The sequence below is a fragment of the Streptomyces sp. 549 genome, from assembly GCF_030124175.1.
Classification (GTDB): domain Bacteria; phylum Actinomycetota; class Actinomycetes; order Streptomycetales; family Streptomycetaceae; genus Streptomyces.
Genome location: NZ_JASKMT010000010.1, coordinates 1 through 189,394 on the forward strand (window position 1 = coordinate 1; position 189,394 = coordinate 189,394).

Consider the following 189,394-nt stretch of genomic DNA (forward strand, 5'->3'; position numbering starts at 1 on the left):
AACCCGGAAGCTAAGCCTTTCAGCGCCGATGGTACTGCATGCGGGAGCGTGTGGGAGAGTAGGACGCCGCCGAACGATTATTGCGAGGAAAGCCCTGCTGGGAAACCAGCGGGGCTTTCCTGCGTTCACAGCCGGGCCCGTGCGTGGCCCGTGCCGGCCACCCGATAGGGTCGGGGGGCATCGTAGGTTCGTTCTCACAGGAGGCCCGGGTGGAGGTCCAGGAGACCCGCATCCAGACCGACCGGATCCTCACCATCCCCAACATGCTGAGCATGGCGAGGCTCGTCGGAGTCCCCGTCTTCCTCTGGCTGATTCTGCTGCCCGAGTTCGGCGGGCCCAACATGGACCTGTGGGCGCTGCTCATCCTGGCGCTGAGCGGCATCAGCGACTACCTCGACGGCAAGTTGGCCAGGCGCTGGAACCAGGTCAGCGGCCTCGGCCGCATCCTCGACCCGGCCGCTGACCGCCTGTACATCCTGTCGACCCTGCTGGGCCTGACCTGGCGCGGCATCCTGCCGCTGTGGCTGACCGGCCTCCTGCTCGCCCGTGAGCTGGTTCTGCTGGTCATGGTGTGGATCCTGGACCGGCGCGGCTACGCACCGCCGCAGGTCAACTTTCTCGGGAAGGCCGCGACCTTCAACCTGATGTACGCATTCCCACTGCTGCTTCTCAGTGACGGAAACGGATGGATTCCGTCACTCGCTGCGATTTTCGGATGGGCGTTCGCAGGTTGGGGTACAACTCTGTACTGGTGGGCAGGAATCCTCTACGTGGTTCAGGTCCGCCGGATTATCCGGGCAGACACTGCAGCCGACTGAGCAGCCTCCCGGCAACGTCGCCGAAGCAGGGGCGGGCCGGGCGCACGCCACACCGACCGTCCGACAGGCTCAGCCGGCCAGGACCGTCGTCTCTTCAAGGAGGACGCTACCGACATGAAGGCCGTCGTGATGGCTGGTGGCGAAGGCACACGTCTTCGTCCCATGACCGCGAGCATGCCCAAACCGCTCCTGCCTGTCGTCAACAGGCCGATCATGGAGCACGTACTGAGGCTGCTCAAGCGGCACGGCCTCAGTGAAACCGTCGTCACCGTGCAGTTCCTCGCCTCGCTGGTGAAGAACTACTTCGGTGACGGCGAAGAACTCGGCATGGAACTGACCTATGCCAACGAGGAGAAACCACTCGGCACCGCCGGCAGCGTCAAGAACGCCGAAGAGGCGCTCAAGGACGACGCCTTCCTGGTGATCTCCGGTGACGCCCTCACCGACTTCGATCTCACCGAACTCATCAACTTCCACCGCGAGCGCGGTGCCATGGTCACGGTGTGCCTGACGCGGGTCCCCAACCCGCTGGAGTTCGGCATCACCATTGTCGACGACGAGGGCAGGGTCGAACGCTTCCTGGAGAAGCCGACCTGGGGACAGGTCTTCTCCGACACGGTGAACACCGGCATCTACGTGATGGAACCCGAGGTGTTCGACTACGTCGACCCGGATGTTTCCGTGGACTGGTCGGGCGACGTGTTCCCGCAGCTCATGAAGGAGGGCAAGCCGATCTACGGCTATGTCGCCGAGGGCTACTGGGAGGACGTCGGAACCCACGAGAGCTACGTCAAGGCGCAGGCCGACGTGCTCGAGCGGAAAGTCGACGTCGACATCGACGGATTCGAGATCTCGCCCGGCGTGTGGGTGGCCGAGGGAGCCGAGGTGCACCCCGACGCCGAGCTCCGCGGACCGCTGTACATCGGTGACTACGCCAAGGTCGAAGCCGGCTCCGAGATCCGCGAGCACTCCGTCATCGGTTCCAACGTCGTCGTCAAGAGCGGTGCCTTCCTGCACAAGACGGTGGTGCACGACAACGTGTACATCGGGCCGCAGAGCAACCTGCGCGGCTGTGTGATCGGGAAGAACACCGACGTCATGCGGGCGGCCCGGATCGAGGACGGCGCGGTCATCGGCGACGAGTGCCTGATCGGGGAGGAGTCGATCATCCAGGGCAACGTCCGGGTGTACCCGTTCAAGACCGTCGAGGCCGGCGCGTTCGTCAACACCTCGGTCATCTGGGAGTCGCGCGGACAGGCCTATCTCTTCGGAGCGCGCGGCGTGTCCGGCATCCTCAACGTCGAGATCACCCCGGAACTGGCCGTACGGCTGGCCGGCGCCTACGCCACGACGCTCAAGAAGGGGTCGACGGTCACGACCGCCCGTGACCACTCCCGAGGCGCCAGGGCACTCAAACGCGCCATGATCTCCGCACTGCAGACCAGTGCGATCGACGTGCGCGACCTGGAGAACGTGCCGCTTCCCGTCGCCCGGCAGCAGACCGCGCGCGGCAGCGCCGGCGGCATCATGATCCGCACCACGCCCGGCGTGCCGGACTCCGTGGACATCATGTTCTTCGACGAACGAGGCGCCGACCTCTCCCAGGGCGCCCAGCGCAAACTGGACCGGGTCTACGCCCGCCAGGAGTACCGCAGGGCGTTCCCCGGCGAGATCGGTGACCTGCGGTTCCCGGCGAGCGTGTTCGACTCCTACACCGGGTCGCTGCTGCGGGCGGTCGACACCACCGGCGTCGCCGACGCGGGGCTGAAGGTCGTGGTCGACGCGTCCAACGGCAGCGCCGGCCTGGTGCTCCCCAGTCTGCTCGGACGGCTCGGCGTGGACGCGCTGACCATCAACCCCGGGCTTGACGAGTCCCGGCCCACCGAGACGGCCGAGACCCGGCGGGCCGGGCTGGTCCGGCTCGGCGAGATAGTGGCTTCCGCTCGGGCCGCGTTCGGGGTCCGGTTCGACCCAGTAGGCGAGAAACTCAGCCTCGTCGACGAACGCGGGCGGATCATCGAGGACCAGCGCGCCCTGCTGGTCATGCTCGACCTGATCGCCGCGGAGCGCCGCAGCGGGCAGGTGGCGCTGCCGGTCACCACCACCCGCATCGCGGAGCAGGTGGCGGCCTACCACGGTACGCAGGTGGAGTGGACAACCACCTCGCCCGACGACCTGACCAGGGTCGGAAGGGAGGAGACCACCGTCTTCGGCGGTGACGGGCGCGGCGGGTTCATCGTTCCCGAGTTCAGCTCCGTCTTCGACGGGTGCGCCGCGTTCGTCCGGCTGATCGGCCTGGTGGCCCGCACCCAGCTCACCCTGAGCCAGATCGACGCCCGCATACCGCAGGCCCACGTCGTACGCCGTGACCTCGCCACCCCCTGGGCGGTCAAGGGACTGGTGATGCGGAGCGTGGTCGAGGCCGCCGGCGACCGGTCGGTGGACACCACCGACGGCGTGCGGGTCGTCGAGCCCGACGGCCGCTGGGTGATGGTGCTGCCCGACCCGGCGGAAGCCGTCACCCACCTGTGGGCGGAGGGCCCGGACGAGGCGTCCGCCCAGGCGCTGCTCGACGAGTGGGCGACCGTGGTGGACGGCGCCGGACGCTGACCGGCTGCCACATCGGGTGAACCGCCTGGCGGCGCCCCGCCGGGCGGCAGCCGAACGGCCCACCGGAAAGGACCCGATCCGGTCCACCGGTGGGCCCGTTCGGCGGTAGCACCCGCGACGTGCGACGATGTGCGGCATGTCGCAGCAGCACCCCGACCCGGGCCCCCCGCAGCGGCCCGCGCGACCCGACGCCTCGATGTCGCTGCTGACCAACGTGATGGATCACAGCCTGGACGACGGCTATGCGGAAGCGTCCCGGCGCAGGGATCAGGAGGGGACCTCCGGCCTGCCCAGGACGCTGCGCGCGAAGCTGTGGCTCGCCGTCGGCCTGGTGCTGGCCGCGCTGGTGGTCACCCTCGGCGCCGCGCAGGCGCGGTTCGCGGCGCCCACGGTGGCCAAGGAGCGGCAGGAACTCATCGACCGGATCGAGAAGGGGTCTGCCGCCGCCGACGACCTGCAGCGGCGGGTGGAGTCCCTGCGCGAGACGGTGGACGCGCAGCAGCGGGAGGCGCTCAAGGAGCAGGGCGGCGGCACCGGCGACCTCGTCGCCCTCCTGGCCGGGGCCACTCCGGTCGAGGGGCCGGGCGTCAAGCTGGTGGTGGACGACGCGAAGGGCACCGGAGGCGAAGCCGGCGGGCCCCGGGAGAGCAGCCACTTCTCCGACACCGGACGTGTCAGGGACCGGGACATGCAGCGGGTCGTCAACGGCCTGTGGGAGTCCGGTGCCGAAGCCCTGTCCGTCAACGGCCACCGGCTGACCGCGCTTTCGGCGATCAGGGCGGCGGGCGACGCGATACTCGTCGACAACCGGCCGCTGGTGCCGCCGTACACGCTGCTCGCCGTCGGCGACGGCCGACGGCTCAGCACCACCTTCCAGGACAGCGCGGACGGCCAGTACCTGCACGTGCTCCAGGAGAACTACGGAATCCGTACGAACATCTCCGTGCAGGACTCGGTGCGGCTGCCGGCCGCGCCCAGCCTGGTGGTCCGCACGGCAGAGCCGCTGAAGACAGGAAAGGGCAGCAACTCGTGATCGCTGTACTGGGCCTCATCGTGGGCGTCGTGGCGGGGCTCGTGCTCCGTCCTGTGGTGCCGACCGTCGTGGAGCCCTACCTGCCCATCGCGGTGGTGGCCGCGCTCGACGCGGTGTTCGGCGGCCTGAGGGCCATCCTGGACGGCATCTTCGACGACAAGGTCTTTGTCGTCTCCTTCCTCTCCAACGTCGTCGTGGCCGCACTGATCGTCTTCCTAGGCGACAAACTGGGCGTGGGCGCGCAGCTGTCCACGGGGGTGGTCGTCGTGCTGGGCATCCGGATCTTCTCCAACGCAGCCGCCATCCGACGTCACATCTTCCGGGCGTGAGGTACGGCCATGAGTGAGCACAGGAACCCGCCGGAGGGCGGCGACGCCCCCCGCCGGGACGGCGACGGTCCCGACCGCGGCGGAGCCCGCCCCGGCCGTCCGGCCGGGGAAGCGCCCGCAGCCGGGCCTGGGCGCGACCGGCCCGCGGTTGAGCCGGGCACGTCCGCCCGGGCCGGGGACGCCGCGCCGGGCAGGAGCAGGACGGCCGACACGGCTTCCCGCCCCACCGCCGGCGCGGCTCCTGGGAAGGCCGCTGCGGACAGCGAGCCCGCCGACGGCTCCGAGGGCGGCGCAGGGGAGGCGCAGGGGGAACCCGACGCGCTCACCGGTCGGCAGCGGCTGGTCGCCGGCCTGTGGCCGCCCCGGGTCAACCGCAAGCAACTCGTCGCGGCGCTGCTGCTGTTCGTGCTGGGGTTGGGGCTGGCCATCCAGGTACGGTCCACCAGCGAGGACAGCGCGCTCCGAGGGGCCCGCCAGGAGGACCTGGTGCGCATCCTGGGGGAGATGGACGACCGCACGACGCGGTTGGAGGACGAGAAGCGCCGCCTGGAGGGGCAGCGGTCGGAGCTGGAGAACAGTTCCGACCAGGCCGAGGAGGCGCGCAAGCAGACCCGGGAACGCGAACAGCAGCTGGGGGTGCTGGCGGGCACGGTGGGTGCCGAGGGGCCGGGCATCCAGCTGGAGATCGCCGACCCGGCCGGAGCCGTCAAGGCCGACCAACTGCTCAACGCCATCCAGGAACTCAGGGCGGCCGGCGCGGAGGCGATCCAGATCAACGACGTACGGGTGGTCGCCCGTACCTACTTCACCGACGCCGGCGGCGGTGTGCGCATCGACGGCCGCCGGGTCACTGCGCCGTACCGGTTCGAGGTCATCGGGCAACCGCAGGACCTGGAACCGGCGCTCAACATCCCCGGCGGGGTCGTGCAGACCCTGCAGAAGGAGCAGGCGACCGTCGAGATCAGCCGTTCGGAGAAGATCGTCGTGGACGCCTTGCGGTCTGCGAAGCGGCCTGACTACGCTCAGTCGTCATCGCAGTGACCGGAGGGTGCACGAGGTGTCAGGCTGCGGGGTGATCGGGGTCACGTGCTTCCCGGGGGGTCGGCGGTCCGGTGGGGGGTCGCGTGGGGGAAACTGTCTGAAGGCTACGGACGTTGCAGGGATGTCCGGATCGGCCGGAGTGTGCGTCGAGGGTCTGTCCTGCCCCACGGGCGGGTCTGTTTCATGCGAGGGGAAGCGCCCGTGAGTTTTCTTGCGAAGTTGTTCGGCAAGCGCCAGTCCGAGGGGGAGGGCGCGCCGCGTCACCGTGCCCCCCGGCACGGCGACGCCGGGTCGCCGCCGGCCGAGGACGGCGCAGAGCGGCCGTTGTTCCGGGACGAGGTGGAACCCGCCCACGGCGAATCGGGTGGTCACGGCCCGGTCTCTGTTGACCAGGGTGCCTCGGGCCGCATAGGTTTCGAAGAACCATCAACCTCAAGTAAGGGTGGAGGGTTCAACGTGCCGGTCTGTACGAGGTGCGGGAACCGCGCTGCGGAATCCAGCCGGTTCTGCTCCAACTGCGGTGCGCCGCTGCGCGGCGGGGTCCCGGCCGCCGAGCGGCCGTCGGAGACGACCTCCACCATCTCGATCTCCGGCCTGGAGGCGTACGACGCGGAGGCCACCGGGCAGACCCCGATGCTCTCCCCGGAGGCGCTGGCGGCGGTCGAGGCGCTGCCGACGGGGTCGGCGCTCCTGGTGGTGCGCCGCGGCCCCAACTCAGGGAGCCGCTTCCTGCTGGACGGTGAGCTGACCACTGCGGGACGCCACCCGCAGAGCGACATCTTCCTGGACGACGTGACCGTGTCGCGCCGTCACGTGGAGTTCCGCCGCGGTCAGGACGGGCTGTTCACCGCATCCGACGTGGGCAGCCTCAACGGCACCTACGTCAACCGCGAGCCGATCGACTCGGCCGTCCTCGCGAACGGCGACGAGGTGCAGATCGGCAAGTTCCGGCTGGTCTTCTTCGCGAGCCAGCGAGGCGTCTGAGCAACCCGCCCAGGGAAGGTTCATGCATCACACACCGTCGGGCGGTGCCGGAAGCGGCACCGCCGCCGCGGAGCTGGGGCCGATGAGCATCGGTGCCGTGCTCCATCTGCTGCGTGAAGAGTTCCCCGAGGTCACGATCTCGAAGATCCGCTTCCTGGAGTCCGAGGGACTGGTCGAGCCGCAGCGCACGCCGTCCGGGTACCGCAAGTTCAGCCAGGACGACGTGCGCCGGCTCGCGCTGGTGCTGCGCATGCAGCGCGACCAGTACCTGCCGCTGAAGGTCATCAGGGAGCACCTGGACGCCCTGGACCGCGGTGAACCGCTGCCCGTGCCCGCCCAGGCCCGCGACCCGCTGGACGCCGTCACGGAGGCCGTGGAGGGCGTCACGGCGGACGCGGCGGCGGCCCCGGGCCCGCGGATGGGCCGGGCCGAGCTGCTCGCGGCTGCGGGGGTCGGCGAGGCGGAGCTGGGCGAGTGGGAGGCATACGGCCTTGTGGGGCCCGCTCCCGGCGGCGGGTATCCGGCCGGGACGGTCGAGGTGGCGCGGCTCGTCGCCGACCTCGGGCGGTTCGGGCTGGAGCCGCGTCACCTGCGTGCCGTAAAGGCGGCCGCAGAACGTGAGGCGGGGCTGGTCGAGCAGGTCGTCGCCCCGCTCCGGCGGCACCGGAACCCGCAGACCAGGGCCCGTGCGGACGCCACCGCAAGCGAAATGGCGGCCCTCTCGGTACGGCTGCACGCGGCGCTCGTGCAGTCAGCGCTGCGGGTCCGCCTGCACTGACCGGCGGCACCTGGCGGATGCCCGACTACCCAAACAGGTGGCGCACGACCTAGGGTTGCTGTGTGAACGAGCTCGACGTCGTGGGTGTCCGAGTGGAAATGCCCTCCAACCAGCCGATCGTGCTCCTGCGTGAAGTGGGAGGCGACCGTTACCTCCCCATCTGGATCGGTCCAGGGGAGGCCACAGCCATTGCCTTCGCCCAGCAGGGCATGACCCCGGCCCGGCCGCTGACGCATGACCTCTTCAAGGACGTGCTGGACGCGGTGGGCCAGGAGCTCACCGCCGTCCGCATCACGGACCTGCGTGAGGGCGTCTTCTACGCGGAGCTGGTCTTCGCCAGCGGGGTCGAGGTGAGTGCCAGGCCGTCCGACGCGATAGCGCTGGCACTGCGCACCGGAACCCCCATCTACGGCAGTGACGGCGTCCTGGACGACGCCGGCATCGCCATCCCGGACGAACAGGAGGACGAGGTGGAGAAGTTCCGCGAGTTCCTCGACCAGATCTCACCCGAGGACTTCGGTTCCAGCAACCAGTGATCCCGGGTCAGGTGGCCAAACTCTCGCCTGTTCCCCGAACGGCGCCGACCAAACCACACATCGGGTGGTTATCACCCGGCGTGGCGAGCGCGGCGATCGTTGACGCACCCCCAGTGACTGCCTACCGTCGTGGAGGCAGGTTCCGGGAGGACTCCCGGAGCGTGAAGGGATGGAGGGTCGGCGTGAGAAGCACCGGCGACAGCCAGGCGGCCGGCGGCTCGGTTCCGCTGCACGGGGCTCCCGTGCAGCCTTCTTCCGGCCCTGGCCCGGTGGCCGACGACCCGCCCGCGGAGCAGGTGGGGTACCGGGGCCCGACGGCCTGTGCGGCGGCCGGCATCACGTACCGCCAACTGGACTACTGGGCGCGCACCGGACTCGTCGAGCCCAGCATCCGGCCCGCCTACGGCTCGGGGACGCAGCGCCTCTACGGCTTCCGCGACGTGGTCGTGCTGAAGATCGTCAAGCGGCTGCTGGACGCGGGTGTGTCCCTGCAGAACATCCGCGTGGCGGTGAGCCACCTCCGGGCCCGCGGCATCTCCGACCTGACCCGGATGACGCTGATGAGCGACGGCGCCACGGTCTACGAGTGCTCCTCGCCCGACGAGGTCGTCGACCTGCTCCAGGGCGGGCAGGGGGTCTTCGGCATCGCGGTGGGCGTCGTCTGGCGCGACGTGGAGTCGACGCTGTCCCAGCTGCATGCCGAGCGGATCGACACCGGGGAGACGCTCACCCGCGACAACCCGGCAGACGAGCTGGCCAGGCGCCGCAACCGCGCGGTCTGAGCGTGGACGGGCCCGGCCACCGGGCGCCTGTCAGTGGTCTGCGGCAGCATCGGGCAGTGTGAGACGCGCACCGAGCATCCTGCACCTCGACATGGATGCCTTCTTCGCCGCCGTGGAACAGGCGGCGAAGCCAAGCCTGCGCGGCAAGCCGGTGGTGGTCGGCGGCCTCGGCCCGCGTGGTGTCGTCGCCACCGCGTCCTACGAGGCCCGGCGCTTCGGAGTGCACTCCGCGATGCCGACGGCCCAGGCCCGGCGCCGCTGCCCGAACGCCGCCTACCTGGTACCCCGGTTCGCCTTCTACCGTGAGATCAGCACAGCCGTGATGGCGCTGCTCGCCGGGCTGTCACCGCTGGTGGAACCGCTCAGCCTGGACGAGGCGTTCGTCGACCTGGAAGCCGGAGGCCTGCCCGCCGACACGGACAGCGACACGATGCGGCAGCTCGGCGAGCGGCTGCGGGCGGACATCCTCGCCACCACCGGGCTGAGCGGATCGGTCGGTCTGGCGGGTTCCAAGATGCTCGCCAAGATCGCCTCCGAGCAGGCCAAGCCGGACGGCCTGGTCCTCATCGAGCCCGGAACCGAACGCGAACTGCTGGCCCCGCAGCCGGTCCGCATCCTGCCCGGCGTGGGACCGGCCACCGCGGACACCCTCCGGCGGGCCGGCATCACCACCGTCGGCGAGGCCGCGCTCGCCGGTGAGGCCGAACTGCTACGGCTGCTGGGCAGGGCCCACGGAAGTGCCTTGCACACCATGGCGTCCGGCATCGACAGCCGGCCGGTGGTCGGCGACCGCGAGTCGAAGTCGGTGTCCGTGGAGGACACGTACGACACCGACGTCACCGACCGCACCCGCATCCAGCAGGAGATCACCCGGCTGGCCGACCGCTGCGCCGAGCGGCTGCGCGGCGCGGGCCGCTCGGGCCGGACCGTGGTGATCAAGGTGCGGCGCTACGACTTCGCGACGCTCACCCGCTCGGAGACCCTGCGCGGCCCGACGGACGACTCCGGCGTGATCCGCGAGGCCGCGCAGCGGCTGCTGGAGGCGGTCGACACCACCGAGGGCGTCCGGCTGCTGGGCGTGGGAGTCAGCGGGCTCGCCGACTTCACCCAGGAGGACCTCTTCGCTCAGACGGCCCGCGGCGCGGCGGACACCGGCCCCGCGAACGGCCTCGAGCCGGCCGCCGCGCCGACCGTGCCGGAGCGGCGCTCCGCCGGGGCCTTCCTGCCGGGCAAGGACGTCCACCATGCCGTGCACGGCCCGGGATGGGTGCAGGGCAGCGGTGTGGGCAGGGTGACGGTCCGCTTCGAGCAGCCGGACTCCGCACCGGGCCGGGTCCGCACCTTCGCAGCCGACGATCCCGACCTGCGCCCCTCCGAGCCGCTGCCGCTGGTCCGCGTCGCGCGCACCCCTGCCGGCGACGACCCGCCCGCCGATGGATGCGCGGGTCAGTCCTCGTCCCGTCCGGCGACCTTGCCGAAGCCCGCGTCGTCCTCGCGCGGCGGCGGATCACCCTCGGACGGAACGGCGAGGCCGTAGTGGTGGTAGAGCTGGAGTTCCTGCTCGGGCGACAGGTGCCGTCCCACTCCGAAGTCGGGGGCGTCCTTGATCAGGGCGCGTTCGAACGGTACGTGCAGGGACTCGTCGACGACCTCGCTGGGCTCCAGCGGCACGAACGCGTCACGGCTGAACAGGCCGGTACGCACCGCCGCCCACTCGGGTTCGCCGGTCGCGTCGTCGAGGTACACCTCGTCGACTGTCCCGATCTTCGTTCCGTCCCTGTCGAACGCCTTGCGCCCGATCAGGCTCCGCGGGTCGATGTCGGTCTGCACGGGTTCCTCCCACATTTCGTCGCGAGTGCCCTGACCGGGTTCCCCGACACCTCGAGCGGGCACCTCCACGTCACCACACAACGTCACAAAGCCCGCTCCGGCCAGTCGGGAGGCCGCAGGCAGAGCCGCCCGGAGTGTCGCTGGTAGGCTCGGAAGTGGCTGCTGACCCCGCGCGGGAGAGTCCTCCGGCAGAATCCGGAGGCGCCGAAGGAGCAAATCCTCCCCGGAATCTCTCAGGCACACGTACCGCGAGGGCGAGGTCACTCTGGAAAGCAGGGCGGGCACGGCCGAACCGGCCGCTGGCCCCTCCTCACCGACGGTGAAAGCCGGGCCCGTGCGGCCCGGTGAAACTCTCAGGTTGAGATGACAGAGGGGGAGGCCGTCCGGGCACCCACGCCGTGGTGCCCCTCGCCGGTCGCGCAGACCAGGAGGCCTTCCGCAGATGACCACCGAACGCGTCCCACTCGCCGCCCTCGAACAGGGCACGCCCTTCGAGCGCCGCCACATCGGTCCCGACGCCGAGGCGCAGGCCAAGATGCTCGCCCAGGTCGGCTACGGCTCGCTGGACGAGCTGACGGCCGCCGCGGTGCCCGACGTCATCAGGACCGTCGAGAAGCTGGACCTGCCGCAGGCGCGCAGCGAGGCCGAGGTGCTCGCCGAGCTGCGCGGCCTCGCCGACCGCAACCAGGTCCTCGACTCGATGATCGGGCTCGGCTACCACGGCACCTTCACCCCGCCGGTGATCCTGCGCAACGTGATGGAGAACCCTGCCTGGTACACGGCGTACACGCCCTACCAGCCGGAGATCTCGCAGGGCCGCCTGGAGGCGCTGCTCAACTTCCAGACCGTCGTCGCCGACCTGACCGGGCTGCCCACCTCCGGCGCGTCGCTGCTGGACGAGGGCACCGCCGCTGCCGAGGCCATGTCCATGTCCCGGCGGGTCGGCAAGGTCAAGCAGGGCGTCTACCTGGTGGACGCCGACTGCCTGCCGCAGACCGTCGCCGTGCTGCGCACCCGGGCCGAGCCGACCGGCGTGGAGGTCGTCGAGGCAGACCTGCGCGACGGCATCCCGCGGGAGATCGCCGACCGCGGCGTCTTCGGCGTGCTGCTGCAGTACCCGGGCGCCTCCGGCGAGGTCCGAGACCACCGCGCGATCATCGAGCAGGCCCACGGGCTGGGCGCCGTCGTCACCGTCTGCGCCGACCTGTTGGCTCTGACCCTGCTCACCTCGCCCGGCGAGCTGGGCGCGGACATCGCCGTCGGCAGCAGCCAGCGGTTCGGCGTGCCGATGGGCTTCGGCGGGCCGCACGCCGGCTTCATGGCGGTCCGGGAGAAGTTCGCCCGCAGCCTGCCCGGCCGCCTCGTCGGGGTGTCCGTCGACGCCTCCGGCCAGCGCGCCTACCGCCTCGCGCTGCAGACCCGCGAGCAGCACATCCGCCGCGAGAAGGCCACCAGCAACATCTGCACCGCCCAGGTGCTGCTAGCCGTCATGGCCGGGCTCTACGCCGTCTACCACGGACCGGACGGCCTGTCCGCGATCGCCCGCCGCACCCACCGCTACGCCACGCTGCTCGCGGCCGGTCTTCGGGCGGGCGGCGTCGAGGTCGAGCACGGCGCGTTCTTCGACACCGTCACCGCGAAGGTGCCCGGCCGGGCCGCCGAGGTGGTGGCCGCGGCCCGTGAGGCCGGCGTCAACCTGCGGCTGACCGACACCGACCGGGTCGGCATCGCCTGCGACGAGACCACCGGCCGCGACCAGATCGCCGCCGTGTGGGGCGCCTTCGGTGTGCGGGCCGATCTCGACGAGCTGGACGCGGACACCGGCGACGCGCTGCCCGGCGGGCTGCTGCGCGCCGACGAGTACCTGGCGCACCCCGTCTTCCACCAGTACCGGTCCGAGACGGCGATGCTGCGCTACCTGCGCCGGCTCGCCGACCGCGACTACGCGCTGGACCGCGGCATGATCCCGCTCGGCTCGTGCACCATGAAGCTCAACGCCACCACCGAGATGGAGCCGGTCACCTGGCCCGAGTTCGGCGCGCTGCACCCCTTCGCGCCGGCCGACCAGGCCGAGGGCTACCTGACGATGATCCGGGAGCTGGAGGAGCGCCTCGCCGAGATCACCGGCTACGCCCGCGTCTCCATCCAGCCGAACGCCGGGTCGCAGGGTGAGCTGGCCGGACTGCTGGCGGTGCGCGCCTACCACCGGGCCAACGGCGACGCGCAGCGCACCGTCTGCCTCATCCCGTCCTCGGCGCACGGCACCAACGCCGCCAGCGCCGTCATGGCCGGCATGAAGGTGGTGGTCGTCAAGACCGGCGAGACCGGCGACGTGGACGCGGACGACCTGCGGGCCAAGATCGAGCAGCACGCCGAGGAACTCGCCGTGCTGATGGTCACCTACCCGTCCACGCACGGCGTGTTCGAGGAGGACATCTCCGACATCTGCGCGGCGGTGCACGACGCCGGCGGGCAGGTCTACGTGGACGGGGCGAACCTGAACGCCCTCGTCGGACTGGCCAGGCCGGGACGGTTCGGGTCGGACGTCTCGCACCTGAACCTGCACAAGACGTTCTGCATCCCGCACGGCGGCGGCGGCCCCGGCGTCGGGCCGGTGGGTGTGCGCGAGCACCTGGCGCCCTACCTGCCCAACCACCCCCTGCAGCCGGCTGCAGGGCCCAGGACGGGCATCGGCCCGATCTCCGCGGCGCCCTGGGGCAGCGCGGGCATCCTGCCGATCTCCTGGGCCTACGTCCGGCTGATGGGTGGCGAGGGGCTGCGCCGCGCGACGCAGGTGGCGGTACTCAGCGCCAACTACATCGCCAAGCGGCTGGAGCCGCACTACCCGGTGCTGTACACGGGACCGGCCGGTCTGGTCGCGCACGAGTGCATCATCGACGTGCGCCCGCTCACCAGGGCGACCGGCGTGAGCATCGACGACGTCGCGAAGCGGCTCATCGACTACGGGTTCCACGCGCCGACCATGTCCTTCCCCGTCGCGGGGACCCTCATGATCGAGCCGACCGAGAGTGAGGACCTCGCCGAGGTGGACCGCTTCGTCGAGGCGATGATCGCCATCCGGGCGGAGATCGACAAGGTCGGCTCGGGCGAGTGGCCCGCCGAGGACAACCCGCTGCGCGGGGCCCCGCACACCGCGGCCCAGCTGGCGGAGGAGTGGCCGCACCCGTACACCCGGCAGGAGGCGGCCTTCCCGGGCGGCGTTTCTGCCTCCGACAAGTACTGGCCGCCGGTGCGGCGCATCGACGGCGCCTACGGCGACCGCAACCTGGTGTGCTCCTGCCCGCCGCTGGACGAGTACGACGGCTGACGTCCCACGGCGCACACGCGGAGACCGGGTCCCGGGCGGTTCGCCGGGGCCCGGTCTCCGTGTGTGCGGGCGCCGGCGGTCGGAGGCTGCCGCCCGGTTCAGGCCGCGGTGGTGACCCGGTGGGTGCCCAGCGGGCGGTGCGGCGCGATGACCTTGCCGTTCGGCAGCAGCTCGCCGGTGTCCTCGAAGAGCAGGACGCCGTTGCACAGCAGGCTCCAGCCCTGCTCGGGATGGTGGGCGACGAGGTGCGCAGCCTCCCGGTCCGCTGAGTCGGCTGAGGGGCAGGGCGGCTGGTGCTGGCACATGGCGGAGCTCTTTCGCTTCGGGGCGCTGCTTGTCGGTTGCTGCGGTGCGGCGTCCATGGTTCCCCCGTACGGTCTGTCGGTTCGGATCCCAGTGTCGTACCGCGAAGGGCGTTCCGCAGGTATTTGGCGGCACCACCTCCGCACGTATGGGGACGCATCACCCACGCGGGCGGTTGCCGACACCAGAATCATCATTTCGGGTGGTCCGGCCGCCCGAGATGACTAGTCCTCCCGGGCGGCCGGGCGCGGGCCCGCCACCGGTCGGGAGACGAGCGGGCCCCGCGACCGGTGAGCGGTCGCGGGGCCGAGTGGGAGCGGCAGGTGCCGGGCTCAGGCCGGGGTGGTCAGCAGCGGTGCCGGGACCAGCCGCCGGCTCAGGAGCGGCAGCAGCGCGTCCGCCCGGTGCGGGCGGTCCGCCGCGATACCCGGAGGCGCCGGTGCCAACGGGATCAGCAGGTCGGCGCCGTCCAGAGCGGCCTCCTCGCCCTGCTGCTCGCTGCCGCTGTGCAGCCACAGCGTCAGCATGTACAGCTCGGGGACCGAGAGCAGGCGCGGCTGGAAGGCGCCGGACAGCGCGGAGGCGCGGCGCAGCGCCTTCTCCGTGGACGCCACGTAGGGGCCCTCGCCGAAGTGCGAGAACGTCCAGCCGTCGGCGGTGAGCATGGCGTCGGCCGTGCCGACGGCCGCTCCGGTGCCGCGCAGCAGGAAGCGCCAGCCCGTCGGACTCGTCCGCGGGGTGACCTGCGCGCCTGCCACACCGGTCAGGACGTGCACCGGGAGCGGCAGCTCGGGGCGCAGCGCTCCCGCCGCGGTGCGGATCGCGGGCGGGGTGCGGGTGCCTCGGGTTGCGTTGGCGGAGGCCAGGGCGGCGAGCACGGAGCGTGTTGCGGCTGCGGGGGCAGCGGGAACGTGCAGGGGCATGATGGGTCGCCTCTCGCTCAGGGAGACACAGGGTGCGCGGCGGGGCGCGGACGACGCTGTCGGCGGGCCGGGGCTGCGCGGCGGTCGGGAGGGACGTGGACTACCAGGAGCCCGGGGCGTCACGTCACAGCCTCGACCCGAGTCTATACGACATTTGTTCCATTAGTTTTTCCGGTAGCCGCCCGCGCTGTTTCCGGCAAGGGCCTATCAGGTCGGTTTGGCCCGGCGTTCACCGGCTACAAGTGTCGGGCGGGCCCCGGACCTCGGAATCGTCCCGCGGTACGGTCGGCCGGATCTCGTCGGTGAAAGTCACCGGGTGGGCGCCCGCCCGGTCCTGCTTTCGTATGCCCTCGGAATGTGCCGGAAGAAAGACAGCAGGAAGAAGCATAGCGCCGGGTGGCTTCCGGCGGGAGTTATCGATCACATCGCGGGGCATCATCCCGGCACGTCCATACGAGGAGGGACCCACTGATGGGGGAGAAGGTCGCGGTCGACGGGTTCGACCTGGCGGACCGCCGGCGCTACCGGGAGAAGCTCCACCAGTGCCTGGACGGACTGGGGAGGCTGCTGGAGGAGCGGCGCTTCGAAGGCCCCCGCAACCTCATGGGGCTGGAGATCGAGCTGAATCTCGCGGACGCCGACGGAATGCCGCGCATGATGAACGAGGAAGTGCTGCGCCGCATCGGCAGCTCGGATTTCCAGACCGAACTGGGCCAGTTCAACCTGGAAGTGAATATCCTCCCCCACGAGCTGGGCGGAAGGGTTCTCGACCAGCTCGCCGAGGAGTTGCGCACCGGCCTGGCGTATGCGGACCGAAAGGCGGGGGAGGTCTCGGCCGGCATCGTGATGATCGGAATCCTCCCCACCCTCACGGCGGAGGACCTGGTGTCGGCGAACCTCTCCGCCGCCGACCGCTACACCCAGCTCAACGACCAGATCATGGCCGCCCGGGGCGAGGAGGTGGTCCTCGACATCGAGGGCGTGGAGCAGCTGCGCTACGCCTCGGCGTCCATCGCGCCGGAGGCCGCCTGCACCTCCGTGCAGTTGCACCTGCAGGTCACGCCCACGCGGTTCCCCGACGTGTGGAACGCCGCCCAGGCGATCGCGGCAGTGCAGGTAGCGGTCGGTGCCAACTCGCCGTTCCTGTTCGGGCGGGAGCTGTGGCGCGAGTCGCGGGTTCCGCTCTTCCTGCAGTCCACCGACCCCCGGCCGCCGGAGATGAGCGCGCAGGGTGTGCGCCCGCGCACCTGGTTCGGGGAGCGCTGGATCGACTCCGCGTACGACCTCTTCGAGGAGAACGTGCGGTACTTCCCCGCGCTGCTGCCGGTGTGCGACCAGGAGGAGCCGCTGCCGGTGGTGGCGCGCGGCGGTGTGCCCTCGCTGTCGGAACTGGTGCTGCACAACGGCACGGTGTACCGCTGGAACCGCCCGGTGTACGGAGTGGCGGACGGGGTGCCGCACCTGCGGGTGGAGAACCGGGTACTGCCCGCCGGGCCCACCGTGAGCGACGTGCTTGCCAACACCGCGCTCTACTACGGCCTTGTGCGGGCCCTCGCCGACGAGCCGCGGCCGGTGTGGAAGCGCCTGCCGTTCGCCGTCGCCGAGGCGAACTTCCGGGCCGCCTGCCGGTACGGGATCGAGGCCCGCCTGCAGTGGCCGCGCGCCGGCCGGGGCGGTGGGCTGGAGACGCTGCCCGTCGACCGCCTGGTCCGCGACGAACTGCTGCCGCTGGCTGCCGCGGGACTGGACAAGTGGGGTATCGAACCCGCAGACCGGGACCGCTACCTCGGCATCGTCGAGGAGCGCTGCCGCCGCCGGGCCAACGGCGCCACCTGGCAGGCCGAGGCCTACCACCGCGCCAGGGAGAGCGGCCTGGACCGGGAGAAGGCACTGGCCGCCCTCGTGCGCCGGTACGGCGAGCTGGTCAGGACGGAGGAGCCGGTGCACGACTGGCCCGCCGGCCCCTGACGGCCGTCGGCCGGCCTGTCCCGCCCTGGCCGTACCCACTCCGCGCCCCGCCCCGCAGATCCCCGCCGGGTGGGGCGCGGTTGCCCCGGTACCGCGACCGCGCACCGCGTCGGGCAAGCTGTGACCTGCCGGCGGCGGACGCCGCCTGCCCGGCTGCCCGTATCCGGGCGGCGGGTGCCGTCACAGCAGGGCGAACTGGAGGCAGGCGTGGGCGGACAGCCGCACGGGACGCGCGTTCCCGAGCTCCCGAACGAGCAGACGGGCGTGCTGCGACGCGAACTGCTGCTCGTGCTCGCGTTGTCCCTGGGCGCCAGCGCCGTGTCAGCGCTGATCAGCTTCACCGGTTCGCTGACCCGTCCCGGCGGGCTGCGCGACCAGGCCGCCAACCTCAACCGCTCGCTCGCCCCCGACCGGCCCTGGCTGGACCTGGCGTGGCAGCTGTTCAGCATCGGCACCGCACTCGTCCCGGTGCTGCTCGTGGCCCACCTGCTGCTGCGGGAGAACGCCTCACGCGACTCGGGCGGCATGAGGCTGATCGGGTTCGACCTGCGGCGGCCCGGCTTCGACCTCGGCCGGGGAGCCGCGGTGGCCGCGGCCATCGGCGGTAGCGGCCTGCTGCTGTACCTCGGCGCGCACGCGGCCGGGGCCAATCTGACGGTGGTGCCGGAGTCGCTGCCCGAGGTGTGGTGGAAGTTCCCCGTGCTGATCGCGTCGGCCGTGCAGAACTCCGTCGTCGAGGAGGTCATCGTCGTCGGCTACCTGCTGCGGCGCCTCGACCAGCTCGGCTGGTCGCCCCTCGCGGCGCTGGCGGCCAGCTCACTGCTGCGCGGCACCTACCACCTCTACCAGGGCATCGGCGGGTTCGTCGGCAACCTCGTGATGGGCGTCATCTTCGTCTGGCTGTACCGGCGGTGGGGCAGGGTGGGACCCCTGGTCGCCGCGCACGCGCTGATCGACATCGTGGCGTTCATCGGCTACGCCCTGCTGTCCGGGCGGGTGGACTGGCTGCCCACCGTCTGATCCCGCGCCTCCCGTTCCGCGACTCTTCCGGCCTGCGGCCCCACCCCCTGCGCCGGGCTCACAGCGGCACGCGCAGCTCCCCGTCGATGACACGGACGGCACTCCCGGTCAGCAGGGTCCGCTCCCCTCGCACCGCCGTCACCACGCGCCCGGTCCTGGCCGACGCCTGAAGCCCCACCAGGTCGGCGCTCCCCAGTCGGGCGGACCAGAACGGCGCCAGGGCGGTGTGGGCGCTGCCGGTCACCGGGTCCTCGTTGATGCCGACGGCGGGGAAGAAGCACCGCGACACGTAGTCGTACCCGCTGCTCCGGCTGTCGGCGGCGGCCGTCACGATGACGCCCCGCCCGCCGGCGCCCGCCAGCGCGGGCAGGTCGGGGGCGAGCGTGCGCACGGTGTGCTCGTCGCCGACATCCACCAGCCAGTCACCGACCAGCGGCCCCGTCGCACAGGCGGTCAGCACCGGCGCGCCCACGGCGCGGGTGACGACCGGCGGCAGCTCGGCCGGCTCCAGCGGCGCGGTGGGGAAGTCCAGCGTCACGCGGCCGACTTCAGCGATGGTGGCGCCCAGTACCCCGCTGCGGGTGGCGAACCGCACCTCCTGCCCGCAGCGGCCCTCCTCGTGCAGCACGTGCGCGGTGGCGAGCGTGGCGTGCCCGCACTGGGCGACCTCGGCGGCCGGGGTGAACCAGCGCAGCGCCCAGTCGGCCTCGGCGCCCTCGCCGAGGGGGTGCGCGTAGGCCGTCTCGGAGAGGTTGATCTCGGCGGCCAGGCGCTGCATGCGGTCGGCGGACGGGAAGTCGGGGCCGTCCAGCAGGACCACGGCGGCCGGGTTGCCGGCGAACGGGCGGTCGGTGAAGGCGTCGACGTAGCGGATCCTCATGGCCGCGACCCTAGAGGGCAGGTGCGGCGAGCGGCCAAGGCCAACCGGCGACCGGTGGACCGCCTCGCCCCCGGCGGCGGTGCGGCGCGCTCCGCCCCCGGCCGCGGTGCCGTGCGGTCAGCGCGGCCGGAGGTCCGGGCCGGAGGCCAGCGGCCAGATCTCCGCTGTGTCGAAGGCGTCGGAGACCCGTGGCAGCGCCTGCTCGTCGTGGTGGTGGAAGGCGGACCAGAAGACGTCCCCCGGCAGGGCGTCGCGGGGGGCGTACACCCGGTAGACGTACCGCCGGCCGTCGACGCCCGCGAGCGCCACCATCCAGGTGTGCAGCCGGTGCTGCGTGCAGACGGCCATGGGCCTCCCCGCGGTCGTGGTCGCTGTGCGTGCCTTTGCCAAGGGGACGTGGTGGACGCGGTCCCGGTTGCGTGCCGCCCCGCCCGGGCTCCGGACCTCCCGTCTCGTCAGGTACAAAACTCTCGACACTGCTGAACCGGGTTGGGCATGATGGCCCGGTGCACGCAACGAAGAACCCGGCCCGCCCGAGCCGCAGGTCCGGCCTGGCGCTCGCCCTCGTCTCCGCCTGCGCCTTCGGCGGGTCGGGTGTGGCGGCCAAGCCCCTGATCGAGGCGGGCCTCAGCCCGCTCCAGGTGACCTGGCTGCGGGTGGCCGGAGCGGCCCTGGTGATGCTGCCGCTGGCCTGGCGGCACCGCGGCCTGGTACGGGAGCGCCCGGCGCTGCTCGCCGGGTTCGGGCTGTTCGCCGTCGCCGGCGTGCAGGCGTGCTACTTCGCGGCGATCTCCCGCATCCCGGTCGGTGTGGCGCTGCTGGTGGAGTACCTGGCACCGGCCCTCGTGCTCGGCTGGGTGCGCCTGGTGCAGCGGAGGCCGGTCAGCCGGTCCGCCGGAATCGGCGTGGTACTGGCCGTCGGCGGGCTGGCCTGTGTCGTGGAGGTGTGGGCCGGGCTCGCCTTCGACACGCTGGGCCTGCTGCTGGCCCTGGGCGCCGCGTGCTGCCAGGTGGGGTACTTCATCCTGTCCGACCACGGCAGCTCCGGGTCCGCCGACCGTCCGGCCCCCGACCCGGTGGGTGTCATCGCCTACGGCCTGCTGTTCGGCGCCGCGCTGCTGACCCTGGTCGCCCGGCCCTGGGAGATGTCCTGGTCGGTCCTGACCGGACAGGCGCTGATGGACGGCTCCGGAGTGCCGGCGGCGCTGCTGCTGGGCTGGATCGTCCTGGTCGCCACCGTGGCGGCCTACCTCACCGGGGTGGTGTCGGTGCGCAGGCTCTCCCCGCAGGTCGCCGGCGTGGTGGCCTGCCTGGAAGCCGTCGTGGCCACGGTGCTCGCCTGGACCCTGCTCGGCGAGTACCTGTCGGCGGTCCAGGTGTTCGGCGGCGCCGTGGTGCTGTGCGGGGCGTTCATCGCACAGCGGGCCACGCCGGCCGCCGGCCGGCCCGAACCGGTCGCGCGCGGCGCGGAGCCTGCCGCCGTCGGCGGCTTGCCCGAGGACGCCCGCGCGTCCTAGGGTTCCCCCATGCTGTTCAACGTGCTTCCGCCGCCGGTCGCCTGAAGCGGGCGCCGGGAAAAGGACCACGCCGCTGTCCGTGACGGACGCCGCGTAGGCCGCTCCTGCCCGCAGACGGGTCGACGGCCGTGCATTCCCTTCTCCCAGCGGAGCACCACATGCAGCACACTTCTTCCCTTGCCGTCGGCAGGGGACTGCTCTACGTCGTCGTCGCCGCGACGGCCTGGGGCACCGCCGGTGCGGCGGCAGCCCTGCTCTTCGACGGCAGCGGGCTCGGGCCCGTCGCTCTCACCTTCTGGCGGACAGCGGGCGGGCTCGCGCTGCTGCTCGCCTTCCAGGCCGCCCGGCGCGCACCCCGTGCGACGCCGGTCCCGGAGGCACCGCGCCGCAGGGTGGTGCGGATCGCCGTCACGGGCCTGGGCCTGACCGTCTTCCAGACGGCCTACTTCGCCGCCGTGCAGGCCACCGGCCTGGCGGTGGCGACCGTGGTCACACTCGGCGCCGGGCCGGTGCTCATCGCCCTGGGCGCCAGGGTGTGGATGGCCGAGCGCCTCGGCCGCGGCGGTGGTGCCGCCGTGCTGGGCGCGCTGGCCGGCCTCGCCGTGCTGATGCTCGGCGGCGCCGACGGGTCCGGCGCGGTGCGTACGGAGGGGGTCGGCCTGGCGCTGCTGTCCGCGGTCGGCTACTCGGCCATGACGCTCTACATGCGCCACCTCGGACGCAGCGGCTCGGCGGGCGACCCGCTGGGCACCACGGTGGCCGCGTTCGCGGTCGGTGCGGTCCTGCTGCTGCCGTTCGCCGCCGTGGAGGGGCTGCTGCCGCAGGCGGAGGGCCTGGCCCGGTCCTTGACGCTGATGACCTACGTGGCTGCGGTGCCGACGGCCCTGGCGTACGGGCTGTACTTCGCCGGGCTCGCCGTGGTGCGTGCCGCGACCGCCTCGGTGATCGCGTTGATCGAACCGGTGACGGCCGCGGGCATCGCGGTGCTGCTGCTCGGCGAGCACCTCACCGCGACGACGGTGGCGGGCACCGTCGTCCTGCTCGGCGCGGTGTCCGCACTGATGCTGTCGGAGACCAGGTCAGGGGCGGGCCGCAGCCGTCAGGTAGCCGGGCAGGGGCACGTCCGCGCCGAGGTCGTCGGCGGGGACCGGGCTGCCGGTGACGGTCGACAGCGGGAGGACACCGCTCCAGTGGGGGAGTGACAGATCCTCGGCGTCGTCCGACGGGCCGCCCGCGCGGACCTTCGCCGACGCCTCCCGGAGATCGAGGCCCAGGACCGCGGTCGCGGCGAGTTCCCGGGCGCTGGCCGGGCGGCAGTCGGACGACCGGCCGGGCACCGCCTGCTCGACCAGGGCGTCCAGCGCGGCGGCCTTCTCCGCCGGGTCGGTGACGGTACGGGCGTCGCCGTGCACGACCACACACCGGTAGTTGGCGGAGTGGTGCATGGCCGAACGGGCCAGCACCACTCCGTCGACATGGGTGACGGTGACGCACACCGGCAGGCCCGAGCCACCACCGGGCAGGGCCCTGGCCGTGCCCGAACCGGTCGAACCGTGGACGTAGAGCCGTTCGCCGACCCGGGCGTACAGCGTCGGCAGCACGACGGGCCGACCCTCACGGACGAAGCCCAGGTGGCACACCCAGCCCGCGTCGAGCACGTCGTGCACCAGGGCGCGGTCGTGGCTCACCCGGTGCTTGGCCCGGGTGGGCGCGGTACGGGCGGTGACGGGATACGTCTGTTCGCTCGGCTCTTCCGGCATGGCTGCCCCCTCCGTGAAGCACTTGCGCATGTCATTGCACTAGTGCAAAATACTGTTTGTGCTAGAAGACTATCCGATCGAGGGTCGGCGTGCCACGGAGATCGCGCGAAGCGTGGAGCGAGGCGTCTCCGCGGGTGCGCTGCCGCCTGGGCACGCCCTGCCGCCGATGCGTGAACTCGCCGAGCACCTCGGCGTCAACCCCAACACCGTCGCCGCCGCCTACCGGGCGCTTCGCGAACGTGGTGTCATCGAGACGGCCGGGCGCCGCGGCAGCCGGGTGCGGGCCCGCCCGGCCAGCACCGCCAGGGAGGCAATCCGGGTGGACGCGCCGCCCGGAGTGGCCGACGTCGGCAAGGGCAATCCGGACCCGGCCCTGCTGCCCGCGCTCGGTGAGGCGCTCGCCGCCGCAGCGGCCGGCGCAGCCGCCCGACCGGTGCTCTACGGGGACGACGCGGTCAGCCCGCGGCTGGCCCGGCTCGCCCGGGCCGAACTGGACGCCGACGGAGTGCCGCCGGGGCCGGTCGCTGTGGCGTCGGGTGCGCTCGACGCGATCGAACGGGTCCTCCTGGCCCACCTGCGGCCCGGCGACACGGTGGCGGTGGAGGACCCCGGCTGGGGCAGCCTGCTGGACCTCGTGCCCGCGCTCGGCCTGCGGGTGGCACCGGTGGCCGTGGACGACGACGGCCCGCTGACCGAATCCGTCGCCCGGGCGCTGCGCGGCGGCGCGCGCGCCCTGGTGGTCACCGACCGGGCGCAGAACCCGACGGGCGCGGCCGTCTCGGCCGGCCGGGCCGCCGAGCTGCGCACACTGCTGGGCGCCCACCCGGAGACCGTGGTCGTGGAGGACGACCACGGGCACCACATCGTCGACCTGCCGCTGCACCCGCTCGCCGGGCCGACCGCGCACTGGGTGCTGATCCGGTCGGTGGCCAAGGCCTACGGTCCTGACCTGCGTCTGGCCGTGCTGACCGGTGACACGCTCACCCTGGAACGTGTGCAGGGCCGCCAGCGCCTGGGTCCCGGCTGGGTGAGCCGCCTGCTCCAGGACACGGTCAGCCACCTGTGGGAGCAGCGCGCGGTGCGCCCGGCGGAGGTCGCCGCCGCCTACGGCCGCCGCCGCACCGCCCTGGTCGGTGCGCTGGCCGACCGGGGCGTGCCCGCGCACGGGCGCAGCGGCATGAACGTGTGGGTGCCGGTCCCGGACGAGGCCGGCGTGGTGGCCCGGCTGCTGCAGAGCGGCTGGGCGGTCGCGCCCGGCGCCCGGTTCCGCACCGTTTCGCCGCCCGGCGTGCGGCTGACGGTCTCCGGGCTCGATGCGGACCGGCTCGCCGCCCTCGCGGACGCCGTCGCCACCGCCATCCACCCCGGCGGCGGCACCCGCTACGGCTGAGCGCAGCGGACGCCCTGCCGCGCCGTGCGCGAAGGACGGCCGGTCAGAGCTTGCGGAAGTCCCAGGAGACGACCGAGCGGGGAGTCAGCCGCAGCCATGCGTGCCGCTCGTCGTGCGGCAACGCGTCCAGACCGAAGTACTTGGCGGCGAACAGCCGTTCCGGCACCTCCAGTTCGGGGCACGGTTCGCCGATCCGGGGCAGTTCGCCCACCCGGACCGCCTCGCCGGACAGTTCGGCACCGTGCAGCTCCGCGTACTCGGTGCCGTCGTCCACGACCACCGCGACCCGCGGGTCGGCCCGCAGTTGCGACCAGCGCTTGCTGCGGACGAGCGAGTACAGCCAGAGCGACGTGCCGTCCCAGCAGAACCACAGCGCCCCGACGTGCGGGCTGCCGTCGGTGCCGACGGTTGCCACGCGGCAGGTGCGCTGCTCGCGGAGGAACACATCCAGCTCCTCCGGCGTCATCATGATCCGGCGGCCCCGCCGCTGCTCCACCCCGGCCATCAGGCTCGCCTCTCGTTCCGCACCCCGTGCTCCACCGCCCGGCGCCAGCGCATCATCGCCGCTCATCCGCGGCCGTGCAACGCCCGGCGGCGCCGGGGAGCCCCACACAGGCATCCGGGCGCGGCCGGGCGCGGTCGATCTGCGGTGTTCCGGCTGGAACACCGCAGCCTGCGGCTCAGGACATCCGGATGGCGTCGCCCTCCACGGAGATGTTCGCCGCCGGCAGCGCCTGCTGGGCGGGGCCGGCGGTGACGCTGCCGTCGGTGATGCTGAACTTGCTGCCGTGGCAGGCGCAGTTGATGGTGCCGTCGGAGACCTCTGCTACCAGGCAGTTCTGGTGGGTGCAGACGGCCGAGTAGGCCTTGTACTCGCCGCTCGTGGGCTGGGTGACGACAACCTTCTGGTCCTTGAAGACGGTGCCGCCGCCCTCGGGGATGTCGGCGGTCTTGGCCAGCTCCGAACCGCCGCCCTCCGCCGGCTGGCCGCCGTCCTGCTGGCCGCCGGTCGTCTGGTCCGCGGGCGGCACGTCGGTGTCGGTCCCGCCGCCGGCGGGGTCGTTCGAACCGCCGTCACCGCACGCGGCGAGGGAGGCGGCAAGTCCGGCGGCGCCCGCGGCGGCGAGCAGGGTGCGGCGGGTGGTCACTGGTTCCGACATGGTGGCTGACCCTTTCGATCCTTGGACGCTTCACCGGGGGTACGGGCGGCTGCGGCGGTGTGTTCAACACTCCGGGCGCGGCTTGTCACCGGTTCCAACCTGGGGCAATGCTCGCCGAAGGCGCGCAGGCCCGCCAGAGGGGACGACGCCCCCGCTGGCGCGACCGGTGCCGGACGCCGTCCGGTGCCGGACGCCGCCCGGTCCGTTCCGCGTCAGGCAGGGCGGGTGCCGGTGCCGATGAGCGCCGAGGCGTGGAACGTGCGGATCTCCCGGCGCTGGAGTTCGGCGGTGTACGCGCGGCGGACCCGGGCCACCGCCGCCTCGTCCAGGCCGTACAGCAGCGCTCGCGGAGCGGCGCCCGTGACGAAGTGCCAGGCCAGGTCGTCGGTCAGTGTGATGCGCAACTCGATCGGGCGGACCCGTGCGTCCTCGGCGCCCAGGTCTCGCAGCCATGCGTCCAGCCCTTCGGCGGTGCCGAGCCGCTCGCTCTCCCGCAGCGCGGCACCGGGCCCCGGCGGGGTGCGTCCGGCCGCCCGAAGCTCGGTGCCGGCGGCCGAGACGAACGGCGCCACCAGGGGTTCCACCGATCCGCTGGACCAGACGGTGAGGGCGAAACGCCCGCCCGGACGCAGCAGGCCGAGCAACCGGGCCACCGCCGCGTCCATGCCGGGGAGGAAGAACACGCCGAACACGCACGTCAGCGCGTCGTACGGCTGTGCCTCGGGAGACCGCCAGCCGGTCACGTCGGCGACATGGAAGCGCACGTGGTCGAGCCCGGCTTCCACGGCCCGGGCCCGGGCGGCCCCGATCAGTGCCGGGGCGAGGTCCACGCCGTCGACGCGGCCCAGCGGGCCGACCGCCGACCCGGCCGGCAGCGCCGCCGCGCCGTTGCCGCAGCAGGCGTCCAGCACGTGGTCACCGGGCTTGAGGTCCGCGGCGTCGACGGTGGCGGCACCGACCGGGTCCCAGAGCAGGGGCGTCCACACGGCGAACCCCTCGGAGGCGTCGTCGAAGACCGCGCCGAGGCCGTCGGGGGCGGGAGAGGTCATGGCGGTCTCCTGGTCGGCTGGTGACGACTGCGAGCGGCGTCGGCGGGTGGCGATGACGGGTGTGGTCAGCGTTCTCGGCGGGTGACGTCAGCGGGTGATCAGGTGCAGGCCGTGGTCGCCGTCCACGGGGGTGAGGCGCAGTCCCGACCCGGCCAGTTCGGCGGACAGCTGCTCCGGAGTGAAGACATACCACCGGTCGGAGGCGGTGAACTCGGTGAGCGTCCGGCCGTCCTGCTCCACGCGGTAGGTCATGTGCCAGGTCACCGCGTCCTCGCCGGCGGGTTCGGCCGTGGCTGAACCGGTGTAGCGCCTGCGACCGAGGGTGGCCTCGCCCATCGGGACTGAGGGAACGTGCTCGGGGCGGGTCGGCGGGTACAGGTTGAGCACGGCCCGGCCGTCCGCGGTCAGTTTCCGCCCCAGCAACTCCCACAGGGCGCGCCGGTCCTTCGGGGTGAGGTGGCCGACGACGTTCATCGCGACCAGTCCCGACAGGTGCTCGGGCAGCTCGGCCGACAGCACGTCGGAGTCCAGGACGGTCACCCGGGCCGCCAGGCCGGTGTCAGCGCTGAGCCGGGTCAGCAGGGCGGTGCGCAGCGCGGGGTGGGGCTCGACGGCGAGGATCTCGGCGGCCGGCAGGGCCCCGGCGACCGCCGCGGTGCTCTCACCGGTTCCCGCGCCGACGTCGACCACCGGCCCGCCGGAGGTGTCCAGGCCGTCGAGTGCCCGGGTGAGGGCGGGGCCCAGGGCCTGCCACGCGGCGGGCAGCAGGACCGAGACGTACTCGGCGGTCCTGTCGTAGAAGTCCTGCGGTGCGGTCTCGCGCATGGTGTCTCCGGCGGCTCGGCAGGGGCTGGGCAGGTCGCTCCGGGGCTGCCGGCCGGGGGAGTCGGAACGGCTTCGTGCGCCGCGGAGAAGCGTGTTGTAAATGAATATCATAACCAACTAGCGAGTGGGGGTGTCTGTTCGGTGGCCGCTGATCGGGGGTGGGGTGTCCTCCGGTGGGACGTGCGGTGCGGTTGATCCATCTACATTGATTTGAAAATCATTTTCATCTATCGTCTCGCTCGTCACGCTCCCTCCTGTTCGGCAACGGGGGAGCCTTCCACCCGTGCCGTGATGACGGAGACCGGATGAACCAGCCTGCCCGGACCGAAGGCGCTCTCGCCCTCGTGCTCGACTGCATCGCCGAAGTACTCGGCAGCGACCCGGAGCAGATCCCGCCCGGACGCCGGCTCGCCGCCCTGGGGCTGGAGTCGTTCACCGCCGTACGGTTGCGGCGCAGGCTCCGTGAGCGGGCCGGCCAGGACCTCCCGCTGACCGCGTTCCTGGGCGAGGCGGCCACCGCCGAGGGCATAGCCGCACGTCTCACCGCCCCGGGGGGCGAATCCGGCGAGACGGCGGACGGCAGCGGCACGGGTCCGGTGGAGGAGGCGGGGCCAGGGGAGGGGCCGGACCTGGTGGCGGGGCCGGACGGGGCAGAGGGCGAGCCCTTCCCGCTGACCCCCATCCAGGCCTCCTACCTCGCAGGGCGGGCCGAGGGACTGCCCCTGGGCGGCGTGGCGACCTTCTACTACTACGAGTACGACCGGCAGGTTGCCGGCACCGCCGACCCGCTGGCGGACGTCACCCGCCTGGAGACCGCCTGGAACCGGCTGGTCGCCCACCACCCGATGCTCCGCATGACCGTGGACGACCGCGGCCGGCAGCGCATCCTGCGCGCCCCCGGCCCTTACCGCATCCACGTCGCCGACCTGCGGGACGCCTCCGCCGAACGGGTCGCCGAACAACTCGCCGCGCTGCGCCACGAGAGTTCGCACCGCTGCCGGCCGCACGGCACCTGGCCGCTGTTCGACCTGCGCGCGGCGCTGCTGCCGGACGGCCGGACGCGCCTGCACGTCGGCGTGGACGTGCTGCTCACCGACATGGCCGGCTGGATGCTGCTGATGCGGCAGTGGGGCGCGCTCGTCGCCGACCCCGCACACCGGCTGCCGGTGCCCGAGCAGCAGTTCCCCGACCTCCAGCGCACCCGGGCCGCTGACCCCGAGTGGGCTGCCCGGCGGGAACGCGACCGGGAGTACTGGGCGGCCCGCGCGGCCACCCTGCCGCCCGCCCCGGCCCTGCCGGTGCTGCGCGACCCGGCCGACACCACGCCGCCGCGGTTCGTGCGGTGTGAGGACGGCCTCGACACCGAGTCGTGGTCAGCGCTCCGCGCCCGCAGTGCCGAGCACGGCGTCACCCCGACCGCCACCCTGCTCGCCGCCTTCGCCTTCACCCTGGCCCGCTGGGGCGCGGGGGAGCGGATATGCCTCAACACCACGCTGTTCGACCGACCCGAGACCCACGGCGGAAGCACGGACGCCGTGGGGGACTTCACCACCACCGCCCTCGTCGGCACCCCGCCCTGCACTCCCGGGACGTGGGAGGGCTTCGCCCGGTACGCCGCCGAGGTCAACCACCGCTTCTGGGAGGACCTCGACCACCGGTCCGTGTCCGGCGTGGAGGTGTTGCGGGACCTGCGCGGCGCCGGGACCGCGCCCGCCACCGCATTGAGCCACCCGGTGGTCTTCACCAGCGGTGTCGGCCTGGCAGGTGAGGCGGAGCCCCCGGCCGGCTGGCTCGGCGAGGAGGTCTTCGGCGTCTCCCAGACCCCGCAGGTGCTGCTCGACCACATCGTGTGGGACGAGGGCGGACGTCTGCGACTGGCCTGGGACTGGGTCGAGGGCGCGTTCCCCGACGGCTGGATACGGGCCCTGCTCGACGCCTGCGTCCGGCTGCTGCACTCCTTGAAGGACCCCGCGGCGTGGACGGACCGCACTCTGGGCTGGGACCCCTCGTTCCGTCCGGAGGAACCGCTCGACGTCACGCCGTATCCCACCGCCGGGCCCCTCCTGCACGACCCCGTTCTCGACGCGGCCGGGCGTCACCCCTCCCGCCCGGCCCTGCACGCACCCACCGGCACCGTCACCCACGAGCGGCTGGCCGCAAACGCCGGCGCCACCGCGGAACTGCTCACCGCCCAGGGCGTCGGCCCCGGTGACCTGGTGGCGGTCGCCTGTGAGAAGGGCACCGCCCAGATCACCGCCGTGCTCGGGATCAGTGCCTCCGGGGCGGGCTACGTGCCGATCGAACCGTCCTGGCCCGCCGCGCGGGTCAGCGCGGTCTGCGAACGGGCCGGGGTGCGGCACGCCCTCGTCGGCCGGGGCGTGCACACCCCCTGGCCCGACGGCGTCACCGTGCACCGGCTGACGGCAGCCGGCCGGCCCGCGCGCCGAAACGGCGCAGGCCGACCGGCCCCCACGGCGAAGACCCCCGCCCCCGACGACACCTCCTACGTCATCTTCACCTCCGGGTCAACCGGCAGCCCCAAGGGCGTCGAGATCCAGCACCGCGCCGCCCGCACCACCGTCGACGACATCACCGACAGGTTCGCCGTCGGCCCCGACGACCGCGTCCTGGCACTGTCGGCCCTCAGCTTCGACCTCTCCGTCTACGACATCTACGGCGTGCTCGGCGCGGGCGGCTCGCTCGTGCTGCCCGACCCGGCGCGCCAGCGCGACCCGCAGCACTGGCTGGAAGAGGCCGGACGGCACGGCGTCACCATCTGGAACACCGCCCCCGCGCTGCTGGAGATGCTGGTCGAGTACGCCGAGATGGAACCGGAGCAGGCCGCGACGGCGCTCGGCACGCTGCGCCTGGTCATGCTCTCCGGCGACTGGATACCCCTGAACCTGCCGGACCGGTTGCGGCGGCTCGCGCCGCAGGCCCGGTTCATGAGCCTGGGCGGCGCGACCGAGGCATCGATCTGGTCCATCACCCACCCGGTGGGCGAGACCGACCCGAACTGGCGCAGCATCCCCTACGGGCGCGCCCTGCGCGGCCAGTCGTTCCACGTCCTCGACGAGGACGGCGCGCCCTCTCCCGTCGGTACGGCGGGAGAGCTGTTCATCGGCGGTGGCGGCCTCGCCCGCGGGTACATCGGGGACAGCGCGCAGACGGAGGAGCGGTTCACCGTGCACCCCGTGCTCGGGCGCCGGGTGTACCGGACGGGCGACATGGGCCGGTGGTCCCCGGACGGCACCATCGAGTTCCTCGGACGTGTCGACCGGCAGGTGAAGATCCGCGGGCACCGCATCGAACTCGGCGAGATCGAGGCCGTGCTGAGCCGCCATCGGGCGGTCCGGCAGTGTGTGGTGTCCTCGGTGCGCGGTCCCGACGGCAGGCCGCGACTGGTCGCCCACCTCTCCCCGAAGGGCACCGGCGAGCCGCCCACGCCCGAGGAGTTGGCAGCCGCCCTGCGGGAACGCCTCCCGGACTACATGGTCCCGGCCCGGTTCGTCTTGCTCGACCACCTGCCGGTGACCGCCAACGGGAAGATCGACCACGCGGCGCTCGCCGCGACCGCGCAGCACGTCCCGCAGCCCCGTGAGGCGGCGGACGCCCCCGCACCGGCGGTCACCGCCACCCGGCAGCCCCTGCCGCCGGGCACCGCCGCCCACCCGGCCCCCGACACCTCCTGGATCGCAGCGGCACTCACCGAGGCCGACGAACTCGGCCTGGAGGCCGCCTTGGTCGTACGGCCCGGCAGTCTCACGGCGGAGCAGGCGCTGCAGGCCTCCGCGACGTGGCTGCGCCGGCTGCGTGAACTGCGAGGCGACTCCTGGGCGCCACCGCGGCTCACCCCCGGTGGCCTGGCCGAGGTGCCCTGCACGCCGCCCACCGAACCGTCCGCCGACTCGATCATCGCCCGGCCCGCCGCACCGGTGCGGGCCGAGGTGCCCGCCGCGCGCACCGCACCGGACGTCGGCACCGGCCCGCAGAGCGCCGTGACAGCTGAGCGGAGCGCCCGCCGGTCGGGCGGCACCGTGCCCGACCCGGGCGTACTGGCGGCGGTGACCGAGGTCTTCACCCGGCTGACCGACGGGCCGGTGACCCCCGGCAGCACGTTCGCCTCACTCGGCGCCACCTCGCTCACTCTGGTGCTGGCCCACCGAAGGCTGCGCGAGGGACCCGCACCCCGACTCGCGCTCTCCGACATGTTCGAGCACCCGACGGTCGCCTCACTGGCCGCCCGGATCACGGAGCAGGCCGCCCGGCCGGAACCCAGGCAGACCGCGGCCCCGCACGCGGAACCCGTGCAGGGCCCGTCCGAACCCGCCCCCGCCCCGCAGCCCGCACGGCCGCGTCGCCGCACCGACCGCGTCGCCGCCCGGGCTCTCGCCGAGGAGACCGCACGATGACCGGCCCGCACTCCGAGGCCACGTCCGACGACGACCTGATCGCCGTCACCGCGCTGGACTGCCGCTTCCCCGGCGCCCCCGACACCGAGGCGTTCTGGGACCTCCTGATCTCCGGCCGCAGCGGACTGACCCGGCTCGACAGCGGGGAGAACGCCGCCGGTGCGGGCCGAGCGGACCCCGCCCACGTGCCGGTCAGCGGCCTCATCGACGGTCAGGACCAGTTCGACCCGGGCCCGTTCGGCCTCACCGACGCGGAAGCGGCGGCCATGGACCCGCAGCAGCGCCTGTTCCTCGAATCCTGCTGGCGGGCCCTGGAACGGGCGGGCCACGGCGGCGGTAACGGAGCGGGAGCCGTCGGCGTGTTCGCGGGCGCCGCACACAGCGACTACCTCACCCGCAACCTGGCCGACCGCTACGCCGACTCGGCCGCGGACCCGGTCGGCAGCCTGCAGGCGGCCCTCGGGGGAGTGGCGGACTACCTGCCGCTGCACGTCGCCCACCGGCTGGGGCTCACCGGGCCAGCCCTCGCCGTCGGCACCGCGTGCTCCACGTCGCTGGTCGCCGTCCACCTCGCCGCCCAGTCACTGCTCGCCGGAGAATGCGACACCGCCCTGGCCGGCGGCTCCTCCCTCATCGTGCCGCAGGGCCGGGGCTACCGGCACGTTCCGGACGGCATCTTCTCGTCCGACGGCCGAGTGCGGACCTTCTCCGCACAGGGCACCGGCATCGTGCACACCCAGGGCGTCGGTGCGGCCGTCCTGCGGCGCCTGCGCGACGCGCTGGCCGACGGCGATCCCGTCCTCGCCGTCCTGCACGGTTCCGCCGTCAACAACGACGGCGGGGACCGCACCGGGTTCACCGCGCCCTCACCGCGCGGCCAGGCCCGCGCCGTCACCGAAGCGCTCGCCGTCGCCGGCCTCGAACCGGCGGACATCGGCTACGTCGAGGCCCACGGCACCGCCACCCGGCTCGGCGACGTCGTGGAGGTCGGCGCGCTGCGCCGCGTCTTCGGCGACAGCGGGCCCGCCTGGTGCGGCCTCGGCTCGGTCAAGAGCAACATCGGCCACGCCAACTCGGCCGCCGGTATCGCCGGCTTCGCGAAGACCGTGCTGGCCCTGCACCACGGGCAGCTGCCGCCCACCCTCGACGCGGCGCCGCTCAACCCGGACCTCCAACTGGACGACTCGCCGTTCACGGTCGTGCACCGGGCCACCGCCTGGCCCGGCCAGCGGTACGCCGGTGTCAGCTCGTTCGGCATCGGCGGCACCAACTGCCACGTAATCCTCGGCAGTGCGCCGCCCCGCACCGGTTCCCCCGCCGACCCCCGGCCGCAACTCGCCCTGCTCTCCGCCCACCGCGACGACGCCCTGGCGTCCCTCGCCGAGGCCACCGCGACAGCGGCGCGGCAGCCCGGTTTCCAGACGGCGGACGCCGCGCACACCCTGCACGCGGGCCGCGCGGCGCTGTCCCGCCGCGCGGCGGCGGTACTCACCGGCGACCCCTCAGCCGACGCGCGCAACCTGCGCACCGCCGACCGCCGGGCCGTCAGCACCCCGGTGCCCCGGATCGTCTTCGCCTTCCCCGGCGGGGGCACCCAGTACCCGGGCATGGCGCGCGAACTGTGCGCTGAAGAAACTGAGTTCGCCCGCACTGTGGAGGAGTGCGCCGCCCTCTTCGATGACGGCGTCAACCCCGGACTGGCCGACCTCGTCACCGCCGACCCGTCCGACGACGCGGCCAGGCGGCAGCTGCGGGACCCCGCGTACGGCCTGCCCGCCCTGTTCACCGTGTCCCTCGCCGCCGCCCGGACCCTCATGGCCTGGGGCGTCGAGCCCGACGCGGTGGTGGGGCACAGCCTCGGCGAGTACGCCGCGGCCGTCGTGGCCGGCGCGCTGACCGTCGCCGACGCCGCCGCCCTGGTGGCCGTGCGCTCACACGGCATGTCCCAGGCGGCAGGCGGCGGTGCGATGCTGACCGTGCCGCTCTCCGAGCACGAGGTCATCACACTGCTGCGCGGCCACCCGGAACTGGACCTGGCCGCTGTCAACGGCCCCCGCACCTGCGTGGTCGCGGGCGCGGAGCACGCGGTGGCCGCGCTGGAGGCGCAGCTGGCCGGAGAGGACCTGCGCACGGTACGGCTCTCGCTGGACGCCGCCGCCCACTCCCGCCTGGTCGACCCGGTGCTCCCGCAACTGCGCACCGCTGCAGAGGCGATCGCACCACGCGTTCCCGAACTGCCGCTGGCCACCACGCTGACGGGGAAGTTCCTGCACACCGAGCCCGGCGCCGACCACTGGGTCCCCCACCTGCGCTCGGTGGTGCGCTTCTCCGACGCCCTGACCACGGTGCTGGAGGACGGGCCCACCGCCATCGTCCAGACCGGACCCGGCAGCGGGCTGCTGCAACTGGCCCGGCAGCAGCCCGGCCGGAGCCTGCTCGCGACGCTCGCCACCTTCCCCGACCGGGACGAGCCCACCGGCGGACGGGCCGCGCTGCTCTCCGCCGCGGGAGCGCTGTGGACCCACGGCGCGCGACTGGACGCCAGTGCCCTGCACCGCCCGGGCCGACGCCGGACCGCCCTGCCCGGTCTGCCCTTCCAGCGCCGCCGGCTGTGGATCGACCCTCCGGAGCGGCCCCGCGCCGGCGCAGGCTCCGCGCTTCCCGCGAGGCCGGCCCCCGACGAGCGGGAGCCCCTGCAACTGCCGGTCTGGCACCGCGTCCCCGGCCCCGGCGCCGCGCCCCTGACCGGCCGATGGCTGGTCGAGGGACCGGAGAACGCGCCGCTGACCGCTGCGGTACGCGAGGCGCTCACCGGTGCCGGTGCCCGTACCGTCACCCTCACCGAGGTCGAGCGGGCCCCCGGCGAACCCTGCACGGGCATCGTCCTGCTCGACCCCACCGACCCCGGCCGGTCCGAAACCGGCCCCGCCGATCCCGGTCCGTCCGACACCGCTGCGGGCGGGACCGACGCCGGTGGCCGGGAGACGGACGCCGCCGACCAGGTCGCTGCCTCGGTCATGCGCTACGCCCGCGTGGCGTCGGCGGCAGCCGCCTGGGCGGACCGTGCCGTGCTGCTGCACCTCACCACCGGGTCCCAGCAGGCCGAGAGCGGGGACCGGCCGCACCCCGAGGGCGCGGCGGCGCTCGCGCTGCCCCGCGTGCTCGCGCAGGAGTTCCCCGGTCTGCGCTGGCGCGCGGTGGACCTCCCGGCCGTCCCGGCCCTGCCCGGTGCCCTCCGCGCGGTGTGTGCGGAGGCCGCCGACCTCGCGGCGGGCCCCGCGAACGGAGTCGAGGCCGCCCTGCGGGGGACGCACCGCTGGGTCCGCGGCATCACTCCCTGGCGCCCGTCCCACGAGGCCCCCCTCAGCCCCGTCAGCCCCGTCAGCTCCGTCAGCGACTCCGGTAGCGCTGCTCCCGTCCGCGACGGCGGCATCGGCACGGCTCTGGTGCTGGGAGGGCTCGGCGACGTCGGCCTCGCCCTCGCTGCGCACCTCGCCCGCTCCGGGCGCCGGGTGGTGGTGACCGGTCGCACCGGCCTCGCCGCCGACCCGGCCCCGGGCAGCGTGCAGGCCGAACGAGCCGATTTCGTCCGGCGGTTGCGCGCCGAGGGCGCGGATCTGGAGGTGTGCGCGGTCGACGCCGCCGATCCGCAGGCGACCGCCGCGCTGCTGCACCGGCTCACGGAACGCGGCGCGCTCGACCTGGTCGTGCACGCCGCCGGAGTGGTCGCGTCCGCGGCGGTCGCGCCGCTGCGCTCCACCGAGCCCGCCACGGTGCGCGACCACCTGCACGCCAAGGTGGTGGCCGCCACCACGCTGCGCGCCGCGCTGCGGCGCCTCCCCCCGGAACGCTGGCCGGGCACCGTCGTACTGATGTCGTCGGCCACCGCCTTCGTCGGCGGGCTGGGTCTGGGACCGTACGCCGCCGCCAACCGGTACCTCGACGCGCTGGCCGAGCGCGAGCACACCGCCGATCCCGGCTGGCCGCGGTGGATCAGCGTCGCCTGGGACGGCTGGCGGGTCGGTCCCGGCGGCACCGAGCGTGTGGTCGCCTCCCGGCACTCCATCGGGCTGGCGGACGGCATGCGCAGCGTGGACCGGATCCTCGCTCTGGCCGCCCAGAGCCGGGCCCCGGCCTCGCTCGCCGTCTCCCCGGCCGACATCGCCCCGCGCACCGCGGGTTCGCCGCCTTCGGTGCCCGTGCTCCCGGACTCCGGTGCCGCCCCCGCAACCGCTGAAGGCAGCGGTCCGCGCACCGCGGCGGAACGGGCGCTAGCCGCACTGTGGTCGCAGCTGCTGGGGTTCCCCGTAGCCGACCGCGACGCGGACTTCTTCGCCCTGGGCGGCCACTCGCTGCTGGCCACCCGCATGCTGGCCCGGCTGCGCGACGACCACGGTGTCGAACTGCGGCTCAGCGACCTGCTGGCCCGCCCCACCGTCGCCGCCCTCGCCACCCTGCTGCCCGCCGCCGACACCCCCGCCGCCGACACCCCCGCCGCCGACACCCCCGCCGCCGACACCCCCGCGCCCGCTCCTGTGGCGGCTGTGGAACCGGCAGGACTGCCCACCGGCGGCACCGGGCACGGCGACCCGGGCGACTTCCCCCTGACCCGGGTGCAGCACGCGTACTGGGTCGGCGGCTCGGGCGGCTACCGCCTGGGCGACGTGCCCTGCTCCTTCCACCTGGAGTACGACTGCCCGGGGCTGGACACCGCCCGCTACGAGGAGGCATGGAACCGGGTGATCGCCCGGCATCCCATGCTCCGGGCCGTCATCTCCCCGGAAGGCCGCAACCGTGTCCTGGAGAAGGTGCCGCGGTACCGCATCCGCGTCCAGGACCTCACCGGCAAGGACCCCGCGGAGCGCGACCGCACGCTGGAACGCATCCGGGACCGCATGGTCCGCCGTGAACCGCGCCCCGGCCGCTGGCCACTTGTCGACATCCGAGCCGCCCGCCTCCCGGGGGACGTGGTGCGCCTATTCGTCAACGTCGACGTCCTGGTGTGCGACACCGCCAGCTACCTCGTGCTGGACCGTGAACTACGCGCGCTCTACCTCGATCCCGGCGCCGAACTCCCCGCGCTGACCACGACGTTCGCCGAGTGTGTGGCCGCTCTGGAGAAGCGCGCCGCAGGTCCCGGCCACGCACGGGCCGCCGCCTACTGGCGCGCCCGGGCGGACGACCTGCCCGGCGCACCGGCCCTGCCGCTGCGCGAACCGGGGCCCGGGGAACGGCCGAGGTTCGGGCGGCGCACCGCGCGCCTGGAACCGGAACGCTGGAACGCCCTCACCGCCGAGGCGGCCCGGCGCGGCCTCACCCCGACAGCAGTGCTGCTCGCCGCCTACGGCGACACGCTGGCGCAGTGGTCGGGGCAGGACCGGTTCACCCTCACCCTCACCCTCTTCGACCGGCCGGCCGAACTCCCCGGTGCGGACGCCGTCGTCGGTGACTTCACCTCGCTCATGCTGCACGAGGTCGACCGCAGTGCGGACGCCGGTTTCGCCGACGCCGCGACACAGGCGCAGCGCACCCTGTTCGAGGACCTGGACCACCGGGAGTTCTCCGCCCTGGAACTGCTCGCCGAGCAGTCCACGCGCACCGGGCGCAGCATGTCCGTGCCCGTGGTCTTCACCAGCGCCCTCGGGCTGTCCGGCCCGCTGGGCGGCGGGCACGACCTGGACTGGGCCGGAACGCCGGTGCACGGCGTCAGCAGCACGCCCCAGACCTGGCTGGACCACCAGGTGATCGAGCAGCACGGAGCACTGCTGCTCCAGTGGGACGTGCTGGAGAGCGCCGTGCCGCCGGAGGAGGCCGACCGCGCCTTCGACGCCTACGTGGCACGGGTCCGGTCGCTGGCTGACGGACCGGCCCGGTGGGACACCGGCCCGAGGCGGTTCACCGCTTCTCCCACCGCCCCCGCCGCACCGCCTGGCACCCCGTCCGCCGGTCCCGTCGAGGTCCCGACGCCGCAAGCCGACGAGGACGTGGCGCTGCTGCTGCGCGACGGCGACGGCCGGCGCCCGCTGTTCCTCATGCACCCGTCCGGCGGTGACGTGCTCTGCTACGGCGAACTCGCCGGTCTGCTGGGCGACGGCCGACCCGTCGTCGCCCTGACCGACCCCGCCCTCACGGGCGGCACGGGCCCGTCCGGTATCCCCGAGATGGCGGACCGGTACCTCGCGGCGCTGCGCCCCCACCAACCGCACGGCCCCTATCTGCTCGGCGGCTGGTCGATGGGTGGAACGGTCGCCCACGAGATGGCGGCCGAGCTGGAACGGCGCGGGGAGCGCACCGACCTGCTGGTGCTGGTCGACTCCAACACCCCCGACCGCATCCGCCACCTGGGCGGCACCGACCGCGCCCAGGACAGCGCGATCGCGGCCCTGCGCTACCTGCATTCGCTGGAGGCGTTCCTCGACCTCGACCTCGGCCTGGGCGGCGACGCGGACGTCGAAGCGGCACTGCGCGACGCCCGCACACCGCGCGACTTCGTCACCGAACGGCTGCGGGACGTCGGCCTCATCGGCGCCCGGGAGTCGGCCGACACCCGGCTTGCGGTCTTCGAACGCCACCTGCGCGCGCTCGGCGAGCACCGCGCCGCACACCTCACCGACCCCGTCACCCGGGCGCTGATCGTGGCCGCGGACCGCCCCTCACCCCGCAACGCGGGAGTCGGCATGGGAGTCGACGACGCCCCCGACCTGCCCGCCCTGGGCTGGCGGCCCCATCTGCGCGGCCCGGTCCAGGAGGAGACCGTCGAGGGTCACCACTACTCGCTGCTCAGCGGCCCGGCAGCCGTGCGCGTCGCCGCGCTGGTCGACCGGGCGCTGGCCGCACTTCCGCCCGGGGGTTGACCGCCCTCACCCCGGACGCCACAAGCCCCACTCACCCCCCGCACCACCCGACGCTCCTCCCGACGTGGAAAGACCGATGCACCCGAAATCACCGACCTCGCCGCGGCCCCGGGCCGCAGCCGCCCTCGCCGCGGTCACCGCCGGACTGCTCGCCCTCAGCGGCTGTGGCTCGTCCGACGAACCCGCGAAGAAGTCCGGCACCTCCTCCTCCAAGCCGGTCGACGGCGGCACCCTGCGGTACGCCGCCACCGGGTCCCCCGCCACCGCCAGCAACGACCCGCACGGCGGCCTCGGCAACGAGTCCGACGTCCTGCGCTTCGCCCTGACCTACGACGTGCTCACCGTGCCCGGCAAGGACGGCACCACCAAGCCGCGGCTCGCCACGTCATGGAAGCCCAACAGCACCATGGACCGCTGGACGTTCCAGCTGCGCGACGACGCCTCATTCGGCGACGGCGAGCCGGTCCGCGCCGAGGACGTGCTCTACTCCCTGCGCCGGATCACGGAGAAGGCGGCCGAGAACTACGGCCGGCTCGCCGACTTCGACATGAAGGCGTCCAAGGCCGACAGCGACCACACGCTGGTGCTCGCCACCAGGGAGCCCATGGCCGACGCGCCGAGGGCGCTGGAGTCGATCAGCTTCGTCGTGCCCGAGGGCGCCGACGACTTCTCCGACCCCGTCCCCGGGTCCGGCCCCTACCGCCTCGAGAGCACCGGCGCGCAGACCTCCGTGCTGACCCGCAACAACGACTGGTGGGGCGAGCGCCCGCATCTCGACAAGATCGAGATCCAGGCGATCGCCGACCCCCAGACCCGCGCCAACGCCGTGGCGTCCGGGCAGGCCGACGTGGCCGGCAGCGTCAGCCCCGCCGCCGCCAAGAGCGCCGAGAAGGCCAAGACGCAGGTCGTCCACCGTGAAGGCGTCACCGAGTACCCGTTCGTCATGCGCCTGGACACCAAGCCCTTCGACGACCCCCGGGTGCGGGAGGCGTTCCGGCTGGCCGCCGACCGCAAGGCACTCGTCGACACGGTGTTCCTCGGCTTCGGCGAGGTCGCCAACGACCTCCCCACCCCCTACGACCCGTCCACGCCGCGCGACCTCCCGCAACGCACCCGCGACGTCGACAAGGCCAGGAAGCTGCTGGTCGACGCCGGTCACGACGACGGGCTGACGGTCACGCTGCACACCACCACGTCCTACCCGGGCATGGACACCGCCGCCACCCTCTACGCCAAGCAGCTCGAGGACATCGGCGTGACCGCGAAGGTCAAGGTGGAGCCCGCCGACACCTACTGGACGGCCGTGTACGCCAAGAAGGCCTTCTACACCGGCTACTACGGCGGCATCTCCTTCACCGACCTGACCCGGGTGGGACTGCTGTCGACCTCGCCCACCAACGAGACGGCCTGGAAGAGCAAGAAGTTCGACGAGGGCTTCTCCAAGGCCATGGGCACCGCCGACGACGCCCGCCGCGAGGAACTGCTCGGCGGCATCCAGCGCGACCTGTGGAAGAACGGCGGATACGTCGTCTGGGGCACCGGTGACGGCCTCGACCTCGCGGCCCCCGGTGTGCACGGCCTGCCCGACGGGCCCGGCTTCCAGCGGATGTTCATCGACGGGGTGTGGAAGGAGAAGTGATCCTCCGTCTTGCCGGGCGCTCCCTGCTGACCGCAGTGGCCGCCACCGCCGTCGTCTTCGCGGCCACCGAGCTGCTTCCAGGCGACGCGGGCGGCCTCGCGGACAGCGGGCGCGCCTCGGAGGCGGACCTCGCACAGCGGCGCGCGGACCTGGGGCTGGACCGGCCCGCCGCCGAGCGCTACCTCGACTGGCTGGGCGGCACCCTGCGGTGGGAACTGGGCCGGTCCCTCGTCAGCGGCCGGCCTGTGACGGCGCTGCTCGCCGAACGGCTGCCCGCCAGCGTCGTCCTCGTCGCGGTGGCGCTCGCGCTCACCGCGGCGCTGACCTTGCTCGCCCTGGCCGTCGCGTACCTGCGCGGCGGCCGGGGCGGCGGCTGGGCGACAGGTCTGGCCGCCGTGCCGCAGCCCGTGTACGCCGCCGGGCTCACCGCCGTGCTCGCCGGGCTGCTGGGCTGGCTGCCGGCAGTGTCGGTCCTGCCGCCCGGCGGCTCGCCGCTGGACGCGCCGCAGGCCCTCGTCCTGCCGGCGCTCACCCTCGCCCTGCCTTCGGCCGCCTTCGCGACCGTTCTGCTCCGCGGCACGCTGGAGGACACCGTGCGCCGTGCGCACGTGGGTGACGCCCGCATCCGCGGGCTGCCCGCGCTGCTCGTGCTGCGACGGCACGTGCTGCCGTTCCTCGCCGTGCCCGCCCTGCAACTGGCGGCCCTCCTGGCGGGCGGACTGATGGCGGGCACCGCACTCGTGGAGACGCTGTTCGGCTACCCGGGCACCGGCCACCTGCTGGTCTCCGCCGTCGCGGTGCGCGACATCCCCGTCGTCCAGGCGGCGGCCCTGCCGCCGATCGCCGTGCTGCTGCTGGGCATGCTGCTCGCCGACCTGCTGGCCCGTCGGTCCGCAGACCGGCCGGCCCCCGCTGACGTCGCCGTGCCGGCGGCCACGTGCTCTGCCGCAGGTGACCGATGCCCCTGACCCTGCGCCCACCGGCACCCCCGCGCGGCGTGCTGCCGCTCGCCTCCGCCCTCACCGTGCTGCTCCTCGTGCCGCTGGGCCGGTTCGCCGCGCCGCACGCCCCCGACGAGCAGATCGCCCCGCCCTGGACGACGCCCGGCGCCACCGCGCTGCTCGGCACCGACGCGCTGGGCCGTGACGTGCTCTCCCGGGTCATGTCGGGCGGCACCCAGCTCCTGGCCGTGTCGCTGCTCGCCGCGACCGCCGCCGTGCTGTGCGGGACCGCACTCGGGCTCGCCGCCGGATGGAAGGGGGGACGGACCGCGCTGGCGGTGCACTGGCTGTGCGACCTGCTGCTCGCCGTCCCGGCCCTGGTGCTCGCCCTCGTCCTGGCCGTCGCCCTCCCGGGCGCCACCGCCGTCGTGGTGGCCTCCCTGCTCAGCGGCGCACCCCTGACGGCACGTGTGGTGGAGGCCCAGTCCGCGCATCTGCGCGGCGGCGGCCATGTCCGGGCCGCCGTCGAACGCGGTGAGCGAACGGTGGGCGTGCTCGTCCGGGAGGTCCTGCCCGCACTGCGCGGCCTGGTCGCCGCGGACGCGGGGCTGCGCCTGGTCACCGCCCTGCAGATCGCCGCGGCGCTCGCCGTGCTCGGCCTGGGACCGCAGCCCCCGGCCGCCGACTGGGCGCTGATGCTCAGCGAGAACCTGCCCGGTGCCGCCCTCAACCCGATGGCGCTCTTCGCCCCCGCCGTCCCCCTCGCCGGCTGCTGCTGGCTGCTGGCGGCAGCCGCCCACGCCCTGACCGACCGCACGGAGGCCGCCGTATGACCGCAGCGCACGCGGGTCGCCTCTCGGCGGACGACGCCGTGCCCCTGCTGGCGGCCGAAGGGCTCACCGTGCACCGGCAGTCCGACCGCAGCCCGGTACTCGGCCCCGTGGACCTCAGCCTCAGCGCCGGCGAGATCCTGACCGTCACCGGCCCGTCCGGCGCAGGCAAGAGCACCCTGCTGCACGCCCTGCTGGACGTCCTGCCATCCGGCCTGCACCGCACCGGCGGCACCGTGCGGTGGCGCGGGTCTGCCGTGCCGCAGGGCCGGGCCGCGCGCCGGTGGCGGCGTGACCGGTGCGCATGGCTGGGCCAGGACCCCGGTGCCGCGCTCCACCCGCTGTGGCGGGTCGACCGGCTGATCTCCGAGGACACCGCCGGCGACCGGGACAGCCGCGCGGCGCGGGTGCGCGCCATGCTCGCCGCACTCGGCCTCGACCCCCGCCTGGCGGCACTGCGCGCGGGGCAGCTCTCCGGCGGGCAGGCCCAGCGGGTCGCCCTGGCGCGGGCCCTGTGCGCCGACCCCGCACTGCTCGTCATGGACGAGCCGACCTCAGCGGTGGACCGGGCGACCGCGGACCTCATCGTCGAGGCGGTGCGGTCCTGGAGCGCCGGGCCGGGCCGCGCCCTGCTCCTGGTGACCCACGACGCCCGGCTCACCGCGGAACTGGGCGGGACGGCCCTGCACGTGGAGCCCGCCCAGGCCGGCAGCGCGAAGCGCCGACCGGTCGTGCCCGGCGCTCAACCGTGCCCGGTCCGCGGGGTCCCGGCGCCTGTCCAGGAGCCCGTCCCAGCCAGGGCTTTGGTCGGGAGCCGGGCCACCGTTCCCGCCGCGCCGCCGCCCACCCCTCAGGTGCCGCCGACCACCGTCCGGCCGCGTCCGGCCGCGCCCCGGGCAGCCCGTGGCAGGGACCTGCCCCCGGCCCCGGTGCTCTCCCTGCGCGGGCTGAGCCTGGCCCGGCCCGACGGCGTACCTCTGCTCGACCCCTGCGACCTCGACCTGCACGCGGGCGCGGCCGTCGCGGTGACGGGCGCCTCCGGGAGCGGCAAGACGACCCTGCTGTACGCCGTCGTCGGCCGCCGCCCGGCCTCCGCGGGGCAACTACTGCTGCACGGACGATCGTTGCCCCGCGACACCCGGCTGCGCGACCGGGACCAGCTGCGGGCAGTGCAGCTCGCCGGGCAGAGCCCGCTGGGGGAGCTCAACCCCGCTCACCGGGCGGGCCGGGCCGTGACCCGGCCGCTGCGGGTACTGCACGACCTGGACCGGCGGGCCGCCCGGGCCAGGGCCGCCGAGCTGATCGAAGCGGTCGGGTTGGACCCGGCGCTGGCCGACCGCAGGCCGGCCCGGCTCTCCGGCGGCCAGCGGCAGCGAGTGGTGCTCGCGCGGGCGCTCGCCGCGGCCCCCGACGTCCTGCTGCTGGACGAACCCACCTCGGCCCTCGACCCCGCCGCGTCGCGGACCGTGCTCGACCTGGTCGACCGGCTCCGCAGCGGCGGTCTCGCCGTGCTGACCGTCACCCACGACCCAGCGGTCGCCGAACGCGCCGACCGCGTACTGATTCTGACGGGCCGCCGGCTCGTCGCCGAGCCGTCGCAGGACGACGGCGCCCCGCGTGAGGAACGAATGGAGGCACCCGGTGCCCGATGACACCGCAGCCAGGCCCGCGCAGCGGACCACGGCCAGGAACGACACCAGCGCCGCGGAACTGCTGGCCGCCCACCCCTGGGTGGCCCGGGTACGGGCCGCCCAGGACGGCGGCCTGCTGGTCACGCCGGCGGCGAGCGCCACCGCCGCGGCACCTGTCCCCGGTCCGCTGGTGCGCGAACACCTCGACCAGTGGGCCGAGGTCTACGAGTTCGTCTACGAGACGGGCGAGGGACGGCGGTCCGACGACCTCGACCTGTCCGGCTGGCGGGCCTCCGACACCGGTCGGCCCCTGCCCGAGGAGCACATGCGGGACTGGGTGGACCGGACGGTGGAACTGGTCCTGGCCCAGCAGCCCCGCCGGGTCATGGAACTCGGCTGCGGCACCGGGCTGCTCGCCCACCGGCTGCACCCGGCGCTGGACGGCTACGTGGGAACCGACGTGGCCCAGGTGGCGGTGGACCGGCTGGCCGCCGCGGAGCTGCCGCACACCGCGTTCGTCCGCGCCGCCGCCCACGAGGCCGGCTCGCCGCAGGTGCGTCAGGCAGCCCACCGGGTGTTCGGCGACGGGGTGCGGCCCGACTGCGTCCTGCTCAACTCCGTCACCCAGTGCTTCCCCGATCTCGCCTACCTGACGGCGGTGCTGCACGGCGCGATCGCCGCGGTCGAGGACGGCGGCACTGTGATCGTTGGCGACAACCGGCACTCGGCGCTGCTCGAGGAGCACTTCGGCGCGTTGGAACGGCTCCGCGACCCCGAGGCAGGCGCGGCCGACCTCGCCTCGCGGACCGCCGCCGCCGTGGCCGCAGACGAGGAGCTGTCCTTCGCCCCCGCCGCGGTGGCCAGGGCGGCGGCGGCACAGTCCCGGCCGGTACGGATGGGCGTGCACGCCCGCACGATGGCGGACGCCAGTGAACTCACGCGCTACCGCTACGACCTGGTCCTGCACGTCGGCCCCGGCGCCGAGGAGGCCACCGCATCCGCCGTGCACCGCGAGACGTGGCAGGCGCACCGCGACCGGGGCCTGCACGCGGCGCTGCGCGTCGCCCTGGCCCGGCGCCCCGCAGTGCTGAGCGGCATCCCCAACGCCCTGCTCACCGACGCCCCCGGCGGGCTCACCCCGCACGCCCTGCGCAAGGCCCTCACCGGCACGGACAGCGCAGTCCTGCTGGACGCCGCCGACCCGCGGATGCTGGCCGTCGCGGCCCCGCCGGGCGCCGGAGCGGTACCCGTCGAAGAGGTCGCGGAGCCGCTGAGCGGACCGGCCGCGCACGAACCGCTGCCCGCCTTCGTCAGCCGACGGCTGCCCGAGGTGCTGCGGGACCACCTCAGGCGCGCCGCACCCGGCACCGTGCCACCCAGAATCACCGTCACCCCGGGGGACGCCGCGTGAGCGCCCTCGCGACGGCCGCCGCCCTGACCGGACTGCCGGGCGTCGCCGCCTGGCAGCTCGTGCCGGGAACCGAGGGGAGCACCCTGCTTGTCGCGGGGCCGCCACCGGGCGAACCGCAGGCCGCCGGTGACGACGCCGCGAGGGCGGTGGCAGCCGCAGCCCACGCCGGCGACCGCGCGGTGGCCGGCGCCGACCTCTCGGCGCTGCCCGACCTGATGCGGCTGCTCGACGACACCGCGCTGCTGACCATGGCCCGGATGCTCGACCGCGCCCGGCTGTTCCGCGACGGGGCCCGGCACGACGCGGCCGAGGTCGTCGCCGTGCTCGGCACGGCGCCACGCCACGCGTGGATCGTCCGCCGCTGGCTGAGCACCCTCACCGCCGAGGGGCGGCTGCGACAGGACCCCGGCACGGGCCGCCACCACACGCTGACCGCGCCCGACCGGCAGGCGTACGCCGCGGCGCGCCTCGCCCTGGACGAGGCACGGCGCGGACTCGACTACCCGGCGTCCATGACCCGCTTCTTCCTGGCCGCCGCCGACCGGTTGCCGCTGCTGATCCAGGACCGTGCGGCGCTCCAGGAGATCCTCTTCCCCGACGGGGAGACGTCCACCGCCGAGGGCAACTACCGCGACAGCACGCCGAGCCGGTGGGTGAACCACGCCGCGGCCGAGCTGGTCGCTGCGGAGGCCCGGCGGCGACCGGACGGGCGGCCGCTGCGGATCCTGGAAGCCGGCGCGGGCGTGGGCGGCACCACCGCCGCGGTACTCGACGCACTGGGCGACACGCCGGTGGACTACCTGTTCACCGACGTGTCCCGCTTCTTCCTCCGCGCAGGGCGCGAGGTCTTCGGTGACCGGCCCGGCATGCGCGGCGAGCTCTTCGACATCAACGCCGACCCACGTGTCCAGGGCTTCGCCCCCGCTTCCCAGGACGTGGTGCTGGCCGCCAACGTGCTGCACAACGCGCGGCACGCCGGCCGGGCGCTGGCCGCGCTGCGTGAACTGCTCGTGCCCGGCGGGCTGCTGGTGCTGGTCGAGTCCTGCCAGGAGCACTACCAGGCGCTCACCTCCATGTACCTGCTCATGTCGCCGCCGCCCGGCACCGGCGGGGACTGGTTCAGCGACCTGCGGGCCGGGCAGGACCGGGTCTTCCTCACCGAGGACGAGTGGGTGCGGCAGCTCGCCGCCGCCGGATACCGGCCCTGGCCCGTCCTCCCCGGTCCCGACCACCCGCTGACCGCCGCCACCGGCCAGCGCGTCATCGCCGGCCGGGCGGGCCCGGTCGGCGGCCGTCCCGACCCGCACGCCGTCGCCGAGGCCCTCGCGGCGCGGCTGCCGCCCGCCGACCGGCCCCTCCGGGTCCACGCCGTGGACCGCGTCATCGACACCACCCCGACTGGAGAGATCCCTTGACGTCGCCCACCGCGCCCGACACCACCGCCGGTCCCGGCAGCACCGCAGTCCCCGGCAGCACCGCAGTACCCGCGGACGCGGCAGGGCCCGGCACGCACGCCCCCGGGCAACTCGTCGACGCGGTACGGGAGGTGTGGGCGTCGGCCCTGGACCGGGACGTCGCCTCCGTGCCGGCCGACGCCAGCTTCCTCAGCCTGGGCGGGGACTCGGTGCTCGCCGTACGCATGGCCGCCCTGCTCCGCAAGCGGCTGGGGGCCGTTCTCGCGCTGGCCGACGTGCGGGTGGAGCACAGCCCCGCGCAGCTCGCCGCGCTGCTCCACGAGCGCAGCACCGGCGCGGGCACGGGGACGCTCCGCCCGCTCCCGCTCGACCTGCGGCGCCGAGCGGACCCGGACTCCTCCTTCCCCCTGCTCCCGCTCCAGCAGGGCTACTTCGTCGGCCAGCAGGACGCCTGGGAGCTCTCCTACCGTTCCGCGCACCACTACGCGGACATCGGGCTGGAGGACATCGAGGCCGACGAGGCCCCGGAGGCGCTGCAGGACGCGCTGGAACGGCTGGCCGAGCACCAGGCGGTGCTCCGCGCCCGCATCCTGCCCGACGGCACCCAGCGCATCCTGCCGCTCGACGACCCCGAGGCGGTGCCGCACCTGCGGACCACCGACCTGCGGGACGCCGACGAGGCACGGGTGGCAGAGGTCATCGCAGGGATACGGAACGAGATGAGCACCGAGGGCCCCGACCCCTCGCAGAGCTGCGGCGTCGACATGCGGCTGACCCTGCTGCCGGGCAACCGGGCCCGGCTGCACTGCTCCACCAGCCTGCTGATCATCGACGGCTGGTCGTCCGGCGTCTTCTACCGCGACCTGTTCGCCCTGGTGTCGGACTACAACGCGGTGCTCGCGCCGCTGGACATCGATTTCGGCGACTACGCGACCACCCTGCGGGAGCTGCCCGGCACCGACCAGTGGTGCCAGGACCGCGACTGGTGGTGGGACCGGCTCGACGGCTTCCCGCTGCCGCCCGCCCTCCCCCTGGTGGCGGACCCGGCCGAGGTCCGCCCCACGCTGATGGGAACCCGGCAGGCGGTCCTGGACCCGGAACGCTGGGCGGTGCTGCGTCGGCGGTGCGCCGAGCACGCGGTGACCCCGTCGGCTGCGATGTTCGCGGCCTTCTCGGCGGCGGTGGCCCGCGCCTGCGGCCACCGGCGCTTCCTGCTCAACTCGCTCCAGCTGAACCGGCTGCCGCTGCACCCGGACGTGCCGCGCCTGGTCGGCGCGTTCTCCTCCACCCTGCTGCTGCCGGTGGACCTGCCCGACGCCCCCGTCTTCGCGGACCTCGCCGCACGGGCGCAACAGGACATCGGGGACGCCCTCGCCCACAACCTGGTCACCGGCGTCGAGGTCTCCAGGGAGCTGGGCCGGCGCCGCGGCACCCACCGGCCCGTCGCCCCCGTGGTCTTCCAGTCCACGCTCGGAGTGGACGCGGCGCTGGGCAGCGAGGTGCCGCAGGAGGCCGGGCCGTTGGGCACCATCGACCTGCAGAGCCACCACCAGCAGCTGCGCACCCCGCAGGTCGCCCTGGAGGTGAGGCTGTTCGAGTTGCGCGGTGAACTCGTCGTGGTGTTCTCCCTCGTGGAGGAACTGTTCGCCGCCGAGGACGTCGACCGGATGTTCAGCGACGTCATGGCGACGGTGGAGTCCCTGGTCGAGGCGGACGGCTGGCGGGCCGTGGTCGAACTTCCCGCCGCCGTCGACGCCCCCGAGGGGGAGCCGGGGGAGGGCGTGAGCGGAGGCCGCCTGTCGGTTCCGGCCGACCGCGCTGCGGCGCCGGGCCACGAGCCGGGCCCGCCCCGCGGCGAGCGGGAGCGCTTCGTCGCCGACCACTGGGCGAAGCTGCTCGACTGCCCGGTGGAAGAGCGCACCGCCGACTTCTTCGCACTGGGCGGCGACTCGCTGCTCGCCGTGCGCATGCTCGGTGGCATGGCACGGGCCGGCCGCGGCCGGGTGGCCCCGCGCCGCTTCCTCGACCGGCCCACCGTGGCTGGCCTCGCCGAGGCCCTGGACGAGAAGGACGGGGCCTGAGTCCCGTGGCGGGGGCGCGGCGGCGCCCCCGCCACGGTCCGTGTTCAGCCGCCCAGGCCGGCGTCCTCGCGGAACAGTTCCTGGTCGAGCCAGACCGCTGCCCGTGCCCCGTCGGCGGCGCCCGTGATCACGAAGGTGAGCGCGTCCGGCAGGGCCTCCAGCCGGGCCATGTCGCCGGCGGCGAAGACCCCCGGCACCGAGGTGCGCTGGAACTCGTCCACCCGTACGCAGCCGTCGGGCAGGATCGTGCAGCCCAGCCGCTCGGCCAGGTCCGAGTGCTGCCGCGTCGGTGCCCGGTGGTAGACCGCCTGGCGCTCGACGACGTCCCCGTCCTTGAGTACCAGCCGCACCGCGCCCGCCTCCCCCTCGACGCGCGCCACGGGCCGTTCGTCGACGGAGATTCCAGCGGCGGCCAGCCGGGCCGCCGCCTGCTCCGGGACGGGGCGCCCGTTGGTGAGCACGACCACGTCGTCGCTGAACCGGTCGGCGACGTAGAGGGCCTGCATGACCTGGGGCAGTTCGTGCCCGAGCACGGCCAGGCTCAGGCCGCCGGTCTCCCAGCCGTGGCAGAACGGGCAGTGGTACACCCCCCGCCCGAACAGCGCGGACAGGCCCTCCACCTCCTCCAGCACGTCGACCTGGCCGGTGGCGAGGACCAGCTTGCGGCTCTGCACCACCGAACCGTCGGCAAGCGTGAGCGTGAGGCCCGCCGAGGTGGCAGCCGCGTCGGCGACCAGGGTGTCGCGTACCTCCACGTTCGGATAGGCGGTGAGCTGCTCGCGCCCGATGCGGCGCAACTCCGCGGGGGAGGAGCCGTCCCGGCTGAGGAACATGTGCATCTGCTCGGCGGGGGCGTTGCGCGGGCTGCCGGAGTCCAGCAGCAGTACCCGCCTGCGCTGGCGTCCGGACACCAGCGCGGAGTTGAGCCCCGCGGGCCCCCCGCCCACCACGATCACGTCGTACATCGTCGTCTCCCGTCGAAAAGGACCGCACCGCAGCGGTCATTGGTAATAGTTATCATTTTCATTCATTCGGTGGGCGGTCCCGATCCGCTCCACTGGGCCAGGTGGCAGGCAACAGGCAGCAGAAGAGGAACCCCCACATGAAGAACGAACCGACCGTCGGTGTCATCGGTGGCTACGGCGCGGTGGGAAGCGCCGCCGTACGCCGCCTGCACCGGGCGGGCGTCGCACCGCTGCTGGTCGCCGGCCGCGACCCGGCGCGGGCCGAGGCATGCTGAACGGACTGGGGCCGGGCGCAGCCGACGCGGACGTGCTCGCGGTGGACCTGGACGACCCCGCGTCCCTGGACCGTTTCGCCGAGTGCTGCGGACTTGTCGTCAACTGCGCCTGGCCGCCGGACCGCACGCCGGCACTGCGCACCCGGGACTCCTACGAACTGAGCGGGTTCGTCACCGCTCTCACCGCCCTGCGCGTCCTGGAGGGGGCCACCGCCCCGGGGGTGCACTTCGCCGCCGACGTCCTCGACGCGACGTCCACCGTGTCGGCGCTGGAGGCCGAACCGGCGGTCGAACTGCTGGCGACCTGAGCAGCGCGGGCCGGGGCGGGCCGCCCACGGCCTTTGGTGGGGCCGTGAACCCGACTGGCGCAGCGTCACCGACCGTCACCGACCGTCGGCGCCCTGGCGGCGGCCTTCCCGGCCCGGCTTGCCCGTGACGTGGAAGGCGTTGCGGCGGTCATGCCTGCCACCGCGCACGCGCCGATGTGGCCCTTTCACGTCGAGGTGCTGGGTGAGACGGTCGCCGTCACCTCGCGGATCTACCATGACGAGCCGCAGGGCCGGGTCGAGTCGACACTGACCGGGACTCAGCAGGTGGTCCTGCACTGCCTGTACTCCCGGCACCATGACGGCCGGGTCCGCCAACGCCACCTCGAACAACTCACGGCGTCGCAGGAGCCATGGGCCGTACCGTTCGTCGTGCAACTGGCCGGAGAGTACGTCCTGGAGATCATCCAGGCGATCACGCGGGGTCTGCCCGGGCTCATGGTTCCGGGCTCGCCCCAGCGTGTCCTGTACGGCGGATTCATCATCCGGAACCCTGAGTTCTTCGCACGTACGCAGCGGCGCATCGTCAGTTACTGGTCCTGTTACCACCGGTACAGGTACCCGGTGTTCAGCGCATATCCGGGAAGCGCCCTGGCCGAGGCGCTCCGATCCGCAGCAGCGGAGCAGAGCGGTGCCCGGTGGCCGCGCCACACCCCGCGGGCCGTCGATCCGGGCGTTCGCTGACGCCTGCCGGGGAACGTCTGAGGGCCCAGGAGCGTGGACGACTCCAGCACCGGGCGACGTGTGGTGAGCTCGCGGACGCGGCGCTCACCCGCGAGTCCGTCCAGGGGGCTCCCCGGCGGCCGGGCCGGCCCGCCACTCGTGCTCGGACGTGCCGCAAACGTGGTGAGCCGGACCGGCCAGGGCCCGGGCACGACCGCCCCCGGCTTCCACCAACGCGGCACCAGCCGAGTCGCGTTGACGCTTAGCGGCGCGTGCAGATGGAAACGACTACTCCCGAACGGCCGTCGCGTGACGGTCCGCCGATGTGGGAGGGGTTCTGTGGACGGCGCACCCTTGTACCTCCGGCCGCGACTGGAACCACCCCTCGCCGCACTGCTGGAGGCCGGACCGTTCCTGCACTCCCTGGCCGACGCCCTCGGGTCCCCGCTGAACGTGCTGCTTCCGGACGTGGTCGCGGAGAACGCCGCACGGTTCCGTGCCGTGTACCGCCGCCACCACCTCACCGGCCGGGTGTACTTCGCCCACAAGGCGAACCGGTCCAGCGCCCTGCTGCGCAGGCTCGCCGCCGAGGAGTCGCGCTCCGTCGGAGTCGACGTGGCCTCGACGGGGGAGTTGCAGCACGCCCTGAGCTGCGGGTTCACCGGCGACCGGGTGATGGCCACCGGGCCGAAGGACGCCGGGTTCCTGTGGCTGGCGGCCCGGGTGGGCGCCACGGTGAACCTCGACTCGCTCGGTGAGCTCGAACAACTGGCGTCCCTGGTCAGGGGACATGGGATGGAACGGGTCGAGGTGCTGGTGCGCCTGTCCGGTTTCGAGTCGGACTCCGTCTCCGATGGGGCGGGCACCCGGATGCTCTCGCGCCGCAGCCGCTTCGGCACGCCGGTACGGGACGTGGACGCCCTGTGGAAGGCACTGGAACGGCACGCGGACGCCGTCGAACTCATCGGTGCGGCCTACCACCTGGACACCACGGGCGCCGAGGAGAAGGCCCGCGCGCTGGAGCGCTGCGTGCTGCTGCTGGACGACTGCCGGGCGCGGGGCCTGACCCCGCGGGCCGTCGACATCGGCGGCGGTTTCGGTGTCGGCTACCTCGCCGACGCCGATGAGTGGGAGCGCTGGACCACCGCGCTGAGCGAGGCGGTGCTCGGCGAGCGGGCACCACTGACCTGGCGGGGCCACGGCTACGGTCTGCGCAACGAGGGCGGCACGGTCCGCGGCACCGCCGCGCTCTACCCCGCCCACCGCACCACCGCAGGGCCCGGCTACCTCGACGAACTGCTCTCGCGTCCCGCGCCGGTCCTGGGCCGGCCGCCGGCCACGCTCCTCCTGGAACACCTGCACGACCTGCACATCGAGCCCGGCCGCGCGCTCGTCGACCAGTGCGGCCTGTCGCTGGCGCGGGTGCTGGAGGTCAGCACCGCTGGGGATGAGCCCGCGCGCCATCTGGTGCGCCTCGGCATGAACGCCGGCGACGTGAGCCTGGAGGAGCACGGTGTGCTCGTCGACCCCGTGCTGATCCCCCGCGAGGGGCCCCAGGAGCCGGAGCAGACCGGCCCGGTGGGCGTGCACCTCGTCGGCAACCTCTGCCTGGAGGCGGACCTCATCACCCGCCGCACGGTGTTCCTGCCCCGGCTGCCGCGGGCGGGTGACCTGCTGGCCTTCGCCAACACGGCCGGCTACGCGATGGACTTCCGCGCCCACCACGCGCAGCGGCAGCCGGCCGCGCGGACGGTCGCGGTGCACAAGGACGGCGCAACGTGGCGCTGGTGCCCGGACGAGGACTACTGGCCGACCACCCACCCGCAGGGAGCGCCGTCATGAGGTACGACAGCATCACGGAGGCCATCGGCAACACGCCGCTGGTCCGAATCGACCCGGCCGTGCACGGGCTCCGCCACATCGACCTCTACGCCAAACTGGAGATGCTCAACCCGTTCGGCTCGGTCAAGGACCGGCCCGCCTGGCACATGGCCCGCCCGCACCTGGAGCGGGCAGGCGCCGGGGACGGGACGGTCGTGGAACTCTCCAGCGGCAACACGGCCAAGGCACTCGCCCTGCTGGCCGGCCTGCACGGGCTGAAGTTCAAGAGCGTCACCAACCGGATGCGCGTGCCCGAGATCAAGGAACTGCTGCTGCTCCTCGGCGCCGAGATCGAGGAACTGCCCGGCCGGAGCGAGTGCCTGGACCCGACGGACACCGACGACCCGCTGACCCTCTTCCACCAGGCGCTCTCGGAGCCGGGCAGCACCTACCTGCACACCGACCAGTACTTCAACCCGCGCAACGCCGAGGCGCACGCGGCCGGGACCGGGCCCGAGATCGTCAAGGACCTGGACGGCAGGGCGCCGGACTGGTTCGTCGCCTGCGTCGGCACGGCGGGGTCCTCCACCGGCGTCGCCAAGGTCCTGCGGGAGCACGATCCCGACGTGCGTGTACTCGGGCTGGTCGCCCACAAGTCCGACTTCATACCCGGCATCCGCACCATCGACGAGGTCCACCAGGTGGGCCTGTTCGACCCGGCGACCTACGACTCCATCGACTCGGTCACCTCGCAGGAGGCGATCGACGGGATGGTCACCCTCATCCGCCGCTGCGGACTGCTGACCGGACCGACCGGCGGTGCCGCCTACCAGGGGGCGGTACGCCGACTGGCGGCCGTCGACGCGGAACTGGCCGGCACCGGGCGCCGCCAGAGCGCCGTGTTCATCGTGTGCGACCGGGCCGAGAGCTATCTGAGTTACGTCCGCGAGCGGCGTCCGGAACTCCTGGGCAGGCGACGCCGGGGTCAGGACGTCTCCGCGCTCACCGACGCCGAGGCGCGCGCGGAGGGCGAAGCCGTCGACCCCGGGGAGGCCCGGCGCTGGATGGCGCAGGCCGATCCCCGGCCGCTCGTCGTCGACCTGCGCAGCCCGCACGCGTACGCCGCCCTGCACATCGAGGGCTCGGTCAACATCGTCGACGAGGTGTTCGAGGAGCTGGCCCGCGGCGGGCTGCCGTTCAGCAAGAGCACTCCCGTGCTGCTGGCCTGCCCCGTCGGGGAGAAGTCGCTGCGCTACGCGGCGTTGCTGACCCGCATGGGCCACCCCGAGGTGCGCAGCCTCGCGGGTGGGATCGTCGCCTGGCGTGATGCGGGCGCACCGCTGGTGCGGGAGTGAGGAGGCCGAGGACGGTGGCACCGGACGTGCACCACGGCGGAGGACACGATGGGGATCACGACGAGGACGGCGCCTGGCAGCGTGCGCTGCGCGAGCAGTTCCCGATCGTCACCGCGCACCCGGACACGGCGTACCTGGACAGCGCGGCGACCTCGCAGAAACCGCGGGCCGTGCTGGAGGCGGTCCAGACCTACCTCACCACCTCCAACGCCAACGCCGGGCGGGGAACCTACCCCTGGGCCAACCGCACCACGGAACTGGTGGAGCGGACCCGGGCCCGGGTCAAGGAGTTCCTCCACGACCCCGGGCCGGACCGCTCCGGGGTGCACTTCACCAGCGGCACCACCGACGGCCTGCGCATGGTCGCCCGCGACTGGCTGGTGCCCCACCTCACCGACGGCGACGAGATCCTCGTCCCCCACGCCGACCACCAGGCCAACCTCGCCCCCTGGCTGGAGGCCCGACACCTGCTCGCCGCCCGCGGCGTCGACGTGAAGGTCCGGGCCCTGCCTTACCAGGCAGCCTCGGGCGACTACGACCACCGCGCGCTCGGTACGGCGGTCGGCCCCCGGACCCGCTTCGTCGCCGCCACGCACATCCACCACGTCTTCGGCGGCGACATGAACGTGCACCGCATCCGTGCCGCCGTCGGCCCGGACGTGCCGATCTGCCTGGACGCCGCGCAGAGCGTCGGCCACCTGCCCGTCCGGGTCGACGATCCGGCGCTCGACGTCGACTTCGTGGTCTTCTCGGGTCACAAGGCGATGGCGCTGCCCGGAACGGGCGCGGTCTGGGCGCGCAACACCCGAGGACCGGTGCTGCGGCCCGCCGGTTGGCAGGGCACCCCGAACACCGTCGGCATCGTGTCGCTGCTGGCAGCGCTCGACTGGCTCGACGAGGCCGGAACGGACCGGATCGCCCGTCACACCGCCCGCCTCACCACCCGCCTGACCGACCGGCTGCGCCACCTCGACGCCTACGAGGTGCTCGGCTGCCAGTCCAGCCTGGCCGCCGACTCCGCGGTGCCGGGTGGCCAACGCCGCCACGGCATCGTCACCTTCCGGCACCGGGACATCCCCTCGGACGACCTCGGCTTCATCCTCTACAGCCACGGCTTCATGGTGCGCGCCGACAGCCTGTGCCAGGCCGGTGCCACGGACCGGGACGGCTCGGTCCGGGTGAGCCTGCACCTGTACAACACCGCGCAGGAGATCGACCGTCTGCTCGACGTGATCGAGTCGCTGACCTGAGCGTGTAAGTGAAAACCGTTTTCACCTGTACATTGCGTGGTAGCCACGACAGGCGAGTGACGGAAGAGGTGACGCGGCCATGGGCGTGAGCATGGCGACGGCCGGTTCCTGGGTGGAACGCTGGGAACGTCAGCAGCAGCGGTACGCGGTGGACCGTGAGGAGCGGTTCACCGTGATCACGGACGTCGTCGAGCATCTCACGGCCGCCCGGAGCCGCCCGCTCGTCCTGGATCTGGGCTGCGGCCCGGGCTCCCTGTCCGCCCGGCTCGCCCGCCGCCTGCCCGGCGCGGACATCGTCGCCGTCGACATGGACCCCGTACTGCTGGAGCTGGGCCGCACCCACCATGCGGACGCCGCCCGGTTCGTCGACGCTGTGATCGGCGCGGACGGCTGGGTCCAGGCCCTCGGCCTGGACCGCCCGCTCGACGCCGCCGTGTCGACGACGGCACTGCACTACCTTGCCGAGCCGGACCTGCTGGACGTCTACCGCAGCGTCGCCGCCCTGCTCCGCCCCGGGGGCGCCCTCGTCAACGGGGACCACTTCCCGCCGGAAGGGGAGCGCTGCTCGGACCTGACAGCCTGTGTAGGGCGGCGCCGGGCCGAACGGACAGGCGGCGACCGCCACGAGGACTGGCAGTCCTGGTGGCGGGCGGCAGCCGAGGAGCCAGAGCTGGCCGACCTGTTCGTGCAGCGGGAGCAGCGCCGCGCGACGCCCGGCGGCGTCGGTGGGGACGAGGACCTCTCCGTGCGCCGCCACACCGAGCTGCTGCACCGGGCGGGCTTCGCCCACGTGACGCCGGTGTGGCAGGTCGGCGACAGCTGCGTGCTTGCAGCCGTCAAGGGCTGACCGGTCCCGTTTCGGGGCGGGGGGAACGTCACGCCCCGCGGTGTCACAGGGCGAGACTCATCAGGACGTCGTCGCGGTCGTCGCCGGGTGCCAGTCGCAGTGCGCCCGGCCAGCGGCCGACCTCCGTCCAGCCGGCCTTTCGGTAGAAGTCCTCCAGTCCCAGGCCGCTCCTGGCCGAGAGCTTGAGCCGTTCCAGCTGCATCTCCTCCCGCGCGACGACCCGGACGCGGTGCATGAGGGCGGCTCCGACTCCCCTGCCGCGCAGGCGGACGTGGGTCTGGACGTGGTTCACCACGCCGCAGTGCGCTTCCAGCGGGTGCGCCTCGCGTCGCAGGAGCAGCCACCCCGCGAGCGCGCCGTCGAGTGTGGCCACGAGCAGCCTGCTCCGCGCGGGGTGCAGGTCATCGGCGATCCGGTCCAGGGCCGGTTCGACGTCCGCCGGTGTCAGCGGGGGCAGCGGGCACCCGGAGGGGATGACCGCGCCGCCGCCGTTGGCCACGGAGGCCCAGCAGGCAGCGATCTCCCGTCTGACGGCGCCGGAGACGTCGGCCGGCCGGAGGAGCTGCGCGAAGGCGGGAGCGGAGACCTCGGATGCTGTCACGACCAGTAGCGTGCCAGACGGCCCCCGCTCCCACGGACGGAACGCTCTGGACCACTGCCCCCACGGAAGGCGCGGCAGCGGGTCCTGCGGAGGACGGTCCGGCATGTCGCGGAAGCTCCGCATGCCCTGTTTGCCTACATGTCCTATCTTGGCCTGGCGTCGCAGAGGCGGTCGTCGAGAGGACGGCTGCCCGGACGACCGGATTCGGAGTACGTCATGACGTCCGCCACTGAACACCGCGTCCACGAGGGCCACGGCCACCGGCACCAGGAAGGCTGCGGGCACGTCGCCGTCCCGCACGATGACCACGTGGACTACGTCCACGACGGGCACCTGCACCGAGCCCACGACGGTCACGTCGACGAGTGCACGGTCCCCGGCCACCAGCCGCACGAGGGCCACGGCCATGACCACGGCCAGGGGTGCGGGCACGTCGCCGTGCCGCACGATGACCACGTGGACTTCGTCCACGACGGACACCGCCACGCCGCGCACGAAGGCCACTGGGACGACCACTGACCGACCGGGCGGGTAGTACCGCGCCCGGGCAGGGCATGGGCGGCGGCACTGCGAGCAGGGGGCCGTCCGGGCACACACCGGGCGGCCTCTCGCCGTGCCTGCCCTCAGCCCAGGGGCTCGGACGGGGACCGAGAACGCCCGCGTGAGCGATGCGCCGCCTGGACAACGGGACACGCGGGCTTGACAGGGCACAGCACTTCCCCGAAACCGAAGGGAAGGCGTGCCCGCCACGGGGGAGAGGTGGAGCGGATGGTCGACGCGCAGGCGAACTGGCGCGCTCACTGGGACAGGTCGGCGGCCTTCTACGACACGAACATGAAGCTCTGGGACCGGTTGCTGTTCTCCGGCCAACGGGAGTGGGCCTGCGGCCGGGCGGTCGGGCAGGTGCTCGAGGTCGCCATCGGCACCGGGCGCAACCTGCCGTTCTACCCCGACGGGCTCCCGCTGACCGGTATCGACGTCAGCGGCAGGATGCTGGAGTTGGCGCGAGCGCGTGCCGACGGTCTGCGGCGCGAGGTCGACCTGCGGCAGGCGGACGCACATCAACTGCCCTTCGAGGACGCCAGCTTCGACACCGTGGTGTGCACGCTCAGCCTGTGCGCGATCCCCGACGTCGACCAGGCGGTCCGTGAGATCCACCGGGTGCTCAGGGACGGCGGCCGGTTCGTGAGCGTCGACCATGTGGTCAGTCCCCACTGGCTGCTGCGCAGGATGCAGGGCGGCATCGAGCGGTTCAGCGTGCCCTCGGCGGGTGAACACCTGCGGCGCCGGCCGATCGGGAACGTCCGTGCCGCCGGGTTCGTCATCGAGGAGTCGGCCCGCCTCAGGGGCGGACACGTGGAGCGCCTGCACGCCACCAAGAGCCGGGAGCGACCGGGAGCGGGACGGGAACCGGGGAGCGGAGGCTGACGCTGCCGGCCGCCCTGGCTCCCGTGGGCGCGTGCTCTCCATGTCCCTGGCCGCGAGTACCAGCGATTCGCAGAGAGGTCCCCCATGACTGATCACTACCCGTACCGCATAGCGAGCCGGAGGGGACCTCACGCTGATCTGGCGGCCCGGGGAGGGAGATGATCCCGACTCGCTGGCCGTTGACGACGCCGGGGGGCTCCTCGCCTTCCACCACCGCAGAACGCTGCACGAACTCTGTGACCGCAACGGCTGGAACCTCATCCGGGAGGGCGAAGCCACACTCGACCTGGACGCCGTACGGCGGTGGGTCGAGCACCCCGACCGTGGCGCGGTATCGGTCGGACTGCTGCTTGAGGCCTGGAACTTCTTCGACGACCTCTTCCACAGCCTGAAAGCCGACCCGCCCCTTCCCGGCCGGGCGCCGGTCCATGACGGCGCCTACGAGAAGATCTTCAACGGTGAAGCGCTCGCCCCGAGCGCCGGCGAGGGAGCCCGGACGGATGAGGAGGTCGCGGCCGTGCGTGAACTCCTCCGGGCAGGGTTGGATCTCTGGAGGCAGGCCGGGCACGGCACCGACACCGTCTGACCGGCCGCAGCAGCGGTGGTGAAGGGCGCTGACGTCGGTGCGGTCACCCGGACGACCCCTCGGCGGTCGCCAAGCTCCGTCAGGGTGCAGGGCCGAGTGGCCCCTCTGCCGGGACGTCCGGGACCTGCCCTCAAGCCGGGCCGTGTCGGACCCTGGAGGTGCACCGCACGAGCAGGCAGTACTCAAGGAGTATGTGATGAAGGCAGCAGTCGTCCGGTCCTTCGGTGAGCCGCTGGTGATCGAGGAGCGCCCCGACCCGCAGCCCGGCCCAGGTGAGGTCCGCGTCCGGCTTGAGGCTTCCGGGCTGTGCCACACCGACATCCACGCCGCGAACGGCGACTGGCCGGTCAAGCCGGCCCCGCCGTTCGTCCCCGGCCACGAGGGTGTCGGCATCGTCGAGGAGCTCGGCGACGGAGTGACCCACCTGGCCGTCGGGCAGCGGGTCGCCGTGCCCTGGCTGGGCTGGGCCTGCGGGCGGTGCGAGCACTGCCTGTCCGGCTGGGAGACGCTGTGCGAACAGCAGCACAACACCGGCTACAGCATGGACGGCGGGTACGCGGAGAAGATGCTCGCCCCCGCCGACTTCGCCGCTGTGGTCCCCGACGGGATCGACCCGCGTGACGCCGCCCCGCTGACCTGCGCGGGTGTGACCACGTACAAGGCGCTGAAGGTCGCCGGGGTCCGGCCGACCCAGCTGGTGGCGATCTCCGGTGTCGGCGGCCTCGGGCACCTGGCCGTGCAGTACGCCAAGATCGCCGGAGCGACCGTCGCCGCGATCGACGTCACCGACGACAAGCTGGAACTGGCCCGGGAGCTCGGCGCCGACATCCTCATCGACGCCCGCAAGGAGGACCCGGCCGAGGTGCTCAAGCGGCACGGCGGCGCCCACGCGGCCATCGCGCTGGCCGTCAACGAGCAGGCGTTCGCCTCCGCCTACGCGGGACTGCGGCGCGGCGGCAAACTCATCATGGTCGCCCTGCCCGCCGGCGGGACCATCCAGGTGCCGATCTTCGACACCGTGCTGAACGGCACCTCCGTCATCGGCTCCATCGTCGGCACCCGTCAGGACCTCGACGAGGTCTTCCAGCTGCACGCCGCCGGACGCACCAAGGTGATCTACGAGACCCGGTCGCTGGAGAGCGTGAACGAGTCCATCGCCGAGGTCCTCGACGGGCAGGTCAAGGCACGCATCGTCTTCGAGATGTGACCAGCCGACTCCCTGCCGGAACGCCGGCACCGTGGCGGCGTCCGCCACCACGGCCGGCACGGCGTGCCGGAGGCCCACCGGACCACATCCGCTGAACCACGGAGGCCGGGAACCATGCAGAAGCTCTCACTCGACGCACTGGCCCGCGAGCACCTGGAACGCGCCACCGCCGCCTCCACCGGCCGCAGCGCCGCCACCGTGTACGGCGGCCACGAACACGTCCTGCGCCAGACCGTGCTCGCGCTGACCGCCGGCACCTCGCTCGCCGACCACGACAGCCCCGGCGAGGCGACCCTGCTGGTGCTGCGCGGACGCGTCCGGCTCACCAGCGGCGACACGTCCTGGGAAGGCCGTGCCGGCGACCTCCTCACCATCCCCGAGGCCCGCCACGGTCTGCAGGCGATCGAAGACGCGGCAGTGCTGCTCACCGTCGCCAAACACGACTGACCTACGAACCACCGACAACCGACCCCGGAACGCAACTCCGCGATCCGCCCGCCGCACCTTCAGCAGAGGAACCGACATGACCAGCGATGACACCCAGGCCGCAACCACGGTGAGGCTGCGCTGCGACGGCGCCGTGGACGAGGACACCCTCGCCTACGCACGCACCAAGATCGACGCCGTGCTGAGCCGGCCGGGCCTGCCCACCACCACCGGCGAGGTACGGATCGTGCGGGCAGCTGCCCACCACACCGACCTCCCCTGGTCGGCCACGGCCGACCTGCACGTCGGCACCCGACAGGTGGTCGTCCATGCCGAGCAGGCCACCGGCCGCGAACTCGTCGACCAACTCCAGGACCGCCTGCGCCGCCAGACCGACAAGGCCGCCCACACCTGGGACACCCGCCGCCGGACCACGGCACCGCCGTGGCGCGGCAGCGATCAGCGCCCGGCGTGAGCCCCCGATGAGCGCCGGGCCCGCCCTTGGGCTCTACTTGAACCCAAGGCCCTCTACCTCATGTTCCAGCGCGGCGACCGCGAGGTCGGGGTGTTGCAGCGGGAAGACGCCCACCCCTGCGAGCTGCCCGGGCCGCTGCGCGCAGTGCGCGGCGACCCCCTCGTTGACGGCGTGGCTCAGGTTCATGGCCTGGGCGGCGCCGGCCCAGTAGTGGTACTGCGCCGGGGTGACCGACACCAGCTGGAAGTCGATCCCCGTACGGGCCATGTCGGCCAGCCGGACCTCGGCGTAGACGAGGCTGGGGATCCGCTCCTGGACCATGGGGACCGACACCATGGCCGACTTCCGGCCCTGGCGCCGCAGTTCCACCTGTCGCTGCCGGTCGGGGCCACGCTGCCCGCCGCCATCGCCTCGTCCTGAGGGAGCAGGGCATGCGCATGGACGTCGAAGGTCATCTCGCCGCCGGTGTTCCCGATTGGACCGCCGCTCATGCTGCACCGCCCTCGGTGGTCTGCGCCGCCCAGGCGGGCGCGTTGGCCTCCGCCGCCTGCGCCATCTGCTGGAGCAGTCCCTCCGGGCGCTCGGGCAGACAGCCGCCGCGCGCCTCAATGCGCGGTTCGAGGCGCTCCCAGGCGCTCTCGACCTCGAGCACCGCTCGCGCGGAGCGCTCACCGGTCAGGCGCCCGCGCTTCTTGACGATCTCGCCGCCGACCAGGACCGTGTCGATGTCCGAGGCGCGCGACTGCATCACGATTGTCGCCATCGGGTCTACGACCGGCCGCTGGTGCACGCCGTCCGTGCGCAGCAGCACGATGTCGGCCGCCTTCCCCGGTTCCAGCGAGCCTGTGACGGAGCCGAGGCCGAGGACCTCCGCGCCGCCGAGGGTCGCGTGATGGAGCACGTCACATGGGCCGAGGTGCGGGGAGCCGAGCGCGCCGGTGCCGTACGGCGACTCCAGCGCTGCCTGATGGCGGTGGGCGTTCTCCGCGTGCAGGGCGAGCCGCATCCAGACGAAGGGGTCGGCGGAGTTGTTGGCCTGAATGTCCGTGCCCAGGCCAGAAGGGATGCCGAGTTCGGCGGCGCGAGCGAAGACCGGTAAGCCCAGGCCCATCTGGAGTTCGGTCTCCGGGGTGCTGGACACTCCGGCGCCGCTGTCAGCCAGCAGCTTCAGCTCCGTGTCGGAGGCCGCGTTGACGTGCGCGTGGATCTGGCCGGGGCCGAGCAGCCCGTCCCGGTGGAGCCACTCGATCTCCGGCGCGCGCACGGCACCCCACCGCGAGTCGGTGTGCGCAGTTGCCGTCAGCCCGAGCTCCCTGGCCAGCAGGAACTCGGTGCGTGTGACGTCCCACGGGACGCCGCCGATGTCGTTGACGGCGACCCCGAGCCGAACGAGGGCGCGGGCGTCGTCGGCGGCGAAGCGCTCGGTGCGCAGGGCCCGCAGGTCCCCGAGCCGGTCCCCGTGGGAGGCGAAGTGCGGCGTAGGGGACGGTGCTTCGGTCATGCCGTAGCACCACAGGGTGCGGATGCCGACGTCGGTGACGGCACGTACGCCCTCGCGGGCGTGGTCGGGGGTGTTCACTACGTGTGCGAAGTCGATCGTCGTCGTGATGCCGGCGTCCAGCGCCGCGACCGCACCGGCGTACGTACTGGCGTACACGTCCTCAGGCTGCTGGGCTCCGGCGTGGTGGAAGCGCATGCCCCAGGCGAAGTCGAGGATGTTCCACTCGGCGGTCATCCCGCGCAGGACCGTCTCCCACAGGTGGTGGTGGGTATCGACGAAGCCCGGCAGGACGTACGTACCGGCCGCATCGACGACCCGGGCCGTCTCCGGCGTGCCACTGATCTCCGGGGTGATCCGGGTGATCGTCCCGTTCTCGATCAGGACGTCGGCGCGGAGCATGCGGCCGTCGCGCGGGGCGCCGACCAGCACGGTGCCACCCCTGATCAGCGTGGTTGAAGTCATGACTGTGCCTCCCTGGCAAAGGGCTGGGTGAACCGTCGATGTGAATGTCTTTAACATCACCGTAGCTGGTAATGTTAAAAGCCTCAACATTGGCAGAGGGTGGAGAGGAGGACGCAGATGGCAGGGAAGCGGACGGCCACCGGCCGCAAGGAACGGGGAGGCGAGGGTGGACAACGTTCCTACCACCACGGCGACCTGCGCCGCGCCATCATGAACGCCGTCCTCGAACTCGTCCGCGAGCGCGGGTTGAACGGCTTCACCCTCTCCGAAGCGGCCCGCCGCGCCGGCGTCTCGGTCGCCGCCCCCTACCGGCACTTCGCGGACCGGGACGCAGTGATCACCGCCGCCGCAACCGAGGGCTTCACCACCCTGGCGGACACTCTCGAGAAGGTCGTAGGCGCTCACGCCGATCATCCCGCGGCGCTCCCGGAGGAGTTGAGCGCCGCCTACGTCGGCTTCGCCACCGCCTCACCGGCCCGCTTCATCCTGATCTTCGCCTCGGGCCTCGACAAGTCCCGCGACGCCCAGTTGCAGGCCGCGGCCGACCGCACGTACCCGCCCCTGCTGGCAGCCGTCACCCACCTGCCCGCCGATCCAGAGGCAGCCGCGAGCCGCCTGTGGGCCATCGCTCACGGCGTCGCCAACCTCGCAGTCAACGACCTCCTCGCCTCCCACTTCGCCACCGGCGAGGACGCGGAAGCCGTCGTCCGCTCCACCGTCCGTGACTGGGCCACCGGTCTGACCGTCTCTCCCTCGTGACGGGCGACCGGCTCGCACGGGCCTCAGTGAAACCTCTGCGCAGGGCATCGCTACGAGCTGGGTCCTCAACGCCCCCGAGCCGCTCAGCAGCGACTTCAAGTACTACTCCAGTAACCAGCTCGACGAGGTCCGTCGGGTGTGGAGGAAGTTCAAGGCGCTCCCGGGGGACGAACAACGCTCACTGATCACCAGGATGCACCGTGGCGCGGTCGCCTGCGAGGGCGACCCCTTCGCCGCGCTGGGCGGCGAGGCCGTGAGGTGAGATGGCTGATCGTGTACACGCCTGCCGATTCGCCTTCTGCTCAGGCGGCCGCTGGACCGTCGAGGCCCCGAACCACGTCAGGGACGTCACCTTCACCGAGGACGCCTCCCAGCTGCGGACGGAAACGCGCCCCGAGCAACGGCCAACTGTAGAAACCTCGCGATCGGAGCCTTCCGCCTCGCCGGCATCCGCAACGTCGCGCCGGACTCCGACGGGCAGCCCGAGACCACACCCGACCCCTCGCCCTCCTCGGCCACACATGATCAAAACGGACGACACTGAACCACGCCGCTATATGCTCACCTCGTGCCGAAAGCTGGCAGCGGGGTGCGGCGCCATCAACGGTCTGCTTGGGGAGCGGGGGACCGGCTCGCGAGCCGAAACTCCCCGGATTCTCCCCAGCGCCGGTGACCGGTGATTCCTGCCTCCACGCCCCGGAGAAGTCGTCCGTGGATTATAAGGTTGAAGAGATAGGTGGCCTGGGAAAGTGCTGAGAGAGGTCGCCGCGACCCGCTACGTCACGCCCCTGCGGGAGGGCGGCTCGCTGCCGGGCATCGTCGAGGGTGACGACCTGGGCACCTACGTCATGAAGTTCACCGGTGCGGGGCAGGGCCGCAAGACGCTGGTGGCGGAGGTGGTCTGCGGGCGGCTCGCCCAGCGGCTGGGTCTGCGCGTGCCGGAGCTGGTGCGGATGCAGCTCGACCCGGTCATCGGTCTGGCGGAGCCTGACGAGGAGGTGCAGCAGCTGCTGAAGGCCAGCGGCGGGCTCAACCTCGGCATGGACTTCCTGCCCGGCTCCCTCGGCTTCGACCCGCTCGCCTACCAGGTGGCTGCGGCGGAGGCGGGCCGGGTGGTCTGGTTCGACGCCCTGGTGGGGAACGTGGACCGCTCCTGGCGCAACCCCAACCTGCTGGTGTGGCACGGAGACCTGTGGCTCATCGACCACGGCGCCACCATGATCTGGCACCACAACTGGCCGGCCGCAGCCCAGGCGGCGGAGAAGCCCTACGACGCGTCCGATCACGTCCTGGCGCCGTTCGCCCCGGACCTCGCAGCGGCCGCCTCCGACCTCGCGCCGCTCGTGACCGCGGACCTGGTGGCCGCGTGCGCGGCTGACGTGCCCGACGAATGGCTCGCCGACGAGCCCGGCTTCGCCTCGCCGGACGAGGTCCGCGCGGTGTACGTCGAGGTGCTCACGGCACGCGCCCGCACGGTCGGCTCGCGCATCACGGTCGGCGCGCCCTCCTCGGACGGACCGTCCCGGGCACCGGGCTGGCTGACCGGTCTGAAAGGACCACGCCGATGACCGACGCGACCCCCACCCCCGACGCGACCCCCACGCCCCCCGTCCGTGACGTCTTCGAGTACGCCCTGCTGCGCGTGGTGCCCCGGGTGGAGCGCGGCGAGTGCATCAACGCGGGCGTGCTGGTCTACTGCCGGGCGCGTTCGGTGGTGGTGGCGCGAACCCACCTGGACGAGGCGCGCCTGCTGGCGCTCGACCCCGGCGCGGACGTCCCCGGGGTGCGCGCCGCCCTGAACGCGGTCGGCGGTGTCTGCCGTGGCGGTGCGGACGCCGGCCAGGCCGCCGGTGACGACGCGGGACGGCGTTTCCGCTGGCTGATCGCGCCGCGGAGCACGGTCGTGCAGCCCGGGCCCGTGCACACCGGGCTGACCTGCGACCCGGTCGCCGAGGCCGACCGGCTCCTGGATCTGCTCGTCAGGTAAGGGCGTCGGCCCAGGCTGGGAGCGCCGGCCCGCACGGCCCGGCCGGAGTCCGCCCCGCCGCGCCGCGCTCGGGCATGGTCCGGTCCGGCACCGGTGTGTGCTTCGCCACGTGGGGCCGGTGGGCGCGGGTGCCGTTGACAGCGGTCGGCCTGGCTTCTAGCGTCACGTCTGCCGTGGCTACTAAGCGGTTGCTCACCACTTCGAGGGCGAGGAGATCCAGCATGTCCACCACCGAGCAGCGCGTCGCGATCGTGACGGGCGGGGCCCGAGGCATCGGGGCGGCCACCGCCTTGCGGCTGGCCGAGGAGGGCCGTGCCGTCGCCGTGCTCGACCTCGACGAAGCGGCCTGCAAGGAGACCGTCGAGAAGATCACCGCTGCGGGCGGGCGGGCCCTCGCGGTCGGTTGCGACGTCTCGGACGCCGAGCAGGTGACGGCCGCGGTCGCGCGGGTCGCCGAGGAACTGGGCGCGCCCACCATCCTGGTCAACAACGCCGGTGTGCTCCGCGACAACCTGTTGTTCAAGATGAGCGAGTCCGACTGGGACATGGTCATGAACGTGCACCTGCGCGGTGCGTTCCTGATGTCCCGCGCCTGCCAGAAGCACATGGTGGACGCCGGCTTCGGCCGGATCGTCAACCTCTCGTCGAGTTCCGCGTTGGGCAACCGGGGCCAGGCCAACTACTCGGCCGCGAAGGCCGGCCTGCAGGGCCTGACGAAGACGCTCGCCAAGGAGCTCGGCAAGTTCTCCATCACCGCCAACGCCGTCGCCCCCGGTTTCATCGCCACCGACATGACCGCGGCGACCGCGGCCAGGGTCGGCATGGACTTCGACGACTTCCAGACGGCCGCCGCCAGCCAGATCCCGGTGCAGCGCGTCGGGCGGCCGGAGGACGTGGCAGGCGCCATCGCCTACTTCACCGGTGACGCGGCCGGATTCGTGTCCGGGCAGGTCCTGTACGTGGCCGGCGGGCCGCTCGACTGAGGAAAGAGACAGACATGGCAGTCAAGGACAGCGGACAGGTCGCCCTGGTCACGGGCGGCAGCCGGGGTATCGGCTTCGGCATCGCCGAGGCGCTGGTGGCCCGCGGCGACAAGGTGTGCATCACCGGCCGCAGCGAGGAGTCGCTGAAGGAGGCCGTGGACCGGCTCGGCCCGGACCGGGCCATGGCCGTCGCCGGCAAGGCGCACGACGAGGCGCACCGCGCCGACGTGGTCGAGCAGGTCATGGCGGCCTGGGGCCGGGTGGACCACCTGGTGAACAACGCCGGCACCAACCCGGTCTTCGGCCCGATCGCCGAACTCGACCTCGCGGTGGCGCGCAAGGTGTTCGAGACGAACGTGCTCTCCGCGCTCGGCTTCGCACAGCTCACCTGGGCCGCGTGGCAGCGCGAGAACGGCGGCACGATCGTCAACATCGCCTCGGTCGCGGGTGTCTCCGCGTCGCCGTTCGTCGGCGCCTACGGCATCAGCAAGGCGGCGATGGTCAACCTGACTCTGCAACTCGCGCACGAGATGTCGCCGGGCGTGCGGGTCAACGCCATCGCCCCCGCCGTGGTCAAGACCAAGTTCGCCGCCGCCCTGTACGAGGGGCGGGAGGAGGAGGCCGTCAAGGGCTACCCGCTGGGGCGCCTCGGAGTGCCCGAGGACATCGGGGGAGCGGCGGCGTTCCTCACCTCCGACGCCGCCGGCTGGATGACGGGCCAGACACTGGTCATCGACGGCGGCCTCTTCCTGAACGCGGGGGTGGCCTGACCGCGGGCCTCACCCGAGGGAACCGCGAGGCATGAGACCGGCGTGCGTGCGACGTGCGCCCGGCCCGGGCGGCGGCCCGGGCTGTCGCACGCCAGGGCGGAGGCGGGCACCGGCTGGACCGCCGGTGCCCGCTTGGCGCATGCCCGTGACCGCCGTGCGCCCGGCCAGGACGCCGCATCCTCCGGCCTCCGCCCGCCCCTGCACGTCTTCGGAGGCCCGCTCGGCTGCCGGATGGACTGGACCATCCGGCCTGCGCACGGGCGTCGTACCTGGTCGCGGGCGATCCGGGCCCGAGTGGGCAAGTTGGTGCAGTACTGGTAGCCGCAGATGATTGACAGGTGGTTGAGCCGTCCATGAAGCTCAGGCCAAGTGCTGCGGTAAGGTCTGCGCATCGTAGGCCTGTGGGGCCCACTCGCGGCACCGATGTGCTCAGTGTGGCGTCCGGACGGGTGGAACGGTTTCCGCCAGACCTGAAACACAACTCCCCCGCAGTGCGTCATTCAGTGGCCCCCGCCGATCGAGGAGCGTGCACGTGTTCAGCCGGATAAGGCTTCTGAGGAGCATCGCGGTGGTGTCCGCCGTGGCAGTGGTCGCCGGATGCGGCTCGCTGACCGGGGACGGCGGGGACGCCGACGAGGTCATCGTTGTCGGCACGACCAGTGCGCCCAGCGTGCTCGACCCCGCCGGTGCCTGGGACGGCTCGTGGGAGCTGTACCGCAACATCTACCAGTCGCTCCTGAACTTCCCCAACTCCAGCGGCACACCGGAACCGGACGCCGCGAAGAACTGCGGGTTCACCGACAACGCCAGCCAGGTCTACCGCTGCACGCTGAAGGAGGGCCTCAAGTTCTCCAACGGCAACAAGCTCGACGCGGCCGCGGTCAAGTTCTCGGTCGAGCGCACCCTCAAGATCAACGCCGCCACGGGCCCGGCCCAGCTCCTGGAGAGTCTGGACCGCGTCGAGACCAGCGGTGACGACACGGTCGTCTTCCACCTGAAGAAGCCGAACGCCACCTTCCCCCTGGTCCTGGCCACCCCGGCGGCGTCCATCGTCGACCCGGCCAGCTACCCCGCGGACAAGCTCCGCGACAAGGACGGCATCACCGGTTCCGGCCCGTACCGGCTGAACGGCTACGACGCGGGCAAGCAGGCCGAACTGGTCAAGAACGACGAGTACCGCGGCGCCGCGAAGCTGAAGAACAACGCGGTCACCATCCGCTACTTCAAGGACTCCGCGCGGCTGGTGAAGGCCATCGAGGACGGCGATGTCGACCTCAGCTTCCGCGGCCTCACCCCCGAGCAGATCACGACCCTGGAGAACGCCAAGAACAAGGACTCCAAGATCAAGCTCAACGAGGCCACCGGCACCGAGATCCGCTACCTGGTCTTCAACCCGGACGACCCGTCGGTCGAGGACCCGGCGGTGCGCGAGGCCATCGCGCAGCTCATCGACCGCAAGGCGCTGGTGCGCGAGGTCTACCAGCGCACCGCGGAACCGCTGTACTCGATGGTGCCGGGCGGCATCACCGGTCACACCAGCGCGTTCTACGACAAGTACGGCGAGCCCAGCCAGCGCAAGGCGAAGTCGATCCTGACCTCGGCGGGCATCACCGACCCGGTGGAGCTCACCCTCTGGTACACCACCGACCGCTACGGCGCCACGACCAAGGCCGAGTTCGAGGAGATCCGGCGGCAGCTCAACGGGTCCGGCCTGTTCCGGGTCACCATCGAGGGCCGCGAGTGGAACGAGTTCCAGCAGGCGTACCAGAAGGGCGAGTACCCGGTCTTCGGCCGCGGCTGGTTCCCCGACTTCCCCGACGCCGACAACTACATCGGTCCGTTCGTCGGCAAGCACAACGCCCTGGGCATCCCCTACGAGGACGCCGAACTGACGGGCCAGATCCTGCCCGCCTCCCGCCAGCAGAGCGACCGTGCCGCGGCCGGCAGCTCCCTCAAGGAGGCCCAGCGCATCCTCGCCGAGGACGCCCGCCTGCTGCCGCTGTGGCAGGGCCGGGTGTACATCGCGGCGCACGAGGAGATCGCGGGCGTGGAGTGGGCCATCGACGCCTCGACCATCATGCGGATGTGGGAACTGCACCGGAAGTCCAGCTGGTAGTACGTCTGTCAGTGGGCGCGGGTACGTTTCGACCAGTCACCGCGACCGGCCGGTGACGGCGCCCCTGCGGAGGTAGAAGACGTGAACGGCACGCTGCCCGAGTCCTGGCTCGAAGTCCTCGGTGAGGAACTCCACCAGCCCTACTTCAAGGAACTCACCGAGTTCGTCGAGGAGGAGCGGGCACGCGGGCCGGTCTACCCGCCGCGGGACGAGGTCTTCGCAGCGCTGGAGGCCACGCCCTTCGACCGGGTCAAGGTCCTGGTGCTCGGCCAGGACCCCTACCACGGCGAAGGGCAGGGCCACGGGCTGTGCTTCTCGGTCCGGCCAGGGGTGCGGGTGCCGCCGTCGCTGCGCAACATCTTCAAGGAGATGAAGGACGACCTCGGCCACCCCGCGCCGGACAACGGTTCGCTGCTGCCCTGGGCCGAGCAGGGCGTGCTCCTGCTCAACGCGGTGCTCACGGTCCGCGCCGGCGAGGCCAACTCGCACAAGAACAAGGGCTGGGAACGGTTCACCGACGCGGTCATCCGCGCGGTCGCCGACCGTCCCGACCCGGCGGTGTTCGTGCTGTGGGGCAACTACGCCCGCAAGAAGGCCAGGCTCATCGACACCGAGCGGCACGCGGTGGTCGAGGGTGCGCACCCGTCGCCGCTGTCGGCGAAGCTCTTCCTCGGCTCCCGCCCCTTCAGCCGGATCAACGAGGCCGTCGCCGCCCAGGGCCACAGCCCCATCGACTGGCGGCTGCCGAACCTCGCGGAGTGAGTGCGCCTCAGCGGTGAACGTCCTACCGGGGGCTAGCGTCGGACGTCCACCCCGCAGGACACGCAGGAGGACCGCAGTGGCCGAGCAGCAGCCAGCCGAGGACCCGATCACCACCCGCATCGGCCAGGCGGTCATCCTGCACCGCGGCGGCGACCGGGAGGAGGCGCGCAACCGGCTCACCGTGCTGTGGGGCGAGCTGGAGCACGGCGGCGGCACCTTCCACCGGTGTGCCGTCGCCCACTACCTCGCCGCCGCCCAGGAGGACGCGGAGTCCGCCCTGCGCTGGGACCGCCGGGCGCTCGCCGCCGCCGACGCGCTCACCTGGGAGGAACCGGGGAGCGACCCGGCGGACGTGGTGCGGGTGCGCGCCCTCTACCCCTCGCTGCACCTGGGTCTCGCCGCTGCCCACCACCGGCTCGGCGAGCCCGTGGCGGCCCGCCGTGAACTGGTCCTGGCCCGCCGCGCGGTGGGCGCGCTGCCGGAGAGCGAGCACGGCGACGGGGTCCGGGCGGCCGTCGACCGGTTGGAGCGCCGACTGGCCTCCCCGGTCCCAGGACCGGTACCGCCCCGCCGTCAACTGCCGTAGAGCTCCCGGCAGTAGCGGTCCTCCGTGCTGCCGGGCCGCCACCCGCCCAGCTCCCCGGCGATCCTGCAGGCGTCACCGCCGGGCGGGGCCGGCTGCGCCCGGCGTGCCGGGGCGCGGCTCGCGGCGGGCGTCGGCACCTCTCCCGAAGGCGCCGCGGCCGGGGCGGTACGGCGGGTGCCGTCCGTCCGTTCCGGTGGAGGCGCAGGCACCGGCGGGCGCGTGGGACGCTCGGTCCGCGGGCGTGGCGGCGCAGCGGCGGCCGGCTGCCGGAAGGGCCTGCTCACACCCTCCCGCGGTGCGGCTTCGGTGAGCGCGGGCTCCGGCGCAGCGGCCCGGCGCGGGGGAGCGGACGGCCCCGCGGGCGGTCCTGAACCGTCGGCGGGGTGCGCCCGCTCGGAGACGGCCAGGCAACCGGTGGCTGCCGTCAGGGACAGTCCGGCCAGCAGCACGGCGGCGGTCGTGTGTCGCATTCGCTCAACTCTGCCCGCATCGGGGGCTGTCGGGGAACTCCCCGAAGGGGTGAGAGAGAACGGACGCGGCCGGGGGCGGTGGCGAGGAGCGAGAGCGGCCACCCGCCGGTACCGGGCGGCGAGCCCGGGTGCGCAAGCTGCCCGGGCCACCTTCGCAACCGGCCGCCGGAACCGCTGCGCCGCAGGCCACGTATGCTTTCGGGCACCGGACGGAGTGCCGCCCCGGCAGGGGTACGCACCGTGCAGGCCAGGGTGAGGAGCGCGAAGTGAAGGTCGGCGTGATCGGACTGGGCGACATCGCCCGCAAGGCGTATCTGCCCGTGCTCACCGCACGGCCGGGGATCGACCTGCACCTGCACACCCGGACCGCCGCCACTCTCGACGCGGTCGGGGACACGCACCGCATCCCGTCCGCGCACCGGTACACCGAGCTGGACGCCCTGCTCGCCGCGGGGCTGGACGCCGCCTTCGTGCACGCCGCGACCAGTGCGCACCCGGAGCTGGTGACCCGCCTGCTGGAGGCAGGGGTGCCCACCTACGTCGACAAGCCGCTGGCCTACGAACTCGCCGACGCGAGGCGCCTGGTGGAGCTGGCAGAGCAGCGCTCCACCGCACTCGCGGTCGGGTTCAACCGCCGCTTCGCACCGAGCTACGCCCAGTGCGCCGACCACCCCCGCGACCTGATCCTGATGCAGAAGAACCGGGTCGGACTGCCTGAGGATGCCCGCACCCTCGTCTACGACGACTTCATCCACGTCGTCGACACGCTGCGCTTCCTCGCCCCCGGCGGGACGGACCAGGTGACCGTGCGGGGCCGGACGCGGGACGGCCTGCTGGAACACGTGGTGCTCCAGTTGTCGGGGGAGGGCTTCACCGCCGTGGGGAGCATGAACCGGCTCTCCGGGTCCTCGGAGGAGATCCTTGAGGTGTCCGGGCAGGACAGCAAGCGTGAGGTCCGCAACCTCGCCGAGGTGATCGACCACCGCGGCCAGCCGTCGGTGCGCCGGCGGGGCGACTGGGTGCCGGTCGCCCGGCAGCGCGGCATCGAGCAGGTCGTGGCGCACTTCCTGGACGCGGTCAGCGCGGACAAGGTGCTGAGTGCCCGGGACGCGCTGCTCACCCACGAGCTGTGCGAGCAGATCGTCACGTCCGTACGCGAGCAGGCCGCCTGACCGACGCCGCCGCGTAGCCGGCCAGCGACACCAGCGAGAGGGCGGCGACCCTGCCGCCGAACCGGGCGTACCCGACGAACGTGCGGCACGGCCACCAGGGCGGCCAGCCCACGTTCACCGCCGCCAGCAGCCAGCTCACCAGCCACACGCCGCCCAGTGCCGTCTGCCGCAGGGCCGGCGGCACCTAGGACTGGGACGCGCCGAGCAGTGCCCACGGTCCACCCAGGTACTCCCCGGAACGCACCAATTCGATCGCCACCCAGCCGGAGGGCAGCAGCACCGCCGCAGCGGCCAGCCGGCGGCCGGGAGCGGGCCGGGGCCAGGAGCCGGCGGGCCAGCAGCCCCCAGGGGACCCGCCAGGGCGGCCACGACGGCCAGGAAGACGTGCGAGCTGGGCGCCGGCCAGTGGTGCGTGGCCAGGGCGAAGCCGGTGCCGCCGAGCCAGCCGAGCACAGCCCGCCTGCCGGGAAGTGGGAGCCGAACGGGGCAGCAGCCACGGCACCAGTGCGACGGGTGCCAGCCACCACAGGGACGGCGCGGGAAAGGTCAGCGCGGGCAGCGCGCCGGCCGCGAACGCCGCCGCGCCCCGCAGGGCACCACCACCCGACAGCCGCATGCAAGCCTCCCGGTCGCCGGCCCGTCAGTGTCACCGGTTGTCCTGTTTCCAGTGTGCCGGGCGGGGCGGTCGTCGATCGCTGTGACCGGCGGCGGGGTTCCGCACACCCCGCCGGGCCCGGGGGTGCTCGCCGTGAGGACGGGTGAGGCGGGTTCACACAACGCGGGCAGCGGCAGGCGCGTGTTCACGCCGTTCGGCGCAACGGACGGACGCTCCGGGCTGCGGCCGAGGCGGGGGCGCAGCAGGCTGGCGGGTGACGACATGAGGTGAGGAGGCGCGGGTGACTCGGCGAAGGAAGGTTCCTGCAGCTCTCCTCCTGGCGGCTGTGCTGCTGCTGTCCGCCTGCGCGGGCGGCACCGGCGGGAGCGGGCTGCGCACGCCGCCCGCCGGGCCGTCGGAGACGGCGGCGCATCCCTCGGAGGCCGGGGGCGGGCCCGCGGCGCAAGCCCGGTCCCGACGGGCCTTCACGTTGCTCGCGACGGGCGACGTCATCCCCTACCCGTGGATCATCCGGCAGGCCCGCAGCGAGGCGGGCGGTCAGGGATACGACTTCCGGCAGATCCTGAGCGGCGTGGCCCCGCTGGTCCGGGCGGCGGACGTGGCGCTGTGCCACCTGGAGACCCCCTTGGGGCACGAGGACGGACCGTTCACCGGCTACCCGCTGTTCCGGTCACCGCCGCAACTCGCGGCTGCCCTGCGGGACACCGGCTACACCGGCTGCTCGACCGCCTCCAACCACACCCTCGACGACGGCGTCGAGGGGGTGCGGCGCACGCTGGACGCGCTGGACGCCGCGGGCGTGCGGCACGCCGGGTCGGCCCGCGACGCACGGGAGGCCGCGCGGCACACCGAGCTGCGCGCCGGCGGCGCCCGCGTCGCGCACCTGTCGTACACCTCGGACACCAACGGCATTCCGGTGCCGGAGGCGGCGCCCTGGGCGGTGAACCTGCTGGAGCCCGGGCGGGTCGTCGCCGACGCCCGGGCCGCCCGGCGGGCGGGAGCGGACGTGGTGGTCGTGTCGGTGCACTGGGGCACCGAGTGGCAGACCGAACCCGACTCCCGGCAGCGGGAGACCGCACGCGTCCTGACGGCCGCCAGGACGGCCGGGGAGCGGGACGTCGACCTGGTGATCGGCACCCACAACCACGTGGCGCAGGCGTACGAGAAGGTCAACGGCACCTGGGTGGTGTACGGGCTGGGCGACCAGATGGCCAGCTTCGTGCCGTCGCTGTACCGGGGCAACGAGGGCTCGATGGCCCGCTTCACCTTCGTGCCCCGGTCGGACGGCGACCGGTGGGACGTGCGGCGGGCCGAGTACCTGGTCGGCCACTCCGTCATGGGCCCGCCGTTCCGCGTCGTGCGGGCCACCGCCGGGCGGCACCCCGAGGTGCACGCCCGTGTGGCGAAGGCGGTGCTCAGCCGCGGCGCTGCCGCCGACGGCCTGCGTGAGGCGGACTGAGTCCCGTCTCCAACGCGGGCGGGTCAGCCCTCGCCCACCTCGGCTCCGGCCAGCGGGTCGAGCACACCGAGGCCGACGAGCACCAGGATGAGCACACCGACCGCGACGCGGTAGTAGACGAACGGCATGAAGCTGCGCGTCTCGATGAAGCGCATGAACCAGGCGATCACGGCGTAGCCGACGAGGCCGCCGACCACGGTGGCGAGAATGGTTGGACCCCAGGACACGTGCGAGGCCTCCTCGCCGCCGATCGAGGAGATCTCGTACACGCCGGAGCCGAGCACGGCGGGGATGGCGAGCAGGAAGGAGTAGCGCGCCGCCGAGGCCCGGTCGTAGCCGAGGAAAAGGCCGCCGGTCATCGTGACACCCGACCGGGACATGCCCGGGATCAGGGCCAGCGCCTGCCACAGGCCGAAGAAGATGCCGTCCCGGACGTTGAGCTGCTCCAGGCCCTTGCGGGGGCCGCCCGCCCGGTGCTTGCCGCCGCCGCTCTCCGCCCGCGCCACGATGCGGTCGGCGATGCCCAGCGCCACACCGAGCACGATGAAGCTGAACGCGATCAGCCGCAGATCCCGGAACGGGCCCTCGATGGTGTCCTTGAACGTGACACCGAGGACGACGATCGGGATCGTGCCGACGATGACCAGCCAGCCGATCCGCGCGTCCAGCTCGCGTCGGGCCTCGCTGCTCACCAGCGACCGGCACCAGGCGGTGACGATGCGGAGGATGTCCTTGCGGAAGTAGATGAGGATGGCGATCTCGGTACCGATCTGAGAGACCGCGGTGAAGGCGGCGCCGGGGTCCTCCCAGCCGGCCGCGACAGCGACCAGCCGGATGTGGGCGCTGGAGGAGATCGGCAGGAACTCGGTGAGTCCCTGGACGAGCCCGAGGATGAGGGATTCGAACCAAGACATGTCGGGGTGCGCTCGTCCTTGTGATCGTCGGTCAGTTCGGATCAGATGCTATGGGTGCGCCCGGCGCGCGCCGCGCGGGGGTGGGGTGAACGCCGCTCACGCGCCCGCTGCGGCCCGCAGTTGGGCCCGGCGGCGCCAGCCGACCAGGGCCGCGGCGGCCCCGGTGACGGTGATGAACGCGAACGCGGCCAGGAACACCGGCGACGCCGGTTCGGTGGCCCGGCTGCCGGCCACCACGTACGCCGCCGTGTTGGGCACGCTGCCGACGGCTGTCGCACCGAGGAAGGTCCCCCACGACATGCGGGACACCGCGGCGCCGTAGTTGGACGCGGCGAACGGCACCCCCGGTACCAGGCGCAGCACAAGCATCGCCCGGAAACCGCGCAGGCTCAGCTGCCGGTCGCCGGCCTGCAGCCAGCGGCCCCGCAGCAGCGGACGCAGCCCGTCCTGCCCCAGCAGCCGCCCCAGCCCGAACGAGATGCCCGCGCCCGCCACCGTGCCGGCCAGCGCGCCCACGGTTCCCCACTGGGCGCCGAACAGCACCCCGGCGGCGATGTTGAGGACCGGACGCGGCACGAAGGCGGCGGTGCACAGCGCGTACGCCACCCCGAAGGTCAGCACGGCCGTACTGGCACCGAGGTGCTGACCAGCGGGATCGGTGAGCATGCGCTGCGGCTGGTGGACGATCACGAGCGCGGCAGCCGAGGCGAGCAGCACCACGAGCAGCACGAGCCGGGCCCGGGCCGAACACAGTGACTGCACACAGCGTGCGCCGAGGGCGCGGGCAGGGGCGGGCACCGGGGGAGAGTAACCGACGAAAGTGACCTTACGGGGACTTCACCGTATGTGAGGTGTGCGACCTCGGGGGACCGGGGCGGGACCGCCCCCTCGCGGCAAGGCGGCGGCCGGCGCCCGGCGGCGCGCGGCAGCCGGGCGTCGGCGCACAATGGGGCGGTGGACGAACCGAGACCCGTGACGTGCCCCGTCGACCAGGGCACCGCCCGGCTGCTGCCCGACGTCGACCGGGAACGGGCCTGGCTGCTGACCGTCGACGACGCGCCGCAGTCCTACGTGGACCTGGCCGACCCGGGGCACCTGGAGTTCGAGTACGTGCGCCGCATCGCCCACGTGCTGGACACCGCCTGCCCCGCGGGGCCGCTGGAGGTGCTGCACCTGGGAGGCGGCGCGCTGACCCTGCCGCGCCACCTGGCGGTGGCACGCCCCGGCTCGCGCCAGCAGGTGGTGGACCACGACGCGGCCCTCCTCGCCCTGGTGCGGCGGCACCTGCCGGTGCCGCCCGGGTCGAGCATCGGGTGCGAGGCGGCCGACGCGCGCGAGGCCCTGGAGCGGCGGGCACCGGCGACCGCGGACGCGGTGGTCGCCGACGTGTTCGGCGGTTCCCGGATCCCGGCCCACCTGACGACGGTGGAGTGCGTCCGTGCCGCGGGCCGGGCCCTGCGCCCGGGCGGGGTGCACGTCGCCAACGTCGCGGACACGGCCCCCTTCGACTTCGTCCGCTCCCAACTGGCCAACCTGTTCGTGGTCTTCCCGCAGGTGTGCCTGCTGGCGGAACCCGCCGTGCTGCGCGGGCGCAGGTTCGGCAACCTGGTGCTGGCCGCGTCAGCCGATCCGCTGCCGGTGGCCGACCTGGCCCGCCGCTGCGCCGGCGACCCGTTCCCCGCCCGGGTGGTGCACGGTGCCGCGCTGCGGCGGCTGGCGGCCGGGGCGGCGCCCGTTCACGACGGCGCCGCGGCGCCGTCCCCGGTGCCGCCGGACGGCTCCTTCAGCCTGTCCTGAGGCGGTACCGGGCGCCCCTCCCCGGTGGCCGGGGGCCGCCTGCGCATGCGGCGGATGTCGGGGACGAGCAGTACGGCCAGGGTGAGCAGCACGATCAGGGCCGAGCACGCCCACAGCGCGGAGGAGCGCCCCATGACCTGCTCTGCGGGTCCGGCCAGCGCGGTGGCCAGCGGCACCAGCGCGATGGAGCCCAGCCAGTCGTACGCCGACACCCGGGAGAACTTCTCCTCCGGTATCTCCTGGTGCAGTGTGGTCATCCAGCTGACCGCGAACACCTCGATCGCGATCCCGCTGACGAACATCACCGCGAACAGCACCCCGACGCCCACGGGCACCGCGAGCGCGGCGGACGGCAGCGCCAGCGGGAACACGCACAGCGCGCCGGTCAGCAGCAGCCGGTCCGGTTTCCACCGGGCCATCAGCACCGCCCCGACCACGGTGCCCGCGCCGAACGCCGCCAGCGCCAGCCCCCACGGCCGGGGCCCGCCGAGGTGGTCCTGCGCCACCTGCGGCCCGTACACCGCCTCGGCCGCCGCCACGACGGCGTTGACCACGGCGAACTGCACGACCACCGCCCACAGCCAGGGCCGTCCCGCGACCTCCCGCCAGCCTTCCCGCAGGTCGTGCAGCAGACCGCTCCCGGGGGCCCGTTCGGGAACACCGCTCACGTCGAGGAACGCACGCAGTGCCCCGGCCACGGCGAACGCCGCGGCGTCCACGGCCAGCACCCAGCCCGGACCCACCGCGGCCACCATCGCGCCGCCCAGTGCCGCGCCGCCGATCCCGGCGCCGTTCATGCCCATCCGGAAGAACGCGAACGCGCGGCTCGCCTGCTCACCGGTGACCGTCGCCAGCACCATGCCCTCGGCGGCGGGCGAGAAGAAGGCCTGCCCGGTGCCGCCGAGCGCGGCGAGCAGCGCCATCTGCCACAGCTGGGCGTTGCCGGTCAGCACCAGGACGGCGAACGCGGCCTGGGAGACGCAGTTGAGGACGTTGGCCGCGACCATCACCCGATGGCGCGGCAGGCGGTCGGCGACGGCGCCGCCGACCAGCAGGAACAGCACGAGCGGCACGGTGCGGGCCGCGGCGACCAGCCCGACGTCCGTGCCGCTGCCCCCGGCCTCCAGCACCGCGAAGGCCGAGGCGATGAGCGCACCCGAACTGCCGAGCCCGGTGATCACCGCCGCCGCGGTCAGCAGCGTGTAGTTGCGGCCGGCCCACGCGGGACGGCGGAGGCGGCGGGGGAGGTGCGGGGTGGTCACCCGGGGGACTATCGCCGCTGCCGGGCCGGGGGAGCAAACCGGCGTCCGCGGCCCGGCGGCGAACTCCCGGGGCCTACTCCTCCTCGCCGTACGGGCGGAGGCTGTCGGTCATCTTCTTGATGGTGGCGGGCGGCACCTCGTCGTCGACGCCCGTGTCGGTGACCATCACCCACAGCCGCAGCTCACGCGAGGCGTCCAGCCACGACACGGTGACGACCTTGCCGTCGGCGTCGCACTCGCCCTTCTTCTCGACGCCGGTCATCGTCGCGGTGGCGGTGTGCCCCTTGATGCCGTGCTTGTTGGAGAACGCCCGGGCCTTGCCGGACTTCAGCTTCTCCTTCTCCTCGCCGTAGGCGTAGAACACGAAGCTCTCCGCGGCGTTGACCGCGGCCACGTCCGTGTCGGTGGAGCCCTGCGCGCCCTTGGTGCCGACCACGGCCCGGGAGGAGTTCTTGGTGCACCACCCCTCCTTGAAGTAGGCGGGGGCGCTCATGGCGACCTGAGGGGCGGGGAAGAGCGCGTCCTCGTCGTCCTTCTTCTCGCCCCAGCCGACGATGGTCGTGGGCGACTTCAGGGACCAGTCCTTCGGCACGTCGAAGGCGCTGTGGTGCTTGGGGTTGACCACGACCTGCCAGCCCGGCACCACCGGGTCGGGTGTCTCCTCCTCGCCGGAGCCGCGCGGGCTGTCCGGGTCGGTGCCGCGGTCGTCGGTGCCCGGCTCATCCGTTCCCTCCGGCTCCGCCGACGGCGGGGCGCCGGACGGGTCCTTCCCTCCACTCGCGCTGTCCTTCTTGCCGTCGTCGCCCAGCAGGGCGAAGGCTGCCACGCCCGCCCCGGCGAGCACCGCGACCGAGGCCACGATCGCGATCACCATGTTGCGCCGGGACTTGCCGCCCTTCCCCGGCGGCAGCGGTCCGCCGGGCCCACCGGGGCTGCCCCACTGGCCATCGGGCTGCTGGTAGGGATTCGGCTGACCGTACCCCTGCGGTGGCCCGAATCCCGGCTGCTGTCCGTACCCCTGCGGGCCCGGTCCGCCCTGCGGGGGAGGCCCGCCCTGCTGGTAGGGGTTGGGCTGCTGGTACCCCGGCTGCTGGTATCCCGGCTGCTGGTACGGGTTGGGCTGCTGGGGGTTCTGCTCGCCCCCCGGCTGCTGCTGTCCTGGCCACATGGCGTGAACTCTAGGCGCGGGCGCGCGGGGAGGCCATGCCCGCCCCCCGGTTGGTACGCAGCTGCTACCGGGAGGCGAACGGCCCTGCGGCCACAAGCTACTCGCTGGTAATGTACGGGCATGCCAGAGAACCAGCCGTCCGTCGGCGAGATGATGTCGGCCACCGTGCCGATGGCCCGCACCCTCAACCTGGAGTTCGTCGAGACCAGCTCTGCCCGCGCGGTGGTCCGCCTGCCCGACCAGGCCGACTACCACAACCACGTGGGCGGCCCCCACGCCGGCGCCATGTTCACGCTGGGGGAGTCCGCCAGCGGAGCCATCGTGCTCGCCGCCTTCGGTGACCAGCTCTCGCGTGCGGTGCCGCTCGCGGTGAGCGCCGAGATCGGCTACCGCAAGCTGGCGATGGGAGTCGTCACCGCCACCGCGGAACTGGGCCGTCCCGCCGCCGAGGTGGTGGCGGAACTCGACGCCGGCGAGCGGCCCGAGTTCCCCGTGAAGGTCGCACTCACCCGCGAGGACGGCGCGGTCACCGGTGAAATGACGATTGTCTGGACACTTCGCCCGAGCAGTTGACCTCGCCGGATCGGTTAGGCTTCCCGGCGTGTACCCGTCCGAGGGGAGCACGCCGGGAAGACCGGGCTGGTGGCATGACGGGGAGGATGGGCGTTGGACATCCAGGGTTGGCTGGAGACGATTCCACCGGTAGCGGTGTACTCGCTGGTGACAGTGATCATCCTCGTGGAGATGCTCGGAGTGCCGCTGCCTGGTGAGATCATCCTCGTCAGCGCGGCGCTGCTGGCCTCGCAGGGCTACGTGGACCCGGTGTGGGTGGCCGCCTGTGCCATCTTCGGAGCCTGCGTCGGCGACAGCCTGGGGTACCTGATCGGACGCCGCGGCGGCAGACCGCTCTTCGGGTGGCTGGGGCAGAAGTTCCCCAGGCACTTCTCACCGGACAACGTGGCCCTCGCCGAGCGCTCCTTCGAGCGCTGGGGCGCCTGGGCGGTCTTCTTCGGCCGGTTCGTCGCCCTGCTGCGCATCTTCGCCGGTCCGCTGGCGGGCGTGCTGCGCATGCCGTACTGGAAGTTCGCCGCGGCCGACATCCCCGGCGGCATCCTGTGGGCCGGCGGCACCACCGCCGTCGTCTACTACGCGGGCAAGGTCGCCGAGGAGTGGCTCAAGCGGTTCTCCTGGATCGGCCTGGTCCTCGCACTCCTGGCCGGTGTGTGCTCCTTCGCGATCATCAAGCGGCGGGCGAAGAAGATGGCCGCCCGGACGCTCACCGACACCACGCCCTCAGAGCGGCAGACGGTGCCCGCCGGCGAGTGACCCGCCACCCCGGCGCACGGACCAGCGGTGCGGACCGCCGCCGGGCGCCGCGGTCGCGGCCATGACGAGCCGACCGGCAGCGTCCTCAGGAACCAGGAAGCCAGGAGCGGCGATGACAGACCGACCCCTGATCGCGGCGGTGGGCGGCCACGCCCCGCGCCTGGACCCGGACGCGTTCGCCGCGCCGACCTCGGTGGTCACCGGCGACGTCACCCTCGCAGCCGGGTCGAGCATCTGGTACCACACGGTGCTGCGAGCCGACTGCGGTCCCATCACCGTCGGTGCCCGCAGCAACATCCAGGACAACTGCACCGTGCACGTCGACCCCGGCTTCCCCGTCACCGTCGGCGACCACGTCTCGGTCGGCCACAACGCCGTCCTGCATGGCTGCACGGTCGAGGACGGCGTGCTCGTCGGTATGGGTGCCACCGTGCTCAACGGCGCCGTCATCGGCACGGGGTCACTGGTGGCCGCACAGGCCCTGGTCCCGCAGGGCATGCGGGTGCCGCCGGGTTCGCTGGTGGCTGGTGTGCCCGCCAAGGTCCGGCGCGAGCTGGCCGACGAGGAACGCGCCCACCTGCGCCTGAACGCCGACATGTACGTCGAGCTGGCGCGCACCCACCGCGAGGCGCACGGCGGCTGACCGCCCCCGCCCCCGCGGCACACGCCGGCCGGGCGTGTGGGGGCAAGATCACAACGGGCCGGACAGCCGACGCGGGCCGCGACCACTACGGTGAGGACGTGCGCCCGACTCCCAACCCCCTCCCCGCGCTGCTGAGCCGCGTGGTGCACGGTGCGTGGCGCTGGGCCCAACGCGCCGGCTCGGTGACCGCGGACCGCCCCGGCCCGTACGCCTTCCGCCGTATCGGCGCGGGTACCCGGCTCGCCTTCCCGCAGGGCACGGTGTTCGGAACGCCCTGGATCGAACTGGGCGACCACTGCGTCATCGGCGCCGACGTCACGCTGACCGCGGGCATGATGCCCGACCTCGAACTGGGACCCGACACGGTGCTGCGGCTGGGCAACGGCGTGGTGCTGGGCCGCGGCAGCCACGTCATCGCCGACACCTCGGTGACGATCGGCGACGACGTGTTCTTCGGGCCGTACTGCTACGTCACGTCCACCAACCACTCCTACGACGACCCCGAGCAGCCGATCGGCAAGCAGTGGCCCAGGACGGCCCCGGTGGAGATCGGCCCCGGCAGCTGGATCGGGCACGGCGCGGTCATCCTGCCGGGGGCGCGGCTGGGCCGCAACGTCGTGGTGGCGGCCGGTTCGGTGGTGCGCGGCGAGGTCCCCGACCACGCCGTGGTCGCCGGGGCGCCGGCCCGGGTGGTGCGCCGCTGGGACGCCGAACAGGGCTGGCAGCCGCCGCTGCGCACCCCGGCACCCGTGCCGGTGCCCGAAGGTGTCTCCGTGGAACAACTGCTCGCGTTCACCGAGTCCGGTGACGAGCGCCGCCCGCCGGGCACACTGGACAGCACAGCCGGCTGACGACCGGTCCCGACCGGTGAGGGAAGGTGTGTACCGTGAACCGCCGCACGCAGCGGATCCTGCTGGTGACCCTGTTCGCCCTGCAGGCGGTCGCCCTGCTCCTGCTGGCGGTGCGGCACCTGTGAGGGCGGGCGCCGCGGGTCAGCCGGCGACCAGCAGCACCGTTCCCATCAGCGCCAGCCCCGCACCGGCCGTCTGCACCGCGCGCAGCCGCTCCTGGAGCACGCCCCGGGCGGCCAGGGCGGTGACCACCGGGTACAGCGACGCCAGGACGGCGGCGACCGTCACCGGCCCGTGCTGCGCGGCGACCATGTAGGTGCCGTTGGCGGCCACGTCGGCCAGTCCGATCAGGGCCAGGGTCGGAAGGGCGGCCCGCAGCCCGGCGGAACCGTCCGCGGGCAGTGCCTTCGTGCCCGTGCGCGTCGCCGCCCACAGGGCCGCGCCGCCGACCGCGACGTTGAGCACGCGCTGCACGAACAGGGCGAGGAACAGCCCCGTCATGGTGGACGAGGCGTGTTCGATGAGCGCCATCACCGAGCCGAAACCGAAGGCGGCCAGCAGCGTGAGGCCCACGGTACGGCGGGCCACCGGTGCTCCGCCCACGCTCGGGCCGCAGGCCAGCACCACGCCGCTGACGGCGACCAGTACGCCGGCGATCTGCACCCAGCCGGGACGCTCGCCCAGTGCCAGTCCGACGCCCACCGGGACAGCCACCGCTCCCACCGCGCCGAGCGGTGACACCACGCCCATGGGGCCGAGGGCCAGCGCCTTGTAGAAGGCGAGCATGCCGATCGGTCCCACCACGCCCGCGGCCACGGCGAACCACAGCTGCGGGCCGATCTCGGACCAGCCGCCGGTGGCCACGACCACCACGCCCAGGGCCACGGCCGCCAGCGACTGCGAGACGACAACCACGGTGAGCGCCGACATGCGCCGGGTGACCAGGCCACCGCCGAAGTCGGCCAGCCCCCACATCAGGCTGGTCATCAAAGCCAGGACGGCGGTCATGGTCGTACCTCGCAGTACAGTGTGATGAACGGTTGGGTTCAGCACACCGTAGTGCATCACAGTGAACTTATGCATTCAGAATAGTAGACTCCGTAGTGAAGGGCGTCCGTGACCGATCTCGACCACCTCACTCAGTCCCTGGCAAGAAACCTCAAACGGCTGCGCACCGAACGGGGGTTCACCTTGGACGCGCTCGCCGCGCGCGCCGGCGTGAGCCGCGGCATGCTGATCCAGATCGAGCAGGCCCGCACCAACCCCAGCGTCGGCACCGTCGTGAAGGTGGCCGACGCCCTGGGCGTCAGCATCACCGGCCTGCTCGACCACGAGCGGGGTGAGGCGGTACGCCTGGTGCCCGCCGAGCTGGCGGTCCGGCTCTGGAGTACCGAAGCGGGCAGCCACAGCACCCTGCTGGCCGGCACCGAAGCGCCCGGGCCGCTGGAACTGTGGAGCTGGCTGCTCATGCCCGGCGACGGCAGCAGCTCCGACGCCCACCCGCCCGGTACGGCGGAACTGCTGCACGTGCGCGCGGGGGTTCTCACCCTCACCGTTGACGGCATCGACCACGAGGTGCCGGCCGGCACCTCGGCGACGTTCGGCTCGCACGTCCCGCACGGTTACCGCAACGACGGAGACGAGCCCGTGGAGATGACCCTCGCCGTGTCCGTCCCCGCCCCCCGCTGACGTCGCCCCCGGCTGGCTCCGCCCGCGTGCTGGCGGGCGGGCCCCGTCCGTGAGCGGGCGGGAGCGCCTCAGGACGCCAGGCGGGGTATCTCGATCGCCGGGCAGCGGTCCATCACCATGTCCAGCCCAGCTGCCCTGGTGCGCTCCCGTGCCGCCTCGTCGACCACACCCAACTGGAACCACACCGCCTTCGCGCCCACCGCCACCGCCTCGTCGGCGACACCCCCCGCCAGGGCGGAGTTGACGAACACGTCGACCACGTCGACGGGGAACGGCACATCGGCGAGCGAGGCGTAGCCCTTCTCCCCGTGTACGGTCTCCGCCTTCGGATGGACGGGCACCACCCGCTTGCCGAAGCGCTGGAGCACCGCGGCGACGCCGTAGGCCGCCCGGTCGGTGTTGGTGGACAACCCGACCACCGCCCACGTGTCGCCCGACTCCGTCAGAATCCGCCGCACTGCCTGCCGGTCCGCGTACATGTGGGAATGAACCCGCGCCCGCCGACGGCCATTCCCGGCACCCCGCATAGGGTGGCCGCATGCAGGAGCAGTACGCCACCGTCGCCACCGCGGGCACCCACGAGACGGAGGTCAACCGCTCCCGGTTCCTCTGCTCGCTCGCCCCGGCCGCCACGGAGCAGCAGGCGCTGGACCACCTCGCCGGTGTGCGCCGCGCACACCCCACCGCCAGCCACCACTGCTTCGCGTACGTCATCGGCGCCGACGCCGCCGTGCAGAAGGCGGGAGACGACGGCGAACCGGGCGGCACCGCCGGCCTGCCGATGCTGCAGATGCTGCTGCGCCGCGACATGCGCTACGTCGTCGCCGTCGTCACTCGCTACTTCGGCGGCACCAAACTCGGCGCCGGGGGGCTCATCCGGGCCTACTCCGGCGCGGTCGGCGCCGCGCTCGACACGCTGGGCACGGTCACCCGCCGCAGGTTCCGCCTCGTCCACGTCACCGTCGACCACCAGCGGGCCGGCCGCCTGGAGAACGACCTGCGCTCCACCGGCCGGGACGTGCGCGACGTCGTCTACGGGCAGGCCGTCACCCTGAGCGTGGGGCTGCCCGAAGCGGAGGTGGACACCTTCCGCGCCTGGCTGGCGGGCGCCACCGCGGGCGCCGCCACCGTGGAACTGGGCGGGGAGGCCTACGGCACGCCCTGAGTACCGGGCCCGCGCCCGCCCGGCGCACGGGGACGCGCCGCATCCGCGGGTGCGGCCCCGGGCCCGCGGCCGGCGGGTACGTTGGCCGGGTGCGCCTGCTGCTGACGACGGACACCCACCTGCCCCGCCGCGCCAAGCACCTCCCGCAGGAGCTGCTGGAGCGCGTCGACGCGGCCGACGCCGTGATCCACGCCGGTGACTGGGTGGACACCGACACGCTCGACCTGCTCGAACAGCGGTCCCGGCGGCTCGTCGCGGTGTACGGCAACAACGACGGCGCGGCGCTGCGGTCCCGCCTCCCGGAGACCGCCCGGGCGGAACTGGGCGGCCTGCGCTTCGCCGTGGTGCACGAGACCGGCCCCGCCCGCGGCCGGGAGCAGCGGTGCGCCGCCCGCTTCCCCGACGCGGACGTCCTGGTCTTCGGCCACAGCCACATCCCCTGGGACACCCGCGCCGCCACTCCCGGCGGCACCCTGCGGCTGCTCAACCCCGGCTCGCCGACCGACCGCAGAGCGCAGCCGCACTGCACCTACATGACTGCCGAGGCCGACGGCGGAGAGCTGACCGACGTGGTGCTGCACCGCCTTCCGCCCCGCCGCTGAGCCCGCGGCGGGCAGCGGTTGCGGGGTTCGGGCCACGCGCTGTCAGTGGCGGGGCTTAGGGTCGGTGACCATGCGCCTCCTGCACACCTCGGACTGGCACCTGGGCCGGAGCTTCCACCGCGTCGGCCTGCTCGACGCCCAGCGGGACTTCCTCGACCACCTCGTGGCCACCGTCCGCGAGCACCGCGTCGACGCGGTGCTCGTCGCGGGAGACGTGCACGACCGGGCCGTGCCGCCACTGGCCGCGGTCGAACTCTTCGACGACGTGCTGCACCGGCTGGCCGGGCTCGGCGTCCCCACGGTGATGATCTCCGGCAACCACGACTCGGCCCGCCGGCTGGGCGTGGGCGCCGGACTCCTGGACCGGGCGGGCGTGCACCTGCGCACCGACCCGGCCGGCTGCGACCGGCCCGTGGTACTCACCGACGAGCACGGCGACGTCGCCCTCTACGGCCTGCCCTATCTCGAACCGGCCCTGGTGCGGGACGAGTTCGGTGCCGCCCGCGCCGACCATGCGGCGGTGCTGGGCGCCGCCATGGCGCGGGTGCGGGCCGACCTCGCGGCCCGCCCCGAGGGCACCCGCAGCGTGGTGCTCGCGCACGCCTTCGTCACCGGCGGGGAGGTCTCCGACAGCGAACGCGACATCACCGCGGGCGGCGTCGCCTCCGTCCCGCTGTCGGTCTTCGACGGCCCGGACTACGTGGCGCTCGGCCACCTGCACGGCTGCCAGACCCTCAGCCCCCGGGTGCGCTACTCCGGCTCGCCGCTCGCCTACTCCTTCTCCGAGGCGTCGCACCGCAAGTCGATGTGGCTCGTCGACCTCGGCCCCGAAGGCGCCCTGCAGACCGAACGCCTCGACTGCCCGGTGCCCCGCCCGCTCGCCCGCATCAGGGGCCCGCTGGAGGACCTCCTCGCCGACCCCCGGCTGGAGCGCCACTCCGGCGCCTGGGTCGAGGCCACCCTCACCGACGCCACCCGCCCCGCCGACCCCCTCACCCGGCTCACCGCCCGCTTCCCGCACCTGCTGCACCTCGTCTTCGACCCCGAACGCGACCCCGAGCAGGAGCGGGGCTCCTACGCACACCGGGTCCGGGGCCGCGACGACACCCAGATCGCCCGGGACTTCGTCACCCACGTCAGGGCCGGGCGCGGCCCCGACGCGGGCGAAACCGACCTGCTGCGCAGCGCCTTCGAGGCGGCCCGGGTCAACGAGGCCGCGAGGGCCGACAGGTGAGGCTGCACCGGCTGACCGTCAGCGCCTTCGGCCCGTTCGGCGCCACCGAGCACATCGACTTCGACACGCTCTCCGCCGCCGGCCTGTTCCTGCTCCACGGCGCGACCGGCGCCGGCAAGACCTCGGTGCTCGACGCCGTCTGCTTCGCCCTCTACGGGGCGGTGCCCGGCGCCCGGCAGAGCCAGGGCGCGGGCCGCCTGCGCAGCGACCACGCCGACCCCGGCACCGCGACCGAGGTGGTGCTGGACGTCACCGTCGGCGGCCGGCGGCTGGAGGTCACGCGGCGCCCCGAACAGCCCCGGCGCAAGCGCAGCGGTGACGGCTGGACCACCGACAAGGCCCAGTCCCTGCTGCGGGCCTACGACCCCGAGGCCGGCGAGTGGCGGGGGCTCAGTCGCTCCCACCGGGAGATCGGGCAGGAGATCACAGAGCTGCTCGGCATGAGCCGGGAGCAGTTCTGCCAGGTGGTGCTGCTCCCGCAGGGCGACTTCGCCCGCTTCCTGCGGGCCGGCGCCGAGGAACGGGCGCAGCTGCTGGGCCGGCTGTTCGACACCGGCCGTTTCGCCGCCGTCGAACGGCACCTCGCGGAGCTGCGGGCGCAGTCGCAGCAACGCCTGCGGGCCGCGGACGAGCACCTGCTCGCACTCGCCCACCGCATGCATCAGGCCGCCGGCGACATCGCCGCCGAGCACCCGCTGCCGCCGCTGTCCGCAGGCGAGCCCGATCTCACCGGCACCGTGCTCGGCTGGGCCGCCGTGGCCCGCGGCACCGCGTACGAGCGCGGCGAGATCACCGCCTCCGCAGCCGCAGAGGCCGAACGTGCCCACCGCGGCGCCGAGCGCCGGCTCGCCGAGGCGCGGGAGTTGGCGCGCCTGCAGCAGCGTGGGGCGGACGCCGCCCGGCGGGCCGCGCAACTCGCCGAAGCGGCCCCCGAGCGCGCACAGGTCCGGGCCCACCTGGACCGCGCCAGGGCCGCCGACACCGTGCAGCCCGCCCTCGACCTGCGCGAGCAGGCGGCAGCCGCCCACCGCCGGGCGGCCCGCGTCGAGGAGGAGCTGCGCGCCCGCCTGCCCACCGCGCTCGCCACCGCCACAGCTGAGGAACTCGCGCACCAGGAAGCGCAGCTGCGCGAACGCCTGGGCGCACTGGACGCCGCGCGCCGTGCCGAGCAGCGCAGCGCCGAGCTGGCCGCGCAACTCGCCGCCCTGGAGGCGGAGGCGGGCGCCGACGAGGAGACCCTGCGCGAGGCCGAGCAATGGCTCGCCGACTGGCCCGCACGGCGCGACGCGCACCAGGCCCGCGTGGACGCCGCCGCCGACGCGGCCACCCGCGCCGAACAGCTCACCGCCCGCCTCGACCCGGCGTCGCGCCGACTGGAGGCCGCCCGGCGCAGGGACGACCTGGCAGCCCGCACCGAAACGGTCGAGCACGCCCACCTCACCGCCCGGGAACGCGCCACCGCCGCCCACGAGGAGTGGCTCGACCTGCGGGAACGCCGCCTCCAGGGCATGGCCGCCGAACTGGCGGCGGCACTGCGCACCGGCGAGCCGTGCGCTGTGTGCGGGTCGCGTGAGCACCCCGGCCCGGCCCGGCGCGGCACCCACCACGTCGACCGGCAGGCCGAGGAGCGGGCCCTCGCCGCCCACCGCGAGGCAGAGGACGGCCGGGAGGCCGCGCGCCGCACCCTGGCCCGGCACGAGGAGGCGCTTACCGCCGCCACCACCGACGCCGACGGCGGCGAGACCTGTGTGCTCGACGCCGAGGTGCGTGCCCTGACCGCGGAACGCGACGAGGCGCGCACCTCGGCCGGAGACGCGCACGCCGCCAGGGAGGCGATGGAGCAGGCCCTGCGCGAGCAGGCCGGCCGACTCGCCGCCCGCGACGAGGCCGGCCGCCGTGCCGCCGCCCGGGCCGCCGGCCGGGAGGCGCTGCTCACCGAACGGGCTGCGCTGCACGCGGAGGTCGAACGGGCCCGGGGCACGGCGGCCAGCGTCAGCGAACAGGCGTCCCGTCTCCAGCGGTTCGCTGAACTTGCCGCCCGGGCGTCCGCCGCGGCCCAGCAGGCGCAGGACTCGGCGGACCGGCTCAAGCAGGCCGACGCGCAACTGGCCGACGCCGCCTACCGGGCACGGTTCTCCACCCCGCAGCAGGCTGCCGGGGCGGTGCTTCCGCCGGCCCGGCAGCGTGCCCTGCAGGAGCGGCTGGACGACTGGCAGGCCCAGGAGGGCGCGGCGGCCGCCGAACTCGCCGATCCGCAGGTGCAGGCCGCCACCGAGCTTCCGCCGGCCGCACCGGAGACGGCGGAACGCCACCTGGCGCTGTGCGCGGCCCGGTGGCGGGCGGCCGACGCGGCCCACGCCGCAGCCCGCAGTCGCCGCGAGGAACTGGTACGCCTCTCCACCCAGGCCGCGGCGGACGCGCGCCGGCACGCCCCGCTGCGGGCCGAGGCCGACCGCGCCGCGGCGCTCGCCACGCTGACCGCGGGCACCTCGGCGGAGAACGAACGCCGCATGCGGCTGGAGTCGTACGTGCTGGCCGCCCGGCTGGAACAGGTCGCCGCCGCGGCCGGCGCCCGTCTCGCGCAGATGTCCGGCGGCCGCTACACGCTGCTGCACTCCGACGAACGGGCCGGGCGCGGCGCCCGCTCGGGCCTCGGCCTGCACGTCGTCGACGCATGGACCGGCCAGGCCCGGGACACCGCCAGCCTCTCCGGTGGCGAGACCTTCACCGCCTCCCTGGCCCTGGCACTGGGCCTGGCGGACACCGTCAGCGACGAGGCCGGCGGCACCCGGCTCGACACGCTGTTCATCGACGAGGGCTTCGGCAGCCTCGACGAGCAGACCCTCGACGAGGTGATGGACGTACTGGACTCCCTGCGCGAGCGCGACCGCAGCGTGGGCATCGTCAGCCACGTCGCGGAGCTGCGCAGGCGCGTCCCCGCCCAGCTGCACGTGGTCAGGCAGCGCACCGGCTCCACGGTCCGCCTCACCGGCCAGGACGCCTGACGGGCCGGGCCCGCCGGGCGGCTCCCCCTCGGGGGCTCGCCCGGCGGGCCCGGCCCGGCTCAGCGGGCGCCGGTCACAGCGCTGACAGTTCCGCGGTGAGGTCGTCCAGACCCAGCGAGCCCTGCGAGAGGGCCGCCATGTGCCAGCGCCTGGCGTCGAAGCTGTCACCGTGCGCGCGGCGTGCCGCCTCCCGGCCCAGCAGCCAGGCGCGCTCGCCCAGCTTGTAGCCGATGGCCTGGCCGGGCATGCCCAGGTAGCGCACCAGCTCGCTCTCCACGAAGTCCGCCGGCCGGCCGCTGTGCATGCCGAAGAACTCCTGCGCGAGCGCGGGAGTCCACCGCTCACCCGGCCGGAACGGCGAGGAGTCCGGAATGGCGAGGCCCAGGTGCATGCCGATGTCGACGATGACGCGTGTCGAGCGCATCATCTGCGCGTCCAGGTAGCCCAGTCGGCGTTCCGGGTCCGACAAGAAGCCCAGCTCGTCCATCAGCCGTTCCGCGTACAGGGCCCAGCCCTCCGCGTTGGCGCTGACCATGCCCACGGTCGTCTGGTAGCGGGAGAGCCGGTCGGCGACGTGCGTCCACTGGGCCAACTGGAGGTGGTGGCCCGGCACCCCCTCGTGGTACCAGGTGGTGACGAGATCGTAGACGGGGAAGCGCGTCTCGCCCATCGTCGGCAGCCAGGTGCGCCCCGGACGGGAGAAGTCCAGCGACGGGCCGGTGTAGTAAGGAGCGGCGGCCCCGCCCGGCGGAGCGATCATCGACTCCACCCGCTTCACCCGGTCCGCCAGTTCGAAGTGCGTGCCGTCCAGCGCGTCGATCGCCTCGTCCATCAGCTTCTGCAGCCAGATCCTGACCTCCTCCACGCCCTCGATCGCCGCGCCGTGCGCGTCCAGGTGCCGCAACGCCTCCCAGGGCGTGGCCGCACCGGGCAGGATGCGTTCGGCCTCGGTGCGCATCTCCGCGATCAGCCGGTGGTACTCAGCCCAGCCGTAGGCGTAGGCCTCCTCCAGATCGAGGTCGGTGCCGTTCCAGTAGCGGGCCCAGAGCCGGTACCGGTCGCGCCCCACGGTCTCGGGGGCGCCCTCGATGCCGGGCGCGTACTTCTCCCGCAGCCAGTCCCGCAGGTCCGCCACGGCGGCTGTCGCCCGCGCGGCTGCCGAGTCCAGCTCGCCGCGGAGCGCGTGGGGGCCGCTCCGGACGAAGGCCGCGAACCACGGTGTGCCGCCGGCGGCGCCGCTCCACTGGGCCAACTGGCCGATGACGGTGCTCACCTGGCGCGGCCCGGCGGGAAGCCCAGCCTCCAGCCCGGCGGCGAGGGAGGCGCGGTAGCCGGCGAGCGCGTCCGGCACCGCCCGCAGCCGTGCGGCCACAGCCGCCCAGTCGTCCTCGGTCTCAGCGGGCATCACGGTGAACGCCATGCGCACGCTGTGCACGGGTGAGCTGAGATTGCTCACCCGGCGCAGGTCCTCCTGCGCGTCGTGCACCGCCAGCTTGGCGGTGAGGCGTTCCCGCAGCAGCCGCGCGCAGCGCCGCTCCGCGTCCGCGTCGACATCGGCCGCGGCACCGTCCTGCGGTATGTCACCGCCCGTGGTATCGGGGCCGCCCGCGCGGACTGCGGCCTCCGCGTCGTCGAGGCGGGCCAGCGTCGCCCGGTGCAGCGCGGCGACGGCCCCGTGGCCGTCGGGAGAGAAGTCGGGCAACCGGCGGGCGCTGCGGGCCAGACCGAGGTACGTGCCCTGGACGGGGTCGAGTTCGACGAGCGCGTCGACGTAGTCGTCTGCCACCCGGCGTGGCAGCGGTGAGGGGTTCTTGGTTGCGGACATGCCGTCCATCCTCATACGGATGCTCTCGCCGCGTCACCCGTACCCGAAGGTCACGACAGGTCACGGCGACGACGGGTCCGCAGGCATCAACGGCCCGCAGTCCCACTGCTGGAAGATCAGCCGGGTCTCCACCCGCGCCACCTCCCGGCGGGAGGTGAACTCGTCGAGCACCAGCCGCTGCAGGTCCGCCGTGCCCGTCACGGCGACGTGCACGAGGTAGTCGTCGGGGCCGGTCAGATGGAACAGCGCCCGCGACTCCGGCAGCCCCCTGACCCGTTCGACGAACGGCCCGATCAGCTCACGTCGGTGCGGGCGCACCTGTACCAGCAGCAGCGCCTCCAGCGAGCGGCCCATCCGCGCCGGGTCCAGCCGCAGCTCGTGCCCGAGGATCACACCGCTGCGCCGCAGCCTGCCGACCCGGTCCAGGCAGGTGGACGGGGCGACGCCCACCGCTGCGGCCAGGTCGCGGTACGTGGTCCGGGCGTCGTTCTGAAGCAGCCGCAGAATCTCCAGATCGACCGGATCCAGACTGACGGAATCGGTCATCGGCCGAACGTAGCACGGGCTCCGAGGGATACTTCCCGGTAGCTGTTCAGCATGGCCTCATGGAGACCACACCCCGTTCCCTGGCCACCGAGGCAGTGCACGCCGGCCGCGAGGACCTCGCCGGCCTCGGTCTGCACGCCGCACCCCTGGACCTCTCCACCACCTACCCCTCGGCGGACAGCCGTGCCGAGGCGGCCCGGATCGACGAGTTCGCCGCGACCGGCGCTCGGCTCACCGGCCCTCCGGTGTACGCCCGGCTGGACAACCCGACGGTGGCCCGCTTCGAGCAGGCGCTCGCCCGCCTGGAGGGCGCCGAGTCAGCGGTCGCCTTCGCCAGCGGCATGGCGGCGCTGAGCGCGGTACTGCTCGCCCGGTCGGCGGCCGGCCTGCGGCACGTCGTCGCCGTCCGCCCGCTCTACGGATGCAGCGACCACCTGCTCGACAGCGGCCTGCTGGGCACCGAGGTGACCTGGACCGACCCGGCCGGGGTGGCCGACGCGATCCGCCCGGACACCGGGCTCGTCGTGGTGGAGACGCCGGCCAACCCCACCCTTGCCGAGATCGACCTGCGGGCCGTCGCGCACTCCTGCGGGACCGTGCCGCTGCTCGCCGACAACACCTTCGCCACGCCGGTGCTGCAGCGCCCGCTGGAGCAGGGCGCGCGCCTGGTCATGCACAGTGCGACGAAGTACCTGGGCGGGCACGGCGACGTGATGGGCGGCGTCGTCGCCTGCGACGAGGACCTCGCCCGGCAGCTGCGCAAGATCCGGTTCGCCACCGGGGGAGTGCTGCACCCGCTGGCCGGCTACCTCCTGCTGCGGGGCCTGGCGACGCTGCCGGTGCGGGTCCGCGCCCAGTCGGTGACGGCCGCGGAACTCGCCGCCCGCCTTGCCCGCGACCCGCGGGTCGGCCGGGTCCACTACCCGCGGATCGGCGGCGCGATGGTCGCCTTCGAGGTCCGCGACGACCCGCACGCGGTGATCTCCGGGGTCCGGCTGATCACTCCTGCGGTCAGTCTCGGCAGCGTCGACACCCTCATCCAGCACCCGGGGTCCATCAGCCACCGCATCGTGGCCGAGGACGACCGCCGGGGCGCGGGCATCAGCGAGAAGCTGCTGCGCATGTCGGTGGGGCTGGAGGACGTCGAGGACCTGTGGCAGGACCTCGACACCGCCCTCAGCGCCCGTCAGCCGGCGTCCGCACCGCAGCGGGCGTCAGCCGGGCACTGATCACCAGCGTGCCCTCCTCGACCTGGTAGTCCAGCGGCAGCCCCAGCCCCCGCATGGCCGCGACCATGCCGGTGTTGGACGCCTGCGTCACGGCGTAGACGCTGCCGCAACGGGACTCCTCAGCCATCGCCACCAGGCGGCGCAGCAGTTCGGAGCCGATGCCGCGGCGCTGCCACTCGTCCTCGACGAGCAGCGCCACCTCCGTCTCGTCGCCGTCCCACAGCAGGTGCCCGAGGGCGACCAGCCGGCCGGACGCCGTCTCCACCGCGAGCGTTCGGCCGTAGCGCGGCGACAGCAGATGGCCCAGGTAGCGGTCCGCGTCGTGCACGGGTCCGTGGTAGCGCAGCGACAGGGTCCGCGCCGAGCAGCGGTCGTGCATCGCGCGGGCGGCGGTGACGTCGCCGGTGTGCGCGCGGCGCACGCTGACCGTGCCGTCCGCCGCGAGCGGAAGCTCGTCCCGCTGCCGGGGGACCCGCTGGCCCAGCCGGGCGTCCAGCTCCACCAGGGCGCGGGCCCGCGCGAACTCGGTCGGGGTGAACGGCAGATGAGGACGCTCGATGACGATGAGGCCACCGGTCGGGTCGGGCAGCCGCAGCACCGTCTCCGCCATCTCGCCCTCGGGCGGCACCCGGCGGTCGGTGGTCGCGCTGCCGGTGGGGGACCGGTCGGGCAGTGAGCGGATGGTGCACCTGCCGAGCAGTTCCCGCAGCGCCAGGGGGAGTTCGGCGCTGTCCAGAGCGGTTCGGGTGGCGATGCCCAGGACGCGGGTCGGGGCGTCCACCAGGTCGTGGGCGTCGGCCCGCTCCAGCCAGGTGCCGCTGCCGCCGCCGTCGCGCACCACGGCGGTCAGCGCCGCCGGGTCGAGTTCCTGCGGGGCGCGGAGCAGGAACTCGTCGACGGTGGCACTGCCGAGGGGGTGGGTCTGCAGCGTGAGGATGTCCACCGACCGCCCCGCCAGCGCCGTGCACAGCGCGGCCAGCGCGCCCGGCCGGTCCCGCACGGTGGTCCGCATCCGCCACAGCACGGTCGGCAGGTCCGCCCCGGCGCCGGCGCTGCCGGGCGGCGGGGCGGTGCCGGTATCGGTACCGTCCGGCGGCGGCGCGTGCGGGTGGCGCCGGGCCCACCAGGTGTGGAAGCCGGCGGTGGCGAGCAGTACGACGGCGGAGCAGACCAGCAGCACCGGCCCGTCGGGGGCGTTGACGACGGTCTTGGCGATGCTGTCGGCGACGGTGACGGCGGTGAACAGTGCGGCCAGCTCCACCAGGTCACGGCGCCAGTGGTGGCCCCGTCGGACGGCGTTGCGGGTCCTGCGCGCGGAGATGTCAGCCATGCGCCCAGCCTCCTCCACCGGTGTTGCGTGATCACGAACGAACTGTGACTGATGGGTTAAGGGCAAAACGGATTGATGGTGCTTTTCAGCCACCCGCCGCAAGGCGGCGCAGCACGCGCCCGCACCGGCGGGCGTACGCCCGCTGGAACACCGGCACCAGCGGGCCCGCGCACCTGGTCCACCACACGGCGGGCAGGCTGAACGCGGCCACGGTCAGCCACACCGAACCGTCGGGCCGCCACTCGACCGTGAACGCCTCCTCGCCCCGCACGGGGTGCCCCGGCAGCGTGCCGTAGCCGAACCCGGCGCGCCGTTCGCCGTCGCGCGACCACACCACGCGGCACGGCCCGTGCACCCGCAGCCGTGCCACGCCCAGGCCGACCACGACCCGCACACCGCTCTCGGCGCGCGGGCCGTCCGCGTCCACCTCCACGCCCATCGCCCGGTGCATGCGCCACCCCAGGACCGCGTCCGCCGCCGCCCGGTAGCACCGCCCGCCGTCGCCGACGCGGGTGCGCACCCGCAGGTGCCGGTAGCCGGCGGGGTGCGCGCCGTCGGATGTCGCCCCGACCTCGGGATACGTCAGCTCGTCCGCCATCGCCCCATCATCGCCCCCGCGCCGGCTACTGGCCGACCCGGCCGGGCTGCAGCACCTTCGTGAACAGCACCGCGCCGCCCTCCTCGCGCAGCCGCACCGTCAGCTCACCGCTGCCGCCGTCGATGTCCACCTGCCCGTAGAACTGGCCGCCCTCGCCGGGCGGCACGTTCGCCCGGTGGGGCGCCTTGAGGAACCGCTGCACCGGCCCGAACGTGCCGTCCATCCGCACCGCCGGGAAGCCGCCCGCGTGCAGCGGCCCGGAGACGAATTCCCAGAACGGCTCGAAGTCCTTGAACGCGGCCTGCGACGGCTCGTAGGAGTGGGCAGCGGTGTAGTGCACGTCCGCCGTCAGCCACACCGTCCCGGTGATGCGCCGGTGCTTGACGAACCGCAGCAGGTCGGCGATCTGCAGCTCCCGCCCCAGCGGCAGGCCGGGGTCGCCCTGGGCGACGGCCTCGAAGTCCTCGCTGCCGTCGGCCACCACCAGACCCAGCGGCATGTCCGAGGCGATCACCTTCCACACCGCCCGCGACCGGCTCAGCTCGCGCTTGAGCCAGGCGAGTTGGCGTCCGCCCAGGATGCCCTGGCGGTCGGTGGCCTGCCGTCCCGGGGAGTTGGCGTTGCGGTGAGTGCGCATGTCCAGCACGAACACGTCGAGCAGAGGCCCGTGCCGCACCACCCGGTAGACCCGCCCCTCGCTGTCGCCGGGCGGCAGCGTGGACAGCGGGAAGTACTCACCGAACGCCCGGCGCGACCGGGCCGCCAGCACGTCCACGTCCTTCACCCGGTACCTGGGGTCGTCGAGGATCTCTCCCGGGTACCAGTTGTTCACGACCTCGTGGTCGTCCCACTGGGTGATCGAGGGCACCTGCGAGTTGAAACGCCGCAGGTGCGCGTCGAGCAGGTTGTAGCGGAAGTTGCCCCGGAACTCGTCGAGGGTCTCTGCGACCTTGGACTTCTCCTCCGTGGTGACGTTGCGCCACACGCCGCCGCCGGGCAGCGCCACCGTCGCCTCGATCGGGTTGTCGGCGTAGACGGTGTCGCCGCTGTGCAGGAAGAAGTGCGGCGAGAGGCGCCGCATCTCCTCGAACACCGGGAAACCGCCGCGATCGGGGTTGATGCCCCAGCCCTGCCCGGCGACGTCCCCCGACCACAGGAAGCGGACGCCGGCCCGGCGGCCGACCGGAGCCGTCCGGAACGAGCCGTGAAGCGGCTCGCCGGTGCGCCGCGGATCGTCCGGGTCGGACAGCAGCACCCGGTAGTGCACGTCCCGGCCGGGAGGCAGGCCGTGCAGCGCGGTCCGCCCGGTGAAGTCGGTGCCGGGACCGACCAGCGGGCCGCGCCAGCGCCGCACCGAGCGGAAGGACTCCGTCGGCGAGGTCTCCACGGTCATCCGGGCGGGCCGGTCCGCGCGCACCCACACCAGGCCGGACGAGGCGGTGACGTCACCGGTCTGCACACCCCACAGTCCCGACGGCCGACCGCCCAGAAGCTGGGCGGGCGCCGCCGCGGAGGCACGCGGCAGCGGCAGGGCGAGCGCGGCTGACGCCGCCAGCGAACCGCGCAGCACGGCGCGGCGGCCGGGACTGCTGCGGGGGTGGTGTCCGTCGGGCATGGGGTCCTCCTCAGCGGTGGGGGCTGCCACGCAACACGGTCCCGGACAACGGCCGTCGGCGGAACGGTGAACGGCGTCCCACCACCCGAGAACCACCCGGGCGGCGCCCCCGGACCCGGGGGCGCCCCCACGGCCACCGCACCCACACCCCGTCACATGGCGGGCGTTCAGCGGGCGGTGTCCGCGATGACGCGCGCCACCCGCGCCGGGTCGTCGCTCATCGGCACGTGGCCGCACCCCGGCAGCCGCACCAGGCGCGCACCCGGCATGACGTGCTTGGCCCGGACGCCCTGCCGGCGCGGCAGCAGGACGTCGCGGGTACCCCAGGCGATCGTCACCGGGATCTTCGCCAGGTCCGAACGGAACAGCCCGTCTCCACCCCGGCCCGCGGCGAGTGTCCGCGCGAAGTCCGGCGCGCCGCGCAGCGCGCGGGTCTCGGCGACCACCGCCTCGGGGGAGCGGCGCCCGGGGCGGGCGTAGATGGTGCCGGTCAGCGCGGCCCGCCCGGCCGGGGTCCGGGCCAGTCGGCGCACGGCGCCGTCCGGCAGCGCCTCGGCCCCGGCCCGCATGGCCCGCAGCACGGCGAACGCCCAGCGCCGCTCGCCCTCGGTCCAGAACCCGGCGGGGGACAGGGCGGTGACGGACCGTGCCAGCCCCGCCCGTCCCAGGTGCAGCGCGATCAGCCCGCCCAGCGAGTTGCCCGCCAGGTGCGGACGGTCCAGGTCGAGTTCGGCGAACACGTCCGCGAGCACCGACGCCAGCGTCTCCGGGCCGTGCCGCAGCCCGGCGGGCAGGGCCGGCGACTCGCCGAAGCCGGGCAGGTCCAGGGCGATCACCTCATGGGAGGCGGCCAGCGCGTCCATCACCGGAGCCCAGGCCTGGCGGTGGTGGCCGATTCCGTGCAGCAGCACAAGCGGCTCTCCCGACCCGCGGCGCTCGCAGGCGACCGAGACCCGCGGACGGTCCTCACGGGTCACCCGCACGAAGGACACCGGCTCGGACATGGGCTCTCCTCTGATTCCTCGACAGCACGACGAACAGCACACCCTGTCAGCAGCGGCCCGGACGGGAAACCCCGGGGAGGCCCGGTCGGCCACGCGCCCACCTTTCGTTCCGCGGGGGTCCCGTCCACCTGCTCAGAGGCCTCCGGCCACGCGCAGCACCGCGCCGGTGGTGTAGGACGCCTCCTGCGACAGCAACCAGGCGACGGCCCCGGCCACCTCCGAAGGCTCACCGGGCCGCTTCATCGGCACCCGGTCGGGCTGCCGCCACGGCCGCTGGGGATCGCCCATGGAGGCGTGGATGTCGGTCAGGATCATGCCGGGCTGCACCGAGTTGACCCGCACGCCGTCGCCGGCGAGTTCCCGTGCGAGGCCCACGGCCAGTGCGTCCACCGCGGCCTTGCTCGCTGCGTAGTGCACGTACTCGCCGGGGCTGCCGGTGGTGGCCGCGGCGGAGGAGACGGTGACGATCGCGCCGCCCGTCCCGCCGTGCCGCCGCGACATGGCCAGCGCGGCGCGTCGCGCGCAGTAGAGCACCCCCAGCACGTTCACGTCGATCACGCGTCGCATGTCGGCGGTGGAGGTCTCGGTGAAGCGGCCCAGCGGGCCGGTGATACCGGCGTTGGCCACCAGACCCGTCACCGGCCCCAGGTCGCGGGTGACGGCGTCGAACAGCGCGTCCACCTCCGGCTCCCGGGCGGTGTCCGCCCGGACCGCGAGCGCCCTGCCGCCCTCGGCCCGTACCGCCGCCGCCACCCGCTCCGCGGCGTCCGCGTCCCGCTCGTAGGCGACGCCCACCGCGTGCCCGTCGCGCGCCAGCCGCAGCGCGACCGCCGCGCCGATCCCTCGGCTGCCCCCGGTGACCACCGTGACCTGCTGCTCCATGGAGTCTCTCCTGTGTCCCGCCCCGCGCCGGCTGCCCTCGCGCCGGCACCGCGGTGACGCTATCGGACGTCCGGCACCGCCGACGCGGAGGCATTGGTCTTGACCAAAGGGGCGGGTCGTCCTATGGTCACAGGGCATACGCAACAACCTTTAAAAAAGAAGCACGCATAAACCCGTCGGCGACACGGCGATTGCGGAGGCAAGGGTGGGGACCACGCAGTTGGAGACGGTGCCGGAGCCCAAGTACTGGCACCTCAAGACGGTGTTGTCGGAGGCACTGGACTCCGAGTTCGCCGTCGGGCAGATCCTGCCCAACGAGCGCGACCTCGCCGCCCGCTACGGAGTGGCCAGGGCCACGCTGCGGCAGGCGCTGGAGCAGCTGGAGTTCGAAGGGCGTCTGCAGCGCCGCCGGGGAGTGGGCACCACCGTCGCCCCGCCGCGGGTCGGCGTGGACATCGCCCCCGTGCAGGGCAGCTGGCCCGGCGCTCCCGGTGACGCCTGGCAGGTCGAGGACTGCACCGAGACCTCGCCGCCCGCCGCGGTGGCCCGCCTGCTGGACCTCGTCGACGGCGAGACGGTGCACGTCGTGCGCCGCGCCCGGACATCACACGGCCAGCCGCTCGCCGCCGAACTGCTCTACGTGCCGCTCGACGGTCCGCGCAGCGGAGCGGACGACGGCGCCGCCCGCGGCCAGGCCGTGCTGCGTGCCCTGCACCGCGACCCGCTCGACGGCCAGGACCGTTCGGTGGAGCTGGGCTCCGCCGGCGCCGAGGACGCCCGGCAGCTCGACCGGCTGCCCGGAGCCCCGGTGCTCGTGGTCACCACGCGTTACCTCTCCGGCGGCCGCGTCGCAGCCGTGGCCGTCTCCACCTACCGCGCCGACACCTGCCGGCTCACCTTCGGCGAGACCGGCGGCATGGAACTGCTCGCCAGCTGAGCCCACTCGGGTCGGACCCCTGCCTCCGCGCGGCGGGAGCGGGGGAGAGGCCACGGCGCGCAGGAGGGCAGGCAGTGACGGACGGACTCGCCCGCGCAGCTGAACCAGCCGTTCGGCTGCGTCCTGACTTCCACCCCGCAGCGATCCTCTCCCGCAGTGGCAAGTCCCTGCTCATCGCCGGACACAGCGACGACGGCCCCACCGTCGCCAAACTGCTGACCGACCACACGCCGTTGTGGGCCGACAAGTGCCTCGCGGAGATCCGCGCCTACGAAGCATTCGGGCGCACTCCGCCGCCCGTCCGCGTGCCTCGGTTGATCGCCGCCGACGCACACCGGCACGTCCTGCTCATCGAGCACGTCAGAGGTCGCCCGCCCCTCTCCGATCGCTGGTCCCCGCACCCTCTGCGCCCGGCAGACCTCGCCGCGATGCTCATTGCGCTGTGCTGCTTCTCCCGCTGGCAGCCACCGCCCGGGGCCTTCACTCGCGCCCCTGACTACCGGGCACGTCTCGAACGGGATCGCAGACGGGGCGTCATCACCCCGCAGGACCTGAGTGCGCTGACCGATCTTCTGCACCAGGCGGACACTGCCGCGGTACCAGGTCACGGAGACCCGCTGCCGACCAACTTCCTCCTCACCGCCGACGGTCAGGCGGCGCTCATCGACTGGGAACACGCAGGCCGCTACCTGCCCGGGTACGACCTCGCCCTGCTGTGGATCCTCCTCCTCGCCACGCCGGGCGCGCGCGAGCACATCGAAGGGCTCATCGCCGCCGAACCCGCCCCCGTCCAGGCCGCCTTCACTCTCAACAGGGCCGTACTCCTCGCCCGTGAACTCCACAGCCACCTGCAGCTGCCGTCCTCCACGTGGCGCGACGAACGCGTCATGGCACTCCGACGGGATTTCGACCATCTGCGAGAACAACTGCGCGCCAGCCGGTAGCGGTTCGTCGAGCCGCGCTGATTCCCGTTGCCGGGCATGGAGGGACGCGCGTCGGGCGAGGGGTGGGGAGCGGCTCACGGGTGTTTCCCGAGCGCACAGTGGACGGGATGAGGTGGCTCCGCCCCCCGCCCCGGGGCCGGGCTCAGTGCGGCAGGGTCTGCGTGACGCGCCACAGGCGGCGGGGCAGGTCGCCTTCCTCGAAGGCGTGGACTTCGGTGAGTGACCAGTCGTCGGCCAGGGAGTCGACCAGGTGGCGGGGGAAGAAGTGCACGGCGAAGCCGCCGTGTTCGAAGACGTCGTCGCCGTGGGCGGTGCCGGTGCCGTAGTGGGCGTCACCTGTGTGCCGGACGGTGTAGACGAGCGTCCCGCCGGGCCGCAGCACGCGGCGGATCTCGCCGACCAGGGTGTGGATCTCGCGGGTCGACAGGGCCATGCACAGCAGCATGTGGGCGAACACCGCGTCCACGGAGTTGCCGGGCAGCGGTAGCGGTTCGCGCACGTCGTGGACCGCGGTGGTCACCCGTTCGCTCACACCCCGGGCCCGCGCGGCCTGCTGGAGTTGCTCAAGGCCGACGGGGCTGAAGTCGGTGGCCTGGACGGTGAAGCCCTCGTGGGCGAAGTGCAGGGCGTCCCGGCCGTGCCCGGCTCCCAGTTCGAGCACGTCACGCGCGCCCGCCGCGCGGAAGGCACGGGCGGCGTGCCTGGCGGGGACGGAGGGATCCTCCCCGTACATGCCCGGGTGGGCGCTGTAGGTGTGCTCCCAGTGCTGCCGCTGCGCGGCTGCCAGGTCCTGATCGTCGTCGCTCACGTCCGTACGTCCCCTTCGTCCCGGCAGGCGCGGGGCTCGCCGGACAGCTTATGGGGCCCTGGTCTGGGCGAACGGCGCGTGGCCTGCCACAGGGCACAGTTCTGGACAGGTGTCCATATTTGATGGACACCTGTCCAGAAAGTGGAGCTGATGATGACCGTGATCGCGAACATCCTGGTCGGCCTGGTGGCTGCCCTGCACGTGTACATCCTGGTGCTGGAGATGTTCCTGTGGGAGCGGAAGCCGGGGCGCTCGCTCTCCGGCTTCGACGCGGAGATGGCCCGGGCCACCGTGCCGCTGGCCGCCAACCAGGGGCTCTACAACGGCTTTCTGGCGGCCGGGCTGATCTGGGGCCTGATCGCCGCCGATCCGACCGGTTTCCGGGTGCAGGTCTTCTTCCTGGGGTGTGTGCTCGTGGCCGGGCTCTACGGCGGTCTCACCGCCAACCGGCGGATCCTCCTCGCGCAGGCGCTGCCCGGGGCGCTGGCCCTCGGCGCCGTGCTCCTGGCCCGGTGACGCGCCCGCTGGAGCAGGTGAGCGTCGCCGCCCTGGTGGGCAGGGCGGGGATCGCCCGGGCCACCTTCTACCTGCACCACCGCGGCCTGGAAGCGCTGGCCGTCGACGCCTGCGCCGGCCTGGTGCGAGAGGCGGTGGACGCGCTGCACGCATGGCGCGGTGTTCCCGACCCGGTGAATCCACTACCCGCGCTGCTCGGCTTCTTCGCCGGGGCCGCCGACCACGTGGCGCTGTACCGGGCGCTGCTGACGCCCGGCGGCGGCGGGCCGCTGGGCGGGGTGCTGCACCGGGAGCTGCGGGAGCGCAGCCGCAGCGAACGTGCCCTGGCCGGTGCGCCGGAGCCAGACCTGGTCGCGTCGGCGGTGGCCGCGACGTTCGCCGGGACACTCGCGGACTGGGCCCACGGCCTGATAGACGCCACCCCCGACCGAATAGCCCACCTGGTGTGGCGGCTGCTGGTCGCCCTGCACCGCACTCCGGTCGGCGGCCTGCCCTCCGGCCCGGCGCGCTGACCGGCTGCGCCGGACCGGGGGAGTCGGGGGAGTGGGGCTCGGGCGGGGCGGACGGTGGGAGCCGGTCAGCCCTCGGCGGTGCCCTCCACCGTGAACAGCTGCCGTTCCAGATGGTCCAGTGCCAGACGGACGGCACCCGTCGCCACGGCGGCCTCGCCCAGCTTGGACAGTTCGACGCGGGGCGGACGCAGGCAGTAGCGGGCCAGTTCGCGGCGCAGGGGGTCCAGCAGGCCGTCCTGGCCGGCCGCCCAGCCGCCGATCACCACCAGTTCCGGGTCGAGGGCCAGCACCAGTGCCGCGACGTCGTGCACCAGCCGCTGGACGAAGCGGTCCACGGCCTGCCGGGCGCGCTCGTCGCCGTCCCGCGCCATCTTGAACACCCGCGCCACCGCGGCCTCGTCGAGTGGGTGAAGCGGCTCGCCCGTGGTGGACAGCAGGCGCTCCGGGAACGCCTCGCGACCCAGCAGGTGCAGCGCGCCGATCTCACCCGCCGCACCGCCGTAGCCGCGGTGCAGCCGCCCGCCGATCAGTGACCCGGCACCGGGGCTGAGGCCGGCCAGCACCATCACCGCGTCGTCGCAGCCGACCGCCGTGCCCTTCCAGTGCTCGGCGAGCATCGCCGCGTTGGCGTCGTTCTCCACCAGCACCGGGCAGCGGAACGAGCGGCGCAACCGCTCGCCCAGCGGCAGGCCCGTCCAACCCGGCAGAGCCGTGCACAGGCGCACCGCGCCGTCCGCGGTGACGATGCCGGGACTGCCCACGCCGACCGCCCGCAGGGTGGAGCGGGCCACCTCCGAGCGCCGCAGCAGGTCGGACACCGCCGAGCGGGTCTGCTCCAGGCGGTCGTCCGCGCACGCCTCCTCGGAGACCTCCCGCTCGGCTGCGCCCAGCAGCTTGCCGTTGAGGTCGGCCAGGACGGCGGACACCCGGTGCGGGCCGATCTCGATGCCCAGCAGATGGCCCGCCTCGGCCCGGAACCGGAACCTGCGTGCCGGACGGCCCTGCCGCCGGCCGTCGGCCGGGTCCCTGGGCACCTCGGCGACCAGACCGCCGTCGATCAGCCCCTCGACGACTATCTCCACCGTCGGGCGGGAGAGCCCGCTCTTGCGTACCAGGTCCGTGAGCGTGGCACAGCCGTCCGCGGTGCGCAGCGCTCGCAGGACGACCGTGGAGTTGATCCTGCGCAGCAGGGACGGGTCCCCACCGGTGAGCCTCCCCAACGTCCTCCTCCCTCCTCGCCCCTGTGGCCGGATCGTATCCGCTGGCGAAAGGCACGGCGAGTGCGGGGACGATCACGGTCCGGCGTACGTTTGCCCCGGTGCCGTGCGCCGGGGGTCCGGCGGGATCAGCCGTCCTCGCCGAGGCTGCGGCGCAGCTCCGCGTAGGCCTCCGCCATGGCGGCCGGCGTCCAGTGCGCGTTCAGCCCGCTGGGGTTGGGCAGCACCCACACCCGGGACGTACCGATACCGGCCGGCTGCGGGCCGACGCCCGCACGGCGGTCGCCGAAAGCCGTGCGGTAGGCGGTGATGCCGACCACGGCAAGCACCTGCGGGCGCAGCCGCGTCACCTTCTCCACCAGCAGCCGGCCGCCCTCGCGGAAGTCCTCGGCACTCACCTCGTTGGCGCGCGCCGACGCCCTGGCCACCACGTTGGTGATGCCCAGGCCCCAGCGGAGCAGTTCGTGCTGCTCGCCCGGCGCCAACCGCCGGGGGGTGAAACCGGACGCGTGCAGCACCGGCCAGAACCGGTTGCCCGGACGGGCGAAGTGGTGGCCGGTCGCCGCCGACATCAGCCCCGGGTTGATGCCGCAGAACAGCACCCGCAGCCCCTCGGCCACCACGTCGGGCACCAGGCGGTCGCGGGCCGCCGCCAGCTCCTCCGGAGTCAGAGGATCGCTCCGGGCCGGTACGCGGCGGCCTCCGGGTACCGCTTGCCGACCTCCTCGACGCGCGCCGCGACGGCGGCCACCTGCTGGCCGGCCGCCCCGGTGAACGACAGGCGGTCCGCCATCAGCGCGTCCAGCGCTGCGCGGTCCAGCGGGAGCCGCTGGTCCTCGGCGAGCCGGTCCAGCAGCTCGTTGTCCTTCGCCCCGGCGCGCAGCGCCAGCGCCGAGGCCACCGCGTGCTCCTTGATGGCCTCGTGGGCCAGCTCGCGCCCCACACCGGCCCGGACGGACGCCATGAGCACCTTGGTGGTGGCGAGGAACGGCAGGTAGCGGTCCAGCTCCCGGGCCACGACCGCCGGGAACACGCCGAACTCGTCCAGTACCGTCAGGAAGGTCTCCAGCAGGCCGTCGAAGGCGAAGAACGCGTCTGGCAGCGCCACCCGGCGGACCACCGAGCAGGAGACGTCGCCCTCGTTCCACTGGTCGCCGGCCAGCTCGCCCACCATCGACGCGTAGCCGCGCAGGATGACGGCGAGTCCGTTGACCCGCTCGCAGGAGCGGGTGTTCATCTTGTGCGGCATCGCGGACGAGCCGACCTGGCCCTCCTTGAAGCCCTCGGTGACCAGTTCCTGGCCGGCCATCAACCGGATCGTCCGGGCCAGCGACGAGGGTGCCGCGGCCAGCTGGACCAGCGCGCTCACCGCGTCGTAGTCCAGCGAGCGCGGGTAGACCTGGCCCACCGAGGTGAAGGTGTGCGCGAAGCCCAGGTGTGCGGCGATGCGCTGCTCCAGTTCGGCCAGGCGCTCCGCGTCACCGCCCAGCAGGTCCAGCATGTCCTGGGAGGTGCCCACCGGGCCCTTGACGCCGCGCAGCGGGTAGCGGCCGAGCAGCTCCTCCAGCCGGGCGAACCCCACCAGCAGTTCGTCGGCGGCGGTGGCGAACCGTTTGCCGAGCGTGGTGGCCTGCGCGGCCACGTTGTGCGAGCGGCCCGTCATCACCAGCGCGCCGTGCTCCGCGGCGAGCGCGCCGAGCCGGGTCAGCAGTGCCACGGTGCGGTCCCGGACCAGTTCCAGCGACAGCCGGATCTGCAGCTGCTCCACGTTCTCCGTGAGGTCGCGGGAGGTCATGCCCTTGTGGATCTGCTCGTGGCCGGCGAGCGCGTTGAACTCCTCGATGCGCGCCTTCACATCGTGCCGGGTGACCTTCTCGCGCTCCGCGATGGAGGTCAGGTCCACGTCCTCCAGGACCCGCTCGTAGTCGGCGAGTGCCTGCTCGGGCACCTCGATGCCCAGGTCCTTCTGCGCGTGGAGCACGGCCAGCCACAGCCGCCTCTCCAGCGTCACCTTGTACTCGGGGGACCACAGGACGGCCAGCTCCGCGGAGGCGTAGCGGCCGGCGAGGACGTTCGGGATGCGCGGCTTGTCAGTCACGTCCAGGGATTCTACGGGGTGTCGTCCCAGGCCAGCGGTGCCAGGTCGGGGCGCTTGGGCAGGCGCCCGTCGCCGGAGGAGCGGCCGGTCAGCCGCCGGCCGATCCACGGCACCAGGTGGCGCCGGGTGAACCGCACGTCGGCGGTGACCCGGGCGTGCCACGCCGGACGTGCGGACGGCGGCAGGGCGGCGTTCCAGTCCAGTTCCGAGGGGCGGCCCAGATGCTGCCAGACCGCCTCGGCCACCCTGCGGTGCCCCTCCGCGGACAGGTGCAGCCGGTCGTCGGCCCATATCCTGGGGTCGCTGAGAGCGGGGGAGGCGTACAGGTCCACGACGCCGACGCCGGTGCGGGCGGCCAGGTCGTCGATGAAGGCGAACAGCTCCTCCATGCGGGCCCGGTAGCGTTCCAGGACCGGGCCGCGCCGCCCGGGGCTGCGCATCAGCAGCAGTCGGCCGCTGGACGTCGCCAGCTTCTGTGCCGCCTCCTCCAGCAGGCCGCAGACGCGGCCCATGTCGCATTGCGGGCGCAGCACGTCGTTGAGGCCGCCCACCAGCGTGACCAGGTCGGCCCCCATGGCGGCGGCGGGGTCGACCTGCTCGTCGGCGATCTGCTGGATGAGCTTGCCGCGCACCGCCAGGTTGGCGTAGCGGAACTCCTCGGAGCCGGTCGCCAGACGGGCGGCCAGCAGGTCGGCCCAGCCGCGGTAGGTGCCGTCGGGCCGCAGGTCCGACATGCCCTCGGTGAAGGAGTCGCCGAGGGCGACGAAGCTGTTGATCCGCGGTGCGTTGTCCATGGCGCCACCATGGTAGCGGGCAACCGGTTGCCCGGGGCAATGAGCCTGCTGTCGGGGCGGGGCGGGGCGCGCCCGCGCGGACGCGGACGCGCCCGGCGGTCAGCCGGTCAGGTTGCGGCCGACCAGTTCACGCAGCACGTCCTCCATGGTGACCAGCCCGTCGGTGCGGCCGTCCTGACCGATCACCGCGGCCAGGTGGGTGCCGCTGCTGCGCATCGCCCCGAGCACGTCGTCCAGCGGGGTCTCGGCGCGGACCCGCGCCACCGGGCGCAGGGCCGCCACCGGGAACGGCAGATGCCGGGAGTGGGCGTCGAGGGCGTCCTTCACGTGCAGATAGCCCACGGCCCGGCCGGCGCCGTCCACCACGGGGAAGCGGGAGTAACCCGAGCTGGCGGACAGCCGCTCCAACTGCTCCGGCGTCACGCCCAGCCGCGCCGCCACCACCCGCTCGCCGGGCCGTACCACCTCGGCGACCGGGCGCCTGCCCAGTTCCAGCGCGTCCCGCAGCCGCTCGGTGGCGCGGGTGTCCAGCAGGCCAGCCGCGCTGGAGTCGGCCACCAGCCGGGCCAGCTCGTCGTCGGAGAACGTCGACTCGACCTCGTCCTTGGGCTCCACCCGCAGCAGCCGCAGCAGGGTGTTGGCGAAGGTGTTGACGGTGAAGACGAAGGGCCGCAGCGCCCGCGTGACCGCCACCAGCGGCGGGCCCAGCAGCAGCGCGGTGCGCTCCGGTTCCGCCAGCGCGATGTTCTTCGGGACCATCTCCCCGAACAGCATGTGCAGGTAGGTGGCGAGCGACAGGGCGATGACGAAGGAGATGGTGTGGCCCAGCGCGCCGGACACACCGACGGACTCGAAGGCCGGTTCCAGCAGGTGGGCGATGGCCGGCTCCGCGACGATGCCCAGCACCAGCGTGCACAGCGTGATGCCCAGCTGCGCGGTGGCCAGCAGCGCGGAGACGTGCTCCAACCCCCACAGCACGCGCTTGGCCCGTCGGTCCCCCAGCTCCGCGCGCGGCTCGATCTGGCTGCGGCGCACCGAGATCATGGCGAACTCCGCACCGACGAAGAAGGCGTTGACGACCAGGGTCAGCAGGCCGACGAACAACTGCAGTGCGATCACCGGCCGACCTCCTCACGGGCGGACGCCGGACCGTCGCCGGCCCGGTCCGGGCCCTCCGCCCCGTCTTCCGGTGCCCGCAGGCGCGCGCGGGCGGCACGGCGCCCGGTGGCGTCGACCACCTCGATCTGCCAGCCGGCGACGTCCACCCGGTCACCCTCGGCGGGGATGCGGCCCAGCCCGGTGGCGACGAGCCCGGCCAGCGTCTCGTAGGGCCCGTCCGGTGCCCGCAGCCCGATCGCCTCCAACTGGTCGGTGCGGGTGCTGCCGTCCGCGTCGTACACCTCGCGGCCCTCGGCGTCGGCGCCCACAGGCGCGAGGTAGGGGGCCTCGTGGGGGTCGTGCTCGTCGCGGACCTCGCCCACGACCTCCTCCACGATGTCCTCCAGGGTCACCACACCGGCCGTGCCGCCGTACTCGTCGATCACCACGGCCAGGCTGCGGGACTCCGAGAGCCGGTCGAGCAGGCGGTCCACGGTCAGCGACTCGGGCACCAGCAGCGGCTCGCGCAGCAGCTCGGTCACCGGCTGCCCGGCCCGCAGCTCCGCGGGGACGGCGAGCACGTCCTTGATGTGCACCACACCGACGACCGTGTCGAGCGTGTCGCGGTAGACGGGGAAGCGGGACAGGCCCGTGGCCCTGGTGGCGTTGGCCACATCGGCGGCCGTCGCGTGCACCTCCAGGGCGGTGACCTGCACCCGGGGGGTCATCACGTTCTCGGCGCTCAGCTCGGCCAGGTGCAGCGTGCGGATGAACAGCTCGGCGGAGTCCGCCTCCAGCGCGCCCACCCGGGCGGAGTGTCGGGCGAGGGCGACCAGCTCCTGTGGGGAACGGGCCGACGCCAGCTCCTCGGTGGGCTCCAGGCCCATACGGCGCACGGTGCGGTTCGCCGTGTTGTTGAGGTGCCTGATCAGGGGGCGGAACACGGCCGAGAAGGCGCGCTGCGGCGCGGCGACGCGCTTGGCCACGGGCAGCGGCCGGGAGATCGCCCAGTTCTTCGGGACCAGCTCGCCGACGACCATGAGCACCACCGTCGACAGCGCGGTGGCCAGCACCAGCGCGGTACTGGCGGCGGCCTGCTCGGGCAGCCCGACCGCCCGCACGGGGCCGGACAGCAGGACGGCCACCGACGACTGGGCCAGCATGCCGATGATGAGGCCGGTGACGGTGATGCCCAGCTGCGCGCCGGACAGCTGGAAGGTGAGGGACCGCACGGCGCTGAGCGCGCCGGCCGCCCCCGGCTCGCGGTCGGAGACGGCCCGCTCCAGCGCGCCTCGCTCGACGGTGGTGAGCGAGAACTCGGCGGCGACGAAGATGCCGCAGGCGAGGGTCAGCAGCAGGGCCAGGACCAGCGGGAGGACTTGGGTCACAGGGTCACCTCCGGCCCGCTGTCAGGGACGACAACAAGGAGGTGTGCCCGGTGCCGGGACTTGGAGGCTCGCCCATGGACGGACGCTGACCCCTTTCCGCATTCAGCTGAGGCCGGCGGTCGACGCCGGCGAGAACCCCTACACCATACGGGAGTGTCCTGCCGCCGACCGGGTGCGCGGCGTGCCCCTCACAGGTGCTTCACCCAGCGGCTCCACTGCGGCTCGCGGCTGTAACCGGCCGCCACCCACGCCTGGTGGGCGCGCTCGTTGCGGTCCAGCACCATGGCGTCACCGCGCCGCCCGCCCAGTTCGGCGAACCGCTTCTCGGCCGCCGCGAGCAGCGCTGTGGCGACGCCGGTCCGCCGGTGGGCGGGGTGCACGGCGAGGCGGTACAGGTGGCAGCGCCACCCGTCGAAGCCGGCGATCACACTGCCCAAGAGCAGGCCGCCGCGCTCGGCCAGCAGCAGCGCCTGCGGGTCCCGCCCGATCAGCCGGGCGACGCCCGCCGGATCGTCGCTGACGCTCACGCCCTCGGCAGCCAGGCCCCAGAACGCCAGCACCGGTTCGGTGTCCTCAGGCCGGGCGGTGCGGACGTGCAGATCGTTCATGACAGCATCCCAGCACCACCCGGGCGAGGTGTCGACCCGTTGAAGACGGTTTGCCGGAAACGGGTGGAGGCGGCTCAGGCCAGGGGCGCGGGTGGCTCTCCCGCCCAGTGGCCGTCCAGCTCCGGGGCGAGCCACATCGCCGCCCGCTCCCGGAAGGCGGCGCTGTCCAGACCTCCCGCACCCTCCGGCAGCAGGCCCAGCAGCGGGGCCCCGGCCGCAGGCGGCAGGTCGGTGAGGTTGCAGCGGGCCGCGAGGTCCGGCCGCGCCGGCCAGCTGCCCACCACCACGCCCCGGCACTCCAGCGCCCTGGCGCGCAGCGCCTCGGCCGTCAGCGCGGTCGCGTTGAGCGTGCCAAGACCGGCGGCTGCGACCACCAGGACCGGGGCGCGCAGCATCACCGCGACGTCCGCCAGCGTCGTGCCCCGGTCGTCGAAGCGGACCAGAAGCCCCCCGGCGCCCTCCACCAGCACCAGGTCGTGGCCGGCTGCGAGCCGGGCGGCCTCCTCGGCGATCCGCTCCGGCGGCAGGTACGGCTGCCCCGCCCGGCGGGCCGCCGCCTCCGGCGCCAGCGGGTCGGGCCACCGGGCCAGCTCACCGCAGGTCACCGCGCCGCCTGTCAGTCGTGCCACCTCCGCCGCGTCGCCCGGCTCGTCGGGGCCGACGCCGGTCTGGGCGGGCTTGAGCACCGCCACCGTGCGGCCCGCCGCGACGGCCGCCGCCGCCAGCGCCGCGGTGGCAACCGTCTTACCCACTCCGGTGCCCGTGCCGGTCACCACCGTCACCGCCACGCCCTCACCCCGCTTCGGCGGCGGCGCACACGGCCGCACCGATCCGGGCCACGTCCTCGTCACCGGTGACGTAGGGCGGCATGGTGTACACCAGGTCGCGGAACGGGCGCAGCCACACGCCTTCGCGGGCCGCCGCGGCCGTCGCAGCCGCCATGTCGACCTCGTGGTCGAGCTGGACCACGCCGATCGCCCCGAGCACCCGCACGTCGCGCACACCCGGCAGGGAGCGCGCCTCCGCCAGGCCCTGGAGCAGCCCTGCCTCGACCCGCTGCACCTCGCCCTTCCAGTCCTGCTCCACCAGCAGGCCCACCGAGGCGTCGGCGACGGCCGCCGCCAGCGGATTGGCCATGAACGTCGGGCCGTGCGCCAGCACCGGCACCTCGCCGCGCGATATGCCGTCCGCCACGCGCGGCGTGCACAGCGTCGCAGCCATGGTCAGGTATCCGCCCGTCAGCGCCTTGCCGACGCACATCACGTCGGGAGAGACACCGGCGTGCTCGGCGGCGAAGAGCGCCCCGGTCCGGCCGAAGCCGGTGGCGATCTCGTCGAACACCAGCAGCACGCCCGTCTCGTCGCACACCTCGCGCAGCACCCGCAGGTAGGCGGGGGAGTGGAAGCGCATGCCGCCCGCGCCCTGCACCACCGGCTCGACGATCACCGCGGCGAGTTCGTGGGCGTGCCGCCGCACCTCCTCCCGCAGCAGGTCCGCGTAGGCGGGGTCCGGTTCGGCGTCGAACCCGGCCGGTGGCTCCGGCACGAACACCTGCCGCGGCAGCACACCCGACCACAGGTGGTGCATGCCGCCGTCGGGGTCGCACACCGACATCGGCTGCCAGGTGTCGCCGTGGTAGCCGCCGCGCCAGGTGAGCAGCCGCTGCCGGGCGGGCTCACCGGCCGACCGCCAGTACTGGAGGCACATCTTCACCGCGACCTCCACCGACACCGATCCGGAGTCGGCGAGGAACACGTGTTCCAGCCCGTCCGGGGTGATGTCGACAAGTCGCTTCGCCAGGCGCACGGCGGGCTCGTGGGTGAGCCCGCCGAACATGACATGGCTCATCCGCCCCAGCTGCTCGCGGGCGGCCTCGTTGAGCACCGGGTGGTTGTAGCCGTGCACGGCCGACCACCACGAGGACATGCCGTCGACCAGTTCGCGCCGCCCCGCCAGCGGTTCGGCCAGGTGCAGCCGCACCCCGGATGCCGACTCCACGACGAGCGGCGCACCCCGGCCGGGCATCGGGCCGTAGGGGTGCCAGACGTGCTGCCGGTCCAGCGCCAGCAGCACGTCCACCGGCATCGCCTCACGCATTGGGCGGCAGCTCCGTACCGGCCCCGCGCCGGCGCACCGCGACCTTCGCGCGGGCCGGCTGCTCGACGGCCGAAGCGGCGGGGGAGGGGACCGCCGCCGTGACCGGCTCGGCCGCGACCGACTCAGCCGCCGTCGGCTCGGCCGCCTCGGGAGAGTCGTCATCGCCGCAGGGCCCGCAGCCACCCCCGGACCCGCAGCCTCCGGCCGCCGCGGCGTCCGCACGGTGCTCGGGAAGCGTCACCGTGCCGGCGCCCTCCACCTCGAAGCCGGCGTCCGCGATCATGTCCAGGTCGGCCTGCCCGGCCTGGCCCTCGCTGGTCAGGTAGTCACCGAGGAAGATCGAGTTCACCAGGTGCAGCGCCAGCGGCTGCATCGACCGCAGGTGCACCTCCCGGCCGCCGGCGAGCCGCACCTCCACGTCGGGGCAGACGAACCGGACCATGGCCAGGACGCGCAGCGCCCGCTGCGGGGTCAGGTTCCACTCCTGGGCGAGCGGCGTGCCCTCGAACGGGATGAGGAAGTTGACCGGCACCGAGTCCGGGTCCAGGTCCCGCAGCGCGTACACCACGTCCACGAGGTCCTCGTCCGTCTCGCCCATGCCCGCGATCAGGCCCGAGCAGGCGGACAGACCGGCGGCCTGCGCCTGCTCCACGGTGGAGACGCGGTCGGCGAAGTCATGCGTGGTGCAGATGTCCTTGTAGGTCGACTCGGAGGTGTTGAGGTTGTGGTTGTAGGCGTCCGCGCCCGCGTCCCGCAGCGCGGAGGCCTGCCCCTGGGACAGCAGGCCGAGGCAGGCGCACACCTCCACGCCCTCGTTCTGCTCCTTGATCGCCGAGATGGTGTCCGAGACGCGCTGCACGTCCCGGTCGGTGGGACCGCGCCCGCTCGCCACCAGGCACACCCGCTTGGCGCCGCCGGCCACGCCGGCCCGCGCGGCCTCCGCGGCCTGCTCCGGCTTCAGCCAGGTGTACTTGAGGATCTCCGCCTTCGAGCCGAGGCGCTGCGAGCAGTACGAGCAGTCCTCCGGGCACAGGCCGGACTTCAGATTGACCAGGTAGTTCAGCTTCACCCGCCGCCCGAACCACTTGCGGCGCACCTTTCCGGCCGCGGCCACCACGTCGAGCAGTTCGTCGTCGGAGGTCGCCAGCACCGCGAGCGCTTCCTCGCGCGTCGGCAGCTCGCGCCGCAACCCCTTGTCCACCAGCGTGTTCAGCAGCTCCATGGCGCGCATCCTCGCTCACCCGGCAGCCCCGGGCCAAGGAGAGAACCCACAACGAGACCGGAAACAGGTGTGTGCATTGCCACACCCTGACCGGGCTTGAGCGCCACTAGGTTCTATGAGGTCCCCACAGCTCCCACGGAACGGTCCCCCATGCCCGAGGCGCACCAGGACCCGTTCGGCTGGCTCGACGCGGCACGCGAGCAGCGCGAGCGGTCCGGTCTGGCGCGGACGCTGCGCCCCCGCCCCGCCCGCTCGCCGCTGCTCGACCTCGCCGGCAACGACTACCTCGGCCTCGCCCGCCACCCCGCGGTGACCGAGGCGGCGGCCTCCGCCGCCCGTCACTGGGGAGCCGGTGCCACCGGGTCGCGGCTGGTCTCCGGCTCCACCGGGCTGCACGCCGAGCTGGAGGGCGAACTGGCCGACTTCCTGGGCTTCGAGTCCGCCCTGGTGTTCTCCTCCGGCTACGCGGCGAACCTCGCCGCGGTGACCGCGCTGGCCCCGGCCGGATCGCTGGTCGTCTCCGACGCGGACAACCACGCCTCGCTCATCGACGGCTGCCGCCTCGCCCGGGCGCAGACCGCCGTCGCCGCACACGCCGACCCCGAGGCCGTGCGCAAGGCGCTCGCCGGGCACGACGGCCCGGCGCTCGCCGTGACCGACTCGGTGTTCTCGGTGGACGGCGACGCCGCACCGCTGGCGGAACTGGGCGGGGTGTGCGGCGAACTGGGCGCCGGCCTGCTCGTCGACGACGCCCACGGCCTGGGCGTGGTGGGCTCCGGCGGACGCGGCGCGGTCCACGCCGCCGGGCTCGCCGGTGCCCCCGGCACAGTGGCCACCGTGACCCTGTCGAAGGCCCTCGGCTCGCAGGGCGGTGCCGTGCTCGGTTCGGCGAAGGTCGTCACGCACCTGGTCAGTACCGCCCGCAGTTTCATCTTCGACACCGGCCTCGCCCCGGCCGCCGCCGGTGCCGCCCTCGCCGCGCTGCGCCTGCTGCGCGCCGAGCCCGAGCGGGCGGCACGGGCGCGGCGGGCCGCCGCCGTGCTGCACGGCGCGCTGACCGGCGCCGGGTTCACCGCGGTGCGGCCGGACGCGGCGGTGGTGTCGGTGCGGGCGCCCTCGCCGGAGGCGGCCGTGCGCTGGGCGGCCGACTGCCGTGCGGCGGGGGTGTCCGTCGGCTGCTTCAGGCCGCCGTCGGTGCCCGACGGCGTCTCCCGGCTGCGGCTGACCGTCCGCGCCGACCTGACGGACGCACAACTGGACCGGGCCGTGGAGACGATCCGCGCCACCGCCCCGCCCGGCCACTGAGCCTCCGCCTGCCGCCCGCAGGGCGCCGCGGCGACACCCCAGCCGCCCGACCTGCCCCAAATAGGTTCTGCTGTCGCACAGTTCACCGCATCGAGCGACAGATATCCGCGCATGTCGGTGGATCGGGCGCATCCGGGCCCCCCGGGTGGCAGTCTGTCGCGCAGCAGCCATTCGCGGGCGGCTCCGCCCCCACTCCTCGCAACCCCGCCGGAGTACCGCCCCGATGGGAAAGGGACGGCCTCGACATGGCAGACCACCAACACGCCTGCGTCACCCTGCCGAGCACTCCGGCCTCGGTGCCCGAGGCGCGAAGATACGTCACGGGAGTACTCGCCGAATGGGGACCGGGCGCGGACCCCGCGACCGTGGACTCCGTCCGGCTCATCGTGTCGGAACTGGCCACTAACGCCGTCCAGCACACCCGCGGTCAGTCGCCCACCTTCACCGTGGACGTCCACCTCGAACGGGATGAGCGGTTGTGTGTCGGTGTCACCGACAGCCACCCGCGGTGGCCCCGCCGGCTGCCCGCCGCCGTCCAGCAGGACAACGGGCGCGGCCTCTCCATCATCCGCGCGCTCGCCGTCGAGTCCGGCGGGCGGCTGTCGGTGGTGCCCACGGAGGAGGGCGGCAAGACGGTGTGGATCGCGCTCCCGTGGCAGGCCCCGGCCCCGACCTGAGTGGGACGCGCCCGCGGGGGCCGGGCGGGGCTCTCAGTCGGTCGGGAGCACGCGCTCCCGGTGGCGGCGGCCGACCTCCCAGGGCAGTGCCAGCCACAGCGCCGCGCAGGCCAGCAGTATCCCGCCCGCCGCGCACAGGCCCGCGGCCCGTCCCATCACCACGTCCACCACCAGCAGCACCGCTCCGGTCAGACTGAGCGCCAGCACGCCCAGACCGGCCCTGGCCAGCACCGACGACACCTCCACCACCCGCCGTTTCGCGCCGCGCCGGAACAGGGAGCGGTGCAGCACCGCGGGCGCGGTGAAGACGATGGCGGCGAGCGCCGCGAGCATGAGCGTGGTGACGTACGCGCCCCGCTGGTAGGAGTCCAGGTCGGGGAACCGCGGGGTGAACGCCAGGGTGAGTAGGAATGCGAACAGGATCTGCACGCCGGTCTGGATGACGCGCAGTTCCTGGAGCAGCTCCACGAAGTTGCGGTCGTCCCGTTCGAGCGGCGTCTCGTTGCGGGTCACCGGGATCTCAGCGGCCATAACAGGACGGGTTGCCCTCACCGGCCGGATTATGCGCACCCGGGCCGGCCGGGCGGCCCTCACGGCGGTGGCGGCGATGGCGGCAGACCGACGCGCAACGTCCGGCGCTCGCCGTCCAGCACGCGCAGCGCCCGTGCCAGGGTCGCCGCGTGCACCTCCCGCTCGCCCCGTTCGTGCATGACGGAAAGGGCCTCCCGCAGCCCCTCCGCGGCACCCACCAGCGCCTGAGCCGCGCGCAGTCCGCCGTAGGTCTGGGTGCAGCGGGCCGGGTTGATCCGCCCCAGCAGGTCGACGACCTCCAGGTAGCGGTCCAGCAGCTCGCCCTCCGCCCCGGTCAGCGCGGGTAGCGGCGGCAGTTCCGGCGGCAGCTTCTGCGACACCGTCGCCTCACCGGCCCGCGCGGGCGCGTGCCGGAGCCCGGCCGGACACGACGTGGTCGGCCAGGCCGTAGGCCACCGCCGAGGCGGCGTCGAGGATGTGGTCGCGCGCGATGTCGGCGGCGACCTGCTCCCGGGACCGGCCGGAGTGCAGCGCCAGCATGCGCTCCAGCGTGTCCCTGGTGCGCAGCAGCTCGGCGGCCTGGATCTCCAGGTCGCGCGCCTGCCCGTGCACCGGCTCGGCGAACGAGGGCTGGTGGATGAGCACCCTGGCGTGCGGCAGCACCAGCCTGCGCCCGGGGGTGCCGGCGGCGAGCAGCACGGCCGCCGCTGACGCGGCTTGCCCCAGGCACACCGTCTCCACCTCGCAGTCGACGAAGCGCAGTGCGTCGTAGATCGCGGTCATCGCGGTGAACGAGCCGCCTGGGGAGTTGACGTAGAGCGAGAGCGGCCGGTCGGGCGCCGCGTGCTCGAGGTGCATCAGCTGCGCCACCACGTCGCCTGCCACGGCGTCGTCGATCGGCGTGCCGAGCATCACGATGCGCTCGTCGAGCAGCTTGGAGTAGGGGTCCAGGGTACGGGTGAGGGCACCGGTGCGTTCGGTGAAGGAAGGCAGGACATGGCGGGCGGACACGGGACCCACGGCGGCTCCTCTGCTCAAAACGTACAGGACGTACATGCCGTTAGACTGGGAGCATGACGTATGAGATTCCGGTGACGCAAGCCCGCGCCGAGCTCGCCGACCTGATCAACCGGGTGGTGTACGGCAGCGAACGTGTGGTCGTCACCCGGCACGGCAAACCGCTGGTGGCCCTGGTCTCCGCCGCTGACCTGGAACTTCTCGAGGAACTTCGCGGCCGAGGCGTCGAGGAGCCGATCAGTACCGTGTCCACCGTCCGGCCCGGCACGTCCGCTGCCGGCGAACGGCACCGCTTCGGTATCGCCGCCCGCCACGGGCACCCGCCCGCCGGAGAGAACCGCACCTGACGGCCGCTCCGCCCGACCCGCGCCCGCCCGGCCCGTGCCGGGCGGGGCGCGCACCGGCCCAGGAAACCCCGCCGCGCGGCGCGCCGGGGAAGTTAACGCCCGCGAAACGCTTCGCGACTAGCCTCAGGCCGTGGCCAGGTACCGGCGGCTTGTCGATGGTTGAGGTGGAACGGCGTGCAACTGACCCCGCACGAGCAGGAACGCCTGCTCATCCACGTGGCAGCCGACGTGGCCGCCCGGCGGCACGCCCGCGGTGTGCGCCTCAACCACCCCGAGGCCCTCGCGCTGCTCACGGTGCACATCCTCGAAGGGGCCAGGGACGGCCGCACCGTCGCCGAACTCATGGCCTCCGGACGCCAGGTCCTCACCCGGGACGACGTCATGGACGGCATCCCCGAGATGATCCGCGACGTCCAGGTCGAGGCGACCTTCCCCGACGGGACGAAGCTGGTCACCGTGCACGAGCCGATCGTCTGAGCGGAAGGGCCCCCATGATCCCCGGCGAGGTCCTGCTCGCGACGGAACCGGTGACGCTCAACGAGGGCGCGCCGGAGACCGTGCTGACCGTACTCAACACCGCCGACCGGCCCGTCCAGGTCGGCTCCCACTACCACTTCGCCGAAGCCAACCCTGGGCTGGACTTCGACCGGGACGCCGCCCGGGGCAAGCGGCTGGGCGTCGCCGCCGGCACCGCCGTGCGCTTCGAACCGGGCATCCCCGTCGAGGTGCGGCTGGTACCGCTCACCGGCCTGCGCGTCGTCCCCGGGCTGCGCGGCGAGACCGCCGGAGCCCTCGATGACTGACCGGAGCCGACGATGACCGAACTGAGCCGCGCCGCCTACCACGACCTGTTCGGCCCCACCACCGGCGACCGGGTACGGCTGGCCGACACCGACCTGCTGATCGAGGTCGAGCAGGACCTCGCGGGCGGCCCCGGCCGGGCCGGCGACGAAGCGGTGTTCGGCGGCGGCAAGGTCATCCGCGAGTCGATGGGTCAGGCCCGCACCACCCGCGCCGAGGGCGCCCCCGACACCGTCGTCACCGGCGCCCTCGTCCTCGACCACTGGGGAGTGGTCAAGGCCGACATCGGCATCCGCGACGGCCGGATCACGGCCCTCGGCAAGGCCGGCAACCCCGACACCATGGACGGCGTCCACCCCGAGCTGGTCATCGGACCCGAGACCGAGATCATCTCCGGCAACGGCCGCATCCTCACCGCCGGCGCCATCGACGCCCACGTGCACTTCGTCTGCCCGCAACTCGTCGACGAGGCGCTCGCCTCCGGCATCACCACGCTGCTCGGCGGCGGCACCGGGCCCGCCGAGGGCACCAAGGCCACCACCGTCACACCCGGCCCCTGGCACACGGCCCGCATGTTCGAGGCCATGGACGGCATGCCGGTCAACATCGGGCTCCTCGGCAAGGGCAACACCGTCTCCCGCGAGGCGATGACCAGTCAGCTGCGCGGCGGCGCTGTCGGCTTCAAGATCCACGAGGACTGGGGAGCGACACCCGCCGCGATCGACGCCTGCCTCGGCGTGTGCGAGGACACCGGCGTACAGCTGGCCATCCACACCGACACCCTCAACGAGGCCGGCTTCGTGCAGGACACGCTGGCCGCCGTCGCCGGCCGCACCCTGCACGCCTACCACTCCGAGGGGGCGGGCGGCGGCCACGCGCCGGACATCATCACCGTCGTGAGCCGGCCCCACGTGCTGCCCAGCTCCACCAACCCCACCCGGCCGCACACCGTCAACACCGTCGAGGAGCACCTCGACATGCTGATGGTCTGCCACCACCTCAACCCGTCCGTCCCCGAGGACCTGGCCTTCGCCGAGTCCCGCATCCGACCCTCGACGATCGCCGCCGAGGACATCCTGCACGACCTCGGCGCCATCTCGATCATCTCCTCCGACTCCCAGGCCATGGGCCGCATCGGCGAGGTCGTGCTGCGCACCTGGCAGACCGCCCACGTGATGAAGCGCCGCCGCGGCACGCTGCCCGGCGACGGACGCGCCGACAACCTGAGGGCCCGCCGATACGTCGCGAAGTACACGATCAACCCGGCTCTCGCCCAGGGCATCGCCGACGAGGTCGGCTCGGTCGAGGCCGGCAAGCTCGCCGACCTGGTGCTGTGGGAACCGGCGTTCTTCGGCGTCAAACCGCACCTGGTGCTGAAGGGCGGCCAGATCGCCTACGCCCAAATGGGGGACGCCAACGCCTCCATCCCCACCCCGCAGCCCGTCCTGCCGCGCCCGATGTTCGGCGCCACCGGACGCGCTCCGGCCGCCAACTCCGTCAACTTCACCAACCAGCTGGCCCTGGAGGACGCACTGCCCGAGCGGCTGGGCCTGGGCAAGCCCTTCGTGGCGATCCGCAGCACCCGCGGCACCAGCAAGGCCGACATGCGGGAGAACACCGCGCTGCCGCACGTCGAGGTGGACCCCGACACCTTCACCGTCACCATCGACGGCGACCGCGTCGAACCGGCACCCGCTGCGGAACTGCCCATGGCCCAGCGCTACTTCCTCTTCTGACGGACACGCCGTGACCCTCCACGCCCGCGCGGCGCTGCTGCTCCTGGCCGACGGGCGCTTCCCCGCCGGCGGCCACGCCCACTCCGGCGGCGCCGAGGCGGCGGTCGCAGCCGGGCGCATCACCGACGCCGCCAGCCTGGCCGGCTTCTGCCGCGGACGGCTGCACACCACCGGGCTGGTCGCCGCCGCCCTCGCCGCAGCCGCCTGCGCCGGAACCGACCCGCTCGCCCTGGACGCCGCCGCCGACGCCCGCACCCCCTCGCCCGCGCTGCGCCGCACCGCGCGCCGCCTCGGCCGCCAGCTGATGCGCGCCGCCCGTGCCACCTGGCCCGACGACCGGCTCGACGCGCTGGCCGCCGCCCGCCCGCGCGGCGCGCACCAGCCGGTGGTGCTCGGCCTCACCGCCCGCGCCGCCGGCCTCACCCCGCTGGACGCCGCGCACGCCGCCGCCTACGAGGCCGTGTCCGCACCGGCGACCGCCGCCGTCCGACTGCTCAGCCTCGACCCCTTCGACGCGACCGCCGTGCTCGCCCGGCTAGCCCCGGAACTGGACGAGGTCGCCGACCGGGCCGAGCGGCACGCCGCCACGGGCACCGCGAACTCGCTGCCGGCCGCGAGCGCGCCGCTGCTCGACCTCGGCGCCGAGGAGCACGGCACCTGGCCCACCCGCCTGTTCGCCTCCTGAGCCGCGAACCATGCCGCCCCCCGGATACACCCCGACCTGTTCAACCAGCACGCCGCGACCTGCCCCCAAGGAGCCGTCCATGCACCTCGACCACGGTGACACCGCCGCCTCGTCCCACACCCGCAGCGCCGACACCCTGCGGCCGGACGGAACCCGCAGAGCGCTGCGCATCGGCCTGGGCGGACCCGTGGGTTCGGGCAAGACCGCCACCGTCGCCGCCCTGTGCCGGGCCCTGCGCGACGAGGTGTCCCTCGCGGTGGTCACCAACGACATCTACACCCGCGAGGACGCCGCGTTCCTCCTTCGCAACGCCGTGCTGCCACCGGAGCGCATCACCGCCGTCGAGACCGGTGCGTGCCCGCACACCGCGATCCGCGACGACATCTCCGCCAACCTGGAGGCCATCGAGGACCTCGAACACGACCTCGCGGACCAGGGCGGCGTGGAGCTGTTCCTCGTGGAGTCCGGGGGCGACAACCTCACCGCCACCTTCTCCAAGGGCCTCGTCGACGCCCAGATCTTCGTCATCGACGTCGCCGGCGGCGACGACATCCCGCGCAAGGGCGGCCCCGGCGTCACCACGTCCGACCTGCTGGTCATCAACAAGACCGACCTCGCCCCCTACGTGGGCTCCGACTTGGACGCCATGGCCCGCGACGCGGCGGCGCAGCGCGGTCCGCTGCCCTTCGTCCTCACCTCGCTCACCGGCGACGACGGCGCGCAGCCGGTCACCGACTGGGTCCGCGCCCGGCTCGCCCGGTGGGCGGCCACCGGAACCGCGACGTGAGCCCGGACGCGGGCGGTGTCACCGCCACCGCGCGTGTCACCGCCGCCCCCGGGCGCGGCACCGGCACGGCGCTCCCCGAACTCGCCGGCGACGGTCCGCTCGCCCTGCGGCGGGTGCGCAGCGCCGGACCGTACGCCGCGGTCGCACTTGTCGGGGCGATGACACACCCCCTCGGCGGCGACCGGCTGCGCCTTGAGACCGACGTCCGGCCCGGGGCCGCGCTGCGCTTCACCACCACCGCCGCCACCGTCGCGCTGCCCGGACGCGAAGGCGGCGCCGCGTACTACGACACCGTGCACCGGGTCGGGGCGGGCGCGACCCTGCACTGGCTGCCAGAACCGGTGATCAGCGCCCGCGGCAGCGACCTGCGCGCCGATGCCCGCGTGGACCTCGACGCGGACGCCCGGCTGGTGTTCCGCGAGGAGCAGGTGCTCGGCCGCACCGGGGAGACCACCGGTCGGCTGACCACCCGCCTGAGCGTGCACCGGGCCGGCCGCCCGCTGCTGGACCAGGAGCTGTCCTACGGCCCCGGTGTGCCCGGCTGGGACGACGGCGCGGTGCTCGGCGGGATGCGTGCCGTCGGGCAGCTCCTGGTCGTCGACCCCGCCTTCGCGCAACGGCCGGTCGGCACGGAGGTACTGCCGGGCACCGCGGTGCGCTGCCCGCTGGACGGCCCGGCCTTCCTGGTCAGCGCGGTCGCTCAGGACGCGCTGCGGCTGCGCCGGGCCCTGGACGAGCTGGCCACCGGGCTGGTCCCGCCCTGCGCCCCGCACGGCCACCCCCCGGGCGGGGAGGTACGCACTGCCGACTGACCGGCGTCACACCCCGCCCTGGGTCCTGCCCTCGTCCGAGGACTCGTCCGGAGCTCCCTGCTCGGCGGCTAGCGCCTTGGCGTCCGGGGCGTACATGTCGACGTACTCCTGGCCGGACAGGTCCAGGATCGCGTACATGATCTCGTCGGTGACCGCGCGAAGCACCGCCCGCTCGTTCTCCATCCCGGCGAACCGCGAGAACTCCAGCGGCTTGCCGAACCGGATGGTGACCCGACCCATCCTGGGGAGCCGCCGCCCCGGCGGCTGGATCTCGAAGGTGCCGACCATCGCGCACGGGATGACCGGCACACCGGCGCGCAGCGCCATCGCGGCGACCCCGACGCGCCCCTTGTAGAGCCGGCCGTCGTGGGAGCGGGTGCCCTCCGGGTAGATGCCCAGCAGTTCGTCCTTGGCCAGCACGCCCAGGCCTTCCTCGATGGCGGCCCGTGCGGCTCCGCGCCCGGAGCGGTCCACCGGGATCTGGCCGACGGCGCGGAAGAACGCCGCCGTCAGCTTGCCCTTGACGCCGGGGCCGGTGAAGTACTCCGACTTGGCCAGAAAGGTGATGCGCCGGTGCAGCACGGCCGGCATCAGGAAGTGGTCGGAGAACGAGAGGTGGTTGCCGGCCACGATCGCCGGACCCTCGTCCGGCACGTTCTCCAGTCCCTCCAGGCGGGGCCGGAACGACACCCGCAGCAGTGGACCCAGCAGTACGTACTTCAGCACGTAGTAGAACACGATCTCTCCCCAACTCCGCCGGTCGGCTCTGTGGCCGCGTTCTGCCAGGTCATGGGACGCGTTCCGGTGCGTGCGCCGATCTGTGTGCGATCGGCTGCGGCCAGGTCTGATCGTCTCCCGCGGACGCCCGGCCGACCATCCTGACGCAGCGTCAGGGAACGGTTCCGGCCGATCGCCCGTGTCCGGTGATCGATCGTAGCCCGATTCCGCTCCCCGGGGGATGGTCGGGAAAGCCCTGATCGTGGATGCCCGTGCCCGCCCGCCGCTCCCACCCGGCCGCCCCTCGTGGACCGCCTGCCGACCCCGTGTGCGCGGGTGCGTCCGCGGCTCAGGACGGAAGCGTGCTCCCCGGTCCGTACAGCCGCAGGAAGGTGCGCACGCCTGCGGTGACGAGCTTGTTGATCTCCGCGTCGGCGAGCGGGACGGCACCGTGGAAGGAGCGCTCGATGATGTCGGTGTTCACCAGCAGCATCAGGTGGTTCGTCGCCTGCTCCGCGTCGTCGAGTACCAGCAGCCCCCTCTCCGCCAACCGGCCCACACAGCGGGTCAGTTCCTCCATCACGGGCCCCGGTCCCGCGTCATGCCAGCCCTGCAGGATCTCGGGGGGCAGGCGCGCGGCCTCGGCGATGATCACTCGCACCAGGGCGAAGTGGTTCTCGAACCCGGTCAGCGGAGTCGCCCACGCCCGCCCGAAGGCCTCCAGGTCGGCTTCCAGGTCGGTTACCTCGCTGAGATGGCGCTCGATCAGTGCCCTGCGCGCTGCACCTACGGCTTGGGCGCTCTCCTGGATGGTCAGCAGGAAGAGCTGCTCCTTGTCCTTGTAGTGGTTGTAGATCGTCCGCTTGGACACGCCGGCCTCCGCGGCGATGGCGTCGACGCTCGCCCGGGAGTAGCCCTCCCGGGCGAACACGGCGCGGGCGGCGCAGGCGATGGCCTCCCGCTTGGGTGACGTCCCGCGGCGGGGGTGCGCCGGCACCGCTTCTTCTCTTGTCATCGACGCTCCTTCTCAAGAAAAGTACACCGCTTGGTGTACTTAGTGCACTGCACGGTGTAGTTTACTCATGCGGGCGCCGACCGGCGGGGGAGGATCCTCCGGCCCGGTCCGCCCGCAGGACCCGCACCGGGTCCTCATCTTCGCCTCCCCGAAAGGATCAGGGCATGTTCGGCAACCTGACCGTGACCAAGATGCACTGCAAGGACGTCGAGGCCATGACGGCGTTCTACCGCGACCGGCTGAAGATGGAGATCATCGAACAGAGCGAGGTGCACACCGTCTTCGCCACGGGCAACGGCGGTGAGCTGATCATCACCTCGCAGTCGGCGGACCGGCCGATCAGCGTCGCCTTCACGGATGTCGACATCCCCCACGCGCACCGGGCGCTCTCCGACGCCGGGGCAGGGGAGCTGATCCCGCACAAGGACGGTGAGCGGTTCCAACTGGAGGACCCCGAGGGCAACACCGTCATCTTCGTCAACGCCTGACAGTGCGCCCAGGCGGCCACCGCCCCTGAGGACCCTCGTGAATCCGGTCCTCCTGACTGCGGTGGCCGCGGCTGACCGGGGCCCGCTCATGCGGACCCCGCCCGCCTCGGCCGCTACCTGGCAGGCTGCGTGCTGTTCGCCGCCGGTGCGACCCTCTTCATCCACGCCGGACTCGGCGTGGACCCGCTGGATGTGCTCTCCCTGGCGCTGCTGGAACACCTTCCGCTGACCATCGGCATCGCACAGGCGGACGAACGTAAGCCTTTCCGCGGTCCGGAACCCGCGACGGGGCCGTCGGCGCGGTCCTCGGGATGCCTCCCGGTCGATCGGCGCAGCTCGGACCCGTCACACGGTGCCGACCAGGCCGGTCGCAGCAGCGGTTCGGTCAAACCGGAGACGTCCTCCTGCAAGCGTGTGTGAAGTCGCTTGTTGTGCCCCCTCGCAGCAAAGATCCTGTCAGAACGCCGCGCGCGACACGAACGACCGCACGGACCGGCGACCGCCGGCCGCACCGACTGGAGGCTCGACATGGCAGGACACGACAACAGGCCCGTCACCGTGGAAATGGTGCTGGACGTCATCTGCGCGGCGTCTTACATAGCGTTCGTGCGGCTGGAGCGCGCCGTGGACCGGTTCCGCGCCGAGGGAGGAAGCGTTGAGGTGGTCTTCCGCCCGTTCCAGCTCGCCCCGGACACCGAATTCGGAGGAAAACCCCTGCTGGAGGTGCTCACCGGCATGTTCGGCGACCACGTGGTGGCCGAGACCGAGCAGGCCGCCCGGGACGCACTCAACGACGGCGTGACGCTCGACTACCACCGGGCGGTCGCCGCCGGCACCTTCGAAGCGCACCGCCTCGTCGCGACCGCGGCCCGGCAGGGCCTGGCCGAACCCATGGTCGCCCGGCTGTTCGCGGCGCACTTCTCCGACGGCCTTGACATCGCGGACCCGGGCACGCTCGCCGCCCTGGCCGACGAGGTGGGTGTCCGGCCGAGCGAGGAGGGAGCCGCGGAACTGCGGGCGGAACTCGACCGCGTGCGCAACCTGGGGGTCCGCTCGGTGCCGCAGGTCCACATCAGCGGCATCAGCCTGCCGGGTACCCAGCTGGAGGTCACCTACAGCCAGGCCCTCGCCAAGGCCGCCGGCAAGCAGGCGGTCCGGCAGGGGCACCGCACCGTGCTCGACTGACCTGGTGGACTTCGCCCGGGGCTGGCGGCCCGACCTCGTGCTGTGGGGCCCGGCCTTCCTGCCCGCCCCCGTCGCGGCCCGCGCCAGCGGCGCCGCCACGCCCGTCTGCTGTGGGGCACGGACTGCTTCGCCTGGTCGCGCAGCGCCCTGCGGCAACTCGGAGCCCGCCCTGGTGCCGAGCCGCTGGAGGACCCGCACGCGGCCCTGGCCCGGCCGATGCTGGATCGCTACGGCTTCGCCCTCGACGAGGAGCTGATCGTCGGGCAGTGGACGGTCGACCCGATGCCGTCCCGGCTGCGGCAACCTCTCGACGTGCGCTTCGTGCCCGTGCGCTGGGCCACGTTCACGGGGCCGCCGCAGTCCCGGGGTGGCTGCTGGAGCCGCCCGGACGGCCACGGACTCAGTTGCCGTCAGCCGTGACCAGGCCCAGCGTCACCAGCCCCAGCACCACCCAGGCGAACCACACCCAGCCGCTGCCCCCGAGTGTCACCGAGTACGCCGTCGCCAGCACCAGCGCGGTCAGCGTGGCGACCGTCATTCCCTTAGCGGCTCCCGGCATCGCAGGCACCTCCTCCGCAGGGCCGGCACGGCGGTCGCCGCCCGGTACCCCGGTCAGGTACCCATCGTCCCCCGAGTCAGACCGGAAGCGCTACCGCTGGCGGCTCTGGAGTGACGCAAGGTAGGCGTTGTAGGCCGCCAGCTCGCGGTCGCCGTCGCGGTCGGCCGCCCGGTCGGACCGCCGGGACTGCCGCTGCTCGGAGACGTACCACTGGAAGATCAGCGCGATCAGGACCAGCACCGACGGGATCTCGCTGAACGCCCAGGCGATGCCGCCGGCCCACGTCTGGTCGGTCAGCGCGTCCACGCCGAGCGAGGCCGGCGGGTCGGCGTAGGTGGTCACCATCGGGGCGGAGGCCATCATCAGGGCGATGCCGAAGAACGCGTGGAACGGCATCCCGATGAACAGCTCCAGCATGCGCATCACGTAACCGGGCCGGTGCGGGCCCGGGTCGACGCCCATGATGGGCCAGAAGAACACCAGGCCGACGACGAGGAAGTGCACCATCATCGCCAGGTGCCCGGCGGTGGACCCCATGAGGAAGTCGAACAGCGGGGTGAAGTACAGCGCGTACAGGCTGGCGATGAACAGCGGAATGGTGAACGCCGGGTGTGTGACCACCCGCAGGTAGCGGCTGTGCAGCAGCGCCACCAGCACCTCGCGCGGGCCGGTGCGCCCCCGTCCGGCGGACGGCAGCGCGCGCAGTGTCAGCGTCACCGGTGCGCCCAGCAGCAGGAGGATCGGTGCCAGCATGCTGATCACCATGTGCTGCACCATGTGCACGCTGAACAGCACCATGCCGTACTCGTTCAGCGCGGTGCACATCACCAGAGCGATCAGCAGCACACCCAGCACGAAGCCGACCGTGCGGCCCACCGGCCAGGCGTCGCCGCGGCGGCGCAGCCGCACCACGCCCCAGCCGTACAGGGCCAGCGCCAGCAGGCAGCCGGTCAGGAAGAAGGGCTCACCGGTGAAGGCCAGTCCGCGTTCCAGCGTGAACGGCGCCAGATCCATGTCCATGCCGTGATCGCTGTGGTCCATCCCGTACTCTCCCGTTTCGCGCTGATCGCCCGCTCCAGAGTAGAACCGCCCCCGGCAGCGTCAGCAGCCGGGGGCGGGGGAGCGAGGTGAGGTCAGGCGGGCTGCGTCGCCGAGGCGATGCGCTCGCCGCGCAGCGCCTCGTACCAGCGGTCGTCGACCGGCGGCAGCGCGTTGACGTCGAGCGCCAACTTGATCAGCAGGTCGCCGATCAGCGGGTTCCTCGCCAGGACGGGCCCGTGCATGTAGGTGCCGAAGACGGTGCCGTTGTAGGCGCCCTCGGTGCCGTCGCCGGTTCCGTTGCCCTTGCCGAGGCGCACGCGGGCCAGCGGACGGGCCGTGGGCCCCAGGTGCGTCACGCCCTGGTGGTTCTCGAAACCGGTCAGCTGGGGCAGTCCCAGCCGCTCGTCCATGTCGGCCAGCACGTCGCCCACGCAGCGCTCGTCCTCACCGCGGCCTGAGGTGACGTCCAGCAGGCCGAGGCCGGGCTGGCGCTCACCGAGGTCGTTGACGAACTCGTGGCCGAGGATCTGGTAGCCGGCGCAGACGGAGAAGATGATCGCGCCGTTGTCGTGGGCGCGCTCCAGGCCGCCGTCGCGCACCAGCCGCTCCGACGCCAGCCGCTGGGGCCGGTCCTCGCCGCCGCCGATCAGGTAGATGTCGCCCGAGGTGGGGATCTGCTGGTCGGAGCGGACGTCGATGCGCTGCACGTCGAGGCCGCGCTGCTGTGCGCGGCGTTCGACGACCAGCACGTTGCCCTGGTCGCCGTAGGTGCTCAGCAGGTCCGGGTAGACCCACACCACCCGCAGGCTCGTGTCACTCATGGTCGTGGTCGCCTTCCTTCACGCGTGTGAGGGGTCAGTTGCCGACGACGCGGCGCAGGTCCTGGAACGCGGTGTAGTTCGCGATGGCCTCGATGCGTCCGGGCGGGCAGGCGAGGATCGCCTCCTGGGCGCTGTCGCACACCTGGAAGTCCACCCCGGCCACCTCCAGTCGCACCGCGAGGTCGAGCCGGCGGTCGCCGATGACGCAGATCGGGTGCCCGGCGAGCCGCGAGTAGTCGACGTCCCACAGCCAGGAGGTGTCCGTGCCGTCGGCGCCGCGCGCGTTGACCGCGAGGATCACCGGGGCCGGCGGGGCGTCGATCAGGGAGAACGTCTCCAGCCAGCCGGCCGGGTTCTTCGCCAGTAGTAGCCGGATCTCGCGGCCCTGGTGGGAGACCACGTCGTAGCGGCCTGCGACGGCCGCCACCGAGTACATCCGCTCCAGCGCGAGCTGCGGCGCCACCCCGAAGGCGGCGGCGACCGCGGCGGAGGTGGTGGCGTTCGCCTTGTTGGCCCGGCCCGGCAGCTGGAGCCGGATCGGCCACGCCGAGCCGTGCGGGTCGAGCACGTGGTCGCCGGAGAGCGCCCAGGTCGGGGTGGGGCGGCGGAAACCGCACTCGCCGCAGAACCACTCGTCGCCCGGCCGCTGCATGACCCCGCCGCAGGAGGGGCAGGACCAGGCGTCGTCCTTCCACTCCTGGCCGGCGGCCACCCACACCACGTTCGGTGAGGAGGACGCGGCCCACACCACCAGCGGGTCGTCGGCGTTGGCGATCACCACGGCCTTGGTGCCGGACAGCCCCTCACGCCACTTCTCCGCGAGCATGCGGGTCTCCGCGGCGCGGTCGAGCTGGTCACGCGAGAGGTTGAGCAGCGCGATCGCCTTGGGCGTGACGTCCCTGGCCACACCGGCCAGGTACTTCTCATCCACCTCGATCACGCCGTAGCGCGCCCGGGAACCGCCGGCCAGCGCCGACGTGATGCCGGCGGGCATGTTGGCGCCCAGCGCGTTGGAGACGACCTCCTCGCCGGTGGCCCTCAGGGCCTCGGCGATCAGCCTGGTGGTGGTTGTCTTGCCGTTCGTCGCTGACACGAGGACCACGTCCAGATGCCCGGCCAGGCGAGCCAGCAGATCGGGATCGAGCCGCAGCGCCACCTTGCCGCCGATGACTGATCCACTTCCGCGGCCTGCGGCCCGCGATACCGCCGCCGCGGCCCTGCCCGCCGTCACAGCCAGTTTGGCCCGCGGCGACAGCGGCTCCGAGTTGCCTGCCATCGTCCTAGATCCTCCTTGTGCTCCGGTCAAGGAGCAGCCTACCGAGCGGTGCGGGGTGCTCCCGAACCGCACCGCCCTGGACGGGGCCGGTCGCCCGTAGTCTGACGGCTATGCAACGTCGTTCCATCCCGGGCAGTTCCGGTCGCAGGCGGACCGTTCGGCACTTCGGTGACCCCGTGCTGCACACGCCCTGCGCCGAGGTGACCGACTTCGGCCCGTCCCTCGCGGAACTGGTGGAGGACATGTTCGCCACCATGTACGCGGCCCGCGGCGTGGGTCTGGCGGCCAATCAGATCGGCGTGGCACTGCGTGTGTTCGTCTTCGACTGCCCCGACGACCTCGACCGGCGCCACCTGGGGCACGTCGTCAACCCCCGCCTGGTCCTCACCGACGGGCCGGAGATCGGCGGGCCGGAGGGCTGCCTGTCGCTGCCCGGGCTGGAGGCGGTGACGGCTCGCTGGGACGAGGCCGTGGTGGAGGGGGTGCGCGTCGACGGCAGTCCGGTGCGCGTCGCGGGCGACGGCTTCTTCGCCCGCTGCCTGCAGCACGAGTGCGACCATCTCGACGGCCTGGTCTACGCCGACCGCCTGGGACCGCTGCGGCACCGCCGCCTGCGCAGGGCGGCCCGGCACACGCCGTGGGCGGGGACGGACCGCGGTCGGGGGCGTCCGGCGCCGGACTAGCACCGGGCGCGGCCGGGGGCGCGCGAAGGTCAGAACGGCGGGCCGCCGTCCCGGTCGCCGGCCGCGGCCAGCCTGCCCCACAGCAGGTCGGCGAGGTGACGCACCAACTGCTCCCGGCTGCACGGCTTCTCACGCAGCCACCAGTCCCCGGCCGCGTACATCATGCCGACGATGCCGTGGCCCCACACCCGGGCCAGCCCGGTGCTGTCCGGACCGAGGTCGAGCCGCTCCACTATCACCGTGCCCAGTTCCTCACCGAGCCGCCGCAGCAGCGGCGCCGAGTGCAGGCCCACCTGGAAGCCCTGCTCCCCGGTGCCGCCGTCCTCGGCCGGGTGCATCAGGAAGCGGTACACCTGCGGATGCGACTCGATCGCCGCGAGATAGGTGTCCAGCGTCGCCTCGACGCGCTGCCGACGCTGCGCGGGCGCGTCCAGCGCGGCCCTCAGCGACGCGAGCAGCGCGTCGGTGTGCCGGACGGCGAGCGCCCGGTACAGGCCGCCCTTGTCGCCGAAGTGCCGGTACAGGATCGGCTTGGTGATGCCCGCCTCGGCCGCGATGGCGTTCATCGACGCGCCCGGCCCGTCCCGGAGCACCACCCGTTCGGCGGCCTCGAGCAGTGCCTCGCGCCTGCGCTCGGACGCGCTGCGCTGGTCGTGTTCCTGACCGCTGTCCATGTCCCTCTCCCCGCCCGTGTTCCCGGGATGCCCCTGCGCAACGTAGCACCCGGCCTGCGGCGGAACGGGGGAGTGGGGAGTTGACAGGCTCTACCGCCCGGTAACAGACTTCCCCGTTACCGCTAGTAACAATTGTGGGAGGGCCCGACATGGCCGAGTTCGCGCTGGACCTCAACGACGACCAGAAAGCCGTGCGGGAGTGGATCCACGGCTTCGCCGCGGACGTGATGCGCCCGGCCGCCGCCGAGTGGGACGAGCGTGAGGAGACCCCCTGGCCCATCATCCAGGAAGCCGCCAAGATCGGCCTCTACTCACTCGACTTCTACGCGCAGCAGTACTTCGACCCGACCGGCCTGGGCATCCCCACCGCGATGGAGGAGCTGTTCTGGGGCGACGCGGGCATCGCACTGTCCATCGTCGGCACCGGGCTGGCCGCCGTCGGTGTGCTCGCCAACGGCACCGAGGAGCAGGTCGGCACCTGGATCCCGCAGATGTACGGCGACGCGGACGACGTGAAGGTCGCGGCGTTCTGCTCCTCCGAACCCGACGCCGGCTCCGACGTCTCCGCCATGCGCACCCGGGCCGTCTACGACGAGGCCAAGGACGAGTGGGTGCTCAACGGAACAAAGACGTGGGCGACCAACGGCGGCATCGCCAACGTGCACGTGGTCGTCGCGGTGGTCGACCCCGGACTCGGCGCCCGCGGGCACGCCTCCTTCATCGTGCCGCCCGCCACCCCCGGCCTGTCGCAGGGGCAGAAGTTCAAGAAGCACGGCATCCGGGCCTCGCACACCGCCGAGGTCGTGCTGGAGGACGTCCGCGTCCCCGGCCACTGCCTGCTGGGCGGCAAGGAGAAGCTGGACGAGCGGCTGGCCCGCGCCCGTGAGGGCAGGTCGGGCCGCGGCCGCAACGCGGCGATGGCCACCTTCGAGGCGTCCCGGCCCGCAGTCGCCGCGCAGGCCGTCGGCATCGCACGCGCCGCGTACGAGGTGGCCATGGACTACGCGAAGACACGTGAGCAGTTCGGCCGCCCGATCATCGACAACCAGGGCGTCGCCTTCCAGCTCGCGGACATGCGCACCCGCATCGACGCCGCCCGGCTGCTGGTGTGGCGCGCCTCCTGGATGGCGGCCTCGGGCCGGCCGTTCACCGCTGCCGAGGGCTCGATGAGCAAGCTGTTCGCAGGCGAGACCGCCAAGACGGTGACCGCGCAGGCGATGCAGATCCTCGGAGGCAACGGCTACACCCGGGAGTACCCGGTCGAGCGGATGCACCGGGACGCGGCCATCTACACCATCTTCGAGGGCACCAGCGAGATCCAGCGCCTGGTCATCGCCCGCACCCTCTCCGGCGTCACGGTGCGCTGAACCCCGGCTGGCTCCCGGGCGGGCGGCGCCTCACCGCCCGCCCGGGAGCCGCCAGGCCTGCGGCGCGCGTGGCGCCTCAGCCCTGAAGGGCGGACGGGTCCATCCACATGACCTCCCAGATGTGGCCGTCGGGGTCCTGGAAGCTGCGGGCGTACATGCCGCCCTCGTCCATCGGGTCCCGGTACACGCTGCCGCCCGCGCTCGCGGCCCGTTCCACCACGCTGTCCACCTCGGCGCGGCTCTCGGCCCCCACACACATGATCACCTCACTGGCCCGACCGGTGTCGGCGAGCTCCTTGCCGGGCGTGAAGCTCTGGTAGAACGGCTCCGTCAGCAGCATCACGAAGGCCGTGTCGCTGATCACCATGCAGGTCGCCTTCTCGTCCGTGAACTGGGCGTTGAAGGTGAAGCCCAGCGCGGTGAAGAAGGCCACCGACGCGTCGAGGTCCTTCACGGGCAGGTTCACGAACACCATCTTGGACATCTGCTGCTCCCTTTCGTGTCGCACGACGGCCGCCGCTGCGGCCCACACCCCTACAGACGGCCGCCGCCGCGGAAACTCATCGCGCCCCGGCCCCGCTCGTCCGCCGAGCAGACGACCCCGGAGACCCCGGAGACGCTGAGCCCGTCGGCCCCGCCGCTTTTGCCAGCTCGGCAAAGAGATTGGCGTTCTGCGCCGGTGCGGCCGCAGGCTTGCAACGTACGGGCGACCGGGCAGCACCGCACCTGCGGCTGCCGCGTCCGGCGTACACCTGCCCCGACCCGGATGAGGACCCCGCCATGAGCCATTCGTCGCACTCTGCCGACCTCGACTGGGACAAGCTCTGCGCCATGCTGGAACTGGAGGCGGACCTGCACCGGCCGGCCCTGCTGGAGGCAGCCGCCTGGCTGCCGGACGAACCGGCCGTGGGCAGCGTGCTGGACGTCGGCAGCGGACCTGGCCGGATGGCCTGCCTGCTCGCCGGACGCTTCCCGCAGGCCCAGGTGACAGCGGTGGACGGGTCGGCGGAACTGCTCGCCCGGGCCCGCGCCCACGCGGCGGACACCGCGACGGCGGACCGCCTCACCACCCACCGCGCCGACCTGCCCGACGGCTTCGCCGAGTTGGCGCCGGCCGACCTGGTGTGGAGCAGCAGGGCGGTGCACCACCTCGGTGACCAGCAGGCCGCCGTCGACGCCCTGGCCCGGCTGGTCAATCCGGGCGGCACGCTCGCGCTCTCCGAGGGCGGCCTGAGCACCCGGTTCCTGCCTCGCGACACGGGCCTTGGACGGCCCGGACTGCAGACGCGGCTCGACCTCGTCCTGGAGGAGTCGTTCGCCGTGATGCGGGCGGAACTGCCGGGCAGCACCGCGGTGGTGGAGGACTGGCCCGCCATGCTCGCCCGCGCCGGCCTGACGCCCAGCGGCACACGTTCCTTCCTGGTGGACCTGCCCGCGCCGCTCGGCGACGAGGGACGCGAGTACGTGTACAAGCGGCTGAACCGGCTGGCCGGGCCCGACGGCGACACCCTCGACGCCGAGGACCGCGCTGCCGTGGCCCGCCTGCTGGACCGCGACGACCCGCAGGGCCTCATGCGCCGGCCGGACGTCTTCTACCTGACGGCCCTCACCGTGCACACCGCCCGCGCCTGACCCGCTGGCACCTGTGGCGCACGGTGCGGCGTGCGCCGCCCGGGGCAGCCCCCGTGGGTGATGCGGGACTGCCCGCAGGGGCGCTCGACGAGCCGGCTCAGAGCGAGAGGCTGCCGAGCAGGCTCGCCAGCCTCTCGCCGCCCGCATGGATTCCGGGGGCGAGGGCCGAACCGGCCAGGTAGAAGCCGAACAGCGCACACACCAGGGCGTGCACCGGTTTCAGCCCGTGCCTGCGGCAGAGCAGGAACACGAGGAGTCCGAACAGGAGGACGCCGGAGATCGACAGGGTCATGAGGGCTCCTGGCAGGGCGGTGACAGGGTCCCCACGGCCCTTCCACCAGCCCCGGCGTGTCAAAAGCGGTGTGCCTCCGCTCGGGTGAACACCCCCTCCAGGACGGTGAACCCCAAGGCGTCGTCCGCCGGTGGACGGCCGCCGGGCGTGCCGCGCCAGGCGGGCTTACGGTGGAGTGGTACCGACCAAGGCCGGCCCGGCGCACAGCGCGAGGGAGTAGCGACATGACTGGCGAACCGGCGTTCTTCGAGCTGGGAGTGGCCGATCCGGCCCGCGGCCGGACCTTCTATGAGGGACTGTTCGGCTGGCACTTCGAAGCCGGCCCCTCCGGTGGCGAGGGGTTCCTCATCCGCACGCCCACCCTGCCCGGTGGCATACACGGCGGTGACCAGGGCGGCGGCCCCTACCTCTTCTTCGGCGTCGACGACATGCCCACCGCCCTGGACCGGGTCAGGGAGCTGGGCGGCACGACGGAGGAGGACCTGGAACGCGACCCCGAGGTGATCGCCGCGTTCGGGCACTTCGTGCTGTGCCGGGACGACCAGGGTTCACCTTTCGGCCTGCACCAGCCACCCGCCCGCTGAACCGCACGCGCCCGGGTGACCGGCGCTTCCCGCCCGGCGTGCTCCTGCCCCGGCCCGCGCCGCGCGTTCGCCGCCGGGGCGGGCCCGGTCAGCCGGTGATGCCGGGATGGCGGTCCATGATGTCCTCGGCCACGAGGTCCAGGCGCGGCAGGAAGTCCAGGGTGCGGGCGGCCTTCGTCCGGAGGTCGGCAACCGAGGTGACGCCCAGGTCGGCCAGCACCGCGTGGAAGTCGGGCAGCAGCGTGCGGTGGAGGGACGGTGCGTCCGCCGCAAGTGCCGTGTGGCAGCGCGCGAGGGTGGCGACGATCCAGAAGACCGCCTCGCGGTGCGACCCGTCCTCCACCAGGTCGCGGCTGCCGTCCACGGCGACCGGTCGGGCCTCGGTGGTCAGGTCGCCGCTGAAGAAGAACGGGGTCCTGGCCACCCGGGCGGTTGCGTCGAAGGTGTCGGCCAGCGTGTCGAGGTGGCGCCGCACGGTCCCCGCCGACAGGTCGGCGCAGCCGAGCAGGTCCAGCAACTCCCGGTGCAGCCCCGTGTGGCCGTACACCTGGAGCACTTCGCGCGCGCGTACGTACCGCAGCCGCACGGTCGGGTTGCGCAGGGCCGCGACGAGCAGTACGTGCGTGGTCACCCCGGTACCGAACAGCCAGCGCGTGACCTGCTCGTGGAACGGCTCCGGGCCCGTCGGTGCGTCCAGACGCGCCACGATCCGCCGGCGGGCGTCGGCGCACCGGCGGCGCACCCACTCGCGTTCGGCGAACCGCCGGGCCACCTCGGCGTGCAGCGCCGCAAGTTCCCCGGTGGGGTCGTCGAGTGCCGACGGATACCGGAAGCTGCCAGCCAGGTGGTAGTCGGCCAGGACACCGGTGGGCGAGCGCACGTCCGCCCAGGGCAGCCGGCTGACCTCGAGCAGTGCGCCGCGGTGCCGGAACTTGCCCGGCCCGGCGGGTAGCTCCCTGCCGTCGGTCACCACGACCACGTCGACGTCCGACGTCGGTGCGAGCATCGCGTCGTCGGGCATGCCGACCGTGGAGCCGCTGTAGTACGAGCCCCGGTAGGCCGGATCACCCGCCGCGTGCCGGGCGATCCAGTCGGCTGCCGCCGCCCTCGCCGCGCCCACGCGTACTTCCTGCTCCATGCGCACCGGTCCGCCCCCGGGACCCGGAACCGCGCTCACGGTGTGCTGTCCGCGTTGCCGTCCAGCAACGTGCGCACCAGGTCGACGATCGCCTCGGGGCGTTCCTCCACCACGAGGTGACCCGCACCGGGGATGGTGCGCACCGCGACGCCGAGGCCACGGGAAGTGGGCGAGGCCAGCCGGGACGGCGGCAGGAACACGTCGTGCTCGCCGGTGGCCACCACGTTCGGCACCCGCCGGGACCGGGCGAGCACGGAGCGGGGCAGGGGAGCAGGCGCCAGGCTGGAGCGGCAGGACCGGGACAGCAGGGTCATCCAGGTGACGAGTTCGTCCGACGGCTGACGGCCGGGCCCGTGCAGGTGCCGCAGCAACGCAGCGCTGCGGACCCCGGTGGGGCGGGTGAGCCAGGGCAGAGTGGCCGCCAGCACGCCGCCGGTGAGCCTGAGCCGGGCCAGGCCCGCGGGGGAGACCAGCACCCGCCCGACAAGCTGCGGTGCGTCGCAGGCCAGCGCGATCGCGCCACCGAGCGAGTGGCCCACCACGACGGTCGGCCCCGGGCCGATCCCTTCCACCACATCCTGGAGCCACCGGCCGTACCAGGCCTGCCGGTGCCGCCGGGGACGCTCGGCCGCGCTCAGTCCCGGCTGCCCGGGCACATCCACGACGCAGGTGGGCCAGCGCGCCGCCAGGGCGGTGACCAGCGGCAGGCTGGTGGCGGCGTTGAAGTTGGTGCCGGGAACCACGACCACCCGCGGGGTGTCCCGCCCCGGAGTGGCGTCCTCCCCCGCGGTGACCACGTGGGTGCGGCCGGCGCCGGTGGCCACTGCGGTGGTCCGGTGGGCCACGGGCCACGCCGCGAGCCGGTCGGTGCACCACTTCTCGACGTCCCGGCGGGCGGCGGCACTTCTGTAGACGGCGGTCATACCCGCACTGTCCCAGACGGCACGCCCTCGCGAGCGCCGACCCCGCGTCATGAACGCACCCCGCCCGCGGCGGCCCTTCCCAGGACCATCGGCAACCTCAGCCGGCCAGCGCGGCCAGCCCCGGCCGACGGGCCGTCAGCGCCGGGGAGTGCTGGTGGACGGCGTCGCGCAGCGCGCACAGTTCCGGGCCGGGCTCAAGCGACAACTCCCGCTGGAGCACCGTCCGCAGCCGGTTGAACTCCAGCAGTGCCTCCGCGGTCCGCCCCGCGCCGTGCAGGGCCCGCATCAGCAGCGCCCACGCCGACTCGCGCAGCGGCTGGTCCTCGGTGAGGGCCCGCGCGTCCAGTACCGCAGGTAGGCACGCGCCCAACCCGACGAGGGCGGAGACCCGCAACTCGCGGGCGGCGAACACCGCCTCGTCCCACCGCGCGGTCTCCCGCAGGGCGAACTCGTGATCGCGGGCATCCTCCAGGGCGGGGCCGCGCCACAGCCGCATCGCCCGGTCGAGGATGTCCAGCGCGGCATGCATGCCGCCGTCGGCCATCCGCTGCCGGGCCTCTTCGGTCAGCTGCCCGAACCGCACGGTGTCGCGCGCTGCGGCCGGCACGTGCAGCGTGTATCCGCAGGGTCCGCTGACCAGCACCCGGGGACGCTCGTTGCGGGGGCGGCCGGGCTCCAACGCGCCGCGCAGCCGGCTGACATGGGCGTGCACGGCGGAGACGGCCCCGGCCGGCGGCCTTCCCGCCCACACGTCGTGGCACAGCCGGTCCAGCGGGACCGGCCGCCCGTTCGCCGTCAGCAGGCGCACCAGCAGCAGCCTGCGCTGCCGCGGGCCGAGGTCGACCGGCGAGCCGTCGGCCCGCAGCACCTCCACCGGTCCGAGCAGCCCGAACCGCAGCGCCGCAGCGGGGTCGTCCTCCCCGGTCCGGGTGTCGCCCGCAGCGGAGGGGGCCTGCGCCACGGCGGCAGACCGGTACGTGGCCGCCGCGAGGGGCAGGCGGAACGACGGGGCGAGGGCCGGCATGGGGGCCGGGGCCGCGTCCTGAACGAAGTGGAAGGGCAGCACGGTGTTCATGGCGACCAGCTTTCCGTGCGTCGCGCGCCGCCGCGTCCGCCGGCGGCACGATCACTGTCTCTACCCACGGGTGCAGACCGGTCGGCCAGAGGGGTGACGCCGGGGCAGCGGAGGCGGCCTTAGGGTCGAGCTGTCATGTACTCCCACCCCAGCCGGCTGCTGCCGGTCCTGCTGGCCGCGGCCCAACTGGTCGTGTGGCCCGGCCTCCCCCTGCTGCGGGGCGCGGCCGTCGCCGGTACCGCCGTCGCCGGCGCCCTGCTGGCCACCGCGATGGCCGCGGTGATCCTGCACCTGCGGGAGCGTGCCCCGGTGGGCGCGCTGCTCGCGCTTGTCGCCGTGAGTGCCGTCGGCCCGGCGGCCACCCGGCCCGAGGCGGTGCTGCTGTTCAGCACGGTCGGGGTGGCGGTCGCCCTGTACACCGTCGCGGTACACCGCGACCCGTCCACCACCGCGGTCGTCACGATCGCACTCACCACCTGGCAGGGGATGTGGGGCGCTCACTTCCACCACCTCGGCAACGGGTTCCCGGCGGACCTGCTGGTCACCGTGGCCGCCCACCTGTGCGCGGTCGGCCTGGGCGCCAGCAGGCGGCGGTGGCTGGCGGGCAGGCGCCGTGCCGCCCGGCTCCTGGCCGCCAGCGAACGGGAACGCGCGCAGGCGGCGGAGTCCGAGCGGCTGAGGCTGGCCCGCGAGCTCCACGACGTCAGCGCCCACCACCTCACCTCGGTTGTCGTCACCGTCGACACGGCACGCAAGCTCGGCGACCGCCGACCCGAACTCGGCGACGCGGCACTTGAGTTCGCCGCCCGGACGGGACGCGAGACGCTCGCCGCGCTGCACCGGCTCGTGGCGGTCATGCGGACCGTCGAGCGAGGCGAGGAACCGTCGCAGGACGCCGGCGACCTCGCCGCACTCGTCTCCGGCTTCGTCCGGCTGGGCCAGCCCGTCCATCTCGACGTGCCGAAGGACGTCGACGCCCCCGTCGCCGACGCCACCTACGGCATCGTCCGGGAGGCGCTCACCAACGCGCTGCGCTACGCGCCCGGCGCCCCGGTCCGGGTGGAGCTGCGGCCCGGACCGCACAGCTGGCGGCTGCGGATCGACAACGACGCTGTGCCGCAGGTCGAACCGGCACCCGCCTCACCTGACGCCGGCCAACCGCCGCGGTGGGGCGCAGGCCGCGGCATCACCGGCATGCGGGAACGCGCGGCGGCGGCCGGCGGCAGGCTCACGGCCGGGCCGCGCCCGGGCGGCGGTTGGCGGGTCGAGGCCGACCTGGGCACCGGGGCAGGACCCGGTCGGGAGCGGCCGGCCACCGGCTCGGTGCTGTGGCTGCAGATCGCGGTGGCGGTCGTGGCCGTGCTCAACCCCGTGCTGCCCTCCGTGCTCTCTTTCGGGCACCAGGCGGAGGACTCCGCCTCCGCCGCCTCCGCGCTGGCCGGTCTGCTCGCCCTGGCGCACGCCCTGCCGCTGCTGCTGCGCCGCTCCCGGCCGTGGGCCGCGCTGGCCGGGGTCCTGGCCACGGTGTTCCTGTGGCCGCTGTTCGGCGGGCTGGGCGTGCTGCCGCCCGGAGCCACCGGTTACCTGCCGCTGGCCGCCGCCGCTGTGACGGCCGCCGTGTACGCGGTCGCCGCCCACGGACCGCACCGGCCGCCTACCAGGCTGGCCGTGCCGGTCGCCGCGACGGCGCTGACCGCGGCACTGGCCGGCACGGCGGCGGGCAGCGGACGGGTCGGCCCGCTGCCCGTGCCGGCCGCCGCGGCGGCAGCACTCGTGGTCCTGCTCCTGCTGTTCACCGCGGCCTGGACGGCGGGGCGGCGGATGCGCCGCAGCCGGTCCGCGGTACGCGGACGCGAGACCACCGCCCTGGCCGAGTCGGCGCGGCGCGCCACCGAGGCAGCCCACTGTGAACGGCAGGCGATCGCCGCCGAACTGCGCGAACGGGTGCTGCACCGTGCGTCCCGTGTGGTCGAACTGGCCGAACAGCGGCAGCTGTCGGACATCGCCGCGGAGGCACGCGCCGCCCTGGCCGCGATGCGGGACCTGCTCGGCACGCTGCGCGACGCCGGGACCGCCGCGCGTCGCTCGCCGCAGCCGACGTCGGCGGCGCTGGCGGACCTGTGCGCCGAGCACCGTGCCGCCGGGCGCGAGGTGCGGCTGCACGGCCTGGAGTCGGTGCCCGCCGGGCTGCCGCCCGACACCGAACTGGCGGTGTTCCGGACGGTGGAGTCCGCACTCGCCGCAGGCGATACCGGCCCCGCCGAGGTGCGGCTGGCGCACACCGGTGCCCGGCTGGCCGTCACCGTCACCGGCGTGCCGCAGGCGACGAGTGGTACGGCGCTCGCCCGCCTCAAGGTCCAGGTGTCCGCCGCCGGCGGACGGCTCACCACCGGAACCGCCGAGTCCGTCCAGCTGTGGCTGCCGGCCGGGAACGGCCCGGCCCCTTCCCAGGAGGTACTACCATCACCATCCGCGTGATCGTCGCCGATGACCAACTCGTCGTCCGGGCGGGCTTCGCCGCCGTGATCGGTGCCGAACCCGACATGACCGTAGTCGGCGAGGCGGGCGACGGCGCCGCGGCGGTGCAACTCGCCGAGCAGACCGCGCCCGACGTCGTCGTCATGGACATCCGCATGCCCGACATGGACGGGCTCACTGCCACCCGCCTCCTCACCGCCCGCGGCGAGAAGCCGCGCGTGCTGGTGCTCACCACCTTCGACCTCGACGCCTACGTCTACGAGGCGCTTCGGGTCGGCGCGTCGGGGTTCCTGCTCAAGGACGCGGAGCCGGACGACCTGCTGGACGCGATCCGGGTCGTCGCCGAAGGCGACGGCGTGCTCGCCCCAGGGGTGACCCGGCGCCTCATCCACTCCTTCGCGGGCGGCGCGCCGCCCGTCGCCCCCGGCGGCACGCTCGACGGCCTCACTCCGCGGGAGAGGGAGGTGCTCCAGCTCATCGGCACCGGGCTGAACAACACCGAGATCGGCGAACGCCTCGGGGTGGCCACCGGGACGGTCAAGTCCCATGTGAACGCGCTGCTGGGCAAACTCGGCCTGCGCGACCGGGTCCAGGCCACCATCCTGGCCTACGACCTCGGCCTGGTCCGCCCCCGTATGCCCCCGGCGCACTGACCTGCCACGACCAGACCTGACCTGCCACGAACCCGACTGGGCACGGGACGAAGCCACGCAACGGCCGCCGCGCCGACTGCCCCCGGTCTGCCGACGTCCGCGTAGGGCGCCGCCAGGCGGGCACTGGTGAACCGTGCCGCGACGTCCGCCGCCGGGCTCCCGGGCCGCCCCGTCCCTCCCTCGCCGGCCGCCGACTCGCGGAGTTTTCTGTGTGTCGGTGCGTCCGCCGGGTGGTCGCGGGCGGAAAGGTGGTGTGCTGGAGGTGGTGTGTGTGATGGGTGTGCGTGGTGGGAGCAGGTGTCTGTACGTGGGTGCGGTGGAGGGGCAGTCCGGCAGGCCGGGCAGCGGGACGGCCGGTGGCCGTGCCCCTTCGCCGTGCACGTCCGACGCGGTACCCGGGACCACCGGGTGTGTGGACCACGACGTCGCCGCCGCGGTGGAGGCGGTGCTGGCCGGATGGCTGGCCGAGCGGACACGGGAAGCACACGCCGTGGACCGGGACTTCGGCGACGAGGTGGCGGCCCGGCTGGAACGGTTCGTCTGTGGCGGCGGCAAGCGGCTGCGCGCCCGTTTCGCCTGGTGGGGCTGGCGCGCCTTCGGCGGCGCCGCCTGCGGGGAGCAGGCCCGCACCGCGCTGCTCCTGGGCGCGGCGCTGGAGGTCCTGCAGGGCATGGCGCTGATCCACGACGACGTGATGGACGGTTCCGGGCTGCGCCGCGGTTCCCCGGCCGTGCACGTCGACTTCGCCGACTGGCACGCGGCGCGCGCGATGCGCGGCAGCGGCGGGCGGTTCGGTGAGAGCGCCGCCGTGCTCGCCGGCGACCTCGCGCTCGCCTGGGCCGACGACCTGGTCGCCGAACTCGACGTGCCCCCCGCCACGCGCCGCGAACTGCGGCTGCTGTGGCGGCGGATGCGGCTGGAGATGGTCGCCGGGCAGTACCTGGACGTGCGGGCGCAGGCAAGCCGGCAGGTGTCCGCGGAACGCGCCCTGCGGGTGGCCTACCTCAAGAGCGCGGCCTACACGGTCGAGCGACCCCTCGGCCTGGGCGCGGCGCTCGCCGGAGCCCCGGCGGCGATGCGAGAGGACCTTGCGGCGGCGGCCCGCTGCGCCGGGGTCGCCTTCCAGCTGCGGGACGACGTGCTGGGCGTGTTCGGCGATCCGGACCGGACGGGCAAGCCGTCCGGCGATGACGTACGGGACGGGAAGGTGACGTATCTGGTGACCGTGGCCGAGGAGCTGGCCCGCACCTCGGGCGACTCGGAGGCGCTGGACGTGCTCCGCACGTGCCAGGGTGACGCCGAACTGACGCCCGAGGGGCTGGAGCGGTACCGGGAGACGGTGACCGCACTGGGCGCACTGGAGGCGGTGGAGGAGAGGATCGAGGACCTGGTCGAGGAGAGCCTGCTGGCACTGGAGAAGGCGGCGCCTGACGCCGCCGCGCACCGGGAGCTGTCCCGGCTGATGCTGGCCGCGGCCGGCTCGGGCCGTGTGCTCGCCCCCGCGATGGGCGGTGGGGCCGCGTGAAGCGCGTCAACGGCCCCAGCGACCACGTGGTGGTCGTGGGCGCAGGCCTGTCCGGCCTGGCTGCCGCCCTGCACCTGCTGGGCTCCGGACGCCGGGTCACCGTGGTCGAGGCCCAGGACCGTCCGGGCGGACGCATGGGGCGCATGGACATGGACGGCTACCGGGTCGACACCGGGCCGACCGTGCTCACCATGCCGGACCTGGCCGAGGAGGCGTTCGCGGCGGTCGGCGAGAGCCTCGCCGACCGGGTCGAGCTGCTGCCGCTGGCGCCCGCCTACCGGGCGCAGTTCGCCGACGGCTCGCAGGTCGACGTGCACACCGACGGCGAGGCCATGGAGGAGGAGGTCCGCCGGTTCGCCGGTACGGACGAGGCCGACGGCTACCGGCGGCTGCGGGTGTGGCTGGAGAAGCTGTACCGCGCCCAGATGCGCCGGTTCATCGACGCCAACTTCGACTCGCCGCTGGACGTGGTCAGCCCGGACCTCGCCCGGCTCGCCGCCCTGGGCGGGTTCGGCAGGCTCGACGCGCGCATCGGCAGCTTCCTCAAGGACGAACGGCTGCGCCGGGTCTTCTCCTTCCAGGCCCTCTACGCCGGAGTGCCGCCCGAACGGGCCCTGGCCGCGTACGCAGTCATCGCCTACATGGACACCGTCGCAGGCGTGTACTTCCCGCGCGGCGGCATGCACACCCTGCCGCAGGCCATGGCGGACGCCGCCGCCGACGCGGGCGCCGAACTGCGCTACGGCACTCCCGTCGCGCGCCTGGAGCAGCGTCGCGGCCGGGTCGAGGCCGTCATCACCGAGGACGGGCAGCGCACCCCCTGCGACGCCGTCGTCCTCACCTGCGACCTGCCCGTCACCTACCGGCTGCTGGGGCGCACCCCGCGGCGGCCCGTCGGCCTGCGCCACTCGCCGTCCGCGGTGATCCTGCACGTGGGCACCGACCGGACGTGGCCGCAACTGGCCCACCACACCATCTCCTTCGGGCAGGCCTGGAAGCAGACGTTCGAGGAGATCACCCGGGAGGGCAAGGTCATGAGCGACCCGTCGCTGCTGATCACCCGGCCGACCACGCACGATCCGTCGATGGCACCGGCGGGCCGCCACCTGCACTACGTCCTGGCGCCCTGCCCGAACACCGACATCGGTCCCTCCGCCCACGCCTGGGGGGAACTCGGCCCGCGCTACCGCGACGAACTCGTCGGGGTGCTGGAGAAACGCGGACTCGACGGACTCGGCTCGGCCGTCGAAGCCGAAACCCTCGTCACCCCCGCCGACTGGGACCGCGACGGCCTCGCCGCGGGCACGCCGTTCTCCGCGGCGCACACCTTCTCCCAGACCGGCCCGTTCCGCCCGCGCAACCTGGTGCGCGGCGTCGACAACGCCGTGCTCGCCGGCTGCGGCACCACTCCCGGCGTGGGCGTGCCCACGGTGCTGGTCTCGGGCAAGCTCGCCGCCGACCGCATCACCGGCGGACGCCGGCCGGTGCGCGCCCCGGCACGACGGGGGGTCCGCCGATGAGCCTGCGTGAACTCGACGCAGCCCGCATCGTCGAACCGGGTCTGCGCAACGACTACCTGTTCTGCCGCGAACTCAACTCCCGCCACGGCAAGACGTACTTCCTCGCCACCCGGCTGCTGCCGCCCCGCCGCCGACCCGCGGTGCACGCCCTGTACGGCTTCGCCCGCTGGGCCGACGACATCGTCGACACCCCCGCCGAGCAGACCAGCCGGGCCGCAGCCCGCCAGGGCGGGCCGGGTGTGACTCCGCCGGTGCCGGCGCCCGCCGTGCCCGCTCCGGCTCCCGCCCCGCAGCAGGCGGCCCCCGCCGGCCCGGCGCCGCAGGCAGACCGGCAGCGCACCGAGGCGCTGCTCGCCCTGGAACGGCAGCTCCTGCCCGGCCTGCGGACCGGACACAGCGAGGAACCGGTGATCAGGGCGCTCGCCCACACCGCCCGCACCTACCGGATCCAGGAGACGCACTTCACCGACTTCATGGCGTCGATGCGCATGGACCTGGAGGTCACCGACTACCCCGACTACGCGGCGCTGGAGCGGTACATGCACGGCTCGGCCGCCGTCATCGGCCTGCAGATGCTGCCCGTGCTGGGCACCGTCGTGCCGCGTGCCGAGGCCGAACCGCACGCCGCCGCGCTCGGCGTGGCGTTCCAGCTGACCAACTTCCTGCGCGACGTGGGGGAGGACCTGGACCGCGGGCGCGTCTACCTGCCGGCGGATCTGCTGGCGGCCCACGGCGTGGACCGCGAACTGCTGTACTGGAGTCGTGCCACCGGACGCAGGGACATCCGCATCCACCGGGCGCTTGTGGAGACCGTCGCGCTCACCCGCGGCGTCTACCGCCGGGCCGCCCCCGGCATCGCGATGCTCGACCCCGTCGCCCGGCCCTGCATCGAGACCGCCTTCCTGCTGTACGCGCAGATCCTCGACAGCGCCGCCGACGCCGACTACCCCGTCGTGCACCGCCGGGTGGCCGTCCCCGGCGCCCGGCGCGCCGCGATGGCCCTGCGGGGCGCCGCGCGGGTCACCGCTGCCCGGACCCGCAAACGACTGGCTGAGCGCCGCTCCGCCCCCACCCGGAAGGAACCCGCATGAGCAGGCCGGCTCCCCGCCCGAGGCGGCGCCTCCCGCTGCGGGCCCGCCGGAACCCCCAGCGGTGGGAACGCCAGCAGCCCACCTGGCGGCAGGCCCAGCCGGCCGTCATCGCCTCCGCGCTGAAGGCCGCCACGGCTCGGCCCTCCGGCAACTGGTTCGTACTCGCCTCCTCCCGCGCGATCCGCGCCGACCGCACCTTCGGCCGGACCGTCGCCGGGCAGGAGGTCGTCGCCTGGCGGGACGCCGCCGGCACGCCGCAGGCCGGGCCCGGCTCCTGCCCGCACCTGGGGGCCCCGCTGCGGGAGAGCCCGGTGCGCTGCGGACAGGTCGTGTGCCACTGGCACGGACTGGCCCTCAACGGCAAGCCGTTCGCCGGCTGGCAGCCCTACCCCGTGCACGACGACGGCGTGCTGACCTGGGTCCGCCTCGACGAGGCGGGCGGCGAGGAACCGCTGCCGCGGCCGGTGCTGCCCACCCGCCCGTCGGCGCACGGGTCCACGGTGTCCGCGGTAGTCGACGTCGAGGGGGTGTGCGAGCCGCAGGACGTCATGGCCAACCGCCTCGACCCGTGGCACGGCGCCTGGTTCCACCCGTACGCGTTCGTCGATCTCACGGTGGAGGACCCGGGGCCCGACGGCGACGAGCACGGCTTCGCCGTCGACGTCTCCTTCAAGGTCTCCCGCCGCCTGGTCGTGCCGGTGCGGGCGGTGTTCACCGCGCCGGAACCTCGGACCGTCGTCATGCACATCACCGAGGGCGAGGGCCTGGGTTCAGTGGTCGAGACGCACGCCACCCCACTGGGCACCGACGACCGGGGACGGCCCCGGACGGCCGTGGTGGAGGCGGTCATCGCCACGTCCGAGCGCCGCGGCTTCCGTGCCGCCAGCCGCGCCGCGGCCCTGCTGCGGCCGGTCATGCGGGCAACGGCGGCCCGCCTGTGGCGGGACGACCTCGACTACGCGCACCGCCGGTGGCAGCTGCGCAGCACGGGGCGCTTCCCCGGATGACCCAGCTCCCACCCACCCCGCCCAGCCGTCCCGGCCCCGCTCCCGGCCCGGACCCCGCTCCCGACCCCGCGTCCGGTCCCGGCCTCACCTCCGTGCAAGGCGACGTGGACGTCGCCGTCATCGGGGCGGGCGCGGCGGGCCTGGCGCTGACCGCGGCGCTGGCCGACGGCTCCCGCGGCGCGCGGACGCCGTCCGTCGTCCTGCTGGAGGCGCCGCCGGGGCCGCTGCGTCCCGGCGACCGCACCTGGTGCTTCTGGGAGGACGCGCACGGTTGGGAGGACGCGGTGTGTGCCAGCTGGCCGCGCATCCAGGTCGCCCACCGCGACGGTACCCGCACCGACGCGGACGTCAGCCCGATGCGCTACCGGATGATCCGCTCCCGCGACTTCGAGTCCGCCGCCCGGCGCCGCTGGGCCGGCCGGCCGCAGGTCCGCACCCTCAGCGCCACCGTCACCGATGTGCGGGACGGGCCGGGCGGAGCGACCGTGCACTACGGCACCCCCGACGGCGCCGCCCGTGCCCTGCGGGCCCGCTGGGTGTTCGACTCCCGCCCGCTGCCCCGGCTGCCCCCCGCACGCACCACGCTGCTCCAGCACTTCCGCGGCTGGTTCGTCCGGCTCCCCGAGCCGGCGTTCGACCCGGGCGCCGCCGTGCTGATGGACCTGCGCACCCCGCAGCCCCGCCACGGGCTGTCCTTCGGCTACGTGCTGCCGCTGTCCGAACGGGAGGCCCTCGTGGAGTACACCGAGTTCTCCCGGCAGGTGCTCGACCGGGCCGGCTACGACCACGCGCTTCGCGACTACACCGAACGCACCCTCGGCCTCGGGCCGTTGACCGTCACCGCGACCGAACAGGGTGTCATCCCGATGACCGACGCAGTCTTCCCCCGCAGCGCGGGCCGTTCGGTGTTCCGCGTCGGCGCAGCCGGAGGAGCCACCCGGCCGTCGACCGGCTACACCTTCGCCGCGGCGCTGCGCCAGGCCGAGGCCACCGCCGCCGCCTACCACGCGGGCGGCAGACCGGTGCCGCCGGCGGCACACCGGCCCTGGTCCCGGGCCATGGACGCGGTGCTGCTGCGCGCCCTGGACACCGGCCGCGTGGACGGCGCCGACTTCTTCAGCCGGCTCTTCCGCAACAACCCCGCCCCGCGGCTGCTGCGCTTCCTCGGCGGCACCTCGACGCTGCCGGAGGACCTGCGCATCGGCACCACCACCCCGGTGTGGCCGATGCTGCGCACCAGCGCCGAGGTGCCGCTGGTACGCCGCCGCCCCGCCCGGCCATCGAACCGGCCCGGTTCCTGAACCGGCCCTCGATCTGCCCGCCCTGCGCCCCGTCCGCCTCCGCGGGAGGCTGACCCGCGGCACCAGCCAACGGCCCGGCACCCCGGGACGACCGACCCGACCCCGACCCCTGGAGACCCTGTGGCGCTGCTGCGCGACCGCGACCTGAGCTCTGCCTTCGACGACGGCGCGGCCTTCTACGACCGCTTCGTGGCCCTCAACCCCGGCTACCACAGCCAGTTGAGACGCTCCGCCGGGCGGCTCGGCCTCCCCCGGAACAGCTCCCGGCTGCGCATCCTCGACCTGGGATGCGGCACCGGTGCCTCCACCGCGGCCTTGCTGCACCACGCGCCGGACGCGCACATCACGGCGGTGGACGCCTCCGAGGGCATGCTGCGGCGTGCCCGCGCCAAGGAATGGCCGGGCAGGGTGAAGTTCGTGCACGCCACCGCCGAGGAGCTGCCGGCGGAGGTCACCGGTACCGGCTACGACGCGGTCTTCGCCGCCTACCTCTTCCGCAACGTGCCCGACCCCGACGCCGTCCTCGCCACCACACGGGAGCTGCTGGTGCCCGGGGGCCGGCTCGCAGTGCACGAGTACACGCTGAGCGGGGCCCCGGCCCACCGAAAGCTGTGGGACGCCGTCTGCTGGGGCGGGGTGATCCCCCTCGGTGCACTGCGCGGCGACGGCCCGCTCTACCGGCACCTGTGGCGCAGCGTCGTCGACTTCGACACCGCGGGCGCCTTCCGCGACCGGATGCGGGCGGCCGGGTTCCAGCAGGTCCGGGTGCTGCCGACGACGGGCTGGCAGTGGGGGATCGTGCACACCGCGGTCGGCGCCGCACCCCCGGCCCGCCACGGCGGCGACAACCCGGCAACTCCCGCGCACACCACCCAGGAGCCCGCATGAACAGCCCGCACCGCCCGGCTGCGGCCCGCCGGGGCCGCGACCGCGGCGCCGTGGTGATCACCCCCGCGCCCGGCGCCGCCCGGGCCGGCACACCCGCCCCCCGCACCGCGGTGGTCGGCGGCGGCATCGCCGGCCTGGCCGCGGCGACCGGCCTCGCCGAACGCGGCGTGCGCGTCACGCTCTACGAGCGCGACCCGCAGCTGGGCGGGCGCCTCGCCGGCTGGCCGACCGGCCTCGGTGACGGCTCGACACCGACCATGAGCCGCGGCTTCCACGCCTTCTTCCGCCAGTACTACAACCTGCGCGGCCTGCTGCGCAGGGTGGACGGCGGCCTGGGCATGCTGCGCGGCATGCCCGACTACCCGCTCGTGCACCGCGACGGGCTGAGGGACAGCTTCCGCCACGTGCCGCGCACGCCGCCGTGGAACGCCGTCGCCTTCACCGCGCTGAGCAGGTCCTTCCGGCCCCGCGACCTGTTGCAGATGTCGCCGCGGTCCGCGCTGCCGCTGTTCGACGTCCGGGTCCCCGACGTGTACGAGCAGCTCGACGGCGTCAGCGCGATGGACTACCTGGACTCCATCCGCTTCCCCGCCAGCGCACGCCACCTCGCCTTCGAGGTGTTCTCCCGCAGCTTCTTCGCCGACCCGCGCGAACTGTCCGCCGCCGAGCTGGTCCTGATGTTCCACATCTACTTCCTCGGGTCCAGCGAGGGGCTGCTCTTCGACGTCCCGAACGAGCCCTACCCGCAGGCCCTGTGGGACCCGCTGGCCCACTACCTCAAGGGCCACGGCGCCGAACTGCGCACCGCCACCCCGGTCACCTCGGTGCGGCCCAGGCCGGACGGCGGCTTCACCGTGCACAGCGGCACCCGGGCGGCCGAGGACGTGGACGCCGTCGTGCTGGCGCTGGACACCGGAGGACTGCGCGCCGTCGTGGGCCGCTCCCCGGACCTGGGGGACGGCCCGTGGCGCGGCCGCGTCGACCGGCTGCGCACCGCGCCGCCGTTCCTGGTCTCGCGGCTGTGGCTGGACCGCCCGGTCCGCGCCGACCGGCCCGGATTCCTGGGGACCGGCGGGTTCGGCTCGCTGGACAACATCAGCGTGCTGGAACTGTGGGAGGGCGAAGCCGCACGCTGGGCCGCGGCCCACGGCGGGTCCGTCGTCGAGCTGCACGCCTACGCCGTGACGGACACCGACCGCGAGGCCGCGCAGGAGCACCTGGTCGAGCAACTGCACCAGGTGTACCCGGAGACCCGTGACGCGAAGATCGTCGACATCCGGCACGAGTGGCGGGACGACTGCCCGCTCTTCCCCGTCGGCCGCTGGACGGACCGTCCCACCGTCCGCACCCCGCACCCGCACCTCACGGTGGCCGGCGACCTGGTCCGCCCGGACCTGCCGGTGGCGCTCATGGAGCGGGCGGCGACGACCGGCTTCCAGGCGGCGAACGTCCTGCTGGAGACCTGGGGAGTGCGGGGCCAGACGCTGTGGTCGGTACCGACGGCCGGGCGGTCGGCGCCACTGCGGGCCCTGGCCCGGTTCGCCGACCGTCCCACCGCGCCCCGCTCCTGAACCGGACCCGCACCCGGCGGCGCCGTACCGGCCCCCGGGTGCGGGAGCACTCCTCCCCGTCGATACTCGAAAAGTCATGATCTCAGATGTTTTGTCGCAATCTGAGGTATTTCCACGTTCGACAGAAGGAGAGCTGTGATGCTGGTCAAGTGGCTCAGTGACAGCGGAGTGCGCAGTGAGCACGCCTATACCGCCGGGCTTGCGTCGATCGGGTTGTCGGTGGTGTCCTGGGCGGTCTCGGCCAAGGCGGAGACCACCGACCGGGCCGACCGCTGGGGCATCTTCGTCGGCGAGTGGGCGCCGACGTTCTTCTGCCTGGGGCTGGCGCTCAGGAGCTACGAGAAGGACTGACATGCAGGGGACGCGGACCGGCCGGTGCCCTCCGCCGGTCCGCGCCCTGCGGCCACCCGGAAGCGGGGAACCGTGCCGCCGGCCGGGTGAGGCGGGCCGGTGCCCGTCAGCCGGCCCGGCTCACCCGGGTTGGCGGGCCGCACTCCGGGAGAACCCGCTCTCCGCGCCGCCGAGCTGAACCCCGGCCGTTCAGGCCGGAGACCCGGTGAACCGTCGACGCCCGCCCGGAGCGGGGAACCACCGAGCGTCCAGCGGTGTCCCCAGTGGTGACCGGACACGACCGCGTCACCACCGAGGAGGGCGCGTCCCGTGCAGCCGACCGCCGAGAGGTACCTGTGGATCGCCCGCCACGGCGAGGCGACCCCCGACGAGGAGGAGCTGTCCGAGCGTGGGCGGCAGCAGGCGGACCTGCTCGGCCGGCGTCTCCGGGACGTGCCGCTGTCAGCCGTCCACCACGGCCCGCTGCCCAGGGCGGCGGAGACCGCGCGGCGGGTCGCGCGGCATCTGCCGGACGTGCCCGTGCACCTGTCGGAAGCGGCCGGCGACTACCTCCCGTACCTGCCGCAGCGTGCGGACCTGCCCGCCGAGTGCGCCGAGCAGGTCCTTGAGTGGGTGGCGGACTTCTCCGCCGCAGAACGGGAGTCGGGCCCGCCGCTGGCCCGCGAGGCGCTGCGCCGCTTCACCGGCACCGCGTCGGGGGACGAGCCGCGCCACGAACTGCTGATCACGCACAACTTCCTCATCGGCTGGCTCATCCGCGCGGCGCTCGACGCACCGCGGTGGCGGTGGTTCGGCCTCAACCACGCGCACGCCGCCCTCACGGTCATCCGCTACCGGCCCGGCCGCCCCGCGACGCTCGTGGTGCAGAACGACCTGCGCCACCTGCCCGCCGACCTGTGCTGGACCGGCTTCCCGCCCGGCCACCGGGTCTGACCCGCCTCAGCACCCAGGCGGGGCACCGCCCGGGCGGAGCAGCCCGCCCCGTCCGTTCCGCCTCCGCCCCGGCGGCCCCCGTCGCGCTTACTGCGCGCCGAACTTCTGTGTCCACCACGGGCCGCCGGATCCCTGGTGGACGCCGATGCCGACCTCCTTGAACGCGCAGTTGAGGATGTTGGCCCGGTGGCCGGGGCTGTCCATCCAGGACTGCATCACCTGGGCGGGGGTCTGCTGGCCGCGGGCGATGTTCTCCCCGTAGGTGCTCCAGCGGTAGCCGGCGGCGGTGATGCGCTCGCCGGGGCCGCTGCCGTCGGGCGCGGTGTGGGAGAAGTAGTCACGGGCGGCCATGTCCTGCGAGTGCTTGAGCGCGGCCGAGGCCAGCAGGTTGTTGGAGCGCACCGCGCCGCAACCGTTCTTCGCCCGCTCCCGGTTGAGGATCGCGATGACCTGCTGGGCGGTGCCACCGGGCCCGGCCTGCGGCGGCGCGGCGGGAGCGGGCGCCGCCGATCGGCCCTCGGTCTTCGGTGCGGGCGGCGGCTCGGGCGCGGCCTGGGGCGGCGAGGGCCGCGCGGAGGAGGAGCTGGAGGCGGCCTTCGGTTCGGCCGCCTTGGTGGGGGCGCTCGGGGACGGCGACGGCGACGCGGAGGGCGACGCGGACTTCGGCGGCGCCGACGGCGAGGGCTCCGTGGTGTCCGACGGCTCCGGCGACGGCGCCGCGGCGGGTTTCACCGACGTGCTGTCCTCCGACCGGTCCAGCAGCATCCGCCCGGCCCCGATCGCGGTGACCACGGTGGCCGCCGCCGCCACGGCGACGACGACCCGGCGGCGCCGCCGGCCGCGGTGGGCCTTGCCGTGCCGGCCGCGCAGCGTCGTCCCGCCGTCGGCCGCACCGCCGGCTGAGCCCTCCACCGGCCCGTCCGCCGAGCCGTCCGCCCGGGTGTCCGCCGCACCGGCCGGGGAGACCGCGGCGGTCGCCACCGTCTCCGGCGGGACCGAGAGGGAGGCGAGCAGCCCCGCACCGGGCGGGACGAGGGCGATGCCGACGAGCAGACCCTCGGCGGGTACGAGCCCTCCGCCGTGGCGGGCGCAGTCGGCGCACTCCCGGGAGTGCCGAGCGAGACGCTTGCGCCACAGGGCGGACGGAGCCCCGTCCCAGGCCGCCAGCTCACGGTCCAGCTCCGCGCAGCGCGGCACGGCCGTCAGCGCCCGCACCACCGCGCGGGACGTCTCCAGGCGGGCCTTCATGCGCTGGATGCGGACCGCGGTGTGCTGCGGCGGGAGCTCCACCGCCCGCGACACCTCCTCACGGGTCAGTTCACCCGCCGCCTCCAGCCACCACAGCGACAGCAGCGCCCGGTCCTCCGACTCCAGCCAGCGGGTGGCCTCGGCGACCTCCCGGCGCTGCCCGCTCAGACCGAGCCGGACGATGGTCAGGTCGACGAAGTCCGCACCGGGATCGGCCACGTCGTGCGTGTCGTGCAGGGAACTGTGCGGTTGCGCGGCGTGCTTCTGCCAGTGCCGGCGTATCTGGTTCATGGTGATGGCGACCAGCCACGAGCGGAAGCTGTCCGGTTCGCGCAGCGACGCGAGGCCGGCCAGCGCCCGCAGCATCGTCTCCTGCACAACGTCGTCCACGTCCGCGTGGCCGTGCAGCGCCCTGCCGGCGATGTTGTAGACCAGCGGCAGGTACGCGGCGACCAGCTCGTCCCGCGCCCGCTGGTCCCCAGCCTGCGCCGCCGCGATCGTCGATGCCTCACGTTCCCTGCTCACGCCAGCCCACTTCCCTCTCCGACTCCACTGCTTTCCTTCTCCGACACCTGGGAGATCGCGAGCCCCGGCCGGGATAACGGAAATCCTGGACCCAACCTGTGGCCCCCGGCAACGACAGATGAGCCGAACGGCATGTGGCGGTTGTCTCGCCCCGCCGTTGAACGCCCGCCGCCCGCGGCCGCACACCCCACCGCCCAGGCCCGGCGCCCGCTCACCCGCAGCACGGCCGACAGCCTCGCACACCCCGCCCGCCCCGACCCCAGGGCCGGACCCCGTCCGCCCGCTGCGGTACCTCAACGACCAGTGCCTGACCTGCTCTTATTGTCAGCCGGGTACTGCGTCGGTACCGTGGAGGCATGCCAGCGCTCAATGTGGAATTCAGCAACGACGAGCTCGAGGAACTCCGGGCGATCGCGCAGGAACGCGGCCTCACCCTTAAGGCCCTGGTCCGCGAGGCCACCACGGTCGACATCGCGCGCCACCGGGCGCTGAAGGAGGGCGCGGAGGTCTTCCGGCGCTTCTTCCGCGAGCACGCCGAGGAGTTCGCACGGGCCTTCCCCGACGACGAGCCGCATACCCGCGCCGTCGCCTGATGGCCCCCGATCTCTTCATCGACGTGCCCTGGCTGCTGCAGCGGCACGAGGAAGTCCTCCCCGAGCAGCCCGCCGTCTCCGACTTCTCCGCGCTGGTCGCCGCCGTCGCCCGCCACCGGGTCGACCCGCCCCGCCTGGGCACCGACTCCGACCCCGCCTGGCGCGCCGCCGCGCTGCTGCACACCCTGGCCCTGCTGAAACCGCTCCCGGCGGGCAACCTGCGCTTCGCCTGCGCCGCCGCGGTCGCCTACATGCACATCAGCGGCGAGGGCATCGACCCGCCCTACGGCGCGCTCGTCGACCTGGCCCGCGAGATCCTCGAAGGCACGGCGGGTATCTACGACGCCGCGGACCGCATCCGCTCCTGGCGCGTCTGACCCCCGGCGGCCCCACCGCGCCCGCCTCGCCCGGCCCGCAGTACCCGAACCGCCCCCGCCGCGCCCGCGCCGCGCCGCAGTGCCGCGTCGCCCCGCGCCGCGCGGAGACTGGTGAAGTTGCCGATGTGCGGTCCTCCCTCCGCCACGACTGTGGAGGCCATCAGCCAACACGGCGGTCACCACCCGGGGCGTTCCCCACGGCTTCAGGACGCAGCAACCCGTGCCCCGGTGTGGTCCCCGTCAGGACGAGAGGACCCCCCATCGTGCAGCAGCACCTGCTCTCCGGCGACCCCGCCGCCCCCACCCGCCACCGACCCGCCAAGTCACGCTCCCGGACGGTGAAACTGGGGCTCGCCGCCGCGGCGGCGGCCGTCGGCCTCTTCGCCGGACTCCTGCCGAGCGCCCAGGCAGCGCAGAACCCCTACGAGCGCGGCCCGGCCCCGACCGTCGCCAGCATCGAGGCCAGCCGCGGCCCGTACGCCGTCAGCCAGACCTCCGTGTCCTCCCTGCGGGCAAGCGGCTTCGGCGGAGGCACGATCTACTACCCGACCACCACCTCCGACGGCACCTTCGGAGCGGTGGCGATCTCACCCGGCTACACCGGCACCCAGTCCACCATCTCCTGGCTGGGGCCGCGGCTGGCCTCGCAGGGCTTCGTCGTCTTCACCATCGACACCAACAGCACCCTGGACCAGCCGGCGAGCCGGGGCCGCCAGCTCCTGGCCGCCCTCGACTACCTGACGGGCAGCAGCTCCGTGCGGACCAGGGTGGACGCCACCCGGCTGGGCGTCATGGGCCACTCCATGGGCGGCGGCGGCTCCCTGGAGGCCGCGAAGAGCCGGACCTCTCTGAAGGCGGCGATCCCGCTCACCGGCTGGCACACCGACAAGACCTGGCCCGAGCTGCGCACCCCGACGATGATCATCGGGGCGGACGGTGACTCCGTCGCGCCCGTCTCGTCCCACTCCAAGCCGTTCTACCAGTCGCTGCCGTCCTCGCTCGACCGCGCCTACCTCGAGCTGAACAACGAGAACCACTTCGCGCCGATCTCGTCGAACACGACGATCGCGAAGTACAGCATCTCGTGGCTGAAGCGCTTCATCGACCGTGACACCCGCTACGAGCAGTTCCTCTGCCCGATCCCGCAGCCCAGCCGCACCATCGCGGAGTACCGCGGCAGCTGCCCGCACACCTCCTGACCTCCCGCGACCGCCCGCCCCGGCCCGGGGCACGTCACCCCGCCGCCGGGCGCCTCCCGACCCGCCTGTGCGGCTGCACAAGCGGAAGCGCCCGCAGGTGGGAGCATGCCCACGACCGGTGAGGGAGCTCCCAGCCGCGCGGACGCGGGCCTTCCGGGCGGTCTTTACCCGGTCGTAACCTGAGGCGGTGACCCCCACGACGACCGGGGACAGGCCGCTCCGGCTGTTCGGCCGCAGCCGGGAACTGGCCGTCCTGAAGACGCTGTTCACACAGACGGCAGCGGGACGCAGCGGCACGCTGCTGCTCGCCGCCCCACCCGGCCTGGGCAGGACCGCGCTGGTCGACCACGCCCTGGCCCGGCACTCCGGTGGGCGCGTCCTGCACACCGCGTCGTTCCCGGCGGAGCGGTCCCTGCCCTACAGCGGGCTGCACGCGCTGCTCTGCTCGGGCCCGGAACTGCTGCCCGCCCCGCCCGAGGAGGTGCTGCGCACCGTCACCTCACCGGCCGGCCTTCTCGGTCTGCTGCAGGCTCTCACTGCCCACCGCGCCCCCCTTGTGGTGTGCGTCGACGACCTCCACAGCTGGGACGCCCACTCACGGGCCGCCCTCGTCTCCGCCGCCCACCGCCTGCCCGCCTCCTGCCCGGTGGCGCTGCTGCTCACCGCCGCCGACGTCCGCCACGGATCGGCGGCCCTGGGTGGGCTGCCGACACTCGGGCTCGGGCCGCTCGACGACGTTGCGGCCGGGGCGCTGCTGGACGCACTCGGCAGCGGCGTCCCGGGCGGCGACCGCCTCGACCCGGCGGTGCGCGCCGAGCTCGTCCGCGAGGGCGTGGGCAACCCGGCACTGCTGGCCGCCCTGCTGGGCGCCCTCACCGCGGACCAGCGCACCGCCCGCAGCCCGCTGCCGCACCCGCTGCCCGGCGGCGACCCGGTCCTCGACGCCTACTTCGCGCTGGTCGGCACGCTCCCGGCCGACACCCGCGAACTGCTGCTGCTCGCCGCATCGGCGGAGGAGCACGAGCCGGCCGGCGCCGGCACCGCGCTGGACCTGCTCGTCAGGGCCGGGCGGCGCGCCGGCATCGACATCGGCCGACTCAGCCCGGCCGAGGCAGCCGGAGCGGCCCGCGTCCACGCCCAACGCGTGCACTTCACCCACCCCCTGCTGTGCCGGGCCGTCCGGCGCGGCACACCCACGGTGCGCCGACGCGCCGCGCACCGCCTGCTGGCATCCGTCCTGGACGGCCCGGGCCGGTCCCTGCCCCGGCTGATCCAGCAGGCATGCGCGGCGGACGGCGACGCGCAGGAACTCGCCCGGCAGCTCGCCGCGGCCGCCGAGGAGCCGCGCCCGCCCGCCGACCGCTGCGCCGCACTCTCACGCGCCGCCGCCCTCACCGAGGACCTGGAACTGCGTGACCTGCGGCTGGCCGCCGCGGCTGAGCAGGCGTGGCTGGCCCGCGACGCCGGCCTCGCGCGCTCCCTGCTGGCCCGGGTGCGCGGAGTGCCCGCCCCACCACTGGCCCACTTCGTGCAAGGCCACCTGGACCTGCGCGACGGTCCGGTGGCCGACGCCAAGGAAGCCCTGTTCACCGCCGCCGACCTGCTCGGCCCGCAGGAACCCGAGCGGGTCACCGACGCGCTGCTCGGCGCCTTCCACGCGGCCTGGGCCGGGGGTGACGTGACCGCCTGCCGCCAGGCGCTGGCACGCATCCCCGCCCCCTGTCCGGAACCGGAACTGGACCGCTTCCGGGCGGGGCTGCTGGAGCTGTTCACCGGCCGCACCGCTGCCGGGCACGCCCTGCTGCGCCGCTGCCTGGAGAACGCCGATACAGCGGATGGCGGCCGCGGCGGCACCGTCGACCGGCCGCGCGAGGGCCGGCTCGTCACCCGGGCCGGAACGGCCTCACTGCTGCGGGCCGCCGGAGCGGCGCTGGTGCTCGGTGACGTCGACGCGGCCTGCCGGATCGGGACCCGGGCGCTCGCCGCCGTCCGCGCGCACGGCCCGGAGGTGCTGCTGCCGGGCGCGCTGGAGCACCTGGCCTACGCGGAGCTGCGGGCCGGCCGCCACGCGCAGGCGCGCGCCCACGCTCAGCAGGGTCTGGGAACCGCCCACCGTTCCGGGCAGCGCAACGCCGTCGCCCATCTGCACGCGGTGCTGGCGCTCGCCGCCTCGGTCGAGGCGGACCCGGCGGCCTGCGGCGAGCACGCCGAGGCCGCGGCGGCCCTCGCCAACGTGCACGGCCTCCACCAGGCCGCGACCCTGGCGACCTGGGCGCTGGCCCGCTCCGAGCTGGCCGCCGGCCGTACCGGGCAGGCAGCCGCCCGCCTGTTCCCCCTGGTCGGCCCCGGCCCCAGCCAGGGGCACTTCGCCGCCCGCATGCTCGCCGTCCCCTGCTTCGTGGAGGCGGCCGTACTGACCGGCCGGGGGGAGGAGACCCGGCCGGTGGTGGAGGAGTTCGCCGACTGGGCCGCGAACACCGCCGACCCGCAGGCCCCTGCCCAACTGGCCCGCTGCCGGGCCCTGCTGGCCCCGCCGCAGGAGGCCGCGGACCGCTACGCCGAGGCCCTTGCCCTGCACGACCGCTGCGGCGGCGACTTCGAACGGGCCCGCACCCAACTGGTCTACGGCCGCTGGCTGCGCCGCAGGCGGCGTACCCGGGAGGCGCGCGGGCCGCTGCGGGACGCGCTGATGGCGTTCGAGAGGTCCGACGCGCGCTCCTGGGTCGCGCTGGCCCGCGGTGAGCTGCGCGCCGCCGGGGAAGTCGTGGGCGGCCACCGCCGCTCCTCCGCCCCGCTGGCGACCCTCACGCCCCAGCAGCAGCGCATCGCCCGGTGCGTGGCGGAGGGCGCGACCAACCGGGAGGTGGCCCTGCGCCTGTCGGTGAGCCCTCGGACGGTCGACCACCACCTGCGGAACGTCTTCGCCACGCTGGGGGTCCGCTCCCGGGTGGAGCTGGCCCGGTTGCTGGACCGTGATGAGAAGGATGCCGCAGACCTCTAGGTACCGACTGGGCGGTATGTCATTCTGCGGGCGTCAGGATGATCCGGCGTGCGCGGGACGGGACTCGTGCCGCGCGGTGCCGGAGCGAACCCCGACCGCCGGTGGAGGCCCCTTCATGCAGCACGTCATCCGCTCCCGTGTCAGGGGGCTGCCCGCGCCGCCGCACGCCGGCCCGCCCCGCACCCGCTCCCTCGTCGACGCGGAAGCCGTCGCCGTGCTGCACCGCGCCGCGCAGGCCCTGCTCGACAACCTGCCGGCTCTCACCGACCGGCTGGTCGCCGCGCTCCGCGAGGAGGAGCCCTCCTACCGCTCCGCGATCGACCGGGACGTCTCCGACGTCTGGCAGGAGGTGCACTGCTCCCTCACCCACAACGTGGGCTCACTGATCCGCCCGCGCCAGTCCAGGGACGAGGCCCGGCGCACCACGCGCCGCATCGGGACGTGCCGGGCCGAACTGGGTGTGCCCCTCGACGCCGTCCTGCACGCCTTCCGCCTGGGCGGGGCCATGGTGTGGCAGGGCCTGGTGGACGAGACCACCCGGAGCCACCCTGGCGACATCCCGCTCCTCGTCCACGTCGCCGCCGACGTGTGGAACTTCGTCGACGAGCACTGCGGTCTGGTGGCCGACGCCTACCGGGAGACCGAGCGTCGGCTCGCCTGGCGCCGGGAGAACCAGCTGCGGCTGATGACGGGTGCCCTGCTGGACGGCACCGCCCGCATCGCCGACCTGCCCGACGCCGCCGCGGTCCTGGGTCTGCCCCTCCACGGCCGCTACGCCGTCCTGGTCGTCGAGCGGGTCCGCGATGCGCCACGGCCCACCGCGGTGCCGCCGCTGCGGCTGCCGCCGGGCCTGCGCGTGCTCTGGCACACCGGTCCCGCCGCGGAACGGGCCATCGTCCTGCTGCCGGCGGACGATGAGCCGCCTGCCGCGCCCGAGGTGCTCGCCGCCGAGGCTCCCGGTCCGGACGGGGACGACGAGGAGGTTCCGGTGCGCTGCCCCGCCGAGCAGCTGGCCGAGTGGGCGGCGCTCACAGAGGTGCCCAAGGGGCTGCGGGCGGGTGTCAGTTCGGTGGTGACCGGTCTCGCCGCGCTCGGCGAGGGCCGGCAGCTGGCGGAGACCGCGCTGCGCGCCTGCCCCCGTGACGGCGGCATCACGCTGCTGGACGCGCACCTGCCAGCGGCGCTGGTGGTCTCCTCACCCGGACTCGGCGCGGCCCTGGTCCAGCGGGTGCTCGGCCCGCTGGACCGGTTGGACCCCGCCGACCGGGAGCTGCTGCTGGAGACGCTCACGGCCTGGCTGGACGCCGACGGTTCGGCGCAGCGGGCCGGCGGGCGGCTCTACTGCCACCGCAACACGGTGCTCAACCGGCTGCGCCGCTTCGAGCAGCTCACCGGCCGCTGCCTCAGCCGGCCGTCGGACGCCGTGGAGATCTCACTCGCGCTCACCGCGCAGCGCCTGCTCACCGACTGAGCCGGCGCTCCCGGCGGGGGAGGGGGCAGCGGGCGCCCCGCGCGGCGGGGGCATGGCGTCGCGGACCTCGGTGAGCAGGTGGCGCATCGACCGCTCCGCCGCCGCGGGGTCGCCGGCCGCCACCGCGCGGGCCACCTCCTCGTGGAGGTCGAGCGCCTCGGGAACGGGGTGGTGCGGCATCAGGCCGAGCTGGGTGCGCCCCCTCAGCACCGCCTCGACCACGTCGGTGAGGGCTACGAACATCTCGTTGCCGCTGGCGGCGAGCAGCAGCGCGTGCAGTTCCACGTCGAGGTCCATGAACGGCGCCAGCCGCCCGCGTTCGCCGTGGCCGCGCATGTCCTGCGCGAGGCGGACCAGCCGCTCACGCTGGCCCGGGGAGGCGGAGCGGGCCGCTGCGGCGGCGGCAAGCGGTTCCACGGCGATGCGCAGCTCGGTCAGGGAGCGCAGCTGCGCGTCCCGGCCCGGACCGGCGAGCCGCCACCAGATGACGCGCGGGTCGTAGACGTGCCATGAGGAGGGTGCCTGCACGGTGATGCCCACCCTGCGGCGGGACACCACCAGCCCCATCGACTCCAAGATGCGCATCGTCTCCCGGGCCACCGTGCGGGAGACGCCGAAGCGTTCCTGGATGCCGTCCAGCGTCAGGGCGTGGCCGTCCTCGAGGGCGCCGCCGGTGATCTCCAGGCCGAGCGTGTCGAGAACGGAACGGTGCAGGACCTCGGTGCTGTTCCCCGCCTGGTCGCCGCTTCGATCACCGTTCCGTATGGCCACCTCGAAAGCGTATCCCGACACCGGACCCTTCCCCGCCCGACGCAATGGTGTTACCTTTCGGCAATTGGTATCACCTTTCGAGGAGGAGGGGTCGTGGCACCGACTGCCCTGGTGGTGATGGGCGTCTCGGGCGCGGGCAAGAGCACCATCGCCCGCATGCTGGCGGACCACCTGGGGGCGGACATGGTCGAAGCCGACACGTTCCACCCCCGAGCCAACATCGAGAAGATGGCGGCCGGCATCGCGCTCACCGACGCCGACCGGCTGCCGTGGCTGCGCGTCGTCCGGGACCGGATCGATGCCCGCGCGGGCATCGGCGCCCCCACCGTGGTCAGTTGCTCGGCACTCAAGCGCCGCTACCGCGACCTGCTGGGCGAGGCCGCCGCAGACGTCCGGTTCGTCCACCTCGACGGCACCGCCGAGCTGATCGCCGGCCGACTCCACCTGCGCACCGGCCACTTCATGCCCGCGACCCTGCTCGACTCCCAGTTCGCCGACCTGGAACCGCTGGCCCCCGACGAGAACGGCGTGACGGTCAGCCTCGACCAGACCCCCGAGCAGATCACGCAGGCCGCCCTCACCGCGCTCGGCCTCGACCGGACACCGCCCGACCGGAACCCGGCGACCTGACCCGGCCCCTCCAACCGGCGGCCCCTCCCGCCCTGGACAGAACCCCGCCGCCCCACCGCCCCACCCATGTCCCCGAAAGCAACGGAGCTTCCCATGGACACCACCGACGCGTGGACGCAGACGCTCGGTGCCGGCCCCCTGCTCGGCATCGCCGCCGCCGCCATCGCCCTGCTGCTGTTCCTCATCATCAAACTGCGGGTGCACGCCCTGCTCGCGCTGGTGACGATCAGTCTGCTCACCGCCTTCGCCACCGGCATCCCCGCCGGCCAGGTGGTCGACACCCTCACCCAGGGATTCGGCAGCACGCTCGGCGGCGTGGCCCTGCTCGTGGGACTGGGCGCCATACTCGGACGGCTCGTGGAGGTCAGCGGCGGCGCCCAGGCGCTCGCCGACGCCCTCATCCGGCGCTTCGGGGAGCAACGCGCTCCGCTGGCCCTCGGCGTGGCCTCGCTGCTCTTCGGCTTCCCCATCTTCTTCGACGCCGGCCTCGTCGTCATGCTGCCGATCGTCTTCACCGTGGCCCGGCGACTGGGCGGCGGGATCCTGCGCTACGGGCTCCCGGTGGCCGGCGCCTTCTCCGTGATGCACATCTTCGTGCCGCCGCACCCCGGCCCGGTCGCGGCCTCCGAACTGCTCGGCGCCGAGGTCGGCCTCGTCGTCCTGCTCGGCCTCCTCATCGCCATCCCCACCTGGTACGTCACCAGCTACCTCTTCGGACTGTGGGTCGGCAAGCGCATCGTGCTGCCCGTGCCCGACATCCTGACCGGCGGACCGCAGGCCGAGCACGACGAGAACCCGCCGCGCCCCGGCACCGTCATCGCGCTGCTGCTGCTCCCGCTCGCCATGATCTTCGCCAACACCGGGCTCGACACCGCCCGGGTGATCGGCTGGGTCGACGGCGACGCCGGCTGGTACCAGGTGGCGCGGGCGCTGGGCTCCACGCCGATCGCCCTGCTGGTGGCCGTGTTCGTGGCCAGCTACGTGCTCGGCACCCGGCGCGGGCGGGGCCGTGACGTCGTGGAGAAGCTGACCGACTCCGCACTCGGCCCGGTCGCCGCCATCATCCTCATCACCGGCGCCGGCGGCATGTTCGGCGGCGTGCTGCGCGCCGGCGGCATCGGTGACGCGCTCTCCGACACGCTGTCCGACCTCGGCCTGCCGGTCGTCGTCGCGGCCTACCTGATCGCCACCGCGCTGCGCATCGCGCAGGGCTCCGCGACCGTCGCGCTGACCACCGCCGCCGGACTGCTGCAACCGGTGGTGATGTCCGGCGGCTTCAACTCGGTGGAGGTGGCGGCGATCGTGCTGTCCCTCGCGGCCGGCTCGGTGACCGCCAGCCACGTCAACGACTCCGGGTTCTGGCTGGTGGGCCGCTTCCTGGGCATGGACGTCAAGACGACCCTGATGACGTGGACGGTCATGCAGACGACCATCGGCCTGATGGGCTTCACTCTCGCCACCGGCATCTACGCCCTCGCCTGACCACCCGCCCCGCACCACCGGCGGCCCCGACCCGCGTTGCGCACGGGCCGGGGCCGCCGGTTCTCTGCGCCGACGCGGGGCCCGGGGCGCGTCAGCGCCGCCTGTCCACCTGCGGAGCGGCACCGAACGGCCCGGGCGACGACGGCGGCCCGGGAACCGCGTCCCCGCCGTCGCCGTCCTCCTCCCACCCGTCGCCGGCCCCGCTGTCCGGCAGCCGGTCGGTGGAACTGCCGGTGGAACGGTCGGAGCCGCCGCCGGACCGGTCGGCGGCGCGCTCGTGACGGTGCGGCACGGCCCGGTTGGCGGTGCCCGACCAACGCTCGTACGGGGCGCGGTGATCGCGGCTCAGCACGATCGCCGGCACCGCCCACCCCCACAGCAGCGTGCCCGCGACCACCGCTGCCAGCGGCAACTGCTCCGCGGGCCCGGGCAGCGACACCGCGCCGCGATGCGCCGCGACGGCGAGCCAGCCCAGGGCGAGCGGCGAGTACAGCACCCACGCCCGTACGCTCACCCGCAGCGGCCCGGCACGCCCACCGTCCGGCCGGGTCACGCGCAGCAGCACCGCCCGCTTGCCCGGCGTCCAACCGGTGGCGGCCGGGAGCAACCAGAACCACACCAGCCCCAGCCCGGCACCGATCGGCAGCGCCAGCCCGCGCCCGGTGGACCAGCCGGCCGTCACGGCCAGCAGGCCCGTGGCCGTCGTCCACACCACCAGCCAGCCCGCCAGGTCGGTGGCGAAGGCGAACGCCCGTCGGGTCAGCGTGATCCGGCTTCCGTAGCGCAGGCGCTCACCGGCCGGGTCGTTGCGCGGCAGCACCCGGGCCAGCGGGCCGGCCAGCAGCCAGCCCACCACCGCGCCCCCGGTGTTCAGGAGCAGGTCGTCGACGTTGAACTGCCGGTAGGGGCAGTCGTAGACGAACCAGAGCCCGGTGTACTGCGTGGTCTCGAAGAACAGCGACGTGCCGAACGCCAGCAGTGTCGCCGACAGCAGTTTCCTGCGCAGGTAGTACCGCAGGTACACGCCCAGCGGCAGCAGCAGCACGGCGTTGAGCAGCGTCGTCCAGGTGGGCGTCAGCGTCAGCAGGTTCGCGGGTGACCAGTCGCCCCCGGCGGCGGACGACACCGTCGTGCCGAAGGCCAGCGGCTGCAGCTGCGGGCTCGCCGCGTAACGCGCGGTGGAGCAGTGCGCGTCGGTGTCGGCAGGCAGTGGCATCACCGTCTGCAGCACGGCGGCCAGCAAATAGAAGACGAAGCTGTAGAAGACCAGCGCCGACCAGCCGCCCGCCCGCCCGCGTCTGCGGTAGCCGCGCACGGCGGCCGGGCCGAGGAACAGCGCGGCGATCAGGGGGAACAGCGACACCGCGGCCTCTACGGGCAGCAGGTAGGTACGGAACACAGCAGACGCCTTCTGCGGCGGGACGCCACCTCGGTACGGATCGTGCAGGCCCGCCGCCCCCCCCGCACTCCACGTCACCACGTGCACGCGGGGCGCCGCGCCCTGCTCGCGGTCCACCACGGTAGACGATCACGGCGCTGGGTCGTCGGGACAACCGCACGCTGAGACAGTGCCGTCACTCGCGGGTCCGACGGGAACCAGGTTCAGGTGCGGCGGCGTAGCGGCGGGTCAGGGCATGGAACGCCTCCTTCGGCCCCCGGCAGCCGTCGTCGGGGGCAGGCCCGACTCCAGCGACGGCGGACGGACCATGCCGAAGCTCGCCTTGTCCTGGTCACGTTCCGGATCGTCGGAGTAGCGGCGGTCTCCTTCCAGGAACATGCACACGAAGGCCCTGTGGACTTCCTCGGTCTCGTACACGTCCAGCAGTTCCTCGATGGCATCGGCCTGCACGCTCTCGTCGCGCAGGTACCCCGGCTTCACCCTGCGGTCGGACGAATCGTTCCAGTCCGGAATGTCCGCGCCACCTCCGCCCGCTTCCCGGGTGCCCTCGTAGGCGCAGCACCCGGACTCCGTGACCAGTACCGGCTTGTCCCAGCGGCGTAGCGACCGCAACCCGCCGCGGTAGTCGCCCCGGGTACCGGCGTCGAGGTAGTAGTCGACACCCACCATGTCGAACCGGGACCAGTCGACGGACTCCCAGGTGCCCGACCCGTAGGTGAGGGGACCGTCGAAGCCCGCGTCCCGGGCGCTTCGCCCCAACCGTCGCAGCAGCCGGTTGAGACGGATGTCGAACACGGGCCTCAGAAAGTAGAGCGGGCCCAGCAGCGCAGTGCGGTGCCCGAACGTGCGCCCCGGCATGATGCCCTGGTCGAAGAGGGTCAGTTCACAACCCACGTTGAGGCCGACCCGGCCGGGGGCGTTCGGCCCGCAGTCGCTCGCAGAACGCGGCGGTGCGCGCGCCAGCCGTGCCACGATCTCGTCCTGCTCCCGTCGACCAGGCGTGGTTGCACCCACACGAACAGTCCGCGCGCCAGCCCCATCCCGGCTGCCTGCTCGAGCCGGTCCAAGTCGTGCCCGAACACGGTGACGGGGCGTGCAGTGGAGATCCTCGTCGATGACCCGTAGTTCCTCGGCCACGGCATCGGGCCGCCAGCGCTCCCGCGAGTTCTGTCCTGGGTGCCCGATGGCGAGGGATGTCGGTGGTGACAGCCCAGGGGGTGCTGTTCGCCCTGGCCTGGGGGTCGCCCAGGCGGACGCCGGGGAGTTCGCCTCCGGATTCGCGTTCTGGTTCCTCCTGGGGTACCTGCGCATGCGCTCCCTGGAGTTGTGGAACGCACTGGGGGTGCGCTCCGGGCTGGTCGTCGTCGGGACGCCGGCCACCGGCGCGGACCTGCCTGCGGGTTGGGAGGTGGCTCTGTCGATCGTCCCGGTGCTGGCCGCCGTCACAGCCGTCCACACCATTGGTTCGGCAGAGAAGGCCGAGCGCGTTCTTGGACCGCTGCCGCGCCACCCGCTGGAGCAGAAGGGCGTGATCTACGACGTCGACTCGTCCTACCTGGCCGGACATGTGCTGGACGTAGCCCCGGAACACTGTCTCCTCGGAGAGTACGGCTGGACGGGATCGAACGCCGCGTCCGCACCGCCGCCGACTGAGCGACGTCCACCGGTCGGGACGGTTCGCCCGACGACCGCTCGCGCGCGGGCCGAGGAAAGGCGACGGGCTGGGCAGCCTGACCGGCGGCTGCCCAGCCCGCTGACCAGACGTCAGGAGAAGGCGGGATAGGCCTGCTGGCGTGCACTCTCGCCCTGGGGATGCGCTATGACCGTGGAGTCCGCCGGTCAGGGAGCGGGCTCGATGGCGACCGCGGTGTCGGTGCAGGAATCGGCGAGTGTGCCAAGGGCGGCCTTCTCGGCTGTGTCCACACTGAGCTTCCAGCGCAGCTTCGTGCCGACCCACTCCGCCGCGTACGTGCAGTGCGTGTCCTTGGCCGGCGGCAGCCACTCGGCGGGGTCCTTGTCACCCTTCGACCGGTTGCTGCGGGCGGTCACGGCGACAAGGCTGGCGTCCGCGTCCAAGTCGTTGGCGAACCGCTCACGGCGGTCGTCGTCCCAGGAGTGCGCGCCGGAGTCCCACGCCTCCGCGAGCGGCACCATGTGGTCGATGTCCAGCTTCGCGGCGTCGGTGACGGTCTCCCCGTCGTAGTACGACAGCCACTCACCGCCGCTGATCGCGCACCGGTCACCCTGCTCGGGCGGGGACACGGCCTCAGCGATCAGCACCTCGCGCCGGGTGTCGCAGCCGTCGCCGTCGGCGTCAGTCCAGTGCTTGAACAACCGCCGGTCGTAGCCGTCCCGCTTCTCCTCGGCCACCTCCAACTGCTCCAGCGCCTCACCCAGCGGAGTCCCCTCACCGTCCCCGCCCGCCGAAGGGCTGTCACTCGACGACGGTTTCGGGTCCTCCAGGTCGGATATGTCCAGTCCGCAGCCCGCGAGGGCAAGTACGGAGGCAGCGGCGAACGCGGCGGCGCGGGTGGCAGTGGAGCGGCGGGGAGAGAACACGGATCCTCCGGAGTGAGCGGTCTTCGCGGGCCATGCTCCCAGACGCCGACGGGTGCTGACGAAGAATCGACCCGCGCGTTTCCGGCGGACCGTGGCACTTCGGCCGCTCCGAGTACCCGGCACGAGCCTCCCGCCCGCGCGGGCGGTCAACCGGCGGGGACACGACGGCGTCCTGAGGGAGAGTGGGAACTCCACCAGGCAGGACGAGGAAGGCGGCCCCATCCGTGGCGACCCAGCCAGACACCACGACGTTCCCCCCGCCGCCCCCCGGCGGCGACGCCGCGCCCCACGGCAGCGCCGGAGCCGCACAGCCGGACGCCGGACCGGACGGCGCCACCCCCGCGTGGCGGGTGCTGCTCGGATACGCCCGGCCCTACCGGTGGGTGCTGCTGCTCGGCGCGCTGCTGTCCCTGCTCACCGGAGCCGCCGGCCTGGCGCTGCCACTGGTGGCCAGGCAGCTGATCGACAACCTCTCCGCCGACCGCGCGATCACCGGCGCGCTGATAGCCATGTCGGCCCTGGTGGTCACCAACGCGGCGCTGGGCGCCCTCGGTTCGTACGTGCTCCAGCGCACCGCGGAGTCCGTCGTGCTCTCCGTGCGCCGGGCCCTCGCCTCGTACCTGCTGCGGCTGCGCATCACGGCCCTGGACCGCAGCGAGCCCGGGGACCTGATGGCCCGCGTCACCTCGGACACCACCCTGCTGCGTGCCGTCACCACCGACTCCCTCGTCGGGTTCGGCACCGGCGGACTGACGCTGCTGGCCACCCTGGTGATGATGGGTGTCGTCGATCTGCCACTGCTCGGCGTCACGGTGGCCGTCGTGGTGCTCGCCGCCACCGTCGTCGGCGTGATCGTCCCCCGCATCCACCGGGCCAGCAAACGCGCGCAGGAGTCCGTCGGACTGATGGGCGCCTCGCTGGAACGTGTCCTCGGCGCCCTGCGCACGGTCAAGGCGTCCGGCGCCGAGCACCGCGAGGAGGAGGCCGTGCACGCCGCCGCCCGCGAGTCGTGGCGGATGAGCGTGCGCGCCGCGCTGTGGTCGTCCCTCGCCGGAAACGCAGCCGGCCTGTCCATGCAGGTCGCGTTCATCACCGTGCTGGGCTTCGGCGGCGCGCGGGTGGCCACCGGCGCGATCGACGTCGGCACGCTCGTGGCGTTCCTGCTCTACGTCTTCTACCTCATGTCCCCGATACAGCAGCTTGTCGCAGCCATCACCCAGTACCAGGTCGGCTCGGCCGCCGTCGCACGCATCCAGGAGGCGGAACGGCTCCCCGCCGAACCGGCGTTCCCGCCCGCGCCGCTCCCCGAACCGGGCGCCGAACCCGCCTCCGTGGCGTTCCGCGACGTGAGCTTCAGCTACGCGGACGACCTCGACCCCGTCCACCGCGGCGTCGACTTCGCCGTGCCGCCACGCGGCATGACGGCCTTCGTCGGGCCCTCGGGCGCAGGCAAGACCACGGTGTTCTCACTTATCGAGCGGTTCTACGACGCGACCGGCGGCCATGTCCTGGTCGACGGCCGGAACGTGCAGGACTGGGAGATCCCCCGGCTGCGCGCCGCCATCGGCTACGTCGAGCAGGACGCCCCGGTGCTGTCGGGTTCACTGCGGGACAACCTGCTGCTCGGCAACCCCGACGCGGGTGAGGACCGCCTCCGGGAGGTTCTGGCGACGACGCGGCTGACGGGCCTGGTGGCCTCCCTGCCGCAGGGACTGGACACCCTCGTCGGCCACCGCGGCACCAAGCTCTCCGGTGGCGAACGGCAGCGTGTCGCCATCGCCCGTGCGCTGCTGCGCCGCCCGCGACTGCTCCTGCTGGACGAGGCGACCTCGCAGCTCGACGCGGTGAACGAGGCGGCGCTGCGGGACACCGTCGCCGAGGCGGCCCGGCACACCACGGTGCTGGTCGTCGCCCACCGGCTGTCGACCGTGACGATGGCCGACCGGATCGTCGTCATGGACGCGGGCACCGTCAAGGCGGTGGGTACCCACGCCGAACTGGTCGCCGCCGACCCGCTCTACGCCGAACTCGCCGCCACCCAGTTCCTCTCCTCCGTCGGCTGACCCGAGCCGGTGCGGTGCCGCCCGCGGGCGGCACCGCACCGGGAGTCGCTACGACAGGTGCCGGGCCACCACCGACGCCGCCTCGGCGATCAGCGCGTTGTCGTAGTCGGCGTCCTTGTCACGGCGATGGGACATGACGGACATCACCATGGGCGCCCCGTCGCGCGGCCACACCACCGCGATGTCGTTGCGCGAACCGTAGTTGCTTCCCGCGCCCGTCTTGTCGCCGACCACCCAGTCGCCGGGCACACCCGCCCGGATCAACTCGTCACCGGTGGTGTTCGTCCGCAGCCAGGTCCTCAGCTGCCGGCGCTCCTCCTTGCCGAGCACGTCACCGAGCACGTACTTCTCCAGGCTCTCGGCGAGCGCGCGCGGGGAACTGGTGTCACGGGGGTTGCGGGGATCCCAGATGTTCAACTCGGTCTCGCGGCGCTCCATGCGGGTGACGTCGTCGCCGAGCGCCCTGAGGTCGGTCTGCAGGCCCTCGGGCCCGCCGAGCGCGTCGAACAGCAGGTTGCCGGCGGTGTTGTCGCTGTAGCGGACCGCCGCGTCGCACAGCTCCGACAGCGTCATCCCGGTCTCGACGTGCTTCTCGGTGACGGGGGAGTGTTCGACAAGGTCCGCGCGGCTGTAGTGCACGACCTTGTCCATGCCCGCCGACGTGTACTTCTTCAGCACCGCTCCGGCCGCCAGGGCCTTGAAGGTGGAGGCGTAGGGAAACCGCCGGCCGTCGTTGTGCGCGATCTCCCTCCCCGTGCCGGTGTTGAGGGCGTACACCCCCAGCCGTGCGTCGAACTTCTTCTCCAGCTTCTTGAACTCCCGGGTGTACGACGCGTTGCTGGAGGTGGCGACCAGCGATGTCGCCGGGGACGACGAGGGAGGAGCCGCGGACGCCGGGGCGGTGCCCTGCCCGCAGGCCACCAGAGGGACGAGGAGGAGTCCGGCAAGAGAGCCGAGGGCGACGCGCCTCGCGCGGGTGTGCTGCATGGTCGAAACCTCCGGGAAGGCCGCCGCGGACTGGGCGCCGCGGTGGGCGTGAACGCTGACCGGATCACTCTCCCCATCCCGACTCATGCCGTCCAATACTCCCAAGCCCGACTCCATGCGGAAACGGCATAGGGTGCGGGTGTGGACCTGGTCGGAGCGTGTCGGGCGTTCGTGAGCGTGAGCGAACGCGGCAGTTTCACCGTGGGCGCCGCCGCGGCGGGCATGTCCCAGCCGGTGGCCAGCCGCCGCGTCGCCGCGCTGGAGGAGCGCTTCGGCGAGCCGCTGTTCGAGCGGACGTCCCGCCGTGCGGTCCTCACCCCCTTCGGCCGCGACATGCTGACCGCCGCCCGCCGGTTGGTGACCGCCGCCGACGTGCTCCAGCACGAGGCGGAGACGGCCAGGCAGAAGCCGTGGCGCCTGGCGATGCCGGGCATCTGCGCCACCGCGGACCTCGCCCGCCTGGTGGCCGACGCCCGGCGGCACGGCGTCAACCTGGATCTGAGCGTCGTCACCGCCCCGGCTGAACGGGTGCACCTGCTCCACTCGCAGCAGGTCCGTGCCGCGCTGCTCGCGGTACCGCCCGACGAGGCGACCTGGTCGCTCCCACTCGGCCTGGCCGGCACCCGCGTCCCGGACGGGAGGCGGTTCTTCGTCGAGACGCTGCGTCCGCGCCGAGGCGGCACCGGCCGCCCCCGCCGCATCTGGCTGCAGCCTGAGGACGACGTGCCGCACATCCGCGATCCGCTGACCCGGCTCCGCGACGCGGTGGGGCTGCGCCCCGCACAGCTCACCGTCGCCGCCGACCTCACGACGGCCGTCGCGGAGGTGCTGTGCTCCTCCGACGTGCTGCTGTGCTCGGCGGGCCAGGCCGAGGAACTGGGGCTGCACTGGCGGCCGCTGGGCGAAACCACCCTCACCCGCGGATTCGCCCTGGTGGCCGCCGCGAACGGCAACGCCGGCCTGCTGCGCTCCCGCCTGGGCCCGGCACTCGCCCGCTGCCTCGGCCACCCCGACCGCACCAGCCCTGGCCGCACCCGCCGTCGCCCGGCAGACCGGGCCGGCACCGCATCCGAAGACGAACGAGGGACACGGTGAACACCGAAGCGCTGCTCCGCGACGCCCGCGACCGCCTGCGCGAGGGCGGACTGCGCGGGTGCTTCCTCGTGCGGGACCTCCACACCGGCGAGGAGGTGGGCATCGAACCGCACACCCCGATGCCGACCGCCTCCCTGGTGAAGGTCCCGCTGGCCCTCGCCACCGTCATGCGCATCCACCGGGGAGACCTCGACGGCGCCACCATGCTGGAGGTGGCCCCGGGGCAGGTCACCTCACCGGGGCCGACCGGACTGAGCAGGTTCCGCCACCCCGTCCGGATCGCCGTCGACGACCTGCTCTACCTCAGCACCTGCCTCAGCGACCAGACAGCCGCCGACGCCCTGTTCGAGCTCACCCCGCCCACCGAGGTGGCGGGCGTCCTGCGCGACCTGGGCATCGAGGGCATCGCGGTGCGGCACACCGTGCAGGAACTGTCCGAGACACCCGTCGAGCTGTTCGACACCGAACAGGCCCACCTGGCGTACGCCCTGGCCATCGACGCGGGCACCAGCGGCCGAGGGCACCGCGTGCCCCAGCTCGACACCACCCGCGCCAACGCCGGCAGCGCCCACGCCCACGTCGACCTGCTCCAGGCCCTGTGGCGGCCGTCGTCCGTCCCCCTCGCTGTGGCCGAGCGGGTGCGCACCCTCATGGCCCACAACCTCCTGCGCCAGCGGCTCGCCCCCGACTTCACCTCCGACGCCTCCGCCTGGTCCTCCAAGACCGGGACCCTGCTCAACCTCCGCCACGAGATCGGTGTCGTCGAACACGCCGACGGTCAGGCCTTCGCGGTGGCCGCGCTCACCGAGTCACTCGTCCCGGCGGGCCACCAGCCGGGCGCCGAGGCCCTGATGGCCGAAGTCGCCAGGACGCTGCGCGACCACCTCCGCCAACGCTGAGCCGCGCCCTGCAGCACCGGCCCGCAAGCCGGCCTCCGCCGCATGCGGGGCCGGCCACCGGGCACACGGGCAGGCATGAGCCGCGAGGTCGAGATCAGCAGTCCCGTCGGCGTACCTCCCATCGGCGTGCTGAGCGCCGCGTACCGGGCGTTCGAAGACGTGGTGGCCCACGTGGACGAGGGCCGCTCAGGGCTCCCGAGCGCCTGCGCGGGATGGTCGGTGCGCGACCTGGTGTACCACTGCCTGGGCGACGCGCGGCGCGGTCTGGTGGCGCTGCACACGCCGACCAGGCGCGAACCCGATCGCGACGCCGTCACCTACTGGCGGGACTGGCGACCGGACCCCGCCGCCGCTTCCGACAGCACAGCACTGCCCCGGGCGGCCACGACCCTGCTCCCTTCCTACTCAGACCTCCGCGACGAGTGCCTGGAGACCTTCGCCGCGCTGCGTCACGCCGCGGAGCGGGTCGCCCCGGAGATCCCCGTGGCCACCCAGGGGCACTCGCTCACCGCGGGGGACCTGCTGCGCACCCTCGCCGTTGAGGCGACCATCCACCACCTGGATCTGCAGGCCTCCCTGCCGGGCACTCCGGGCCCCTGCCGCGAAGGGCTGGCGGAGGTGCGCCGCACCCTGGACGGCCTCCTCGGCCGCCCGGCGCCCTCCGCCTGGGACGACGCCCACTACGCCCGTGCCGCCACCGGTCGTGCCGCCCTGTCGGCAGCAGACCGCGCGGCCCTGGGGGAGGACGCCCCGCGCTTTCCGCTGTTCGTCTGAGCCGGCCCCGACCCGCGCGGCCGGCGGGCTCCCCGCCGTGGACGAGGAGCGCACACCGCGCCGCCCTCCGGCTGGTCGTTCTACCGAAGGGCGGTACGGTGTGCGTTCCGGCTACTTCGGATCGCGCTGGAAGACAGCCTTCGACCAGAGGTAGCCGAGTACGGTGAGGCCCAGGCACCAGGCGACAGCGAGCCACCCGTTGTGGCCGATCTCGCTGCCGAGCAGCAGGCCGCGCAGGGTCTCGATGGCCGGGGTGAACGGCTGGTACTCGGCGATCGGCTGGAACCAGCCCGGCATCGCGTCGACGGGGACGAAGGCGCTCGAGATGAGCGGCAGGACGATCAGCGGCAGGGCGTTGTTGCTGGCCGCCTCCGAGTTGGGGCTGACCAGGCCCATCCCGACGGCGATCCAGGTCAGAGCCATGGCGACCAGCGCGATCAGCCCGAACGCCGCCAGCCACTCCAGTGCCGTCGCGTCGGTGGACCGGAAGCCGATGGCCACGGCCACGACACCCACAAGGACGACGCTCATGATCGACTGCAGCACACTGCCGACGACGTGCCCGATCAGCACGGACCCGCGGTGAATAGCCATCGTGCGGAAGCGGGCGATGATGCCCTCGGTCATGTCGTTGGAGACGGACACCGCGGTCCCGACCACGGTGCCGCCGATGGTCATCAGCACGATGCCCGGCACGAGGTAGGCGATGTACGCGGAGCGTCCCGCTCCGCCGCCGTTGATGCCCGCGCTCAGCACGTCGCCGAAGACGTAGACGAACAGCAGCAGCAGGACGATCGGCGTGAGGAGGAGGTTCAGGGTGAGCGAGGGGTAGCGCCGTGCGTGCAGGAGGTTGCGGCGCAACATCGTGGACGAGTCGCGCACGGCGAGGGAGAGGGAACTCATCGGACAGCCTCCTCGGAGGGCTCGTTGGTGCCACCGGTCAGGGAGAGGAAGACGTCGTCGAGGTCCGGGGTGTGCACGGTCAGCTCGTCCGCCTCGATGCCGGTCGAGTCCAGCCAGTCGAGGAGGGAGCGCAGCTCGCGCTGCGTGCCGTCGCTGGGGATCCGCAGCGCCAGGGAGCCGTCGTCCAGCGCCGCCCCCCGCAGCGCGTCCGCGGCGGCGCGGTAGCCGGCCGGATCGGTGAACCGCAGCCGCACGTGCCCGCCCGGGACGAGCCGCTTCAGCTCCTCCGCGCTTCCCTCCGCGGCGATCGTGCCGCCGTGGAGTACTGCGATGCGATCGGCCAGTTGGTCGGCCTCCTCCAGGTACTGGGTGGTGAGAAGGACGGTGACGCCTTCGGAGACGAGTGCGCGGATGACCTGCCACATACTGTGCCTTGCACGGGGGTCGAGGCCGGTCGTCGGTTCGTCGAGGAAGATGATGCGCGGATCGCCGACGAGTGTCATGGCGAGGTCCAGTCGGCGCTTCATGCCGCCGGAGTAGGTGGAGGCGGGTTTCTCCGCGACGTCTGCGAGGTCGAAGCGCGCCAGTAGCTCGGCTGTGGTCCGGCGACCCTCACGGCGGGGGAGGTGGTGCAGGTCGGCCATGAGGAGCATGTTCTCCTCGCCGGTGATCAGCCCGTCGACCGCGGAGAACTGCCCGGTGACGCCGATCGCCGCACGCACCGCCTGCGGGTCGGTGGCCAGGTCGTGCCCGCCGACCTGCACGTCACCGGCGTCGGCACTGATCAGCGTGGAGAGGATCTTCACCGCGGTGGTTTTGCCGGCGCCGTTGGGCCCGAGCAGCGCGAACACGGTCCCGGCCGGAACGCGCAGGTCGACGCCGTCGAGAACGGCCTGATCGCCGTAGGACTTGCGCAGACCGACCGCGGACACGGCAGCAGGAGGCCGCGCATCCTTCCGGTATGAGGTGGGCATGACAGAAGAACGCATGGGGTCCCCCTTGGGAAGGCTGAGATGGAGGGGCGCAGGCCAGTCGCCCGGCCCCGCAGTTCGGATTCGGCGCTCAGTCCCGACGTTCAGGCCCGAAGCGCATGCCTGACCTTCAGGGCCGCGCGCGGCGCACGTCGATGTTGCCGAAGCGGGTCCGGGCGCGCACCTCGACGGTGTCCTCGCTCTTCTCGGGCGTCTCGGAGGTGGTGAGCGTGTTGCGCACCTGCCCATGGCCGGAACGGACGTCGAGCCAGGCGGCGGTGCCCTCGCGGATGCCGACCTCGATGGCACCGTAGGAGGTTGTCAACTGCACGGTGCCGCGGGCGACGTCGGCGACGCGCAGGGTGCCGTGCGCGGTGGTGGCGACCACGGAGCCCTCGGCGCGCGCTACGTCGATGTCACCGTTGGAGCCGCTCACCCGCAGGTCGCCGGTCGCGGCACCCACGGTCGTGGTGCCGTGCGAGTTCTTCAGCACGGCGGAACCGCCGACGGTGCCGACGCGCAGGCTGCCGGAACTGGTGGTGATCTCGGCTGTTCCGTCAACGCGGTCGACGGTGATCGAACCGTGGGACGCGGTCAGGTTCAGCGGGCCGGTCGTGTCGAGGCGGACGTCACCGGAGGAGGTCTTCACCCGAACCTCGCCGAGTCGGCCCTCGCCGAGTACCTGCGCCCAGGCGCCCGTCACGTCGAGTTGCGATCCCGAGGGGAGTTCCACCGTCACGTCGACGGTGCCGGTGCGCCCGACGAGGTAGCGCTGCTTGGGCGTCCTGACCGTCAGGGCCTTGTTTGTGTACGTCACCTCGGTCTGGTCGGCCGCTCGTACGTCCTGGTCCCGCTTCGGGTCGCGCGGCCGCACCTCGACGACGGTTTCGGGGCGGTCGCCCGCCGTGAACAGGATGGAACCGGCCTCCACGTGAGCCGTGGCCGAGATCGGTTCGGGGGTTTCGAAAGTAGGCATGACTGTCCCGTCCTCCTGGGTCTTCAGGGCGTCCCGCTGGTGGGACGTGGTGTGGGTGAAGTGGTGCGGGTGTGGTGGAGCGGCGGGGCGCGGCTAACGCACCCAGCCCGTGAAGCTCTGCCCCAGGGACTGCGCTTTCTCCGTCGCGCGCGGCCGGCTGCCGGCGTCGACCGCGGCGGACACGGCGCGCACCAGCCAGGCGTTGACCGACAGCCCTTCGCGGCTCGCGGCCTCCTCGGCGCGGGCCTTGAGGTGGGCCGGCAGGCGCAGGTTGACACGGGCGGTGCCGCCCTCGTCGCCGTCAGCCGGGACGTGGGCCTTGAGGGTCTCGACAGGTGCGGCGGGCTGAGCCTGCCCACCGCCGTCGGGGGGCGGCGGCGTCACCACGAAGTCGGGGTCGAGCCCCCGCAGTCGTACGTCGACCGAGCCCGGAGCGAGGTCGCGGGTGATCTCGTCCATCGCGGCGGAGAGCACGTTGAGCATGGTCAACCGGGTCGCCGACTCCAGTGGAGCGGTGAGTCTGTCGGCCAGTTCGCGGGCTTCCTTGCCGCCGGCCTCGGCGGCCACCGCAAGCTCGCGGCGAAGGGTGTCGACATACGGGGTGAGGTCCATGACGCCATGATGGCATCAGATTGGCACCACGTGCAAGCCCTTGTGGTGCCGTGGGGGAGCGGGCTCAGGTATGACTGTCTTCACCTGCACGAACAATGTGATGCAGTCGAGCCGCCTGTGGTGTCCTGGACGCGTGAGCGCTCCTACTGGGGTCAGATCTGGCACCCGTGGCGCCAACATGGCCCCCTGGGTGCTGCCACCGGCGGAACCCGATTCCTGGCGCGGTCGTGGGCTGGCACGCAGCATTCTCCTGCCTGGTGAGGAATGCTCGTCAAAGCCGTGGCGGCTCGTCGGGAACTGCAGTACCGGGACGACTTCCACGACCAGTGTCTGCAGGGCGGCGGCGACACGGCGGTGGTACCGCGGGGGCATGGGGCGCTCGACGACAGCGGCAGCACATTCAGGCGCAAGCCGTTCCCCTGGGCAGGTCCGCGGAGAAGATAGGTACGACAACTCAGGTCCGGCCGGTGTCGGTCCTCGACGATGAAGGTCGACATCGCCGAGACCGGGAGCACGCCCATGCTCAGCCGCATCGCCGACATCCTGGTGCCCACAGTCGGGCGCCTGGCGGTGACCACTGATCCCTGTGCCGATCTGGCGCCGGGCAGCATCATCGCTGCCAACCACACTTCCCTCGCCGACCCCGCCGTCGTGCTCGCCGCGCTGCACCGCCTCGGTGTCGAGCCGGTCATCATGGCGGCTGCCGGCCTGTGGCGTGTCCCGCTGCTGGGCGGCCTCCTCGCACGCGAAGGGCACATCCCCGTGTTCCGTGGGGACCGGCGCGATTCGGGGGCGCTGGACCTTGCGGCAGCAGCCCTGGAGCAGGGGCGTCTGGTCCTCATCTACGCAGAAGGGCGTCTGCCCCGCCGGAAGGACGCCGGAGAGGCGGCACCCGGCACCTTCCACAGTGGTCTGGCCCGGTTGGCCGAGCGAACCGGAGCCCCTGTTGTGCCCGTGGGGCAGGCCGGCGCCCGCCGGGTCACCTCGGGCAGCGCCGTAAAGCAGGTCGCCGGCCTGCTCACATCGCCCCTGCGCCGCCCGGACCTGCACGTGCACGTGGGCACGCCGCTGCAACTGACCGGCGACCGCGTCGTACGAACGACCCGGGCCCACGCCGCGGTGACCGCCGCATGGCAGACGGCTGCCTCCTGCCTGGGCGAACCCGCAGGGCTCGCCGCATAGGCGCTGCCGCACCCACCCCGTCCGCTCACCCTCCGGGGCGGCACCTTCCGTGAAGGCACCCACATCCTGAGCCTTCCGCCTTGAGAGATCAGCGGGGTACGAGCCCCCGGACCGCTGATGCCGGCGGGCCATGAAAGGTGGGCAGGCCCGCGAGCCGAGGCGTATTCTTTGAGGTGGACTCGGGACTGCAGCATTCCGCCGGGAGGCGGATGATCATGACAATCGTCAAGAGGAACTTCGACTCGGCTGACGAGGTCCGTCCCTTCGACGACCACAAGGGACACCTGGACCTGATCGAAACCGACCACGGGCCAGTGGGCCGTGCGGTGTTCGAGCCGGGGTGGCAATGGTCGAAGCACGTCAAGCCGATGGCCGGCACGGACAGCTGCCAGGCGGCCCACACCGGCTACTGCGTCACCGGAAGGCTGAAGATCGTCATGGACAACGGCGAAGAGGCCGAGTTCGGTCCTGGCGACTTCATGGAGGTCGACCCTGGGCATGACGCCTGGGTGGTCGGCGACGAGGCGTGTGTCGCCCTCGACTGGACCGGCATGGCCGACTACGCCAAGCAGGCGGCCGCCATGGCCTGACGCCCGTACATCGGACCCCGCCCCGCTGCCCGCGTGCTCACGGAGCACAGGTAGCAGCCCGAGGAGGTGCCACGCACAGCATCCGGGCAGGCGGGAAGGGCATGTCGCGGTGCCGGGCAACCCAGGGACTGCGTCGCCCGACCGGGAGCAGTGCCGGGCCAGGCGCCCCGTACTGCTTCACCGGCGGACGGTCCGGTTCAGCATCACCGCTCGCGCAGATGCTCCAGCACGGATCGCACCGCATGCTCCAGGGCGGTGCGGGACTGCTCGGTGTGGTTGACCGTCTCGAACCCGTGCTGCCCGTCCGGTACCTCGATCACCTCCACATCGGCCCCGCACTCCGCGGCCGCGGTCAGGAACCTGTCGACCGTCACGGCGATCTCAGGGCGCTCCAGCCCGACCCGGGTCAGCACGATCGGTAGCCGGCCTGCGTCGCGTACCGAGGCCGCGGGGTGGAACCGGGAGCCGGAGAGCCCCCAGCTCGGCAGCGGTTCGAGCACGGGGTACGTCGCTGCCACGCACCGCAGCCAGGGCGGCGGTGCGGCGAGCCAGTCCGCCGACAGCAGCCCTCCGCCGGAGAAGAACCACAGGGCGACGCGCTGCCCGTCGACGCGCGGATCAGCGCGGACGAGCGCGACCGCTTCGGAGACGTCCTCGGCAGCACGCGCATGGTCGTCGAGGGTGTGGAGGCGGTGGTCCACCGTGGCACCGACCGCACCCAGGCTCGCCACGTACCGGCCGTAACCGGTGAAGACGGGCCAGTCCCGGGGTGTCGGCCGCACATCGGCGGGCACAGGACCGCCGTGGACGAACACCACCGCAGGGCGCGGGGACTCGGCATCAGGCAGGTGGAGGTCGACGTTTCCCAACCGGTCGCGCTTCCCTTCCGCGAGGTCCACGAGGAAGGGGCGGAGATGGGCGGGTTGCTCGCCGGCCGCCGCAGCCAGTCGGTGTCCTTCTCCTGCGGCAGCCCGGAGAAGGACGTCGGCCAATTCAGTGGGCACGGAGAGCATCGGCCAGTGTCCGGTGCCGAGTTCGAAGAAGCTCACCCCGGGGTCCGTCAGTGCCTGAAGGCGTGGTTCCCCGAACCCCACCAGTGCCTCTACCGCGGCGATGCTCGATCCGTTGGCGGTGCACAGCACGCCGGTGACCGGCAGCCCGGCGGCCGCGCCGGAGAGCCGGAGCGGCTGGGTGAGCGTGCCCAACGGGTGCGGTGCGGCAAGGCGGTCCAGACGAGCCAGCGCGTCTGCGGTCACGCCGACGGTGCTGCCCCAGCGCTGCCACTGCTCCCTGGTCGGCGGAGGAACGCGCCGGTGCTGACCGGCCTGCTCACCTCGGTGCCGCAACTGGTCGCGGATCCTCTTGTCGGGCACCAGCGCGAGGGCCGGGTCGCCGTCACGGGGCAGGCCCGCGTCCAGGTGAACGATTCGGGCGATGCGATCCGGGCGCCGACCGGCGGCCCCGAGCACCGGGTGGATGCCGTAGCCGTGGCCGACGACCACCACTTCCGGAGCGTCAATGTGGTCGAGAACCTGCAAAAGGTCCTGGATGTGCGTTTCCAAGTCCGTTTCGGGGCCGCCCAGATGGCGGCGCTCGCCCAGGCCGGTGAGCGTCACCGGGTGGGCCTCGGCCCCTGACTCCCGCAGCCGGGGCAGCACTTCCCGCCAGATCCACCCGCCTGTGAACGTGTCCGCCACCAGCACGAATGTTGTCATGCACGCCTCCTCGCACGCCCTGGTCCGCGGGCCGGCCGTACCGGCGGCCCGCACTCGCCGCTACGTTAGGAACTCCCCCTGCGGGAGGTTCAAGGACTCCGGGGCGGCCCACAGCCCCAGGGACGCCCGAGGCCCTGCGACAGAGACGACGGTCCCCGAGGGGCGCCTCGACACACTGGGAGGTGCGCGCCTTGTCGCCCGACGGCACGTGGAGCATCGGCGAACTCGCGAGGCATGCGGGAGTCACCGTCAAGACGGTCCGCTTCTATTCGGACCGCGGTCTGCTGCCGGAAACCGCCCGTAGCGCGGGCGGGCACCGACGGTACGGTGCGGACGCGCTCGACCGGCTCCGTCTGATCCGCTCCCTGCGTTCCCTCGACCTGCCGGTCCCGGACGTCGGCAGAGTCCTCGACCGGGATGACGCGTTGGAGGGCGTCGTCGCCGAGCAACTGCAGGAGGTGGGCTCCAAGCTGGCGGCGTTGCGCTGGCGGGAGGCCGCCCTCCAGTTGCTGCACGACTGCGCTCCGGGGCAGCGCGCGGAGCGTCTGCGCCTCATCGGCGCCGTGGCCACCCCGCCCAACACCGACACGCTGGTGCGCTTCTGGCGGCGATGGCTGCCCGTACGCCTGCCGACCCGGATCGTCTCCGCCGTCATCGACCAGGCCGTCCCACAGCCCCCCGCGGACCCGACCCCCGCCCAGGTTCTGGCCTTCGCCCGGTTGCACGTCCTCACCTCCACCACCCACCCCGGCGCCGACCACTGCCAGCCGGCCGCGCACCGCCTTGACGGCGGCCACCGCCCGGCCCTGCTCTACGCCGGCCTCAGCGAGGCACACGCGCTGTCATCGCCGTTGCTGCGAGCAGGTCGCCCACCGAGCGAGGGTGAAGCCCTCGACTGCTTCGTCTCGGCCCACGCCGGATCGTGCGGTGCGCGAGACACTCCCGTCTTCCGCCACCGACTCAGCCGCCTGCTCGCCGCGGACCCCCGGATCGACCGCTACTGGCGGCTCGTCGCGGAACTCTCCGGCCCGTCGCAACCGACACCCGGCGCCGTGCACGACTGGCTCTGCGCCGCCCTGGCCGCTCAGACCGGCAAATCTGGAGGCTGAGAGACCCCGCGCCGTTGGAAGATCTGCGGTGCTATTGGGAGTTGGGGCAGCGGCGGATGGTCGTGTCCCTGGATGTGGTGTAGTTGATCATTCGGCGGTGTCGGGCAGGCAGGTGGTGTTGTTCGGAACGGCGCTTGACCTCCCGGCTCGGTCGCCCGAGCGAGTTGGTCGACTGGATCTACTTCGAGCGCTGGTGGGGGAAGTTGCGCGAACGCGGTCAGGTCCTCCTTCGCGTCGAGAAGCATCTCTTCGACTGGGGGAACTGCTCGCCGAGCATGTCCGCGACGGTGTCGAGATGGGCCGGCCCGGACCGCTTCGGCGGTGGTTGGGCGAAGAGCATGCGGATCGTCGCGGCGACCATCTCCGCAGCTCCCTTTCCGGGATCACCGAGAACACTCGGTACGACAACAGCTACTCACCTTGACTCTGTCGGGGATCTTGAAGGTCCCGGTCAGGTTCCCAGGGCTCGCCAGGACTTCGGCCGGGGTATCTCGCGCTGGTCGAGGTAGTGCTGGAAGGCAGTCGGTCGGCGGGACGTGGGTGTTTCTTCGGCCGGTGGCAGTCCGCTGAGGCGCTCGATGTTGACGGCAATGGCCGTCAGAACGTGCTGGATGTGGGCCTTCCCCTGTCCTCGGTAGCGGCAGCGCCGCATTCCGTGTCCGTGGGCAAACTCGTTGACCGTGCCCTCCATTCCAGAGCGGACCGCATAGCGGGTCTTCCACTCGGGCGTCTGTTGCTCCGCTCGGACGCGAAGTTGCAGGTCATGGAGTTCTTGCGGGGGAAAGCCCACGGTTCGGGCACTGTCCGCGGTGGAGGTGCACTGAGTGCGGGCCGGGCAGGGACGGCACTGACTCTTGGTGAACCTGGCCACGATCAGCGGGGCCGCGGTGGGTGACGAGGTCGGGTAAGGGCCGTGCCAGCCCGCACTGACCTGGCCCTGGGGACACGTGACCTGCTGACGGTCGTAGTCGATGTGGAAGTCGTCCCGGGCGAAGCCCTGGTTCTGCCGGTGTTGGCGGGTGGGGTTGCTCCGCAGCGGTCCGGAGACGGTGACCTGGTGTTCACGGGTGGCTTGTTCCAGGTGGGGCAGGGACGTGTAGCCGGCGTCGACCAGGTGCTCGGCGGGCAGCAGCCCGCGCCGCGCCAGACGGGTGGGGATGGCGGGCAGGACCTGACTGTCGTGGGTGGTGGCCGCGGTGGTGGCCACATCCGTGATCACGTTGGGGTCGTCGGGAGCACAGGTCTCCGTCAGATGGGCGGCAAATCCCTTCCAGCTGATGATGTGCCCGTGCCTCGCGTAGCGGGCCGAGGTGTCGTAGGGAGAGACAATCGCCCGGGACGAGGGCGGCAGCCCGGGTCCGCCTTCCTTCTCGGCGGTGCGCCAGCGCAGCCGGCCTGCCTGGTCACGGTGGTAGTTCTGCACCATGATCTGGCGCAGGGCCTGGACGCGAGGGCCGGACGTGCGGCCTGTTTCGTGCCGGTAGAGGTGTTCCAGGAGCCGGACAGCATCGTTCCCGGTGGTCAGGATCCTGGTCGTGGGCTTGGTGGGGTTCTTGCCCAGGCGGACCGGCCGACCGTAGCGGCGGCCCCACTCCTCATCGACCAGCTCGTCCAGCAGGTGAGGGGACATACCGGCGACTTCTTCGAGTGCGGCGCGGACCGCCTCGGTGACCAGCTCCAGGCGGGTCAGGTCACGCACCGCGGCCAGGACGTGGGTGGAGTCGGTGCGCTGCGTGGTGCGCTCGCGCACCAGGCCGGCCTCCTTGAGACGGGCCAGCACGAGGTCGAGGAGGCGGTCAGCGCGGTCGCCTTCGGCGAGACGGTCGCGGAAGTCGGCCAGCACGCTGTGATGAAACCCGGGATCGTCCAGTTCCATCGCCATGGCGTACTTGAAGTCGATGCGACAGCGGACTGCCTCGGCGGCCTGCCGGTCCGACAGGCCGAGCAGGAACTGCAGCACACAGACGGTGGCCAGTTGAGCAGGCGAGAGCCCCGGGCGCCCATCCCGTGGGTACCAGTCGGCGAAGTCCTCGTCGCACCACAGCCCATCGAGGCGGTCGCGTACCCATATCGCCGTCGTACCGCCCGGATTGCTCGCCCGCGCGATCTGCGCGGTCAGAGAAGGGACTTGCTCACCGGAACGCGGGCGCAGGGACAACGGGCACCTCAACAGCTGCATCGGTCATCGGAACCACCCGAGCATGCCCGCTGATCATGCTGGGCCACTGGGAAACTCCAAGATCCCCGACAGAGTCAAGCCAAGGCCACTTCGGTCGTCTCCTACGTCGGTGTCCTGGCGAGGGCCGCGGCGTACGGGGTGCGTGCCGCGCGCACCCGTTCCGCGGTCGAGCGGCTGGAGAGCCGCTTCAGCGAGCGGGCCGCTTCGGCCCGGTACCTGTCCGAGGCGATGACCGTCCTGAACGTGGACGAGCCCACCACCACCGCCTACATGGAGATCTCGACTCTGTCGAACGCCATGGCGGGCAACGTCGGCCAGATCGTGTCCGCCTCCGACTCCCTGTCGAGCGCGGCGCAGGGCCTGGACGGCGAGACGCAGGCGCAGCACAGCCGCATGGCGGAGGCCAACCGCACCCACACCGTGGAGATGGCCGACCGCGCGTTCATCCAGCGCCGCTGAGGCACGCACCACCCACCCGGAGGGAAGGCCGGGGCCGCACCGAGCGGCCCCGGCCTTCCCCCTTTTGCTCTGTCACTTCGAACGGGAGGAGAAGGCCCGCGATGGCGAAGACAACCCCGGCCCAGACCGCAGCCAAGGACGACACCAAGCAGGAGCTGACCGGGTTCCGGGCGCGGGCCGCTGAACTTCAGCGTTCCCCCGGCCTGTACGCCGGTGCCGCGCTGGGCTTCGCTCCCGGCGTGCTGAGCGAGGGGCAGCTGCTGGCCGCCGCGCTCGGTGCGGGCGGCGTGGCGGCCGGGTGGGCGGCGCTGGGCATGGTGCCCGGCCCGTGGCGGTGGCTGCCTGGGCAGGGTGAGCCGTGGGAGTGGACGTGCCGCTCCAGCCGCCGCGGCTACCGGCGCACCCTGCGCCGCATGCGCCGCCGCCTCGCCCACGACCCCAGCCTTCCGCCGGTGGTCGGCGCGGACGGCCTCCTCGTCCCGGTCGTTTCGATCGCGGAGGGCTGGTACGGGCACGAGCAGCGGCCCGCGCTCGTGCGGGAAGCCACGGCCGAGGCCCGCCGTGCCCGCTGTGAGATGCTGCGCGCCGCCTGGCAGCGGGTCCTGCCGGACTGGGAGCGCGGCTGGTGGCGCCGGTACACGGTGACCGAGATGGCGCTGCGCGCCGGACCCTTGGCGGTGATTCCCGCGACCGGGTTCGCCGACGGGCCCTGGTGGGCCCACCTGGCCGTCGCTTCGGCGGCGGCCGGCTGGGGCGCGCAGGTGTGGCACCGGCCCGACCCTGCCAACCCGGCGGAGGCGAAGGCGCCGCGGGCGAGCGCGGACTGGTATCTGGGCCGGTGGGCGGAGTGGATCGCGTGCGAGCGTGGCTCGCTGCCCGCCTCCAAGCTCGTCAGCGTCCATCTGGACGAGGACAAGCTGTCCGCCGTCATCGTCTCCACCACCGCCAGACCGGCCGTGGCCGTCGACCAGGACGCGGTGTCGATCGCGTTCGACGTGCCGCCGCGGGCGGTGAACATCTACCGGCCCGACGACATGCCGGCCGGCCGCGCCAAGCTCACCGTCCGGCTGCGCACCGCGCAGACCAGCGAGCTGGACCCCGAGGACCTGCCGGCGGTCTGGCAGGAGTACACCCCCTACAACGGCAGCCGCCTCTACGACGTGGAAGCCACCGAGTTCGGCCGCCGCTTCAAGCTCCTCATGCCGCGCCGCGGTGCCTCGGTCGCCGAGGTGCAGCCGCGCAGCATCGCCCAGGCCCTGGACATGGAAGGAGTGGACACCGTCTCCCGCCTCCACCTGCGGGTGCTCGACGCCCGCCGGATCGAGGTCAACGAGATGTCCAGCAACCCCCTCCAAGACGGCGTCCCGCTCGACCTGGACGCGCTGGTGATGGACGACCAGGGCTACATCACGGTCGGCAAGGACATCTACAGCAACCCGGCGAAGTGGCGGCTGCTGAAGTTCGACCCCACCCGCCGCGGCCTGTCCGGGCGGCCTTCCGCCTCCGCGGTCCACGCCTTCGGCTCCGGCACCACCGGCGCCGGAAAGACTAGCCTGGAGGAGGACCTGCAGATCGCCCAGCGGGCCAACGAGTTCATCTCCTGGCTCGCTGACGGCAAGGGCGGCGCCGGCTACGCCCCCTGGCTGGGGGACCTGGACTGGCTGGTGAAGTCCGCGTTCGGCGCGATGCTCATGGGCCAGGCCGCCAACCAGGTCAGCGAGTACCGCTACGCCGAGCAGATGAAGATGCAGTGGCTGGACGCGGAAGGGTTCACCGAGCAGGGCCGCGCGTTCTTCGTGCCCGGCGACCCGTTCGCCCCGATGGTCGTGACCTGGGACGAGTTCAACGAAATGATCCTCAAGGACCCGCAGGCCGACCACGTCAAACCGCTGCTGCGATCGGTCTCCAGCGTCGGCCGCCTCTCCCGCGCCGCCGGCATCGCGGCACGGGTGTGGGTCCAGATCCCCAACCTCGACTCCCTCGGGTCGGACAGCAGCGCGAACGCCATTCGCGACATGCTCCAGTCCGGGAACATCGCCTTGTTCCGCACCGCCCGCTCCGACGTCGACATCATGTCGCTGGGCTCACGCACCCCTGAGTTCCGGCTGGCACCGCTGCCCGAGCGGTTCCCGGACGGCTCCGAGACCGGCGGCCTGTTCTACCTCGCCGACGGCAAAGCCCAGTACATCCAGTCGCGGGCCATGTTCCACACCAACCCCGCCCGCGTCTCCCGCCAGTTCCCCTTGCAGACGCTCACCGCCCCGCTGGCGGTCCTTCATCCGGACGCGGCGTTTCGGCAATCAGTTTGGATGGCTGTGCCTAAAAGCGCTCCGCAGTGAACGCGCGCTTGCCGGCTGCGGTCCCCATCGTGGCCGATGGGGCGCCGGTGGAGTGGGGACCTGCGTCGGTGCGGCGTGTCGCGGTTTCCCACGAAATCCGGTGGAGTCTCAGCGGCCGGAAGTGGTTGGGTCCTGCTCAATGCTTCGCTGACACGGCCCGGCACAGTGCGTGGCGCAAGGCCCGAATCGCAGGACGGTCTAGCCCGCGCGTCGTCGAGTGATGGAGGTTATCGCGGTGGCTGGTTATGGGGCGCTTTCCGACGTATACGAGTGGCTGATCGGGGACGACAGATTGACCCCCGCCAAGGCAGCCGCGGTTTACTACAGCGATGTCGTGGGCTCTCTGCCGCCCAACGCACGCGTCCTCGACTGCGCGTGTGGAACCGGCCAGCTCGCCGTCGGTCTCGCGAGTCTTGGCCTTGACGTGGTCGCCGCAGACGCCAGTGATGGGATGGTTCGCCGGACCGAGAAGGTCACCAACGAGCAGGGTGTCTCGCTTCGAGCCCTCCGCGCGAGTTGGGACGAGCTGCCCGACCACCTGGAGGACTCCACGTTCGATCTGGTGCTCTGCGTCGGCAATTCGCTCGGGCACGCCAAGGGCGCAGCCGGGCGCCTGACCGCACTGGAAGCGATGTCGCGGCTGCTGAAGCCGGGCGGACGCCTTGTGCTCCACTCACGCAACTGGGAGCTCGTGCGCTCCGCCGGCTCACGAGTAGACGTCCGCGATCGACTCATCCGCCGCAACGACCGCGATGCGGTCGTCAGCTACTACTGGCAGATCGAGCAGCGCTGGGAGCAGGAACACTTCCTCGAGATCGTGGTCGCCCAGATCGAGCCGGATGGGGCAGTGCGAGCCTGCTCGGAGCGGTTGTCCATCTGGCCCTACCGGTACGAGGACCTCGTGGCGCAGTTGCGGAGCGTCGGGCTCACGGTGCAGTCCACCACCTTCGACCCCGAGAGCGATGGATACCTGGTGGTCGCCAACCGCGACTAGGCGCGAGGCACGTCTGAGCCGGAGCTCTCTACGCTGGGCACGGCCGCCGTGCTGCTGCTCCTGGTCGTCCGGCCCCGCCTGCACGGCCGCGACCGCGCATCGTTCCCGTACTGGGCACGCCTGGACGAAGACAAGATCCGGGCCTGCATGGACGGCGACACCCGAGCGCAAGTCCGGCCTTGGCGCCCCCGACGACATCCAACAGCTCCAGAGCCGGATCACTGCCCTGGAACAACAGGTAGTCGACCTGACCGGACAGCTCGAAGAATGCGACGAGGAACTCCAGGCCGCGCGAGCCGCCAACCGCCAACTGATCAGACGCCTCAACACAGCGCGCCCCAGAGAAACGTGAGCACGGTGAAGACTGCCAGGATCGGGTACACCGAACGAATGCGCTGTCTCGTACTCAGCCAGTGTTGGTGACTCGCAGAGCGAGCACGTACGCGGAGGTCAGCAGCATTCACGATGATCGCCGCGCCGTCCCTACCAGGTCGTACCCCGCCATCAACCGATCGGCTGATGCTTCTTCGAGCGGGATGGCCGATGTCCGAGCCTGCCCTGCCACGACACGCTCTTGTGCATGGCAATCATCGAAGTCAGCGGCCTGCACAAGGCTTACGGGGGCAGGAAAGCAGCGCCTGTTCATCGCGCTCGCCCTGATCGGCCAGCCCAGTATCGTCGTACTGGACGAGCTGACCACCGGGCTCGACCCGCGCGCCCGCCGCGACACCTGGCAGCTCATCGAGGAGGTACGCGCCAGCGGTGTCACCGTACTGCTGGTCACGCACTTCATGGAGGAAGCCGAGCGTCTGTGCGACCGGATCGCCCTGATCGACCAGGGCCGGATCACCGCACTGGACACCCCGGCCGGGCTGATCGGGCGGACCGCGAGCAGCACGGCGATCTCCTTCAAGCCCTCCGCCGCGCTGGACACGCGGCAGCTGGCGGCCCTGCCCTCGGTCGCATCCGTGAGGGAGAAGAACGGCCGGGTCGTCGTCAACGGCACCGACGAGACCGTCAACGCCGTGCTCTCGCTGCTCGCCGGGCAGGGCATCACCGCCCACCAACTCCGTGTCGCGGAGGCCACTTTGGACGACGCCTACCTCGACCTGACGGGAACGGACGCATGACCACCATCACCCACACCCGCCCGACTGCCGTCAAGGGCAGCGCTACCGCCGTCCTCAAGGCCGAAGCACGTCTCTTCTTGCGCGAACCCGCCTCCCTCTTCTGGGTCCTCGCCTTTCCCACAGTCCTGCTGTGCATCCTGGGCTCCATCCCGTCCTTCCGGGAACCCTCGGCCGATCTGGACGGCCTGCGCGCCGTGGACCTGTACGTCCCCGTCGCCGTTCTGCTCGCCGTGATCATGTCCGGTATCCAGGCCATGCCGCCCGTCCTGACCGGCTACCGCGAGCGAGGCATCCTGCGCCGCATGTCCACCACACCCGTGCGGCCGGGCTCCCTCATCGGTGCACAGATCGCGTTGCACGGCGCCGCCGTGGTCCTCTCCGCGTTGCTCGCCCTTGCCGTGGGCCGGATCGTGTTCGACGTGGCCCTGCCTCGCCACTTCCCCGGGTACTTGACAGCCTTCGTGCTCGCCACACTGGCCACCCTGGCGATCGGCGGCACCGTCTCCGCCGTCAGCCGCACAACGAAGATCACCCAGGCGGTAGGCTCGTTGGTGTTCTTCCCCGCGATGTTCACCGCCGGTGTCTGGCTGCCGGTCTCGGCCATGCCCGACGCACTCCAGCGCATCGTGGAACTGACGCCCCTGGGCGCCGCCGCGCAAGCCCTCGACCAGGCCGCTGCGGGAGATTGGCCGAGCTGGACGCACTTTGGGGTCATGGCGCTGTGGGCGGTCCTGCTGATCGCCGCAGCCCGGCGCTGGTTCAAGTGGGAGTAGGGCACACATGAGGACGACGGTCGAGGAGCGCTGGGCGCAGTTCTTCCGGTACGGCCCCTACGCCCTGCTGGGCCTCGCCATGCTCACCGGGGCCGCGGCCGCAGACCTGGTGATGACCCGGCGGGAGATGTACGCCGCAGGGGCCCTCCTTCTTGGCGCGCTGGCCCTCCAGGCGTGGTGGACCTGGGCCGTACCACGGCTGCTGGCGGCGGACTCAGCCGACGAACGCACCCTGGCCGAGTACCTCGTCGGAGTGGCAATCGCCGATATGGGCATCGGAGCCCGGGTGCTACCTGCGGGCACCACTGCGGGACGCGTCTACTTCGTGCTGCGCACCGCCCTCGCCTTCGTCCTCACCTGGCTCAACCCCTTCTTCGCCATCTACGCGTGCCTCGGCTGTTTCGACGCCGGGCACTTGCTGTCGCCGCGCGCTGCCCGGGCCGGGCTCGTGGTCACCGCTGTCATCACGGCGGGCTCCCAGTCCGGCGGCCTGCCACCCGCCTCGCTGATGAACTGGGTTGCCTTCGGGGCGATGTTCGTTCTCAACACGGCGCTCTTCATCGGCCTCAACCACCTCGGCGCCAAGGAGGCCGAGAAGGCCACCGAGCGCGCCGAGACCATCACCGCCCTGGAGAAGGCCCTCGACGAGAATGCCGCCCTGCATGCCCAACTCGTCATCCAGGCGAGGGAGGCGGGCGTCGCCGACGAGCGTCACCGTCTCGCCGCCGAGATACACGACACCATCGCCCAGGGCCTGACCGGCATCATCGCCCAGCTCCAGGTGGTCGCCTCCGCCACCGACCGGGCCCTGGCTCGTGAGCACCTGGACCGCGCCCAGGCGCTGGCCCGCCACTCGCTGGGAGAGGCCCGGCGCTCCGTACAGAACCTCTCTCCGGCCGCCCTCGAGCACGACATGCTCCCCGAGGCACTGAAGAAGACCGTCACCGAATGGTCCGAACGCACCGGTGTCACCACACGCTTCACCGTCACCGGGACCGAGGAGCCGCTGCACGAAGAAGTCGCCGTCACCCTCCTGCGGATCGCGCAGGAGGCCCTCGCCAACGCGGCCAAGCACGGCCGCGCCACCCGCGCGGGCGTCACCCTCTCGTATATGGAGGATGAAGTCACCTTGGATGTACGGGACGACGGGCGCGGCTTCGACCCCCTCGCCGTGCCACCGCGCACCGGCACCGGCGGCTTCGGCCTCGACGGGATGCGTGTCCGCGCCGAACGCATCGCGGGCACCTTCGCCGTCGAGTCGGAAGCCGGCCAGGGCACCGCGATCAGTGCTCGCGTACCGTTGGTGCGCCATGACTGACCGCATCATCAGCTTGCTGATCGTCGACGACCACCCAGTCGTACGGGACGGTCTGCGCGGCATGTTCGCCTCCGATCCCGGCTTCGACGTGCTCGGCGAGGCCGCCGGCGGTGTCGAGGGAGTCGAATCCGCGCTGCGCCTCGACCCGGATGTCGTCCTCATGGACCTGCGCATGCCGGCCGGCAGCGGGGTGGAGGCCATCGCCGAGCTCACCCGGCGCGGCGCCCGTGCCAAGGTCCTCGTCCTCACCACGTACGACACGGACTCCGACACGATCCCTGCGATCGAGGCGGGCGCCACCGGTTATCTCCTCAAGGACGCACCCCGTGAGGAGTTGTTCGCGGCGGCCCGGGCCGCCGCCCAGGGCCGTACCGTCCTGTCGCCCGCCGTCGCGTCCCGCCTCGTCTCCGCCGTCCGGAAGCCAGCCGTGCCCGCGGGCGAGGTGCTCTCGGCCCGCGAGCGCGAGGTGCTCGGACTAGTCGCCAAGGGCACGTCGAACCGCGAGATCGCCCGGGAACTCTTCATCAGTGAGGCGACGGTTAAAACCCATCTGACCCATCTGTACGGCAAGTTGGCCGTGAAGGACCGCGCGGCTGCGGTGGCGGCGGCCTACGACCGTGGCATCCTCGGGTGAGCTCGGCCTCGCAGTATGAGTGGACGTTAAGTCCGATCTTCCTCGGTTCGTGATCGCTCGATCGTGTGACTGATCGCTGGC

At 73.3% G+C, this 189,394-nt stretch carries 175 protein-coding genes, 1 rRNA gene, 5 pseudogenes and 2 riboswitches; of the genes and pseudogenes, 113 read left to right on the forward strand and 68 right to left on the reverse strand.

What is annotated here, in order from left to right:
- The 11 genes from rrf to QNO07_RS13735 form a co-directional block, all read left to right on the forward strand.
- Positions 1-75, forward strand: a 5S ribosomal RNA gene (rrf, locus tag QNO07_RS13685); the annotation flags it as partial.
- 134 nt (positions 76-209) lie between these two features.
- On the forward strand, positions 210-818 hold the full coding sequence (gene clsA, locus QNO07_RS13690; RefSeq protein WP_283992202.1) for a cardiolipin synthase ClsA: 609 nt from the start codon (positions 210-212) through the stop codon (positions 816-818).
- A gap of 114 nt (positions 819-932) precedes the next feature.
- A complete protein-coding gene (locus tag QNO07_RS13695; protein ID WP_283992204.1) occupies positions 933-3,428 on the forward strand; it encodes a sugar phosphate nucleotidyltransferase in 2,496 nt (831 codons plus the stop codon).
- A gap of 127 nt (positions 3,429-3,555) precedes the next feature.
- Positions 3,556-4,461: a DUF881 domain-containing protein gene (locus QNO07_RS13700; protein ID WP_283992205.1), complete on the forward strand. Its 906-nt coding sequence runs from the start codon at positions 3,556-3,558 to the stop codon at positions 4,459-4,461.
- Positions 4,458-4,790, forward strand: coding sequence for a small basic family protein (locus QNO07_RS13705; protein ID WP_283992206.1), 333 nt, complete (start codon positions 4,458-4,460; stop codon positions 4,788-4,790). The genes QNO07_RS13700 and QNO07_RS13705 overlap by 4 nt, the downstream gene beginning before the upstream one ends.
- Positions 4,791-4,799: 9 nt before the next feature.
- Positions 4,800-5,831 (forward strand): DUF881 domain-containing protein, encoded by a 1,032-nt coding sequence (locus QNO07_RS13710; RefSeq protein ID WP_283992207.1) that lies wholly within the window; start codon positions 4,800-4,802, stop codon positions 5,829-5,831.
- A 183-nt stretch (positions 5,832-6,014) separates the two neighbouring features.
- A complete protein-coding gene (locus QNO07_RS13715; protein WP_283992209.1) occupies positions 6,015-6,815 on the forward strand; it encodes an FHA domain-containing protein in 801 nt (266 codons plus the stop codon).
- Between the two features lie 22 nt (positions 6,816-6,837).
- Positions 6,838-7,593: a transcriptional regulator FtsR gene (gene ftsR, locus QNO07_RS13720; RefSeq protein ID WP_283992211.1), complete on the forward strand. Its 756-nt coding sequence runs from the start codon at positions 6,838-6,840 to the stop codon at positions 7,591-7,593.
- A gap of 62 nt (positions 7,594-7,655) precedes the next feature.
- On the forward strand, positions 7,656-8,129 hold the full coding sequence (locus QNO07_RS13725) for a bifunctional nuclease family protein (protein ID WP_283992213.1): 474 nt from the start codon (positions 7,656-7,658) through the stop codon (positions 8,127-8,129).
- Between the two features lie 182 nt (positions 8,130-8,311).
- On the forward strand, positions 8,312-8,911 hold the full coding sequence (locus QNO07_RS13730; protein WP_502961840.1) for a MerR family transcriptional regulator: 600 nt from the start codon (positions 8,312-8,314) through the stop codon (positions 8,909-8,911).
- Positions 8,912-8,969: 58 nt separating this feature from the next.
- Positions 8,970-10,448 (forward strand): DNA polymerase IV, encoded by a 1,479-nt coding sequence (locus tag QNO07_RS13735; protein WP_283992215.1) that lies wholly within the window; start codon positions 8,970-8,972, stop codon positions 10,446-10,448.
- On the opposite strand, the gene QNO07_RS13740 is transcribed toward QNO07_RS13735, so the two are convergent.
- Positions 10,358-10,741, reverse strand: coding sequence for a PRC-barrel domain-containing protein (locus QNO07_RS13740; RefSeq protein ID WP_283992217.1), 384 nt, complete (start codon positions 10,739-10,741; stop codon positions 10,358-10,360). The genes QNO07_RS13735 and QNO07_RS13740 overlap by 91 nt on opposite strands.
- A 163-nt stretch (positions 10,742-10,904) precedes the next feature.
- Positions 10,905-11,000, forward strand: a riboswitch (glycine riboswitch).
- Positions 11,001-11,121, forward strand: a riboswitch (glycine riboswitch). It begins immediately after the preceding riboswitch.
- A gap of 62 nt (positions 11,122-11,183) precedes the next feature.
- On the opposite strand from QNO07_RS13740, the gene gcvP reads away from it, so the two are divergent.
- Positions 11,184-14,069 (forward strand): aminomethyl-transferring glycine dehydrogenase, encoded by a 2,886-nt coding sequence (gene gcvP, locus QNO07_RS13745; RefSeq protein WP_283992219.1) that lies wholly within the window; start codon positions 11,184-11,186, stop codon positions 14,067-14,069.
- Positions 14,070-14,167: 98 nt separating this feature from the next.
- On the opposite strand, the gene QNO07_RS13750 is transcribed toward gcvP, so the two are convergent.
- Together QNO07_RS13750 and QNO07_RS13755 are read right to left on the reverse strand one after the other, a co-directional pair.
- Entirely contained in the window at positions 14,168-14,374 is a 207-nt protein-coding gene (locus QNO07_RS13750; RefSeq protein ID WP_283992221.1) for a DUF5999 family protein, read from the reverse strand.
- Between the two features lie 330 nt (positions 14,375-14,704).
- Complete coding sequence (locus QNO07_RS13755; protein ID WP_283992223.1) at positions 14,705-15,295, reverse strand: hypothetical protein; 591 nt, start codon at positions 15,293-15,295, stop codon at positions 14,705-14,707.
- A 471-nt stretch (positions 15,296-15,766) separates the two neighbouring features.
- Here QNO07_RS13755 and QNO07_RS13760 point away from each other — a divergent pair, with 471 nt between their 5' ends.
- Positions 15,767-17,263, forward strand: a complete 1,497-nt coding sequence (locus QNO07_RS13760; RefSeq protein WP_283992225.1) for a glutamate-cysteine ligase family protein — start codon at positions 15,767-15,769, stop codon at positions 17,261-17,263.
- Between the two features lie 264 nt (positions 17,264-17,527).
- Positions 17,528-18,283 (forward strand): CPBP family intramembrane glutamic endopeptidase, encoded by a 756-nt coding sequence (locus QNO07_RS13765; RefSeq protein ID WP_283992410.1) that lies wholly within the window; start codon positions 17,528-17,530, stop codon positions 18,281-18,283.
- A 58-nt stretch (positions 18,284-18,341) separates the two neighbouring features.
- Here the strand turns inward: QNO07_RS13765 and QNO07_RS13770 are convergent, their stop codons facing one another.
- Together QNO07_RS13770 and QNO07_RS13775 are read right to left on the reverse strand one after the other, a co-directional pair.
- Entirely contained in the window at positions 18,342-19,163 is an 822-nt protein-coding gene (locus tag QNO07_RS13770; protein WP_283992226.1) for a PhzF family phenazine biosynthesis protein, read from the reverse strand.
- Between the two features lie 117 nt (positions 19,164-19,280).
- Positions 19,281-19,511, reverse strand: a complete 231-nt coding sequence (locus QNO07_RS13775; protein WP_283992227.1) for a hypothetical protein — start codon at positions 19,509-19,511, stop codon at positions 19,281-19,283.
- A 158-nt stretch (positions 19,512-19,669) separates the two neighbouring features.
- Between QNO07_RS13775 and QNO07_RS13780 the strand changes: the two genes are divergently transcribed.
- Positions 19,670-20,680 carry an EamA family transporter gene (locus QNO07_RS13780; protein ID WP_283992229.1) on the forward strand — a complete coding sequence of 337 codons (1,011 nt, stop codon included), beginning with the start codon at positions 19,670-19,672 and terminating at the stop codon, positions 20,678-20,680.
- Positions 20,681-20,838: 158 nt separating this feature from the next.
- Positions 20,839-21,789: pseudogene (locus QNO07_RS13785) on the forward strand (DMT family transporter); the annotation flags it as partial.
- On the opposite strand, the gene QNO07_RS13790 reads toward QNO07_RS13785, so the two are convergent.
- On the reverse strand, positions 21,760-22,440 hold the full coding sequence (locus QNO07_RS13790; protein ID WP_349636832.1) for a pyridoxamine 5'-phosphate oxidase family protein: 681 nt from the start codon (positions 22,438-22,440) through the stop codon (positions 21,760-21,762). The pseudogene QNO07_RS13785 and the gene QNO07_RS13790 overlap by 30 nt on opposite strands.
- A gap of 58 nt (positions 22,441-22,498) precedes the next feature.
- Here QNO07_RS13790 and QNO07_RS13795 point away from each other — a divergent pair, with 58 nt between their 5' ends.
- The gene (locus tag QNO07_RS13795) at positions 22,499-23,830 is read left to right on the forward strand and encodes an aminotransferase class I/II-fold pyridoxal phosphate-dependent enzyme (protein ID WP_283992233.1); all 1,332 of its coding nucleotides are present in this window, start codon (positions 22,499-22,501) and stop codon (positions 23,828-23,830) included.
- A gap of 43 nt (positions 23,831-23,873) precedes the next feature.
- Here QNO07_RS13795 and QNO07_RS13800 read toward each other — a convergent pair whose 3' ends face one another.
- The 4 genes from QNO07_RS13800 to QNO07_RS13815 all read right to left on the reverse strand — a co-directional run bounded on the left by QNO07_RS13800 (position 23,874) and on the right by QNO07_RS13815 (position 26,864).
- The gene (locus QNO07_RS13800; RefSeq protein ID WP_283992411.1) at positions 23,874-24,335 is read right to left on the reverse strand and encodes a pyridoxamine 5'-phosphate oxidase family protein; all 462 of its coding nucleotides are present in this window, start codon (positions 24,333-24,335) and stop codon (positions 23,874-23,876) included.
- 175 nt (positions 24,336-24,510) lie between these two features.
- Positions 24,511-24,990, reverse strand: a complete 480-nt coding sequence (locus tag QNO07_RS13805; RefSeq protein ID WP_283992235.1) for a Rieske (2Fe-2S) protein — start codon at positions 24,988-24,990, stop codon at positions 24,511-24,513.
- A gap of 212 nt (positions 24,991-25,202) precedes the next feature.
- Positions 25,203-26,039 (reverse strand): class I SAM-dependent methyltransferase, encoded by an 837-nt coding sequence (locus tag QNO07_RS13810; RefSeq protein ID WP_283992237.1) that lies wholly within the window; start codon positions 26,037-26,039, stop codon positions 25,203-25,205.
- An 87-nt stretch (positions 26,040-26,126) separates the two neighbouring features.
- Positions 26,127-26,864: a methyltransferase gene (locus QNO07_RS13815; protein WP_283992239.1), complete on the reverse strand. Its 738-nt coding sequence runs from the start codon at positions 26,862-26,864 to the stop codon at positions 26,127-26,129.
- 305 nt (positions 26,865-27,169) lie between these two features.
- On the opposite strand from QNO07_RS13815, the gene QNO07_RS13820 reads away from it, so the two are divergent.
- The 9 genes from QNO07_RS13820 to QNO07_RS13860 all read left to right on the forward strand — a co-directional run bounded on the left by QNO07_RS13820 (position 27,170) and on the right by QNO07_RS13860 (position 48,078).
- Positions 27,170-31,276 (forward strand): non-ribosomal peptide synthetase, encoded by a 4,107-nt coding sequence (locus QNO07_RS13820; protein ID WP_283992240.1) that lies wholly within the window; start codon positions 27,170-27,172, stop codon positions 31,274-31,276.
- Complete coding sequence (locus tag QNO07_RS13825) at positions 31,273-38,130, forward strand: type I polyketide synthase (protein WP_283992242.1); 6,858 nt, start codon at positions 31,273-31,275, stop codon at positions 38,128-38,130. Before QNO07_RS13820 ends, QNO07_RS13825 begins: the two co-directional genes overlap by 4 nt.
- Positions 38,131-38,206: 76 nt before the next feature.
- Complete coding sequence (locus QNO07_RS13830; protein ID WP_283992244.1) at positions 38,207-39,769, forward strand: ABC transporter substrate-binding protein; 1,563 nt, start codon at positions 38,207-38,209, stop codon at positions 39,767-39,769.
- Positions 39,766-40,737 carry an ABC transporter permease gene (locus tag QNO07_RS13835; protein WP_283992247.1) on the forward strand — a complete coding sequence of 324 codons (972 nt, stop codon included), beginning with the start codon at positions 39,766-39,768 and terminating at the stop codon, positions 40,735-40,737. Before QNO07_RS13830 ends, QNO07_RS13835 begins: the two co-directional genes overlap by 4 nt.
- Positions 40,728-41,543, forward strand: a complete 816-nt coding sequence (locus tag QNO07_RS13840; protein WP_283992250.1) for an ABC transporter permease — start codon at positions 40,728-40,730, stop codon at positions 41,541-41,543. Before QNO07_RS13835 ends, QNO07_RS13840 begins: the two co-directional genes overlap by 10 nt.
- Positions 41,540-43,192 (forward strand): ABC transporter ATP-binding protein, encoded by a 1,653-nt coding sequence (locus QNO07_RS13845; RefSeq protein WP_283992252.1) that lies wholly within the window; start codon positions 41,540-41,542, stop codon positions 43,190-43,192. Before QNO07_RS13840 ends, QNO07_RS13845 begins: the two co-directional genes overlap by 4 nt.
- Positions 43,182-44,582, forward strand: a complete 1,401-nt coding sequence (locus tag QNO07_RS13850) for a class I SAM-dependent methyltransferase (RefSeq protein ID WP_283992254.1) — start codon at positions 43,182-43,184, stop codon at positions 44,580-44,582. Before QNO07_RS13845 ends, QNO07_RS13850 begins: the two co-directional genes overlap by 11 nt.
- Positions 44,579-45,997 carry a class I SAM-dependent methyltransferase gene (locus tag QNO07_RS13855; RefSeq protein WP_283992256.1) on the forward strand — a complete coding sequence of 473 codons (1,419 nt, stop codon included), beginning with the start codon at positions 44,579-44,581 and terminating at the stop codon, positions 45,995-45,997. Before QNO07_RS13850 ends, QNO07_RS13855 begins: the two co-directional genes overlap by 4 nt.
- Positions 45,994-48,078, forward strand: a complete 2,085-nt coding sequence (locus QNO07_RS13860) for a condensation domain-containing protein (protein ID WP_283992258.1) — start codon at positions 45,994-45,996, stop codon at positions 48,076-48,078. The genes QNO07_RS13855 and QNO07_RS13860 overlap by 4 nt, the downstream gene beginning before the upstream one ends.
- A gap of 44 nt (positions 48,079-48,122) precedes the next feature.
- Here QNO07_RS13860 and QNO07_RS13865 read toward each other — a convergent pair whose 3' ends face one another.
- Positions 48,123-49,043 carry an NAD(P)/FAD-dependent oxidoreductase gene (locus QNO07_RS13865; protein ID WP_283992260.1) on the reverse strand — a complete coding sequence of 307 codons (921 nt, stop codon included), beginning with the start codon at positions 49,041-49,043 and terminating at the stop codon, positions 48,123-48,125.
- Between the two features lie 137 nt (positions 49,044-49,180).
- Between QNO07_RS13865 and QNO07_RS13870 the strand changes: the two genes are divergently transcribed.
- The 7 genes from QNO07_RS13870 (at position 49,181) to QNO07_RS13900 (ending at position 55,580) form a co-directional block, all read left to right on the forward strand.
- A complete protein-coding gene (locus QNO07_RS13870) occupies positions 49,181-49,318 on the forward strand; it encodes a hypothetical protein (protein ID WP_283992262.1) in 138 nt (45 codons plus the stop codon).
- Entirely contained in the window at positions 49,312-49,626 is a 315-nt protein-coding gene (locus QNO07_RS13875; RefSeq protein ID WP_283992263.1) for a hypothetical protein, read from the forward strand. The genes QNO07_RS13870 and QNO07_RS13875 overlap by 7 nt, the downstream gene beginning before the upstream one ends.
- A gap of 150 nt (positions 49,627-49,776) precedes the next feature.
- Positions 49,777-50,328 (forward strand): hypothetical protein, encoded by a 552-nt coding sequence (locus tag QNO07_RS13880; protein WP_283992264.1) that lies wholly within the window; start codon positions 49,777-49,779, stop codon positions 50,326-50,328.
- Positions 50,329-50,646: 318 nt separating this feature from the next.
- A complete protein-coding gene (locus QNO07_RS13885) occupies positions 50,647-52,149 on the forward strand; it encodes a Y4yA family PLP-dependent enzyme (protein WP_283992265.1) in 1,503 nt (500 codons plus the stop codon).
- On the forward strand, positions 52,146-53,483 hold the full coding sequence (locus QNO07_RS13890) for a pyridoxal-phosphate dependent enzyme (RefSeq protein ID WP_283992267.1): 1,338 nt from the start codon (positions 52,146-52,148) through the stop codon (positions 53,481-53,483). The genes QNO07_RS13885 and QNO07_RS13890 overlap by 4 nt, the downstream gene beginning before the upstream one ends.
- A gap of 14 nt (positions 53,484-53,497) precedes the next feature.
- A complete protein-coding gene (locus tag QNO07_RS13895; protein WP_283992273.1) occupies positions 53,498-54,733 on the forward strand; it encodes an aminotransferase class V-fold PLP-dependent enzyme in 1,236 nt (411 codons plus the stop codon).
- Positions 54,734-54,812: 79 nt separating this feature from the next.
- Positions 54,813-55,580, forward strand: a complete 768-nt coding sequence (locus tag QNO07_RS13900; RefSeq protein ID WP_283992275.1) for a class I SAM-dependent methyltransferase — start codon at positions 54,813-54,815, stop codon at positions 55,578-55,580.
- Positions 55,581-55,623: 43 nt separating this feature from the next.
- Here the strand turns inward: QNO07_RS13900 and QNO07_RS13905 are convergent, their stop codons facing one another.
- Positions 55,624-56,181 carry a GNAT family N-acetyltransferase gene (locus tag QNO07_RS13905; RefSeq protein WP_283992277.1) on the reverse strand — a complete coding sequence of 186 codons (558 nt, stop codon included), beginning with the start codon at positions 56,179-56,181 and terminating at the stop codon, positions 55,624-55,626.
- A 216-nt stretch (positions 56,182-56,397) separates the two neighbouring features.
- On the opposite strand from QNO07_RS13905, the gene QNO07_RS13910 reads away from it, so the two are divergent.
- The 5 genes from QNO07_RS13910 (at position 56,398) to QNO07_RS13930 (ending at position 60,303) form a co-directional block, all read left to right on the forward strand.
- On the forward strand, positions 56,398-56,700 hold the full coding sequence (locus tag QNO07_RS13910; protein ID WP_283992278.1) for a hypothetical protein: 303 nt from the start codon (positions 56,398-56,400) through the stop codon (positions 56,698-56,700).
- Between the two features lie 249 nt (positions 56,701-56,949).
- A complete protein-coding gene (locus QNO07_RS13915) occupies positions 56,950-57,609 on the forward strand; it encodes a class I SAM-dependent methyltransferase (protein WP_283992279.1) in 660 nt (219 codons plus the stop codon).
- A 782-nt stretch (positions 57,610-58,391) separates the two neighbouring features.
- Complete coding sequence (gene adhP / locus QNO07_RS13920) at positions 58,392-59,402, forward strand: alcohol dehydrogenase AdhP (protein WP_283992281.1); 1,011 nt, start codon at positions 58,392-58,394, stop codon at positions 59,400-59,402.
- A 114-nt stretch (positions 59,403-59,516) separates the two neighbouring features.
- The gene (locus tag QNO07_RS13925; RefSeq protein ID WP_283992282.1) at positions 59,517-59,849 is read left to right on the forward strand and encodes a cupin domain-containing protein; all 333 of its coding nucleotides are present in this window, start codon (positions 59,517-59,519) and stop codon (positions 59,847-59,849) included.
- Between the two features lie 76 nt (positions 59,850-59,925).
- Complete coding sequence (locus QNO07_RS13930; RefSeq protein ID WP_283992283.1) at positions 59,926-60,303, forward strand: hypothetical protein; 378 nt, start codon at positions 59,926-59,928, stop codon at positions 60,301-60,303.
- 33 nt (positions 60,304-60,336) lie between these two features.
- Here QNO07_RS13930 and QNO07_RS13935 read toward each other — a convergent pair whose 3' ends face one another.
- Together QNO07_RS13935 and QNO07_RS13940 are read right to left on the reverse strand one after the other, a co-directional pair.
- Positions 60,337-60,624: an amidohydrolase family protein gene (locus QNO07_RS13935; RefSeq protein WP_283992284.1), complete on the reverse strand. Its 288-nt coding sequence runs from the start codon at positions 60,622-60,624 to the stop codon at positions 60,337-60,339.
- A 166-nt stretch (positions 60,625-60,790) separates the two neighbouring features.
- Positions 60,791-62,266 (reverse strand): amidohydrolase family protein, encoded by a 1,476-nt coding sequence (locus tag QNO07_RS13940; protein WP_283992285.1) that lies wholly within the window; start codon positions 62,264-62,266, stop codon positions 60,791-60,793.
- 117 nt (positions 62,267-62,383) lie between these two features.
- Between QNO07_RS13940 and QNO07_RS13945 the strand changes: the two genes are divergently transcribed.
- The 8 genes from QNO07_RS13945 (at position 62,384) to QNO07_RS13980 (ending at position 70,229) form a co-directional block, all read left to right on the forward strand.
- A complete protein-coding gene (locus QNO07_RS13945) occupies positions 62,384-63,025 on the forward strand; it encodes a TetR/AcrR family transcriptional regulator (protein ID WP_283992286.1) in 642 nt (213 codons plus the stop codon).
- Positions 63,026-63,774: 749 nt separating this feature from the next.
- Positions 63,775-64,593 (forward strand): HipA family kinase, encoded by an 819-nt coding sequence (locus tag QNO07_RS13950; protein WP_283992287.1) that lies wholly within the window; start codon positions 63,775-63,777, stop codon positions 64,591-64,593.
- Positions 64,590-65,012: a DUF3037 domain-containing protein gene (locus QNO07_RS13955; RefSeq protein ID WP_283992288.1), complete on the forward strand. Its 423-nt coding sequence runs from the start codon at positions 64,590-64,592 to the stop codon at positions 65,010-65,012. The genes QNO07_RS13950 and QNO07_RS13955 overlap by 4 nt, the downstream gene beginning before the upstream one ends.
- A gap of 221 nt (positions 65,013-65,233) precedes the next feature.
- Positions 65,234-65,995 (forward strand): 3-oxoacyl-ACP reductase FabG, encoded by a 762-nt coding sequence (gene fabG / locus QNO07_RS13960; RefSeq protein ID WP_283992289.1) that lies wholly within the window; start codon positions 65,234-65,236, stop codon positions 65,993-65,995.
- Between the two features lie 14 nt (positions 65,996-66,009).
- Positions 66,010-66,765, forward strand: a complete 756-nt coding sequence (locus QNO07_RS13965) for an SDR family oxidoreductase (protein WP_283992290.1) — start codon at positions 66,010-66,012, stop codon at positions 66,763-66,765.
- Positions 66,766-67,297: 532 nt separating this feature from the next.
- Positions 67,298-68,881, forward strand: coding sequence for an ABC transporter substrate-binding protein (locus tag QNO07_RS13970; RefSeq protein ID WP_283992291.1), 1,584 nt, complete (start codon positions 67,298-67,300; stop codon positions 68,879-68,881).
- An 81-nt stretch (positions 68,882-68,962) separates the two neighbouring features.
- Complete coding sequence (ung, locus tag QNO07_RS13975; protein ID WP_283992293.1) at positions 68,963-69,643, forward strand: uracil-DNA glycosylase; 681 nt, start codon at positions 68,963-68,965, stop codon at positions 69,641-69,643.
- A gap of 76 nt (positions 69,644-69,719) precedes the next feature.
- On the forward strand, positions 69,720-70,229 hold the full coding sequence (locus QNO07_RS13980; protein WP_283992295.1) for a hypothetical protein: 510 nt from the start codon (positions 69,720-69,722) through the stop codon (positions 70,227-70,229).
- Here QNO07_RS13980 and QNO07_RS13985 read toward each other — a convergent pair.
- Positions 70,217-70,699, reverse strand: coding sequence for a hypothetical protein (locus QNO07_RS13985; RefSeq protein ID WP_283992296.1), 483 nt, complete (start codon positions 70,697-70,699; stop codon positions 70,217-70,219). The genes QNO07_RS13980 and QNO07_RS13985 overlap by 13 nt on opposite strands.
- Positions 70,700-70,965: 266 nt before the next feature.
- Between QNO07_RS13985 and QNO07_RS13990 the strand changes: the two genes are divergently transcribed.
- Positions 70,966-71,871, forward strand: a complete 906-nt coding sequence (locus QNO07_RS13990; RefSeq protein WP_283992297.1) for a Gfo/Idh/MocA family protein — start codon at positions 70,966-70,968, stop codon at positions 71,869-71,871.
- Between the two features lie 74 nt (positions 71,872-71,945).
- Here the strand turns inward: QNO07_RS13990 and QNO07_RS13995 are convergent.
- A pseudogene (locus QNO07_RS13995) lies at positions 71,946-72,487 on the reverse strand (apolipoprotein N-acyltransferase); the annotation flags it as partial.
- A 280-nt stretch (positions 72,488-72,767) separates the two neighbouring features.
- Here QNO07_RS13995 and QNO07_RS14000 point away from each other — a divergent pair.
- Positions 72,768-73,946: a CapA family protein gene (locus QNO07_RS14000; RefSeq protein WP_283992298.1), complete on the forward strand. Its 1,179-nt coding sequence runs from the start codon at positions 72,768-72,770 to the stop codon at positions 73,944-73,946.
- A 23-nt stretch (positions 73,947-73,969) separates the two neighbouring features.
- Here the strand turns inward: QNO07_RS14000 and QNO07_RS14005 are convergent, their stop codons facing one another.
- Positions 73,970-74,860: an undecaprenyl-diphosphate phosphatase gene (locus QNO07_RS14005; RefSeq protein WP_283992299.1), complete on the reverse strand. Its 891-nt coding sequence runs from the start codon at positions 74,858-74,860 to the stop codon at positions 73,970-73,972.
- A gap of 96 nt (positions 74,861-74,956) precedes the next feature.
- On the reverse strand, positions 74,957-75,658 hold the full coding sequence (locus QNO07_RS14010) for a TVP38/TMEM64 family protein (protein WP_349636833.1): 702 nt from the start codon (positions 75,656-75,658) through the stop codon (positions 74,957-74,959).
- Positions 75,659-75,814: 156 nt separating this feature from the next.
- On the opposite strand from QNO07_RS14010, the gene QNO07_RS14015 reads away from it, so the two are divergent.
- Positions 75,815-76,657 (forward strand): spermidine synthase, encoded by an 843-nt coding sequence (locus QNO07_RS14015; RefSeq protein WP_283992300.1) that lies wholly within the window; start codon positions 75,815-75,817, stop codon positions 76,655-76,657.
- On the opposite strand, the gene QNO07_RS14020 is transcribed toward QNO07_RS14015, so the two are convergent.
- Both QNO07_RS14020 and QNO07_RS14025 read right to left on the reverse strand, forming a co-directional pair.
- Positions 76,597-77,919, reverse strand: a complete 1,323-nt coding sequence (locus QNO07_RS14020; protein ID WP_283992301.1) for an MFS transporter — start codon at positions 77,917-77,919, stop codon at positions 76,597-76,599. The genes QNO07_RS14015 and QNO07_RS14020 overlap by 61 nt on opposite strands.
- 73 nt (positions 77,920-77,992) lie before the next feature.
- Positions 77,993-79,087, reverse strand: coding sequence for a DUF8017 domain-containing protein (locus QNO07_RS14025; protein ID WP_283992302.1), 1,095 nt, complete (start codon positions 79,085-79,087; stop codon positions 77,993-77,995).
- Positions 79,088-79,207: 120 nt separating this feature from the next.
- On the opposite strand from QNO07_RS14025, the gene QNO07_RS14030 reads away from it, so the two are divergent.
- From QNO07_RS14030 to QNO07_RS14045, 4 genes are all read left to right on the forward strand, one after another.
- Positions 79,208-79,660: a DUF4442 domain-containing protein gene (locus QNO07_RS14030; RefSeq protein WP_283992303.1), complete on the forward strand. Its 453-nt coding sequence runs from the start codon at positions 79,208-79,210 to the stop codon at positions 79,658-79,660.
- A 93-nt stretch (positions 79,661-79,753) separates the two neighbouring features.
- Positions 79,754-80,413, forward strand: a complete 660-nt coding sequence (locus QNO07_RS14035; RefSeq protein WP_283992304.1) for a DedA family protein — start codon at positions 79,754-79,756, stop codon at positions 80,411-80,413.
- A 112-nt stretch (positions 80,414-80,525) separates the two neighbouring features.
- Complete coding sequence (locus QNO07_RS14040; protein ID WP_283992305.1) at positions 80,526-81,056, forward strand: gamma carbonic anhydrase family protein; 531 nt, start codon at positions 80,526-80,528, stop codon at positions 81,054-81,056.
- Positions 81,057-81,154: 98 nt separating this feature from the next.
- A complete protein-coding gene (locus QNO07_RS14045) occupies positions 81,155-81,907 on the forward strand; it encodes an acyltransferase (protein WP_283992306.1) in 753 nt (250 codons plus the stop codon).
- A 141-nt stretch (positions 81,908-82,048) separates the two neighbouring features.
- Here QNO07_RS14045 and QNO07_RS14050 read toward each other — a convergent pair whose 3' ends face one another.
- Positions 82,049-82,915, reverse strand: a complete 867-nt coding sequence (locus QNO07_RS14050; protein WP_283992307.1) for an EamA family transporter — start codon at positions 82,913-82,915, stop codon at positions 82,049-82,051.
- A gap of 108 nt (positions 82,916-83,023) precedes the next feature.
- On the opposite strand from QNO07_RS14050, the gene QNO07_RS14055 reads away from it, so the two are divergent.
- On the forward strand, positions 83,024-83,596 hold the full coding sequence (locus tag QNO07_RS14055) for a helix-turn-helix domain-containing protein (RefSeq protein ID WP_283992308.1): 573 nt from the start codon (positions 83,024-83,026) through the stop codon (positions 83,594-83,596).
- Positions 83,597-83,664: 68 nt separating this feature from the next.
- Here the strand turns inward: QNO07_RS14055 and QNO07_RS14060 are convergent, their stop codons facing one another.
- The gene (locus QNO07_RS14060) at positions 83,665-84,075 is read right to left on the reverse strand and encodes a CoA-binding protein (RefSeq protein WP_283992309.1); all 411 of its coding nucleotides are present in this window, start codon (positions 84,073-84,075) and stop codon (positions 83,665-83,667) included.
- A gap of 59 nt (positions 84,076-84,134) precedes the next feature.
- Here QNO07_RS14060 and QNO07_RS14065 point away from each other — a divergent pair, with 59 nt between their 5' ends.
- The 4 genes from QNO07_RS14065 (at position 84,135) to QNO07_RS14080 (ending at position 89,602) form a co-directional block, all read left to right on the forward strand.
- Positions 84,135-84,761: a YigZ family protein gene (locus QNO07_RS14065; protein ID WP_283992310.1), complete on the forward strand. Its 627-nt coding sequence runs from the start codon at positions 84,135-84,137 to the stop codon at positions 84,759-84,761.
- Between the two features lie 89 nt (positions 84,762-84,850).
- Positions 84,851-85,363 (forward strand): metallophosphoesterase family protein, encoded by a 513-nt coding sequence (locus QNO07_RS14070; RefSeq protein WP_283992311.1) that lies wholly within the window; start codon positions 84,851-84,853, stop codon positions 85,361-85,363.
- Positions 85,364-85,433: 70 nt separating this feature from the next.
- Positions 85,434-86,597 (forward strand): exonuclease SbcCD subunit D, encoded by a 1,164-nt coding sequence (locus tag QNO07_RS14075; RefSeq protein ID WP_283992312.1) that lies wholly within the window; start codon positions 85,434-85,436, stop codon positions 86,595-86,597.
- Entirely contained in the window at positions 86,594-89,602 is a 3,009-nt protein-coding gene (locus tag QNO07_RS14080; protein ID WP_283992313.1) for an AAA family ATPase, read from the forward strand. The genes QNO07_RS14075 and QNO07_RS14080 overlap by 4 nt, the downstream gene beginning before the upstream one ends.
- A gap of 73 nt (positions 89,603-89,675) precedes the next feature.
- On the opposite strand, the gene QNO07_RS14085 is transcribed toward QNO07_RS14080, so the two are convergent.
- Both QNO07_RS14085 and QNO07_RS14090 read right to left on the reverse strand, forming a co-directional pair.
- A complete protein-coding gene (locus QNO07_RS14085) occupies positions 89,676-91,427 on the reverse strand; it encodes a DUF885 domain-containing protein (RefSeq protein ID WP_283992314.1) in 1,752 nt (583 codons plus the stop codon).
- A 60-nt stretch (positions 91,428-91,487) separates the two neighbouring features.
- Entirely contained in the window at positions 91,488-91,973 is a 486-nt protein-coding gene (locus QNO07_RS14090) for an Lrp/AsnC family transcriptional regulator (protein WP_283992315.1), read from the reverse strand.
- A gap of 59 nt (positions 91,974-92,032) precedes the next feature.
- Between QNO07_RS14090 and QNO07_RS14095 the strand changes: the two genes are divergently transcribed.
- On the forward strand, positions 92,033-93,202 hold the full coding sequence (locus QNO07_RS14095; RefSeq protein ID WP_283992316.1) for a trans-sulfuration enzyme family protein: 1,170 nt from the start codon (positions 92,033-92,035) through the stop codon (positions 93,200-93,202).
- Here QNO07_RS14095 and QNO07_RS14100 read toward each other — a convergent pair.
- The 5 genes from QNO07_RS14100 to QNO07_RS14120 form a co-directional block, all read right to left on the reverse strand.
- A complete protein-coding gene (locus tag QNO07_RS14100; RefSeq protein WP_283992317.1) occupies positions 93,150-94,532 on the reverse strand; it encodes a GNAT family N-acetyltransferase in 1,383 nt (460 codons plus the stop codon). The genes QNO07_RS14095 and QNO07_RS14100 overlap by 53 nt on opposite strands.
- An 85-nt stretch (positions 94,533-94,617) precedes the next feature.
- A complete protein-coding gene (locus tag QNO07_RS14105) occupies positions 94,618-95,130 on the reverse strand; it encodes a DUF1990 domain-containing protein (RefSeq protein ID WP_283992318.1) in 513 nt (170 codons plus the stop codon).
- Positions 95,131-95,155: 25 nt separating this feature from the next.
- Positions 95,156-96,745: an alkaline phosphatase D family protein gene (locus QNO07_RS14110; RefSeq protein ID WP_283992319.1), complete on the reverse strand. Its 1,590-nt coding sequence runs from the start codon at positions 96,743-96,745 to the stop codon at positions 95,156-95,158.
- Positions 96,746-96,912: 167 nt separating this feature from the next.
- Positions 96,913-97,749, reverse strand: a complete 837-nt coding sequence (locus tag QNO07_RS14115; RefSeq protein ID WP_283992320.1) for an alpha/beta fold hydrolase — start codon at positions 97,747-97,749, stop codon at positions 96,913-96,915.
- Positions 97,750-97,881: 132 nt separating this feature from the next.
- The gene (locus tag QNO07_RS14120) at positions 97,882-98,631 is read right to left on the reverse strand and encodes an SDR family oxidoreductase (RefSeq protein WP_283992321.1); all 750 of its coding nucleotides are present in this window, start codon (positions 98,629-98,631) and stop codon (positions 97,882-97,884) included.
- Between the two features lie 205 nt (positions 98,632-98,836).
- Between QNO07_RS14120 and QNO07_RS14125 the strand changes: the two genes are divergently transcribed.
- Both QNO07_RS14125 and QNO07_RS14130 read left to right on the forward strand, forming a co-directional pair.
- Complete coding sequence (locus QNO07_RS14125) at positions 98,837-99,568, forward strand: GntR family transcriptional regulator (protein WP_283992322.1); 732 nt, start codon at positions 98,837-98,839, stop codon at positions 99,566-99,568.
- A gap of 74 nt (positions 99,569-99,642) precedes the next feature.
- Positions 99,643-100,512 carry a phosphotransferase gene (locus tag QNO07_RS14130; protein WP_283992323.1) on the forward strand — a complete coding sequence of 290 codons (870 nt, stop codon included), beginning with the start codon at positions 99,643-99,645 and terminating at the stop codon, positions 100,510-100,512.
- Between the two features lie 142 nt (positions 100,513-100,654).
- Here the strand turns inward: QNO07_RS14130 and QNO07_RS14135 are convergent, their stop codons facing one another.
- On the reverse strand, positions 100,655-101,320 hold the full coding sequence (locus QNO07_RS14135) for a class I SAM-dependent methyltransferase (protein ID WP_283992325.1): 666 nt from the start codon (positions 101,318-101,320) through the stop codon (positions 100,655-100,657).
- 153 nt (positions 101,321-101,473) lie between these two features.
- On the opposite strand from QNO07_RS14135, the gene QNO07_RS14140 reads away from it, so the two are divergent.
- Both QNO07_RS14140 and QNO07_RS14145 read left to right on the forward strand, forming a co-directional pair.
- Positions 101,474-101,836, forward strand: a complete 363-nt coding sequence (locus tag QNO07_RS14140; RefSeq protein ID WP_283992413.1) for a DUF1304 domain-containing protein — start codon at positions 101,474-101,476, stop codon at positions 101,834-101,836.
- The gene (locus tag QNO07_RS14145) at positions 101,725-102,348 is read left to right on the forward strand and encodes a TetR/AcrR family transcriptional regulator (RefSeq protein WP_502961841.1); all 624 of its coding nucleotides are present in this window, start codon (positions 101,725-101,727) and stop codon (positions 102,346-102,348) included. The genes QNO07_RS14140 and QNO07_RS14145 overlap by 112 nt, the downstream gene beginning before the upstream one ends.
- A 65-nt stretch (positions 102,349-102,413) precedes the next feature.
- Here QNO07_RS14145 and QNO07_RS14150 read toward each other — a convergent pair whose 3' ends face one another.
- The 10 genes from QNO07_RS14150 to bioB all read right to left on the reverse strand — a co-directional run bounded on the left by QNO07_RS14150 (position 102,414) and on the right by bioB (position 112,870).
- Complete coding sequence (locus QNO07_RS14150) at positions 102,414-103,568, reverse strand: ROK family transcriptional regulator (protein WP_283992327.1); 1,155 nt, start codon at positions 103,566-103,568, stop codon at positions 102,414-102,416.
- Between the two features lie 125 nt (positions 103,569-103,693).
- Entirely contained in the window at positions 103,694-104,236 is a 543-nt protein-coding gene (mug, locus tag QNO07_RS14155; protein WP_283992414.1) for a G/U mismatch-specific DNA glycosylase, read from the reverse strand.
- Entirely contained in the window at positions 104,233-105,663 is a 1,431-nt protein-coding gene (gene purB, locus QNO07_RS14160; protein ID WP_283992328.1) for an adenylosuccinate lyase, read from the reverse strand. The genes mug and purB overlap by 4 nt, the downstream gene beginning before the upstream one ends.
- A gap of 11 nt (positions 105,664-105,674) precedes the next feature.
- Positions 105,675-106,457 (reverse strand): SGNH/GDSL hydrolase family protein, encoded by a 783-nt coding sequence (locus QNO07_RS14165; protein ID WP_283992329.1) that lies wholly within the window; start codon positions 106,455-106,457, stop codon positions 105,675-105,677.
- Between the two features lie 99 nt (positions 106,458-106,556).
- Positions 106,557-107,576, reverse strand: coding sequence for a hemolysin family protein (locus tag QNO07_RS14170; RefSeq protein WP_283992330.1), 1,020 nt, complete (start codon positions 107,574-107,576; stop codon positions 106,557-106,559).
- The gene (locus QNO07_RS14175) at positions 107,573-108,943 is read right to left on the reverse strand and encodes a hemolysin family protein (RefSeq protein ID WP_283992331.1); all 1,371 of its coding nucleotides are present in this window, start codon (positions 108,941-108,943) and stop codon (positions 107,573-107,575) included. Before QNO07_RS14175 ends, QNO07_RS14170 begins: the two co-directional genes overlap by 4 nt.
- 188 nt (positions 108,944-109,131) lie before the next feature.
- Positions 109,132-109,551, reverse strand: a complete 420-nt coding sequence (locus QNO07_RS14180) for a GNAT family N-acetyltransferase (RefSeq protein ID WP_283992332.1) — start codon at positions 109,549-109,551, stop codon at positions 109,132-109,134.
- Between the two features lie 74 nt (positions 109,552-109,625).
- The gene (gene bioD / locus QNO07_RS14185) at positions 109,626-110,339 is read right to left on the reverse strand and encodes a dethiobiotin synthase (RefSeq protein ID WP_283992333.1); all 714 of its coding nucleotides are present in this window, start codon (positions 110,337-110,339) and stop codon (positions 109,626-109,628) included.
- A 4-nt stretch (positions 110,340-110,343) separates the two neighbouring features.
- Complete coding sequence (locus tag QNO07_RS14190; protein WP_283992334.1) at positions 110,344-111,648, reverse strand: adenosylmethionine--8-amino-7-oxononanoate transaminase; 1,305 nt, start codon at positions 111,646-111,648, stop codon at positions 110,344-110,346.
- A complete protein-coding gene (gene bioB, locus QNO07_RS14195; RefSeq protein WP_283992335.1) occupies positions 111,641-112,870 on the reverse strand; it encodes a biotin synthase BioB in 1,230 nt (409 codons plus the stop codon). The genes QNO07_RS14190 and bioB overlap by 8 nt, the downstream gene beginning before the upstream one ends.
- A gap of 150 nt (positions 112,871-113,020) precedes the next feature.
- Between bioB and QNO07_RS14200 the strand changes: the two genes are divergently transcribed.
- Together QNO07_RS14200 and QNO07_RS14205 are read left to right on the forward strand one after the other, a co-directional pair.
- Positions 113,021-114,175: an 8-amino-7-oxononanoate synthase gene (locus QNO07_RS14200; RefSeq protein WP_283992336.1), complete on the forward strand. Its 1,155-nt coding sequence runs from the start codon at positions 113,021-113,023 to the stop codon at positions 114,173-114,175.
- A 245-nt stretch (positions 114,176-114,420) separates the two neighbouring features.
- Positions 114,421-114,852 carry an ATP-binding protein gene (locus tag QNO07_RS14205; protein ID WP_283992337.1) on the forward strand — a complete coding sequence of 144 codons (432 nt, stop codon included), beginning with the start codon at positions 114,421-114,423 and terminating at the stop codon, positions 114,850-114,852.
- A gap of 33 nt (positions 114,853-114,885) precedes the next feature.
- On the opposite strand, the gene QNO07_RS14210 is transcribed toward QNO07_RS14205, so the two are convergent.
- Genes QNO07_RS14210 through QNO07_RS14220 form a run of 3 tightly spaced genes read right to left on the reverse strand, consistent with a single transcriptional unit; the run spans position 114,886 to position 116,403 of the window.
- The gene (locus QNO07_RS14210; RefSeq protein ID WP_283992338.1) at positions 114,886-115,383 is read right to left on the reverse strand and encodes a DUF6328 family protein; all 498 of its coding nucleotides are present in this window, start codon (positions 115,381-115,383) and stop codon (positions 114,886-114,888) included.
- 59 nt (positions 115,384-115,442) lie between these two features.
- Complete coding sequence (locus tag QNO07_RS14215) at positions 115,443-115,763, reverse strand: hypothetical protein (RefSeq protein WP_502961842.1); 321 nt, start codon at positions 115,761-115,763, stop codon at positions 115,443-115,445.
- Between the two features lie 7 nt (positions 115,764-115,770).
- Positions 115,771-116,403 (reverse strand): ATP-dependent Clp protease proteolytic subunit, encoded by a 633-nt coding sequence (locus QNO07_RS14220; protein WP_283992339.1) that lies wholly within the window; start codon positions 116,401-116,403, stop codon positions 115,771-115,773.
- A 53-nt stretch (positions 116,404-116,456) separates the two neighbouring features.
- Between QNO07_RS14220 and QNO07_RS14225 the strand changes: the two genes are divergently transcribed.
- The 7 genes from QNO07_RS14225 to QNO07_RS14255 all read left to right on the forward strand — a co-directional run bounded on the left by QNO07_RS14225 (position 116,457) and on the right by QNO07_RS14255 (position 121,568).
- Complete coding sequence (locus tag QNO07_RS14225) at positions 116,457-116,747, forward strand: type II toxin-antitoxin system Phd/YefM family antitoxin (protein WP_283992340.1); 291 nt, start codon at positions 116,457-116,459, stop codon at positions 116,745-116,747.
- Positions 116,748-116,921: 174 nt separating this feature from the next.
- Entirely contained in the window at positions 116,922-117,224 is a 303-nt protein-coding gene (locus tag QNO07_RS14230; protein WP_283992341.1) for an urease subunit gamma, read from the forward strand.
- A 14-nt stretch (positions 117,225-117,238) separates the two neighbouring features.
- Positions 117,239-117,550 (forward strand): urease subunit beta, encoded by a 312-nt coding sequence (locus tag QNO07_RS14235; protein ID WP_283992342.1) that lies wholly within the window; start codon positions 117,239-117,241, stop codon positions 117,548-117,550.
- A 12-nt stretch (positions 117,551-117,562) separates the two neighbouring features.
- Positions 117,563-119,284 (forward strand): urease subunit alpha, encoded by a 1,722-nt coding sequence (locus QNO07_RS14240; RefSeq protein WP_283992343.1) that lies wholly within the window; start codon positions 117,563-117,565, stop codon positions 119,282-119,284.
- Positions 119,285-119,294: 10 nt separating this feature from the next.
- A complete protein-coding gene (locus tag QNO07_RS14245) occupies positions 119,295-119,969 on the forward strand; it encodes an urease accessory protein UreF (RefSeq protein WP_283992344.1) in 675 nt (224 codons plus the stop codon).
- A gap of 79 nt (positions 119,970-120,048) precedes the next feature.
- Positions 120,049-120,756, forward strand: a complete 708-nt coding sequence (ureG, locus tag QNO07_RS14250; RefSeq protein ID WP_283992346.1) for an urease accessory protein UreG — start codon at positions 120,049-120,051, stop codon at positions 120,754-120,756.
- A complete protein-coding gene (locus QNO07_RS14255; protein ID WP_283992347.1) occupies positions 120,753-121,568 on the forward strand; it encodes an urease accessory protein UreD in 816 nt (271 codons plus the stop codon). Before ureG ends, QNO07_RS14255 begins: the two co-directional genes overlap by 4 nt.
- Before the next feature lie 6 nt (positions 121,569-121,574).
- Here the strand turns inward: QNO07_RS14255 and QNO07_RS14260 are convergent, their stop codons facing one another.
- Together QNO07_RS14260 and QNO07_RS14265 are read right to left on the reverse strand one after the other, a co-directional pair.
- On the reverse strand, positions 121,575-122,306 hold the full coding sequence (locus QNO07_RS14260) for a lysophospholipid acyltransferase family protein (RefSeq protein ID WP_283992348.1): 732 nt from the start codon (positions 122,304-122,306) through the stop codon (positions 121,575-121,577).
- A 328-nt stretch (positions 122,307-122,634) separates the two neighbouring features.
- On the reverse strand, positions 122,635-123,300 hold the full coding sequence (locus QNO07_RS14265) for a TetR/AcrR family transcriptional regulator (RefSeq protein ID WP_283992349.1): 666 nt from the start codon (positions 123,298-123,300) through the stop codon (positions 122,635-122,637).
- A gap of 164 nt (positions 123,301-123,464) precedes the next feature.
- Here QNO07_RS14265 and QNO07_RS14270 point away from each other — a divergent pair, with 164 nt between their 5' ends.
- The 4 genes and pseudogenes from QNO07_RS14270 (at position 123,465) to QNO07_RS27690 (ending at position 125,229) form a co-directional block, all read left to right on the forward strand.
- The gene (locus QNO07_RS14270; protein WP_283992350.1) at positions 123,465-123,788 is read left to right on the forward strand and encodes a VOC family protein; all 324 of its coding nucleotides are present in this window, start codon (positions 123,465-123,467) and stop codon (positions 123,786-123,788) included.
- A 114-nt stretch (positions 123,789-123,902) separates the two neighbouring features.
- A pseudogene (locus tag QNO07_RS14275) lies at positions 123,903-124,208 on the forward strand (hypothetical protein); the annotation flags it as partial.
- A 108-nt stretch (positions 124,209-124,316) separates the two neighbouring features.
- Positions 124,317-124,973, forward strand: a complete 657-nt coding sequence (locus tag QNO07_RS14280; protein ID WP_283992352.1) for a DsbA family oxidoreductase — start codon at positions 124,317-124,319, stop codon at positions 124,971-124,973.
- A gap of 37 nt (positions 124,974-125,010) precedes the next feature.
- Positions 125,011-125,229, forward strand: coding sequence for a hypothetical protein (locus tag QNO07_RS27690; RefSeq protein ID WP_502961846.1), 219 nt, complete (start codon positions 125,011-125,013; stop codon positions 125,227-125,229).
- A gap of 144 nt (positions 125,230-125,373) precedes the next feature.
- On the opposite strand, the gene QNO07_RS14290 is transcribed toward QNO07_RS27690, so the two are convergent.
- The 4 genes from QNO07_RS14290 to QNO07_RS14305 all read right to left on the reverse strand — a co-directional run bounded on the left by QNO07_RS14290 (position 125,374) and on the right by QNO07_RS14305 (position 128,670).
- Positions 125,374-125,532: a hypothetical protein gene (locus tag QNO07_RS14290; protein ID WP_283992354.1), complete on the reverse strand. Its 159-nt coding sequence runs from the start codon at positions 125,530-125,532 to the stop codon at positions 125,374-125,376.
- A 90-nt stretch (positions 125,533-125,622) separates the two neighbouring features.
- Positions 125,623-126,573 (reverse strand): cytochrome c oxidase assembly protein, encoded by a 951-nt coding sequence (locus QNO07_RS14295; protein ID WP_283992356.1) that lies wholly within the window; start codon positions 126,571-126,573, stop codon positions 125,623-125,625.
- Between the two features lie 92 nt (positions 126,574-126,665).
- On the reverse strand, positions 126,666-127,394 hold the full coding sequence (locus QNO07_RS14300) for a type 1 glutamine amidotransferase (protein ID WP_283992357.1): 729 nt from the start codon (positions 127,392-127,394) through the stop codon (positions 126,666-126,668).
- 34 nt (positions 127,395-127,428) lie between these two features.
- Complete coding sequence (locus tag QNO07_RS14305) at positions 127,429-128,670, reverse strand: MurT ligase domain-containing protein (RefSeq protein WP_283992358.1); 1,242 nt, start codon at positions 128,668-128,670, stop codon at positions 127,429-127,431.
- Positions 128,671-128,780: 110 nt separating this feature from the next.
- Here QNO07_RS14305 and def point away from each other — a divergent pair, with 110 nt between their 5' ends.
- A complete protein-coding gene (gene def / locus QNO07_RS14310; protein ID WP_283992359.1) occupies positions 128,781-129,353 on the forward strand; it encodes a peptide deformylase in 573 nt (190 codons plus the stop codon).
- A gap of 29 nt (positions 129,354-129,382) precedes the next feature.
- Here the strand turns inward: def and QNO07_RS14315 are convergent, their stop codons facing one another.
- A complete protein-coding gene (locus tag QNO07_RS14315; protein WP_283992360.1) occupies positions 129,383-130,027 on the reverse strand; it encodes a TetR/AcrR family transcriptional regulator in 645 nt (214 codons plus the stop codon).
- Positions 130,028-130,176: 149 nt separating this feature from the next.
- Here QNO07_RS14315 and QNO07_RS14320 point away from each other — a divergent pair, with 149 nt between their 5' ends.
- Positions 130,177-131,394, forward strand: a complete 1,218-nt coding sequence (locus QNO07_RS14320) for an acyl-CoA dehydrogenase family protein (RefSeq protein WP_283992361.1) — start codon at positions 130,177-130,179, stop codon at positions 131,392-131,394.
- Positions 131,395-131,470: 76 nt separating this feature from the next.
- Here QNO07_RS14320 and QNO07_RS14325 read toward each other — a convergent pair whose 3' ends face one another.
- Positions 131,471-131,878, reverse strand: a complete 408-nt coding sequence (locus QNO07_RS14325; protein ID WP_283992362.1) for a VOC family protein — start codon at positions 131,876-131,878, stop codon at positions 131,471-131,473.
- 296 nt (positions 131,879-132,174) lie between these two features.
- On the opposite strand from QNO07_RS14325, the gene QNO07_RS14330 reads away from it, so the two are divergent.
- Positions 132,175-133,026 (forward strand): class I SAM-dependent methyltransferase, encoded by an 852-nt coding sequence (locus QNO07_RS14330; protein ID WP_283992363.1) that lies wholly within the window; start codon positions 132,175-132,177, stop codon positions 133,024-133,026.
- A 97-nt stretch (positions 133,027-133,123) separates the two neighbouring features.
- Here the strand turns inward: QNO07_RS14330 and QNO07_RS14335 are convergent, their stop codons facing one another.
- The gene (locus QNO07_RS14335) at positions 133,124-133,318 is read right to left on the reverse strand and encodes a hypothetical protein (RefSeq protein WP_283992364.1); all 195 of its coding nucleotides are present in this window, start codon (positions 133,316-133,318) and stop codon (positions 133,124-133,126) included.
- Between the two features lie 224 nt (positions 133,319-133,542).
- Here QNO07_RS14335 and QNO07_RS14340 point away from each other — a divergent pair, with 224 nt between their 5' ends.
- On the forward strand, positions 133,543-133,902 hold the full coding sequence (locus QNO07_RS14340) for a VOC family protein (RefSeq protein ID WP_283992365.1): 360 nt from the start codon (positions 133,543-133,545) through the stop codon (positions 133,900-133,902).
- An 88-nt stretch (positions 133,903-133,990) separates the two neighbouring features.
- On the opposite strand, the gene QNO07_RS14345 is transcribed toward QNO07_RS14340, so the two are convergent.
- The 3 genes from QNO07_RS14345 to QNO07_RS14355 form a co-directional block, all read right to left on the reverse strand.
- On the reverse strand, positions 133,991-135,040 hold the full coding sequence (locus tag QNO07_RS14345; RefSeq protein WP_283992366.1) for a hypothetical protein: 1,050 nt from the start codon (positions 135,038-135,040) through the stop codon (positions 133,991-133,993).
- 35 nt (positions 135,041-135,075) lie between these two features.
- Positions 135,076-135,963, reverse strand: coding sequence for an alpha/beta fold hydrolase (locus QNO07_RS14350; protein WP_283992367.1), 888 nt, complete (start codon positions 135,961-135,963; stop codon positions 135,076-135,078).
- Between the two features lie 97 nt (positions 135,964-136,060).
- Entirely contained in the window at positions 136,061-137,038 is a 978-nt protein-coding gene (locus QNO07_RS14355) for an AfsR/SARP family transcriptional regulator (protein WP_283992368.1), read from the reverse strand.
- Between the two features lie 135 nt (positions 137,039-137,173).
- Here QNO07_RS14355 and QNO07_RS14360 point away from each other — a divergent pair, with 135 nt between their 5' ends.
- From QNO07_RS14360 to QNO07_RS14410, 11 genes are all read left to right on the forward strand, one after another.
- Complete coding sequence (locus QNO07_RS14360) at positions 137,174-139,516, forward strand: sensor histidine kinase (protein ID WP_283992369.1); 2,343 nt, start codon at positions 137,174-137,176, stop codon at positions 139,514-139,516.
- The gene (locus QNO07_RS14365; RefSeq protein ID WP_283992416.1) at positions 139,501-140,169 is read left to right on the forward strand and encodes a response regulator; all 669 of its coding nucleotides are present in this window, start codon (positions 139,501-139,503) and stop codon (positions 140,167-140,169) included. The genes QNO07_RS14360 and QNO07_RS14365 overlap by 16 nt, the downstream gene beginning before the upstream one ends.
- A gap of 412 nt (positions 140,170-140,581) precedes the next feature.
- Positions 140,582-141,694, forward strand: a complete 1,113-nt coding sequence (locus QNO07_RS14370) for a polyprenyl synthetase family protein (RefSeq protein WP_283992370.1) — start codon at positions 140,582-140,584, stop codon at positions 141,692-141,694.
- Entirely contained in the window at positions 141,691-143,214 is a 1,524-nt protein-coding gene (locus QNO07_RS14375) for a phytoene desaturase (RefSeq protein ID WP_283992371.1), read from the forward strand. Before QNO07_RS14370 ends, QNO07_RS14375 begins: the two co-directional genes overlap by 4 nt.
- The gene (locus QNO07_RS14380) at positions 143,211-144,305 is read left to right on the forward strand and encodes a phytoene/squalene synthase family protein (RefSeq protein WP_283992372.1); all 1,095 of its coding nucleotides are present in this window, start codon (positions 143,211-143,213) and stop codon (positions 144,303-144,305) included. Before QNO07_RS14375 ends, QNO07_RS14380 begins: the two co-directional genes overlap by 4 nt.
- Positions 144,302-145,312 (forward strand): Rieske (2Fe-2S) protein, encoded by a 1,011-nt coding sequence (locus QNO07_RS14385; protein ID WP_283992373.1) that lies wholly within the window; start codon positions 144,302-144,304, stop codon positions 145,310-145,312. The genes QNO07_RS14380 and QNO07_RS14385 overlap by 4 nt, the downstream gene beginning before the upstream one ends.
- Positions 145,309-146,613 (forward strand): lycopene cyclase family protein, encoded by a 1,305-nt coding sequence (locus QNO07_RS14390; RefSeq protein WP_283992374.1) that lies wholly within the window; start codon positions 145,309-145,311, stop codon positions 146,611-146,613. The genes QNO07_RS14385 and QNO07_RS14390 overlap by 4 nt, the downstream gene beginning before the upstream one ends.
- 120 nt (positions 146,614-146,733) lie before the next feature.
- The gene (locus QNO07_RS14395) at positions 146,734-147,501 is read left to right on the forward strand and encodes a class I SAM-dependent methyltransferase (protein ID WP_283992375.1); all 768 of its coding nucleotides are present in this window, start codon (positions 146,734-146,736) and stop codon (positions 147,499-147,501) included.
- Positions 147,498-149,072 (forward strand): FAD-dependent oxidoreductase, encoded by a 1,575-nt coding sequence (locus QNO07_RS14400; protein ID WP_283992376.1) that lies wholly within the window; start codon positions 147,498-147,500, stop codon positions 149,070-149,072. Before QNO07_RS14395 ends, QNO07_RS14400 begins: the two co-directional genes overlap by 4 nt.
- Positions 149,073-149,210: 138 nt before the next feature.
- Positions 149,211-149,423 (forward strand): hypothetical protein, encoded by a 213-nt coding sequence (locus tag QNO07_RS14405; RefSeq protein ID WP_283992377.1) that lies wholly within the window; start codon positions 149,211-149,213, stop codon positions 149,421-149,423.
- A 309-nt stretch (positions 149,424-149,732) separates the two neighbouring features.
- Positions 149,733-150,356, forward strand: a complete 624-nt coding sequence (locus QNO07_RS14410) for a histidine phosphatase family protein (protein ID WP_283992378.1) — start codon at positions 149,733-149,735, stop codon at positions 150,354-150,356.
- An 87-nt stretch (positions 150,357-150,443) separates the two neighbouring features.
- Here the strand turns inward: QNO07_RS14410 and QNO07_RS14415 are convergent, their stop codons facing one another.
- On the reverse strand, positions 150,444-152,129 hold the full coding sequence (locus QNO07_RS14415) for a sigma-70 family RNA polymerase sigma factor (protein ID WP_283992380.1): 1,686 nt from the start codon (positions 152,127-152,129) through the stop codon (positions 150,444-150,446).
- A gap of 356 nt (positions 152,130-152,485) precedes the next feature.
- Here QNO07_RS14415 and QNO07_RS14420 point away from each other — a divergent pair, with 356 nt between their 5' ends.
- The 5 genes from QNO07_RS14420 (at position 152,486) to QNO07_RS14440 (ending at position 158,770) form a co-directional block, all read left to right on the forward strand.
- Positions 152,486-152,722: a hypothetical protein gene (locus QNO07_RS14420; RefSeq protein WP_283992381.1), complete on the forward strand. Its 237-nt coding sequence runs from the start codon at positions 152,486-152,488 to the stop codon at positions 152,720-152,722.
- Positions 152,722-153,099 (forward strand): toxin Doc, encoded by a 378-nt coding sequence (locus tag QNO07_RS14425; protein ID WP_283992382.1) that lies wholly within the window; start codon positions 152,722-152,724, stop codon positions 153,097-153,099. The genes QNO07_RS14420 and QNO07_RS14425 overlap by 1 nt, the downstream gene beginning before the upstream one ends.
- Before the next feature lie 263 nt (positions 153,100-153,362).
- Positions 153,363-154,298 (forward strand): bis(hydroxyethyl) terephthalate hydrolase, encoded by a 936-nt coding sequence (bdeA, locus tag QNO07_RS14430; RefSeq protein ID WP_283992383.1) that lies wholly within the window; start codon positions 153,363-153,365, stop codon positions 154,296-154,298.
- Positions 154,299-154,485: 187 nt separating this feature from the next.
- Entirely contained in the window at positions 154,486-157,299 is a 2,814-nt protein-coding gene (locus QNO07_RS14435; RefSeq protein WP_283992384.1) for a LuxR C-terminal-related transcriptional regulator, read from the forward strand.
- Between the two features lie 115 nt (positions 157,300-157,414).
- Positions 157,415-158,770: a PucR family transcriptional regulator gene (locus QNO07_RS14440; protein ID WP_283992385.1), complete on the forward strand. Its 1,356-nt coding sequence runs from the start codon at positions 157,415-157,417 to the stop codon at positions 158,768-158,770.
- On the opposite strand, the gene QNO07_RS14445 is transcribed toward QNO07_RS14440, so the two are convergent.
- On the reverse strand, positions 158,732-159,541 hold the full coding sequence (locus QNO07_RS14445; protein ID WP_283992386.1) for a FadR/GntR family transcriptional regulator: 810 nt from the start codon (positions 159,539-159,541) through the stop codon (positions 158,732-158,734). The genes QNO07_RS14440 and QNO07_RS14445 overlap by 39 nt on opposite strands.
- Positions 159,542-159,658: 117 nt before the next feature.
- Between QNO07_RS14445 and QNO07_RS14450 the strand changes: the two genes are divergently transcribed.
- On the forward strand, positions 159,659-160,171 hold the full coding sequence (locus QNO07_RS14450) for a gluconokinase (protein WP_283992417.1): 513 nt from the start codon (positions 159,659-159,661) through the stop codon (positions 160,169-160,171).
- 93 nt (positions 160,172-160,264) lie between these two features.
- Complete coding sequence (locus tag QNO07_RS14455) at positions 160,265-161,653, forward strand: GntP family permease (protein WP_283992387.1); 1,389 nt, start codon at positions 160,265-160,267, stop codon at positions 161,651-161,653.
- A gap of 91 nt (positions 161,654-161,744) precedes the next feature.
- On the opposite strand, the gene QNO07_RS14460 is transcribed toward QNO07_RS14455, so the two are convergent.
- Both QNO07_RS14460 and QNO07_RS14465 read right to left on the reverse strand, forming a co-directional pair.
- Positions 161,745-163,052, reverse strand: a complete 1,308-nt coding sequence (locus tag QNO07_RS14460; RefSeq protein WP_283992388.1) for a VanZ family protein — start codon at positions 163,050-163,052, stop codon at positions 161,745-161,747.
- Between the two features lie 228 nt (positions 163,053-163,280).
- On the reverse strand, positions 163,281-164,024 hold the full coding sequence (locus QNO07_RS14465) for a glycoside hydrolase family 113 protein (protein WP_283992389.1): 744 nt from the start codon (positions 164,022-164,024) through the stop codon (positions 163,281-163,283).
- A 211-nt stretch (positions 164,025-164,235) separates the two neighbouring features.
- Here QNO07_RS14465 and QNO07_RS14470 point away from each other — a divergent pair, with 211 nt between their 5' ends.
- On the forward strand, positions 164,236-164,835 hold the full coding sequence (locus QNO07_RS14470) for a hypothetical protein (RefSeq protein ID WP_283992390.1): 600 nt from the start codon (positions 164,236-164,238) through the stop codon (positions 164,833-164,835).
- Positions 164,836-164,891: 56 nt separating this feature from the next.
- On the opposite strand, the gene QNO07_RS14475 is transcribed toward QNO07_RS14470, so the two are convergent.
- Positions 164,892-165,611 (reverse strand): HNH endonuclease family protein, encoded by a 720-nt coding sequence (locus QNO07_RS14475; protein WP_283992391.1) that lies wholly within the window; start codon positions 165,609-165,611, stop codon positions 164,892-164,894.
- A gap of 350 nt (positions 165,612-165,961) precedes the next feature.
- Between QNO07_RS14475 and QNO07_RS14480 the strand changes: the two genes are divergently transcribed.
- The gene (locus QNO07_RS14480; RefSeq protein WP_502961847.1) at positions 165,962-167,674 is read left to right on the forward strand and encodes an ABC transporter ATP-binding protein; all 1,713 of its coding nucleotides are present in this window, start codon (positions 165,962-165,964) and stop codon (positions 167,672-167,674) included.
- A gap of 48 nt (positions 167,675-167,722) precedes the next feature.
- Here the strand turns inward: QNO07_RS14480 and bla are convergent, their stop codons facing one another.
- Positions 167,723-168,661, reverse strand: a complete 939-nt coding sequence (bla, locus tag QNO07_RS14485) for a class A beta-lactamase (protein ID WP_283992392.1) — start codon at positions 168,659-168,661, stop codon at positions 167,723-167,725.
- 171 nt (positions 168,662-168,832) lie between these two features.
- Here bla and QNO07_RS14490 point away from each other — a divergent pair, with 171 nt between their 5' ends.
- The 3 genes from QNO07_RS14490 (at position 168,833) to QNO07_RS14500 (ending at position 171,429) form a co-directional block, all read left to right on the forward strand.
- A complete protein-coding gene (locus tag QNO07_RS14490) occupies positions 168,833-169,756 on the forward strand; it encodes a LysR family transcriptional regulator (protein WP_502961843.1) in 924 nt (307 codons plus the stop codon).
- Positions 169,753-170,655 (forward strand): serine hydrolase, encoded by a 903-nt coding sequence (locus QNO07_RS14495; RefSeq protein WP_283992394.1) that lies wholly within the window; start codon positions 169,753-169,755, stop codon positions 170,653-170,655. The genes QNO07_RS14490 and QNO07_RS14495 overlap by 4 nt, the downstream gene beginning before the upstream one ends.
- Before the next feature lie 75 nt (positions 170,656-170,730).
- Entirely contained in the window at positions 170,731-171,429 is a 699-nt protein-coding gene (locus tag QNO07_RS14500; protein WP_283992395.1) for a maleylpyruvate isomerase N-terminal domain-containing protein, read from the forward strand.
- Between the two features lie 111 nt (positions 171,430-171,540).
- Here the strand turns inward: QNO07_RS14500 and QNO07_RS14505 are convergent, their stop codons facing one another.
- From QNO07_RS14505 to QNO07_RS14520, 4 genes are all read right to left on the reverse strand, one after another.
- Positions 171,541-172,332, reverse strand: coding sequence for an ABC transporter permease (locus QNO07_RS14505; RefSeq protein WP_283992396.1), 792 nt, complete (start codon positions 172,330-172,332; stop codon positions 171,541-171,543).
- Positions 172,329-173,306 (reverse strand): ATP-binding cassette domain-containing protein, encoded by a 978-nt coding sequence (locus QNO07_RS14510; RefSeq protein ID WP_502961844.1) that lies wholly within the window; start codon positions 173,304-173,306, stop codon positions 172,329-172,331. The genes QNO07_RS14505 and QNO07_RS14510 overlap by 4 nt, the downstream gene beginning before the upstream one ends.
- A gap of 127 nt (positions 173,307-173,433) precedes the next feature.
- Positions 173,434-174,279, reverse strand: coding sequence for a DUF4097 family beta strand repeat-containing protein (locus QNO07_RS14515; protein WP_283992398.1), 846 nt, complete (start codon positions 174,277-174,279; stop codon positions 173,434-173,436).
- Positions 174,280-174,372: 93 nt separating this feature from the next.
- Positions 174,373-174,891 (reverse strand): toxin-antitoxin system HicB family antitoxin, encoded by a 519-nt coding sequence (locus tag QNO07_RS14520; protein ID WP_283992399.1) that lies wholly within the window; start codon positions 174,889-174,891, stop codon positions 174,373-174,375.
- Between the two features lie 519 nt (positions 174,892-175,410).
- On the opposite strand from QNO07_RS14520, the gene QNO07_RS14525 reads away from it, so the two are divergent.
- Both QNO07_RS14525 and QNO07_RS14530 read left to right on the forward strand, forming a co-directional pair.
- Positions 175,411-176,073: a lysophospholipid acyltransferase family protein gene (locus tag QNO07_RS14525; protein ID WP_283992419.1), complete on the forward strand. Its 663-nt coding sequence runs from the start codon at positions 175,411-175,413 to the stop codon at positions 176,071-176,073.
- A 215-nt stretch (positions 176,074-176,288) separates the two neighbouring features.
- The gene (locus QNO07_RS14530) at positions 176,289-176,663 is read left to right on the forward strand and encodes a cupin domain-containing protein (protein WP_502961845.1); all 375 of its coding nucleotides are present in this window, start codon (positions 176,289-176,291) and stop codon (positions 176,661-176,663) included.
- A 203-nt stretch (positions 176,664-176,866) separates the two neighbouring features.
- Here QNO07_RS14530 and QNO07_RS14535 read toward each other — a convergent pair whose 3' ends face one another.
- Positions 176,867-178,378 carry a dienelactone hydrolase family protein gene (locus QNO07_RS14535; RefSeq protein ID WP_283992400.1) on the reverse strand — a complete coding sequence of 504 codons (1,512 nt, stop codon included), beginning with the start codon at positions 178,376-178,378 and terminating at the stop codon, positions 176,867-176,869.
- A 191-nt stretch (positions 178,379-178,569) separates the two neighbouring features.
- On the opposite strand from QNO07_RS14535, the gene QNO07_RS14540 reads away from it, so the two are divergent.
- Entirely contained in the window at positions 178,570-179,487 is a 918-nt protein-coding gene (locus tag QNO07_RS14540) for a helix-turn-helix domain-containing protein (protein ID WP_283992401.1), read from the forward strand.
- Between the two features lie 181 nt (positions 179,488-179,668).
- Here the strand turns inward: QNO07_RS14540 and QNO07_RS27695 are convergent.
- A pseudogene (locus tag QNO07_RS27695) lies at positions 179,669-179,883 on the reverse strand (transposase); the annotation flags it as partial.
- Between the two features lie 55 nt (positions 179,884-179,938).
- Positions 179,939-181,645 carry an IS1182 family transposase gene (locus QNO07_RS14545; protein ID WP_283992402.1) on the reverse strand — a complete coding sequence of 569 codons (1,707 nt, stop codon included), beginning with the start codon at positions 181,643-181,645 and terminating at the stop codon, positions 179,939-179,941.
- Positions 181,646-181,804: 159 nt separating this feature from the next.
- On the opposite strand from QNO07_RS14545, the gene QNO07_RS14550 reads away from it, so the two are divergent.
- The 7 genes and pseudogenes from QNO07_RS14550 (at position 181,805) to QNO07_RS14585 (ending at position 189,313) form a co-directional block, all read left to right on the forward strand.
- The gene (locus QNO07_RS14550) at positions 181,805-182,125 is read left to right on the forward strand and encodes a hypothetical protein (RefSeq protein WP_283992403.1); all 321 of its coding nucleotides are present in this window, start codon (positions 181,805-181,807) and stop codon (positions 182,123-182,125) included.
- 101 nt (positions 182,126-182,226) lie between these two features.
- On the forward strand, positions 182,227-184,464 hold the full coding sequence (locus tag QNO07_RS14555; RefSeq protein WP_283992404.1) for a hypothetical protein: 2,238 nt from the start codon (positions 182,227-182,229) through the stop codon (positions 184,462-184,464).
- A 220-nt stretch (positions 184,465-184,684) separates the two neighbouring features.
- Positions 184,685-185,458: a class I SAM-dependent methyltransferase gene (locus QNO07_RS14560; protein WP_283992405.1), complete on the forward strand. Its 774-nt coding sequence runs from the start codon at positions 184,685-184,687 to the stop codon at positions 185,456-185,458.
- A gap of 611 nt (positions 185,459-186,069) precedes the next feature.
- Positions 186,070-186,588, forward strand: a pseudogene (locus QNO07_RS14570) (AAA family ATPase); the annotation flags it as partial.
- On the forward strand, positions 186,585-187,361 hold the full coding sequence (locus QNO07_RS14575; protein WP_283992406.1) for an ABC transporter permease: 777 nt from the start codon (positions 186,585-186,587) through the stop codon (positions 187,359-187,361). The pseudogene QNO07_RS14570 and the gene QNO07_RS14575, both read left to right, overlap by 4 nt.
- A 7-nt stretch (positions 187,362-187,368) precedes the next feature.
- A complete protein-coding gene (locus QNO07_RS14580) occupies positions 187,369-188,679 on the forward strand; it encodes a sensor histidine kinase (protein WP_283992407.1) in 1,311 nt (436 codons plus the stop codon).
- Positions 188,672-189,313, forward strand: coding sequence for a response regulator (locus QNO07_RS14585; protein ID WP_283992408.1), 642 nt, complete (start codon positions 188,672-188,674; stop codon positions 189,311-189,313). Before QNO07_RS14580 ends, QNO07_RS14585 begins: the two co-directional genes overlap by 8 nt.
- Positions 189,314-189,394: the final 81 nt, after the last annotated feature.

What these genes read in the sequence shown, in the direction of transcription:
- QNO07_RS13695 (WP_283992204.1), top strand. Translation starts at nt 933, where the DNA reads ATGAAGGCCGTCGTGATGGCTGGTGGCGAAGGCACACGTCTTCGTCCC.
- QNO07_RS13700 (WP_283992205.1), top strand. Translation starts at nt 3,556, where the DNA reads ATGTGCGGCATGTCGCAGCAGCACCCCGACCCGGGCCCCCCGCAGCGG.
- QNO07_RS13710 (WP_283992207.1), top strand. Translation starts at nt 4,800, where the DNA reads ATGAGTGAGCACAGGAACCCGCCGGAGGGCGGCGACGCCCCCCGCCGG.
- QNO07_RS13715 (WP_283992209.1), top strand. Translation starts at nt 6,015, where the DNA reads ATGCGAGGGGAAGCGCCCGTGAGTTTTCTTGCGAAGTTGTTCGGCAAG.
- ftsR (WP_283992211.1), top strand. Translation starts at nt 6,838, where the DNA reads ATGCATCACACACCGTCGGGCGGTGCCGGAAGCGGCACCGCCGCCGCG.
- gcvP (WP_283992219.1), top strand. Translation starts at nt 11,184, where the DNA reads ATGACCACCGAACGCGTCCCACTCGCCGCCCTCGAACAGGGCACGCCC.
- QNO07_RS13750 (WP_283992221.1), bottom strand. Translation starts at nt 14,374, where the DNA reads ATGTGCCAGCACCAGCCGCCCTGCCCCTCAGCCGACTCAGCGGACCGG.
- QNO07_RS13755 (WP_283992223.1), bottom strand. Translation starts at nt 15,295, where the DNA reads ATGCCCCTGCACGTTCCCGCTGCCCCCGCAGCCGCAACACGCTCCGTG.
- QNO07_RS13760 (WP_283992225.1), top strand. Translation starts at nt 15,767, where the DNA reads ATGGGGGAGAAGGTCGCGGTCGACGGGTTCGACCTGGCGGACCGCCGG.
- QNO07_RS13770 (WP_283992226.1), bottom strand. Translation starts at nt 19,163, where the DNA reads ATGAGGATCCGCTACGTCGACGCCTTCACCGACCGCCCGTTCGCCGGC.
- QNO07_RS13775 (WP_283992227.1), bottom strand. Translation starts at nt 19,511, where the DNA reads ATGGCCGTCTGCACGCAGCACCGGCTGCACACCTGGATGGTGGCGCTC.
- QNO07_RS13790 (WP_349636832.1), bottom strand. Translation starts at nt 22,440, where the DNA reads ATGCCGGAAGAGCCGAGCGAACAGACGTATCCCGTCACCGCCCGTACC.
- QNO07_RS13800 (WP_283992411.1), bottom strand. Translation starts at nt 24,335, where the DNA reads ATGGCCGGGGTGGAGCAGCGGCGGGGCCGCCGGATCATGATGACGCCG.
- QNO07_RS13805 (WP_283992235.1), bottom strand. Translation starts at nt 24,990, where the DNA reads ATGTCGGAACCAGTGACCACCCGCCGCACCCTGCTCGCCGCCGCGGGC.
- QNO07_RS13810 (WP_283992237.1), bottom strand. Translation starts at nt 26,039, where the DNA reads ATGACCTCTCCCGCCCCCGACGGCCTCGGCGCGGTCTTCGACGACGCC.
- QNO07_RS13815 (WP_283992239.1), bottom strand. Translation starts at nt 26,864, where the DNA reads ATGCGCGAGACCGCACCGCAGGACTTCTACGACAGGACCGCCGAGTAC.
- QNO07_RS13820 (WP_283992240.1), top strand. Translation starts at nt 27,170, where the DNA reads ATGAACCAGCCTGCCCGGACCGAAGGCGCTCTCGCCCTCGTGCTCGAC.
- QNO07_RS13825 (WP_283992242.1), top strand. Translation starts at nt 31,273, where the DNA reads ATGACCGGCCCGCACTCCGAGGCCACGTCCGACGACGACCTGATCGCC.
- QNO07_RS13830 (WP_283992244.1), top strand. Translation starts at nt 38,207, where the DNA reads ATGCACCCGAAATCACCGACCTCGCCGCGGCCCCGGGCCGCAGCCGCC.
- QNO07_RS13840 (WP_283992250.1), top strand. Translation starts at nt 40,728, where the DNA reads ATGCCCCTGACCCTGCGCCCACCGGCACCCCCGCGCGGCGTGCTGCCG.
- QNO07_RS13845 (WP_283992252.1), top strand. Translation starts at nt 41,540, where the DNA reads ATGACCGCAGCGCACGCGGGTCGCCTCTCGGCGGACGACGCCGTGCCC.
- QNO07_RS13865 (WP_283992260.1), bottom strand. Translation starts at nt 49,043, where the DNA reads ATGTACGACGTGATCGTGGTGGGCGGGGGGCCCGCGGGGCTCAACTCC.
- QNO07_RS13870 (WP_283992262.1), top strand. Translation starts at nt 49,181, where the DNA reads ATGAAGAACGAACCGACCGTCGGTGTCATCGGTGGCTACGGCGCGGTG.
- QNO07_RS13875 (WP_283992263.1), top strand. Translation starts at nt 49,312, where the DNA reads ATGCTGAACGGACTGGGGCCGGGCGCAGCCGACGCGGACGTGCTCGCG.
- QNO07_RS13880 (WP_283992264.1), top strand. Translation starts at nt 49,777, where the DNA reads ATGCCTGCCACCGCGCACGCGCCGATGTGGCCCTTTCACGTCGAGGTG.
- QNO07_RS13890 (WP_283992267.1), top strand. Translation starts at nt 52,146, where the DNA reads ATGAGGTACGACAGCATCACGGAGGCCATCGGCAACACGCCGCTGGTC.
- QNO07_RS13900 (WP_283992275.1), top strand. Translation starts at nt 54,813, where the DNA reads ATGGGCGTGAGCATGGCGACGGCCGGTTCCTGGGTGGAACGCTGGGAA.
- QNO07_RS13910 (WP_283992278.1), top strand. Translation starts at nt 56,398, where the DNA reads ATGACGTCCGCCACTGAACACCGCGTCCACGAGGGCCACGGCCACCGG.
- QNO07_RS13915 (WP_283992279.1), top strand. Translation starts at nt 56,950, where the DNA reads ATGGTCGACGCGCAGGCGAACTGGCGCGCTCACTGGGACAGGTCGGCG.
- adhP (WP_283992281.1), top strand. Translation starts at nt 58,392, where the DNA reads ATGAAGGCAGCAGTCGTCCGGTCCTTCGGTGAGCCGCTGGTGATCGAG.
- QNO07_RS13925 (WP_283992282.1), top strand. Translation starts at nt 59,517, where the DNA reads ATGCAGAAGCTCTCACTCGACGCACTGGCCCGCGAGCACCTGGAACGC.
- QNO07_RS13930 (WP_283992283.1), top strand. Translation starts at nt 59,926, where the DNA reads ATGACCAGCGATGACACCCAGGCCGCAACCACGGTGAGGCTGCGCTGC.
- QNO07_RS13935 (WP_283992284.1), bottom strand. Translation starts at nt 60,624, where the DNA reads ATGGTCCAGGAGCGGATCCCCAGCCTCGTCTACGCCGAGGTCCGGCTG.
- QNO07_RS13940 (WP_283992285.1), bottom strand. Translation starts at nt 62,266, where the DNA reads ATGACTTCAACCACGCTGATCAGGGGTGGCACCGTGCTGGTCGGCGCC.
- QNO07_RS13945 (WP_283992286.1), top strand. Translation starts at nt 62,384, where the DNA reads ATGGCAGGGAAGCGGACGGCCACCGGCCGCAAGGAACGGGGAGGCGAG.
- QNO07_RS13955 (WP_283992288.1), top strand. Translation starts at nt 64,590, where the DNA reads ATGACCGACGCGACCCCCACCCCCGACGCGACCCCCACGCCCCCCGTC.
- fabG (WP_283992289.1), top strand. Translation starts at nt 65,234, where the DNA reads ATGTCCACCACCGAGCAGCGCGTCGCGATCGTGACGGGCGGGGCCCGA.
- QNO07_RS13965 (WP_283992290.1), top strand. Translation starts at nt 66,010, where the DNA reads ATGGCAGTCAAGGACAGCGGACAGGTCGCCCTGGTCACGGGCGGCAGC.
- QNO07_RS13985 (WP_283992296.1), bottom strand. Translation starts at nt 70,699, where the DNA reads ATGCGACACACGACCGCCGCCGTGCTGCTGGCCGGACTGTCCCTGACG.
- QNO07_RS14005 (WP_283992299.1), bottom strand. Translation starts at nt 74,860, where the DNA reads ATGTCTTGGTTCGAATCCCTCATCCTCGGGCTCGTCCAGGGACTCACC.
- QNO07_RS14025 (WP_283992302.1), bottom strand. Translation starts at nt 79,087, where the DNA reads ATGTGGCCAGGACAGCAGCAGCCGGGGGGCGAGCAGAACCCCCAGCAG.
- QNO07_RS14030 (WP_283992303.1), top strand. Translation starts at nt 79,208, where the DNA reads ATGCCAGAGAACCAGCCGTCCGTCGGCGAGATGATGTCGGCCACCGTG.
- QNO07_RS14040 (WP_283992305.1), top strand. Translation starts at nt 80,526, where the DNA reads ATGACAGACCGACCCCTGATCGCGGCGGTGGGCGGCCACGCCCCGCGC.
- QNO07_RS14050 (WP_283992307.1), bottom strand. Translation starts at nt 82,915, where the DNA reads ATGACCGCCGTCCTGGCTTTGATGACCAGCCTGATGTGGGGGCTGGCC.
- QNO07_RS14060 (WP_283992309.1), bottom strand. Translation starts at nt 84,075, where the DNA reads ATGTACGCGGACCGGCAGGCAGTGCGGCGGATTCTGACGGAGTCGGGC.
- QNO07_RS14065 (WP_283992310.1), top strand. Translation starts at nt 84,135, where the DNA reads ATGCAGGAGCAGTACGCCACCGTCGCCACCGCGGGCACCCACGAGACG.
- QNO07_RS14075 (WP_283992312.1), top strand. Translation starts at nt 85,434, where the DNA reads ATGCGCCTCCTGCACACCTCGGACTGGCACCTGGGCCGGAGCTTCCAC.
- QNO07_RS14085 (WP_283992314.1), bottom strand. Translation starts at nt 91,427, where the DNA reads ATGTCCGCAACCAAGAACCCCTCACCGCTGCCACGCCGGGTGGCAGAC.
- QNO07_RS14090 (WP_283992315.1), bottom strand. Translation starts at nt 91,973, where the DNA reads ATGACCGATTCCGTCAGTCTGGATCCGGTCGATCTGGAGATTCTGCGG.
- QNO07_RS14095 (WP_283992316.1), top strand. Translation starts at nt 92,033, where the DNA reads ATGGAGACCACACCCCGTTCCCTGGCCACCGAGGCAGTGCACGCCGGC.
- QNO07_RS14100 (WP_283992317.1), bottom strand. Translation starts at nt 94,532, where the DNA reads ATGGCTGACATCTCCGCGCGCAGGACCCGCAACGCCGTCCGACGGGGC.
- QNO07_RS14105 (WP_283992318.1), bottom strand. Translation starts at nt 95,130, where the DNA reads ATGGCGGACGAGCTGACGTATCCCGAGGTCGGGGCGACATCCGACGGC.
- QNO07_RS14110 (WP_283992319.1), bottom strand. Translation starts at nt 96,745, where the DNA reads ATGCCCGACGGACACCACCCCCGCAGCAGTCCCGGCCGCCGCGCCGTG.
- QNO07_RS14115 (WP_283992320.1), bottom strand. Translation starts at nt 97,749, where the DNA reads ATGTCCGAGCCGGTGTCCTTCGTGCGGGTGACCCGTGAGGACCGTCCG.
- QNO07_RS14120 (WP_283992321.1), bottom strand. Translation starts at nt 98,631, where the DNA reads ATGGAGCAGCAGGTCACGGTGGTCACCGGGGGCAGCCGAGGGATCGGC.
- QNO07_RS14140 (WP_283992413.1), top strand. Translation starts at nt 101,474, where the DNA reads ATGACCGTGATCGCGAACATCCTGGTCGGCCTGGTGGCTGCCCTGCAC.
- QNO07_RS14165 (WP_283992329.1), bottom strand. Translation starts at nt 106,457, where the DNA reads ATGGACAACGCACCGCGGATCAACAGCTTCGTCGCCCTCGGCGACTCC.
- QNO07_RS14180 (WP_283992332.1), bottom strand. Translation starts at nt 109,551, where the DNA reads ATGAACGATCTGCACGTCCGCACCGCCCGGCCTGAGGACACCGAACCG.
- QNO07_RS14190 (WP_283992334.1), bottom strand. Translation starts at nt 111,648, where the DNA reads ATGCGTGAGGCGATGCCGGTGGACGTGCTGCTGGCGCTGGACCGGCAG.
- bioB (WP_283992335.1), bottom strand. Translation starts at nt 112,870, where the DNA reads ATGGAGCTGCTGAACACGCTGGTGGACAAGGGGTTGCGGCGCGAGCTG.
- QNO07_RS14200 (WP_283992336.1), top strand. Translation starts at nt 113,021, where the DNA reads ATGCCCGAGGCGCACCAGGACCCGTTCGGCTGGCTCGACGCGGCACGC.
- QNO07_RS14205 (WP_283992337.1), top strand. Translation starts at nt 114,421, where the DNA reads ATGGCAGACCACCAACACGCCTGCGTCACCCTGCCGAGCACTCCGGCC.
- QNO07_RS14210 (WP_283992338.1), bottom strand. Translation starts at nt 115,383, where the DNA reads ATGGCCGCTGAGATCCCGGTGACCCGCAACGAGACGCCGCTCGAACGG.
- QNO07_RS14225 (WP_283992340.1), top strand. Translation starts at nt 116,457, where the DNA reads ATGACGTATGAGATTCCGGTGACGCAAGCCCGCGCCGAGCTCGCCGAC.
- QNO07_RS14235 (WP_283992342.1), top strand. Translation starts at nt 117,239, where the DNA reads ATGATCCCCGGCGAGGTCCTGCTCGCGACGGAACCGGTGACGCTCAAC.
- QNO07_RS14240 (WP_283992343.1), top strand. Translation starts at nt 117,563, where the DNA reads ATGACCGAACTGAGCCGCGCCGCCTACCACGACCTGTTCGGCCCCACC.
- ureG (WP_283992346.1), top strand. Translation starts at nt 120,049, where the DNA reads ATGCACCTCGACCACGGTGACACCGCCGCCTCGTCCCACACCCGCAGC.
- QNO07_RS14265 (WP_283992349.1), bottom strand. Translation starts at nt 123,300, where the DNA reads ATGACAAGAGAAGAAGCGGTGCCGGCGCACCCCCGCCGCGGGACGTCA.
- QNO07_RS14270 (WP_283992350.1), top strand. Translation starts at nt 123,465, where the DNA reads ATGTTCGGCAACCTGACCGTGACCAAGATGCACTGCAAGGACGTCGAG.
- QNO07_RS14280 (WP_283992352.1), top strand. Translation starts at nt 124,317, where the DNA reads ATGGCAGGACACGACAACAGGCCCGTCACCGTGGAAATGGTGCTGGAC.
- QNO07_RS14290 (WP_283992354.1), bottom strand. Translation starts at nt 125,532, where the DNA reads ATGCCGGGAGCCGCTAAGGGAATGACGGTCGCCACGCTGACCGCGCTG.
- QNO07_RS14295 (WP_283992356.1), bottom strand. Translation starts at nt 126,573, where the DNA reads ATGGACCACAGCGATCACGGCATGGACATGGATCTGGCGCCGTTCACG.
- QNO07_RS14300 (WP_283992357.1), bottom strand. Translation starts at nt 127,394, where the DNA reads ATGAGTGACACGAGCCTGCGGGTGGTGTGGGTCTACCCGGACCTGCTG.
- QNO07_RS14305 (WP_283992358.1), bottom strand. Translation starts at nt 128,670, where the DNA reads ATGGCAGGCAACTCGGAGCCGCTGTCGCCGCGGGCCAAACTGGCTGTG.
- def (WP_283992359.1), top strand. Translation starts at nt 128,781, where the DNA reads ATGCAACGTCGTTCCATCCCGGGCAGTTCCGGTCGCAGGCGGACCGTT.
- QNO07_RS14315 (WP_283992360.1), bottom strand. Translation starts at nt 130,027, where the DNA reads ATGGACAGCGGTCAGGAACACGACCAGCGCAGCGCGTCCGAGCGCAGG.
- QNO07_RS14320 (WP_283992361.1), top strand. Translation starts at nt 130,177, where the DNA reads ATGGCCGAGTTCGCGCTGGACCTCAACGACGACCAGAAAGCCGTGCGG.
- QNO07_RS14325 (WP_283992362.1), bottom strand. Translation starts at nt 131,878, where the DNA reads ATGTCCAAGATGGTGTTCGTGAACCTGCCCGTGAAGGACCTCGACGCG.
- QNO07_RS14330 (WP_283992363.1), top strand. Translation starts at nt 132,175, where the DNA reads ATGAGCCATTCGTCGCACTCTGCCGACCTCGACTGGGACAAGCTCTGC.
- QNO07_RS14335 (WP_283992364.1), bottom strand. Translation starts at nt 133,318, where the DNA reads ATGACCCTGTCGATCTCCGGCGTCCTCCTGTTCGGACTCCTCGTGTTC.
- QNO07_RS14340 (WP_283992365.1), top strand. Translation starts at nt 133,543, where the DNA reads ATGACTGGCGAACCGGCGTTCTTCGAGCTGGGAGTGGCCGATCCGGCC.
- QNO07_RS14345 (WP_283992366.1), bottom strand. Translation starts at nt 135,040, where the DNA reads ATGGAGCAGGAAGTACGCGTGGGCGCGGCGAGGGCGGCGGCAGCCGAC.
- QNO07_RS14350 (WP_283992367.1), bottom strand. Translation starts at nt 135,963, where the DNA reads ATGACCGCCGTCTACAGAAGTGCCGCCGCCCGCCGGGACGTCGAGAAG.
- QNO07_RS14355 (WP_283992368.1), bottom strand. Translation starts at nt 137,038, where the DNA reads ATGAACACCGTGCTGCCCTTCCACTTCGTTCAGGACGCGGCCCCGGCC.
- QNO07_RS14360 (WP_283992369.1), top strand. Translation starts at nt 137,174, where the DNA reads ATGTACTCCCACCCCAGCCGGCTGCTGCCGGTCCTGCTGGCCGCGGCC.
- QNO07_RS14380 (WP_283992372.1), top strand. Translation starts at nt 143,211, where the DNA reads ATGAGCCTGCGTGAACTCGACGCAGCCCGCATCGTCGAACCGGGTCTG.
- QNO07_RS14385 (WP_283992373.1), top strand. Translation starts at nt 144,302, where the DNA reads ATGAGCAGGCCGGCTCCCCGCCCGAGGCGGCGCCTCCCGCTGCGGGCC.
- QNO07_RS14390 (WP_283992374.1), top strand. Translation starts at nt 145,309, where the DNA reads ATGACCCAGCTCCCACCCACCCCGCCCAGCCGTCCCGGCCCCGCTCCC.
- QNO07_RS14400 (WP_283992376.1), top strand. Translation starts at nt 147,498, where the DNA reads ATGAACAGCCCGCACCGCCCGGCTGCGGCCCGCCGGGGCCGCGACCGC.
- QNO07_RS14405 (WP_283992377.1), top strand. Translation starts at nt 149,211, where the DNA reads ATGCTGGTCAAGTGGCTCAGTGACAGCGGAGTGCGCAGTGAGCACGCC.
- QNO07_RS14420 (WP_283992381.1), top strand. Translation starts at nt 152,486, where the DNA reads ATGCCAGCGCTCAATGTGGAATTCAGCAACGACGAGCTCGAGGAACTC.
- QNO07_RS14425 (WP_283992382.1), top strand. Translation starts at nt 152,722, where the DNA reads ATGGCCCCCGATCTCTTCATCGACGTGCCCTGGCTGCTGCAGCGGCAC.
- QNO07_RS14440 (WP_283992385.1), top strand. Translation starts at nt 157,415, where the DNA reads ATGCAGCACGTCATCCGCTCCCGTGTCAGGGGGCTGCCCGCGCCGCCG.
- QNO07_RS14450 (WP_283992417.1), top strand. Translation starts at nt 159,659, where the DNA reads ATGGGCGTCTCGGGCGCGGGCAAGAGCACCATCGCCCGCATGCTGGCG.
- QNO07_RS14455 (WP_283992387.1), top strand. Translation starts at nt 160,265, where the DNA reads ATGGACACCACCGACGCGTGGACGCAGACGCTCGGTGCCGGCCCCCTG.
- QNO07_RS14470 (WP_283992390.1), top strand. Translation starts at nt 164,236, where the DNA reads ATGGCGAGGGATGTCGGTGGTGACAGCCCAGGGGGTGCTGTTCGCCCT.
- bla (WP_283992392.1), bottom strand. Translation starts at nt 168,661, where the DNA reads ATGCAGCACACCCGCGCGAGGCGCGTCGCCCTCGGCTCTCTTGCCGGA.
- QNO07_RS14500 (WP_283992395.1), top strand. Translation starts at nt 170,731, where the DNA reads ATGAGCCGCGAGGTCGAGATCAGCAGTCCCGTCGGCGTACCTCCCATC.
- QNO07_RS14505 (WP_283992396.1), bottom strand. Translation starts at nt 172,332, where the DNA reads ATGAGTTCCCTCTCCCTCGCCGTGCGCGACTCGTCCACGATGTTGCGC.
- QNO07_RS14510 (WP_502961844.1), bottom strand. Translation starts at nt 173,306, where the DNA reads ATGCCCACCTCATACCGGAAGGATGCGCGGCCTCCTGCTGCCGTGTCC.
- QNO07_RS14515 (WP_283992398.1), bottom strand. Translation starts at nt 174,279, where the DNA reads ATGCCTACTTTCGAAACCCCCGAACCGATCTCGGCCACGGCTCACGTG.
- QNO07_RS14520 (WP_283992399.1), bottom strand. Translation starts at nt 174,891, where the DNA reads ATGGACCTCACCCCGTATGTCGACACCCTTCGCCGCGAGCTTGCGGTG.
- QNO07_RS14525 (WP_283992419.1), top strand. Translation starts at nt 175,411, where the DNA reads ATGCTCAGCCGCATCGCCGACATCCTGGTGCCCACAGTCGGGCGCCTG.
- QNO07_RS14530 (WP_502961845.1), top strand. Translation starts at nt 176,289, where the DNA reads ATGACAATCGTCAAGAGGAACTTCGACTCGGCTGACGAGGTCCGTCCC.
- QNO07_RS14535 (WP_283992400.1), bottom strand. Translation starts at nt 178,378, where the DNA reads ATGACAACATTCGTGCTGGTGGCGGACACGTTCACAGGCGGGTGGATC.
- QNO07_RS14555 (WP_283992404.1), top strand. Translation starts at nt 182,227, where the DNA reads ATGGCGAAGACAACCCCGGCCCAGACCGCAGCCAAGGACGACACCAAG.
- QNO07_RS14560 (WP_283992405.1), top strand. Translation starts at nt 184,685, where the DNA reads ATGGAGGTTATCGCGGTGGCTGGTTATGGGGCGCTTTCCGACGTATAC.
- QNO07_RS14575 (WP_283992406.1), top strand. Translation starts at nt 186,585, where the DNA reads ATGACCACCATCACCCACACCCGCCCGACTGCCGTCAAGGGCAGCGCT.
- QNO07_RS14580 (WP_283992407.1), top strand. Translation starts at nt 187,369, where the DNA reads ATGAGGACGACGGTCGAGGAGCGCTGGGCGCAGTTCTTCCGGTACGGC.
- QNO07_RS14585 (WP_283992408.1), top strand. Translation starts at nt 188,672, where the DNA reads ATGACTGACCGCATCATCAGCTTGCTGATCGTCGACGACCACCCAGTC.